Origin of the sequence: Chryseobacterium taichungense, from assembly GCF_900109935.1 — a bacterium.
Classification (GTDB): domain Bacteria; phylum Bacteroidota; class Bacteroidia; order Flavobacteriales; family Weeksellaceae; genus Chryseobacterium; species Chryseobacterium taichungense.
The window spans coordinates 1-230686 of record NZ_FOBV01000007.1; the positions used below are offsets into that span (position 1 = coordinate 1).

At 36.2% G+C, this 230686-nt stretch carries 224 protein-coding genes, 1 tRNA gene and 1 other RNA gene (1 of these 226 cut by a window edge); 127 read left to right on the top strand and 99 right to left on the bottom strand.

Annotation, left to right across the window (positions count from 1 at the left end; all coding sequences use genetic code 11):
* On the top strand, positions 1 to 792 hold a 792-nt coding region (locus tag BMW64_RS20730), incomplete at its 5' end, for a hypothetical protein (RefSeq protein ID WP_228400932.1).
* Between the two features lie 203 nt (positions 793 to 995).
* A complete protein-coding gene (locus BMW64_RS14765) occupies positions 996 to 1730 on the top strand; it encodes a DNA-binding domain-containing protein (protein WP_090000729.1) in 735 nt (244 codons plus the stop codon).
* A 746-nt stretch (positions 1731 to 2476) separates the two neighbouring features.
* On the opposite strand, the gene BMW64_RS14770 is transcribed toward BMW64_RS14765, so the two are convergent.
* The 8 genes from BMW64_RS14770 to BMW64_RS14805 all read right to left on the bottom strand — a co-directional run bounded on the left by BMW64_RS14770 (position 2477) and on the right by BMW64_RS14805 (position 7815).
* Positions 2477 to 2923, bottom strand: coding sequence for a KTSC domain-containing protein (locus BMW64_RS14770; protein WP_090000730.1), 447 nt, complete (start codon positions 2921 to 2923; stop codon positions 2477 to 2479).
* 106 nt (positions 2924 to 3029) lie between these two features.
* Positions 3030 to 4070: a type II toxin-antitoxin system antitoxin DNA ADP-ribosyl glycohydrolase DarG gene (gene darG, locus BMW64_RS14775; RefSeq protein ID WP_090000731.1), complete on the bottom strand. Its 1041-nt coding sequence runs from the start codon at positions 4068 to 4070 to the stop codon at positions 3030 to 3032.
* 2 nt (positions 4071 to 4072) lie between these two features.
* Positions 4073 to 4663, bottom strand: coding sequence for a type II toxin-antitoxin system toxin DNA ADP-ribosyl transferase DarT (gene darT, locus BMW64_RS14780; RefSeq protein WP_177175303.1), 591 nt, complete (start codon positions 4661 to 4663; stop codon positions 4073 to 4075).
* 69 nt (positions 4664 to 4732) lie between these two features.
* Positions 4733 to 5311, bottom strand: a complete 579-nt coding sequence (locus BMW64_RS14785; protein WP_090000733.1) for a hypothetical protein — start codon at positions 5309 to 5311, stop codon at positions 4733 to 4735.
* Between the two features lie 24 nt (positions 5312 to 5335).
* Positions 5336 to 5917 (bottom strand): GDP-mannose pyrophosphatase NudK, encoded by a 582-nt coding sequence (nudK, locus tag BMW64_RS14790; RefSeq protein WP_090000734.1) that lies wholly within the window; start codon positions 5915 to 5917, stop codon positions 5336 to 5338.
* A gap of 20 nt (positions 5918 to 5937) precedes the next feature.
* Complete coding sequence (locus BMW64_RS14795) at positions 5938 to 6843, bottom strand: TIGR01777 family oxidoreductase (protein ID WP_090000735.1); 906 nt, start codon at positions 6841 to 6843, stop codon at positions 5938 to 5940.
* Between the two features lie 20 nt (positions 6844 to 6863).
* On the bottom strand, positions 6864 to 7208 hold the full coding sequence (locus BMW64_RS14800; protein ID WP_090000736.1) for a hypothetical protein: 345 nt from the start codon (positions 7206 to 7208) through the stop codon (positions 6864 to 6866).
* 4 nt (positions 7209 to 7212) lie between these two features.
* Positions 7213 to 7815 (bottom strand): HPP family protein, encoded by a 603-nt coding sequence (locus BMW64_RS14805; RefSeq protein ID WP_090000737.1) that lies wholly within the window; start codon positions 7813 to 7815, stop codon positions 7213 to 7215.
* Positions 7816 to 8016: 201 nt separating this feature from the next.
* On the opposite strand from BMW64_RS14805, the gene BMW64_RS14810 reads away from it, so the two are divergent.
* The 6 genes from BMW64_RS14810 (at position 8017) to BMW64_RS14835 (ending at position 13143) form a co-directional block, all read left to right on the top strand.
* Entirely contained in the window at positions 8017 to 8349 is a 333-nt protein-coding gene (locus BMW64_RS14810) for a single-stranded DNA-binding protein (RefSeq protein ID WP_090000738.1), read from the top strand.
* Positions 8350 to 8360: 11 nt separating this feature from the next.
* Positions 8361 to 8816, top strand: a complete 456-nt coding sequence (locus BMW64_RS14815; protein ID WP_090000739.1) for an HRDC domain-containing protein — start codon at positions 8361 to 8363, stop codon at positions 8814 to 8816.
* A 139-nt stretch (positions 8817 to 8955) separates the two neighbouring features.
* A complete protein-coding gene (gene hisS, locus BMW64_RS14820; RefSeq protein ID WP_090000740.1) occupies positions 8956 to 10308 on the top strand; it encodes a histidine--tRNA ligase in 1353 nt (450 codons plus the stop codon).
* Between the two features lie 26 nt (positions 10309 to 10334).
* Positions 10335 to 11465 (top strand): chromate efflux transporter, encoded by a 1131-nt coding sequence (chrA, locus tag BMW64_RS14825; protein WP_090000741.1) that lies wholly within the window; start codon positions 10335 to 10337, stop codon positions 11463 to 11465.
* Between the two features lie 11 nt (positions 11466 to 11476).
* The gene (locus BMW64_RS14830) at positions 11477 to 12118 is read left to right on the top strand and encodes a GNAT family N-acetyltransferase (protein WP_090000742.1); all 642 of its coding nucleotides are present in this window, start codon (positions 11477 to 11479) and stop codon (positions 12116 to 12118) included.
* A gap of 227 nt (positions 12119 to 12345) precedes the next feature.
* The gene (locus BMW64_RS14835; protein ID WP_090000743.1) at positions 12346 to 13143 is read left to right on the top strand and encodes a class I SAM-dependent methyltransferase; all 798 of its coding nucleotides are present in this window, start codon (positions 12346 to 12348) and stop codon (positions 13141 to 13143) included.
* Positions 13144 to 13193: 50 nt separating this feature from the next.
* Here BMW64_RS14835 and BMW64_RS14840 read toward each other — a convergent pair whose 3' ends face one another.
* The 4 genes from BMW64_RS14840 to BMW64_RS14855 all read right to left on the bottom strand — a co-directional run bounded on the left by BMW64_RS14840 (position 13194) and on the right by BMW64_RS14855 (position 16013).
* Complete coding sequence (locus BMW64_RS14840; RefSeq protein WP_090000744.1) at positions 13194 to 13451, bottom strand: YtxH domain-containing protein; 258 nt, start codon at positions 13449 to 13451, stop codon at positions 13194 to 13196.
* A gap of 98 nt (positions 13452 to 13549) precedes the next feature.
* Complete coding sequence (locus BMW64_RS14845; RefSeq protein WP_090000955.1) at positions 13550 to 14392, bottom strand: isoaspartyl peptidase/L-asparaginase; 843 nt, start codon at positions 14390 to 14392, stop codon at positions 13550 to 13552.
* 1 nt (position 14393) lies between these two features.
* Positions 14394 to 15110 carry a YoaK family protein gene (locus BMW64_RS14850; protein ID WP_090000745.1) on the bottom strand — a complete coding sequence of 239 codons (717 nt, stop codon included), beginning with the start codon at positions 15108 to 15110 and terminating at the stop codon, positions 14394 to 14396.
* A 12-nt stretch (positions 15111 to 15122) separates the two neighbouring features.
* Positions 15123 to 16013, bottom strand: coding sequence for a cyanophycinase (locus BMW64_RS14855; RefSeq protein WP_090000746.1), 891 nt, complete (start codon positions 16011 to 16013; stop codon positions 15123 to 15125).
* 197 nt (positions 16014 to 16210) lie between these two features.
* Here BMW64_RS14855 and cphA point away from each other — a divergent pair, with 197 nt between their 5' ends.
* Complete coding sequence (gene cphA, locus BMW64_RS14860; protein ID WP_090000747.1) at positions 16211 to 18838, top strand: cyanophycin synthetase; 2628 nt, start codon at positions 16211 to 16213, stop codon at positions 18836 to 18838.
* Between the two features lie 71 nt (positions 18839 to 18909).
* On the opposite strand, the gene BMW64_RS14865 is transcribed toward cphA, so the two are convergent.
* The 9 genes from BMW64_RS14865 to BMW64_RS14905 form a co-directional block, all read right to left on the bottom strand.
* On the bottom strand, positions 18910 to 19368 hold the full coding sequence (locus tag BMW64_RS14865; RefSeq protein ID WP_090000748.1) for a hypothetical protein: 459 nt from the start codon (positions 19366 to 19368) through the stop codon (positions 18910 to 18912).
* 19 nt (positions 19369 to 19387) lie between these two features.
* A complete protein-coding gene (locus tag BMW64_RS14870) occupies positions 19388 to 20572 on the bottom strand; it encodes a hypothetical protein (protein ID WP_090000749.1) in 1185 nt (394 codons plus the stop codon).
* Positions 20573 to 20646: 74 nt separating this feature from the next.
* Complete coding sequence (locus BMW64_RS14875) at positions 20647 to 21483, bottom strand: type 1 glutamine amidotransferase (RefSeq protein ID WP_090000750.1); 837 nt, start codon at positions 21481 to 21483, stop codon at positions 20647 to 20649.
* Between the two features lie 26 nt (positions 21484 to 21509).
* On the bottom strand, positions 21510 to 22634 hold the full coding sequence (locus BMW64_RS14880) for a carboxylate-amine ligase (protein ID WP_090000751.1): 1125 nt from the start codon (positions 22632 to 22634) through the stop codon (positions 21510 to 21512).
* Positions 22635 to 22656: 22 nt separating this feature from the next.
* A complete protein-coding gene (locus BMW64_RS14885; protein ID WP_090000752.1) occupies positions 22657 to 23610 on the bottom strand; it encodes an ATP-grasp domain-containing protein in 954 nt (317 codons plus the stop codon).
* Positions 23611 to 23646: 36 nt separating this feature from the next.
* Complete coding sequence (locus tag BMW64_RS14890; RefSeq protein ID WP_090000753.1) at positions 23647 to 24360, bottom strand: alpha/beta hydrolase-fold protein; 714 nt, start codon at positions 24358 to 24360, stop codon at positions 23647 to 23649.
* A 163-nt stretch (positions 24361 to 24523) separates the two neighbouring features.
* Complete coding sequence (locus BMW64_RS14895) at positions 24524 to 25735, bottom strand: ATP-grasp domain-containing protein (RefSeq protein ID WP_090000754.1); 1212 nt, start codon at positions 25733 to 25735, stop codon at positions 24524 to 24526.
* 140 nt (positions 25736 to 25875) lie between these two features.
* Positions 25876 to 27291: a leucyl aminopeptidase family protein gene (locus BMW64_RS14900; protein WP_090000755.1), complete on the bottom strand. Its 1416-nt coding sequence runs from the start codon at positions 27289 to 27291 to the stop codon at positions 25876 to 25878.
* 10 nt (positions 27292 to 27301) lie between these two features.
* Positions 27302 to 28414, bottom strand: coding sequence for an alpha/beta hydrolase (locus BMW64_RS14905; protein ID WP_090000756.1), 1113 nt, complete (start codon positions 28412 to 28414; stop codon positions 27302 to 27304).
* Positions 28415 to 28632: 218 nt separating this feature from the next.
* On the opposite strand from BMW64_RS14905, the gene glgB reads away from it, so the two are divergent.
* The 7 genes from glgB (at position 28633) to apaG (ending at position 39276) form a co-directional block, all read left to right on the top strand.
* A complete protein-coding gene (gene glgB / locus BMW64_RS14910; protein WP_177175304.1) occupies positions 28633 to 30579 on the top strand; it encodes a 1,4-alpha-glucan branching protein GlgB in 1947 nt (648 codons plus the stop codon).
* 7 nt (positions 30580 to 30586) lie between these two features.
* Positions 30587 to 31993 carry a glycogen synthase gene (locus BMW64_RS14915; protein ID WP_090000758.1) on the top strand — a complete coding sequence of 469 codons (1407 nt, stop codon included), beginning with the start codon at positions 30587 to 30589 and terminating at the stop codon, positions 31991 to 31993.
* A 36-nt stretch (positions 31994 to 32029) separates the two neighbouring features.
* On the top strand, positions 32030 to 33298 hold the full coding sequence (locus BMW64_RS14920) for a glucose-1-phosphate adenylyltransferase (protein ID WP_090000759.1): 1269 nt from the start codon (positions 32030 to 32032) through the stop codon (positions 33296 to 33298).
* A 162-nt stretch (positions 33299 to 33460) separates the two neighbouring features.
* A complete protein-coding gene (locus tag BMW64_RS14925) occupies positions 33461 to 34501 on the top strand; it encodes an SRPBCC domain-containing protein (RefSeq protein ID WP_090000760.1) in 1041 nt (346 codons plus the stop codon).
* 123 nt (positions 34502 to 34624) lie between these two features.
* Positions 34625 to 37441 (top strand): 2-oxoglutarate dehydrogenase E1 component, encoded by a 2817-nt coding sequence (locus BMW64_RS14930; RefSeq protein WP_090000761.1) that lies wholly within the window; start codon positions 34625 to 34627, stop codon positions 37439 to 37441.
* A gap of 105 nt (positions 37442 to 37546) precedes the next feature.
* Positions 37547 to 38806, top strand: a complete 1260-nt coding sequence (gene odhB / locus BMW64_RS14935) for a 2-oxoglutarate dehydrogenase complex dihydrolipoyllysine-residue succinyltransferase (RefSeq protein WP_090000762.1) — start codon at positions 37547 to 37549, stop codon at positions 38804 to 38806.
* 80 nt (positions 38807 to 38886) lie between these two features.
* A complete protein-coding gene (gene apaG, locus BMW64_RS14940) occupies positions 38887 to 39276 on the top strand; it encodes a Co2+/Mg2+ efflux protein ApaG (protein ID WP_090000763.1) in 390 nt (129 codons plus the stop codon).
* On the opposite strand, the gene BMW64_RS14945 is transcribed toward apaG, so the two are convergent.
* From BMW64_RS14945 to BMW64_RS14960, 4 genes are read right to left on the bottom strand one after another with little or no spacing between them, the layout of a single operon-like run.
* Positions 39277 to 39831: a 3'-5' exonuclease gene (locus tag BMW64_RS14945; RefSeq protein ID WP_090000764.1), complete on the bottom strand. Its 555-nt coding sequence runs from the start codon at positions 39829 to 39831 to the stop codon at positions 39277 to 39279. It abuts the gene before it with no gap.
* 4 nt (positions 39832 to 39835) lie between these two features.
* A complete protein-coding gene (locus tag BMW64_RS14950; RefSeq protein ID WP_090000765.1) occupies positions 39836 to 40444 on the bottom strand; it encodes a hypothetical protein in 609 nt (202 codons plus the stop codon).
* Positions 40444 to 41412 carry a glycosyltransferase family 2 protein gene (locus BMW64_RS14955; protein WP_090000766.1) on the bottom strand — a complete coding sequence of 323 codons (969 nt, stop codon included), beginning with the start codon at positions 41410 to 41412 and terminating at the stop codon, positions 40444 to 40446. The genes BMW64_RS14950 and BMW64_RS14955 overlap by 1 nt, the downstream gene beginning before the upstream one ends.
* A gap of 3 nt (positions 41413 to 41415) precedes the next feature.
* Complete coding sequence (locus BMW64_RS14960; RefSeq protein ID WP_090000767.1) at positions 41416 to 42303, bottom strand: lysophospholipid acyltransferase family protein; 888 nt, start codon at positions 42301 to 42303, stop codon at positions 41416 to 41418.
* 79 nt (positions 42304 to 42382) lie between these two features.
* On the opposite strand from BMW64_RS14960, the gene BMW64_RS14965 reads away from it, so the two are divergent.
* Positions 42383 to 42952 carry a thioredoxin family protein gene (locus BMW64_RS14965; protein ID WP_090000768.1) on the top strand — a complete coding sequence of 190 codons (570 nt, stop codon included), beginning with the start codon at positions 42383 to 42385 and terminating at the stop codon, positions 42950 to 42952.
* 94 nt (positions 42953 to 43046) lie between these two features.
* Here the strand turns inward: BMW64_RS14965 and rplI are convergent, their stop codons facing one another.
* The 5 genes from rplI to BMW64_RS14990 form a co-directional block, all read right to left on the bottom strand.
* Positions 43047 to 43547, bottom strand: a complete 501-nt coding sequence (rplI, locus tag BMW64_RS14970; RefSeq protein ID WP_090000769.1) for a 50S ribosomal protein L9 — start codon at positions 43545 to 43547, stop codon at positions 43047 to 43049.
* A 157-nt stretch (positions 43548 to 43704) separates the two neighbouring features.
* Positions 43705 to 44007: a 30S ribosomal protein S18 gene (gene rpsR, locus BMW64_RS14975; protein ID WP_002979091.1), complete on the bottom strand. Its 303-nt coding sequence runs from the start codon at positions 44005 to 44007 to the stop codon at positions 43705 to 43707.
* 31 nt (positions 44008 to 44038) lie between these two features.
* Positions 44039 to 44380, bottom strand: a complete 342-nt coding sequence (rpsF, locus tag BMW64_RS14980) for a 30S ribosomal protein S6 (protein WP_090000770.1) — start codon at positions 44378 to 44380, stop codon at positions 44039 to 44041.
* 267 nt (positions 44381 to 44647) lie between these two features.
* Complete coding sequence (locus BMW64_RS14985) at positions 44648 to 45961, bottom strand: dihydrolipoamide acetyltransferase family protein (RefSeq protein ID WP_090000771.1); 1314 nt, start codon at positions 45959 to 45961, stop codon at positions 44648 to 44650.
* A 63-nt stretch (positions 45962 to 46024) separates the two neighbouring features.
* The gene (locus BMW64_RS14990) at positions 46025 to 46852 is read right to left on the bottom strand and encodes an SAM hydrolase/SAM-dependent halogenase family protein (RefSeq protein WP_090000772.1); all 828 of its coding nucleotides are present in this window, start codon (positions 46850 to 46852) and stop codon (positions 46025 to 46027) included.
* A 136-nt stretch (positions 46853 to 46988) separates the two neighbouring features.
* On the opposite strand from BMW64_RS14990, the gene BMW64_RS14995 reads away from it, so the two are divergent.
* From BMW64_RS14995 to BMW64_RS15020, 6 genes are all read left to right on the top strand, one after another.
* Entirely contained in the window at positions 46989 to 47948 is a 960-nt protein-coding gene (locus tag BMW64_RS14995) for a PhoH family protein (RefSeq protein ID WP_090000773.1), read from the top strand.
* 145 nt (positions 47949 to 48093) lie between these two features.
* A complete protein-coding gene (locus tag BMW64_RS15000; RefSeq protein WP_090000774.1) occupies positions 48094 to 48768 on the top strand; it encodes a porin family protein in 675 nt (224 codons plus the stop codon).
* A 120-nt stretch (positions 48769 to 48888) separates the two neighbouring features.
* Entirely contained in the window at positions 48889 to 49410 is a 522-nt protein-coding gene (locus BMW64_RS15005) for a hypothetical protein (RefSeq protein ID WP_090000775.1), read from the top strand.
* Between the two features lie 210 nt (positions 49411 to 49620).
* On the top strand, positions 49621 to 50238 hold the full coding sequence (locus tag BMW64_RS15010) for an outer membrane beta-barrel protein (protein ID WP_090000776.1): 618 nt from the start codon (positions 49621 to 49623) through the stop codon (positions 50236 to 50238).
* Between the two features lie 78 nt (positions 50239 to 50316).
* On the top strand, positions 50317 to 50979 hold the full coding sequence (locus BMW64_RS15015; RefSeq protein WP_090000777.1) for an outer membrane beta-barrel protein: 663 nt from the start codon (positions 50317 to 50319) through the stop codon (positions 50977 to 50979).
* Between the two features lie 30 nt (positions 50980 to 51009).
* Positions 51010 to 51645 (top strand): OmpW family outer membrane protein, encoded by a 636-nt coding sequence (locus BMW64_RS15020; RefSeq protein ID WP_090000778.1) that lies wholly within the window; start codon positions 51010 to 51012, stop codon positions 51643 to 51645.
* Between the two features lie 91 nt (positions 51646 to 51736).
* Here BMW64_RS15020 and BMW64_RS15025 read toward each other — a convergent pair whose 3' ends face one another.
* Both BMW64_RS15025 and ffh read right to left on the bottom strand, forming a co-directional pair.
* On the bottom strand, positions 51737 to 52015 hold the full coding sequence (locus tag BMW64_RS15025) for a TM2 domain-containing protein (RefSeq protein WP_090000779.1): 279 nt from the start codon (positions 52013 to 52015) through the stop codon (positions 51737 to 51739).
* Positions 52016 to 52045: 30 nt separating this feature from the next.
* Positions 52046 to 53407 carry a signal recognition particle protein gene (gene ffh / locus BMW64_RS15030; protein WP_090000780.1) on the bottom strand — a complete coding sequence of 454 codons (1362 nt, stop codon included), beginning with the start codon at positions 53405 to 53407 and terminating at the stop codon, positions 52046 to 52048.
* A 459-nt stretch (positions 53408 to 53866) separates the two neighbouring features.
* On the opposite strand from ffh, the gene atpB reads away from it, so the two are divergent.
* The 31 genes from atpB (at position 53867) to BMW64_RS15195 (ending at position 84138) form a co-directional block, all read left to right on the top strand.
* The gene (gene atpB, locus BMW64_RS15040) at positions 53867 to 54985 is read left to right on the top strand and encodes a F0F1 ATP synthase subunit A (RefSeq protein ID WP_090000782.1); all 1119 of its coding nucleotides are present in this window, start codon (positions 53867 to 53869) and stop codon (positions 54983 to 54985) included.
* 50 nt (positions 54986 to 55035) lie between these two features.
* The gene (locus tag BMW64_RS15045; RefSeq protein WP_007844726.1) at positions 55036 to 55254 is read left to right on the top strand and encodes an ATP synthase F0 subunit C; all 219 of its coding nucleotides are present in this window, start codon (positions 55036 to 55038) and stop codon (positions 55252 to 55254) included.
* 103 nt (positions 55255 to 55357) lie between these two features.
* Entirely contained in the window at positions 55358 to 55852 is a 495-nt protein-coding gene (locus tag BMW64_RS15050; RefSeq protein WP_090000783.1) for a F0F1 ATP synthase subunit B, read from the top strand.
* Between the two features lie 2 nt (positions 55853 to 55854).
* Positions 55855 to 56394 (top strand): ATP synthase F1 subunit delta, encoded by a 540-nt coding sequence (atpH, locus tag BMW64_RS15055; RefSeq protein ID WP_090000784.1) that lies wholly within the window; start codon positions 55855 to 55857, stop codon positions 56392 to 56394.
* Positions 56395 to 56412: 18 nt separating this feature from the next.
* Complete coding sequence (gene atpA, locus BMW64_RS15060) at positions 56413 to 57990, top strand: F0F1 ATP synthase subunit alpha (RefSeq protein ID WP_090000785.1); 1578 nt, start codon at positions 56413 to 56415, stop codon at positions 57988 to 57990.
* A gap of 73 nt (positions 57991 to 58063) precedes the next feature.
* Entirely contained in the window at positions 58064 to 58927 is an 864-nt protein-coding gene (gene atpG / locus BMW64_RS15065; protein WP_090000786.1) for an ATP synthase F1 subunit gamma, read from the top strand.
* 103 nt (positions 58928 to 59030) lie between these two features.
* Entirely contained in the window at positions 59031 to 60389 is a 1359-nt protein-coding gene (locus tag BMW64_RS15070) for a hemolysin family protein (RefSeq protein WP_090000787.1), read from the top strand.
* 22 nt (positions 60390 to 60411) lie between these two features.
* Positions 60412 to 60717, top strand: a complete 306-nt coding sequence (locus BMW64_RS15075) for an ATP-dependent Clp protease adaptor ClpS (RefSeq protein WP_090000788.1) — start codon at positions 60412 to 60414, stop codon at positions 60715 to 60717.
* 130 nt (positions 60718 to 60847) lie between these two features.
* Complete coding sequence (locus BMW64_RS15080) at positions 60848 to 62698, top strand: T9SS type A sorting domain-containing protein (RefSeq protein ID WP_090000789.1); 1851 nt, start codon at positions 60848 to 60850, stop codon at positions 62696 to 62698.
* Positions 62699 to 62817: 119 nt separating this feature from the next.
* Complete coding sequence (gene udk, locus BMW64_RS15085) at positions 62818 to 63432, top strand: uridine kinase (protein WP_090000790.1); 615 nt, start codon at positions 62818 to 62820, stop codon at positions 63430 to 63432.
* Between the two features lie 4 nt (positions 63433 to 63436).
* Positions 63437 to 63793: an FtsB family cell division protein gene (locus tag BMW64_RS15090; RefSeq protein ID WP_090000791.1), complete on the top strand. Its 357-nt coding sequence runs from the start codon at positions 63437 to 63439 to the stop codon at positions 63791 to 63793.
* Between the two features lie 118 nt (positions 63794 to 63911).
* Positions 63912 to 65063 (top strand): methylmalonyl-CoA mutase family protein, encoded by a 1152-nt coding sequence (locus BMW64_RS15095; RefSeq protein WP_090000792.1) that lies wholly within the window; start codon positions 63912 to 63914, stop codon positions 65061 to 65063.
* Complete coding sequence (locus tag BMW64_RS15100) at positions 65063 to 65503, top strand: DinB family protein (protein ID WP_090000793.1); 441 nt, start codon at positions 65063 to 65065, stop codon at positions 65501 to 65503. Before BMW64_RS15095 ends, BMW64_RS15100 begins: the two co-directional genes overlap by 1 nt.
* Positions 65504 to 65549: 46 nt before the next feature.
* On the top strand, positions 65550 to 66695 hold the full coding sequence (locus BMW64_RS15105) for a class I SAM-dependent methyltransferase (RefSeq protein ID WP_090000956.1): 1146 nt from the start codon (positions 65550 to 65552) through the stop codon (positions 66693 to 66695).
* 135 nt (positions 66696 to 66830) lie between these two features.
* Entirely contained in the window at positions 66831 to 67133 is a 303-nt protein-coding gene (locus tag BMW64_RS15110) for a hypothetical protein (RefSeq protein ID WP_090000794.1), read from the top strand.
* 306 nt (positions 67134 to 67439) lie between these two features.
* Positions 67440 to 68819: a dipeptidase gene (locus BMW64_RS15120; protein WP_090000796.1), complete on the top strand. Its 1380-nt coding sequence runs from the start codon at positions 67440 to 67442 to the stop codon at positions 68817 to 68819.
* A gap of 72 nt (positions 68820 to 68891) precedes the next feature.
* On the top strand, positions 68892 to 69842 hold the full coding sequence (locus BMW64_RS15125) for a T9SS type A sorting domain-containing protein (RefSeq protein ID WP_090000797.1): 951 nt from the start codon (positions 68892 to 68894) through the stop codon (positions 69840 to 69842).
* A 175-nt stretch (positions 69843 to 70017) separates the two neighbouring features.
* Positions 70018 to 70725: an SDR family oxidoreductase gene (locus BMW64_RS15130; RefSeq protein WP_090000798.1), complete on the top strand. Its 708-nt coding sequence runs from the start codon at positions 70018 to 70020 to the stop codon at positions 70723 to 70725.
* 116 nt (positions 70726 to 70841) lie between these two features.
* Entirely contained in the window at positions 70842 to 71588 is a 747-nt protein-coding gene (locus BMW64_RS15135; RefSeq protein WP_090000799.1) for an electron transfer flavoprotein subunit beta/FixA family protein, read from the top strand.
* A gap of 83 nt (positions 71589 to 71671) precedes the next feature.
* Positions 71672 to 72619 (top strand): electron transfer flavoprotein subunit alpha/FixB family protein, encoded by a 948-nt coding sequence (locus BMW64_RS15140; protein WP_090000800.1) that lies wholly within the window; start codon positions 71672 to 71674, stop codon positions 72617 to 72619.
* A 186-nt stretch (positions 72620 to 72805) separates the two neighbouring features.
* Positions 72806 to 73405: a bifunctional nuclease family protein gene (locus tag BMW64_RS15145; protein WP_090000801.1), complete on the top strand. Its 600-nt coding sequence runs from the start codon at positions 72806 to 72808 to the stop codon at positions 73403 to 73405.
* A 16-nt stretch (positions 73406 to 73421) separates the two neighbouring features.
* On the top strand, positions 73422 to 74756 hold the full coding sequence (locus BMW64_RS15150) for an MFS transporter (RefSeq protein ID WP_090000802.1): 1335 nt from the start codon (positions 73422 to 73424) through the stop codon (positions 74754 to 74756).
* A 114-nt stretch (positions 74757 to 74870) separates the two neighbouring features.
* Entirely contained in the window at positions 74871 to 75416 is a 546-nt protein-coding gene (locus BMW64_RS15155; protein WP_090000803.1) for an RNA polymerase sigma factor, read from the top strand.
* Complete coding sequence (locus tag BMW64_RS15160) at positions 75394 to 76089, top strand: hypothetical protein (RefSeq protein WP_090000804.1); 696 nt, start codon at positions 75394 to 75396, stop codon at positions 76087 to 76089. Before BMW64_RS15155 ends, BMW64_RS15160 begins: the two co-directional genes overlap by 23 nt.
* Positions 76090 to 76165: 76 nt before the next feature.
* Complete coding sequence (locus BMW64_RS15165) at positions 76166 to 77260, top strand: hypothetical protein (RefSeq protein WP_090000805.1); 1095 nt, start codon at positions 76166 to 76168, stop codon at positions 77258 to 77260.
* A gap of 148 nt (positions 77261 to 77408) precedes the next feature.
* Complete coding sequence (locus BMW64_RS15170; protein ID WP_090000806.1) at positions 77409 to 77792, top strand: hypothetical protein; 384 nt, start codon at positions 77409 to 77411, stop codon at positions 77790 to 77792.
* Positions 77793 to 77891: 99 nt separating this feature from the next.
* A complete protein-coding gene (locus BMW64_RS15175) occupies positions 77892 to 79073 on the top strand; it encodes an acetyl-CoA C-acyltransferase (protein ID WP_090000807.1) in 1182 nt (393 codons plus the stop codon).
* Between the two features lie 170 nt (positions 79074 to 79243).
* Positions 79244 to 80779: an MFS transporter gene (locus BMW64_RS15180; protein WP_090000808.1), complete on the top strand. Its 1536-nt coding sequence runs from the start codon at positions 79244 to 79246 to the stop codon at positions 80777 to 80779.
* A gap of 255 nt (positions 80780 to 81034) precedes the next feature.
* A complete protein-coding gene (locus BMW64_RS15185; RefSeq protein WP_090000809.1) occupies positions 81035 to 81961 on the top strand; it encodes a mevalonate kinase family protein in 927 nt (308 codons plus the stop codon).
* Between the two features lie 10 nt (positions 81962 to 81971).
* On the top strand, positions 81972 to 82901 hold the full coding sequence (locus tag BMW64_RS15190) for a UbiA family prenyltransferase (protein WP_090000810.1): 930 nt from the start codon (positions 81972 to 81974) through the stop codon (positions 82899 to 82901).
* 64 nt (positions 82902 to 82965) lie between these two features.
* Positions 82966 to 84138 (top strand): proline dehydrogenase family protein, encoded by a 1173-nt coding sequence (locus BMW64_RS15195; protein WP_090000811.1) that lies wholly within the window; start codon positions 82966 to 82968, stop codon positions 84136 to 84138.
* Between the two features lie 76 nt (positions 84139 to 84214).
* Here BMW64_RS15195 and BMW64_RS15200 read toward each other — a convergent pair whose 3' ends face one another.
* Positions 84215 to 84763, bottom strand: coding sequence for a helix-turn-helix transcriptional regulator (locus BMW64_RS15200; protein ID WP_143052710.1), 549 nt, complete (start codon positions 84761 to 84763; stop codon positions 84215 to 84217).
* Between the two features lie 829 nt (positions 84764 to 85592).
* On the opposite strand from BMW64_RS15200, the gene BMW64_RS15205 reads away from it, so the two are divergent.
* The gene (locus tag BMW64_RS15205) at positions 85593 to 86702 is read left to right on the top strand and encodes a M14 family zinc carboxypeptidase (RefSeq protein WP_090000812.1); all 1110 of its coding nucleotides are present in this window, start codon (positions 85593 to 85595) and stop codon (positions 86700 to 86702) included.
* An 88-nt stretch (positions 86703 to 86790) separates the two neighbouring features.
* Here the strand turns inward: BMW64_RS15205 and BMW64_RS15210 are convergent, their stop codons facing one another.
* Positions 86791 to 87300, bottom strand: coding sequence for a DUF4920 domain-containing protein (locus tag BMW64_RS15210; RefSeq protein WP_090000813.1), 510 nt, complete (start codon positions 87298 to 87300; stop codon positions 86791 to 86793).
* 1330 nt (positions 87301 to 88630) lie between these two features.
* On the opposite strand from BMW64_RS15210, the gene BMW64_RS15215 reads away from it, so the two are divergent.
* From BMW64_RS15215 to purF, 5 genes are all read left to right on the top strand, one after another.
* On the top strand, positions 88631 to 90043 hold the full coding sequence (locus tag BMW64_RS15215) for an APC family permease (RefSeq protein ID WP_090000814.1): 1413 nt from the start codon (positions 88631 to 88633) through the stop codon (positions 90041 to 90043).
* A gap of 508 nt (positions 90044 to 90551) precedes the next feature.
* Entirely contained in the window at positions 90552 to 91157 is a 606-nt protein-coding gene (locus BMW64_RS15220) for a SatD family protein (RefSeq protein WP_090000815.1), read from the top strand.
* Positions 91158 to 91159: 2 nt separating this feature from the next.
* Positions 91160 to 91855: a DUF3307 domain-containing protein gene (locus BMW64_RS15225; RefSeq protein ID WP_090000816.1), complete on the top strand. Its 696-nt coding sequence runs from the start codon at positions 91160 to 91162 to the stop codon at positions 91853 to 91855.
* Between the two features lie 28 nt (positions 91856 to 91883).
* On the top strand, positions 91884 to 92603 hold the full coding sequence (purC, locus tag BMW64_RS15230) for a phosphoribosylaminoimidazolesuccinocarboxamide synthase (RefSeq protein ID WP_042722941.1): 720 nt from the start codon (positions 91884 to 91886) through the stop codon (positions 92601 to 92603).
* A 119-nt stretch (positions 92604 to 92722) separates the two neighbouring features.
* Positions 92723 to 94222 (top strand): amidophosphoribosyltransferase, encoded by a 1500-nt coding sequence (purF, locus tag BMW64_RS15235; RefSeq protein WP_090000817.1) that lies wholly within the window; start codon positions 92723 to 92725, stop codon positions 94220 to 94222.
* Between the two features lie 85 nt (positions 94223 to 94307).
* Here the strand turns inward: purF and BMW64_RS15240 are convergent, their stop codons facing one another.
* Both BMW64_RS15240 and aroB read right to left on the bottom strand, forming a co-directional pair.
* Positions 94308 to 94952 (bottom strand): porin family protein, encoded by a 645-nt coding sequence (locus BMW64_RS15240; protein ID WP_090000818.1) that lies wholly within the window; start codon positions 94950 to 94952, stop codon positions 94308 to 94310.
* A gap of 271 nt (positions 94953 to 95223) precedes the next feature.
* On the bottom strand, positions 95224 to 96270 hold the full coding sequence (gene aroB, locus BMW64_RS15245; protein ID WP_090000819.1) for a 3-dehydroquinate synthase: 1047 nt from the start codon (positions 96268 to 96270) through the stop codon (positions 95224 to 95226).
* A 102-nt stretch (positions 96271 to 96372) separates the two neighbouring features.
* Here aroB and BMW64_RS15250 point away from each other — a divergent pair, with 102 nt between their 5' ends.
* The 4 genes from BMW64_RS15250 (at position 96373) to BMW64_RS15265 (ending at position 100348) form a co-directional block, all read left to right on the top strand.
* Positions 96373 to 97521 (top strand): pseudouridine synthase, encoded by a 1149-nt coding sequence (locus BMW64_RS15250; protein ID WP_228400933.1) that lies wholly within the window; start codon positions 96373 to 96375, stop codon positions 97519 to 97521.
* 225 nt (positions 97522 to 97746) lie between these two features.
* Positions 97747 to 98583: a 1,4-dihydroxy-2-naphthoyl-CoA synthase gene (locus BMW64_RS15255; RefSeq protein WP_042723259.1), complete on the top strand. Its 837-nt coding sequence runs from the start codon at positions 97747 to 97749 to the stop codon at positions 98581 to 98583.
* Positions 98584 to 98653: 70 nt separating this feature from the next.
* On the top strand, positions 98654 to 99583 hold the full coding sequence (gene menA, locus BMW64_RS15260; RefSeq protein ID WP_090000820.1) for a 1,4-dihydroxy-2-naphthoate octaprenyltransferase: 930 nt from the start codon (positions 98654 to 98656) through the stop codon (positions 99581 to 99583).
* Between the two features lie 78 nt (positions 99584 to 99661).
* A complete protein-coding gene (locus BMW64_RS15265; protein ID WP_090000821.1) occupies positions 99662 to 100348 on the top strand; it encodes a metal-dependent hydrolase in 687 nt (228 codons plus the stop codon).
* 108 nt (positions 100349 to 100456) lie between these two features.
* On the opposite strand, the gene ffs is transcribed toward BMW64_RS15265, so the two are convergent.
* An RNA gene (ffs, locus tag BMW64_RS15270) (signal recognition particle sRNA small type) lies at positions 100457 to 100554 on the bottom strand.
* Positions 100555 to 100685: 131 nt separating this feature from the next.
* Here ffs and BMW64_RS15275 point away from each other — a divergent pair.
* From BMW64_RS15275 to BMW64_RS15320, 10 genes are all read left to right on the top strand, one after another.
* Positions 100686 to 101285 (top strand): DUF4199 domain-containing protein, encoded by a 600-nt coding sequence (locus BMW64_RS15275; protein ID WP_090000822.1) that lies wholly within the window; start codon positions 100686 to 100688, stop codon positions 101283 to 101285.
* Positions 101286 to 101302: 17 nt separating this feature from the next.
* Positions 101303 to 102253 carry a glycosyltransferase family 2 protein gene (locus BMW64_RS15280; protein ID WP_090000823.1) on the top strand — a complete coding sequence of 317 codons (951 nt, stop codon included), beginning with the start codon at positions 101303 to 101305 and terminating at the stop codon, positions 102251 to 102253.
* A gap of 1 nt (position 102254) precedes the next feature.
* Positions 102255 to 102956, top strand: a complete 702-nt coding sequence (locus BMW64_RS15285) for a GIN domain-containing protein (protein WP_090000824.1) — start codon at positions 102255 to 102257, stop codon at positions 102954 to 102956.
* Between the two features lie 87 nt (positions 102957 to 103043).
* Positions 103044 to 103400 carry a four helix bundle protein gene (locus tag BMW64_RS15290; protein WP_090000825.1) on the top strand — a complete coding sequence of 119 codons (357 nt, stop codon included), beginning with the start codon at positions 103044 to 103046 and terminating at the stop codon, positions 103398 to 103400.
* 141 nt (positions 103401 to 103541) lie between these two features.
* On the top strand, positions 103542 to 105257 hold the full coding sequence (locus tag BMW64_RS15295) for a phospho-sugar mutase (protein WP_090000826.1): 1716 nt from the start codon (positions 103542 to 103544) through the stop codon (positions 105255 to 105257).
* A 16-nt stretch (positions 105258 to 105273) separates the two neighbouring features.
* Entirely contained in the window at positions 105274 to 106179 is a 906-nt protein-coding gene (locus tag BMW64_RS15300) for a hypothetical protein (RefSeq protein WP_090000827.1), read from the top strand.
* A 23-nt stretch (positions 106180 to 106202) separates the two neighbouring features.
* Positions 106203 to 107456 carry a pyridoxal phosphate-dependent aminotransferase gene (locus BMW64_RS15305; RefSeq protein WP_090000828.1) on the top strand — a complete coding sequence of 418 codons (1254 nt, stop codon included), beginning with the start codon at positions 106203 to 106205 and terminating at the stop codon, positions 107454 to 107456.
* Positions 107457 to 107534: 78 nt separating this feature from the next.
* Positions 107535 to 108263 carry a 3-deoxy-manno-octulosonate cytidylyltransferase gene (kdsB, locus tag BMW64_RS15310; RefSeq protein ID WP_090000829.1) on the top strand — a complete coding sequence of 243 codons (729 nt, stop codon included), beginning with the start codon at positions 107535 to 107537 and terminating at the stop codon, positions 108261 to 108263.
* 70 nt (positions 108264 to 108333) lie between these two features.
* Entirely contained in the window at positions 108334 to 108999 is a 666-nt protein-coding gene (locus tag BMW64_RS15315) for a histidine kinase (RefSeq protein WP_090000830.1), read from the top strand.
* A 14-nt stretch (positions 109000 to 109013) separates the two neighbouring features.
* Positions 109014 to 109592, top strand: coding sequence for a glutathione peroxidase (locus BMW64_RS15320; RefSeq protein ID WP_090000831.1), 579 nt, complete (start codon positions 109014 to 109016; stop codon positions 109590 to 109592).
* Between the two features lie 92 nt (positions 109593 to 109684).
* Here BMW64_RS15320 and BMW64_RS15325 read toward each other — a convergent pair whose 3' ends face one another.
* Positions 109685 to 110341 (bottom strand): NAD(P)H-binding protein, encoded by a 657-nt coding sequence (locus tag BMW64_RS15325; RefSeq protein ID WP_090000832.1) that lies wholly within the window; start codon positions 110339 to 110341, stop codon positions 109685 to 109687.
* A gap of 157 nt (positions 110342 to 110498) precedes the next feature.
* Here BMW64_RS15325 and BMW64_RS15330 point away from each other — a divergent pair, with 157 nt between their 5' ends.
* Positions 110499 to 110852, top strand: coding sequence for an MmcQ/YjbR family DNA-binding protein (locus BMW64_RS15330; RefSeq protein WP_090000833.1), 354 nt, complete (start codon positions 110499 to 110501; stop codon positions 110850 to 110852).
* Here BMW64_RS15330 and BMW64_RS15335 read toward each other — a convergent pair.
* A complete protein-coding gene (locus BMW64_RS15335; RefSeq protein WP_090000834.1) occupies positions 110849 to 111769 on the bottom strand; it encodes a bifunctional riboflavin kinase/FAD synthetase in 921 nt (306 codons plus the stop codon). The two genes, BMW64_RS15330 and BMW64_RS15335, sit on opposite strands and share 4 nt — an antisense overlap.
* Positions 111770 to 111994: 225 nt before the next feature.
* On the opposite strand from BMW64_RS15335, the gene atpD reads away from it, so the two are divergent.
* From atpD to BMW64_RS15350, 3 genes are all read left to right on the top strand, one after another.
* Complete coding sequence (gene atpD, locus BMW64_RS15340) at positions 111995 to 113503, top strand: F0F1 ATP synthase subunit beta (protein ID WP_090000835.1); 1509 nt, start codon at positions 111995 to 111997, stop codon at positions 113501 to 113503.
* Between the two features lie 79 nt (positions 113504 to 113582).
* Positions 113583 to 113864 carry a FoF1 ATP synthase subunit delta/epsilon gene (locus BMW64_RS15345; protein WP_066436270.1) on the top strand — a complete coding sequence of 94 codons (282 nt, stop codon included), beginning with the start codon at positions 113583 to 113585 and terminating at the stop codon, positions 113862 to 113864.
* An 80-nt stretch (positions 113865 to 113944) separates the two neighbouring features.
* On the top strand, positions 113945 to 114766 hold the full coding sequence (locus BMW64_RS15350) for a hypothetical protein (protein WP_090000836.1): 822 nt from the start codon (positions 113945 to 113947) through the stop codon (positions 114764 to 114766).
* Positions 114767 to 114999: 233 nt separating this feature from the next.
* Here BMW64_RS15350 and BMW64_RS15355 read toward each other — a convergent pair whose 3' ends face one another.
* From BMW64_RS15355 to BMW64_RS15365, 3 genes are all read right to left on the bottom strand, one after another.
* Positions 115000 to 117195 (bottom strand): B12-binding domain-containing radical SAM protein, encoded by a 2196-nt coding sequence (locus tag BMW64_RS15355; protein ID WP_090000837.1) that lies wholly within the window; start codon positions 117193 to 117195, stop codon positions 115000 to 115002.
* 117 nt (positions 117196 to 117312) lie between these two features.
* Entirely contained in the window at positions 117313 to 118584 is a 1272-nt protein-coding gene (locus tag BMW64_RS15360) for an aminotransferase class I/II-fold pyridoxal phosphate-dependent enzyme (protein WP_177175310.1), read from the bottom strand.
* Positions 118585 to 118659: 75 nt separating this feature from the next.
* Complete coding sequence (locus BMW64_RS15365) at positions 118660 to 119697, bottom strand: PLP-dependent cysteine synthase family protein (protein WP_090000838.1); 1038 nt, start codon at positions 119695 to 119697, stop codon at positions 118660 to 118662.
* Positions 119698 to 119920: 223 nt separating this feature from the next.
* Here BMW64_RS15365 and BMW64_RS15370 point away from each other — a divergent pair, with 223 nt between their 5' ends.
* The 4 genes from BMW64_RS15370 to BMW64_RS15385 all read left to right on the top strand — a co-directional run bounded on the left by BMW64_RS15370 (position 119921) and on the right by BMW64_RS15385 (position 126683).
* A complete protein-coding gene (locus tag BMW64_RS15370) occupies positions 119921 to 123406 on the top strand; it encodes a glycosyltransferase family 117 protein (protein ID WP_090000839.1) in 3486 nt (1161 codons plus the stop codon).
* A gap of 88 nt (positions 123407 to 123494) precedes the next feature.
* Entirely contained in the window at positions 123495 to 124982 is a 1488-nt protein-coding gene (locus BMW64_RS15375) for an LTA synthase family protein (protein WP_090000840.1), read from the top strand.
* Positions 124983 to 125057: 75 nt separating this feature from the next.
* On the top strand, positions 125058 to 125591 hold the full coding sequence (locus BMW64_RS15380; protein ID WP_090000841.1) for a DUF1697 domain-containing protein: 534 nt from the start codon (positions 125058 to 125060) through the stop codon (positions 125589 to 125591).
* 750 nt (positions 125592 to 126341) lie between these two features.
* A complete protein-coding gene (locus BMW64_RS15385) occupies positions 126342 to 126683 on the top strand; it encodes a helix-turn-helix transcriptional regulator (protein ID WP_090000842.1) in 342 nt (113 codons plus the stop codon).
* A 15-nt stretch (positions 126684 to 126698) separates the two neighbouring features.
* Here the strand turns inward: BMW64_RS15385 and BMW64_RS15390 are convergent, their stop codons facing one another.
* The gene (locus BMW64_RS15390; RefSeq protein ID WP_090000843.1) at positions 126699 to 127430 is read right to left on the bottom strand and encodes an MBL fold metallo-hydrolase; all 732 of its coding nucleotides are present in this window, start codon (positions 127428 to 127430) and stop codon (positions 126699 to 126701) included.
* Positions 127431 to 127574: 144 nt separating this feature from the next.
* Here BMW64_RS15390 and BMW64_RS15395 point away from each other — a divergent pair, with 144 nt between their 5' ends.
* From BMW64_RS15395 to BMW64_RS15405, 3 genes are read left to right on the top strand one after another with little or no spacing between them, the layout of a single operon-like run.
* Entirely contained in the window at positions 127575 to 128756 is a 1182-nt protein-coding gene (locus BMW64_RS15395) for an MFS transporter (RefSeq protein WP_090000844.1), read from the top strand.
* 23 nt (positions 128757 to 128779) lie between these two features.
* Positions 128780 to 129478, top strand: a complete 699-nt coding sequence (locus BMW64_RS15400) for a DsbA family oxidoreductase (protein WP_090000845.1) — start codon at positions 128780 to 128782, stop codon at positions 129476 to 129478.
* Positions 129479 to 129516: 38 nt separating this feature from the next.
* On the top strand, positions 129517 to 130095 hold the full coding sequence (locus BMW64_RS15405; RefSeq protein ID WP_090000846.1) for a 5'-methylthioadenosine/S-adenosylhomocysteine nucleosidase family protein: 579 nt from the start codon (positions 129517 to 129519) through the stop codon (positions 130093 to 130095).
* 20 nt (positions 130096 to 130115) lie between these two features.
* On the opposite strand, the gene pdeM is transcribed toward BMW64_RS15405, so the two are convergent.
* The 9 genes from pdeM to BMW64_RS15450 all read right to left on the bottom strand — a co-directional run bounded on the left by pdeM (position 130116) and on the right by BMW64_RS15450 (position 139984).
* Positions 130116 to 130760, bottom strand: coding sequence for a ligase-associated DNA damage response endonuclease PdeM (gene pdeM, locus BMW64_RS15410; protein WP_090000847.1), 645 nt, complete (start codon positions 130758 to 130760; stop codon positions 130116 to 130118).
* Between the two features lie 21 nt (positions 130761 to 130781).
* Positions 130782 to 132167 carry an MATE family efflux transporter gene (locus BMW64_RS15415; RefSeq protein WP_090000848.1) on the bottom strand — a complete coding sequence of 462 codons (1386 nt, stop codon included), beginning with the start codon at positions 132165 to 132167 and terminating at the stop codon, positions 130782 to 130784.
* Between the two features lie 75 nt (positions 132168 to 132242).
* Positions 132243 to 133427, bottom strand: a complete 1185-nt coding sequence (locus BMW64_RS15420) for a sigma-54-dependent transcriptional regulator (RefSeq protein ID WP_090000849.1) — start codon at positions 133425 to 133427, stop codon at positions 132243 to 132245.
* Between the two features lie 55 nt (positions 133428 to 133482).
* Positions 133483 to 134142, bottom strand: a complete 660-nt coding sequence (locus BMW64_RS15425) for a YggS family pyridoxal phosphate-dependent enzyme (protein ID WP_090000850.1) — start codon at positions 134140 to 134142, stop codon at positions 133483 to 133485.
* A gap of 113 nt (positions 134143 to 134255) precedes the next feature.
* The gene (locus BMW64_RS15430) at positions 134256 to 135128 is read right to left on the bottom strand and encodes a polysaccharide deacetylase family protein (RefSeq protein WP_090000851.1); all 873 of its coding nucleotides are present in this window, start codon (positions 135126 to 135128) and stop codon (positions 134256 to 134258) included.
* 116 nt (positions 135129 to 135244) lie between these two features.
* Positions 135245 to 135973 carry a DUF72 domain-containing protein gene (locus BMW64_RS15435; protein ID WP_090000852.1) on the bottom strand — a complete coding sequence of 243 codons (729 nt, stop codon included), beginning with the start codon at positions 135971 to 135973 and terminating at the stop codon, positions 135245 to 135247.
* Positions 135974 to 136009: 36 nt separating this feature from the next.
* Positions 136010 to 138841: a heavy metal translocating P-type ATPase gene (locus BMW64_RS15440; RefSeq protein ID WP_090000853.1), complete on the bottom strand. Its 2832-nt coding sequence runs from the start codon at positions 138839 to 138841 to the stop codon at positions 136010 to 136012.
* A gap of 184 nt (positions 138842 to 139025) precedes the next feature.
* Positions 139026 to 139586, bottom strand: a complete 561-nt coding sequence (locus BMW64_RS15445) for a helix-turn-helix domain-containing protein (protein ID WP_090000854.1) — start codon at positions 139584 to 139586, stop codon at positions 139026 to 139028.
* Complete coding sequence (locus tag BMW64_RS15450; RefSeq protein ID WP_090000855.1) at positions 139583 to 139984, bottom strand: acyl-CoA thioesterase; 402 nt, start codon at positions 139982 to 139984, stop codon at positions 139583 to 139585. Before BMW64_RS15450 ends, BMW64_RS15445 begins: the two co-directional genes overlap by 4 nt.
* 399 nt (positions 139985 to 140383) lie before the next feature.
* On the opposite strand from BMW64_RS15450, the gene BMW64_RS15455 reads away from it, so the two are divergent.
* Positions 140384 to 140788, top strand: a complete 405-nt coding sequence (locus tag BMW64_RS15455; RefSeq protein WP_090000856.1) for an RNA recognition motif domain-containing protein — start codon at positions 140384 to 140386, stop codon at positions 140786 to 140788.
* A gap of 162 nt (positions 140789 to 140950) precedes the next feature.
* Complete coding sequence (locus tag BMW64_RS15460; RefSeq protein WP_177175305.1) at positions 140951 to 142504, top strand: T9SS-dependent choice-of-anchor J family protein; 1554 nt, start codon at positions 140951 to 140953, stop codon at positions 142502 to 142504.
* Positions 142505 to 142580: 76 nt separating this feature from the next.
* Here the strand turns inward: BMW64_RS15460 and BMW64_RS15465 are convergent, their stop codons facing one another.
* On the bottom strand, positions 142581 to 143048 hold the full coding sequence (locus BMW64_RS15465; protein ID WP_090000858.1) for a BlaI/MecI/CopY family transcriptional regulator: 468 nt from the start codon (positions 143046 to 143048) through the stop codon (positions 142581 to 142583).
* Between the two features lie 9 nt (positions 143049 to 143057).
* A complete protein-coding gene (locus tag BMW64_RS15470) occupies positions 143058 to 143660 on the bottom strand; it encodes a phosphatase PAP2 family protein (RefSeq protein ID WP_090000859.1) in 603 nt (200 codons plus the stop codon).
* A 124-nt stretch (positions 143661 to 143784) separates the two neighbouring features.
* On the opposite strand from BMW64_RS15470, the gene pdhA reads away from it, so the two are divergent.
* The 10 genes from pdhA to BMW64_RS15520 all read left to right on the top strand — a co-directional run bounded on the left by pdhA (position 143785) and on the right by BMW64_RS15520 (position 155531).
* Complete coding sequence (gene pdhA, locus BMW64_RS15475; RefSeq protein ID WP_090000860.1) at positions 143785 to 144786, top strand: pyruvate dehydrogenase (acetyl-transferring) E1 component subunit alpha; 1002 nt, start codon at positions 143785 to 143787, stop codon at positions 144784 to 144786.
* Positions 144787 to 144879: 93 nt separating this feature from the next.
* Positions 144880 to 146490, top strand: coding sequence for a pyruvate dehydrogenase complex dihydrolipoamide acetyltransferase (locus tag BMW64_RS15480; RefSeq protein WP_090000861.1), 1611 nt, complete (start codon positions 144880 to 144882; stop codon positions 146488 to 146490).
* A 133-nt stretch (positions 146491 to 146623) separates the two neighbouring features.
* A complete protein-coding gene (locus BMW64_RS15485) occupies positions 146624 to 147613 on the top strand; it encodes a bile acid:sodium symporter (RefSeq protein WP_090000862.1) in 990 nt (329 codons plus the stop codon).
* A 66-nt stretch (positions 147614 to 147679) separates the two neighbouring features.
* Complete coding sequence (locus tag BMW64_RS15490; protein ID WP_090000863.1) at positions 147680 to 148348, top strand: ABC transporter ATP-binding protein; 669 nt, start codon at positions 147680 to 147682, stop codon at positions 148346 to 148348.
* A 187-nt stretch (positions 148349 to 148535) separates the two neighbouring features.
* The gene (gene radC, locus BMW64_RS15495; protein WP_090000864.1) at positions 148536 to 149213 is read left to right on the top strand and encodes a RadC family protein; all 678 of its coding nucleotides are present in this window, start codon (positions 148536 to 148538) and stop codon (positions 149211 to 149213) included.
* Positions 149210 to 150103, top strand: a complete 894-nt coding sequence (locus tag BMW64_RS15500) for a hypothetical protein (protein WP_090000865.1) — start codon at positions 149210 to 149212, stop codon at positions 150101 to 150103. Before radC ends, BMW64_RS15500 begins: the two co-directional genes overlap by 4 nt.
* Before the next feature lie 52 nt (positions 150104 to 150155).
* Entirely contained in the window at positions 150156 to 151316 is a 1161-nt protein-coding gene (locus BMW64_RS15505) for a hypothetical protein (RefSeq protein WP_143052711.1), read from the top strand.
* 38 nt (positions 151317 to 151354) lie between these two features.
* Positions 151355 to 151867 (top strand): DUF7935 family protein, encoded by a 513-nt coding sequence (locus tag BMW64_RS15510; RefSeq protein ID WP_090000867.1) that lies wholly within the window; start codon positions 151355 to 151357, stop codon positions 151865 to 151867.
* 23 nt (positions 151868 to 151890) lie between these two features.
* Positions 151891 to 152502, top strand: coding sequence for an inorganic pyrophosphatase (locus tag BMW64_RS15515; protein WP_090000868.1), 612 nt, complete (start codon positions 151891 to 151893; stop codon positions 152500 to 152502).
* 299 nt (positions 152503 to 152801) lie between these two features.
* Positions 152802 to 155531 carry a sodium-translocating pyrophosphatase gene (locus BMW64_RS15520; RefSeq protein WP_090000869.1) on the top strand — a complete coding sequence of 910 codons (2730 nt, stop codon included), beginning with the start codon at positions 152802 to 152804 and terminating at the stop codon, positions 155529 to 155531.
* A gap of 68 nt (positions 155532 to 155599) precedes the next feature.
* Here BMW64_RS15520 and BMW64_RS15525 read toward each other — a convergent pair whose 3' ends face one another.
* The gene (locus BMW64_RS15525) at positions 155600 to 156739 is read right to left on the bottom strand and encodes an aminotransferase class I/II-fold pyridoxal phosphate-dependent enzyme (protein ID WP_090000870.1); all 1140 of its coding nucleotides are present in this window, start codon (positions 156737 to 156739) and stop codon (positions 155600 to 155602) included.
* A gap of 87 nt (positions 156740 to 156826) precedes the next feature.
* Between BMW64_RS15525 and BMW64_RS15530 the strand changes: the two genes are divergently transcribed.
* The 3 genes from BMW64_RS15530 to BMW64_RS15540 all read left to right on the top strand — a co-directional run bounded on the left by BMW64_RS15530 (position 156827) and on the right by BMW64_RS15540 (position 158875).
* The gene (locus BMW64_RS15530) at positions 156827 to 157873 is read left to right on the top strand and encodes a M28 family metallopeptidase (protein WP_090000871.1); all 1047 of its coding nucleotides are present in this window, start codon (positions 156827 to 156829) and stop codon (positions 157871 to 157873) included.
* Between the two features lie 73 nt (positions 157874 to 157946).
* The gene (locus BMW64_RS15535; RefSeq protein ID WP_090000872.1) at positions 157947 to 158315 is read left to right on the top strand and encodes a VOC family protein; all 369 of its coding nucleotides are present in this window, start codon (positions 157947 to 157949) and stop codon (positions 158313 to 158315) included.
* Between the two features lie 44 nt (positions 158316 to 158359).
* Positions 158360 to 158875, top strand: a complete 516-nt coding sequence (locus tag BMW64_RS15540) for an endonuclease V (protein WP_143052712.1) — start codon at positions 158360 to 158362, stop codon at positions 158873 to 158875.
* A gap of 152 nt (positions 158876 to 159027) precedes the next feature.
* On the opposite strand, the gene BMW64_RS15545 is transcribed toward BMW64_RS15540, so the two are convergent.
* Together BMW64_RS15545 and BMW64_RS15550 are read right to left on the bottom strand one after the other, a co-directional pair.
* Positions 159028 to 159099 (bottom strand) — tRNA-Arg (locus BMW64_RS15545).
* Positions 159100 to 159397: 298 nt separating this feature from the next.
* On the bottom strand, positions 159398 to 160054 hold the full coding sequence (locus BMW64_RS15550) for a metal-dependent transcriptional regulator (protein ID WP_090000873.1): 657 nt from the start codon (positions 160052 to 160054) through the stop codon (positions 159398 to 159400).
* An 84-nt stretch (positions 160055 to 160138) separates the two neighbouring features.
* Here BMW64_RS15550 and BMW64_RS15555 point away from each other — a divergent pair, with 84 nt between their 5' ends.
* Positions 160139 to 161170 carry a threonine aldolase family protein gene (locus BMW64_RS15555; RefSeq protein WP_090000874.1) on the top strand — a complete coding sequence of 344 codons (1032 nt, stop codon included), beginning with the start codon at positions 160139 to 160141 and terminating at the stop codon, positions 161168 to 161170.
* 102 nt (positions 161171 to 161272) lie between these two features.
* On the opposite strand, the gene BMW64_RS15560 is transcribed toward BMW64_RS15555, so the two are convergent.
* From BMW64_RS15560 to BMW64_RS15575, 4 genes are all read right to left on the bottom strand, one after another.
* Positions 161273 to 161776 carry a hypothetical protein gene (locus BMW64_RS15560; RefSeq protein WP_090000875.1) on the bottom strand — a complete coding sequence of 168 codons (504 nt, stop codon included), beginning with the start codon at positions 161774 to 161776 and terminating at the stop codon, positions 161273 to 161275.
* Positions 161777 to 161877: 101 nt separating this feature from the next.
* Positions 161878 to 162378, bottom strand: coding sequence for a DUF4256 domain-containing protein (locus BMW64_RS15565; RefSeq protein ID WP_090000876.1), 501 nt, complete (start codon positions 162376 to 162378; stop codon positions 161878 to 161880).
* Positions 162379 to 162532: 154 nt separating this feature from the next.
* Positions 162533 to 162682 (bottom strand): YegP family protein, encoded by a 150-nt coding sequence (locus BMW64_RS15570; protein WP_090000877.1) that lies wholly within the window; start codon positions 162680 to 162682, stop codon positions 162533 to 162535.
* 176 nt (positions 162683 to 162858) lie between these two features.
* Positions 162859 to 164151, bottom strand: a complete 1293-nt coding sequence (locus BMW64_RS15575; protein ID WP_143052713.1) for a phosphatidylserine decarboxylase family protein — start codon at positions 164149 to 164151, stop codon at positions 162859 to 162861.
* A 264-nt stretch (positions 164152 to 164415) separates the two neighbouring features.
* On the opposite strand from BMW64_RS15575, the gene map reads away from it, so the two are divergent.
* Complete coding sequence (gene map, locus BMW64_RS15580) at positions 164416 to 165180, top strand: type I methionyl aminopeptidase (protein WP_090000878.1); 765 nt, start codon at positions 164416 to 164418, stop codon at positions 165178 to 165180.
* Between the two features lie 69 nt (positions 165181 to 165249).
* Here the strand turns inward: map and BMW64_RS15585 are convergent, their stop codons facing one another.
* Positions 165250 to 165702 (bottom strand): PA2169 family four-helix-bundle protein, encoded by a 453-nt coding sequence (locus tag BMW64_RS15585; protein ID WP_090000879.1) that lies wholly within the window; start codon positions 165700 to 165702, stop codon positions 165250 to 165252.
* A gap of 157 nt (positions 165703 to 165859) precedes the next feature.
* Here BMW64_RS15585 and BMW64_RS15590 point away from each other — a divergent pair, with 157 nt between their 5' ends.
* Complete coding sequence (locus BMW64_RS15590) at positions 165860 to 166657, top strand: Cof-type HAD-IIB family hydrolase (RefSeq protein WP_090000880.1); 798 nt, start codon at positions 165860 to 165862, stop codon at positions 166655 to 166657.
* Between the two features lie 126 nt (positions 166658 to 166783).
* Positions 166784 to 166954, top strand: coding sequence for a lmo0937 family membrane protein (locus tag BMW64_RS20495; protein ID WP_143052714.1), 171 nt, complete (start codon positions 166784 to 166786; stop codon positions 166952 to 166954).
* Positions 166955 to 167043: 89 nt separating this feature from the next.
* Here the strand turns inward: BMW64_RS20495 and BMW64_RS15595 are convergent, their stop codons facing one another.
* Both BMW64_RS15595 and BMW64_RS15600 read right to left on the bottom strand, forming a co-directional pair.
* Positions 167044 to 167610: an OmpH/Skp family outer membrane protein gene (locus BMW64_RS15595; protein WP_090000881.1), complete on the bottom strand. Its 567-nt coding sequence runs from the start codon at positions 167608 to 167610 to the stop codon at positions 167044 to 167046.
* A gap of 191 nt (positions 167611 to 167801) precedes the next feature.
* The gene (locus tag BMW64_RS15600; RefSeq protein WP_090000882.1) at positions 167802 to 168791 is read right to left on the bottom strand and encodes an aldo/keto reductase; all 990 of its coding nucleotides are present in this window, start codon (positions 168789 to 168791) and stop codon (positions 167802 to 167804) included.
* A gap of 446 nt (positions 168792 to 169237) precedes the next feature.
* Here BMW64_RS15600 and BMW64_RS15605 point away from each other — a divergent pair, with 446 nt between their 5' ends.
* Both BMW64_RS15605 and BMW64_RS15610 read left to right on the top strand, forming a co-directional pair.
* Complete coding sequence (locus BMW64_RS15605; RefSeq protein ID WP_090000883.1) at positions 169238 to 170509, top strand: NAD(P)/FAD-dependent oxidoreductase; 1272 nt, start codon at positions 169238 to 169240, stop codon at positions 170507 to 170509.
* A gap of 72 nt (positions 170510 to 170581) precedes the next feature.
* Positions 170582 to 172426 (top strand): chloride channel protein, encoded by a 1845-nt coding sequence (locus BMW64_RS15610; protein WP_090000884.1) that lies wholly within the window; start codon positions 170582 to 170584, stop codon positions 172424 to 172426.
* A gap of 57 nt (positions 172427 to 172483) precedes the next feature.
* On the opposite strand, the gene BMW64_RS15615 is transcribed toward BMW64_RS15610, so the two are convergent.
* The 3 genes from BMW64_RS15615 to BMW64_RS15625 form a co-directional block, all read right to left on the bottom strand.
* Entirely contained in the window at positions 172484 to 173428 is a 945-nt protein-coding gene (locus tag BMW64_RS15615; protein ID WP_090000885.1) for an aldo/keto reductase, read from the bottom strand.
* Between the two features lie 151 nt (positions 173429 to 173579).
* Positions 173580 to 174389, bottom strand: coding sequence for an anti-sigma factor (locus BMW64_RS15620; protein WP_090000886.1), 810 nt, complete (start codon positions 174387 to 174389; stop codon positions 173580 to 173582).
* Between the two features lies 1 nt (position 174390).
* Entirely contained in the window at positions 174391 to 174960 is a 570-nt protein-coding gene (locus tag BMW64_RS15625; RefSeq protein ID WP_228400934.1) for an RNA polymerase sigma factor, read from the bottom strand.
* Positions 174961 to 175240: 280 nt separating this feature from the next.
* Between BMW64_RS15625 and BMW64_RS15630 the strand changes: the two genes are divergently transcribed.
* The 4 genes from BMW64_RS15630 to BMW64_RS20735 all read left to right on the top strand — a co-directional run bounded on the left by BMW64_RS15630 (position 175241) and on the right by BMW64_RS20735 (position 177829).
* Positions 175241 to 175810, top strand: a complete 570-nt coding sequence (locus tag BMW64_RS15630; protein WP_090000887.1) for a fasciclin domain-containing protein — start codon at positions 175241 to 175243, stop codon at positions 175808 to 175810.
* An 83-nt stretch (positions 175811 to 175893) separates the two neighbouring features.
* Positions 175894 to 176601, top strand: coding sequence for a ferritin-like domain-containing protein (locus tag BMW64_RS15635; protein WP_090000888.1), 708 nt, complete (start codon positions 175894 to 175896; stop codon positions 176599 to 176601).
* Between the two features lie 25 nt (positions 176602 to 176626).
* Complete coding sequence (locus BMW64_RS15640; RefSeq protein ID WP_090000889.1) at positions 176627 to 177433, top strand: ferritin-like domain-containing protein; 807 nt, start codon at positions 176627 to 176629, stop codon at positions 177431 to 177433.
* Between the two features lie 246 nt (positions 177434 to 177679).
* Entirely contained in the window at positions 177680 to 177829 is a 150-nt protein-coding gene (locus BMW64_RS20735; protein ID WP_177175306.1) for a hypothetical protein, read from the top strand.
* A gap of 141 nt (positions 177830 to 177970) precedes the next feature.
* On the opposite strand, the gene BMW64_RS15645 is transcribed toward BMW64_RS20735, so the two are convergent.
* The 6 genes from BMW64_RS15645 to BMW64_RS15670 form a co-directional block, all read right to left on the bottom strand.
* Positions 177971 to 178678 carry a DUF421 domain-containing protein gene (locus BMW64_RS15645; protein WP_090000890.1) on the bottom strand — a complete coding sequence of 236 codons (708 nt, stop codon included), beginning with the start codon at positions 178676 to 178678 and terminating at the stop codon, positions 177971 to 177973.
* A gap of 75 nt (positions 178679 to 178753) precedes the next feature.
* On the bottom strand, positions 178754 to 180019 hold the full coding sequence (gene bioA / locus BMW64_RS15650; protein ID WP_090000891.1) for an adenosylmethionine--8-amino-7-oxononanoate transaminase: 1266 nt from the start codon (positions 180017 to 180019) through the stop codon (positions 178754 to 178756).
* A gap of 43 nt (positions 180020 to 180062) precedes the next feature.
* Entirely contained in the window at positions 180063 to 181046 is a 984-nt protein-coding gene (gene bioB / locus BMW64_RS15655; RefSeq protein WP_090000892.1) for a biotin synthase BioB, read from the bottom strand.
* Positions 181043 to 181696 (bottom strand): dethiobiotin synthase, encoded by a 654-nt coding sequence (gene bioD / locus BMW64_RS15660; RefSeq protein WP_090000893.1) that lies wholly within the window; start codon positions 181694 to 181696, stop codon positions 181043 to 181045. The genes bioB and bioD overlap by 4 nt, the downstream gene beginning before the upstream one ends.
* A 4-nt stretch (positions 181697 to 181700) precedes the next feature.
* Positions 181701 to 182810 (bottom strand): aminotransferase class I/II-fold pyridoxal phosphate-dependent enzyme, encoded by a 1110-nt coding sequence (locus BMW64_RS15665; protein WP_228400935.1) that lies wholly within the window; start codon positions 182808 to 182810, stop codon positions 181701 to 181703.
* A complete protein-coding gene (locus BMW64_RS15670; RefSeq protein ID WP_090000960.1) occupies positions 182803 to 183420 on the bottom strand; it encodes a hypothetical protein in 618 nt (205 codons plus the stop codon). The genes BMW64_RS15665 and BMW64_RS15670 overlap by 8 nt, the downstream gene beginning before the upstream one ends.
* 70 nt (positions 183421 to 183490) lie before the next feature.
* Between BMW64_RS15670 and BMW64_RS15675 the strand changes: the two genes are divergently transcribed.
* The 3 genes from BMW64_RS15675 to BMW64_RS15685 all read left to right on the top strand — a co-directional run bounded on the left by BMW64_RS15675 (position 183491) and on the right by BMW64_RS15685 (position 187789).
* On the top strand, positions 183491 to 184975 hold the full coding sequence (locus BMW64_RS15675; protein WP_090000895.1) for an aminotransferase-like domain-containing protein: 1485 nt from the start codon (positions 183491 to 183493) through the stop codon (positions 184973 to 184975).
* Positions 184976 to 185040: 65 nt separating this feature from the next.
* Entirely contained in the window at positions 185041 to 186066 is a 1026-nt protein-coding gene (locus tag BMW64_RS15680) for a ligase-associated DNA damage response exonuclease (RefSeq protein WP_090000896.1), read from the top strand.
* Positions 186067 to 186208: 142 nt separating this feature from the next.
* Positions 186209 to 187789, top strand: coding sequence for an ATP-dependent DNA ligase (locus BMW64_RS15685; protein ID WP_090000961.1), 1581 nt, complete (start codon positions 186209 to 186211; stop codon positions 187787 to 187789).
* Positions 187790 to 187798: 9 nt separating this feature from the next.
* Here the strand turns inward: BMW64_RS15685 and BMW64_RS15690 are convergent, their stop codons facing one another.
* Together BMW64_RS15690 and BMW64_RS15695 are read right to left on the bottom strand one after the other, a co-directional pair.
* Complete coding sequence (locus BMW64_RS15690) at positions 187799 to 188098, bottom strand: type II toxin-antitoxin system RelE/ParE family toxin (RefSeq protein ID WP_090000897.1); 300 nt, start codon at positions 188096 to 188098, stop codon at positions 187799 to 187801.
* On the bottom strand, positions 188091 to 188342 hold the full coding sequence (locus tag BMW64_RS15695; protein ID WP_090000898.1) for a type II toxin-antitoxin system ParD family antitoxin: 252 nt from the start codon (positions 188340 to 188342) through the stop codon (positions 188091 to 188093). The genes BMW64_RS15690 and BMW64_RS15695 overlap by 8 nt, the downstream gene beginning before the upstream one ends.
* A gap of 144 nt (positions 188343 to 188486) precedes the next feature.
* On the opposite strand from BMW64_RS15695, the gene BMW64_RS15700 reads away from it, so the two are divergent.
* Positions 188487 to 190934 (top strand): ligase-associated DNA damage response DEXH box helicase, encoded by a 2448-nt coding sequence (locus BMW64_RS15700; RefSeq protein ID WP_090000899.1) that lies wholly within the window; start codon positions 188487 to 188489, stop codon positions 190932 to 190934.
* Here the strand turns inward: BMW64_RS15700 and BMW64_RS15705 are convergent, their stop codons facing one another.
* From BMW64_RS15705 to BMW64_RS15735, 7 genes are all read right to left on the bottom strand, one after another.
* Positions 190935 to 191438, bottom strand: coding sequence for a GNAT family N-acetyltransferase (locus tag BMW64_RS15705; protein ID WP_090000900.1), 504 nt, complete (start codon positions 191436 to 191438; stop codon positions 190935 to 190937).
* Between the two features lie 178 nt (positions 191439 to 191616).
* Entirely contained in the window at positions 191617 to 192048 is a 432-nt protein-coding gene (locus BMW64_RS15710; RefSeq protein WP_090000901.1) for a DoxX family protein, read from the bottom strand.
* 67 nt (positions 192049 to 192115) lie between these two features.
* On the bottom strand, positions 192116 to 192991 hold the full coding sequence (gene era, locus BMW64_RS15715) for a GTPase Era (RefSeq protein WP_090000902.1): 876 nt from the start codon (positions 192989 to 192991) through the stop codon (positions 192116 to 192118).
* 154 nt (positions 192992 to 193145) lie between these two features.
* On the bottom strand, positions 193146 to 195977 hold the full coding sequence (uvrA, locus tag BMW64_RS15720) for an excinuclease ABC subunit UvrA (RefSeq protein ID WP_090000903.1): 2832 nt from the start codon (positions 195975 to 195977) through the stop codon (positions 193146 to 193148).
* 185 nt (positions 195978 to 196162) lie between these two features.
* Entirely contained in the window at positions 196163 to 197089 is a 927-nt protein-coding gene (locus BMW64_RS15725; protein WP_090000904.1) for a DUF3829 domain-containing protein, read from the bottom strand.
* A 109-nt stretch (positions 197090 to 197198) separates the two neighbouring features.
* On the bottom strand, positions 197199 to 199076 hold the full coding sequence (locus BMW64_RS15730; RefSeq protein ID WP_090000905.1) for a type VI secretion system baseplate subunit TssF: 1878 nt from the start codon (positions 199074 to 199076) through the stop codon (positions 197199 to 197201).
* A 25-nt stretch (positions 199077 to 199101) separates the two neighbouring features.
* Positions 199102 to 199542 (bottom strand): GPW/gp25 family protein, encoded by a 441-nt coding sequence (locus BMW64_RS15735; protein ID WP_090000906.1) that lies wholly within the window; start codon positions 199540 to 199542, stop codon positions 199102 to 199104.
* Positions 199543 to 200170: 628 nt separating this feature from the next.
* Here BMW64_RS15735 and BMW64_RS15740 point away from each other — a divergent pair.
* The 7 genes from BMW64_RS15740 (at position 200171) to BMW64_RS15770 (ending at position 207521) form a co-directional block, all read left to right on the top strand.
* Complete coding sequence (locus BMW64_RS15740) at positions 200171 to 200554, top strand: HU family DNA-binding protein (RefSeq protein WP_090000907.1); 384 nt, start codon at positions 200171 to 200173, stop codon at positions 200552 to 200554.
* 619 nt (positions 200555 to 201173) lie between these two features.
* Positions 201174 to 202313 carry an acyl-CoA dehydrogenase family protein gene (locus tag BMW64_RS15745; RefSeq protein ID WP_090000908.1) on the top strand — a complete coding sequence of 380 codons (1140 nt, stop codon included), beginning with the start codon at positions 201174 to 201176 and terminating at the stop codon, positions 202311 to 202313.
* Between the two features lie 212 nt (positions 202314 to 202525).
* Positions 202526 to 205456, top strand: a complete 2931-nt coding sequence (locus tag BMW64_RS15750) for a reprolysin-like metallopeptidase (RefSeq protein WP_090000909.1) — start codon at positions 202526 to 202528, stop codon at positions 205454 to 205456.
* Between the two features lie 220 nt (positions 205457 to 205676).
* Positions 205677 to 206144 (top strand): pyrophosphohydrolase domain-containing protein, encoded by a 468-nt coding sequence (locus BMW64_RS15755; RefSeq protein WP_090000910.1) that lies wholly within the window; start codon positions 205677 to 205679, stop codon positions 206142 to 206144.
* Position 206145: 1 nt separating this feature from the next.
* Positions 206146 to 206712 (top strand): TlpA family protein disulfide reductase, encoded by a 567-nt coding sequence (locus BMW64_RS15760; RefSeq protein WP_090000911.1) that lies wholly within the window; start codon positions 206146 to 206148, stop codon positions 206710 to 206712.
* A 3-nt stretch (positions 206713 to 206715) separates the two neighbouring features.
* Positions 206716 to 207321: a DUF4230 domain-containing protein gene (locus tag BMW64_RS15765; RefSeq protein WP_090000912.1), complete on the top strand. Its 606-nt coding sequence runs from the start codon at positions 206716 to 206718 to the stop codon at positions 207319 to 207321.
* Between the two features lie 11 nt (positions 207322 to 207332).
* A complete protein-coding gene (locus BMW64_RS15770) occupies positions 207333 to 207521 on the top strand; it encodes a hypothetical protein (protein ID WP_090000913.1) in 189 nt (62 codons plus the stop codon).
* A gap of 147 nt (positions 207522 to 207668) precedes the next feature.
* On the opposite strand, the gene leuB is transcribed toward BMW64_RS15770, so the two are convergent.
* The 4 genes from leuB to BMW64_RS15790 all read right to left on the bottom strand — a co-directional run bounded on the left by leuB (position 207669) and on the right by BMW64_RS15790 (position 212242).
* Positions 207669 to 208790, bottom strand: a complete 1122-nt coding sequence (gene leuB, locus BMW64_RS15775) for a 3-isopropylmalate dehydrogenase (protein WP_090000914.1) — start codon at positions 208788 to 208790, stop codon at positions 207669 to 207671.
* Entirely contained in the window at positions 208780 to 209379 is a 600-nt protein-coding gene (leuD, locus tag BMW64_RS15780) for a 3-isopropylmalate dehydratase small subunit (RefSeq protein WP_090000915.1), read from the bottom strand. The genes leuB and leuD overlap by 11 nt, the downstream gene beginning before the upstream one ends.
* 288 nt (positions 209380 to 209667) lie before the next feature.
* On the bottom strand, positions 209668 to 211047 hold the full coding sequence (gene leuC, locus BMW64_RS15785; RefSeq protein WP_090000916.1) for a 3-isopropylmalate dehydratase large subunit: 1380 nt from the start codon (positions 211045 to 211047) through the stop codon (positions 209668 to 209670).
* A gap of 31 nt (positions 211048 to 211078) precedes the next feature.
* Positions 211079 to 212242 (bottom strand): 2-isopropylmalate synthase, encoded by a 1164-nt coding sequence (locus BMW64_RS15790; RefSeq protein ID WP_090000917.1) that lies wholly within the window; start codon positions 212240 to 212242, stop codon positions 211079 to 211081.
* A gap of 148 nt (positions 212243 to 212390) precedes the next feature.
* Between BMW64_RS15790 and BMW64_RS15795 the strand changes: the two genes are divergently transcribed.
* The 6 genes from BMW64_RS15795 (at position 212391) to BMW64_RS15825 (ending at position 218988) form a co-directional block, all read left to right on the top strand.
* Positions 212391 to 213935, top strand: coding sequence for a hypothetical protein (locus BMW64_RS15795; RefSeq protein ID WP_090000918.1), 1545 nt, complete (start codon positions 212391 to 212393; stop codon positions 213933 to 213935).
* A gap of 161 nt (positions 213936 to 214096) precedes the next feature.
* Complete coding sequence (gene thrS, locus BMW64_RS15800) at positions 214097 to 216016, top strand: threonine--tRNA ligase (RefSeq protein ID WP_090000919.1); 1920 nt, start codon at positions 214097 to 214099, stop codon at positions 216014 to 216016.
* Between the two features lie 151 nt (positions 216017 to 216167).
* Positions 216168 to 216668 (top strand): translation initiation factor IF-3, encoded by a 501-nt coding sequence (gene infC / locus BMW64_RS15805; RefSeq protein WP_177175308.1) that lies wholly within the window; start codon positions 216168 to 216170, stop codon positions 216666 to 216668.
* A 377-nt stretch (positions 216669 to 217045) separates the two neighbouring features.
* A complete protein-coding gene (gene rpmI, locus BMW64_RS15815; protein ID WP_090000921.1) occupies positions 217046 to 217243 on the top strand; it encodes a 50S ribosomal protein L35 in 198 nt (65 codons plus the stop codon).
* A 122-nt stretch (positions 217244 to 217365) separates the two neighbouring features.
* Positions 217366 to 217710 carry a 50S ribosomal protein L20 gene (gene rplT, locus BMW64_RS15820; RefSeq protein WP_034694451.1) on the top strand — a complete coding sequence of 115 codons (345 nt, stop codon included), beginning with the start codon at positions 217366 to 217368 and terminating at the stop codon, positions 217708 to 217710.
* Between the two features lie 102 nt (positions 217711 to 217812).
* Entirely contained in the window at positions 217813 to 218988 is a 1176-nt protein-coding gene (locus BMW64_RS15825; protein ID WP_090000922.1) for a M28 family peptidase, read from the top strand.
* A 67-nt stretch (positions 218989 to 219055) separates the two neighbouring features.
* Here BMW64_RS15825 and hisIE read toward each other — a convergent pair whose 3' ends face one another.
* From hisIE to BMW64_RS15890, 13 genes are all read right to left on the bottom strand, one after another.
* Positions 219056 to 219646: a bifunctional phosphoribosyl-AMP cyclohydrolase/phosphoribosyl-ATP diphosphatase HisIE gene (hisIE, locus tag BMW64_RS15830; protein WP_090000923.1), complete on the bottom strand. Its 591-nt coding sequence runs from the start codon at positions 219644 to 219646 to the stop codon at positions 219056 to 219058.
* Positions 219643 to 220395: an imidazole glycerol phosphate synthase subunit HisF gene (gene hisF / locus BMW64_RS15835; RefSeq protein WP_090000924.1), complete on the bottom strand. Its 753-nt coding sequence runs from the start codon at positions 220393 to 220395 to the stop codon at positions 219643 to 219645. Before hisF ends, hisIE begins: the two co-directional genes overlap by 4 nt.
* On the bottom strand, positions 220388 to 221107 hold the full coding sequence (gene hisA, locus BMW64_RS15840; protein ID WP_090000925.1) for a 1-(5-phosphoribosyl)-5-[(5-phosphoribosylamino)methylideneamino]imidazole-4-carboxamide isomerase: 720 nt from the start codon (positions 221105 to 221107) through the stop codon (positions 220388 to 220390). The genes hisF and hisA overlap by 8 nt, the downstream gene beginning before the upstream one ends.
* Before the next feature lie 2 nt (positions 221108 to 221109).
* Positions 221110 to 221688 carry an imidazole glycerol phosphate synthase subunit HisH gene (hisH, locus tag BMW64_RS15845; RefSeq protein ID WP_090000926.1) on the bottom strand — a complete coding sequence of 193 codons (579 nt, stop codon included), beginning with the start codon at positions 221686 to 221688 and terminating at the stop codon, positions 221110 to 221112.
* A 1-nt stretch (position 221689) separates the two neighbouring features.
* Positions 221690 to 222784, bottom strand: coding sequence for a bifunctional histidinol-phosphatase/imidazoleglycerol-phosphate dehydratase HisB (gene hisB, locus BMW64_RS15850; RefSeq protein WP_090000927.1), 1095 nt, complete (start codon positions 222782 to 222784; stop codon positions 221690 to 221692).
* A gap of 4 nt (positions 222785 to 222788) precedes the next feature.
* On the bottom strand, positions 222789 to 223814 hold the full coding sequence (gene hisC, locus BMW64_RS15855; RefSeq protein WP_090000928.1) for a histidinol-phosphate transaminase: 1026 nt from the start codon (positions 223812 to 223814) through the stop codon (positions 222789 to 222791).
* Positions 223801 to 225093: a histidinol dehydrogenase gene (hisD, locus tag BMW64_RS15860; protein WP_090000929.1), complete on the bottom strand. Its 1293-nt coding sequence runs from the start codon at positions 225091 to 225093 to the stop codon at positions 223801 to 223803. The genes hisC and hisD overlap by 14 nt, the downstream gene beginning before the upstream one ends.
* A gap of 1 nt (position 225094) precedes the next feature.
* Complete coding sequence (gene hisG, locus BMW64_RS15865; RefSeq protein WP_090000930.1) at positions 225095 to 225952, bottom strand: ATP phosphoribosyltransferase; 858 nt, start codon at positions 225950 to 225952, stop codon at positions 225095 to 225097.
* A gap of 252 nt (positions 225953 to 226204) precedes the next feature.
* Positions 226205 to 227299 (bottom strand): glycosyltransferase family 4 protein, encoded by a 1095-nt coding sequence (locus BMW64_RS15870; protein WP_090000931.1) that lies wholly within the window; start codon positions 227297 to 227299, stop codon positions 226205 to 226207.
* Positions 227296 to 228072: a polysaccharide deacetylase family protein gene (locus tag BMW64_RS15875; protein WP_090000932.1), complete on the bottom strand. Its 777-nt coding sequence runs from the start codon at positions 228070 to 228072 to the stop codon at positions 227296 to 227298. Before BMW64_RS15875 ends, BMW64_RS15870 begins: the two co-directional genes overlap by 4 nt.
* Position 228073: 1 nt before the next feature.
* A complete protein-coding gene (locus BMW64_RS15880; RefSeq protein ID WP_090000962.1) occupies positions 228074 to 229003 on the bottom strand; it encodes a glycosyltransferase family 2 protein in 930 nt (309 codons plus the stop codon).
* 4 nt (positions 229004 to 229007) lie between these two features.
* Positions 229008 to 230177 (bottom strand): glycosyltransferase family 87 protein, encoded by a 1170-nt coding sequence (locus BMW64_RS15885; protein WP_090000933.1) that lies wholly within the window; start codon positions 230175 to 230177, stop codon positions 229008 to 229010.
* Between the two features lie 28 nt (positions 230178 to 230205).
* On the bottom strand, positions 230206 to 230686 hold the 3' portion of the coding sequence (locus BMW64_RS15890; RefSeq protein WP_090000934.1) for a 2,3,4,5-tetrahydropyridine-2,6-dicarboxylate N-succinyltransferase. 332 nt of this gene lie beyond the right edge of the window; the window shows 481 of its 813 coding nt (coding positions 333-813); its start codon lies beyond the right edge, outside the window — the gene reads right to left on this strand; the stop codon is at positions 230206 to 230208.

Genomic DNA, 230686 nt, shown 5'->3' on the forward strand with positions numbered 1-230686 from the left:
GCAGATGGGACTGTAGCCAACGCAGATTTAGCTTCGGGAGTAGGAGGGATTTACAAAGGAGACGGTTCATTATCCGGGAATACAACTGTGACACAGGGAAACAATACTTTGGCATTCAGTTCTTCGGCTACTAATGGCTTTTCTGTGGCAGGCTCAACGTTATCTGTAGATGGAGTGAATAATAGAGTAGGGATAGGCACAACTAGTCCGTCTGCTAAGTTAGAGGTGAATTCAGGTACAGCAAATACTTCAGGACTTAAATTCACTAATCTTAATTCTTCCACAGCAGTAGGTACAGGTCAAGCACTTGGAGTAGACTCAAGTGGAAACGTAATTACCGTTCCTAATCCTACAGCATCAAGTGTGACAACTTCAGAATCTTTTTTAGGTGGAAGCGGTAACTATGTTAGTCCTTACAATGTTAATGATTCAGGATGGACTCAAATTCCATCAACCGGCCAAACAATTACAATTCCGGCAGGAGGAAAGGGTTTATTTATCAATTTCATGTTAGGAATAGATTACGCGAGCTCTCCAACAGGAGGAGGTCAGGCATATTATACGTCAAGGCTTTTTGTAGATGGAGTAGCAACAAATGTATTTCAAACTACTCAGGAGCCAGGCACAGGAAGTCAAACGCAATATAATTTGAATTCAGTAATATTTTTGACTGCAGGTAGTCATACTGTTGATGTAAGAATGAAGAGAACTTATAATAACGGGACTACTAGTGGACAAAACATGAACTGTGGAGTAATGTCGATGAGCTTTAATGCGAGTTATATCAACTAATTACATTAGTATCTCACGCTGGTGCGAACGTTCCGCTCGTGCCGGTTTTAAAGCAAGAATAGGATAGGGTTTACTTACAAGCAGAACGCTTTAGCCAGACTGCTGATCTTAGTTATAATTTGTAATTAATAATCCTAAACCTTCCGGGTTTCCGAAACCTTGAAGGTTTTAAAATCAACAATCATTTTTAAAATAAATTACTTATGTCAACAATTCTTCATCGCATAAAAGCGTATCTCTACGATAACGTTTTAACCAAAGACAATCCCAATGATTTCATTGCCCGTACGGCAAGCGAGCGCAGCCTTAATGTTCAGCAGATCTGCCACGCAGCTGTATCCCGTGGCGGAGCAGACATCTCCGCCTCTTCCATGGAGCACGCCACCGAGCTCTTCCTGAAAGAAATGGCCTATCAGCTTTGTGATGGCTTTTCTGTAAACACTGGGTACTTCACCGCAAGCACCACCATCCGCGGGGTGTTCGACAGCCCGTCGGAGACGTTTAACAAAGACAAGCACAGCATCATCTTCCAGTTCAATCAGGGAGAAAAGTTACGGGCAGAAATCCCGAATATTGAAGTTAATATTCTGGGGGTGGCAGAATCTTCTGCCGTTATCTTACAGGTAACGGATGTGAAGAGCGGTTCGGTGAATGATCTGCTTACTCCGGGCAGAAACCTGAAGATCGTGGGCAGCAAGATCAAAGTTACCGGTGATGATGCTTCGGTAGGGATCTACTTTGTAGATGTAGCGACTCAAGGAAGAATCAAAGTAGAGCAGAGTGATATTGTCACGAATAATCCTTCGGAGGTTATGGTGGTGATTCCGGCATTGGCGGCAGGGACGTATAATCTGGAAGTGGTAACGCAATACAGCAGCGGGGCTTCATTAAAAGATCCAAGAACGGCTACTCTCGATAAAATACTGACGGTGGCATAAGCTTACAGCACTTGTTTTCGAGAGACGATCATGTCGCCCGATGAGAGATGCTCTCATCGGGCGTGATAAGAGGGTTATCTCGAGCGAGATAAGGTGTTCTCATCGACCGATGAGAACACTTCTCGAAAACCTAAAACCTTTAACAGGGTAATTTTTTTTAGTATAATGGTACTCCGGCTTAGGGAATTTCCCGGCCGGAGTTTTGGCTTCGGCTCCGCTCAGCCAACTTTGAGTGGGAGGGGTTGAGAGTTATAGAATGTAATGGTTTTTATCATTCTAGTTTGTCATCCCGTAGGGATCTAAGCCCGAATCTTTCCATGCTAACTTTAAACGCTATGCCGAGATTCCTACGGAAATCACAGATTCGACGTAGTCAATGACAAAAATGTGTGGTGAGTGTGTGAGGGTTGGAGAGTTTTAGAGTATGAGAGTTCCCTTCGGTTAGGTATATGGACTTCTACGAAGCGACAAAAAATAGTCGAATGGCGGCGCCTGAGCGGAGTCGAAGGCCCGCGTACACTTGAAGGACTGGTGGCTGAGCGGAGCCGAAGCCACCATTGAGGTTGTTGTGTTTGGGAGTGGATTAAGCGTCTTTAGAGATAGCTGTATGGATATTCTTCTGGAACGACGAAAAGTAGTCGGCTGGCGGCGCCTGAGCGGAGTCGAAGGCCGCGTTACAAAAAATAAAAGGTGGCTTCGAGATCTCGAAGCCACCTTATTTTAAATAATCAATATTTTAAAACAGATTAATCCGCCATTACTTCACCTGCCTTTCGGTAAACAAAGCTGCCATAAATATGTCTTCTTGCAAAACGGCTCGGAGAATCGGCATTCACCATTTTGATATAGGTATTTCTCGGAACACCAAGGTATTCATAAATGTTTCCGTTAAGATGTTGAATGGTCAGTATCGATTTTTCAAGATAGAAATCCTGAATATTGGAGGTCGTAACCGTTTCCGTATATTCTTCTTTATATTTTTCCTGCGTTTCAGGGTTGATGCTCACCAGGAAATGATAGGCTTCAATCACCGATTTGCTTTTCTCTTCTGCTTCCACCTTACCGGCTTCATCATTGATAAATTTATCAGGATGCGTGTCTTTCATTACATTTCTGTAAATGGTTTTCAGCTCTTTTAAGGTTACGTTTTTATCTACTTCCAGAAGCTTTCTGTATTCGCCTAATTTTTTCATATGGTTGGATCCTTATTTCGGGATGCAAAATTAGGGTTTTAAATTGATAGTATGGAATGAATCTATTTAATTATTTTGGAATCAAATATATATATATATATATATATTATGTATACAGTGAATTGTTTATGTTATTTAAAGCAATTTCAATGAAATGTGGCTTTTTAGCAAACAAAGTAATTTTTCTATTGTTCCATTGTTCCATTTTATGAATTATAGCTTCTACATTATTTACTTTCTCTTTTTCTTTTATATAATCAACTGTAGATAATAATTCTAATGCAAAATTTGAATAAAAACCAGATAAAAACGATTTGGTTTTGTCAGCAATATCTTTATATGCTAAATTTTCGTCTCTGTTTAAATATTTAATAATATCTTTTTCAGCATCTAATATTAATCCCAATTCTTCAAAAGGCTTTTTATCTTTTGAACTGTAGCCTGTTATATAACTTCCATTGAGGTGATAAAGAACATGTTTGATTTTACCTGAATATGGGCCATAGAAATTTTTTTTATAGTCTAATTTTAAAATATCTCTTGCCCCAAATTTTTGTAGAAAATATGCAACTTTTTCAGCAGAAAATTCTGATAAAAATTCACCATTCTTCACTAGATCAAAAAGTACATACAGTAACATAGCGCGCGCTGGTGTTAGAGAAGTTCTTTCTTTTCTTAGTACTTCTATAATTTTACTATTAGGCTCGTATATTTGAACTTCACAATCAATGTTTTCTAAATATTCTTCTAATATTTTTTTGACTTTATTCCAATCCAAGCCTCCATTTCCTGCTCCTAAAGGAGGAATCGCAATGGATTTTATTTCTTTATCATTAATGATTTTTATCAAATCAATTAAGCCCTTTTCAATATATGAATATTCTGATGGCTTTCTCCAACTTGTTTTTGTGGGAAAATTAATTATGATCTTCTTACCTTTCAAGAGCGTATTTTCTTCAAATACGAATAGCTTGCCTATTCCAATTTCATTATTTTTACATGCTTTTACATATTCTTTATAATTATTTGGAAATTGATTTTTAAATTGTAAAGCAATACCTTTACCCATTACACCATCGGTATTAACGGTATTTACTAATGCTTTAGCATTACTATCTAATAAGTTTCCAATTTTATATTGTATCATAATTAAAAATAGTATTGACGTCTAACAACAATTTTATTTACATCGATCCCATAAGAAATTAACCTGTCTTTGGCTTCTTTATCGTAACAAATATAACCTAAAATATTATTTAAGGGTAAATCTGCCTCTAACAAAAACTCAGCTTCCTTTCTCCTTTTTTTATCCAAATCATTTTCATCTTTCCAATCTTTACAATTTATAGCTTCATGATCCAATATATTTTCAATATTGTAAACTTGACTTTTAGAATATTCCGATGTTAAATTATTATTTGCATGTCCATCAGTAAATATAAAATTTAGATTGGAATCTAAAATTTTCTGAACTGAAGTTACACAATATATTATATTCGTTGGTTTTGTTGATGCTACGCCATTAAATCCTTTTTGTATTACATAAAGCATAGGAGTTCTTATAGCAAAATAGAAAGGTATATAATCTCCTATAGTTTTCCCAGAATTAAGCGGATAATGATTCCTGGTTGATATTATTGAATTATCACCAATTGGAATATAGTTTTTATTACTATATTGTGAATTTCTATGAGTAATTCCATATTGTAAAATATGTGGTATATTCTCAATATGTGTCATTCGAAACAAATATATTTTATTTAAAGCTGTCATCTAAGTTAATGGCAATTTACAATTTAATATTTAATTTTATTCCGTCCTCTGGTAAATATGCGTTACTTTCGAATTTTTGATAAAATCCTCTAATGAGGTACCTTTCACCGCATTTTTATCAGTAAGTTCTACATAATAGATCATCGTATTAGGAAACTTCGGATCCTTACACAAAATTCTGAATCTTTTTACTTTGTCATCAGTACTTAAAAATGCAAGTTCCGAAGCATTGTAAAACCTGATATTGTTTACATCGAAAGCATCTTTCCAGTTTTTCTGCAGTTTGGCAAATCTTTTCTGGGTTCTGTCGCTGTCTTCATTTTCAAACTTATCAATCTGAAAATCGGTTAAAAGTTGTGGATAGATCAATCCTTCCTGAAGAATAGCCTTGGTGATCTTATCAGATTTATCATAAAAAACAACTTTACTGTCAAACAGCACCTGATTGTCTTTTACCACCATATTTCCAGCAAATTTCTTATAGCTTTTCTTTTTGTAGTCGTTTTTAAAATGTTCAATCACAGCTTTGTCTTTCGGACCCGGCTTTTCTGTCTTTTGTGCAAAAACCGGCATGGATAAAACTAATGAAAGGCCGGCAGTGTATAATAATTTCATGATATTTAATTAACTTTTATGAATTTAAAGAATATTTTTAAGTCTTACATATTGGAGCAGCATAATGGTCTTGGCATCTTTAATTTCTCCGGATTCGATCATTGCCAGGGCATCATTAACAGAAAGTTCAAGGACTTCAATATCTTCGCCCTCATCTTCAAGTCCACCACCGTCTGCGATCTTCATTTCTTTTGAATATTCGGCAATGAAGAAATGAAGAATCTCCGTTACGGATCCCGGTGACATATAGGCTTCAAAGATCTTCTCGACATGAGATATCTGGTATCCTGTTTCTTCTTCAGTTTCCCTTTTGATGCACTCTTCGGGATTGTCATTATCCAGCAGTCCTGCACATGCTTCGATCATCATTCCTGAAGGATTTCCGTTGATAAATGTAGGCAAACGGAACTGTCTCGTTAAAATCACTGTACCCGATGTTTTATTATACAACAGAATAACGGCGCCGTTTCCACGGTCGTATGCTTCACGGCTCTGTTGCTCAACGCTGCCGTTTTTTTTCTGAATAGTAAAAGTTACTTTCTTCAAGGTATACCAGTTGTCTGATAATATTTCTGTTTTTTCTATCTGAACGTTTGTATTAGGCATAGATTGTATGATCTTGGTAATTATTTCTTTAATAAATCTTCTAAAGCAGCTTTTAAATCGGGAAACTCAAAGTGAAACCCCGCTTTCTGAATTTTCCCTGCAGAAGCTCTTGAACCTTCCAATAAAGCATCTGCCAGTTCACCAAAGATAAGTTTTAAAAGGAATCCGGGAACATTCGGCATAAAGAGCGGTTTCTTTATAACTTCTGCAATTGTTTTGGTTAAATTTTCATTGGTAGTATGCTGAGGTGACACAGCATTGAAAGCTCCGTCGATCTCTGAATTTTGAATGGCATATTCGTAGATCGCAACAACATCCTCAATATGAATCCATGGCATATATTGTTTTCCGGTTCCCAGAGGAGAACCTATTCCTATTTTGATGGTTGGAAGCATCTTCTTTAAGGCGCCATCCTTTTCTGAAAGAATAACCGCTGTACGGATTTTCGCCACTCTTTCCGCAAGGTTTTGCTTTTTGAACTGGTCGGCGGCTGCTTCCCATAAGACAACGACTTCACTTAGAAAGTCATCTCCCTGACCGTCATTCTCATTAAAAATTTTATCTGTGGTTTTTGTTCCGTAGTAATTGATCCCGGAAGCGGTTATAAAAGATTTTAGTTTAATATTTTGCTCCTGTAGTTTCTTTAAAATTAGTCCGGCAGAATCAATTCTGCTGGAGATCAGCTCTTTTTTTCGTTCATCTGTCCACCGTTTTTCAGAAATGTTGGCACCCGCCAGATGAATGATATGTGAGACTCCTTCAAGTGCATTTTCATCCATAGTCTGCGCTTTGATATTCCATTCAAACTCATTGTCATGCTTTTTATTTCGGGTTAATAAGCGAACGGTATAGTTTTTCTCAAGCCTTTTTGAAAGCTCTTGGGCGATAAGTCCGCTTGCTCCGGTGATCAGTATAATGTCTTTCATTTCATTATTGCGTTTGATATTTACGACTGATTTTTAACGATTAAAACAAAATCATCATCCAAAAGTTTATAGCCGTAGTCATATATAAATTTATACTCAGAACCGTTTTTATAAACCTTTAGATTGGTAAAATAATCAAAATCAAAACCTAAGCCATCGAGTTTCGAGCGGGGGACTTTCGCTTTACCATCTGTATTCACTTCAGAGAGAATCCTGTAATTTTTGCGCAACTTATTATTGACATTACGCATCAGATTATTAGAATCTTTGTTCTGTTTGTTATTGTAAGCATTTCGGCAGGCATCGTTGCAGAACTTTTTGTCTGATCTCCCGATGATCTTTTCGCCGCATTCAAGGCAATCCATAATTTTATTTTTTCAGTTTGTGTGGATGAGCATGTTTTTTCTTTAGCAACCTTATAAATCTGCTGTGAGTAGGATAGCTTCTGTTAGAGGTAATATTATTGAAAAAAAGTGCTACTGTTAAAAGAATAAGACATCCGGAAAGAATCGGCGATAATACATACCAAAATCCCAGCTCCGGAATTTTACCCGTTGAGCTTACTGCAATCAATGCGGTGGCGCCACCCGGAGGATGAAGCGTCTTTGTATACTGCATTATGACAATGGAGAAAGCAACTGCAAGAGGCGCCGAAAGCCAGATAATATCAGGAACGATTTTATATATCGTAACGCCTACCAAGGCTGAGATCACATGCCCGCCAATGAGATTCCGGGGTTGTGCCAGGGGACTTTGTATCGCTCCATAGATTAATACACTGGAGGCTCCGAAAGATCCGATAAGAAAAATATTTTCTGTTGCCGATAAAGAATGCGACTGGATAAAAGCAATGATTCCAATTCCGAAAAACGCTCCCAGAAATGACCAGAAATGTTCTTTGTAGTCTACCAGTGTTTCTTTATAAATTACATATTTTGAGACTCTCAGCGTTCTTTTGATGGTTTTCTTCATATCTACTCAAAGGTACGGAATTATCCGTTTTCAAACGGATAAATTTTCAGATTGTTTGTGATATTCGTTTTCAAACGACTACAAACGAATTTAAATAGTTTCGTACCGGCTTGAATTTCAGTTTTCGGCAATCTTTGCAACAGAGATTTGAGAAACAGGTGAACGTCTCAGATTTAGTATTAATCTTTAAAAAATAGAATTATGTCACTAAGAAACAAAGTAACATTAATCGGTTACACAGGAAAAGAAGTTGAAATGGTAAACTTCGAAAACGGAAGCGTAAAAGCAGTAGTATCTATTGCTACTAGCGATTATTACACCAATGCAAAAGGTGAGAAGGTAGAAGAAACACAATGGCATAATCTGATCGCTTTTGGGAAAACTGCCGAGATCTTTCAGAAATATGTTCCGAAAGGAAAAGAAATTGCGATTGAAGGTAAGCTTACATACAGATCATACGATGATAAAGACGGTGTAAAAAGGTATATTACTGAGATCAGAGTAGATGAAATTCTGCTTTTGGGAGGCAAATAATAAAAACACAAATGATGAAAGTAAAAGTTTTTAAAATCAGACTGCAGCCAGAGTTTTTACATGATGATCAGCATATGCTTGATGATTTTCTCGAATCCCATCAGATTGTAAAAGTTGAAACGGCTTTTGTAAATGACGACAATTACTGGTCGGTGGTATTATATTTTGATGAATTGAAAATAACCGTCAACACAGTAAGAGAATCAAAGCAGACAAAATATACCGCTGAAAATGATGTACTGAGTTCTGATGAAGAGAAAATCCTTTTTGCTCTCAAAGAATGGCGGTCCGAAAAAGCAAGAGCGCAGAACCTTCCGACGTATTTTATAGCAACGAATAAAGAACTGGCGTCCGTGGCAAAATATAAACCTGTACGCAAAGAAGAGCTCTTGGATATCAAAGGATTTGGGAAGCATAAGATAGAAAATTACGGAGAAGAGATTCTTGAAATTTTAGAGAACATCTGATTATTTAATAGAAACACAAGTGATGAATAATCCTGAGCTGGAGAAGATTGTTTCTTCAGCTCTTATTTGTAGGATAAAGTCAGTTCAATTCCTTATTTTTGCAGCACTTATACATTAATCATCATTTATCAATTATAGAATGAAACCAGGTTTAGCAAAAGGGACGAGAGATTTTACAGCATTGGAAGTTGCAAGAAGAAGATTTATTATTACGACTTTACAGAAAAACTTCGAATTATTCGGGTTCCAGCCATTGGAAACACCGAGCTTTGAAAATCTTTCGACATTAACGGGGAAATATGGAGAAGAAGGAGACCGCCTGATTTTTAAGATTTTAAATTCAGGAGATTATACTTCAAAAGTAAATCAGGAAGACTGGGAGAACAAAAATCATCAGAAATTAACTTCGCAGATTTCTGATAAAGCCCTTCGTTACGATCTTACTGTACCTTTTGCAAGATTTGTAGCGATGAACCACAATCAGCTGACTTTTCCTTTTAAAAGGTATCAGATTCAGCCGGTATGGAGGGCAGATCGTCCTCAAAAGGGAAGATTCAGAGAATTCTATCAATGTGATGCGGATGTGGTGGGCAGCGAAAGCCTTTTGCAGGAAGTTGATCTGGTTCAGTTATATTTGAAGTCATTTGCCGAATTGGGTGTTTCTGTAACAATTCATATCAATAACAGAAAAATACTCTCTGGCCTTGCAGACTATGCCGGGATCGCAGATAAGCTTATTGATTTCACGGTAGCGCTGGATAAGCTGGATAAAATAGGAAAAGATGGCGTAGTTAAAGAACTTCTTGAAAGAGGAATTGCTCAGGAATCTATTGATAAACTGGATTTTCTTTTTACCCAATCCGATGATGCATTGGAAAATCTTCTTCAGCTGAAAGAAAAGTTTGCAGGAAACGAAACCGGATTAAAAGGGGTAGAAGAATTGGAATTCGTGATCACGCAATCTTTGAATTTGGGTGTTGATATTCAGAATCTGGTATTTGATATCACGCTTGCAAGAGGATTGGATTATTACACCGGAGCGATCTTCGAAGTGAAAGCTGATGAAGTTCAGATGGGCTCTATCGGTGGCGGTGGAAGATATGATAACCTTACAGAAGTTTTCGGAGTTAAAAATATTCCGGGAATAGGGATCTCGTTTGGTTTAGACAGAATTTACCTGGTTATGGAAGAGTTGGGATTATTTCCTGAAGAAGCCACCTCAAAAGTGGAGTTTCTGTTTGCTAATTTCGGAGGTGATGAAACATTAGAAGCTTTAAAAATCATCAAACAGTTAAGAGAAAAAGAAATTTCTGCCGAACTTTATCCTGAATCTGCAAAGATCGGAAAGCAGTTTATATATGCTGAGAAAAAAGGAATTAAAAATCTTGTTTTCCTTGGCGAGGAAGAAATTAAGAACGGAAATGTAACATATAAGGACCTTGAAGCAGGAGAGCAGAAAACGGTTACTTTAGAAGAGTTTTTAAACAAATAATATCATCCTGAGAATTCTGTAATGCCATGAAAAATACAGAAGACTTAAAAGAAATAGCTAAACTTTTTCTCAAATTGGGAATCATAGGTTTCGGCGGGCCGGCTGCACATATTTCAATGATGCAGGATGAAGTTGTTACCAAAAGAAAATGGCTTACACAACAGCATTTTTTAGATCTGATAGGAGCAACCAATTTAATTCCCGGTCCCAACAGTACAGAAATGGCGATCCATATAGGAAGAGAAAAAGGAGGTTGGAAAGGATTAATTACTGCAGGAGTTTGTTTTATTCTTCCTGCAGTTTTTATTACAGGTATTTTTGCCTGGCTGTATAAAAAATACGGATCATTACCTGAAGTTCAGCCTTTTGTGTATGGTATTAAGCCCGCTATCATCGCGGTTATTTTATCTGCAATTTTTCCGCTGGCAAAAAAATCTTTGAAAACAGGGCTGTTGATTGTTTTAGGATTGCTTGTGTTGACAGGATCATTATTGGGTGTTAATGAAATCCTTCTTCTTTTTGGCGCCGGGATAATTTATGTCTTTTTATATTTTATAAACTCCGGAAAGTCGAAAGATTTAAAAAATCTTATTCCCATTATTTCTTTACATGCGTCGGGAAACGATTTATTATCTCCATTAAATATTAAATTATTTCTTATTTTCCTTAAAGTTGGCGCTATTCTTTACGGAAGCGGTTATGTATTGTTTGCGTTTCTGGATGCTGAGCTTGTCTCTACAGGATTGATGACAAGAAAGCAACTGATAGACGCTATTGCCGTAGGACAATTCACTCCCGGACCGGTTTTTTCTTCGGTGACTTTTATAGGATATCAGATTAACGGATGGACCGGAGCTGCCGTTTCAACTCTCGGGATTTTCTTGCCGTCATTTCTTTTCGTTGCTTTGCTTAATCCTTTAGTAAAGAAAATGAGGAAATCAACAATTTTTTCATTATTTCTGGATGCGGTAAATGTTGCTTCCGTTGCTATTATTGTATCCGTATGCATTAGCATGGGAGTGGATACTGTTACTGACTGGAGGACGATTCTGATTGCTGTTGTCTGTCTTTTTCTAAGCTTTGTATATAGAAAAATCAATAGTGCTCTGATTGTTGTTTTGGGTTCTGTAATGGGATATCTGCTGACTTTTATGTAAATCATTATTTTATGGACGGACAAGTTTCATCAGACCTTATTGAAAAGTGGCTTAAAGCATGGTCATTGTCAAGACAGCTGCCATTGCCCGTGCATTATAAATCAGGATTGATGGTGGATGTAAGAGAAGAAAAGCAAAGCAAGCGTTATGTATTCCCAACATGTAATGATGATTTTTTTGAACTGGCACAAACCATTAATGAACCCTGGATTTTCCTGAAAGTATGTGCATCTTTCGAGGAATTTAAAGACAAAATCCCGGAAAGATGGGTCTTGCAGCCACAAGGATACATGATGTACTGCTCTTCTCCTATGGAATTTGCAGATAAAAACTTACCGGATAAATACAGATTCGAATATAAACAGTATGAATCTACTTTTTTGGTCAATATTATGGAAAATAATGTCGTAGCTTCATCAGGACGCATCGTATTTGTTGATGATCTTGCTGTGTATGACAGAATTTTTACGGAAAAAGATCATCGAAGAAAAGGCTTGGCGAGCTTTTTAATGAAAGAGCTTGAAAAAATAGCACTGTCAAAAGGCTTTTTTAATAATTTTTTGGTTGCCACAGAACAAGGTAAAAAACTATATGAATTATTAGGCTGGAAACTCTACAGTCTTTATACGTCTATTGTCATTGAGAGAGAATAAATGTCAAAATATTACTTCACAACGTAAGAATATCTTTTTACCTCGTGCCAAAGTAAAACCACCACGTAAAAAAGTAACTTTACATCTCAAGAGTGTAACCTTACCTTGTAAAAAAGTAACCTTACATCAAAAGAATAATAAAAAGTCCTTTTTAATCAAATTCCTTTTAAATAGGATTGTAATTGCAGTTACATTTATTTTTATATTTTTAGACCCAAAATATAGTCATGAAAAACTATTTAGAAATCAACAAAAAATCCTGGAATGCCAAAGTTGAGCCTCATTTACAATCGGATTTTTATTTTGTGAATGAATTTTTAGAGGGGAGAACCTCACTGAATTCTATCGAGTTGGAACTTTTAGGTGATATAAAAGATAAAAAAATTCTGCACCTGCAATGCCATTTTGGTCAGGATTCAATTTCTCTTTCCCGGCTTGGCGCTGAAGTTACAGGAATTGATTTGTCGGATAAAGCCATTGATGCAGCAAAAGAGCTGGCCCGAAAAAGTGGTAACAACACACAGTTTATTTGCACAGATTTATACAATCTCCCGAATGTTCTTGATCAGCAGTTTGATATTGTCTTTACTAGCTACGGAACAATTGGCTGGCTGCCGGATCTGGAGCGGTGGGCAAACGTTATTTCACATTTTCTTAAGCCTGATGGAAAATTCATTATGGCAGAATTTCATCCAGTCGTATGGATGTTTGATGATGATTTTGAAGGGGTGAAATACAATTATTTTAATGAAAAACCGATCGTAGAAACTTATGAAGGTACCTATGCAGATCAGTCTGCAGATATTATTCAGGAATATGTGATGTGGAACCATTCTCTGGCAGAGGTTCTTCAAAGTTTGATTAATAATGGAATCGATATTCATCAGTTTAAAGAATACGACTGGTCACCCTATCCTTGTTTCAGGCATGTAGAAGAATTTGAAAAAGGAAAATGGAGAATTCCGCAATTTGGAAATAAGATCCCGCTTGTTTTTGCGATAGAAGCACAAAAAAAGTCATCGTAGTTTCAAATTACGATGACTTTCTGAATATATGAATGTTAAAATAACTAGTCTTATCCTACAGTTTCCTGTGCTTTATTTACAGTATCCTGTGCTTTGTTTTTAAATTCATCTGCTTTGTCCTGAACCTGGGAAGCGACATTATTAGCTTTATCTTTAAGATCATTTCCCCATTTGTTTAGGTTATCCTTTGCATTGTTGATTTTATCTTTTACCATTTGTTTTTGTTCAGGGCTTGAATTTTTATATTTCCAATATGCTAAAGCTCCAAGACCAACTAACGCTAATAAACCTTTTGTCTTATTTCCCATGATTTCTATTTTTTAAATGTTAATACTAAAATTTGTTATTAGTAAACATGTAAAATACGTGCCAAAAAAAATGACAGAAATATAAAATAATGTTAAATTTAATTGAAAGTTTCTAAATTTTCCCCGTCAAAACTTGCAAAAACCATAGTAGGATAGGAGTCTTGATGATAGCTATTTCCATCTTTGTCAATGGCAATAGCTCCTGCGAATCCGTCGATTGTTTTCAGTTCTTCAAACGTTTTCTCAAAAGCATTTTGCAGAGACATTCCGTCAGTAACTCTTGTGACGATCTTTGCTGCTGTTGCATTGCTTACGATATCTTCACCCACTCCTGTACAGCTTACAGCACAGAAAGCATTGGCATAATTTCCGGCCACGGTTGCAGAATCGGAAATCCTTCCCGGAATCTCAAATCCTTTCCCACCTGTAGAGGTGGCAACGGCTAATTTCCCGTTTTTATCAATCACGACGCAGCCGACGGTGCCTTTTCCGCCATTGTTTAATTTTGCCTGATATTCTTCTCTTCTTTTCGGAATTTCCGTTGAAAAGTTTTCAAAGCCGTGCTCTGTGGCATATTTTTTCGCTCCGCTTCCGCCTAAGACCCTGTCGTCTTCTTTCATGAGCGCTTTTGCTACAAAAATTGGATTTTTTACATCCTGAATGTTAATCACGCCGCTCATTTTTTCGGTTTTTCCATCCATAATAGCAGCACTCATCCTGATCACTCCGTCACTCTGGATTTGAGATCCTGTACCTGCATTGTAGAGCTCATCATCTTCAAGCAGGGAAACGGCAAATGCTGCAGTATCAAACGCCGAATGATACTGTAAATATTCAAAGGTTCTTTTTACAATTTCCTTTAAAGATTCCTGCTTCGCCGTTTTTACTTCATGACTCTGATCACTTTCAGAGAAAAATCCACCGTGAATTATTACCTTCATTTTAATGTTGTTTTTTGTAGACAAGATAGCCAATTTTTATAAAATCATATATGATCCCCGACACTAAAATAGCTGCTGCCAGGATAAGTATCTTTAAAGTAATGAAACCGTAAAGCGTTCCTCCGGTAATTCCTCCCAGAAAGAAAAAACCGATGATTGAGATTCTAAGCTTTACAGAAGAAAGAAGCTTTTTTCTCTGCTCTGCTTCTTTGTAGAAAAAAAGCTGTGAAAGTTCAATTCCTAAATCCGTAAATAGCCCTGTAAGGTGTGTGGTTCTAACGGTTGCATTGGAAATGGTCGTCACCAGAGAATTCTGCAAACCCATGGCAAAAAGCAGGATAAAAGAAAGCAGTACCGAATTGTATGCAATGAAATAATTTCCCCATAGGCCTGCGCAGAGTAAAAGTAAGCATTCAATTAGAGTAGGAATGATGTATAAGTATTTACTGTTCCTTCGGGAAGCAATTTCGATCATAAAATTGGAAGCAAATGATCCAAAGAAGAAGAAAAGAATGTACAAGAAGTATACAGTGCCTTTCCAGAACTGTAAATTGAATACCTCATCAATAAAGAATGCAAAATGGCCTGTAACATTCGTTGTAAGGGTCTGAACAGATAAATATCCTGCTACATTTACGATACCGGCGACAAAAGACAGTAAGCAGGCAATACGAAGATTGTGGTAATAAGTTCTTGTCCTGCCTTTATGTCTGAACATGCTTTAAATTTTTTATTTTTCCTGAGAAATCGGATTAAATTGAGAATTCTCGATGGTCAGGGTTTTAGTAGTGAGGTCATAATGATCGTTCATAGACATTACATGCACGGTGAGATTATCAATAGAAATAGGCTCTCCGAGATTGATGTTGGTGAGATTGGTATCTTTAATAAATCTTCCGTCTACAAGAATGACAAGCCCGGAGCCAACAGCAGTCATTACATCATTATGAATAAAAAGTCCCGTATCTTCTCCCAGGCCGATCCCAAGCGTTCTGGGATTGTTCACTACAGCCTGGAAAAGTCTTCCGATTCTTCCCCTCTGCACGAAATGCGTATCGATGATCACATTATCAATAAGTCCTAATCCCTGTGTGGTTTTTATTTCGCCTTTCAGCAAAGCTTCAGAACTGCTCCCCTGATAGATCATATTTTCAGAAGCAGCGGCAGCCCCGGCAGAAGTTCCGGAATAAATAAAATCCTGCTCCTGATATTTCAGCAAAATTGTATCGTGGAATCTTGTCCCTCCAAGAATGGATGTCAGTCTCAGCTGATCTCCTCCTGTAAACATGACAACATCGGCAGCGTTGGCTCTTGCGACGATAGCGTCAGAGTTGGCTTCTTCACGGTTGTGAATATCAAGAATATTTACATTTTTTGCGCCTAGAAACTCAAAAGCTTTTTTATATTCTGCGCCTACGATCTGTGGAATCTGTGAGGCTGTCGTAATAATTTCAATGACAGAATTTTCCTTATTTTTAGATTCGTTGATAATTTTTCTAAGAATTCCTCTCTCAAAAAAGTTCAGGTTTTTTTCGATATTCTGATCAAAATCAGTTTCGGCAAAACTTCCTTTGTTTACAGCACCGCCGATTACAATTAATTTTCCAACAGGTTTCGTCATAGGCTGCAAATTTAAAAAATTATTAACAGCTGAGAAAATTCAGGGTACATAAAATTGATTTTGAGGATTTTAGAATGATAAAAAAATCCAGATTATTTTTAGTAAATATTCAAGCGTGGTATAGTTTTGTTTAGGGTTTTGCATTATCTTTGATTCTAAATGCAGTTATTGTTAACTATTAAAAATGCAAATAGATTATGAAAATTGAAAAAATACAGGCATTGCGCGGCCCGAATATTTGGAGTATCAGGAGGAAGAAGCTGATACAGATGCGGTTGGATCTGGAAGAAATGGAAAATTTTCCCACGAATAAGATCGATGGATTCAGAGAAAGAATAGAAAAATTAATTCCTTCTTTGTTTACTCACAGATGTTCTGAAGGGGTAGAAGGAGGCTTCTTTCACCGTGTAGAAACAGGTACCTGGATGGGGCACGTTATCGAGCATATTGCGTTGGAAATTCAGACCCTTGCTGGTATGGATGTGGGCTTCGGAAGAACACGTGAGACAAAAACACCGGGAGTTTACAATGTTGTATTTAATTATATTGAAGAAAATGCAGGAATTTTTGCAGCAGAAGAATCTGTAAAGATCGCAGAAGCTTTGATTAACGGAGAAGATTATGATATAAACGCATGTATCCATAAGCTTAAAGAAATTCGTGAGAGAGTACGTCTTGGGCCTTCGACCGGAAGTATCGTTGAGGAAGCCGTTTCAAGGAAAATTCCGTGGATACGTTTGGGAACGAATTCGCTGGTGCAGCTTGGATATGGAGTTAATCAGCAGAGATTCCAAGCCACAATTACCGGAAAAACAAGCTCTATTGCGGTAGATATTGCATGTAATAAAGAACTGACCAAAAGAATGCTGCATGATGCGGCTATACCGGTGCCAATAGGAGATCTTATTACCGATGAAGAAGGTTTGGACAGTGTCGTAAGAAAAATAGGATATCCGGTGGTGATTAAGCCTTTGGATGGAAATCATGGGAAAGGTTCCTCGATTAACGTTAACGATTGGGAATCTGCCAAAATAGGATTGGAACACGCCCAGAAATATTCTAAACGTGTCATTGTTGAAAAATATATTACGGGATATGATTTCAGGGTTCTGGTCATCAATAATAAAATGGTTGCGGCAGCCAGAAGAGTTCCGGCTCACGTTGTCGGGGACGGTGAAATGAATCTTCAGCAACTCATTGAAAAAGAAAATAACGATCCGAGAAGAGGGTATGGACATGAAAATGTTTTGACCGAAATTGAGATCGACAAAGACACCACCGAGCTTCTTGAAAAACTGAATTATACACTGGAAACAGTTCCTCAGAAAGGGGAGGTTGTTTACCTGAAGTCAACCGCTAATCTCTCAACGGGTGGTACATCGATCGATGTCACAGACATGATTCATCCAGAAAATATTACAATGGCCGAAAGAATATCAAAAATCATCGGACTTGATGTCTGCGGAATTGATATTATGGCTGAAAATCTTACACAACCGCTAAAGGAAAGTGGTGGAGCAATCATTGAAGTGAATGCTGCACCGGGTTTCAGGATGCACCTTGCTCCAAGTGAGGGGTTACCAAGAAATGTTGCCGCTCCGGTTGTTGACATGCTTTATCCACCGGGAAAACCTTTTACTATTCCGATTATTGCAGTGACCGGAACTAATGGAAAAACCACAACGACCCGATTAATTTCTCATATTGTAAAAAGTAACGGCTACAGGGTTGGTTTTACGACTTCAGACGGAATTTATATTCAGAATACGATGTTGTCTAAAGGTGATACTACAGGGCCTCTTTCAGCGGAGTTTATTTTAAAAGACCCAACGGTGGAATTTGCCGTGCTGGAAACGGCAAGGGGTGGAATTTTACGTTCTGGACTGGGCTTTTCACAGTGTGATATAGGGGTTTTGACCAATATTGAAGAAGATCATCTCGGAATGAATGATATCCACAACCTGAGAGATCTTACCCGTGTAAAAAGAGTCGTTCTTGACAGCGTAAAGAAAGGCGGATGGAGTATTCTGAATGCCGATAATGAGTATTCAATGAAGATCATTAACGATCTTGACAGTCAGGTCGCAATTTTCAGTATGAATGAAAACAATCCGCATATTCAGAAATTTGCGAAGGAGGGAAGAATTACCTGCGTTTATGAAGAAGGTTTTGTTACCATCAAAAAAGGAGACTGGAAGATAAGAATAGGCAAGGCCAAAGATTTCCCAATCACCATGGAGGGTAAGGCAAAGTTTATGATTGAAAATGTTCTGGCAGCGAGTCTCGCCTGTTATCTTTACGGATTTGGCATTGAAGATATTTCTAATTCTTTAAGAACTTTTATACCAAGCGCTCAGCTTACACCGGGTCGATTGAATGTGTTTAAGTTTAAAAACTTTAAAGTTCTGATTGATTTCGCCCATAATCCTTCGGGATATGAAGCTATCGAAGACTATCTTAAAAATGTAGAAGCGACGAAAAAGATCGGTATTATTTCCGGTGTCGGAGATCGTAGAGACAGCGATATCAGGGAATGCGGTAAGATTGCAGGAAGAATGTTCGACCATATCATCATCAGAAATGAAAAACATCTTCGCGGAAGAACGGAAGATGAGATCAACGGTCTTATCATTGAAGGAATGCAGTCTTCAGGAAGAGATGTGAGCTATGAAATCATTCCTAAGGAAATCGAAGCTCTGAAGCATGCAATGGGAATGGCCGAAGAAGGAACATTTATAACGGCTTTAAGTGATGTGATTTCAAATGCTATTGATCTGGTACAGGATTATCAGGCAAGAGAATTGCTCGAAGACGATAAGATTTAATCATTATATTTAAAAGTTTCGGCGGCATCGAAGATGCCGCCGAAACTTTATCTTACTTTTATAAATTAATTTTATAAATTTTCCCACAGTTGCTTGATCTCCCGCATTTTTACCAGATAAAAATATAATGGAATCAACTCTAATCGTAAGGTGAAAAAATTATTATCAGGTAATATAAATGGTATGATCATCATAATAATACAGACTGCAATACCAATAACAGCATCAACAATAGCTGCTTGCGGAGCCCACTTTTGCTCAAACCAAAGTCCATATGCCACAATTCCTTTATAGATGATTAAGCAACTTGTTATTAGCCCGTAAAGGGTATAAACATGTGTTGCCTGAATTCCGTAAATTGACATTTTAAATTCCCTTACAAAAGGTCCGATACCAAGGAACAAAGCTGTGACTGAACCTCCGATTAGAAAGAACCAGACAAAAATTTTGATCCAGACTGGCAGAAGATTTCTTCTTCGGGTAAAATTTGTTTTCTTTTCAAATTCTTCAAAAGCTGAAGTTTCATTCATTGTATATTAGTTTTATAATTTATTCTTGTGCAAAAAAAGCGTTGGAGCTTCCAATCCAGATGGCATCTTTCTTATTGAAATCTACGTTTACCATATCGGCTTTGGTCATTCTTGCAAGATTTTCCAGCAGGATAGGACGTTCATCATTTTCATGCCAAATATACAACAAACGGATTTCTCCTTTTGAAAAATCTCCGTTGATATCTTCAAAAACCGGTTCATAATTAACTTTTCTTTGTAAAATATAGTTTTGCTTATCTTCAATAGCGTCTGTTATCTCCTTTGTCGGGTTTAAATTAACACCACTTCCAGCAAAAGAAAATAAAGGTTTCAAAACAAAATTTTCGAGGTTTTCATTTTCCGGAAATTCATGCAGAAAATAGCTTTTCGGGACAAACTGATGCTCTAAAAGCGGTAACAAAAATTTAGAAATTTTGAAAAACCAGTTCGGATGTGTAATCCATTTTACATCGACATCTTCACGGAAATCAAATTCCGTTTTCAGATCCGGAATACGGTCTAATTCATCAAAAATCACCCGATTATAAATCCTTTTAATCTCAATTAAATTTCCATCGTATTCATAATATAATTTTTTACCGTTCTTTTTGATTTTAGTAAGGCAAACTGTTTTTATTCCCAGCAGTTTTTCAGTAAAAATAAAATCAATTTGTGTTTTTTGTTTTTCAGGGTAAATTTCCAGTAGAATAACATTTTCAGGGTTCTCATCACCGACGATAAGATCGTTAAGATGATTTTTAAAATTTTCTTGAGACATATTATTCCTGATTTCCGAAAGAAATGGATAAATTTCACAGAAAGAATCTTCAAAAATCTTTTGAAAAGCATACAGAGAAGGGAATGCCTGAAGTTCGATGAGCTGTGGCTCAATTTCTCCATTGTTATTTTTACAGATTCCGAAATCTATGGTAAAGAAATGCGGCTTATTGGTATCATTAGGGACTCTGCAGTTGTCCGGAATGGCTTTTTGTAAAAGGTCTGGAGATAAAGTCTTAATCTGGTCAATAATACTTTCGCTCGCACTGATCAGTTTAGCTTCAAAATCTTTTGTTAAGAAAATAGGACTTTCAGAAATTCTGAATCCCGGTTCTAGTCCGCTTTTTTGTTTTAAATATTCTTTTAGAAGGCTGTATTTTTCCTGTGAAAAATCCTGATTAAACTGTTTTCTATATTTTGGAATCATAAATCTTTTTCTTTGTGATTTAAAAAATCGGACATTTTAGCCCGATTGTATATATATTTTTATCGAAGTATTTTCTACATTAAAGCATGAATTCTGCTTAAAATATTCTGTTTTGCAAAGTCTAAAAATCTTGGGAGAATCTGGGACTGTGTAAGAATGATTTTATCTTCATCATCAATTCTGTCAATCGTCTCAAGATATTTTTCCATACCGAAATTTTCGATCATGGCCAATTTGTTTTTTTCATCCTTAAGATTTTCCATCATTCCTTCAGGATTAGCTTCAGGATGAAACTGAGTTCCGAAAATTTCTTCAGAAAAACGGACAGCCATTACCGCTCTTTCAAGATCAATGTGTGGCCGGAATTTCTCAATCGCCATAATTTTCATTCCCAATTCTTCAAAACGCTCATGATCCGGTTCGATAAATTGATAAGCCCGAGAATCAACGGCATAAAAGGGATCTGGAAGATTCTTAAACAAAAATTCTTGCTCACCTTCTTCGGTTTTATGAACCGGCATTACCCCGAAAGAATACGATTTTCTTTTATTGATCGTTCCGAGCTTCCAATGAATACTTGCCAACTGGAATGAATGACAGATCAGGAAAAGATATTTTTTTTCAGGATTGTGTTTATTGTGTTCGAAAATAGCAGTTAAGAATCCGCTAAATTTATCCTCCCATTCCAATCCTTCACGGTGAGGATTTCCGGGACCTCCGGAAGAAATAAATATGTCGAAATCTTCAATCTCCGGAATTTCATTTTTAAACCTTACATCAAACGTCTTGATGATTACGCTTTCTTCCACACAACGTTGCTGAAGAGCTTCAGAAATTTCTTTTATATTTTTAAATCCCTGATTTACCTGATTATTATTCATATCCAGCAATGCAATTCGAATATCCTTCATGCTACTTCATATTTTGTACAAATTTATTAAATATTGTGAAGTGGTTCTCCGTGCGTAATACCATATTCGGTTTCTGAGATCATATAATCAACAACTTTTGTAAGATCGCCGGTTTCATTAAAAATTCTAAGCTGCCGGTCCGCGCCCGTTCCGTTTTCTAAAATTTTCCAGGCATATTCCACTTCATTGCGGCATCCCAAATCATCTACAACATCATCGATGAATTCCAAAAGTTCTTTTAAAAGATCAGGATAAGGCACAGATTCCTCCTTACCAAAATCAATAAGATGAGCTTCAATTCCGCTTTTGGAGGCCCTCCATTTATTTTCATTAAGCAGTAATCTTCTATAGCTTCTGAAGCTTAAATTTTGCTGGTGCAGCTTGTATATTTTAGCAACCAAAGACTGCATAATCGCTGCAAGGCATACCGTTTCATCTATTCTTAAAGGCATATCGCAAATCCTGAATTCTATGGTTGGGTAAAACGGATGCACCCTCAAATCCCACCAGATTTTCTTGGCATTGTCGATCGTACCTGTCTTCACTAAGAGGTCAACATAACTGTCGAATTCCGCGAGAGAATTAAAAAAGCTAGGAATTCCTGTTCTTGGAAACTTCACAAAAATTTCCTGTCTATATGATTTAAAACCGGTATTCCTGCCGATCCAAAACGGTGAATTTGTTGATAATGCATAAACATGCGGAAGAAAGTATCTCATCACATTTTGGATTCTTACTCCTTCTTCACGGTTCGGTATTCCGATGTGCACGTGAAGTCCGAAGATGAGGTTTCCACGCGCAACATCGCCCATGTCGTCTACAATTTTATTGTACCGTTCGCCGTTGGTTATGGTGTTGTGTTCCCAGTTTGAAAATGGGTGTGTTCCACCGCCGGAAACGCGAAGTCCCTGTTCGTGTGCGGTTTTGATAAGATGTCTTCTCAGGTTGGTTAGTTCTGCTTTAGCTTCCTGAATATTCTGGCAGATTCCCGTTTCCATTTCGATCATGGATTCGTGCATTTCGTGCTTTAAATTTTCGCTTAAAACAGCTTTCCCGCCTTCAATAATTTTCGAAACATGAGAGATCAGGTCTCTGCTCTCAACATCAATGATCTGATATTCTTCTTCGATCCCAATAGTAAACTGATGCATTTTTTTCGTGTTTTTATGTTTTTTATTGTAAAGAATCTTTTACGAAATTCCCCCAGGCAATATTAGGTTTCCCCGGAACATATTCTTTGGCTTTTTCTATGGCCAATTTTGCAGAATGTTCCACAATCCAGGCGAAATTTTCTTCTCCTACAGAATTCCTGTCGGCATCCGGCGCAGGATTGCAGAAGTCTATGGCGTAAGGAATTCCGTCCCGAACGGCAAATTCCACCGTATTAAAATCATAGCCCAACGCTTCATTCATTTTAATGGTGTAATCATGAATGGTTTTTAATAATTTTTCCAATTCTTTTCCTTCTGTTTTATGGGTGGTTTCATATCTCAGGTGGGGAGCATTTCTCGGTTCGTAAGGCATAATATGAACATATTTTCGGCCTAAGCAATACACTCTGTAGTAATCATCAAAAATGATTTCTTCCTGTACCATCATCACAAGCTGTTCGGTTTCCGAATGTTTATCCCAGAGGTCTTGAGGATTCTCTACACGGTAAACATTTCTCCAGCCACCGCCGTCATGCGGTTTCATGTAAGCCGGAAATCCCACATAATCAAAAATATAATCCCAGTCGTGAGGGAATTTCAGATTTCTGAAAGACGTTTCTGAAGTATTGGCTGGTCTTTCGTATGAAGGCAGTAAAACTGTTTTCGGAAGAGGAATTCCGAGTTTGGTCATTAAAGCATTGTTGAAAAATTTTTCATCTGCACTCCACCAAAACGGATTATTAATGACGTACGTTCCGTTCAGTGCTGCATTTTTAAGGTAAGCCCTGTAAAAAGGAACATCCTGTGAAATTCTGTCAATAATAACAGCATAGTCATAATCTGCTCCCTGTTCAAGTTTGTCAATACTTACAGGTTCTGCAACAATTTCGCCTTTTCCAAGCTCGTTTACCTTATCGATAAATGCCCAGGGAAACGTATCTTCCATTCCGAATAGTATTCCGACTTTTTTTACCATAGTTGTATTTTTTATGTGTATTAATTTTTATTTAAATTAAGAGAAAAATGCTCCGATAAATGTTGGAAAAACCATTCTCCAAAGCGGCCAGTCATGACTGATCCACTTTCTTTCGTCATACCAGAAATCAATTCCTTTTAAACGTAAAATTTCTGCCATTTCGATATTTTTGTCTTTACAGATGTCCTGATCGGAAGTGCTTAAAACAATATGCATATGCTTGTATTTCCATGCTTCATCATTTCTTACAAATTCCCTTGGGCAATTGAAATAAACGAGATCATCGGAATATCCGTCCATAAAATTCCTGATACTGAAAGCTCCCGAAAGACAAAACAAGTGTGAAACAACATCCGGAAATCGGAAGGCGAAATTGGCAGCGTGATATCCGCCGAAACTTGCTCCTGCTACCGCAACACGGTGTGTCTTATGAATTTTCTGAATGTAGGGCAGAAATTCCTGGATCAAAAACTGTACATATCGTTCATAATTTTTAATTCTTTGCTGAGGAGAGATCCCTTCATCATAGAAGCTCCAACTGTCAATCGTCTGGATATTATAAAGTTTAATTTTTCCCTGTTCAACAAACCAGTTCACACTTTCATTCAGATGAAAATCATGATTTTGGGTATAAAGCCCCTGCGAAGTCGGAAACATTATGACCGGATGACCGTAATGTCCTGTAACTTCCACTTTGATGCTTGTACACAAAATATGTGAATAGTAATCTGTATGTTCTATATGTGGCATTTTTTAATAACTTATGAATAATAATATATTATGAATTATTTTTGCTAATTGCTAATTGCTAATTGCTAATTGCTAATTGCTAATTGCTAATTGCTAATTGCTAATTGCTAATTGCTAATTGCTAATTGCTAATTGCTAATTGCTAATTGCTAATTGCTAATTGCTAACTCGTCGGTTTGCTTTTCGGAGGAAGAATATTTAACATTTCAGCATTAATTTTTTCCGCTGCTTTGTCTAATCTCTCCTCTATAATAAGCGGATCGCTAGATTTATAAACAATACCGACATGATAATCAATAGGTAAGAATTTTACCGTTTCTTCACTTTCGAATTTGCTGTAGTCTGCTTTTTCATCTTTGATCAATGCGATGATCAGACCGGAATAATATCCTGTAGGCTTTGAAATTTGATAATCCTTTCCCCAAAGCAATGCATCTTCTATTTTTGCCCATTCTCTCCAGATATTAATACTGCTTGAAGCTTCCACAAGGTCTGGTATGTGCGCTCCTCCAACTCTTGAAGAAGTTTCCAGAAAGTAATATTTTCCGTTTTCTTTACTTCTTATAAATTCTGTATGAGTGGCTCCGTTTAGCAGGCCGAAACTAGATAAAACTTTAGCGTTGGCAATTTCAAGAGCTTGAAATTCATCGGAATACCGTCCTAATGTTTTCGTCCTGAACACTCCGCCTTCATGAGAAACCTGCATCGGAGGCGCCAGATATTTTGAAGCTGATGTAAAAACAATCTCTTTATTAAAAGTCAGGCTGTCAACATGATACACGTCGCCAGGTTTAAAACTTTCCAGTAAAAATAAATGACGTTCTTCCCCGAGACTATTGAGGGCCTCCCAGAGTTCTTCTTTGGAAGTCAGTTTTCTGATTCCTGATGCAGAAGCTTCTGAACGAGGTTTTAAAACCCATGGCGCAGGAATTTTATCAACAAAAGCATTAACCTCATCATTGTTGAAAACAGCAGTAAATTCAGGAACATTGATTCCGGAATCTTTTGCTTTCTGTCTCATCGCAAGCTTATCCCTGAAATAGCGGTGCGTGGTCTGTCCCATTCCGGGAATACGGAAGGTCTCGCGTATCAGTGCTGCTTTTTCCACATCATAATCGTCGAGCGCGACAACGGCGTCAATTTTCCGGGTCTGCATGAGGTAAGAAAATCCCTGGATAAGATGATCGAGGTTCCAGACTGAGGGTTTCAGTTCGGGCATGTAGAAGACTTCGTCGATAGCATGCCACGGCCAATTTTTCTCTTTCAGATTTTCTGAAGTTACCAAAATCACATTATTACCGAGGCTTTTCATTTCATCCATGAAATCATAGCCTTTGTAATAGCACGAAATGCATACTATTGTTTTCTTCTCCATATAATGTTTTTTAGTTTTTAATGAAATTTCAAAAATAAAAGCAGTTTTTTATTATTTATTTAATATTAAATTAATGAATATAATAAGCTTTTGGAAATTCTATTTCAATTATACAGAGAATTTTTGTAATAAACTAATTTTTAATGATAATTTTCGATTAAATCCGCCAGCAGCTGTACTCCAAAGCCGGTTGCCGCTTTTTCTTTGGCATATCCTACATTTCCAAATGCTACTCCGGCAATATCAAGATGCACCCATTTTGGATGATTTTCTATAAACTGTTCAAGAAATTTTGCTGCAACAATACAATCTCCAATGGGTTTCATTGATATATTTTTTATATCGGCTACATCAGAGCGGATATTTTCTTTCCAGATGTCCCAAAGTGGTAGGTTCCAAAGCTTTTGATTGGTTTTGTCACCGGTTTTAATCATAAGATTTTTAAGCTCTTCATTATTGGAAAATAGTGCTCCGCAGGTATCGCCGAACATTCTCACCGAGCTTCCTGTCAACGTAGCAATATCAATAAGAATATCGGTTTTGTAGTTTTTTGAGAGATAAGAAAGTCCGTCGGCCAAGATCATTCTTCCTTCTGCGTCCGTATTGAGAACCTCTATCGTTTTGCCGTTGTAGGCCGTAATGACATCACTTGGAAGAAAAGCTTTTTCAGAAATGGCATTATCGGTAATCGGTAAAATAGCTATAATATTCACAGGAAGCTGCATTTCCGCGGCATAAATTAAAGTACCCAAAACAGCGGTCGCACCTCCCATATCCGACTTCATATAATGCATATTGTCCGGGTTTTTTAAAGAAATTCCTCCTGTATCAAACAGTACACATTTGCCAACCAAGCCGAAGGTTTTTGCATTTTTAGCAGCAGTTTTATATTCAAGGATTGTGAATGCTGCTTCATAAGCACTTCCCTGGTTTACCGAAAGATATGCTCCAAGGCCAAGTTCTTCACACTTTTTTCTATTAAATGAAGTATATTTCAGATCATATTTTTTAGATAAATTTTTTAAATATGTACTGAAAGTATCTGGCTTCTTTAAATTGGCCGGTTTGTTCAGCCATTCCTGACAGGTGATTTGCCCGTTACTTATTGCCTCTGATTTCCGTCTGATAAAATCAAGCTTTTTCTGGCTTAAATTCTCGAAATGAAGCTCAAACTTTGCATTCCAGAACGGATGTGTCTTTTCGAAAGGATAATTGTAAGTGCCGATTAACAATCCTTTCACAAACTCTTCGAATTGCCTTTCATTAATGAAGTCTCCGACAACTAATGTGGGTAATGGTAATATTTTCTCTTTATAGGTTTGCGAAAACTTTAAAGCAACCTGCTGAACTTCAAACAACGCCAAATCTTCTTTACCCAAACCAATGAAATAAGCAATTCCTTCTTCCTGAGCGTTGATGAAAACTTCGTGTTTTTTACCGGAGAAAAAAGTAGATATATTCTTATTGAAATTTTTAGATGTTTTTATCCATTCCTCTTCGGTGAAAAGGTGAAATATCTGCGTGTAATTTTTGATTTTTTTATTGACTAATTTCATAATTTAATGTTTACTGTTTTTGCTGAGGTTTTACTTCAACCGGATTTTCTGTATTGTTGTAAAAAAGCCATTCGATCGCTCTTGGGAACTCCTGAGACCAGTAGAATTCACTGTGATTGCCTTCAGGATTAATGCTGGTCCGGAATTCAAAGTCAAAAAGATTTTTCTTCTCCCAGCGTTTCAGATACTGCTCAAAAATATGAATTCTTTTTACCATTTTGGATCCTTCGCGTCCTCCGCCATATAAATAAATTTTCATGGTAAAAGGAACTCTGAAATTCATCATCGGAAAATTATTATTGGGTTCAACCCAAAGAGATGGTGAAAAAATCAGCAGCTTGGAGTAGACTTCAGGATAAAGAAAACCACTGTAAATACTGATCAGCGCACCCAGCGAGCTTCCTCCGATTCCGGTATTGTCACGGTCTTTTTTTGTCCGGTAATTCTCATCAACAAAGGGTTTCAGGGTATCTGTTATGAAGCGGATGTATTTCTTTCCTTCAGACCCGTTTGCAACATGGTCATTATCAAAAATATATTCTTTGATCCGGTCTTCACTTCCATGCTCGATCGCAATAATAATGATGTCTCCGCGACCATATTCGGTAAGTACAGAGAGTTTCTTGTCGATCTCCCAATTTCCGTAATCGCTTCCTTCATTGAAAAGATTCTGAGCATCCTGGAGATAAAGAACAGGATACCTTTTATCAGAAATATAATAATCATAGGGAAGAAGTGCCCATACTTTGCGGTGGCGGTCCAGCTGAGGAATATAAAATTCTTCAGAGATCACTTCCACAATCGGGAAAAATTCTTTCTTAAAAGGTCCCCAATTCAGTCTCCATTTTTTTACCAGGTCGGCAATTTTTCCTGTGGACTTGCTGACTTTTCTGTTTGGGGTAATATTTCCGTATATATCCAATTCTACATTTTCCCAGCCGCCTTTCGTAAATTTGTATTCAATATTTTCAGGCAAAAGCTGATTGTCTATTTCGATAAAGTAATTCTGGTTTTCGGATTTAGTGAGTTTATAACGTTCATCTCTAGGATTCCAACTGTTGAAATTTCCTGTGATATAAATATTTCTTTCATCATTTTCTTCAGTAAAGAGTTCAAATCTCATTCGTGCGTTTTTACAATTAAGAATGATAAATTTATAATAAAATCTTTTTGTGACAAATTATTTTTAAAATCACCGGACGCTCCTGAAAAAAGCTCTATATTTGATAGAAACAAGTGATGATATGCAATTAACATAATAATTACTTCAATATTAATTAACAATCCTTTCTGATTTTTTTAGTATTTTCAGAAAAATAATAAAATTTAAATCAAACCGTGATGAATTCGGTTAAAACATACACTCTTTTTACGGATCACGACATTTATCTTTTTAAAGAAGGTAAACATTATAAGCTGTACGACAAATTCGGTGCGCATTCCGTGGAAAAAGATGGAGTGAAGGGTACCTATTTTTCAGTATGGGCACCCAACGCAAAAAAAGTTTCGGTGATCGGAAACTTCAACAGCTGGAATCATAAAGATCATATTTTGTTTCCCAGATGGGACGGATCAGGTATTTGGGAAGGCTTCATTGAAGGTCTTACCTGGGGAACTTTATACAAATACGCGATAGAAACTGCAAGAGGTGAAATTCTCGAAAAGAGTGATCCTTATGCATTGAGTTGGGAGCAGAATATCCAGGCGGCATCACTGGTCTCTACCACATGGTATGAATGGAATGACGAGGAATGGCTGAAAAACCGCTGGAAAAAAAACAGTCTCAAAGCTCCTTTGTCTGTATATGAGCTCCATATCGGCTCCTGGATGAGAAGTGATGAGGACTCTGAAAGATTTCTTAATTACCGTGATATAGCTGCAAGGCTTGTTCCTTACATCAAAGAGATGGAATTCACTCATGTGGAATTCATGCCCGTTATGGAATATCCTTATGATCCCAGTTGGGGTTATCAGATTACCGGTTTTTTTGCGGCAACTTCCCGTTTCGGTTCACCACAGGATCTGATGTTTCTGATTGATGAGCTTCATAAAAATGATATCGGTGTGATTCTGGACTGGGTTCCTTCCCATTTTCCCGGAGATGCCAATGGTTTACACAGATTTGATGGTTCTTATCTTTATGAGCACGAAGATCCCAGAAAAGGCTTTCATCCCGACTGGAAGTCTTATATTTTCAATTACGGACGAAATGAAGTAAAATCTTTTTTAATTTCAAACGCGATGTTCTGGCTGGAAAGGTATCATGCAGACGGACTGCGTGTGGACGCTGTGACATCGATGCTTCATCTTGATTATTCCCGAAATGAAGGAGAATGGGAACCAAATATTTATGGCGAAAACGTCAATCTTGAGGCAAAAACTTTTTTACAGGAATTTAATACTGCTGTTTATAAAGAATTCGGTGATAATATCCTTACAATTGCTGAAGAAAGCTCGGATTTTCCTCTATTGACAAAACCTGTTCACGACGGAGGTGTCGGTTTTGAGATGAAGTGGATGATGGGCTGGATGCATGACACACTGGATTATTTTAAAGTAGATCCTATCAACAGGAAGTTTTTTCATCACAAGCTGACTTTCGCATCGATGTATATGTATAATGAAAATTATATGATGCCTTTATCTCATGATGAAGTGGTGCACGGAAAGGCCAGTCTTATTTATAAGATGTTTGGTGACGAATGGCAGAAATTTGCCAATCTCAGGGCTTTGTATGTATACATGTTTACTCATCCGGGTGCCAAGCTTTTATTTATGGGTGATGAATTCGGACAAACCAGTGAATGGAACTTCAAGAAAAGTCTGGACTGGCATTTGCTTGCATATCCTGTTCATAAAGGTTTACAGCAATTGGTGAAAGAGCTTAATCACTTATACAGATATGAGACTGCTTTTTACGAAAATCAGTTCAATCATTATGGATTTGAATGGGTGCAGGCTGATGATCTCGACAATTCGGTATATATTTATCTGAGAAAAGGAGAAAAAAAGGATGATGTATGCATGGTTATTCTCAATCTCACACCAAGAGTGATCGATTATAAGATCGGTGTAGCTGCGGGAAGCCATTGGGAAGTTATCTTTAACTCCGATGATGAGCAATATGCAGGGAGTGGAGTGAAAGCAGATATTTTCAACGAGGAGTATGAGGATTATATGAATCATCAGAAGTCAATCAGCATCAACTTACCTCCGCTGGCAGGGATTATTTTAAAGAGGAAAGATAAAAAGTATAAACAGAACAGAATTAAACACCATAAAAGATAAGTTAGAAATGATAATTTACCATCTAAGTACGGAATGTTATCCCGTGGCAAAAGTAGGAGGTCTGGCGGATGTAGTAGGCGCTTTGCCGAAGTATCAAAACAAAATTAAAGATATTGATGCGAAGGTTGTTATGCCCTGGTATAATAAATCTTTTGTGTATGATCATGAGTTTGACACAGTTTTTGATGGCTTTATACACCAGGGCGGAAATATGCTTCAGGTACAGGTTTTAAAGGAAAAATCCAATGTTTTAGGATTTGAATTGTACATGGTAAAGATCCCGGGACTTCTGGACAGAGATAATCCTTATGGATATCAGGATGAAAATTTTCAGTTCATTGCTTTTCAGCATGGCGTATTGCACTGGTTGAGCGCTATGGAAATCCGTCCGGACATTTTACACTGTCATGATTATCATACAGGACTGGTTCCTTTCATGATTGAATATTGTCCTGAATTTTCTTTCCTTAAAGGCGTAAAAACCGTAGGCACGATCCATAACGGAGAATACCAGGGAATGATGAGCTGGGAAATGGCCAGATATCTTCCCGCTTTTGATCAGTATAAATGGGGATTGCTGGACTGGAATGGACTGATAAATCCTCTTGCGAGTATGATCAAATGCGCCAGTGCATTTACAACAGTTTCGCAAGGATATCTTGAAGAGCTTTACGTAAGCTTCAGAGGACTTGAAAGTCTTGTAAGAGATGAATTTGGCAAAGCATATGGCATTATCAACGGGATTGATACAGAGGTTTGGAACCCTGAAACCGATCCGATGCTGGATTTTAATTTTAATGTTAAAAATGCCGTTGAACAAAAAAGGAAAAGTAAAGAGAAACTTTGCAAAGAATATGGCTTAAAGCCCGAGCTTCCTTTTTTTGCATTTATAGGAAGATTTGCCACCGAAAAAGGAGCAGATTTACTGCCAGATATTGTATGGAGAAGTATTAAGCAAAGCTACGGAGCTCTTAATATCATGATTTTAGGATCCGGAAATACTTATATTGAAAATAAGCTGAAAGAATATGATTATACCTACACCAATTTTGCTTTGGATTTAGGATATAAAGAACATCTTTCGCATAAAATATACGCTTCGGCGGATTTTTTGCTGATGCCTTCAAGGGTTGAACCTTGCGGACTCAACCAGATGTATTCCATGAGGTACGGAACAGTTCCGATTGTGCGTTATACCGGAGGTCTAAGGGATACTGTTGCTGATATTTCTACAGGTGGAGCAGGAATTAATTTCACATATCCAGGCGTAGATGATGTCATCCATGCAATGAACAGGGCATTAATGTTATATAATCAGAAAGATATGATGGAAAATCTTATCCACGCCAATATGAATTTTGATTTTGCATGGGAAAAGTCTGCAGAAAAATATATAGCTTTATATAAGAATTAACCATTTAATAATAAGCATAAAAACGCAATATAATTTATGAAACGCAATGTAATTTCCATTGTTTTAGGAGGAGGTAGGGGAACGAGGCTGTTCCCGCTCACATACTCAAGATCTAAACCTGCCGTACCCATTGCAGGGAAATACAGATTGGTAGACATTCCTATCTCAAACTGTCTGAATTCAGGATTAAATAAAATTCTTGTCTTAACACAGTTTAATTCAGCTTCTTTAAATTCACACATTAAAAACTCTTATCACTTTGATATTTTCAGCAAAGGATTTGTAGATATTCTGGCTGCAGAACAGAACGTTGAAAATGAAAACTGGTATCAGGGAACGGCTGACGCAGTACGTCAGTCGATGAAGCACCTGGAAAAATATGATTATGATTATATCTTAATTCTTTCGGGAGACCAGCTTTACCAGATGGATTTCAGGGAAATGTTGGATTTCCACATTCAAAAAGGTGGTGATGTTACTATTGCTACAATTCCTGTAAATGCCAAAGATGCAACAGGTTTCGGAATTTTAAGTTCGGATGATGAAGGAAATATTACCTCTTTCGTTGAAAAACCGGGATATGATATGCTGGATGGTTTACAGTCTGAAGTTTCTGAAGAAAATAAGAATGCTGGTAAAGAATATCTTGCTTCAATGGGAATTTATATTTTTACCAAAAGTATTCTGAAAAAAATGTTTGATGAAGGCGCAGGAGATGATTTCGGAAAAGATATTATCCCTAATTCCATCGGAAAATATACAACCCTTAGCTATCAATATGAAGGATACTGGACAGACATTGGTACCATCGAATCTTTTTTTGAAGCAAATATCGATCTTTGTCAGGATTTTCCGCAGTTTAATCTTTTTTCTTCTTCTCCAATTTATACCAGAGCGAGAATGCTGCCACCATCAAAAATCAACGGTTCTTATGTGAGTAAAGCGGTTTTTGGTGACGGATGTATTATTATGGCTGACAAAATTGAAAATTCGGTAATCGGAAATAGAACCAGAATTGATAAGGGAAGTACTATTGTGAATTCTTATGTCATGGGATCAGATTTCTATCAGGATACGGCAGAAATTGTTATGAATGATAAAAAAGGCCAACCTAATATGGGAATCGGAAAATACTGTTACATTGAAAAAACAATTTTAGATAAAAACTGCTACATCGGGGATAATGTACGCATCATCGGAGGAAAACATCTTAGCGACGGTGATTACGGGACTTATTCCGTTCAGGATGGCATTATTGTGGTGAAAAAAGGAGCTGTTCTTGCGCCGGGAACTCATATTGGGTAAGAGCTGAGTGTTAGAGTTGGAAAAAAAGGAATTGATAACATGTAAGATATTCACAAATCATCTTTCTATATCAATTTCTTCATCTTTCATCCGTTAAAAATAAAATCAAAACAGAGTGATCATCATATTGGTCACTTTTGTTATTTTCTATACATTTGTACGATGCGTTTTTTTAAAATTATAGCCGTATTTATCATTTTGCTGATTGGAGCTTATGCAGCTTCTATGTATTATTTTGTGGATGAAAGCAAAGATTTTAAAATAGAAAAGGAAATTAATTATCCTGTGGAAAAAGTTTTCAGTCAATTTAATAACCTGCAGAATTTTACCCGTTGGAATAATTTCTTTACAAGCTCCAAATCTATTGATATTGATTATTATACGCCCTATGAAGGGCAGGGAAGTTCTATCAGTTATACAGATCCTAAAAACGATACGGACGGCGAAATGTTTCTTCGCTATGAAAACCCTAATAAAACGCTCAGATACCAGCTTTTTGAGGATAGAAACGAAAGCCCGACCTTAGTTGATGTTAAATTTAAAGCTGTTGCACCCGAGAAAACAAAAATTACCTGGATTGTACATACCCCAAAATTATCCGTTTTAAGACGTGTTGAAAATTTCTGGACGGAAGACAGATTTGCAGAAAATATCGACAAGAGTATGGGTAATCTCAACAATGTCTTAGGAAATAAAGTGGAGAAAGACAATCAGATGGCTGCGATAAAATACGACAGTTTAATGGTTGAAAATGAAGAAGAAAAACTTTTATTAGGTATCAACGTGAGTACTTCAAACAAGAAGGATGCTCTTTACAAAAATATTGTGATGAATTATAATAAAATTTATAATTATACAACAATGGATTTAGGCAAAAAAGACGATGAATTCGGATTTCCGGTTCTGATCACGGATGCCGACAATTATAAAGATAAAGAAGTGTCTTATTTTCTTGGAATTCCATTATCTAAAAAGTTTGGACTTACCGATAATAATTTCAGTTTCAGGACACAAAGCCCTACACAGAATTACGTCATGTATTACAAAGGAAATTATGCAGGAAGAATAAAAGCAATCCAGCAACTTATTCAGAAAGCTAAAAAGGACGAAATGCGTTTCGGGGATATCAGACAGACCTTTATAGAGCGCCCTACGGAAGATCAGGATGTCAATATGAAACTCTCATTATCAGTATTTAAGTAAATTCAAAATAATTATTTCTTTTATAGTTTTTTTAATAGTTGCGGGCTGTTCCAAGTCGGTTTTTTTTATTAAATTTGGGGTTTAATTCTATAAACAAATTTTAATAACAGATAAACTGTAATAATGGACAGATTTTCATTCCTAAACGCAGCTCATTCTCAATTAATTGAGGATTTATACCAACAGTACTTAAAATTTCCCGACTCTTTAGAACCATCATGGAAGGCCTTTTTTCAAGGTTTTGATTTTGCATTAGAGAATTACGGAGACGATGATAATATTCAATATACCCAGGCTCCGGCAGTTTCAGCTCCTGTAGTACAGCAGGCTGCTCAGGCCGCATCAAACGGAGAGGTTCCTGAACACATAAAGAAAGAATTTAAGGTGGTAAACCTTATCGAAGCGTATAGAACGAGAGGTCATCTGTTTACAAAAACCAATCCTGTAAGAGAAAGAAGACATTATACTCCGACTTTAGATATCGAAAATTTCGGTTTGGATAAATCAGATCTGAACACAAAATTCAACTGTGCGGTTGAAACCGGAATGAAAGGTCCTGCAACATTACAGGAACTGATCACGCATTTGGAAAATATCTACTGTGATTCTATCGGGGTAGAGTATATGCACATCAACAACGTTGAAGAAAAAGACTTTATCAAGCAATGGCTTCAGGTTAATGAAAACCATCCAAGTCTTTCAGCGAACGAAAAAACTGAAATTTTATTAAAATTAAATCAGGCCGTAGCGTTTGAAAATTATCTTCATACAAAATTTGTCGGGCAGAAAAGATTCTCCCTGGAAGGAGGGGAAACCCTTATTCCTGCGTTGGACCAATTGATCACAAGATCTTCCCAATTAGGCGTGGATGAAGTGGTTTTAGGAATGGCCCACAGAGGAAGGCTGAATGTGCTGACCAATATTTTCGGGAAATCATATAAGCAGATCTTCTCGGAATTTGAAGGAAAAGAATTTGAAGAAGACGTATTCTCAGGAGACGTTAAATACCACCTGGGATCATCAAAAAAAATCAAGACGGCTTCCGGTGAGGAAGTTTCGATCAATTTAACACCCAACCCGTCTCACCTTGAAACGGTAGCCGCCCTTGTAGAAGGAATCTGCCGTGCAAAAGTGGATGATAAATACAAAGGAGATTATTCTAAAATTTTGCCGATCGTTATCCACGGTGACGGTGCTATTGCAGGACAGGGTATTGCTTATGAGGTAGCTCAGATGATGACTTTGGAAGGATACAGAACTGGAGGAACAGTTCATATTGTGGTAAATAACCAGGTTTCCTTCACAACGAACTATATGGACGCGAGATCTTCTACCTATTGTACAGACATCGCAAAAGTTACGGAATCTCCTGTAATGCACGTAAATGCTGATGATGCGGAAGCGGTTGTACACGCGATTCATTTCGCAGCTGATTTCAGATCGAAGTTCGGTAAAGACGTATACATCGATTTGTTGGGGTACAGAAAGTACGGTCATAATGAAGGTGATGAGCCAAGATTCACGCAGCCTAACCTTTATAAAATCATCTCAAAACATCCGAATCCAAGAGAAATTTATAAAGATCAGTTGTTAAAAGATAGTGTAACTTCAAACGATGTTATCGCTAAAATGGAAACTGAATTCAAGGCGTTGTTGGATAAAGATTTTGATGCATCCAAAGAAATTGAAAAAAATGTAATGGATGTATTTATGGCAGATGACTGGACCAATTATCCGATTGGTAAAAGAGGTGCTGTTCAGGAACCTGTTGATACAAAATATGATCTGGAAAAGCTGAAGGAGCTGGCGATTAAAATGTCTACTCTTCCTGCTGATAAGAAGTTTTTAAATAAAATCACAAGACTTTTCGAAAACAGAATTAAAGCGATTGAAGGAAACTCATTAGACTGGGCTCTTGGAGAATGGCTCGCTTATGCAACGCTTTTAGTAGAAGGTCATAATGTAAGAATTTCAGGTGAGGACGTAGAAAGAGGGACTTTCTCACACCGACATGCCGTTGTGAAAACTGAAGATACTGAAGAAGAATACATCCCGCTAAGACACGTTTCAGAAAATAGATTTGATGTTTACAATTCTCACCTTTCAGAATATGGTGTTCTTGGATTCGATTATGGATATGCTATGGCTTCTCCTAATACATTGACGATTTGGGAAGCTCAATTCGGAGATTTCGTAAACGGAGCTCAAATTATTGTAGATCAATATCTGGCAGCTGCAGAAGAAAAATGGAAAATTCAGGACGGGCTGGTAATGTTATTACCTCACGGTTCAGAAGGACAAGGGGCAGAGCACTCTTCCGCAAGACTCGAGAGATTCTTAACACTTTGTGCTAATGAAAATATGGTCGTGGCAAACATTACCTCTCCGGCAAACTATTTCCATTTATTAAGAAGACAATTGAAATGGTCATTCAGAAAACCTTTGATTGTTATGAGCCCGAAATCACTATTAAGACATCCAAAAGTGGTTTCTCCTTTGGAAGATTTTGCAACAGGAAGCTTCCAGCCAATCTTAGATGATCCGGCTGCAGATCCTAAGAAAATTGAAAAATTAGTGCTTTGTTCAGGTAAATTGTATTTCGAATTATTGGCTAAAAAAGAAGAATTAAATGCTGAAAACATTGCCTTGGTAAGATTTGAGCAGTTATATCCTCTTCAGACAGATGCGATCGAAGCAATCTTCAGTAAATATGAAAATAAAAAAGAGATCGTTTGGGCTCAGGAAGAACCTGAAAATATGGGTGCATGGTCTTACATCTTAAGAAACTTCAGAGATACAGGAATTCAGGTAATTGCTCCTGTTCCAAGTGGTGCTCCGGCTCCGGGAAGTCACAAAATGTTTGAAAAAAATCAAAATGGAGTAATCAACAGAGTATTCGACAGAGATGATGCTCCGGCAAAAAGACCGGTAACCGCTTAAATTTAAATAGAAGTTAGATATTAGAAGTTAGAAATGATTCTTTATTCTTTTATCCATTTTCTTAAAGTCCAAAAAATTAAAAATTAAAAAAATAAAAAATACGATATGTCAGTTTTAGAAATGAAAGTTCCTTCACCGGGCGAATCAATTACGGAAGTTGAAATTGCAACTTGGCTTGTAAAAGATGGTGATTATGTAGAAAAAGATCAACCAATCGCTGAAGTAGATTCAGATAAAGCGACTCTTGAATTGCCTGCTGAACAAAGTGGTGTTATCACTTTAAAAGCTGAAGAAGGTGATGTAGTACAGGTAGGACAAGTGGTTTGTTTAATCGATATGGATGCTGCAAAACCTTTAGGAAACTCGGCTCCTGCTGCTGAGGCTCCAAAACAGGAAGAAGCTCCGAAAGCGGCTGAACCGACTAAACAAGAGGCTCCAAAACCTGCCGCTCAGCCAGCTGCTGCGACTCAAACGTATGCAACAGGTGCTCCTTCTCCTGCAGCTAAAAAGATCCTTGACGAAAAAGGTATTGATGCCGGACAGGTTTCAGGAAGCGGAAGAGATGGAAGAATCACAAAATCTGACGCAGAATTGGCGGCTGTTCCAGCATTAGGAGGAAACCCGGTTACTGCTACCGGTTCAAGATCTACGACAACAACAAAACTTTCAGTTCTTAGAAGAAAAATCGCACAGAGATTGGTTTCTGTAAAAAATGAAACAGCGATGTTAACGACTTTCAACGAGGTTGACATGTCCGAAATCTTTAGACTGAGAAAACAATATAAAGAAGAATTTGCTCAGAAACACGGTGTAGGGCTTGGTTTCATGTCTTTCTTCACCAAAGCGGTTACCAGAGCATTACAGATGTATCCGGATGTAAATGCATCGATCGACGGTGATTTCAAAGTAAACTATGATTTCTGTGATATTTCAATTGCGGTTTCAGGCCCTAAAGGATTAATGGTTCCTGTGTTGAGAAATGCTGAAAATATGTCTTTTGCAAGCGTTGAAGCAAATATTAAAGATTTAGCTACAAAAGTAAGAGACGGGAAAATTACTGTTGACGAAATGACAGGTGGTACATTTACTATTACAAATGGTGGTACTTTCGGGTCTATGATGTCTACCCCGATCATCAACCCTCCTCAATCTGCGATCTTAGGAATGCACAATATCATCCAGAGACCGGTAGCGGTTGACGGGCAGGTGGTAATTCGTCCGATGATGTATGTAGCAATGTCTTATGACCATAGAATTATCGACGGAAAAGAATCTGTAGGGTTCCTGGTTGCTGTAAAAGAAGCCATCGACAATCCGGTAGGTATTTTAATGAATGGTGACGAAAGAAAAGGCTTAGGCTTATAATCTTAGAAAAGAATTATAGTATAAATTTTAATCTCGCCCCAAAAAGGCGAGATTTTTGTATATTTTTAGAAAATACCAAGATGATGTTTTCAAAAATGACCTCTAATATCAAAGTTTCAGTAATACCTGAATATGATAGCAAAAACAGTTATCCGTCTGAAAACAGGTACGTTTTCAAATACAATATAACGATCGAAAATGACGGAAATTTTCCTATAAAAATCCTTAAACGAAAATGGCTTATTTTTGATGTGGGATTTGGTTACACAGAAATTATCGGAGATGGAGTAATCGGGCTTACTCCTGAAATTTCCATTAATGAAAATTTCGCGTATTTTTCAAATGTGATGTTACGTTCCGGAGTAGGAAATATGAGCGGAAAATACCTCGTGAGAAACATGGAAACTCAGGAAAATTTTGAAATTGATATTCCTAAATTTAATTTATTATCGGAAGTTTTAAGCAACTAATTAAAGCTTTTTGATCTTAGGTTTCATATAGTCTGCAATTTCTTCATTTGTTGTAAGAAACAGTTTTTCAAAAGCTAATAAGGATATTTTAGCGCAAACCTCTGCATCATCGCCTGCTCTGTGATGATTAAAGTTTAACTGATGGTATTCTGCCAAATTTTTTAATCCATATCTCGGTAAATAGTTCCATGATTTTTTTGCCAGTTGAATACTGCACAAATAATTAAGTTTCGGCGTAAACATTCCATAGTGATTAAGGCATCCTCGCAAAACTCCGGCATCAAAACCTGCATTGTGAGCAATCATTAAAGTGCCGTACATCATTTCTTCCACTTCATACCAGATTTCGTCAAATGTTGGAGCATCTTTTACATCGTCAGGCAAAATTCCGTGAACATCTACATTAAAAGGGCTAAAATAAGGAAAACTTGGCGGTTTGATAAGCCACGTCTTTGTTTCTACAATCTTAGAATTCTGTACAATACATACGCCCAACTCACATGCGGAATTTCGCTCGTGAGTAGCCGTTTCAAAATCTATTGCACAAAAATCCATAATGCTACGTTGTTATTTTGAAAAATGTTGTATTTCTGTTGGTCGCCACTTTTGTGATATTGATAATTACATCTTTAAATTTATCTTTTAAAGTATTAACATCAAAATGATCGTTATCAGTAATGGTAATAATGAAACTTTTAATGATATTCTTTCTTTCAGGGGTATCAATTGTTTCTGTAAGGATACTTCCGTGCGTCACTTTTTCGCTGATATATTTACTAATATTTTCAACAGTATTTTTGTCAGCATTTTTATTTATTTCTATACGAAATCTTCCTCCATGAATTCCCTCCTGAAGTCTTACCAGATAAACGGAACCTTTTTTAAAGCTTACTTTTCTTTTACGATCAATCTTTTCAGTAATATCATTTAATGACATAACCTTTTTAGATACAGGCTTTTCTTTTTCCAGGTCAATATTATCCACAAGATCACGGAACGAATAAATTTCAATATTTACGACGTCCGAATCTTTTATATTTTCTGAACCTTTTTCTGTTATTATACGGTAACTGTAGCTTTTATCAATTGCAGACCACGCATTTTTTTGCGAAAATGAATACTGGAAAATGAGCAAAAATAACAGCAGCGATATTGGAGTTGTTTTCATTATAAAAAATGTTTAAAAATCAACCATTTTGATTGATAAAAATTATGTTTTTGGTACTTCTGACGTCTTTTCCATGTCCCCGGAATTTGAGTGTAAAAAGCAAAATGTGCTTTTCCTACAGCCCAGAAATGTGATATTCCATATTTGTAGCCAAAATATACAGCAGCCAATCCGTCAAGAACGAGTCTGGCAAATATAACGGCAATCATATTTGGAAAGGGCATATTTTTTAAGAGCATAGAAAGATTATTCCGCATATTCAGGAAAGTTTTCTTTGCACTTTGTTTATTTAATGTTCCGCCACCCACATGATAAATTGTTGATTTTCCTGTATAAAAAATCTTTTTTCCGGAATTAATTAATCTCCAGCAAAGATCAATCTCTTCCTGATGAGCAAAAAATCTTTCATCAAAGCCTTCTTGCTCCCAGAAATCTTTTGATCTTATAAACAGACAACATCCAGAGGCCCAAAAAATCTCCGTTTCATCATTGTATTGCCCATGATCTTCTTCGATATCATCAAAAATTCTCCCTCTGCAATACGGGTATCCTAAATTATCAATTAAACCACCCGCAGCACCTGCAAACTCAAAATAATTCTTTCTGTCATAAGACAAAATTTTTGGCTGGATTGCTGATATTTCAGGATTTCTTTCAAACAGAGTCAGTACTGGTTCTAGCCAATGTTCGGTGACTTCCACATCAGAATTGAGCAAACAATATATTTCACTTTGAATATGTTTTAATCCTTCATTATAACCACCCGCAAAACCGTAATTTTTATCATTTTTAATAACTTTCACTTCAGGGAAATTATTCTGTAAAAAATCAATGGAATCATCTGTAGAAAGATTATCGATCACATAAATATTAGATTGCTGGGAAAACCTTACTATCCCTGGAAGAAATTTTTCAAGCCAGGATTTTCCGTTCCAGTTTAATATAACGACAGCTAATTTTTTCGGCATTTATTACTCAATTTTTTCAGAATCAAAGTTTTTGATGGAATCCTGATATTTCCACTTTCTGTGCGACCAAAGATAATTATCTGGACGTTTATGAATTGTATTTTCCAACAATTTATGGAATTTTTTTACCACTTCATGCTCTACAAATTTTTCTCCGTCAGGATAGATTCTGTGATAATTAACCTGGTAAAATCCACGCTTTACTTTTTTCATTTCACAATAAATGAATGCAAGATCCATTTTTGTCGCCAATCGGTCGTAGCCGGTAAATACAGGCGTTCTTTGATTCAGGAAATTTAATCCGTATGTGATATGTGCAAAATGTGGCGTCTGGTCGGCAACAAACATGTAGGCGGAACTTCCGTCATTTTTAGATCGTACGATATTTAAAATAACTTCTTTAGCTTCCAGAGCCTCATTCCCGAACTTGTTGCGTACATTTTTCATCTGGTTTTCCCAAAAATCACTGTTTACCTTTCTGTATACAGGATGGCAGTGATCCTGGGGAATTATAGTTGCCAGTGCATTGATCCATTCCCAATTAAAAACATGTCCGGCGAGCAATATAATATTTTTCCCTTCCTCTTTTGCCTCATGAAAAACTTCCTGATTGATGTGCTGCATTCTTACCCTTGACTCGGTTTCTGAGATACTGAAGGATTTGATGGTTTCAACCAGATAATCTGAAAAATTGCGGTAGAACTTCTTTCTTATTTTATCAATTTCCTCATCTGATTTTTCAGGAAATGAATTCTTTAAATTCTTTGTAATAACATTTTTACGATAGCCCACAATATAGCAGTTCAGAAAAAACATTATATCCGAAAAGAGATATAAGATTTTCAGCGGCAGCTTAGAAATTAAGTATAATATTTTGATTAAAAAATTCATAAAACAGGCAAATTTACGGATAATAAAAATATGGTTGTATTTTTGCTTGCAAATAGTATTATTTTTTTAATTTTATATTATGAAAAAGTTATCATTAATAGGTTTTCTGGGATTAAGCGTTTTTGCTTTTTCTCAAAATATAAAGCCGGCCGACGATAAAGTGAATACTGATAAAACATTATTGGTACAAACTGATCATTCAGAATTGGACGCAAAAAAGAAAGCAGCAGAAGAAAAGGCAAAATTACCGAAGCCGTATGATCCGAAAGCTGATGCTGAAAAAGATATTCAGAATCTTATTGTTAAAGCAAAAAAAGAGAAAAAGAATATAATGATCCAGGCTGGTGGAAACTGGTGTATCTGGTGCTTGAGATTCAACCAGTTTGTACAAACGACACCGGAGCTGAAGAAGCTCGTTGATGCAAATTACGAGTATTACCACTTAAATTATTCGCCTGAAAATAAGAATGAAAAGATTTTTGCCAAATATGGTAATCCTGGAGACAAATTCGGGTATCCTGTGTTCATTATTCTAGATAAAAATGGTAAGATGATCCATGTTCAGCAAAGCGACGTATTGGAAGAAGGAAAGGGGTACAGTCTTGAGAAAACAAAAGAGTTTTTTAAGCAATGGGCTCCAAAGTCATAAAAACTTAAATTGGGATTTATTCTCGTTATTTATTGAGTAAAAACAAAAACCACTTCAATTTGAAGTGGTTTGTATTTTGTAAAAGTCTTATAAATTAAGCTTCTTCAGATTTAGCTTCTTCCTTTTTAGCAGGAGCAGCTTCTACCGGAGCATCAGATACAATATCGAATTCGAAATTGTATTCTACATTTCTGTGTAATCTGATGTTAGCAGTTACTTTACCAGTTCTCTTGATTGTATTTCCTGGGATTTTGATGTATTTTTTCTCTACAGAAACACCAGCTTTTTCAAGAGCAGCAGAAAGATCTGCATTGTTGATAGATCCGAATAATTTATCACCAGAACCTACTTTTGCAGGAATAGTGATAGAAGTTTTCTTCAATTGATCAACGACAGCGTTTGCAGCAGCGATTAATTTAGCTTCTTCTTCTTTTCTAGCTTCTAAAGTAGCTTCAAGAGCTGCTTTGTTTTTTGGTGTAGCTAAAAGCGCATATCCCTGAGGGATAAGGAAGTTTCTTGCATAACCAGGCTTTACACTTACTGTGTCGAATTCAAGACCTAAGTTTTCTACGTCTTTTTTTAGGATAATGTCCATTGTTGTTGTCCTTTTTTTAGATGTTAGAAATGAGATATTAGAAATTAGACTTAATGTCTTTTGTCTGAGATCTGAAATCTAAAATCAAGTTAGAATTAATTATTTATTCAGCAACAAAAAGCCAAAAGCTAACGCTAATGGCTAATTGCAATTTTTTTTATTTCAATAAGTCCGCTACGTATGGTAGTAACGCAAGGTGTCTTGCTCTTTTGATAGCAGCAGAAACTTTTCTTTGGTATTTTAAAGAAGTTCCAGTGTATCTTCTTGGTAAGATTTTACCTTGTTCGTTTACGAACTGTAATAAGAAATCAGCATCTTTATAGTCAACGTGCTTAATTCCGTATTTTTTGAATCTACAATATTTCTTTTCAGATTTTGTATTGATGTCAAGCGGAGTAAGGAATTTTACTTCTGATTCTCCTCCAGCTGAGGCTTGTTTAGCCATTTCGTCTATTGCCATGTGTTGTCTTTTTAAAAAATAGGGTTAATAATTAAGCTTTAGCTGCTTTTACTTTTGCTCTTCTTGTTATCGCGTAGTCAACAGCGTGTTTGTCTAGTTTTGTAGTCAGGTAACGGATTACTCTCTCGTCACGCTTGAATGCTAATTCTAAATCAGCAACTACAGAACCTTCACCTTTAAATTCAATTAAAGTGTAGAATCCATTCTTTTTCAATTGGATCGGGTAAGCTAATTTTTTTAATCCCCAGTTTTCTTTAGCAACGATTTCGCAGTTCTTTTCTTTGATAAGATCTACATACTTGTTCACTGCTTCCTCCACCTGTGCATCAGATAGAACGGGAGTTAAAATGAAAACAGTTTCGTAATTGTTCATAATGTAAATAAATTTGTTAATTATTTCGAGGTGCAAAAGTATTTAAATTATTTGTAATATGCAAACGTTTGGGGAAGTTAATGAATATTATTGGTAAATATGTGAAGGATTGTTATAAGAAATTTTATTTAAATCAAAAAAACCTCCGGATTTCCGAAGGCTTTGTATTGATGAGATGTTTCGACAAGCTCAACATGACAATTGCATTATGACTTATCTTTATTATTAACTGGTAGTAATTAATTACTTATTACCAATTCTCATTACTTATATTTCAGTGTTCAGATCCCAGTTTTCAAGGTAGTCGTGAACATGTTTCAGCATCATTCCGCCTAAAGAACCATCAACCACTCTGTGGTCGTACGAATGCGACATGAACATCAGGTTTCTAATCGCAATCACATCTCCGTCAGGTGTTTCCAGAACGGCAGGCTTTTTAACGATGGCTCCAATAGCCAGAATTGCAACCTGAGGCTGAGGAATGATCGGAGTTCCCATAAGGTTTCCGAAACTTCCAACATTAGAGATCGTATATGTGGCGCCCTGCGTATCTTCAGGTCTTAATTTTTTGTTTCTCGCTCTGTAAGCCAGGTCGTTGATCGCTTTCGCCAATCCGGAAAGAGACAGCTGGTCTGCATTTTTAATCACAGGAACGATAAGATTTCCGTCCGGAAGAGCAGTAGCCATACCGATATTGATATTTTTCTTTTTAATGATGTTCTCACCATTTACAGAAACATTGATCATTGGAAAATCCTGAATTGCCTTTACGACAGCTCTTACGAAAATCGGCATGAAAGTAAGCTTTTCACCTTCACGTTTTTCGAAAACAGCTTTGTTCTTGTTTCTCCATTTTACCACGTTGGTGACGTCAGTTTCGATAAAAGAAGTAACGTGAGGAGCAATCTGCTTAGCCTTTACCATGTTTTCAGCGATGATTTTTCTCATTCTGTCCATCGGAATGATCTCGTCGCCTGCAGCAGCCGTAATGGTAGCTGCCGGAGCTGAACTTACAGATGATTGTGGAGCAGAAGGTGCCTGTTGTACAGGAGCGGCCTGTGGAGTTGGCTGGTTTCCTCTGTTTTTAACGTATGCTAAAATATCTTCTTTGGTAATTCTTCCTTCTAAACCATTTCCTTTGATGGATTTCAGTTCGGCTTCAGAAATATTTTCTTGTTGTGCAATTGATTTTACAAGCGGAGAAAGATAAAGGTCTCCCGAAAACTCTGTAGAAGCAGATACTTTTAACGGTTCTTCTATTGTCTGTAAAGTTTCCGCATCCGGAGTAGAAGCGGGAATTTCTGTAGTTGTTTCTTCAGAAGCAGGAGCACTTCCTTCTCCCTCAATTTCTAAAATGGCAATAGCTTCGCCTACTTTTGCAACTTCGTCTTTCTGTTTTAAAATCTTTACGATTTTCCCCGAAACTGGTGTCGGAACGTCTGAATCTACTTTGTCAGTTGCAATCTCCACTACGGAATCATCTTCGTTCACATTATCTCCTTCGTTGAATAACCAGGTGATAATCGTCGCTTCCATAACACCTTCTCCCATGGAAGGAAGCAATAATTTGTACTCTGCCATTTTTATTTTTTAGATTTTGACAAATATATAAAAAAAATCGATTTTTTTATGAAATATTAAATTTTAGAAAAATTCGATGTAAATATTCTCACCAACATTAAGTCCAAACAAAGACTTGGCGCCGTTCTTCTTGCTTCCTTTATAAATCGTTAATTCCAAAAGCTGACTATCATTGAAAATTGCTGCAGATTGGCCGTGGAATTCGGTTTCTCTTTCCCAATCTGAAACGACTTCCGTGTGGCTCAGGAATATGCGTGAAAGGCTCAGATTTCTGAATTTTATAGTAAAATTTTCGTACCCTTTACCGGAACTTTCAAAAAAATCTTTGCTAATATTTGATATTATATTTCCGAAATTATCAATATAGGTTACCTCGCCAATAATCATCTTTTCGGAATCATTAAAAACAGGTTTCGGGAATAAAAGTTGCTTGGCTGTATCAATTTTTCTTCCGATTACCTCGGGAAGTCCACCATTGGCCAAATGTACTGCAGCCGGAACAAAAACATCGGTTGATGTGAAATTAACAATATCATCAAACCTATTATTAAGTGTGATTTCGTAGATGGCTTCGGGTTTTATATCAAAAAATATGAGGCTTAAAAGTCCGTTGTCGGCAGCAATAAAGTAATGTCCATCGGCTTTACAAACGATATTTTTTCTTGATTTGTTGTGAAAACTATCGACAGAAAGTATATGAACAGAGTTTTTAGGGAAATGTTTATAGGCATTTCTGACAATATAAGAGGTCTGTACCAGATTAAAAGCCTGAATATCGTGGGTAATATCAATAATATTAACTTTCTGATTCAGAGAAAGTATACTGCCTTTTACAGCGGCAACCCTGTAATCCAAATTTCCGAAATCTGAAGTAAGTGTAATAATTGACATTGATTTTTTATAAGAATAGTAGAAATGCAAATTTATTTAAAATAAAAAGAATGCCCGAATGATTGTGGAAAAGAATTTGATATAAATTTCCAAAAAAAGCTTTACATTTAAGTTCTAAAATTAATAAAGATACTGCATGTTTGAATTAACATATGATTTGGAGGATATCGATGCGAAAATCTTCTATGGAGTTAATAACCAATATTTCAATTTAATAAAATCTACTTTTCCTACACTTAAAATCACGGGTAGAGATCATTATATATTTGCAATGGGTAATCAGGAAGCGCTTGACATTTTTAAGCAAAAGCTGGATGATATTGTGAAATATATCTCAAAAAATAATTCTATCGATCTTAAAGACGTTGAAAATATCCTGAATATTAAGGATGAAAATGAGAAACAGCTTGTTTTTGATCAGGATATCATCGTAAAAGGGGTAAATGGTAAAATTATTAAAGCTAAAACCACCAACCTAAAAAAATTAGTAAAGGAAACTGAGAAAAAAGACATGGTTTTTGCAATCGGACCTGCGGGAACGGGAAAAACATATACGAGTGTTGCTCTTGCTGCAAAAGCGCTAAGGGATAAAACTGTAAAAAGAATTGTACTCACAAGACCTGCTGTGGAAGCAGGGGAGAGCCTTGGTTTCTTGCCTGGAGATCTTAAAGAAAAGCTGGATCCGTATTTACAGCCTTTATATGATGCACTTCGCGACATGATTCCTCACGAAAAACTGGAAGGATTTATTGAGAAAAAAGTGATTGAAGTCGCACCACTCGCTTTTATGAGAGGAAGAACGCTGGATGATGCGTTTGTGATTCTGGATGAAGCTCAGAACACTACCCATTCACAGATGAAAATGTTTTTAACCAGGATGGGGATGAATGCAAAATTCATCATTACAGGTGATCCCAGCCAGGTCGACCTTCCGCCTAAACAGCAATCAGGTTTGAAAGAAGCCATGAGGATTCTGAAAGGGGTAAAGGAAATTGGTTTTGTACATCTTACGGAAGAAGATGTGGTAAGACATCCGGTGGTTAAAAAGATTATCCTGGCTTATAATGATGAAGAGAAAAGACAGCGGAACGATTAAAAATAATTTATATACTTAAAAGAATATTGTAATACAGGGAGTTATCTTCTTGTATTTTTTTTATTTAAAAATAAAACTCACAAGTGTTTGAATTTTAAAAAAAAAGAGTATTTTTGTCCCGGATTACTTTAAAAAACTATTAACAATGAAGAAATTTCTACTTTTGGCAGCAGTTGCTGTTATGGGAATGAGCGCTAACGCTCAGGAATTCAGATTCGGACCTAAAGCAGGTTACTCATTATCAATGCTAAACGCAAAAGGAGATGGAGAATCTTATAAATTTGATTCAAAATCTACTTTCTACGCGGGGATACTAGCCGAATATAAAATCAGTGATAAATTTGCGGTACAAGGGGAAGTTTTATATTCTCCACTAGGAGGAAAGCAGGAAGAATCCGTAACTTATAACGAAATGGGTGTTACTGTTACAGGTACTGAAAAATCAGATTGGAAATTTGGAACTGTACAGATTCCTGTTAGTGCCAAATATTATGCTACTGAAAATTTAGCTTTCGGTTTAGGGCTTAATGTAGGTATTGTTACTTCAGCGAAAGTAGAAGCCACTGCTACATTATCAGGATCAGCTATGGGACAATCTTTTTCGGAGTCGACAAGTTCTACTGAAGATGTGAAAGATGATGTAAACACGTTAAATTTAGCTCCTTTTATTGGTGCTGAATATACATTGGAGAATGGTTTATTCTTTGATGCGAGATATAATCTTGGTGTTTCTAATCTGATCAAGAATCCGGAAGGAAATGAAACTTTAAAAAATAGCTTCTTCCAAATTGGAGTTGGCTTCAAATTCGGAGGAAATTAAGAATTATTTCACAAAAGAAATCAAAGCGGTACAAAATTTGTACCGCTTTTTTCGTGGTTTTAAAGGTACCACATTTTCTGTTGCAGATAATTCAACAATTAAATATTTAAACTTATTAAAATGAAAAAATTACTATTACTAGGTGCTTTTGCACTTTTGGGTGGTGTTGCGCAGGCGCAGGAGGGTTTCAGACTTGGTGGTCATATTGGTGCTCCGCTTGGTGACGCCGCAGACGCTTCAAGTGTAACAATCGGAATTGATGCTGCTTACATGTGGAATATTATTAGAGGGCTGGATATCGGTGCTACTACGGGATATTCTCATTTTTTCGGAAAAGATAATGTAGATGATTTTGGTTTTGTTCCAATTGCAGTATCAGGAAAATATACTTTTAATAAAGTGCCACTTTTTGTAGGATTGGATCTGGGAGCAGCAATTTCTACAAGAAACTATATTAACAGTGGTCTTTATGTAGCGCCAAGAGTTGGATACCAGATGAAAAATGTAGAATTATATTTAGGATTCCAGAATATCGGTAGTAAATACAAGGATCATGGTCCAGGACCTGACCCACGCTGGCATGGTGACGACCGTTTCAATTTCGGAGCCATTAATTTCGGAGCAAATTTCTTCCTGAAATAAAATTTTTAAAAATCAACCATATTTAACTCCAATTGAAAAGTTGGAGTTTTTTTATTCAAATAATTGTGAAAAACTCAAAACCTATCTATTAATACGGATTATTGTTGTAAAACGCTAATAATAATCAATGATATTAATCACATTAACAAATTTTAATATTCACTGGTACCACTGTAAATTTGCCGCCAGAAAGTATTAAATTTTTAAAAAATGAAAAAAGTATTATTAGCAGGTGCTATCGCACTTTTCGGTTTATCTAATGCTCAGATCGCTAAAGGAACTACATATTTATCAGGGCAGGTAGGCTATTCTTCAACTCAGGATAACAATACTGACGCTAAAGTAGAAGATTTCACAATCGTACCTACTGTTGGATATTTCGTAGGAAATAACGTTGCTGTTGGATTAGGTGTTGGTTATGCAAACAGCTCTACAACTTCAACAAGTGCATTAACAAACGTTGAAACTAAACTTACGACTGACGCTTTCGTAGTGGCTCCTTTCGTAAGAAAATACTGGACTGTAGGAGAGAAGTTCTACATCTTCGGACAATTGGAAGTTCCTATGGCTTTTGGTAAAGATAAAGCTGAATACAGCGGTACTGCTGCTCAGTTCAATACTGAATCTAAATTCACTTCAATCGGGGTAAATGTAAAACCAGGTTTAGATTATTTCTTAAACAAAAACTGGTCTATTGAAGCTACTATCGGAGAATTCGGATACAACAACTTCAAATACAAAGATCTTGATAAAAGCACTGATAACTTCAACTTTGGATTAAACTTATCTTCAGTTACTTTCGGTGTTAAATATGTTTTTGCTAAATAATAAACAAAACATAAACTGTTAAAGTCCTAAGTTTTTGCTTAGGGCTTTTCCACTTTTAAACTATTACAATTAAAAACCATGAAAAAATTATTACTCGCAACTGCTGTTGCATTTTTCGGGCTTTCTAATGCCCAGATTAAAACAGGTACTATTTATCTATCAGGACAGGTAGACTATTCTCAGGAAAAAGATAACAATACAGACAACAAAGATCAGAACTTTAGTGTTGTACCAACTGTTGGTATTTTCATTGCTCCTAATTTGGCTGTTGGTACAGGAATAGGCTATGCCGGAAGCAGAGCGGATCATACGGATATTACTAATTTCGGATCTGGTATTGAAACAGTGCAAACAGTCGTTAAAACAAATGCTTTTACAGCAAAACCATTCATCAGAAAATACTGGACGCTTTCAGATAAATTATATATTTTCGGACAGCTTGAAGTTCCAATTGAAATTGGAAAACGTACAGCAGATCTACAATTAGATTATATTGATATGAACGGATATACATATTTTCAGACTATGAATATCGAACAGAAATATACTTCTTTCGGTGTAAATGTGAAGCCGGGATTAGATTATTTTATCAGTAAAAACTGGACGATTGAAGCAACCATCGGAGAATTTGGCTATAAAAATACAAAAATTAAAGATCTGGATAAAGGAACTGACACATTCAATTTCGGGCTGAATTTATCTTCGGTGATGTTCGGAGTAAAATATGTTTTTGCTAAATAATTAATAATAAACTTTTATAAATAAAAAATCATGAAAAAACTATTACTAGCAGGTGCTGTTGCACTTTTCGGATTATCAAATGCTCAAATGACCAAAGGAGACTGGGTAATCAGCGGAAACACAGGTTTCGGATTTAATAATGTAAATACAACCGTAAAGGTAGGAGGTCAATCTGCTGACGGACCAAAAGTAAGTACATTCTCAGTAACTCCTTCTGTAGGATATTTTGTTATTGATAAATTGGCTGTAGGAATCGATTTGGGACTTACAAGCGCTACAACAAAGTATGAGGGAGCAAAGGCTACTACAACAAGCTTTTCGGTAATGCCTACTGCTACATATTATTTTGCTAATGACAGCAAATTCGTTCCTTTCCTTGGTGCGGGTATCGGGTATGCTTCAGTGAAAAATAAAGGAGAAATAAATGTTATGGGACTTTCTACTTCCGATGACAATACAACGGATGGTCTTGCATGGAAAGTAAAAGGTGGAGTTACTTATATGGCTACTCAGTCTTTAGGGATCAACCTTGGTGTTTCTTACGATCAGTTCTCAAATAAAGAAACGATCATGAATACCGATGTTAAAACAAACGTAAAAACTTTCGGTGTAAACGTTGGTTTCTCTTATTTCATCAAAGCCAAAGCTCAGAAATCTGATAAATAAAAAACTTTGTCAAAGATCTGAAATTTGACAAAGTCTTAAAAAAATCCGGCTCAAATTTATTTGAGCCGGATTTTATATTGTATTTAAAAATTTAAAACCATTCTTTTTGATTCTGAACATACGTTCTGTCAAATTCTTCATCTGATTTTGTCAGATAAATAATTCCTTCAATCAAACCGATAAGACCTCCAATTGTACCACATGTTACAATACTTAGGATCAATTGAATGATTCCCGCTTTAGTATATCCTAAATAAAATTTGTGAATGGCTAATCCACCTAAAAGAATAGCAAGGATACCAGCTGCTACTTTTTTCTCTGATCTATAAGGCTGGTTATAATTACCTTGATTATTTCCGTACACTTCCATAAGAATATTTTTTTGGTCGTTTTGGTGTTTTTATTTTCCGAACATTCCACCCATTCCAGGCATATTCGGCATTTTGCTCATCATCTGCATCATTTGCTTACCTTGAGGTCCTTGCATCATCTTCATCATTTTACCCATTTGGTCGAATTGCTTCATCAGTTGGTTTACATCTTCAATTTTTCTTCCGGCACCTTTGGCAATTCTGTTTTTTCTCTGTGTATTGATAATAGAAGGTTTTCTTCTTTCTTCAGGCGTCATAGAGTAGATGATCGCTTCAATGTGTTTAAAAGCATCATCGCTGATCTCTACATCTTTGATTGCTTTTCCAACACCCGGAATCATCCCCATCAAATCCTTCATATTACCCATCTTTTTGATCTGGTTGATCTGTTTCAGGAAATCATCAAAACCAAACTCGTTCTTAGCGATTTTCTTGTGAAGCTTTTTCGCTTCTTCTTCATCAAACTGTTCCTGAGCTCTTTCTACCAGGGAAACAACGTCTCCCATTCCTAAGATCCTGTCGGCCATCCTTTCCGGGTAGAAAAGGTCTAAAGCTTCCATTTTCTCACCAGTCGAAATAAATTTGATCGGTTTTTCAACCACAGAACGAATCGTTAATGCAGCTCCACCACGGGTATCACCGTCTAATTTTGTTAAAACAACTCCGTCAAAATTCAAGGTATCATTGAATGCTTTTGCTGTATTTACAGCATCCTGACCGGTCATGGAATCTACTACGAAAAGCGTTTCGTTAGGTGTAATAACAGAGTGAACTGTTTTAATTTCCTTCATCATCTGCTCATCAATCGCCAAACGACCTGCTGTATCCACAATCACAACATCATGACCGTTGGATTTAGCAAAATTAATGGCGTTCTGAGAGATGCTTGAAGGATCCATAGAACCTTCTTCCGTAAAAACAGGAACCCCGATCTGTCCACCTAAAACTTTTAGCTGGTCGATCGCAGCAGGACGGTAAACGTCGCATGCTACCAAAAGAGGTTTTTTATTTCTTTTTGTTTTTAAATAATTAGCAAGCTTTCCTGAGAAAGTGGTCTTACCTGAACCCTGAAGTCCGGCAATTAAAATCACAGATGGTTTTCCAGAAAGATTAATTCCCTCCTGAGAGCCTCCCATTAAATCTACAAGTTCATCGTGAACGATCTTCGTCATCAGCTGTCCCGGCGTAAGTGATGTTAGTACATCCTGTCCCAGGGCTTTGTCCTGAACTCTTTTTGTAAGATCCTTTGCAACTTTATAATTAACATCGGCATCCACCAATGCTCTACGAATTTCTTTTACGGTTTCCGCTACATTGATTTCCGTGATTTTTCCACGTCCTGAAATATTGTGCAGCGCCTTGTCTAATTTATCCTGTAAACTATTAAACATATGTATTGTAAATTATAGTGTGCAAAAATAAGGAATTTTTTAGTATATATAATATATAAGGTGCAGAGATTTGTAATGGATCAGAATTATAGTCCTATTTTTGCAAAATGAATTTTATAGACAGTTTAATTATCATCCTGCTAATTTTAATCCTGAATATTACTGTATTTATACTTTTTAAAAAACGTATTTATGGTAAAGCAGATGCTGCCATGAAGTTTTTGTCACTGAATATTTCCAAGGATATTATCTGGCTTGCCCTTTCTTTGATGATCATAGAGAAAACAAGAGAAAATTTTCTATTTATAGTGATATGTTTTATAATCGCGTCACTCCTTATATATATACCTGTAATAAAACTCATTAATAAATCCTGATTTTTTTGATGATAAAAATCAATTTTTAGTATTGGTAAAGTTTAATAAAATCGATATATTTGCACACGATTAAAAAAGAGATATGAATAGAAAGATTTCTTCATTGTTTTTCGCATTTTTATTTGTGTTTGTGAGCAGTTTAGCTATTGCTCAGCATACTTCTGAAGGCGAAGAGCCGGCGGAAAAAATAGAGCAGAAAGAAGACTTTAATGCTACTAAAATGATCATGGAGCATATCGGTGATTCAAATGAATGGCATTTATGGACTACAAAAGATGATAATGGTGAAGAGCATCATGTTTCTGTTCCGCTTCCGATAATTATTAAAGATAATGAAGGGTGGCATACTTTTCTTTCAAGCAGCATTGCTCACGGTCATGAACATGACGGTTATACTTTAGAAGAAGGACAGGTTGTTTCAACTAAAGGTATTGAAAAAGCAACGCTTTTTTCAATAATCAGCGGAAAGCAAAAATCAAACGATGTATTTTTTGATCTTTCAATTACAAAAAATACAGCATCCATGTTTCTTTCAGTAATTTTCATGGCAGTAATTTTCATGGGAATGGCAAGAAACTATAAAAAATCCCAGTTGCCAAAAGGTGCAGGGAAATTATTAGAGCCTGTAATTGTATTTATAAGAGATGAAGTAGCTATTCCGAATATCGGATCAGTTAAATATAAAAGATATATGCCTTATTTATTGACAGCATTTTTCTTTATCTGGTTCAATAACTTATTCGGATTAATTCCTTTCTTTCCTTTTGGGGCAAACCTTACAGGTAATATTGCAATTACAGCTGTTTTAGCAATCATTACTTTATTGATTACATTATTTAGCGCTAATAAAGATTATTGGAAACATATCTTTATGCCGCCTGTGCCGATCTTATTGTATCCTATCATGGTTCCAATTGAGATTATCGGAATCTTTACAAAGCCTTTTGCTTTAATGATGCGACTTTTCGCTAACGTTACAGCAGGACACATTATGATTTTGGCGATTATTTCATTGATCTTCATTTTCAAATCTCCGTTCTTAGGATTTGCATCTGTGCCTTTAGCGTTATTCGTTTCTGTATTGGAATTATTAGTAGCAGCACTACAAGCATATATCTTTACTGTATTATCCGCTTTATTTATCGGTATTGCAGTAGCAGAGCACGAGCATGAGCACGGTCACGAAGAGCACGCTCATTAATTAAAAAGAGAATATTTAAAATAATTTTTAACTAATATAATTTATTTATTATGGATTTATCAACTGGAGCAGGATTAATTTACGTAGGTATCGGTTTAGCAGTACTAGGAGTAGGTCTTGGTATCGGAAAAATCGGAGGTCATGCAATGGACGCTATCGCTAGACAGCCTGAGCAAGCTGGTAAGATTCAAGGAGCAATGCTTATTGCTGCAGGTCTTATCGAAGGTGCTGGTCTTATCGCGATTATCTTTGGTGCTTTCATCAAGTAATCTATCCTCAAGAAAACATTCTTAGCAGTGAAGCGGTTGGCTGCTGCTAAGAGTTTTTTAAAACACAATCCATAAAATAACACGTAAAAAAGAATCTACAGATATGGGAATTATAGAACCTGGAATTGGACTTTTGTTTTGGATGACCCTTACTTTTGTTATCCTATTATTTCTTCTAGCAAAATTCGCTTGGAAACCGATTGTTAATGCTATTAACGACAGAGAAACTTCTATCGTTGATGCTCTTAACCAAGCTACTTTGGCAAGAAAAGAAATGGAAACTTTAAAAGAGGATAACGAGAGAATCATTCGTGAAGCAAAAATCGAAAGAGATGCTATCCTTAAAGAAGCAAGAGAAATTAAAGATAGAATCGTGGGGGAAGCTAAAGATGTTGCTAAAGCTGAAGGAGATAAAATGATCGAAGCTGCTAAACAAACGATCACTTCAGAGAAAAATGCTGCAATGGCAGATATCAAATCTCAGATCGGTACTTTATCAGTAAACATCGCTGAGTCTATCCTTAAGCAAAAGCTTGACAATACTGAGGCTCAAAACGAATTAGTTCAGAATTATTTAAACAAATCAAACCTTAACTAATAATGCTTACATCTAAAGTAGCTAAAAGATACGCACAAGGTTTACTTGATTTTACCAATGAATCAGGTCAGACAGCTACTGTATTTTCTGAAATGAAAGATGTAGTGAAGATCATGACTGAGTCCCAGGATTTAAAGAAGTTCTTCCTTACACCTTACATAGATTCTAAAAAGAAAGTAGAGGTAGCAAGTGAGATTTTTAAGAGTTTATCGGCTTCTTCACAGAATTTGATTACCTTAGTGATCAGACATGGAAGAGAAAATCAGCTTAGAAATATTGCTCAGGAATTCATCAACAAAGTTGAAGACATCAACGGCGTACAGCGAGTAACGCTTACAATAGCAACTCCGCTTTCAAAAGAAAATATCGATCAGATTTTGAAATCTACCAATATGGTAAATGCTGACGCCAAATTCGATTTGGAAGTAAATGTTAAGCCTGAAATTTTAGGAGGTTACATTTTAAGAGTAGGTGATCAGCAGGTAGATGCATCTGTAAAGTCTAAACTTAATAAAGTTAAAAAAGATTTTCAATTAAATTAAAGAAAAAACAACCATACAATGGCAGAAATAAATCCGGCAGAAGTATCTGCGATCTTAAAACAGCAATTGGCCAACTTCGATACTCAATCAAACGTTGAGGAAGTAGGTACAGTTTTAACCATCGGTGATGGTATTGCTCGTGTATACGGGTTAGAAAACGTACAATACGGAGAGTTGGTGAAATTTTCTAGTGATGTAGAAGGTATTGTACTAAACCTTGAAGAAGACAACGTAGGTGTTGCTCTACTTGGTGAAAGTAAATTAGTAAAAGAAGGAGATACCGTAAGAAGAACAAACAGAATCTCTTCTATCAAGGTAGGAGAAGGGATGTTAGGAAGAGTAGTAGATACTCTTGGTAACCCTATCGATGGTAAAGGTCCTATTTCTGGGGAATTATATGAAATGCCATTGGAAAGAAAAGCTCCTGGAGTTATTTACAGACAGCCGGTAACTGAACCTTTACAGTCAGGTATCGTTGCAATCGACTCTATGATCCCTGTAGGAAGAGGACAGAGAGAGCTTATCATCGGTGACAGACAGACAGGTAAAACTACTGTTGCGATCGATACGATCATCAACCAAAAAGAATTTTTTGATGCAGGGAAACCTGTATATTGTATATATGTTGCTATCGGACAAAAAGCGTCTACTGTAGCACAAATCGTTAAAACATTATCAGATAAAGGGGCTTTAGCTTATACAGTAATCGTTGCTGCTAATGCATCTGATCCGGTTCCGATGCAGGTATATTCTGCAATGGCAGGAGCTGCGATTGGTGAGTTCTTCAGAGACACTGGTAGACCAGCTTTGATTGTTTATGATGATTTATCTAAACAAGCGGTTGCTTACCGTGAGCTTTCTCTACTTTTAAGAAGACCACCGGGCCGTGAAGCTTACCCTGGAGACGTTTTCTATCTTCACTCAAGATTATTGGAAAGAGCGGCAAAAGTGATCGCTGATGATCAGATCGCAAGCCAGATGAACGATTTACCTGAGTCTTTAAGACCAATCGTAAAAGGTGGAGGTTCATTAACGGCACTTCCAATCATTGAAACTCAGGCAGGTGATGTTTCTGCGTATATCCCAACCAACGTAATCTCTATTACAGACGGACAGATTTTCCTTGAATCAGATCTATTCAACTCAGGGGTTCGTCCTGCGATCAACGTAGGGATCTCCGTATCAAGGGTAGGAGGTAACGCTCAGATCAAATCAATGAAAAAAGTATCTGGTACATTAAAATTAGACCAGGCACAATATAAAGAATTAGAAGCGTTTGCTAAGTTCGGTTCTGACCTTGATGCTGCTACATTAGCCGTAATCTCTAAAGGGGAAAGAAATGTGGAAATCCTTAAGCAGCCGGTAAACTCTCCTCTTCCTGTAGACAGCCAGGTAGCAATGATCTACGCAGGAACAGAGAATTTATTGAGAAACGTTCCTATCAGAAAAGTAAAAGAATTCCAAATCGAATATATCGAGTTCCTTAGATCTAAGCACCCAGATACAATGGCTGCAATTAAAGCTGGGAAAATCGATGATTCAATCACTGGTGTTCTTAAGCAGGCAGCTAATGATTTAGCTTCCAAGTATAACTAAAAATTCAATGTTTAAGGTTTAGAATGAATGTTTTAGACCTTAAACTTCATACCTTAAACCTTGAACCAAAATAATGGCAAACTTAAAAGAAATACGAGGTAGAATTACGTCAATTTCATCTACGATGCAAATTACACGTGCTATGAAGATGGTTTCGGCAGCGAAACTTAAAAAAGCACAGGATGCTATCGTAATGTTAAGACCTTATTCTGAAAAACTGCAGGAGCTTATCCAGAATGTAAATTCCAGCTCAGATCCTGACCAGATTTCTGTGTATGCTCAGAAAAGAGAAGTAAGAAGAGTGCTTTTTATCGCTGTTACTTCAAACAGAGGTCTTGCGGGGGCTTTCAATTCTTCTATTGTTAAGGAGCTTAATGCACAGTTTCAGCATAATTCTCAGTATGAGATTGAAGTTCTTCCGGTAGGTAAAAAAGCTTTTGATGCTGTAAGAAGAAACCGTACAGTATATTCTAATGCAAGTTCAGTATATGACAATTTAAACTTCGATGCCGTATCTAACGTTGCAGAAGGAGTGATGACCAGCTTTAGAGAAGGCAAATTTGACGAAGTTTATTTAATTTACAATAAATTCATCAATGCTGCTACACAGGAAGTGACAACAGAACAACTTCTTCCGATCTCAATGCCTGAAACTACAGAGCCTCAGGTAGAAACGGATTATATTTTCGAACCGAACAGAACGGAAATTTTAGATAATCTGATTCCTAAATCTATCAAAACTCAGGTTTTCAAAGCAATCCTGGATTCGGTAGCATCTGAACACGGAGCGAGAATGACTGCAATGCATAAAGCAACAGATAACGCTCAGGCTTTGAAGAATGATCTGGTAATCTTCTACAACAAAGCAAGACAGGCTGCTATTACAAACGAAATTTTAGAGATTGTTTCTGGAGCAGAAGCTTTGAAAAACTCTTAAAAAGATATTTCATACAATATTTATTAAAGCATCGTATACCACGATGCTTTTTTTGTTATTTTTATTTTGTATATATTTGTATCAAATTATATACAACTTCTAAATGGACTCGGACATAGTCAGGCTTTTGCTGGCCTTATTACTTGTTTTACTTAATGGCTTCTTTGTAGCCGCAGAATTTTCAATTGTTAAAGTTCGTTATTCACAAATCCAGTTAAAAGCCGCAGAAGGAAATTCTATGGCGAAACAGGCAGAACACATCATCAAGCATCTTGATGAATATCTTTCTGCAACACAGCTGGGCATTACGCTGGCATCCCTTGCCTTAGGTTGGGTGGGAGAAAGTGCCTTGCATCATATTGTTGAAAATATTTTCAGTTCACTCAATATTGACCTTACAGAGACAACAATTACCTCAATTTCCGTCATTACAAGTTTTGTTCTGATCACTATTATGCATATCGTTTTTGGTGAGCTTATCCCAAAATCCATTGCAATCAGGAAATCAGAATCAACTACGATGGCGACTGCTATTCCGTTACGGGTTTTCTATACTGTTTTTAAACCTTTTATATGGTTGATGAATTTAATGTCTAATACATTTTTGAGATTAGTAAAAATCCATCCTGCTTCAGAACATGAAATCCATTCTACGGAAGAGCTTCAGCTTTTGGTAAAGCAAAGTGCGGACAGTGGAGAAATTGAGGAAGAAAACTACGAAATTATCAAAAATGCCTTTGATTTTACGGATCATTCGGCAAAACAGATCATGGTTCCCCGACAGAATATTACTTCTATCGATTTTGAGGAAGATGTCAATGAAATTATCAACAAAATCATGGAAAGCGGATACTCCAGAATTCCGGTTTATGTAGATTCTATTGACAATGTTATTGGTATTCTCTATACAAAAGAAATCATCAGGGAGTTTGTAAAGAGAAAAGGTGAACTCAGCCATGAAGATCTTAAAGACTTAATGCGTGACGCATTTTTTGTGGTAGGAAGTAAAAAGATTTCAGATCTTTTGAAAATTTTCCAGCAGAAAAAGCAGCACCTTGCCATTGTTATAGACGAATTTGGTGGTACGGAGGGAATTATTACCCTTGAAGATATTCTTGAAGAATTGGTAGGTGAGATCCAGGATGAAGAAGACGATGAAGAAAAGATAGTTGATAAAATTGCGGAGAACACATTTTGGGTTCAGGCAACGCAACCTCTTGACGAAATCAATGAATTTCTGCCTAAAAAATTACCGCTTTCAGAAGAAAGTGAATATAACACACTTGCCGGCTTTATCTTGCATGCTTTAGAAGACATTCCGGAAGAAAACCAGGAGTTTGAACTTGAAAATTATCATTTTAAAATTTTAAAAATGAATAATAAAAGTGTCGAATTGGTTGAGCTTTTATATGAAGAACCAAATAATATAAATGATCTGGCTGAAAAAATCGGCGAGGTCTGATTTAATTCTTAAATAACGACGGATGAATTTTTATAACAGCATTAAAGATTATGACGATCCGAAACGTAAGTATGAAGAAGATGTTCTTGTGCTGGAAGATACGGATGAAGTCTATAAACTGGTTTTGCATAATGATGATGTTCACACTTTCGATTATGTAATCGACTGTCTGATAGAAATTTGCAAACATACATTGGAACAGGCAGAACAATGTACAATTTTAGTTCATTTTAAAGGTAAATGTACGGTTAAAACAGGATCAATGGATTTGCTTAAGCCCATGCATGAAAAATTGCTTTCAAGAGAATTGACAAGCGAGATAGTATAATAAAGCTCTAATTAAATGTTAGAGTTTTTTCTTTTTATAATAATTTGATGTATATTAATCAGTATTTTAAATTTAATTTTGAATATTTCATAATATTTTTGATACTTTTATCATCTTAAATAACATTTGTATGAAAATAAAATTAAATTTGCTAATTCTTGGTTGTTTAATGTCTGCTTCAGCATTAATGGGCCAGGAATCATCTTTTGAAGTTCCGGCAAGAAAATGGATAATAGAAAATTCTAGAAACTTAGGGATCCAAAGCTTCAGTCAATTTAAACTAAACTTTGTAAGAAAAGGAGGCACAGGTGAAACCCTACGTTTTCAACACATGATTAAAGATGTACCTGTTTTTCAATCTGAAATTATAGTTCATTTTAATAAGCAGAACAATTTAACCTATACTTCTACAGAAAGTTTTAAAAAGAACGTACAAGAGATCAATACAATTCCTTCATTTTCTCCTACTGAAGCCATAAAAAAAGCATATATTGCATCGCATTCTAAAGGAGAGACTACTTTTGAAGAAAACAAGCTTTTTGTTTATGTTACAGAGCAAGGGCATACCAAACTGGTTTACCGTGTAATAACAAATTCTTATGATAATCCTGGTGATTGGGAGACAATTATTGATGCTCATAATGGTGATGTGATCAGTGTAAAAGATATTTCTTTTTATCATAAAGAAAAATCTGAAAATCCTCCGAAAAAGACAAGTAAACAAAGTATAACGAAAAAAAATACCTTAGTTACAGGTTCAGCTTATATTTTTAATCCAGATCCACTCTCTAAGACTCAGGTAGCTTATGGAGGTCAGTATGTTGATGGCAATGATGCTACAAATGCGAGCCTGGATGCTGCAAGAACTTTAGTTACTATTCCTGAGCTTGAATTGAATGCAGGAATCTATAAGTTAAAAGGAACCTATGTAGAAATTGCAGATTTGGAAGCTCCGACAACAGGCCTCTTTACACAGACCAATAACCAATTTCTTTTTAATAGAAATGAACAGGGATTTGAAGCTGTAAATGCTTATTGGCATCTCGATAATAATTTAAGGTATATTAATTTGACTCTTGGAATTCTTTGTAAACCTACACAGAACGCAGGTGTATTGAAATTTGATCCACATGGATTTAATGGTTCCGATAACTCTCATTATGTGGGATCAACACAGATTTTGACATTTGGAGAAGGTGGTGTGGACGATGCAGAAGATGCAGACGTTATTCTCCATGAGTTAGGACACGGGATTCATGATTGGATTACTAATGGAGGATTATCACAGGTAGATGGTTTGAGCGAAGGTTGTGGTGACTATTGGGCACAATCATACAGTAGAAGCTTAAATCAGTGGCAACCTACGGATGCTGCTTATCACTGGATGTTCAATTGGGATGGGCATAATTCTTTCTGGCCGGGAAGAATAACAAATTATACTGCAGCTTATCCTGGAGGATTGACCGGTTCCATACATACAGACGGACAAATATGGGCTTCTGCATTAATGCGAATTTATAATGCTATAGGAAAAGAAAAAACGGACAGGGCATTTCTTGAAGGGTTAGCAATGACAAGTTCTAGTACAAACCAGGAAAATGCCGCTATTGCCGTAAGACAGGCGGCTATTGATATGTTGGGAACGTTTGGGTTTACCTGCAGTGATATTACACAAATGACGACAGAATTTACGGCAGCAGGATATACTATGCCGGCTTATTCCTGCCAATTGGGCGTAGAGGATGTGTTTAAAAAAGAGATTATTGCAATTTATCCTAATCCGGTTTCGGATGTACTAAATATTTCCATGAAAATAAATAAAGAAGAAAAAGTAGAAATCTTCAACATGGAAGGTAGAAAAGTAATAGAAACAACCATTACAAATGGTAGAAACTCAATAAATGTTTCACAACTGCAGGTAGGAGATTATATTTTAAAGATAAAAGGATTAGAATTGTCAACAAAATTTATTAAAAAATAAAAATAGATCCGGTGTCGTAAAGCATCGGATTTTTTGTTTTAAAGAATTTCAGATAGCATATTTTTATTTGCATTCAACTAAAATAGTATATTTGTAAAACGATAAAGAAATAAAAAAGAATGCTTGTAATAGGAATTGCAGGAGGAACAGGATCCGGCAAAACTACAGTTGTTGACAAAATTATTCAGCAGCTTGATATTGAAGGAATGAACATCCTTTCACAGGATAATTATTATCATGATAATCATAATCTTACATTGGTTGAAAGGGAAGCTTTGAATTATGATCATCCGAAATCCATTGATTTTGATTTATTGATAAAACATGTGAAAGCTTTAAAGAATAATGAGCCTATTGAGCAGCCGATTTACAGCTTTGTAACCCATTCCAGAACCGGAGATCATGTTACCGTAGAGCCTAAAAATGTTTTGGTAGTAGAAGGAATTCTCGTTCTTACCAATAAGGAGCTTTTAAAAGAATTTGATCTTAAAGTCTTTGTACACGCGGATTCCGATGAAAGACTGATCAGAAGAATACGACGTGATACCCAGGAAAGAGGAAGGGATTTAAATGAAGTTTTGCACCGTTATCAGACGACTCTGAAACCTATGCATCAGGAATTTATTGAGCCCTCAAAAAATGAAGCAGATCTTATCATTCCAAACATGAGGCAAAATTCCGTGGCGATTGATTTTTTAACAACTGTGATTAAAAACTCTCTGAGAAAACATTAAATACATGAAAGGGACCAAACTTATCAAAGATATTCAGCCAAAATCTGACACTTTTAAATTTATTCAGAAGTATATTTTTAATAAATATACCATCACAATTTGTCTATTTCTGGTCTGGATGATTTTTTTTGATAAAACTTCATTCCTGGTAATCAATGAACTGAATGGTGAGATTAACAAATATGAAGAACAGCTTCAGTACTATAAAACCGAATATGAAAAAAATGACACGTTTTATAAAAAACTGATGAACAATAAATCTGAAAAGGAAAAATACGCCAGAGAAAATTATTTTATGAAAAAGCCGAATGAAGAAATTTTTATTCTGGTCGTAGACAGCACAAAAGTAGCAAAGAAATAATTAAAAAGTGAATGGTGAATGGTGAATTCGCTGCGCCTGTCAATATCACAAGGTAAAAAATAAGCCTGTTTGGTAAATTCACCGTTCACAATTGACCACCACCTATAATCCATTCGCCATGTCAAATACAGCTTGGGAAAATTTAGTCAGAAAACAACTTAAAACCGAAGATATTTATTCTGTTCTTACTAAAGAAAATTTAGAAGGAATTGTAGTAAAGCCGTTCTATGACGGAATTAATACGCCATTGGTAAATCTTCCGAAAGTAGAAGAAAATACACATCTGGTGGCAAAATATCATGAAAGTCTGGAAGAGGATGTATTTGCATTCCTTTTGGATCACAACGTCGAAAATCTTGCACAGAAAACGATTTTTATCGACGATATCGATCTTGCCGGACATATCAGCCCGAAAGAAGAGGATCAGTATTTTTCATTAATTGATGTTTTTGATGAAAAAGAAGCTGTAATAAATGATCAGTTGGTTAAAGAATTACTGGCAAAGCAATTCAGAAGAAATATTTGTGTTGATATTTCTTTACACCAGAACGCAGGAGCCGCAATGTATCAGCAATTAGGAATTGCATTGGCAAAAACTAAAGAATTGATTGAAGTGTATGGCCCGGAAATTTTAAATAAATTAATTTTCAGAATAGCAATCGGAGGAAATTATTTCTTTGAAATGGCAAAATTAAGGGCTTTTAAACTTGTTTTTAACGAATTATCCAAGGAATACAGTGTAGACGAAATTCCATATATTTTTGCAGAAACATCGCTTAGAAATAAAGCGGTATCGGATAATGAAAATAATCTGATCCGTTCAACCTTAGAGCTCGCTTCCGCAATGATTGGCGGAGCTGATGCTGTTTTCAGCAACAATTATCTTGTGGACAGAACTACGGAAAATTCGGAAGAAATTTCTTTTAAACAACAGATTGTTCTGGCTTATGAAAGCATTATTAATGTTTTTGAAGACGCTTCTAACGGAAGTTATTTTGTAGAAGATATTACCCGGCAGATCGCTGAAAAATCATGGACTTATTTCCTTGAAATTGAAGAAGCAGGAGGTTATCTTGAGCTGTTAAAAAGCGGAACGATTCAAAAGCAGATCTACAACCATGCTTTAGAAGAGCAGAAGTGGGTAGAAAACGGAAAAATAAAGCTTATTGGCGTTAACTTATATCCCAAATTAGAGGCTAAAAAAGCTGCCGAAGATATGTATAATGAAAGTGAAATAAAGCCTGTAAGATGGGCTCAGATGTTTGAATAATGAAAGAAAAACTAATTGATTTATTTGAATATACTTATCATTTTAACACTGAGATGATTAAAGTTATTTCCGAAAATTTGGAAAGAGTTGATGAGAAAACGATTAGCCTTATCAACCATACTTTAAATGCCCAACAGATCTGGAACTCAAGAATTTTGAACGAAAAAACGTTTGAAGTATGGCAGATGAATCCTTTTGAAGCGTTAGGAGAAATTAATCAGCAAAACTTTGAAAAAAGTATTGAAGTCATCAATAATTTTGATCCTGACCAAAAGATCACATACCAAAACTCAAGAGGAGTGGCTTTTGAAAATACTGTTTTTGAAATGCTTTTTCAGGCAATCAACCACTCAACCTATCATAGAGGACAGATCAATTCATTATTGAAGCAAAACGGAATAGAGCCGGTTTTAACGGATTACATTTTTTATAAAAGATAAATTTAATTGATTTTAAGTTCTTTTTGTTAACTTACTTCAACTTGTGATAGATAAATTATTAGATCAACAAATTCAAGAATATATCAGCGCCAATCTGAATACAGATTTGCATGTATTGTTATTAAAAAAATCACCTTTTCCAGAGGTTTCCATGCAGGAAATTGTTCAGCAGATCAGAGGAAAACAAGTTGCGCAGAAAAAGTTTCCGTTTTTACTGAAAGAAGGTATAGTTTTTCCTCCACAACTTAATTTAGAACAGTCTTCTTCCGAAAAGACCGCCCAGTACAAATCACAGTTGTTAAAAGGCAAATCGTTTATCGATCTTACTTGTGGTTTTGGGATTGATGCTTACTATCTGTCACAAAATTTTCAAGATATTACCCTTGTAGAACAAAATAACGAGCTTTTGAATATTGTTCAGCATAATTGGAATATTTTAGAAAAAAAAGCAAAATTTATACACCAGAAACTTGAAGATTTCCTCACTGAAAATAAAGAATTGTTTGATGTAATTTATCTTGATCCAGCACGAAGAGACCATAATAAAAATAAAGTTTTTCTCCTTGAAGATCTGTCGCCGAATATTCTTGAAATTCAGGAAAAACTGGTTTCCATAGGTGATAAGGTAGTAATAAAATTATCGCCCTTAATTGATATAAAATATTTACTTTCTGTATTGAAGGGTGTTTTCAGGATCGAAATTATTGCCGTTAAAAATGATGTTAAAGAAATTGTTGTCTTTTTATCTGGAGAAAATCACCGGGAAATAATCTGCAATTGTACAAATCTTGAAACGGATGATCCACCTTTTGAGTTTATAATCGGCGAGGAAGAAGAGGCTGTTGCAAATTACGGAGAACCGGAAAAATATATATACATCCCTAATAATACTATTCTAAAAGCAGGTATCTTTAATCTTATTTCACAAAAGGCAGGATTGAAAAAACTTCATCCCAATACTCACATCTATACCTCAGATTTAAGAATTGAAAATTTTCCAGGAAGAATATTCGAAATGGAAATCACTGATCCTAAAAAGATTAAAAAGAAAAGCCAGTACAATATCATTTCAAAAAATTATCCTTTAAAACCGGAGGAAATAAAGAAAAAATACAATTTGAAAGATGGAGGCGATCATTATCTTATTTTTACACAGTCCAAAAAAGGTAAAATAATTTTAAAATCAGTATAAAAATGTTGCTGTAAAATGCAAGATTTCTTAATTTTGGACAATTAAAAAAATAAGCCTGAAATCGCTCGATGCTGAAATTATTCAAGCACTCCGATAAAGCGATTCAGATGATACATTAAAAAATAAATTTTCCATATGAAAAAATTAGTTATTTGTTTAGCCCTTGCTACTGTTGCGGTAAGCTGTAAAAAAATCCAGGCTGGCGGAAATAAGGATACTTTAAAACTTGAAGAAGGTGTAGAAAGATATTCTGATGACGAACAGACAAGCGGTGAGCAGGATAATCTTTCTGAATACAGAGGAGACGCTCATGACGGCCATGAAACACCTGTTAAAACAGATACTGCCGGAGCGGTACAGCATAAAGAAGAAAACAATAAGCATTCTGATGCGACTCCAATTCCGGAAGGTTCTCAGACTCCAAAGGCTGAACACTAATTTAGATAAGAAAAATAGACATATCCTGCAGAAATGCGGGATATTTTTTTGGTAGCTTGATCCGGCTCTCCGCTACTACTCCTCGCGCCGACCTTTGCCGATGCGCTCCAACACCAAACCCTCGTACTCTCCAACACTCCATCCCCGCTGTGGGGTAACCGCTAAGATCCGGGCTAGGATTTTCGTCCTTGTATAAATATTTCACATTTTCATCAGTGAAGTATATCGTAAAACCTGAAGAAAATTATATCTTTTTGTTTGTCCCGGCGTGGTAATTTTTTTACTTTTAGCAAAATAAATTTTACGATGCAAGAAACATTAAATTACATCAACGAAAACAAACAGCGTTTCGTGGATGAATTATTTGAGTTACTGAGAATTCCTTCAATTTCTGCGGATCCGGCTTATAAGGAAGACGTCCTGAAATGTGCGGATGTTGTAGCAGCACACCTGAAAAATGCAGGAGCAGATAATGTGGAAGTTTGTCAGACCAAAGGATATCCTATTGTTTTTGGAGAAAAAATTTTAGATAAAAACCTGCCAACCGTTCTGGTATATGGGCATTATGACGTTCAGCCGGCAGATCCGCTTGAGCTTTGGAAAAAGCCGCCATTCGAACCTTATATTGAAAAAACTGAACTGCATCCTGAAGGAGCCATTTTTGCAAGAGGTTCGGCTGATGATAAAGGACAGTTTTTTATGCATCTTAAAGCTTTCGAAGCTATGATGAAAACCAATGCTCTTCCTTGTAATGTTAAATTTATCTTAGAAGGAGAAGAGGAAGTGGGTTCCGTAAGTCTTGGTGATTTTGTAAATGAAAACAAGGAAAAACTTTCATGTGACTGTATTTTAATTTCAGATACTCATATTTACAGCAATGAACAGCCAACGGTTACTACAGGGCTGAGAGGACTAAGCTACGTAGAAGTTGAGGTAGAAGGTCCCAACAGAGATCTTCATTCCGGATTATATGGTGGTGCGGTGCCAAACCCAATTCATGTACTTTCGAGAATGATTGCCAAGCTTATCGACGAAGATGGGCATATCACTATTGACGGTTTCTATGATAATGTAGAAACAGTTTCAGATACTGAAAGAGCGGAGATGAATAAGTTGAAAGACAATCCTGAAGAATTTAAGAAATCCATTGGCTTAAATGGAGTAGAAGGTGAAAAAGGATATACTACTTTGGAAAGAACCTCAATCCGTCCTACATTAGACTGTAATGGAATCTGGGGAGGTTATATAGGTGAAGGGGCAAAAACGGTAATTCCATCTAAAGCTTTTGCCAAAATTTCGATGCGCCTTGTTCCTTACCAGACTCCTGCAGAAATTACAGAAAAATTCACCAGATATTTTGAGAAAATAGCTCCCGAAAATGTAAAAGTAAAAGTTACGCCACATCACGGAGGAATGCCGTATGTTTTACCGACAGATACAAAAGAGTTTTTGGCTGCGAAAAAAGCCATGGAATCTACATTCGGAAAAGAAGTTCTTCCATACAGAGGAGGGGGTAGTATCCCTATTACAGCAATGTTCGAGCAGGTTTTGGGTGCTAAGTCCGTATTAATGGGATTCGGTCTTGACTCAGATGCGATCCATTCTCCTAATGAACATTACGGATTATTTAATTTTTATAAGGGAATTGAAAGTATACCGCTGTTTTTTGAGAATTATGTGAAGTAATTGTTAAATAATATTTACTTTAGGATACTTTTTGAACAATTTTTTTTATATTAGCAAAAAATAAAAATTACTATGAAAAAAGTTCTATTTTCTTTTATGGCTTTTGCTACAGCAGGCCTAATGAATGCACAAGTTATTACACAGAATGCAACGCCTAACACAGTTGCTGCAACAGGTTCAGTAGCTTGTGCAAGTGGTTCTACGAGTACTAACTATTATACAGCTGACAATTCTTACTTGCGATTATTTAAATTATCAGATTATGGAATTAATTATAATTACCGAATTACTAATATTGCTTTTGGTGTGCAATTGGCATCAAGAACAATCGCAGGAAGTTCTACGGATGTAGGAGGGGCTTTTCCTGTTGAAGTTTGGCTTTATACTACATCAGCTACTACGCTAGATCCTCTAGATCTGACTTCGGTTTCTGGAGATACACCACTTACTACAGTAAATGTTTCTTCTGCCAATAATGCAGCAATGGTAAATACGGGTACAAGTGTAAATCAAATTATTCCTGCAGGGTCTAATTTTGTGATTGAAATCTGGCATGACGGTGCAACAGGTCATACTGGTACAAGTAGTAATCCATATGAAAGATTTTATATGGGAACAAATACCAGTGCACAAACAGGTCCTTCCTATCTCGTTTCTGAAACTTGTGGGCTTACTGATCCTATAGCTACTGGTACAGGTGCTTTGGCTGGTTTTGCTTCTGCAAAATGGGTGATGACAATTACGGGCCAGAACTCTACTTTAGGAACTACTGAAGTGATCAATTCTCCAGACCTTCAGATTTATCCTAATCCTGTTAAAGACGTTCTTAAGTTTAAATTATTTAATAACCTGAAATCTGAATCTATTGATATTTATGATCTTAACGGAAGAGTAATTACTTCTATCAGCAACAGCAAAAATGTTAATGAAGTAAATATGTCTTCATATGCAAAAGGAAATTATATTTTAAGAGTGAAGGCTAGTGATGGTAAAGTATACATTCAAAAGATAATTAAAGATTAATCATTTTAATTTTGGGGAAATAATCTCAAACTAAAATATTCTAAAAATATTTATTAAAGCGCTTCATTTAATGAAGCGCTTTTTTCTTGGTATATATTTAAACTGACAAATGTTAGTCCCCAAATAAACTTATTTTAAATCGTTTTTCTTATTTTTAAGAGCTAAATCAAAAAATATGATAAACAATAAAGTAGCTTATATTACAGGTGGAACGAAAGGTATCGGCTTTGGAATTGCTAAAACCCTACTTGAAAACGGAGTTTCAGTTGCATTTTCAGGACGAAAAAGAGATGATGTTGAGAAAGCAGAGAATGAACTAAAAAAATATTCTAAAAATGTGTTGGGAATCGTTTCAGATGTAAGAAATCTAGAAAGTGAAGAAGAGGCAATAAAATATACCATACAGAAATTCGGACAACTGGACTTTGTCATAGCTAATGCCGGACTTGGTGTGTTTAAACCGGTTGATCAGCTTTCTGCTGAAGATTGGAATGATATGATTGAAACAAACCTAACAGGTGTATTTTATACATTAAAAGCCTCTGTGGATGAGCTTAAGAAAACTCAGGGATATTATATCACAATTGCCAGTCTGGCAGGAAGCAATTTTTTCGAAAACGGATCAGGCTACAACGCTTCAAAGTTTGGGGTTGTCGGCTTTACACAAGCTGCCATGATTGATCTGAGAAAATATAATATCAAGTGCACAGTCATTATGCCTGGTTCGGTAGCCACACATTTTAACGGTAATATTCCTTCTGAAAAGGATGCATGGAAGATTCAACCGGAAGATATGGGAAATCTTGTTCTTGATATTTTAAAGATGAATCCTAGGGTTTTACCAAGCAAGATAGAATTTAGGGCAACAAAACCAGCCAATTAAATACATCTAATGCGCTGAATAATAATTTACTAAGTATTATGCATGCATAATATATTTTTTAATTATATTAGCGAATAAAACTTTAAGGCTTTTAAAGCAAAAAATTAAAACAACATATGAAAATATTAGTTTGTATTAGTAGTGTTCCCGATACTACTTCAAAAATTAACTTTACCGCGGATAAATCCGCATTCGACAAAAACGGAATTCAGTGGGTAATCAATCCTTTGGATGAATTTGCCTTAACAAAAGCAATTAAACTGCAAGAATCACAGGGAGCTGCCGTAACGGTAATCAATGTAGGTGATGCAGCTACAGAACCCGTTATAAGAAAAGCATTGGCTATCGGTGCTAATGATGCTGTAAGAGTAAATCTTGATCCTAAAGACAGCTTTTCAACAGCTAAAGAAATCGCTGCTGTAGCACAAAACGGAGGTTATGATCTAATTCTTTGCGGTAAAGAATCCATCGATTACAACGGAGGTTCTGTTCCGGGAATGGTAGCCCAGTTATTGAATCAGCCTTTCGTAAATGCATCTGTAGGGTTAGATGTTAACGGAAGTGAAGCAACTGCCGTAAGAGAAATTGAAGGAGGTAAAGAAACAATTTCTGTAAAATTACCTGCTGTAATCGCCGGCCAGAAAGGATTGGTTGATGAAAAAGATCTGATCATCCCAAATATGAGAGGAATCATGTCTGCAAGAACCAAACCATTGCAGGTAGTAGAGCCGGCTTCTTCTGAAGTGAAAGTTCAGGGCGTTTCTTATGACAGCGTACCTCCAAGAGCTGCCGTAAAAATGGTTTCTCCTGATAATCTGGATGAATTGGTAAGATTACTTCACGAAGAAGCGAAAGTGATCTAATTATTATGGCTAAGGCTGAGTTTGAGGTTTAATTTTATAAATCTTAGCCTAAACCTAAACCTTTAATTTTAAAATTCAAAAAAATGGCAGTATTCGTATACGCAGAAAATATAAACGGAATTTATAAAAAAGCAGCTTTTGAAGCAGTTTCTTATGCTAAAGCTGTAGCAGATCAGGCTGGAGATACCGTAACAGCAATCTCTGTAAACCCAACCGATGCTTCAGATGTATTGTATAAATACGGAGCATCAAATGTAATCAACATCAAAGACGAAGGTCTTAAAAGTTTCTCGGCTAAAGCTTATGCTCAGGCAATCAGTGAAGTGGCAAACGGAAATATCATCATTTTTCCACACACCACAGATGCTTCTTCGATTGCGCCAATGTTGGCAGTGATGAACGGACATTCTTTAATTACCAATGCTCTGGATGCTCCGGAAAGTCTTTCTCCATTCCAGGTGAAAAGAAAAGCTTTCTCAGGAAAAGGTTTCATGCATGCAAAAGCTGAATCGGCAGGAGTGATTATTACCGTTTCACAAAATGCTTTTGGGGTAAAGGAAAATCCTGTTTCAGGGTCAGAAGAAGTGAAAAATCTTTCTGTTGCCAATGAAGATACCAAAGTGATCTCTCACGAGCAAAGCTCAGGAAAACTTGACCTAAAGGAAGCGGAAATCGTAGTTTCTGCAGGAAGAGGTATGAAAGGGCCTGAAAACTGGGGAATGATCGAAGATCTAGCAAATGTATTAGGCGCCGCTACAGCATGTTCTAAACCAGTTTCCGATATCGGATGGAGACCTCATACGGAGCACGTTGGGCAGACTGGTAAAGCGATTTCTCCGAATTTATATATTGCAGTAGGTATTTCAGGAGCCATTCAGCACCTTGCCGGAGTAAACTCTTCAAAAACTATTGTTGTTATCAACAGTGATGCGGAAGCTCCGTTCTTCAAATCAGCCGATTATGGTGTGGTAGGAGATGCTTTCCAGATTATTCCTGCTTTAACAGAGAAAATTAAGGCATTAAAAGGATAAAAAAGTGAATTGGCAATGGTCAATCCGTTTCACTCGTCAATTTTTAAAAGAATATTTTAGAAATTCACTTGCGAAGCAAAATTGACAAGAAGTTATTCACTATTCACTTATAAAAGCCCCTTCCGGGCTTTTATTTTTGTCTAAAAAGTAAAAAAAACTTTCAAAAATTAATCTATATTTGTACTTATGGATTATAAACAGCTAATTATTCGCGGAATATCGTACAGCCAGACACAATCAGGAGCGTACGCATTGTTATTGGAACATGAAGAAACACATATAAAATTACCTGTTGTTATAGGAAATTTCGAGGCACAATCCATTTCTCTTGGTCTGGAGAAAGATATACATCCGCCCCGTCCGCTTACACACGATTTATTTACAAAATTTATAGTTTCTGCCAATTATGAGCTGGTTTCTGTTATCATTTACCAGATCGTAGACGGCGTTTTCTTTTCAAATATTAATTTTAAAAATAAAGCCAACGAAGAAGAACTGATTCTCGATGCAAGAACGTCTGATGCGGTGGCTATGGCCGTAAGGTTTGATGCGCCAATCTTTACCACTCAACAGGTATTAAACGAAGCAGGAATTCTTCTGGAACTGGAAGATGTAGCCAAAGAAGAACAGTCATTCTCAGAAACAGTAAATACTGAAGACAGTCTCAGATCGGTTTCAATGGAAGAACTTCAAAAGTTACTGGATGAAGCCGTCAAAGAAGAGGATTACGATACGGCCCTGGAAATTCAGGAAGAAATCAAAAGGAGGAAAAAGAAAATTGATTAGCGATATAATATAAAAGATGAATTTAAAATTACGATTGATCATCCTCAGCTTTCTGCAGTTTGGAGTTTGGGGTGCCTACCTTACCTCCATGGGTAATTATCTGGGCTCAGTTGGGCTGGGTTCTAAAATAGGACTTTTCTATGCGATGCAGGGGATTGTGTCGATTTTTATGCCCGCTATCATGGGGATCATTGCAGACCGGTGGATTCAGGCTCAGAAACTTCTGGGGATTTCGCATTTTCTGGCTGCTGTCTTTCTAATTTGGGCAGGATATTACGGGATGTCAGCGGGCGAGAATGTAGAATTTTCAAAGCTTTTTATTCTTTACAGTTTAAGTGTGACTTTCTATATGCCGACGATCGCCCTTTCCAATTCTGTGGCGTACACAGTTTTAGTCAATAACAATTTTGATACAATTAAATCGTTTCCGCCAATTCGTACATTGGGAACAGTAGGATTTATTTGTGCCATGTTGTTCGTAAATTTTGCTGGAATTCAGGATGGAAGCCTGAAGTTCAACTTTTCAAACGCTACAGACTTTCCAAGTTTTCAACACAGCTACAGTCAATTTTTCGTTTCCGGTATCTTAGGTATTATTCTATTCTTTTATTCATTCACCTTGCCAAATTGTGAAGTGAATAAAAGCAACGAAAAAAGAACATTATCTGATGCACTTGGCCTCAAAGCTTTTGCTTTATTCAAAGAGAAAAAAATGGCAATTTTCTTTATATTTTCAATGTTTCTCGGTGTTTCATTACAAATCACCAATGGATATGCAAATCCTTTTATAACCAGTTTTAAAGCAATCCCTGAATATGCAGATACTTGGGGATCCAATAATGCTAATGCTCTTATTTCCCTTTCACAGGTCTCTGAAACACTTTGTATATTACTGATTCCATTTTTCTTAAAAAGATATGGGATTAAAAAGGTAATGCTGATGGCAATGTTTGCATGGTTCTTAAGATTCGGATTATTCGGTCTTGGAAATCCTGGCGGAGGTGTCTGGATGTTTATCCTTTCCATGATTGTATATGGTATTGCATTCGACTTCTTCAATGTATCAGGTTCATTATTTGTTGACAAAGAAACTGATAGAAGCATACGTTCAAGTGCACAAGGTGTATTCATGATGATGACCAACGGTTTCGGAGCGACGATCGGAATGTTGGCTGCACAGGAAGTTGTCAACCATTATGTTTTCTCACAGACAGATCCTTCTTTACAGCTTGCAGGATGGCAAACTTCCTGGTATATTTTTGCCGGATACGCATTAATTGTAACTATTGCTTTTGCTATTGTTTTTAAACACAAACACAATCCTGAAGAAATTTCGCAGATAAAACATTAACTTTTATTATTGATAATTAATATATTAGATTGCACTTTCAAAAAAAGTGCAATTTTTTTATTTTTTGAGGCAACTATTTAATCGAAGTTCCGTCTTATAGATAGAAACAGATACATGAAGCATTTAGAAGAGAATTTTAAAAGGGCAAAAAAACAGGATCGAAAAGGGCAGAAAGCACTTTACGAAATGTTTTCAGCGAAAATGCTGGCCATTGCAAACTCTTATGTAAATAATATTCACGATGCCGAAGATATTGTAATGAATTCTTTTTTTATCTGTTTTTCAAAAATTGATGAATGCAGAGAGTGGAAAAGTTTTCCGTTCTGGCTGAGGAAAATTGTTGTTAATAATTCCATAAATCTGATTCGGAAAAGTAAAAATATTCTGTACTCCGATGTAGAAATACAGAACCTGGAATATCCGGAAGATGATTGGAATGAGGATATGGAAACAGTTGATCTCGATGAAATTTTTTCTAAAATGCCAGATGGCTACAAGATTATTTTCAATCTTTATGTTTTTGAGGAAAGAAAACATCATGAAATTGCAGAAATACTGAATATTTCTGAAGGTACAAGCAAAAGCCAGCTAAGCAAATCCAAAAAATGGATTACTGATTTTTTAAAGAAAAAAAAGGATGAAAAACAATACATTAAATAAATTAAAATCAGACTACGAAGAGCTTGAAAAAATGCCTTCTTCTGACCTCTGGAACAGACTGGAAATCAGGTTGACTGAAGAATCCGGAAAAGTAGTGGAAAAGCCTTTTCAGTGGTGGAAATATGCAGCCGTTATATTACTTTTTGTTTCTTTGGGAAGTATTTTTTATTTCAATTCGCGAAAAAAGGAGTTCAATTATAAAAATACCGATTATGCTGTTAAGAAAGTTTTAAACCAAACCATTAATCCGATAAGTCCTGAATTTCAAAACCAAACAGATACATCACAAGCCAATGCTGAGAATTTAAAGATTGCCACTGAAAATCAGAAAAAATCTTCCGATGCGACTCCTGTTTCTAAGGACGAAAATAAAATAACCATTGCTAAACTTTCAGATATTAAGACACAAAAAGTGGAGATAACTACGGATGAAAAGATTACGATAATACCTCCGAAAATTGAAAGTCATGCTCCCGTAATTGCTGAAGTTAAAAAAGTGAAGCCTTCTTATATCAACTCAAATGAGCTCCTTTTAGGAAGAGAATTTGATAAAACGACGGAAAATCCGTATAAAAAAGATATAAAAATTGGAATTTTTAATTTCGATAAACCGCGTCCCAATGTTGAGAATGTAACCGTACTCGGAGTAACCGTCTATGTAGATTCCAAATAAATTACTATTATTTTCTAATTAAAAAGATTGTTCAAAAGATGATCAGTACTAAAATATTGTCTAAAAATTAATATACATGAAAACTAAAATTGCCCTAGTGAGTGCTTTCATGGCCTTTTCATATTCATTTGCACAGGAAACTCCGAATATGAATGCTTCCATGAAGAATTATTCAAAAATGATTGACAGCATCGTAGTTTCTGAAAAGATAAAAATGAATAAGGAGCTCGATGGTGTTGATCACGATTTTAAGCAAAACAAAATTACAAGTGATGAGAAACAAAAGCTCAGAGCAGACATTGCCTCAAAATATGAAGAGACAATCAATGAAAAAATAGATGCTCATAAAACCGAATTTGAGGAATTTACCAGACAGGCTGTGAAAGACGCCGTTTTAAAGCCTCTCGATTCGCTGCATAAAGATAAAAATCAGATCGTTTTCGGGCTGGGTGGTGTATCAATACGCATGGATGAAGATAAAAATAAACCAGCTGACTATCTTCGTACGTGGCAATACGTGGTAGCATTGGTGGGAACCAGCTACACCACTAAAAATGAACCTTTTGCATTTTTAAATAATAATTCGGAATTTAAAAATACAGTATTCAATTCCGCAATGTATATGGTGAGATATGAAGGTCAGCTCGGAAGCTTTACAAGCCCGTTTTTTTACCGGTTAGGACTTGGCTACCGTTGGGATCAGTCGAAGGCTAAATACGGAAAAACGTTTACTCAGGAAAATCTGACGCTGGATACCAAAGAATTCACAAAAGGAAATCTGAAAGATACTCATATTAACAATCATTATCTTTTTATTCCTGTCGATTTTAAATTTGTTCTGAATCCTAAATATATTGAACACAACGGTACAAAATACTTAAACAACAGAGTAAGCCAGTTTTCTATTGTCGCTGGTGTTTACGGCGGTGTAAGAATTGCCAGCAATATTTATAACAGATATTCTAACGATTACAGTAAAAAAATTGTTGAACGAGAATCTATCAATCATGGCGTAAATGACATTATTTTTGGAGGAAAATTAGGAATAGGATATGCAGGATTTAATGTGTATGTACAGAAAGATTTTACGCCAACATTTAACAATAATGCAAACCTCAGAAGCAAATATGGACTTCAGATCGGAATAGAGTTATTAAATGCAAGTTTTTAATTATATAATGATTTTCATTTTATATTACATAATAATTAAATTTTTATTAATTGTTTTATCATTCATGAATGATAGCTGAATAAAATTTACTTTTTAAACACACTGATTATAAGTGTGTTTTTTTTTGTATTTTGGCATTTTAGGAATTATGAAAAATATTCAGTTATTAGGTGTAGTATTGGTTGTTGCAGGAAGTTTTCTGCCATTGGTTCACGTTCCCATAATTGGAAATTGGAACTACTGGAAGCTTGATCATTTTCTTGCCATTGCATGCTGGATTCTTGCCGCCGGATCTGTGTTTGGAATTGTTAATAACAGTATAAAAACGGCAAAGATTTTTGGCGTTTTGCTGGTGATATTATTTGTCTTTACCTTATTTGCAGTAAAGCTTCAGGCTTCTGAATATTTCAGTTTTATGCCTTTTAAATCATGGCAGGATAAGCTTGCAGGCATTGTAAAATTAAGATGGGGCTGGATTGTTGAGTTCCTGGGAGCTTTCATTATTATTCTCGCTCCGATAAGAAAAAAGTAATCGATTCTTGAAATAATAAAGATTAATAGAAACACATAAATATTTTGTGAAATTAATAATCTGAAAGGTATATTTAAATTAAAAATAGAATTATAAAAAATGAAAGAAGTATTCATCGTTTCCGCAGTAAGAACTCCGATGGGAAGTTTTTTAGGAAGTTTAGCAGCTGTACCGGCTACAAAGCTGGGCGCTGTTGCCGTAAAAGGCGCATTAGACAAAATCAGTCTTGATCCGAAGCAGGTTCAGGAAATCTATATGGGAAATGTTCTGCAGGCTGGCGAAGGGCAGGCTCCTGCACGTCAGGTTGCACTGGGAGCAGGACTTTCAAATGAAACACCTTCAACAACCGTGAATAAAGTTTGTGCTTCAGGAATGAAGGCCGTTACGATGGCTGCACAGGCCATAAAAGCAGGCGATGCTGAAGTGATCGTGGCCGGAGGTATGGAAAATATGTCTTTTGTTCCTCACTATTATAATGCCAGAAATGCAACAAAACTTGGCGATGTAAAAATGCAGGACGGAATGGTTTTAGATGGCCTTACAGACGTTTACAACAAAGTACACATGGGTGTTTGCGCTGAAAAATGCGCTTCTGATTACAGTATTTCCAGAGAAGATCAGGACAATTTCGCTATTGAGTCCTATAAAAGAGCTGCCAAGGCATGGAGTGAAGGAAAGTTTGCTGATGAGGTTGTACCGGTAGAAATTCCTCAGAGAAAAGGAGAACCGATTATTTTTGCTGAAGATGAAGAATATAAAGCAGTAAATTTCGACAGAATTCCGACACTTCCTACTGTTTTCAAAAAGGAAGAAGGAACAGTAACCGCAGCAAATGCGTCCACACTTAATGACGGAGCATCTGCATTAATTCTTGTTTCTAAAGAAAAAATGGAAGAATTAGGCCTTAAGCCGCTGGCAAGAATAGTTTCTTATGCTGATGCTGCCCAGGCTCCGGAAGATTTTACCACAGCGCCTTCAAAAGCACTTCCGATTGCTCTTAAAAAAGCAGGCTTGTCACTTACGGATATCGATTTCTTTGAATTTAATGAAGCGTTTTCTGTAGTTGGTTTGGCTAATAATAAGATTTTAGGATTGGATGCTTCTAAAGTGAATTTAAATGGTGGAGCAGTAGCCATTGGACACCCGCTTGGAAGTTCAGGTTCAAGAATTATTGTTACATTGATCAATGTTTTAAAACAAAATAACGGTAAATATGGAGCTGCAGCGATCTGTAACGGTGGCGGCGGTGCTTCGGCAATCGTTATAGAGAATATGCAATAATTTATCATTAAAATATTTTTTAAATCCAGAAGTTATGCTTCTGGATTTTTGTTTAATTGATCAGAACCTCAATTCCAATTTTAACTGAACAATAAAATTTCTCCCAAGCAAAATAAAATCTCTGAATATTCATTCGTTTTCCTATTTTTGTGCTACTAATATTATTTGAAATGTCTGAAATTGAGAATCTGCAAACTCAAAACATAAAAAATAATCCAAAGATCATGAAAGCCTGGGCGGTTTACGACTGGGCCAATTCGGTGTATTCTTTAGTGATTACTTCTACTATTTTCCCAATATACTATTCTATTCTTACCACTGCGTATGAAAAGAAAGAATATGTACAGGAAACAAAATCCTATATTGATGTTCCGGTGAGGCACATGATCACGATTTTCGGAAAAGAATATCAGCCTGATGCTGTCTATGGATATTCACTCACAATCTCTTTCTTTATCGTGGTTTTATTATCACCATTTCTGTCTTCATTAGCAGATACGATCGGGAATAAGAAATCGTTCTTACAGTTTTTCTGTTATTTGGGAGCAACTTCATGTATGGGATTAGCAATGTTTACAGGAATGCACAATGTCTTTCTGGGTTTACTTTTCAGCATTACAGCAAGTGTAGGTTTCTGGGGAAGTCTTGTATTTTATAATTCATTCCTTCCGGATATCGCTACCCGTGATAAGCAGGATGCACTTTCTGCGAAAGGCTATGTTTACGGATATATTGGTTCTGTCGTTTTGGTTATTATTTGCCTGCTGTTAATTCAGGTTGTGGCCAAAGGAAATCCTGAAAAACAGTTATTGTTTACCAGAGTAAGTTTCTTATTAACAGGAGCTTGGTGGTTTGGTTTTTCACAATATACTTTCAAGCATTTACCCCAGTTTGGAGACGTGAAGGAAAAGCTTCCAAAAGATCTGGTATTGTTAAATTATAAAAACATATTTAAAAAACACGAAGAGCAGGGTGGCTTTTTTGAGGTTTTAAAGGACAATCTTTGTTTCTATAAAGATATTGGGAAAGAAAGTTTTAATGAGCTTTTTAAAGTAGGAAAAGAACTTTTTAAACACAGAAATCTGAAGTTTTTCTTGTCAAGTTTTTTCTTTTACAGTGTAGGAATGCAGACGATCTTCCTGATGGCTACTTTATTTGGTAAAAGCGAAATTAACCTTCCTCAGGATAAATTAATCGGAACTTTATTGGTAATTCAGATTGAAGCGATTATCGGGGCGGTAATTTTTTCCAGATTATCAAGAAAAATAGGGAATAAAAATGTGATCTCCATCGCTGTTATATTATGGATTGTTGCATGTATTTGGGCATATTTCCTTAATAAGGAAAATCCTACAGTTGAATATCAGTTTTATGGTGTGGCAGCTGTAGTAGGTTTGGTGATGGGAGGTCTTCAGGCTATGTCGAGATCTACATATTCCAAGCTTTTACCGGAAAACTCTATGGAAAATACTACATTTTTCAGTTTTTATGATGTGCTGGAAAAAATAGCGATTATTGTTGGAACATTTGTTTTTGCATTATTTATCGATAAATATGATTCCTTAAAAGAGATTTTCGCTAAAATAGATATCATACTGCCATCTGCTTCAGGAATGAGGTTTGCAGCATTTTCAATGGCAATTTTCTTCTTCGTAGGTTTAATTCTTATAAGATTTTTAAAGCTTACTCCACCGAAAAATAATTAGACAAAATATTCACGATAATAAGACGCTCATGGAAGCGTCTTTTTTTATGTTGCTTTATAGTTTTTTAATATTTTAGCTATAATTAAATAATGATTATTTCAGGCTTTTTTATTAACTTTAATATAAAATAACAACTTTTTACAATATTTAAAAAAAGACAGTTTGCTTAATGTTAAAATATGTTAGAATTCGGCGCGGGTTTTGCTCATATTCAACAGAATAATTTTACATTTGCAAAAAATTTATTTACATTAAATGACAAACCCACTATTTTACGCGAAAATTCTTTTGTTCGGAGAATATGGAATCATTGAAGATTCCCAAGGTTTGACATTACCTTATAGTTTTTATAAAGGTACCCTCAAGTTTTCATCATTAGATTCCGAATTTGAAAAAAAATCTAATGAACACCTTCAAAATTATGCCGGCTATTTGGAAAATCTGGAGCTTCCGCAAACTTTTGAATTAAATGTTTCAAAGTTTAAAGAAGAGATTTCTTCAGGGCTATTTTTCGACAGCAATATTCCGCAGGGATATGGAGTAGGCAGTTCAGGTGCACTCGTAGCAGCTATTTTTGAACGATATTCTATTTCAAAACATGAGCCGGAAAACATTTCAAAGGACGAATTAAAAAATCTGAGACATGTTTTTGGTTTAATGGAAAGCTATTTCCATGGTAAAAGTTCTGGAATAGACCCATTAATCTGTTATATGAATCTCCCAATTCTTATCGAAAGCAAAGAAAGTGTCGATAAAGTTGCGATTCCTGCAAGTGAAGCTGGGAAAGGTGCTATTTTCCTTATTGATTCCGGCATGACTGGCGAAACAGGGCCAATGGTACAGATTTTCTTCGAAAAAATGAAAACTGAAGGTTTCAGAAAAACGTTGAAAGAAGAATTCATACGCTATAATAATGCTTGTATTGATGCATTTTTGAAAAAAGATATGAATCCTTTCTTCAGAAATCTAAAAAAACTTTCGCACTGGGCATATGAACACTTCCGTCCGATGATTCCGGAAAGTCTTTTTAATGTATGGAAAAAAGGACTGGATTCTAATGCTTATTATTTAAAGCTCTGCGGAAGCGGTGGCGGTGGTTATATTTTAGGTTTTACCAAAGATTACGAGAAAGCAGAAAAAATGCTTGACGGCTTCAATAAAGAAGTGATTTACAGATTCTAAACTGTTGGAAATGAATTCTGAAAAAGAAAATTTCCAGGAGAAAAAATATATCAAAAAATCTTTTATTTACAGATTATCACAATTTGTGGGCTTTCTTTTGGGAGCTCGCTTTTTTGTTGCTGCACTTCTTACTTTTGCACTGTATGTGTCTACTTTTTTCCTTTTTAATCAGGATGAAAGCTTCAGAAAGTTTGTCTTTGATTTTAAGGTTCACGGAATCATTTTCTGTACAGTACTTACGATTTTAGCCGGTGGAATCATCAATCAGTTCTACGATTTTGAAAAGGATCATATTGTAAAGCCCTTCAGAACAAGAATCCAAAGCTTTATCAAGCAAAAATATTTTCTTTATGCTTATCTTGTTTTGAGTGTAATTTCTTTGAGTGTAGCATGGATGATCTCACACAAAGTTTTCGTGTTTTTTATTGTCTACCAATTTTTTATGTGGTTTTACAGTCATAAGCTGAGCCGTATTTTAATTCTCAATAATCTCACTTTTGTAAGCCTTACCTTATACCCTTTCTTCGGAATGATGGTATATTACGAAACATTTTCAAAGAAAGTTCTTTTAATGGCGGTTTTTCTTTTTCTGGTATTGCTATGTATTGATATCGTGAAAGATACTTTAACAAAAAGCGTAGATAAAGCATTTGGTTATACGACTATTCCCAATTATTTTGACAGTAAGACGGTTAACGGAATTATTGTTTCGTTACTTATAACAACGATGATTGTATCAATGAAGCTGATTCTCCGCACAGGAATTTCAGGATTTATGGCTTATTATTTTGCTGTTGGACTTTTTGTCTTTATTCTTTGTATTTATCTCATTATGAACCATTTTAGGAAGAACAAATTCCTCACAATCAACATTCTTAGATTTTGGATTTTTTTGGGAATTATTTCCATGTTATTAAGTGGTCTGGAAGGCAAATTATAGAGAATTTTCTTTAAAAAAACTAAGGTTATTCTTACCTTTGCAGAACCTTAAATTTAAATAAGTAATGCCCATTTTTAACGATACTAAAATCGCATTTGCAGATAAATCTGATGCACAGTTAAGAAAAGCGTATTGGATGTTCAAGATGATTGAGCAGCCTTCACTCACCAAAGTAGGAACTTCTGTTCTTAATTTTTCCGTTCATAATAACTTTCCTTTTGTAACCGGAATTGTAAAAAACACTTTATTTGAGCAGTTTTGCGGCGGTGAAACTCGTGAAGAAAGCATGAAAGTGGTGAAACAGTTATTCAAGAGAGGCGTAGGAAGTATTTTCGATTATTCCATTGAAGGTAAGGAAGATGAGGAAACATTTGATGCTGTCTGTAGAGAGATTAAAGATATCGTAAAATTTTCTGTTGGAAACCCGGCGATTCCTTTTATTGTTTTTAAACCTACCGCTTTCGGAAGAATTGATCTTTATGAAGCTGTTGGCAACAATAGAGAATTGACTTCAAGCCAGAAGGAAGAATGGCAAAGAGTCATTAAAAGATTTGATGAGGTTTGTCAATTATGCCACGAAAATGATAAAAAAGTAATGGTGGATGCTGAAGAAACCTGGATGCAGGATGCCGCAGATCACCTTTGCGAAGAAATGATGGAAAAATACAATCAGGAAAAACCGATCGTTTGGAATACCATCCAAATGTACCGCACCGGAAGATTAGAGTATATGGAAGAACATCTTCAGAGAGCAAGGGAAAAAGGATATTTTATTGGCTATAAAATCGTTCGTGGTGCTTACATGGAAAAGGAAAGAGCGAGAGCTGCAGAAAAAGGCTATCCTGACCCGATACAGCCGAATAAGGAAGCTTCTGATAAAAATTATAATGCAGGAATTGATTTTGTGATGAATCACCTCGATAAAGTTTCAGCATTTTTTGGAACGCATAATGAAATTTCTTCCGAGCTTGTCATGGATAAGATGAAGGATAAAAGCCTTGAAAATGGCAATCTTCATGTCTATTTCGGACAGCTTTACGGGATGAGTGATAATATTACTTTTTACCTTTCAGATAAAGGATATAACGTGGCAAAATACCTTCCGTACGGACCTGTAAAAGATGTTGTTCCGTACCTGACAAGAAGAGCTCAGGAAAATACTTCTGTTGCCGGTCAGACCGGGAGAGAGCTTGGTCTTATTAAAAAAGAACTTGATAGGAGAAAAAATAGCAGATAATTTTCTGTTTTAAAAATATTGATAGAACCTTGCAGATTGCAAGGTTTTTTTATGTGCTATATTTCTGGAACACCTTTTATGGCTCAAAACTTTCGAATTTGCCATTTTCGTAGAAAATTACAATACGTTTTATTGTACTTCCTTGATTTTCAGAAGTTTGTTTTAAATTTGCAGGATTATAATTTTCTAATCGCTGAGAATCGTTTATTTTTTCTTGTCCTTTACTTTGGTGTGATATAAACGATTCTCCGGGAGTTTCTTTTACCGGTATAATTTCATTTTCATCTGCTCCAAAATCATCATCTTCATTCATCATTGTAAAAAGATCGGGAAGAGATGTTGGTTTAGACTTTTCCTCATCTGCCAACTTCGGCGATTTATCTTCTGTTACTTTAATCTCAGGTAAATCAGATTTGAGCATTTGTCCTTCACCTGTCACGAGCCAGTCCCAGAGAATTTCAGGAAAACGTGACTTTATTTTAATGATAAATTCCAGAGATGGTTTATTCCTTCCAGAGGTAACATGAGAAATAGAAGATCGCTGCACATCAATCTCATCAGCAAACTCAGAAGGGGTAAGTCCTGAATAGTCGATAACCTTGGAAATTCTTTCATTTAAACTCATAAACTATGCTTTACAATCACTTTACAAATGTAAAAATAAAATTTACAATTGAAAAATACAAAAGTAAACAATATTAAATTTTATTTGTATACAAATGTTAATTCATAACGCACTTATTTTCAAAATATTATATTAAAAGCAATATGATGCAAGATTTTTTATTTAACAAACTTTCAACATCTCTCAATAAAACTCTTTAAGCTTCAAGTAATACATGAAGTAAACTAATTAATAATTAATTAATCATATTTTACAATTGTTTTACCTATATTCATAGGCAATAGCAGTCTTTAAAAGACAAAATGGGGTAGGGTTGTTGTAAATATCTGATAAACCGATAAATCACTTTTAAATGGTCTTATTTTAAAAATTGAAATATGTGTAGAGTGCTATTAACAGGGGATCTTAGCAATACTATTTAATATTAAATCAACACAGGGATTTCATTTATTAAATAGAAGTTAGATTTCTAATAATGGGTAAAATATTATTCAAAAAACGAATTTAAACTTCTAAATTATCAACAATTTACATTTGTATATTGCATTGTATTTCAAATTTTCCACAGCTAAACTTGTTTAACAGAATTACGAGCAAATGTCAAAAACTATTGTTTTATGGTATTAAAGTAATATTCAAATTAGTATTTAGATAAAACATATAAATAGTTCACTTTTAAATATATAGATATTTAATATTAAATTATTATTAATCCACAATTTTATCCACAGACATTTTGACAGTTTACAATGTTTAACATAATTACAAATGTTAATTTTATTATTTGTTGAAAAATTGATTAAATTTGACTCTTGTAAATTATTACACAATGAATTTTGAACAGATTTATCAGTCGAATCCTAATTTCCCATATCGTTATATTTCCCCGGAAAAATTATTTTCTTACTTACAGACGAATTACAGCGATTATATTCAAGAGATTGGAACATCATATTTGGAAAAGCCTCTTTATCAATTCTCAATAGGAAATGGGAATATTAATGTACTTGCCTGGTCGCAGATGCACGGAAATGAATCAAATGCTACCCATGCAATGCTTGATCTGTTATTTACATTGGATAAAGCTTCTGTACTAAAAGCCGAACTGTTTGATAAAATAAAGCTCGATTTTATTTTCATGCTAAACCCTGACGGGTCTGAAAAATGGACAAGATTAAACGCTTCTGAGATCGATCTCAACAGAGACTTTCACAATGAAGCGAGTAAGGAGATCATTATTTTAAAAGAAACTGTTTTAAAGAAAAAATATGACTATGCTCTGAATCTTCACGAGCAGAGAACGATTTTTACAACAGATGGAATTCATCCTGCTACATTATCATTTTTGGCACCTTCAGAAAACGTTGAACGTACCGTTACTGAAAACAGAAAGAAATGTATGGCTGTAATTGCTGATATTTATAACCATTTGAAAGAAATAATCCCGAACCAGATCGGGAGATATTCTGACGAATTTTACCCTACATCTACGGGTGATAATTTCATCAAGGCCGGAATGCCAACGATTCTTTTCGAAGGCGGACATTTTGTTGATGATTACACCAGAAAAGGAACACGGAAGTATTACACCATTGCTTTATATTATGCATTGAAAGCGATTGGCGAACTTAATTCCAGTACAGAGAACTGGGAAACATATCTGGAAATTCCTGAGAATAAAGAGACCCATTATGATATTATTTACCGAAATGTAAAGCTAAATACCGATCATGAATGTGTATTGGATATTGCGGTACAGTATGCTGAAATAAAAGAAGAAGAAAAAGACGATATCTCGTTTATCCCTTTTGTTAAGGAAGTGGGAGATGTTAAGAAACGAAAAGGATGGCAGGAAATAGACTGCACGGGCAAAAGATTTGTTTCTCCTACCAAATATCCAAAGCTTGATACAGAAGTAAATTTTACAATAGAAGATTAAAAAAGCGGAACATCGGTTCCGCTTTAGTTTTATGCTGATAGCTCTTAATTTTTAAATTAAAAGCTATAAGTGTTTTAAATAACAGTTTTTAGTTAACCACCTTAATTCCGTTGGCTACAAATCTGATCTCTTCTTTTGGAGTGGTAATAGCATCAATTTCAGACTGAGGTTTTTTGGCATCTTCCGCATAATGCTTTTGTTCATCTACAGAAGTTACTTTTCTTTCTGCACTACCTTCTAATACTACATTTTTACCTTTCAAAGCAGTTGGAACGAAGAAAGCGTAATCTTTCATTTTAACAAAGAACTGAGAATTGTCTTCCGTCTGAATTGTCAGCCAGCATCCTTTTTTATCACAAACATCTGTTACCGTCCCTTTTACGGCAACATTTTCGACTTTCTTATTGTCTTTTTTTAGTTTCTTGCTTAGTTTATCAACGGATATTGCCTTCGATTCCGCATTGGATGCAACACCTCCGCCATAAGTATCACCTACAACAGCATTTCCTGCCGGTGGACCGAATTTTTTTGATTCCTGTGCAAAAGCTAAAGTGGAAACACTTACTGTAACTGCCAATAATAATGATTTGAATTTCATTTTTTAATATTTTTTCCAAAAATACTAATAAAATCTGAATGATAAATCACTGAAAACTTGATAAAAAGCAGGCCATCTTTCGGACGTAGATTTCTGATTTTTAACGCAACGTGCGCAAGGAAATAGGCAATCATCATTCATAGTTCGTTCGCAAGGGTGTTGCACTCAGCAAATGATAACAATGTATTATCCTAAGCATTTGCTGAATAGAACGCCTTCGCACCGAAAAATATGCTCGCTGTTATTCAATAAAAACCCTTGCGCTACTTGTGTTAAAAATCCGCGCGCCCCAATTTTTAGCGCAAGGTTCGCAAAGAAATGGGTAATCATCCTGCATAATTCGTTCGCAAGGGCGTTGCACTCAGCAAATGATAGCAATGTATTATACCTAAGCCTTTGCTGAATAGAATGCCTTAGCACTCAAAATATGCTCACTCGTTATTCAAAAAAAACTTGCGAACTCAGCGGAAAAAATACTCATAATGCATAATTTTAACGCAACGTCCACAAAGAACATTAATCAATGATCCCGCAGAAACCCGTTCTCAAAGGCGTTGCACTCAGCAAAAACGTTACGCATACTACACTGCTATCATTAGCTGAACGAAGTGCCGTTGCGCTCAAAAAATAGCCACAAAATTATTCAACAAATCCCAGCGTCCTTCGCGTAAAAAATACTCATGAGGCATAATTTTTAACGCAACATGCGCAAAGAAATGGGTAATCATCCTGCATAATTCGTTCGCAAGGGCGTTGCACTCAGCAAATGATAGCAACGTATTATACCTAAGCATTTGTTGAGTAGAATGCCTTAGTACTCAAAAATATGCTCCCTCGTTATTCAAATAAATTTGCGAACTCAGTGTAAAAAATACTCATGAAGCATAATTTTAACGTAACGTCCACAAAGAAAATTAATCATGATCCCGCAGAAATCCGTTCACAAAAGCGTTCTACTCAGCAAAAATGTTACGCATACTACACTGCTATCATTAGCTGAACAGAGTGCCTTCGCGCTCAAAAAATATCCTGATTGTTATTCAATAACCCTTGCGAACTCAGCGTTAAAATTACTCATAATGCATAATTTTAACGCAACGTCCACAAAGAAAATTAATCAATGATCCCGCAAAACCCCGTTCACAAAGGCGTTACGCATAATAAACTGTTATTATTGGCTGAACGAAGTGCCGTTGCGCTCAAAAAATATGCTCCCTTTTATTCAATAAACCTTTGCGGCCGTTGCGTTAAAAACAATTAAGACAACTCCATCATAATTTTAAAACAAACTAATCCTATAATTATTTATATTTGAAGCCTATACTTCACTATGCAGAAAAAACTAAAACTTTGGGACGCCATTATGCTGGTAATGGGTTCAATGATCGGCAGCGGAATATTCATTGTAAGCGCTGATATGATGCGTAACCTCGGATCGGGCTTCTGGCTGATTGTAGTCTGGGTCATCACAGGAATCATGACAGTTGCTGCAGCGATAAGCTACGGTGAGCTCTCAGCTTTATTTCCTAAAGCAGGCGGACAATACACTTATCTCAAAGAAATCTTCGGCAGAAAGATGGGATTTTTGTACGGATGGGGACTTTTTACAGTAATCCAGACCGGAACGATTGCTGCAGTAGCTATGGCTTTCGGTAAATTTACCGCCTATCTGGTTCCGTCATTAAATGATGCAGCTCCTATTTTTCAAAGTGGTGAATTTAAAATCACATGGATCCAGATACTGGCCATCGCGATCATCCTCTTGCTTACTTACATTAACACAAGAGGAGTGGAAAGTGGTAAATTGCTTCAGAACATTTTTACGGGATCAAAGATCATTGCGTTGTTGGGACTTATTGCGGCAGGATTTATTCTGGTAGACATTTCTCATCTTGCTGAAAATTTCAGCTTCGGATACGAATCTTTCAATAATCTTAAAAAAGATATTTTTGGTAATTTCCTGAAAGAAGGCTGGGAACCTATTGGTGGAATGACCCTTTTAGGTGGAATTGCCGCAGCGATGGTAGGCTCGGTATTCAGTTCCGTAGCATGGGAAAGCGTAACCTTTGTATCGGGAGAAATCGAAAATCCGAAAAAGAATGTGGTGAAATCAATGATCTACGGAACAACAGCCGTGATGATTCTTTATATTGCCGTTAATTATGTATATCTGAATGCGCTCGACAGAGACTCCATTGCCTTCGCAGAAAATGACAGGGTAGCCGTTGCCGCTTCACATTTCATTTTTGGAAGCGCCGGAACCGTTATCATTGCTATTCTTGTGATGGTTTCCACGTTTGGATGTAACAACGGACTGATCCTGGCCGGAGCAAGAGTTTTCCAGACCATGGCGAAAGACGGGATGTTCTTCAGACAGGCCGAAAAGAACAATAAAAATGATGTTCCTGAAAATGCGCTTTGGATGCAGGGAATCTGGGCTTCGCTGTTATGTCTTAGCGGGCAGTACGGAAACCTTCTCGATATGATTTCCTTTGTCATTGTTTTATTCTATATGATTACCGTTTTCGGGGTTATTTATTTAAGGTTTAAAAAGCCTGATCTGGAAAGGCCTTACAAAACATGGCTGTATCCTGTTACGCCTGTTATCTATTTATTAATAGGAACGGTCTTCTGTATTTTACTGCTGATCTACAAACAACAGTACACATGGCCGGGCTTTGTGTTGGTGTTGCTCGGACTTCCGGTGTACTATTTTATCAACAGGAAAAATCCGCAGCCGTAATCCCGTTATGATTCCCAATATGGAGTAAATCATCCTTTATTTAACCCATCGTTTTCGGAGGTAATAGGTAAAGTTTAAATCCAAAAACAACATCTTACTTGCAAGTCTTTCAACTCCTGCGCAAGAGTTGACAAAAACCTAAGCAAGAGTTGCTCAACTCCTAAGCAAGAGTTGGTGAACTCCTGCGCAGGAGTTTGACGGATCATAAGCAGGCATTAAAAAAGAAAGAGTACGGCCTGGGATTTCTGCCGTGAAGGATTTATTTTTTCAGGAGCTTAATCTTGCTTTCCGCTGTATCTTTTGGGTTGCAGCCTCTGCTTCGCTCCGGCCGCAACCCAAAAGGATGCCGCTGCAATCAAGGCTAGGGTATTGGTGGGTACTATTAATAGAAGACATAAATTATTGATAGCAAATAAAATTGATATAAGCAGATTTACCAATACTTATTATCTATAAGTCCATCGCCTTATATTTTTTGTATATAAGTAATTATGCTTATATTTGCAGAATGATAGCGGTCATTACCGGAGACATTATAAATTCACAACAAGCAGATACGGAAGTTTGGATCACCAAACTTAAAAATCTTCTCGAAAACTGGGGAAGCGCTCCCCATACATGGGAAATCTACAGAGGAGATGAGTTTCAGTTTAAATGCAATATCGACGAAGTATTCTGGCGTTTCTTAGCCATAAAATCATTAATCAAAAGCCAGGAAAATCTGGATGTAAGAATGGGCATCGGTATCGGTGAAGAAAATTTCTCTTCCGATAAGATCACGGAATCCAACGGAACGGCGTATGTTCATTCCGGAAGACTTCTCAACGATCTTAAAAATGACGGCCACACGGTATCTGTAAAAACCTCAAATGATTCTGTAGACCGGGATCTTAACATTTTACTGAAATGGTCATCTAAAGATTTTGACAACTGGACGATGGCGACGGCAGAGATCATTCACGAAATGATTATGAATAAGGAAATCACGCAGGAAGACCTTGCGAAAAAGTTTGCGATCTCACAGTCCTCGGTAAGCCAGAGACTGAAGCGTGCCAACTACGAATTAATAGTGGAAACCAATCAGTACTTCAAAAAGAAAATTTCAGAACTCTAAGCATGATTTTTATTAAACTCATATTGGCACATTTACTTGGAGATTTTATTCTTCAGCCAGATTCATGGGTTGCAGACAAAGAAAGCAAAAAACTGAAAAGCGTGTATCTGTACATTCACGTACTGATCCATACCGTTCTAAGTCTGATCTTTCTTTGGGATATTCAACTTTGGTGGGTAGCCGTTTTAGTAGGCGTTTCCCATTTTATTATTGATGCCGCAAAATTGAGCTTTCAAACCATTCAGAATAAGAAAAGCTGGTTTTTTGTTGATCAGGTTTTGCATGTATTGGTTATTGCAGGAATCTCTTTTTATTATAATGAGTTCAACTTTAATTTTCTGAAAGATATTAATATATTAAAAATAGTAGGAGCAGCTTTGTTTTTGACGACGCCTGCATCCGTAATCATCAGGATATTGCTGTCATCCTGGACACCCGCTCCGGAAACAGCCGGTAATATCCAGACCGAATCACTATCAGATGCAGGTAAATATATAGGAATTCTGGAACGTCTTCTTGTGTTTACTTTCATAATGGTAGGACATTGGGAAGGAGTAGGTTTTATGGTTGCTGCAAAATCGGTTTTCAGATTCAGCGATCTTGCACAGGCCAAGCAAAGAAAGCTCACGGAATATGTACTCATCGGTACGCTCCTCAGCTTCGGAATGGCAGTTTTAACGGGAATAGTAATCAAATAAATATAAATCTAATAAAGACAATTTAGAAATGGAAAAGAAAGAAATGTTGTACGAAGGTAAGGCAAAACAAGTATTTGCAACCGACAATCCTGATCAGGTAATCGTACGTTTCAAAGACGATGCTACTGCATTTAATGCTCAGAAAAGAGGATCTGTAGATCTTAAAGGAGAAATGAACAATGCGATCACGACTCTTATTTTTGAATATTTAAATGAAAAAGGGATCAAAACTCATTTCATTAAACAATTGAACGAAAGAGAGCAGCTGGTAAGAAAAGTATCAATCATTCCTTTGGAAATGGTGGTAAGAAACTATTCTGCCGGAAGTATGGCTCAAAGATTAGGAGTAGAAGAAGGAATCAAATCTCCGGTTACCATCTTCGATATCTGCTATAAGAAAGATGAGTTGGGAGATCCGCTTATCAACGATCACCATGCAGTTTTCTTAGGTGCAGCTACATATGAAGAACTTGATGAAATGTATGAACTGACTTCAGACATCAACGAAATCCTGATTGATCTTTTCGACAAAATGAATATCATCTTGGTTGATTTTAAAATAGAATTAGGAAAAACTTCAGACGGCGAAATTATCTTAGCAGATGAGATCTCTCCAGACACTTGCAGACTTTGGGACAAAGATACGATGAAGAAGCTGGACAAAGACAGATTCAGAAGAGATCTTGGCGAAGTTACTGAAGCGTATGTGGAGATCTACAACAGATTGAAACAAGCTTTAGGTAAATAATTATAGGCTAGAAGCCAGAAGTTCGATGCTGGAAGTTTATCGGCAAAAAAAGGAGTTTAGTTGTAAACTTCAGACTTCAAGCTCCCAGCTTCCATCATCAAAATTTAGAAAAAATAGAAATGAAAAGTTTAGACATTCATAAAAGTGAATATTTAAAACAATTTGAAACACAAACCTACGGAAGAAATCTTTTCAGAACGCAGGAAGAAGAAAGACTGGACGCCCCGAATGAGGAGTGCGGTATCTTCGGAATGTATTCTGATAACGATCTTGATACGTTTTCACTTTCACAGTTCGGGCTTTTTGCATTACAGCACAGAGGCCAGGAAGCATGTGGTATTTCTGTTTTGAAAAACGGAAAAATTACCAATATGAAAGATGAGGGTCTCGTTTTGGATGTTTATAAAGAGATCCCGGATCCTGAAACTTTTATGGGAAATTCTGCCATCGGGCATACCCGCTATACGACAGCAGGAGATAAGAAGAAATATAACTTCCAGCCTTTCTTTGCGAAGAATGAATATGATCAGATTATTCTTTCGATAGCACACAACGGTAATCTTACCAATGCAAAAGAGCTGAAGGCAGAACTGGAAGCGGAAGGAGTGGTTTTCAGGGCAACATCCGATTCTGAGGTGATCTTAAGACTCATCCAGAAAAATCTTGATTTGGGTCTTCGTGGCGCTATCAAGATGACCATGGAGAAGATCAAGGGAGCGTATTCGGTTGTAGGAATGACGAGAAATAAATTCTTTGCTTTCAGAGATTTCAACGGAATCAGACCTCTTGTGTTGGGAGCAATAGATGAAAAATCTTATGTTGTTGCATCAGAGTCTGTAGCATTGGACGCAGTAGGCGCCCAGTACGTTCGTGATATTTTGCCGGGGGAAATCGTTTATACCAACGAAAATGAGCCGGGAAAACTTCATTCATACATGGCTGATGAAGAAAAAGGAAAACAAAGAATCTGTTCATTCGAATACATTTACTTTGCAAGACCGGATTCTTCGCTTGAAAATATCAATGTCTACGAAATCAGAGAAAAATCAGGAGAAAAAATCTGGCATCAGGCTCCGGTAGAAGCAGATGTGGTTATTGGAGTTCCTGACTCGGGAGTTCCTGCTGCAATTGGTTTTGCCAAAGCTTCGGGAATACCTTTCCGTCCTGTTTTAATCAAGAACAGATATATCGGAAGAAGCTTTATTGTTCCTACTCAGGAAATGAGAGAAAGAGTAGTAAATCTTAAGCTGAATCCTATTATTTCAGAGATTAAGGACAAAAGAGTTGTTATCATTGATGATTCTATCGTTCGTGGTACTACTTCCAAGAGACTGGTTAAGATTTTAAAGGATGCCGGTGTTAAAGAAATACATTTCAGAAGTGTTTCTCCACCGATCATTGCGCCTTGTTATCTTGGAATTGATACGCCTTCCAAAGACGATCTTATTTCTGCCAATATGACGACAGCAGAACTCAGAGATTATTTGGGTGTCGATTCATTAGAGTTTTTAAGTGTTGAAAACTTAAAAGAGATTTTAGGCTCTGCCAATCACTGTTTCGGATGTTTCACAGAACAATATCCTGTAGGAAAAGGCGAAGAGATTGAGTTATTCAATTAAAATAATAACTTTTAAATAAGTCAAAAGGTCAGGTTTCATTATAAAACCTGACCTTTTTCGTATTGAAATCAAAATTGTTTAATTCCTAGAATTTAAATGCTAAACCAACTTGGAAAAGGTTGTTTCTGATAGCATCAGAGTTACTTGGTCTGTCTTTAGCGATATCAGTAAGACCTGCTACGTATCTTGCTGTGATACCAATATTATCTGTAAAGTAATATCCTGCACCAAGACCGATACCGAAGTTAAATTTGTTTAAGCTGTCTTTGTAGTCTCCAGATTCATTAATTGTATTGTTATCTGTTTCATTCTTTAATTTATTCTTTGCATTAACCATGAAACCAAATTCAGGACCTGCCTCTACATAAAGATTTGGAATGATGTTATATTGTAACATTACCGGAACAGTAATGTAATCTAAATGTCTTGCACTAGAATAACGTGTTCCTGCGATAGTTTGGTCATATTTATCTCCATATTGAGAGTATAAAACCTCCGGCTGAACACTGAAAGAAGTAGCTACCGGAATGTTTGCAAATACACCTGCATTAAAACCAATTTTAGATCCCTGATCATCTAATCCGCTTTCATTTGTTAGGGAAGATACGTTCATACCTGCTTTAATACCAAATGCTACAGGGGAAGCAGATGAGGTAGAAGTGGTTGTTGTAGTCTGAGCAAATGCTAATGAACCAGCTGTAAGAGCGATTCCTAAGATTAACTTTTTCATAACTTTAATTTTAATAATTTACTTTTTCTAATTTTAAATTTTACTACTGTCAAACTCATTTGACGGGGAGTATCTTTCAAATTGCTTGCCAAAAAAATAAAGCATGATAAAAGTCAGTATAAAAAGCCCTACTTTATAGAATACTGAATTTTTTATTTGTTTGATAATTAAATATTTATATAATTATTTGAACAAGCGTTTAGAAATAATCTAAATTGACAATTTTGTCAAAAAAGTGAATTTTAAAGTAAATTTTTAATTAAAATTACAGTTAAGCATCATTTAATTTTCTATAATATTCTATCGATAAAGTGATTTTTTTTCTGCTGCATTGATAATCATATGTACATGAACCAATTCCTGAAATCAATGAAAAATTGATCTTACTGTCTGTATTCTTTTTATCATTGATGAGCAGCTCGAAAATATCTTCATCTTTAAAATCACTAATATCCAGATAAGGATAATATTTCTGAATGTTTTCAATAATAATGTTGCAGGTTTCTTCCGAAATAAGGCCTTCTGAATAAGAAAGATAGGTTTCCGTAATCATTCCCATAGCAACGGCTTCCCCGTGAAGAATTGCATTTCCCTGATGCAGGCACAAACTTTCGATCGCATGCCCGATCGTATGTCCGAAATTTAAAGTTTTGCGGATGTTTTTCTCCTGAAAATCCTGCTGAACAATTTCCTGTTTGATCTCCATTGATGTAGAAATATGAGGAATGACCGCCTCAAAATCCAGTTTAGAAATATGAATAAGGTTTTCCCAGTGTTTTTCATCTGCAATTAACCCGTGCTTCAGCATTTCAGCAAAACCGCTTCTCAGTTCTTTATAAGGAAGTGTCTCCAGGAATTTTGGATAGACAAAGATCTGTTCCGGGAAAGTAAATGTTCCTACCATATTTTTATAATGCATCAGATCAATTCCGGTTTTGCCGCCGATAGAAGCATCACACATCGATAAAAGAGTAGTAGGGATATTGATAAACTGTACCCCTCTTTTATAGGTAGAAGCCACAAAACCTCCCATATCGGTAATCACACCACCTCCAAGATTGATTACTAACGCTTTACGGTCTGCCTGCATTTCTGTAAGAATTTCCCAAAGCTGGTTGGCCGTCTGAATATTTTTCATTTCTTCGCCCGGTTCAATCTCAAGAATTTCAAATGCGAGATCCGTTTCAAGGTTTCCCAGAAGTATCGGAAGACAGTATTCATGGGTATTTTCATCAACCAGAATAAAGATCTTGCTGAAGGATTTGGTATGTAAGAAATCGTTTAGCTGCGAAAAATTGTCGTTTAATATTGTTATCATTTTCAGATTTTCTGTTGTGTTAATCGTAAGACGATATGCAAAGTTATGATTCTTAATTTTTAACTCGTTATTAAATATACTATCTTTGCAGAAATTTTTAGAATGAGCAGAGATAATAATAATTCAGAACGACCAAAGAGACCAAGAATTTCAACCAAGAAAAATTCTGATAATTCTCGTGCTTCCAGATCTGGAAATTCTTCAGAATCAAAACCTTTTAAAAAATCATTTCCAAAAGCAGGAGAGAGAAATTCGGAATCGAGAAGAAGCGGTGACACCAGTTACCAGGCTCGAATGGATAAGAAATATGGTAAAACCGAACAGGAACCTTTTATAACCAGTTCAGGAGAAGGGAAAAAACCTTTCGGAAAATCTGCACCGAAAAGAGGAGGAAGCAGACCCAATAATTTCGATACCAGAGATAAATACGAAAGAGGCAGTCTGAAATACGGAAAAAGACCGGGAACAGAAAACCGGGAAGATAAAAATAAATCGTTTGTACAGAAAAGAAGACTGAACAAAATTGAAAAAGATGTACACAAAGACACCATCCGTCTGAATAAATACATCGCTAATTCCGGAATCTGCAGCCGAAGAGAGGCAGATGACCTTATCATACAAGGACTTGTTGAGGTAAATGGGAAAGTTGTAACCGAAATGGGATATCAGGTTCAAAAAACGGACAAAGTTGTTTTTGACGGACAGAGTATTACTCCTGAAAAACCGGTTTACGTTCTTCTTAATAAACCGAAAGGATATATTTCTACCACCAAAGACGATAAAGCAAGAAAAACAGTAATGGATCTTGTCGCAAATGCTTCACCTTACCGTTTATTTCCGGTAGGAAGACTAGATCGTTCTACTACAGGAGTTATCCTTTTAACGAACGACGGTCATATGACGAAGAAGCTTACCCATCCGTCTTTTGATGCAAAGAAAATTTATCACGTGACTTTAGATAAAAAACTGACACACGAAGATATGAAGCTTATTGCTGAAGGAATTCGTCTGGATGAAGGCGTAGCTGTTGTAGATCAGATTTCTTTTATCGAAGGAAAACCTAAAAATGAAGTTGGAATAGAAATCCATATCGGGTGGAATCGCGTTATAAGAAGAATTTTCCAGAGGTTGGGATATGAAGTGGAAGCGCTTGATAGGGTGATGTTTGCAGGACTTACGAAGAAAAATATCAAAAGAGGACATTGGAGGATTCTTACAGAACAGGAAGTCAATAATCTTAAAATGCTTTAATGATAAGCATTTACAAATAATCAAGGCGCTGAAAACGGCGTCTTTTTTTTATGGATTAAGATCAAGTTTTGAATTACTTTGTTTTACTCTAATTTAATCTTTGATCATAAAATTGAATTTGCTTAATTTTTTATTATTAAAACTTAATTTTTCCCGTCATTATCATTAGAAATCAATGTTAAAATTCTGTGCAATTCCTTATCTTTGGGAAAAATTTTTACAACAATGATTGAGTGGAAAACCGCCAAAGAATACGAAGATATTACCTATAAAAAATGTAATGGTGTCGCGAGAATCGCTTTCAACAGACCGGAAGTTCGTAACGCTTTCAGACCCAAAACTACTTCAGAATTGTATGATGCTTTTTATGATGCCTACGAAGATCCTTCGATAGGTGTTGTACTTCTTTCGGGAGAAGGACCAAGTCCGAAAGATGGTGGCTGGGCTTTCTGCAGTGGAGGTGATCAAAAAGCAAGAGGACATCAGGGATATGTGGGTGAAGATGGGCGACACCGATTGAATATTCTGGAAGTTCAGCGACTGATCCGTTTTATGCCGAAAGTTGTGATTGCGGTGGTTCCGGGATGGGCTGTTGGCGGAGGACACTCTCTTCATGTAGTTTGTGATTTAACATTAGCGAGCGAAGAACATGCTATTTTCAAACAAACTGATGCTGACGTAACGAGTTTCGATGGCGGTTACGGTTCTGCCTATTTAGCAAAAATGGTAGGACAAAAAAAAGCCCGTGAAATTTTCTTTTTAGGTAGAAATTATTCCGCTCAGGAAGCTTTCGAAATGGGAATGGTAAATAAAGTTGTTCCTCACGCTGAGCTGGAAGATACTGCTTATGAATGGGCACAGGAGATTTTAGCGAAATCACCGACATCAATCAGAATGCTGAAATTCGCAATGAATCTTACCGACGACGGAATGGTTGGGCAGCAGGTTTTCGCAGGGGAAGCAACACGCCTTGCTTACATGACGGAAGAAGCTCAGGAAGGAAGAAATGCATTTCTCGAAAAAAGAAAACCGGACTTCGGAGAAAATCAATGGATATCGTAAAAATATAAATGATAATTGATAGATGATGGTTGATTATCATTTATCAGTTATCGCTTATCACTTATAAATTATGACTGATTGGATAAAAGCTGCAAGGCTTAGAACATTACCGCTTTCTTTAAGTGGAATTATCATGGGTGCTTTCATTGCCAAATGGAGATTATATGGCGAAGGCGGAACATGGGACTGGAGAATTTTTGCATTGGCGCTTTTAGTGACTTTGTTGTATCAGATCTTATCGAATTATGCAAATGATTATGGAGACGGAGTAAAAGGGACTGATGCCAAAAGAGCAACGGAAGCAGAATCCAGAGCGGTCGCTTCAGGAAGAATTACGGCTAAACAAATGAAAAATGCGGTAATTATTTTTTCAATATTATCTTTTGTAGCTACCGTTGCGCTTTTATACGTAGCTTTTATCCCGGACTATATGAATGAATTTTACATTTTCATAGGTCTTGGCGTTGCAAGTATTTTAGCAGCCATCGGATATACGGTTGGTAAAAAACCGTACGGATATATGGGACTGGGAGATGTTTTTGTATTCATCTTTTTCGGATTGGTTTCTGTATGCGGAAGTTATTTCTTATTTACGAAATCTTTCAGCTGGGATATTTTATTGCCGGGGACAGCGATCGGAATGATGAGCATGGCGGTTTTAAACCTGAACAATATGCGAGATATCGAAAGCGATAAATTATCCGGAAAGAATAGCTTTGCCTTAAGAATCGGATTTAAAAATGCGATGATTTATGAAATGATTCTGTTACAACTTCCATTAATTTTGATACTGATGTTTTTAGCGGTAAACGGCTTTTTCCAGACTCAGAATTATTATGTGTTTATCGTTATGATTTTGATGCTTCCTTTGATGAAGATCAGAAGAAAAATAATGACCGTGAAAAATCCCAGAGAACTTGATCCATTCTTAAAACAAGTGGGAATCATGACTTTTATGATGGCGGTTCTTACTGCTTTAGGACTTAACTTTTTTCATTAAGATAAAGTTAGCAAGTATTGGTGTCATGCTGAGCTTGTCGAAGTATCTCAATTAAAATAATATTCAAAATAAATTAAAATGAAAATAAAATTTTTAGGACAAAACTGTTTTTTGTTCACTTATAAAGACAAAACGATTTTATCAGATCCTTTTTATAATTACAAAAAAGCAGAATCAGGATTTGATATTTCTGCTCAGAAAATAGATTATATTTTACTGACTCACGCGCATGGAGATCATATTGCAGACGTTGAAGAAGTTTTGCAGCATCATCCTGATGCAACGATTATTGCAGTGCCTGAAATCTGTGGATATTTTAAAAGCGCTAAAAATACAGACGATGTGAACTTAGGAGGATCGGCTAAAATTGATGATCTTAAAATTTCAATGGTTCCTGCGCATCATACAAGTTCATTTCCGGACGGAAGTTATGGAGGTGTTCCTGTAGGATATATTTTCAGACTTCCTGAGGGTAAAAACCTTTACTTAGCAGGGGATACAGGAGTAATGGCTGATATGGATTTATTTCCAAGATTGTACGGAAATTTAGACCTTTCTATTCTTCCGATCGGTAGCCACTACACAATGTGTCCAAGAAAAGCGGCTTTTGCAGCGGCAGAATTATTGAAAACACCAAAAGTAATCGGATGCCATTTTGATACATTCCCTGCAATTAAAATTAACCACGAAAGTGCATTAAAGCATTTTGCGGATAAAAATGTTGAACTTGTTTTACCAAAACTGGGAGAGGAGTTCGAATTTTAAATAAATGTTGAAAGGTAATTTGAAAATCAGAATGGAAAAAGTGCTGAATGCTTTAAAAACAAAAAAAGATAATTTTCAAATTACCTCTCTTCAATTTAAGCCAATAAAAAATGGCAAGCTACCTAAATCACACCGCTACGACCGATTACCTTTGCTGCGTTCCCACCCTGGAGGATTCTCAGGAGCTGGTTGTTTAGGACTTGCCGTTGCAAAGATAGGAATATTTTATAAAATTAAAAGTGTTATTAAAGAAAATTAATCGAAAAAAGCCTTTAACGATGCTAAATTGCTGAGATTAAGAGCAATAATTTTTCAGAAATTTTCTAAAAATTTAAATATGACAAAAAGCCCTTCCACATTAGGAATTTTATTGTTTGGAGCTACGATGATCGTCTTCTTCGTAGTTTATTACTTCTTTTCAGGAGTTGAATATTTTGATATTTCTCTGAAAGCCAATGCCTTTATATTACCGATCATTTATGCCGGAGCAGCTTTCTGGTCTGTTAAAACATACTGGAGCAGCCATAAAGTGGTAAGCTTTAAAGATGCGTTTAAGAGAGCTTTCGTTCCGATGTTTATCGGTGGAATTTTATCGATTTTAAGTATTTATGTGTTCCTGAATTTTGTGGATACCGACGCAAAAAAACTGCTCAATTATCAATATGTAACAAGACAAAAATCGGAGCTGGATAAAGAATATACTTCTGCCAGAAAGATTTTAAAGCATCAGAAAGATATCGATGAGCTTGATCAGAAGTACAAGGAAAGAATACAAAGTTTTACACCAGAAGCGGTTAAAGGAAAAGATATGCTTACAGCAAGTCATTTTTCAGGATATTTTGCGGCAATACTTATATTTTACGTAGTTTTGTCGTTGTTTTTCGGAGCGTTTTTCAGAACAAAAACAATCTACCAGGAAACAGAAATTAAAGAATAATTTTTTATCAGAATTAAATGAATTTATCTATAGTTATTCCGTTATTAAACGAAGAAGCTTCTTTGGAAGAGCTTTTTTCACGAATTGATAATGTTTGCAGATCCAACAGTTTATCCTATGAGATCTGGTTTGTAGATGACGGAAGTACAGACTTGTCATGGAGTATTATTGAAAATCTTAAAGTTCAGAATCCACAGATCCATGCCATTAAATTTTCTAAAAATTACGGAAAATCTCAGGCTCTTCATGCTGCTTTTGAAAGAACAAACGGTGATGTTATTATTACTATGGATGCTGATCTCCAGGACTTTCCGGAAGAAATACCGGAATTATATTCAATGGTTGTAAATGAAAATTACGATATCGTTTCGGGTTGGAAAAAGAAGCGTTTTGATAATGTAATGACGAAAAATGTACCATCAAAATTATTCAATGCAGCAGCCAGAAAAGTTTCAGGAGTTTATCTTCACGATTTCAACTGTGGATTAAAAGCATATAAAAAGCAGGTGGTAAAAACCATCGACGTGTATGGAGATATGCACCGTTATATTCCGGTATTGGCTGCTAATGCAGGTTTCAGGAGAATTACGGAAAAAGAGGTTCAGCATCAGGCAAGGCCTTACGGAGTTTCAAAATTCGGAACCGAAAGATTTATCAGAGGTTTTCTGGATTTGGTAACTCTTTGGTTTGTAAGCCGTTTTGGCGGAAGGCCGATGCATTTCTTCGGAGCTGTAGGAACATTGATGTTTATTGTAGGTTTTCTTTCAGCGCTTTGGCTGGGAATTTCAAAACTAATTGATGTTGCCAGAGGAATCTATGGGCACTTAATCACGGATAATCCATGGTTTTATATTGCTTTAACGATGATGATCATGGGGAGTTTACTTTTCGTAGCCGGATTTTTAGGAGAAATGATCATCAGAACAAACCGCGAGCATAAGAATTATAATATTGACGAAGTGATTTAGCATGAAAAATATTTTTTACGCCATTGCAGTTTTTGCTTTATTTTCCTGTGGAAAAGTTTCTCCTAAAGGAAACATTGAGCGGAAAGATGTAGATGTTTCGGAATTCGTCAATCTTGATCTTGAGGGTAAATTCCGTGTATTTTATGCAAGAGGAACAAAAAATTTTGTAGAGATTGAAACGTACCCGAATGTGACTGATAATCTTGATGTTGATGTGAAAGATAAGACATTGTCGATTAAAGAAAAGCGAGGAACCAAGGGCGTAGATTTTTATAATATCACAATTTATTCAAAATATAATCTTGAAAAAGTTTCTATTTCGGATTCTGTAGAAATGAATATTTCAAGTGAAATTAAGACTGACAATTTTAGGCTTAATTTAAAAAATTATGCTACATTTATGGGTTCTGTAAACACAAGAAGGGCAGAAATTGAAATGCTGAACAGAAGCAGGGCTAACTTTCTGGGACAGACTAAAGATGCAGTAATAAAGATCTCTGATACAGCAAGTTTGATCGCACCTTATTGGAAAATTGAAAATTTGAATATTGACTCCAAAAACGGAAATTATGCAGAAGTGAATGTGGAAGATTCGTTAAAAGGACATATTCAGAATACTGCAAAATTTATCTATTATAATGACCCGATCAGAGCATTTAAAATTGATACAGATACAAGAGTAGAGAATAAAAAACTGGATTAAATGTAGGGTGGTGGATGTGGGAAGCTGGAAGTTTATCAGCATTTCGCCTTTACTTTAAACACAAATATATTGGAAAAAAATTAGCTTATGAGTTTTAAGTTTGAGAAACTGATTATATGGCAGAAATCTATGGAATTTGGAGAGAAAATTTTTAAGTCTTCTCAGGATTTCCCCAAAGATGAACTGTTTAATTTAGTTTCACAGATAAGAAGAGCTTCCGATTCGATTGCCCTGAATATTTCTGAAGGAAGTATTTTGCAGTCGAAGCCGGAATTCAAAAAATTTCTGGGATATTCGATCCGTTCCTTAGCTGAAGTGGTAACGTGTTTATACAAAGCAAAGAATAGAAAATACATCACAGAAGAAGATTTTAAAGAAATATATAATGAAAGTTATTTTCTTATGAATCAGATTATAGCATTTAGAAATCAGATAAAAGAATAATAATAAACTGGAAGCTGGGAGTTTGAAGCTGGGAGAATTCCAACATCTTCTTTCTCAAGGCATTTCGTCAAACAGAATGAAGATAGACATCCATCATCCGGCCCCCGTCATCCAGCAAATAAACATACACGAAATACAAATATGACAACACTAGAAAAAGCAAAACTTTGGTTACACGAATCATTTGATGAAGAAACAAGAAATGCTGTACAATTATTAATTGATGGCAACTCGCCTGACCTTGAAGATTCTTTTTACAGAGAACTGGAATTCGGTACAGGAGGAATGAGAGGAATTATGGGCGTTGGAACCAATCGTTTAAATAAATACACGTTAGGTCAAGCAACACAAGGACTTGCAAATTATATGTTAAAGCAATTTCCTGACGAAGAAATCAAAGTGGCAATTGCTTATGATGTAAGAAATAATTCAAAAGAGTTCGGAAAACTGGTCGCTGATGTACTGACAGCAAATGGAATTAAAGTGCTGCTTTTCAAAGATCACAGACCCACTCCGGAATTGTCTTTTACCGTTAGAAACAGAAAATGCCACGGAGGAATTGTATTGACAGCTTCTCACAATCCACCAGAATACAACGGTTATAAAGTATATTGGAATGACGGGGCACAAATAGTTCCGCCACATGATGAAGCGATTATTAACGAGGTGTATTCCGTAAAATTTGAAGAAATTAAATTTAATGGAAATGATGATCTGATCGAATGGATCGGGGAAGAGCAGGACGAAGTATACATTGATGCTTGTATCGAAAATTCTACCTATCAAAATGTTGGGAAAGAAAATTTAAATATCGTTTTTACTTCGATTCACGGGACAACGTATACTACAGTTCCTAAAGCTCTGGAAAAAGCAGGTTTTAAGAAGATAGACCTGGTGAAGGAACAAATGATTCCGAGCGGAAATTTCCCGACTGTTGATTCTCCAAATCCTGAAGAACCAGCTGCATTGGAAATGGCAATGGATTTAGCAAAAATTACCAATGCTGATATCGTAATCGGGACAGATCCTGATGGAGACCGTCTTGGAATTGCCGTAAGAAATCTTGATGGAGAAATCGAATTATTAAATGGAAATCAGACCAATACGATTCTGACTTATTATATTTTAAATGAATGGAGAAAGCAGGACAGAATTACCGGAAAAGAATTTATTGGTTCTACCATCGTAACTTCTGATATTTTCTTTGATATTGCTCAAAAATTCGGAGTTCAGTGTAAGGTTGGATTAACCGGTTTCAAATGGATCGGAAAAATGATTCGCGATGTAGAAGGAAAAGAAAAGTTCATTTGCGGTGGTGAAGAAAGCTTCGGATTCATGACAGGAGATTTTGTGCGTGATAAAGATTCTTGCGGAAGTATAGTTTTAGCTTGTGAAATCGCAGCATGGTGCAAAGCGAACGGAAGAACAATGTATCAATATCTTATTGAAATTTACCAGGAAATTGGGATGTATTATGAAGGTTTGGTGAATCTGGTAAGAAAAGGAAGAGACGGAGCGGAAGAAATTCAGAATATGATGAAAAATTTCCGTGTAAATCCGCCTAAAGCATTGTCAGGTTCTCCGGTAGAAGAAGTGAAAGACTTTAAGGAGCAAACGAATTTCATCGTTTCAAAAAATGAAAAGCAGGTGATGAATGACATTCCAAAATCGAATGTACTCATTTATTATACCCAGGACGGTACAAAAGTTTGTGTAAGACCTTCGGGGACAGAACCAAAAATTAAATTTTATATCTCTGTAAAAGATTCAATTACCTCTGAAGCAGATTTCAGAGAAAAATTAAAATCTTTAGAAGAAAAAATTCAGGAAGTAAGGAAAGATTTGAAGTTAGATTAATTTTAGAATTATCTTCATGATACAAAAAAGTTTAGCAGCTTTTATTCTTTTGGTTTCTATTTTTTCTTGTAAAAAAGAGGCTTTAAAAACTTCTATACAGAAAGTAGAAAAAAATACAGCCTTAAAAGTAGAAACTAATGAAGATGTATTTAAACCTGTTGATACTGTATGTTTTTCTTCAAATACAACAGAAGATTACATTAAAGCTGTTGAATGGTATAAAAATAAAACAGCAAAGGAAGTTGCTGATAATTCACCCGAAGAAAATAACAAATTATACGAAGATTATCTTAAGATTCGTAATAAATACACATTGTGTTTGAGTGAAAACTTATCAAAAGTTCTGATAGATTATGCTAATTATTATGATTCGGAAACAAACAGTTATAAATTTCCGGAAAATGTAAAAAAATTAAGTGCCGAACTAAAAAAAGGAGATCTTGAATTCAGGGAAGTAGGAGAAGGTTATACGGAAATATGGTCTGTGCCCGGACATTATTTTTCAATATTTAAGAATAAGGTTACGCCGGATTATAATAGTTATATAGCACAGTTAGCGAAAGAAAATGAAGGTCTTTACGCTGCAGATGCAGGAATAATGATTTCCTGGAAAGAACTTGGAGACAGGGCGGTTTTCTGGGAAAATTTTATAAAAAAATATCCTCAAAGTCCATTACTTCCAAGAGCAAAGGAGATATATGATAATTATATAACAGATTATTTGTTCGGTATGGATAATACGCCTACTTATGAACATTCAGATGGCAAATTGTATGATGAAAACAGGGATGAATTCAATAGGATGATCAGAAAATATCCGAATTCTTATGTTGCTGAAAAAACGAAAGCATTAATGAATATGCTCGACGCAAAAGTTCCTGATGAAGAGATTCGTAAAAGAATAAATATTAAAAGAAAATAGAAATAAATTTAAATAAAAATAAAGTGAAAGTTTCAAAATTAGCGGCGAACCTGATCGGTTCTGAAATTGTAAAAATTGGTAATGAAGTAAACGATTTAAAGGCAAAAGGAGCGGAGATTGCCAACCTTACGATTGGTGATCTTAATTCTAATATTTATCCGATTCCTGCAAAACTGAAGGAGGAAATTCAGAAAGCTTATCAGAATAATCTGACAAATTATCCGCCTGCTAATGGACTTTTATCTTTAAGAAAAGAAGTTTCCAAAGACCTCAAAACAAGATGGAACCTGGATTATTCTGCAAATGATATTTTGATCACAGCTGGTTCAAGACCATTAATATATGCGGTTTATAAAACGATCGTTGACGAAGGAGATAAAGTAGTTTATCCAATTCCTTCATGGAATAATAATCACTATGCATATCTTACTTCAGCAGACGCTGTAGAAGTAAAAACAACTCCTGAAAACAATTTCCTTCCTACTGCAGACGATTTAAGACCACAGCTTGAAGGTGCTGTTTTATTGGCACTTTGTTCGCCATTAAACCCAACGGGAACGATGTTCACTAAAGAACAGCTTTCAGAAATCTGCGAATTGGTTTTAGCTGAAAATAAAAAAAGAGGCGAAAATGAAAAGCCGCTTTACCTAATGTATGATCAGATTTACTCTAATCTTACTTTTGGTGCTGAGCACGTAGATCCTGTTTCCCTTTTCCCTGAAATGAGAGAATATACGGTATATATTGACGGTATTTCTAAATGTCTTGCTGCTACAGGAGTTCGCGTAGGCTGGGGATTTGGTCCGGCTCATATTATGGATAAAATGAAGGCCCTTTTAACACACGTTGGAGCATGGGCACCAAAACCGGAACAGGAAGCCACTGCAAAATATTACGAAAACACTGAAGAAGTAAACGCTTTCGTCGAAGACTTCAAAGGAAAATTGGAAGAAAGCTTAAAAATCCTTCATGCCGGAATCCAGGATCTGAAAGGAAAAGGCCTTGCAGTTGATAGCATCAAACCAATGGGAGCGCTTTATCTTACCATTAAATTAGATTATATAGGGAAAACAAAACCTGACGGAACAGTGATTGGAAATTCATCAGATTTGGTATTTTACTTAATCAATGAAGCGGGAGTTGCCTTGGTTCCTTTCTCTGCTTTTGGAGAAGATAAGTCTGAGCCATGGTTCAGGGCTTCTGTAGGAGGTTTGGCCATCGAAGAAATTTCTACGATGATGCCAAAATTAGAGAATGCTTTGAACAATCTTAAATAAATTTATCAATGTAGCAGTTTAACAATGTACAATTAGTTATTGTTAGACTGTTACATTATTACATTGATACACTTTGTTATGAAAATCATCGCAGTCATACCCGCCCGTTATGAAGCCAGCCGCTTTCCTGCTAAGCTGATGCAAATGCTAGGAGAGAAGACTGTTATCACTACAACGTATCAGAATGTTGTGGAAACAGGATTATTTGATGAAGTTTTTGTGGCTACCGATTCGGAAATTATCTTTAATGAAATTACAAAAAACGGCGGAAAAGCAGTCATGACCGGTCAGCACGAAACGGGAAGTGACCGTATTGCAGAAGCTGTTCAAAATATTGACTGTGATATTGTGATTAACGTTCAGGGAGATGAGCCATTTCTGAAATTGGAGCCTTTACAACAATTAATTGAAGTTTTTCATCATGATGAAAACCAGGAAATTTCTTTAGCTTCTTTAAAAATAAAACTTCATGAAAAGGAAGAATTTGAAAATCCGAATAATGTAAAAGTTATTACGGATAATAATGGTTTCGCTCTGTACTTCAGCCGTTCTGTAATTCCGTTTCACCGTGAAATCTCCTACAATGTTGAGTATTTTAAACATATCGGTGTTTATGCTTTCAGAAAGCATGCATTGATACAGTTCTCAAAACTGGAAATGAAACCTCTGGAGATTGCTGAGAAAATCGAATGTATCCGCTATCTTGAGTATGGTATGAAAATCAAGATGATAGAAACCAATTTCATAGGAGTAGGAATCGATACGCCGGAAGATCTGGAGAAAGCAAGGAATTTATTATCGAATTAATTGGTAAATTATTAAACTGATACACGGGTAAATTAATAAAACCTTATATTTGAATTTATAAATAAAATTAATGAAGAAGTTACTTTTAGTTTTCATTCTGGTATTTTCACAATCATTTTTTGCGCAGACGGCAAAGGAAATTATTGATAAAAACATCGAATTGTCCGGAGGATTAACCAATTGGAAACTTTTAAATTCTGTATTGCTTCAGGGAAAAGTAATTCTGGGAATTAAAGATGAATATCCCATAAAGATTTATCAGCAACGCCCGAACCTTACAAAGACAGTGATCACTATCGGAGGGAAAGACACTGCCATTGAAGGATATGACGGAACTAAAGGGTATGCCATGAATTATGCTGCCAATAAAGTTCAGGAATATCCCGATTATGTTCCGGAAAGTTTTGATAATGATTTTATCGACTGGGAAAGCAAAGGTTTTGAAGCCAAATATCTCGGAAAAGAAAAAATAGGAAATGTTTACTGTCATAAAGTAGAATTAACGAAAAACGTCAATAAGAACATCTATTATTTCGATACAAAAGACTATATGCTTTTAAAAGAAATTAAAAAAGATGAAACTTTATTGTATTCTGATTATAAAAAGGTAGGAAATTTATTTATGCCTTTCAGAATTGAATCATCAAGCGCCAAAAAAGACGGAGATTACGTAATGCTTATCAATAGGGTTGATATCAATAAAGTTTTTCCGGCTAACACATTCAAGTTTAAATAAAATAAAATTTAGTTATGAAAAAAATATTTTTATTGCTCCTTTCTTTTGTAGCATTCTTCAACAGTTGTGCTCAGAAAAAAAGCGATGTATCAAAAGCCAAAACCAAAGAACTTATGGGAAAATCAATCTATGATTTTAAAGTTGATGCCCTGGAAGAAGGGAAGCAGATCAACTTTGCCGATTTCAAAGGAAAAAAAATACTGATTGTCAATACGGCTTCGGAATGCGGATTTACTCCTCAATATGCTGATCTTGAAAAAGTGTCAGAAGAATATAAAGACAAGCTGGTTGTAGTAGGATTTCCTGCCAATAATTTCGGAGGACAGGAACCCGGAACCAATAAAGAAATCGGTGCTTTTTGCCAGAAAAATTATGGAGTAACTTTCCCTATGGCCGCTAAAGTTTCTGTAAAAGGAGATGATACTGCTCCGATCTTTAAATATTTAACTGAAAAAGATTTAAACGGAGTAAAAAATACAACCATTCTTTGGAACTTCACTAAGTTCTTAATCGATGAAAACGGAAAGCTGATCGATTCTTTTGTAAGTACTACAAAACCTACTGACGAGGCAATTACAAAATATCTGAAATAACTGTAATTATTAATCTAACAATATAACAGTGTAACAATTTACCAATTTGGAATTATTAAATTGTTACACTGTTACATTTTTACGTTGTTCCATTATTGAGTTATTTTTTCTGCAAAACAAAAAATATTTCCCAGTTTTATACTGGAATACCCATTACTTTTGATTTTAGATGAATTAATCATAGCCTTCGCTAAAATATCTGTTGGTAATGGTTTCTGACTTTCCAAAAGTCCCAGTTTATTGGCAAATTTTATAATCCGGCTTCCCAGAACTTCACCTGTTCTGTCAGAATCTTTTCTTTCCAGCATACCCGGTTTGAAAATAGTTATTTTCTCAAAATGAAGTTTTTTGACAGCTTCTTCAAGTTCGCCCTTCATTTTAGAATAGAAAATTTTGGATTTCGGATTAGCTCCATAAGCTGAAACAAGAATATAATCGGTAACGTTGTTTTCTTTAGCTGCTTTAGCAAATTCATATTGATAATCAAAATCAACCTTTTTCTGAGCTTCTTTGCTTCCTGCTGCCTTTAACGTAGTTCCCAGGCATGAAAAAGCTACATCACCTTGTACTTTGCTTTTCCATTCTTCAGGATTTTCAAAGTTTACGACATGTACTTTCAGCTTTTCGTTGTGAATATCAACAGGTTTCCTTACAAAAATACTAACCTCTTCAAAGTCTTTATCCTGTAGCAGCTGGTTGACCAAGTCCTTTCCTGTAGCGCCCGTAGCACCTATGACTAAAGCTTTCATAATAATCTGGTTTGCGAAGTTGTTGTTTGCTTCTTAAATTTACTAAATTTGGAGCAATAAAAGATAAAAGATAACTTTTAAATAAGTTCATTTATCAATCATCATTAATCGTTAATAAAAAAATTACTCATTACCAATTACTTATTGCTCATAAACCATGGATGCCAACGAAATTTTAGATTATTGTCTTGCTAAGAAAGGAGTAACGGAAAGTTTTCCTTTTGATAATGAAACCCTTGTCCTGAAAGTAGGAACCAAAATGTTTTTACTAATGGCATTGGAAAAGCAACCATTAGGAATCAACGTAAAAACAGATCCGGAATGGAGTGCTGAACTTCGTGAGCAATATCCGCAGATTACGGGTGCCTACCATATGAACAAAACACATTGGAATTCTGTTTTGGTTGATGGTTTAAAGCGGGAACTCGTTTTAAAGATGATCGATCAGTCTTATGATTTGGTATTCAGTTCTTTGACAAAAAAGGGAAAAGAAGAGATTCTTAATTCTTAAAATTTAAACTCCTCCGTCAGCCTTTTGTCTTCGTCTAATTTTTCAATCAGTTTTTCCAGTCCTTCGAATTTAATTTCATCGTGTAAAAAATCCCTAAATTTTACAGTAACTTGTTCACCATAAATATCTCCTTCAAAATCAAGAATATAGACTTCAACAGTTAGCTTTTCTCCATTTACGGTAGGGTTGGTCCCGATGCTCAACATTCCTTTGTACTGCTGATTTTTAACAAAAACTTCAACAATATAGGCTCCTTTTTTAGGCAAAAGTTTTATAGAATCGGTCTTAATGTTCGCGGTAGGATATCCTATTGTTCTTCCGATCTTTTTTCCATGTACCACAGTTCCGGAGACAGAATAGGCGTAGCCCAGCATTTCATTGGCTTGTTTAATATTTCCTTCTAAAAGAGCATTTCGGACTTTGGTAGAACTGATGTTATTTTCATGAATATTAATGGCCTCCATTTGTTCTACCTCAAAATCAAGTTCTTTTGAAAGTCTTTGAAGCAACTCGAAGTTTCCGCTCTTATTTTTGCCGAAAGAATGGTCGTAACCAATGATGAGATATTTAATATTAAGTTTGTCAATCAGAATCTTTCTTACGAATTCTTCGCCGGTAAGATTTCTGAACTCTTCATCAAATTCTTTTAAAAATAAAGTATCAATACTATATTTTTCCATTAAGAATTTTTTTTCTTCTAAAGTATTGAGAAGCTTCAAGTCTTCGTTGGGATTGAAAACAAATCTCGGATGCGGCCAGAAAGTAAGAACGGCGGTCTCAAGATGGTTTTCAGTACCTACTTTTAGCAATTCATCAATAATACTTTTATGCCCGAGATGAACACCGTCAAACATGCCCAAAGATAATGCTAAAGGCTTTTGAGAAGTATAATCATTAAAATTCTTGAAAACTTTCAAACTGGAAAAATTTTGACTGCAAATATAAGCAAACTAATGTAACAATATAATAATGTATTAATTTAACAATATATAGATGCTGCTCTTTCTATCACCAGTGATTTAATTGGTAAACTGTTAAATTGTTATATTGCTACATTGAATAAAAGTATGATAAAAATCTGTTTTTTACCAATTGCGGGTTAAGCAAGAATCATTATATTTGCACCAAGAAAAAATTTAGCAATGGCAAACCAAATTAAAGGTAAAATTTCTCAAATTATTGGTCCGGTAATCGACGTTGTCTTTACTGATGTGGAAGCAGTTCCAAGCATTTATGACGCGTTAGAAATTACAAAAGATAACGGTGAAAAAGTAGTTTTAGAGGTAGAACAACATATTGGAGAAGATACAGTAAGATGTATCGCAATGGACGCTACTGATGGTCTTAAAAGAGGACAGGATGTAATCGGATACGGAAATCCTATTACAATGCCTATCGGAGAGGCTGTAAACGGAAGACTTTTTAATGTTGTTGGTGATGCTATCGACGGGCTTCAGAATATTTCTAAGGAGGGAGGTCTTCCTATCCACAGAGAAGCTCCAAAATTTGATCAACTTTCAACTTCTGCTGAAGTTTTATTTACAGGTATCAAAGTAATCGACCTTATCGAGCCTTATGCAAAAGGGGGTAAAATTGGTTTGTTCGGTGGTGCCGGTGTAGGTAAAACCGTATTGATTCAGGAGTTGATTAACAATATTGCAAAAGGACACGGAGGTCTTTCAGTTTTCGCCGGAGTAGGTGAAAGAACGAGAGAAGGAAATGACCTTTTAAGAGAGATGTTGGAATCAGGAATCATCAAGTATGGTGAAGATTTTATGCACTCTATGGAAAACGGAGGTTGGGATCTTTCTAAAGTAGATTTAGAAGCAATGAAAGATTCTAAAGCGGCATTCGTTTTCGGACAGATGAATGAGCCACCTGGTGCAAGAGCGAGAGTAGCACTTTCTGGTCTTACATTAGCTGAATATTATAGAGATGGTGGTGAAAGCGGACAAGGTAGGGACGTACTTTTCTTCGTAGACAACATCTTCAGATTTACACAGGCGGGTTCTGAGGTATCTGCACTTCTTGGACGTATGCCATCTGCGGTAGGTTACCAACCGACCCTAGCTTCTGAAATGGGTGCGATGCAGGAAAGAATTACTTCTACTAAAAACGGTTCAATTACTTCAGTACAGGCGGTTTACGTACCTGCGGATGACTTAACTGACCCGGCTCCGGCAACAACATTTGCCCACTTGGATGCAACAACGGTACTTGACAGAAAAATTGCTTCTTTAGGTATTTATCCTGCGGTAGATCCGTTGGCTTCTACTTCAAGAATCCTTGCTCCTGAAGTAATTGGTGAAGAACATTACAACTGTGCTCAGAGAGTAAAAGAAATTCTTCAGAGATATAAAGCTCTTCAGGATATCATCGCCATTCTTGGTATGGAAGAACTTTCTGAAGAAGATAAATCAGTTGTTTACCGTGCAAGAAAAGTTCAGAGATTCTTATCTCAGCCTTTCCACGTAGCAGAACAGTTTACAGGGATTCCAGGATCTTTAGTTGATATCAAAGATACAATCAAAGGTTTCAACATGATCATCGATGGTGAATTGGATCATTTACCGGAAGCTGCTTTCAACCTGAAAGGAACTATCGAAGAAGCTATCGAAGCCGGACAAAAAATGTTAGCTGATAACGCATAAATAATTAACAATTTGAGATCTGAAATTTGAGATTCTATGTGATTTCAAATTTCAAACATCAAATTTCAAATTTGTTTCTATGAATATAAAAATTTTAACACCAGAATACGTAGTTTTTGAAGGGGAAGTAGACTCAGTATTATTGCCTGGAAAGAATGGTGAATTTCACATCATGAAAAACCACGCAGGAATTGTTTCTTCTTTGATCGGTGGTAAAGTAAAATTGTACACAAAGTCTGTTGATGAAGCGTATAATAAATATTTTACCAAAGAAAATGAGAAAGATTCTGTTTTTTCTTATCCTATCAAAAGCGGTGTTGTAGAATTTAATCATAATAAAGGAATCATCCTTTGTGAATAATTAAATGAAAAGCTAAATATATTTTCAAGAAAGTGTAACTTTGGTTACACTTTTTTTATGTTATGTAAAAGTCTGGTTTTATGAGGAAGAGTTTAGTTATTGTATTTGCAATTCTGGGATTTTTGTTTCATGCTCAAACAGTCAAAATTAAAAGAGGAATTGTAACTCTTGAAGGCATACACGTTGCAAAAATTTCAAACAAATCCAATGTATATACTTTCATGGATCTTAAAGAGACTCCGATATATACTGTAGAATTTGTAGATAAAAGTGTAGTCGATTCTGTAAGAGATAGTTATATAAAATTAAACAGGATTTATAATAAAGATAAAACACTTGAGTTGGATTATATTTCACCATCAGCATTTTCTGGTGAAGAAAAGTCTGCAGCTTACACTTGCGTAAAAAGTCTGAAGATTATTGATGAAAGAGGAATTAATATAAAAAATTTAGATGAGCTTTTTAAAAATTCTCCTAAAAGAAAACTTGATACCAAAACAAAAGATGCTTACACAATTAGAAGTAAAATAGACCGATTAAATATCACGGTGAATACTGTAGGCGAAATTCTAAGTAATGGAAAACCAGTAGGTTATTTTACAAATTTACCCGTAAGCTTCGGATCTGAAGATACTATTACCGACAAAACCTTTGTGGATATTGAAATTTATGATGCCAACAGTAAATATATTGGTAAATACATAACAACTACGAAACAGATTAAAACGGCGGGCGGAAAAACTTTCACTTTATATAGGGAAATGTCTGGCCGGGCGTCAATTCTGAAGTTTCCGACTTACAAAGCTATTGCAGAAAGAATGGCAATTCTGGATCCTAACTTTATAAAATTTCAGGAAAAGGTAATTGTAGGTGAAGTGATAAAAGACGGAGTTCAAAAATAAATTATTAATAGAACGGGCTTTAGCCCGTTTTAATTTTGTAAAATATTCAGTTGGCTTTAGCCAAAAAACATAAAATCTTCCGAGAATTTATTTCAGGAGATTTTTACATTATTTAAATTTAATTTAACCAAGATTTTATTTCTGAGAAATCTCGATATCATTTTTACTATAATTGGTATCTAAATTCTTGTAGAATGAGAAATTCGATAAATATGAATTTTTGAAAACAAGATCTATAAACTCAAAATCACACCATTTTCTTTCAATTGCTGTACCGGCTTTGAAAACCAGAACAATTCAAAATCATCAAAATTTTCTTCAAATTGAGCCTTAAGTTGTTGAAGGGTAGGCTTTTTCGGATTGTGAACAGGGTATTCATTAAACATTGACATTAGCCATTCTGCATGTGAGGAATCAAGATCAATGCTGATAACATTGGTTTTTAAGTGAACTGTAATTCTTGTATACGAGTATTGGTATTTCTTTTTTGTTTTTATGCGATTCTCAGCGATTACGTTTTTAGCCAAAAACACAATTTTTGAATTTCCTTTGAAAGTAAAAGTATCATTTTCAAGCAAAGCATCATGAATGTAGTCAGGGTGAATTGTCGTTCTTGGAATCTTAAAATCAAACCACTCTTGGAGAGGAAGTTCAAAATTGATTCCGTGCATATAATTGAACAATGATTTTTTCAAACCAAAGCTAAATTTCCCATGATCGATTCCCGTCTTGTCTGTAAAATCAACATCGTTGTTTGCAAAAAGAATTTCCTGTTTAATCGGAGTAACTCCAAATTCTTCAGGATTTAATCCGACAGGAGAATGAGCGGTCATTGCAAACTGATGCCAAAATCCACTTTGCAAAATTCCCATTTCAAATAATTGGCGAACCATTTCCAGAGAGTCAATAGTTTCCTGAACCGTTTGTGTCGGATAACCGTACATTAGATAAGCATGAATCATAATACCGGCTTCAGTAAAATTCCGGGTTACCTTTGCAACCTGCTCAACGGAAATTCCTTTGTCAATCAATTTCAGCAAACGGTCACTCGCCACTTCAAGTCCGCCCGAAACGGCAACACACCCTGAAAGTTTTAACAAAAAACACAAATCACGTGTGAAACTTTTCTCAAAACGGATATTGGTCCACCAGGTTACCACCAGGTTTCTCCGCAAAATCTCTAAAGCAACTTCTCTCATTAAGGCTGGTGGTGCAGCTTCATCGACAAAATGAAATCCTGTCTCTCCGGTAGTCCGGATCAATTCTTCCATCCGGTCAACTAAAATTTTTGCCGAGATCGGTTCATAAATTTTTATATAATCTAAAGAAATATCGCAGAACGTACATTTTCCCCAGTAGCATCCATGGGCCATGGTCAGCTTGTTCCATCTTCCATCACTCCATAAGCTATGCATCGGATTGGCAATCTCAATAACCGAAATATATTTATCTAATTGTAAATCAGAATAATCGGGAGTTCCGATTTCTGCCTGCTTATAATCGTTTCTTGCAGAATTATTTTTATAAGTAACGGTGCTGTTCTCAATCAAAAACGTTCTTTTATATTGAATTTCTTCGACTTGTTCAGAATGACAAATGTTTTTATAAACTAATTCTAATGGAAGTTCTCCATCATCTAAAGTAATGAAATCAAAAAACTCAAAAACTCTTTTATCTTTTACTTCCCGCAATTCTGTATTTGGAAAACCGCCGCCCATTGCCGTTTTGATATGAGGAAAATTTTCTTTAATAAACTTTGCACAGCGAAAAGCAGAATATAAATTTCCAGGAAAAGGAACCGAAAAACAGACCAGTTGTGGTTGTATCAATTCTATTTTTTTTTGAAGAATTTTTAAAGTAAAATAATCAATAAAAGTTTGATTTCCAGATAATTTTGAGTATAATTCATCAAATGAATTAGCACTTTTGCCTAATCGTTCAGCATATCTGCTGAAACCAAAATCAGAGTCAATATTTTCTATGATATAATCTGATAAATCTTCTAAATACAAAGTCGCCAAATGTTTAGCCTTATCTTGTAAGCCCATATTCCCAAAGGCAAATTCCATATCATCAAGCTGATTGAATCTTGAGGCTTCCGGAAGAAAATTCATAGAACAAATCTGCCTGGCCAATGTAGGCGTTTTACCCTGCAGAAAAGAAATAACCTGATCAATCGTCTTTATATATTCATCCCTTAATGTATAAATCCGTTGTGAATTTTCCGAAACATGTTGAATATCAATTTCTTTGTAAAAAATTTTCTGAATTCCAGCTTTGGAAAATAATTCTAAAATCACTTCAATACCCAAATCCACCTGATAACTTGAAATATTTTTTGTATTCAAAAAACCTTTAATATAAGCCGTTGCAGGATAAGGGGTATTAAGTTGCGTAAATGGCGGAGTGATAAGAAGCAGATCTTTCAACAATTAAATTTTTAACAAAGTTAGGTAAACTTCATGACTTTAAAACTCACAAACATTTCATGAGTATAATTATTAGAAAAAACCACTGATATGTTTTCAGTGGTTTATATTTTTGATTTAAATTTCTTTAAAACTTAGACCTTGCTCAGCCAGCAATTTTTGCTCCTGATCTTTATAATGTCCACTGACAAGTTTATCATGAATTGCTTCAAAAGCTGCGAGGGTCTCATTGATTTCAGAGTCTGTATGAGATGCCGTTGGGATAAGTCTTAGTAAAATCATTCCTTTAGGTATTACAGGATAAACTACTACAGATGTGAAGATTCCGTAGTTTTCTCTCAAGTCTTTCACTAAGAGTGTTGCCTCTACCGGAGTTCCCTGCATCATTACCGGAGTTACACAAGTATTGGTATCACCGATATTAAATCCTCTTTCTTTCAAACCGTTCTGTAGCTTATATGTATTTTCCCACAACTTGGCTTTGATTTCAGGTCTGGTTCTTAAAAGCTCCAATCTTTTCAAGCCTCCGATCACCATTGGCATAGTCAGAGATTTTGCAAAAATCTGAGATCTTAAATTAAATTTCAGATATCTGATGATTTCTTTATCACCTGCGATAAAAGCTCCGAATCCCGCCATTGACTTCGCGAAAGTAGAGAAGTATACATCTATCTGATCCTGGCAGCCTTGCTCTTCGCCGGCTCCAGCTCCGGTTGCTCCAAGAGTTCCAAACCCGTGTGCATCATCTACCAGAAGTCTGAATTTATATTTTGATTTTAATTCACAGATTTCTTTCAGCTTACCTTGTTGTCCTCTCATCCCAAATACACCTTCCGTAATAACAAGGATACCACCACCGGTTTCTTCGGCTACCTTAGTTGCTCTTTCAAGATTTTTTTCAAGACTTGCAATATCATTATGTCTGTAAGTAAATCTTTTTCCTGCGTGAAGTCTTACACCGTCAACGATACAAGCATGAGAATCAACATCATAAACAATCACATCATTTCTTCCAACCAGTGCATCAATGGTAGAAACCATTCCCTGGTATCCGAAGTTTAATAAATATGCAGATTCTTTTTGTACAAAATCAGCCAGTTCTCTTTCCAATTGCAGGTGCTGCTCGGTTTCTCCGGACATTGCTCTGGCTCCCATAGGATAAAACATTCCGAATTCAGCGGCAGCTTTCGCGTCAGCTTCCAAAACTTCCGGGTGATTACACATTCCCAAATAATCATTAGCACTCCAGAAAATAACTTCTCTTCCCTGAAATCTCATTCTTGGTCCGATAGGTCCTTCTAATCTCGGGAAAATAAAATACCCTTCACCATAATCTGCAAATTGTCCAAGAGGTCCTGGATTTTCTTTTATTCTGTCAAAAATATCCAACATTTTATTAATATTTTTAAGTAAAAAAGCCTTTTCTGATTCCAAAAGGCTTGATTTGTATAAATTGTTTATTTATTATTTTATGAATTCTGTTTTGAAAACTTCATCATAATTATGAACACAATTGTTGATGAATCCTTGTTCTTCCATCCATTTATCACTGTATACTTTTGTTATATATCTTGAGCCGTGATCAGGATAAATAAGAACAACTACATCATTTTCTGAAAATTCATGAGATTGAGCGTACTGAATTAAAGCCTGAGTAACTGCTCCTGTTGTATATCCTCCCATGATGGCTTCTTTTAAAGCGATTTCACGGGTTCTGTAAGCAGACATTTCATCATTCACTCTTACAAATTCATCCACTTTATCAAAAAGAAGGGCAGAAGGGATTAGATTTTTACCCATTCCTTCAATCTGGTAAGGGTGAACATCTTCTTTATGGATTTCTCCTGTTTCATGGTAACTTTTAAGAATAGATCCATCAGCATCTACTCCTATAATTTTAATATCAGGATTTTTTTCTTTTAAGAATTTTGCGGAACCGGATAATGTTCCACCAGTTCCTGTGCATGCAAAAAGATGAGTAATTTTCCCTTGGGTCTGTTCCCAGATCTCAGGACCGGTGGTCTGATAATGCGCATCAACATTTAATTCATTAAAATACTGATTGATGTAGATCGAGTTAGGCGTTTCAAGGGCAATTCTTTTAGCCACTTCATAATATGATCTCGGATCATTCGCGGGCACATTCGCAGGGCAAATATAAACGGTTGCGCCAAGGGCTTTCAGATAGGCAATTTTCTCAGGCTTTGTTTTGTCACTTACGGCAAGAATACATTTATATCCTTTAATAATACAAACCATTGCGATTGAAAATCCTGTGTTTCCCGAAGTAGTTTCTACAACTACCGAATCTTCTCTTAATAAACCTTTTTTCTCAGCGTTTTCTATAATATGAAGTGCGATTCTGTCTTTAGTGGAATGTCCAGGATTATATGATTCTAACTTGGCATAAACGGTTGCAGGAATATCTTTCGTCACAGTGTTAAGCTTCACCATAGGAGTATTTCCTATTAGGCCAAGTATATTATCGTAAACATTACTCATTATTTGTTATTTTTCAATAAAAATCTGTCGGCAAAAATACAAAAAAATAAATTTATTTCTAAACTTTTGTTTGGATTTCTAACCTCTAAAATAGATAAAAATTATTTTTCTATCACTATCCAAAGAGGAAAGTTTTCAAAAAGTGAGCCAAAACCTTTAAATTTTGTTAAAAACCCTCTAAAATCATATAAAAGCCTTATTTTCGCGTAATTGATTTAATACTATGAAAAATTGGACTTTCAGGCAATGGAACACCGTTCTCGGATGGGTGATTTTCGCCATTGCATTTATTACATACTTGTCCACCATAGAACCGAATTTCAGTTTTTGGGATTGTGGCGAGTATATTTCCTCGGCGGTAAAACTTGAAGTAACGCACGCTCCGGGAGCGGCTTTATTCCAGATTGTGGGTGCTGTGGCAGCCATTTTTGCTTTAGGGAAAGGCGAAAATTATTCTATCGTGATCAACGCGATGTCCGCATTGTTCAGTGCGTTTACGATTTTGTTTTTGTTTTGGACAATTACCCATTTCGTAAGAAGACTTTTAAACAAAGATTTTGATGAAATCACAAAACATCAGGAAATTTCTATTCTTTTTGCAGGAATTGTAGGCGCTTTATGCTTTACATTCTCAGATACATTCTGGTTTTCTGCGGTAGAAGGAGAGGTATATTCCATGGCGTCTATGTTTATTGCACTTTTAGTCTGGTTAATTACCAAATGGGAAAATGAATATCTGGCGGCAGACAATGAAAGATGGATTATATTGATTTTCTTTATTCTGGGACTTTCTGTAGGTGTTCACATGATGTGTATGCTCGCAATTCCGGCGGTTTGCCTTGTATATTATGCAAGAAAATATAAATTTACCTGGAAAAATTTTATCTGGGCAAATGTTATTACATTAGTTATTCTGGCTATTGTTTTTAAAGGAATCTTCCCGTTGATCATGACCATGTTCGGAAAGCTTGAGATTTTCTTTGTTAATGGATTAGGTCTTCCTTTCCATTCAGGGACGATTGCAGCGTTTATCCTGATGATTGCGATCTGCTACTTCCTGATCTCTTACACCAGAAAAATGAAGAGAAATGTTTATCAGACGATTGCATTATCTGTCGTTTTCATGATGATTGGTTTCTCCTGCTGGATGGTAATTCCTATCAGAGCCAATGCCAATCCTCCGATGAACCTTAATGATCCGGACAACGCGATTGGAATGCTTGATTATTATAACAGGGAGCAATATGGTGACTGGCCAACAATCTATGGTCAGAATTATACAGCTTATCTTGATGCCAACGGAATCGAGAAAAATGAAGACGGAAGTTTTAAAACTCAAAAAACCGGCGAGATTTACGAAAAAGACGAAAAAACCGGAACATACAGAAAGACCGGCGACAGATTCAATTACGTCTTTAATAAAGCGCATGTAGGCTTCATGCCGAGAATGTTTAACGAAGATAAGGATGTAATGTCCAACTATATTTCGATGTATGGCGCACCTGATTTCAGCTTTAATTATTCAAACGAAGATGTTGCAGACAGCCCTGAAGCCAAGCAGATTTTTGATGAGCTGAGAAAGAAATATGAGGATGGAACCATTACCGCTTCAGATTATTTAAAGGTAAGACCTTATAATCTTCTGAATGTTCAGAGACCTTCTTTGGGACAGAATTTAGATTATTTCATCACGTTCCAGAACGGATATTATTTTGTGAGATATTTAATGTGGAACTTTGTAGGACGCCAGAATGACCTTGAAGGAAATATGGAAATCACGAGAGGAAACTGGATCTCAGGAATTCCTTTCATCGATAATGCACTTTGGGGAAATCAGGATAAGATGCCAGCCAAGTTTAAAAATGAAAGTACAGTAAAATTCTTCTTTTTACCGTTGATTTTAGGGCTTATCGGATTCTTTTTCCAGTTAAACAGAGACTTCGGAAGATTCTACGCTATGCTTTCCATTTTTGTATTGATGAGTGTCGGAATTATTTTCTATACGGGAGTAAAACCTTTTGAGCCAAGAGAAAGAGACTATGCAATGGTAGGTTCGTTCTACGTTTTTGCCATATGGATAGGCCTTGGTGCGGGCGCTATTCTCTGGTTCCTTCAGTCTAAAATAAAATCAAATGCTGCGAACATTGTTGCGGGAGTTGTTTTATTGGGAGTACCTTTCATGATGGGATTCCAGAATTACAATGTACACAACAGACACGACCGATATACTTCTTATGATTATGGATATTCTATTTTAAAATCATTGCCTAAAAACGATATTTTATTTGTTTACGGGGATAATGATACATATCCGGTTTGGGCAATCCAGGAGACAGAACAGTTCAGGGATGATGTAAAAGTAGTGAACTTTACACTGGCATCAACTCCATGGAATATTGATCAGATTAAAAGAAGAACATATAATGCAGCACCAGTGCCGGGCGTATTAACCCACGATGACTACAGAGATGGTGTAAACGACCAGATCTACCTGATGAAAAAATCAGACTGGGAAGGACTTTTCTCTATGTTGAAAGAGCAAGGGGCACCTGAAACAGAGTTTGCAGAATTCAGAAAGTATCTTACACAGGATTCAATGACGATGAAACAGGCGATAAGCTTCCTTAAATATTCATCTCCTGCTAAGAATGAACTTCTTAAAATGTATTTCGGAGAAGAAAAATTTGAAAAATATAATATTCTTCCTGTTAATAAATTCATTCTTCCTGTAAACAAAGAAAATGCGGTAAAAGCAGGAATCATCAATGCTGCGGATCTTCCGAATACAGTAAACCAGATCATGATTACTTACAAAGCGAATACTTTGTATAAAAATAATCTGATCATGCTTGATATCCTTGCGAATTTTGACTGGAAAAAGCCAATCAGTTTCTCTTCCGGAGGAATCTATGACAGCGAAAATATTTTTTATCTTGATGAATATCTTCAGTTTGACGGATTCAGTTACCGACTGATCCCGATCCATACGCCTCAGACGCCGGACGGAGAGATGGGTAGAGTAGACCCTAATTCATTATATAACGTTGTCAAAAATTTCAGATGGGGTAATTTTAAAAATCTGAATACTCATTTTGACGAAACAGCGACTTCCAACATTATGAGCTACAGAGCTTCAGCAAGCAGAGCAGCGGCAGCTTTAGCAACCTTGGGACAAAAAGGAAAAGCTTTGGAATTACTGGATCTTGCATCGAAAGAAATTCCTGCAGAAAAATATAATGATCCGCGTTCATTAAGTTCAATGGTGTATGGATACATTGTTTCAGGACAGGAAGCCAAAGGATTGAAGCTGGCAGAAGTTTTGAAAAAAGGCATTTTTGAAGAATATGATTATTGCATGAGTCTGAGCAAAGCCGATCAAAATTATTTGAGAAGACAGATCAGAACAAAACCGATGGAATATTCTCTAGTCGTTTCAGCAGTTACAGATGGCTACACAACCATCGGAAAGAAAGATAAAGCGTATGATTACCTTGTTAAATCTATTGAACCGATCGATAAGAAATTCAATACATTCGTTGAAAATCTGAAAGAAATGGGCAAAGAAAAAGCAATGAATGAATCTGAAGGAGTACAGAAGATCACGCCATTCTACCAATATCTGTTTGATGTGATGGAGCCTTTTGATTCCACCTATTCGAAAGAAAAGGAAACCCAGATTACCAACGCCATTATTAAGGCAACACAATAAAAAAAATTAAAACGGAACTTCGGTTCCGTTTTTTTATGTTGGGATTCAAAAGTTTAAAAGATTATATTTGCGGGATCAAAGAAGCACAATGTCAGAAACAAAAAATCTTAAGATCCCGATATATGCCGTATTGTTTACGGTTATTTTCAAACTGCTGTTTTTATTTACGCATTATATTCAGGAAGATGCATTTATTAGCTGGAGAGTGGCTCAGAACCTTCTCGATTATGGAGTGATCGGATTCAATGGCAATACAAAAATCTCTGCTTCCACAACACATCTTTACGTTTTCGTTTCATACATTTTTAATCTGATTTTCGGAAAAGAAAATTTTATTGAGCCACTTTTAATTTTTAATTCCATACTCTTCACTATAGGAAGTTTTTTCCTTTCACATGTATTATTAAAAAGCAACTGGCAAAAAGCAATATTTATATTTTTGATCGGGATTTTACCGCCGTCCATAAAAATTTCCATCCTGGGAATGGAGTACGGAATCCTTTTCTTTCTGGAAATGGCGCTGTTGTATTACGGCTTTCATAAAGGTAAAAAATGGGTACAGATCATTTTACCGGTTTTCATTTTATTCACAAGAATTGATACGGTAATTTTTCTAGGAACCGTTTTTTTAATTGATCTTTTCTGGAATAAAAAAATCAACTGGCCTTATATTTTGGGGGGAATTTTAGGAATTGCTGCAGTGCTGGGATTCAACTGGATATATTTCGGAGAAGTCATTAATAATACCATTGTTGCTAAAAAAATTGCCTACGATAATCATTTTACATTAGTCCAGAATATAGAATATTTCACCCAAAATTTTGCAAATTTCTGGGGTATGCTGAAACTTCCGGGAGATTTTAATCCGGTCACGATTATCATCCTTACTTTTGAGTTATTATGTTTTGTTTATTTGATCAGACAAAAAAATAAAAGAAATTATTTTCTTTGGATAATTTTTATTTTCGGATGGATCAAACAGGTGATCTTCATTTCTCAGAAAAGCCTTTTCGACTGGTATTATTGGGTTCCTCAGATTTTACTTTTTGTTCCTGTTTTGATTTTTATTTTAGAACAGAAAGCAAAGAAAAAGCTTTGGCTTTCTTTATTAATTATTTTCTATATTTTTCCGATGTTTATTTTTCAGACAGTACATGCTATAGCAACAGGTAATGGGGAATGGAATTACAGAAGACATATAGGCCTATTTTTGAATACTTATGAAAAGGATAAAAATCAGTGGATCTTTCTGGAACCTGCCGGTTATATTCCATATTTTTCGGGTTTGAAAACCATTGATGAAGTGGGCTTGGTAGACAAAGAAGTTCAGCGGGAAATTCAAAAAGACAAGGCAAATTTCTGGATGAATACTGTAAAAAAGCGAAAACCAAAGTATCTGCTTTCTTACGAAGATCTATATCAAAGAAAAGATGCTGAATATTTCAGACTGCATTACAGGCTCGTTAAAGAATTCAGAATCAAAGATCATCTGAAAAGCGATTATAAGTTAATTGAAAAGATATATATTCTGAAGCCTTCCGGGTCAGATTATAATTTATATGAAAGAATTGATTAATTTTGATCGGATGAAAGTGGTTAAATTTAGATCTCTACAATACACATTTCCTCATACTTTAATATACTCTAAAAAATGAAATACTGTGCATTCCTCCGTGGCGTCAATGTAAAAGGGACCAATATGAAAATGGCTGATGTTTGTCAGGTTTTTAAAAATGCAGGAATGAATGATGTTTCTTCAGTTCTAGCCTCGGGAAATATACTTTTTTCATCTGAAAAAAAGGAAGAAGAATTGAAACAAATTCTTGAAAAAGCGATGTCTGATCATTTCTCATATGAAGCTTTTTTATTCATAAGATCGGACAAAGAAGTGGAAGAATATTTATCAGGAAATCCGTTTGAAAAGAAGGATCATTTGCACTGCTATGCTTTTGTAGGAAATTTCGGGATTGAAAATATTTTAATGGAAGAATTCCAAAAAGCTTCAAAGGCAGAACTCGAAAATGCTCAAATTGTGAAGAATAACTTCTACTGGCAGGTTCCAAAAGGCAATACGCTTGATTCTATATTCGGGAAAATTTTAGGTAAAAAAAATCTGAAAGATCAGTTTACAAGCAGAAATGTTAATACTTTTGAGAAGATTGTAAAAGTATTCAATAAGAAATAATTCTCTAATCTTACTTATTTTATCATATATCTTATCATTAAATTGTCATTACCAAAAAATGAAAATTGTGAGTGATTTTGCATTTAATTCAAATTTTAAAAATTTTTATTTCAACAAAAATAATCTATTATTTTAGAAGAAACTATACAGAGTTGTGTACATCCTATTTCTTAGGATATGATTATAAAATGGCTGTATATCCCCATAATACGTCTAAATTTTTAGTAAAATATATTAAAAAGCCCAATACCATAGCCGTACCATAACAGATTAGCTTACATTCTGTTATTGAATGCTTTATGTATTTCATAATAAATATAACTCATATTTTTTGTTCTGATTGATTACAATCATAAAAAACAAATTCAGAAAACTATAGTTTTGTTCTCAGATTATTGAAATATTATGTAAACAACCTGATGTAAAGGATTAACGGCAGCATTAAAAAAAATTGGCGTGGTATGTATGTGGTATTTTAATTCAGGAAAATTTTAATCATTTTTTCTTTCTTTGTCTTTACCTAAAATTATAATCGCAGTTTCTGTGAGAATATTTTAATAATAAATACAATAAGCAAGAAAAACGTAATTACTACTAAAAGCAGGCCAATTTTCAAAATGATAAAATATCAAGCATAAAAATAAAAACTTCAAAAAAACAGAGATTGAGCTCTTATTGAAGTTAAATGCGAAGAGTGTTAGTGCTGAAGCTTAAACAAGCAGCAGGAATTAGTAGAGATGAGAAAATATTATGAGAAACGAAAAGACTGAATTCAATTTAGAAGAATTAAACCAAAAGATTTTTGTGCAGGATGAGATTTTGGCATTAGCGAAAGAAAATTCTCCCCGTCTGTTGAGCAAATTCAGATTAGTGGATCCGGACTTTTTTAAAAAATTGTCTGACATTCAGCCGAATTTAAAAAATTCTGAACTGATTTTTTGTATTTATCTGAAGCTCAATTTAACAACAAAGGAAATTGCAACGTATACATTCGTTACTCCTAAAGCGATTCAAAACAGAAAAAACAGGTTGAGAAAAAAGCTGAATATAGCATCAACAGTTGATATTTATAAATGGTTTAATGAATTTTAAACCATTTTTTACGTTCTATAGCTGAAGAATAGATGTATCAAGATCATGATACAATAAAATTTTCCAATGATTTTCAACGGCTTCTTTCTGCCATTTCAGTCTCAATTCCATCGCTTTCCTTCCATCAAAATCACTTTTATAAGCCAGGTGATATTTTAAATAGGATTTCTGTGGAAGATCATCAGCACCGTAAAATGCAATTTCGTTATCTTCTTTTATCCAGAAAACCTGCATATAAGGGGTGTGGCCACCAGCTACCTCAAAATAAATCTCGTCAGTAATGTAACCGCTGTCTTCCTCCATCCAGACAATATTATCAAGTTTGATAAGCTTTTCCAGCGTGTCAAAATCAAAAGAATAATTACCGCTGTTATTCATAGCAAAATCAAGTTCGCGCTTTTGAATATAAATTTCAGCATTGGCAAACGTTGCTTCAAATCCGTTTTCTGTACGGGTTATAGCCGTTTCAGTATGATCTTTATGAAGATGGGAAAGTAGTATTTTGGTGACCTGTTCCGGCTTAATGTTTTCTTTTTTCATAAGTTCTGAAATTACCGTTTTTCCGGTTTCAGTTTTCCAGCCTATTCCCGCATCAAGGAGAATGATATCATTTCCTGTAGTGATTATAAAAGGGGTTACAGACATTTTTATTCCTCCCAATACTGCTGAATTTTCTTCCGTTAAAAGGGTAAAATCTTTAGTTTTATTTGTAGAAAAATTTCCTTCTTTTAGTGGTATGATTTTCATGCTACAAATTTCCTGATAAATTCTGATTCGTGAACGTGTTTTTTGTCAATTTAAAATATCGTTAAAACCGATGGAATCATCATTTTCTTTATTTCAAAATAAGTATTTTTGTATTGCAAATTCGCAAATTCTTAAACAAAATCTATGCAATTGAATTCTCCGGGCAGTATTTCACGCACAGTGATATGGCTGATGACTGTCATTTCAGGACTTGTCGTGGCAAATATTTATTATAATCAGCCCTTACTGTCGCTTATTTCTGAAGATCTGAAAGTTACCGAAGCTGCAGCTAGTAAAATTTCAGTCCTTACACAGCTTGGATATGCCGCAGGACTTTTGTTGGTTGTGCCTTTGGGAGATAAATTTTTCCGGAAAAAATTAATTCTTATCGATCTTTTTCTGGTATTTGCTGCTTTACTTTGGATGACATTTGCCAGAGAGCTTTGGATGCTTTATATCGCCAGCTTGCTTATTGGTGCCACTTCGGTAATTCCACAGCTGTTTGTTCCGATGGCTGCAGAGCTTTCTTCGGACCAAGAAAAGTCATCAAATATTGGGCTGGTGATGTCTGGTTTGCTTCTCGGAATACTATTGTCCCGTTTTATCGGTGGTATCGTTGGTGAAATGTTGGGCTGGAGAGCAATGTTCGGAATAGCTTCCGGGATGATGATCCTGGTCTGGCTGGTAGTATATTTTAAGCTTCCTGAGCTTCATCCAAACTTCCGAGGAACCTATTCTGAGCTGATGAAATCGGTGTTTCACCTTGCGAGAACTCAACCTGTTTTGCGATTAGCCTCATTTCGCGGAGCCATGGCTTTCGGGTCACTGTGTGCCTTATTTACGACACTTGTTTTTCACATGGAAAAGCCACCTTTCAATGCCGGTTCGTCTGTAGTAGGAAGTTTTGGTTTGGCCGGTGCTGTAGGCGCTCTGGCGGCTGCAAAAGTAGGAAAGCTTCAAAAAGTTATGGATCTCAACAGAATCATTTTTTATGCACTGATCATAGTTCTTATAAGCTGGGCTTTTACTTATTTTGCTGGTGAAACATATTGGGGGCTCATTGTGGGCGTAATCTTAATAGATCTGGGCGTACAGTCGAGTCATATTATGAACCAGACCAATTATTTTCTCATCCGGTCAAATGCTGTGAACAGGCTCAATACCGTATATATGGTATCTTATTTTATTGGCGGATCTTTGGGAACATGGCTGGCTTCAATTGCCTGGCAGTATGCTCAGTGGGGTGGTGTTTGCCTTGTAGGTGTGTCTATGGGAATTTTGGCTTTGACGGCTCACCTAATCTTTAACAGAAAGCTAAATAATTAAAAATCAATTGAAAAAATAATAATATGAAGATAGAAATATGGTCGGATGTGATGTGTCCGTTTTGCTATATCGGGAAAAATAATTTTGAAAAAGCACTTGAAAAGCTACCTTTTAAAGATGAAGTGGAAGTAGAGTGGAAAAGTTTTCAGCTTGATCCGACTTTACATCCTGATGAAACAAAAACTACTTTTGAATATTTTAAAGAGAAGAAGGGAGTTCCGGAAACACAGGCCAGGCAAATGATCGGCCAGGTATCGCAGATGGGGAAAAACTCCGGAATTGAGTTCAACTTTGAAAATGCTATAATAACCAATACGTTCTCTGCCCACAAATTATTGCATTTAGCCAAGAAATATAATATAGCCGATAAAATGGAAGAAGCACTTTTCATCGCTCATTTCATCGACGGAAAGAATGTTGGGAATATTGATACGCTTATTGCTCTTGCCGAATCTTTGGGAATTGATAAGAATGGAGCTCAGCAGGCTTTAACATCAGAAGAATTTAATGATGATGTACAAAAAGATTTTTCGGAAGCAAAGAATCATGGAATTTCCGGAGTGCCTTTCTTTATTTTAAACGGAAAGTACTCTGTTTCCGGGGCGCAGCCTGTTGAGTTTTTCACAGGTGCTCTTCAACAGACCTACGATGAAACGGTATCTCCTCTGAAAAGCCTTTCAGGTAATGAAAATTCATGTGATGCGGATGGCTGTAGCATTTAAATGATAATCTGCTTCTGTTAATTTAAAATTTATTTTCTATGATTAAAGTAAACGATGATCACCAATTTCCTTTAGATGAAACCCTTTTTGTTTTTGCATTGGATTCCGAAGCGGGAAAAGTTTTTAACGATAAAAATAAACTCATCACAGGCATCGGAAAAGTAAATGCCGCTATGGAGCTCACCAAAGAAATTCATCGCAATAGACCAAAATTGATCATCAATCTCGGATCTGCCGGCAGCAAAAGTTTTCATAAAGGTGAGGTGGTTTGCTGCACAAAATTTATTCAGCGGGATATGGATGTTAGAGGCCTTGGGTTTAGCTTGTATGAAACTCCGTTATCAGGTATTCCGCCGTTGCTAGAGTATGGACTTAAAAAAGATGATCTTCCTGAAGGAGTTTGCGGTAGCGGCGATAGTTTTGAAATGAATCATTCTGAAAAAGATTACAATATCGTTGATATGGAAGCCTATCCTCTTGCGCTGATCGCTATGAAAGAAAATATCCCTTTCCTTTGTCTGAAATACATCTCGGATGATGCAGGAAGTGAGGCCGCCGATGACTGGACAGTGCAGGTTCATATGGCTTCCGAGGCTTTTAATAGGATTTTGTTTTGAAGAAACTCTTAAAATAAAAGTTAAATCTCATAAATTTCCGCATCAGTAAATACATAGAATCTTCCCTTTTTGGGAAGATTTTTCGTATCCAGGCCGGTAAACTCACTGAAAGCCGGCAAGAGAATCTGATTTTCTGTTACGACAAAACAAGGCAGCTTTATTTTTCTTACCGATGAATTGATCACAAATCCTGGATGAATATGGCCAGTAATCTGAAATTTCGGGTGTTTTTTTTCAAAATCGTGGATGAGCATAAAATCATCAATTTCAAGCAATTCGGATTTAAAATTCAAACATAATTTAGATTCCAGCTTTTTTGAAATTCTATCATGATTTCCTTCGATGAGATGAAACTGCAGATCGTTATATTGATTTCTCCAGGTACAGAACTCGTCTACATCCGAATTGTCTCCCGCGTGGAGAAGATCACCGACAACAATAAATTTTTCAGGGTTGAAAAATTCTATAAGGATAGAAAGCCTTTCAAGATCATTTTTCATAATCTGATTGGCCAAAGCAATCCCGTTCTTCCGGAAATGTGCCGTTTTTCCGATGTGTAAATCTGAAAGAATCAGGGCTTTCTGTTCTTCCCAGAATAATGCCCTTTGATTGGTGAGGGTAAAATGTTGCTGTCGGACTTCTATATTTTTTGTCTGTACATTCATTTTTTCGCTGAAATATTGATTTTAAATAGTGCTTTTCAAATCGGTCTCTATACTTTTTCTAATTCTTTTCTCCGATAAATTAAAAAACCTTTTAACAAGAAACAGGGCAGAAATGGTCAGCCCAAGTCCAAGTGCAATCCACATTCCGAAGGCGCCCATTTTTAAGATCACACAAAGAAAATATCCCAGAGGAATTGTAATAATCCAGTAAGCGATAAATGTATAAATTGAAGGGATTTTTACATCCTGCATGCCTCTCAGTGTACCCAAAGCCGTTACCTGAATCCCATCCGAAAGCTGAAAAAGAGCGGCAATAATCATTAATTTTGCAGCAAGTGCAATTACTTCAACTTCTTCCTTTTTGGTGAAAAATGTTGGTAAGATATTTCTTCCTAAAACAAACATTACTCCACAAATTGCCATAAAGATAAAAGCAATCTTTAAATTGTTTATTCCTACTTTTCTTAGTTCCGTAAAGTTTTGTTCGCCTAGTTTTCTGCCGATCATTACTGTAGAGGCTACACTAAAACCGATGCATAAATTAAAGGTGAATGAAGCCATACTCAAAGCAATCTGGTGAGAAGCAATATCATGAGCAGAGATTAGTCCGCAGATAAAAGCTGCAGCGGCAAAAGCGGTGACTTCAAAAAACATCTGTAGTGCTGTAGGTAAGCCCAGGCGTACCATTTTATCAAACATTTTTTTTGAAAAAACTTCAAGCTTTAAAGAAAAATCTTTAATGTAATGTCTGGTCTTATTTTGTTTTAAAAGCACAAAATATAGAAAAACAACCATAAAAATTCTGGCGATAAGACTAGCCAGGGCTGAACCTTTTACCCCCATCGGCGGAATTCCGAAAAGACCTTTAATAAAGACATAGTTTAGAACTATATTGATTACATTGGCAATAATTGTTGCTTTTGTGACACCAATCGTGTACGACAAGCCTTCAGAAACTTCCCTTAGTGTTTGAAATGCCATGAAGGGAATAATGCTGATCGCCATAATCGTTAGAAAATCAACCGTATCAGGGATTATTTTATCAGGCTGTCCGGAATGATAGAGTAGTGGCATTCCTAAAAGTAAGACTGCCATTAAAACAATTCCGACGGTTATATTGATCACAAATCCATGACTGAAAACTGAATTAATCGTCTTATGATCCTGCTGTGAATGCGCTTCAGAAACAAGCGGCGGAATCGCAAAAGAAAATCCCAGGGCCAGCACAAACATTGAGAAGAATACGGCATTTCCCAATGAAACGGAAGCAAGCGCATCTGCTCCTAATAATTGTCCCACGATAATATTGTCAAAAAGATTTACCGAAACCTGACCCACCTGCGTAAGCATGACAGGAAGTGCCAGCGTAAGGCATTCTTTAGTATAATTTTTATCTAAAAATTTCATAATAGTTTTATTCAAAAAAAATTGCAGTAACCTGAGATACTGCAATTTTCATAATTTATTGAAAGTAATATTTACTTATTTCCTTACAAAACTTGCAACGTCATCAGCAGAAACGGTGTTTCCTCCTAAAATGATCAGCCTTTCTACTACGTTTCTCAGCTCTCGGATATTTCCTGTCCAGGAAAGTGATTTTAAAGCTTCGATAGCTTTATCGTCAAATTTTTTCGGAGCTGTACCGTGCTCATCGGAGATGATTCCTGCGAAGTGTTCTACCAATAATTTGATATCTTCTTTTCTTTCATCCAAAGGTGGTACATAGATTTCAATCACAGAAAGTCTGTGGTAAAGATCCTCTCTGAATCTTCCTGCTTCAATTTCCTTCTGCATATTTTTGTTGGTAGCTGCAAGAACTCTTACATCTACCTTTATTTCCTTGTCACTTCCTACAGGAGATACTTTACTTTCCTGTAATGCTCTTAGAACTTTTGCCTGTGCAATAAGGCTCATATCACCGATCTCATCAAGGAAAATAGTTCCGCCGTTGGCCTGTTCAAATTTACCTTGTTTATCTTTGATAGCTCCTGTAAAAGAACCCTTTACGTGACCAAATAATTCAGATTCAATCAATTCAGAAGGAATCGCGGCACAGTTTACTTCTACCATTGGTCCTCTCGCACGTTCGCTCTGATTGTGTATAGCGTGGGCTACAAGTTCTTTTCCGGCTCCGTTCGGTCCTGTGATCAATACCCTAGCATCAGATGCGGCCACTTTCTCGATCATATCCTGAATTTTTTTCAAACCTGCTGATTCACCGATCATCTGATATTTCTTGCTTACCTTTTTCTTTAACGTTTTATTTTCGGTCTGAAGATTTTTATTCTCTTTCTTCAGGCTTTCTTTAGCTAAAGCATTTTTTACGCTGGTAATCAATCTGTTGATATCGATAGGCTTGGAAATGAAATCGTACGCACCATCTTTAAGACAGGAAACAGCAGAGTCGATATCTGCATGTCCTGAGATCATAATGAAAGTGGATTCCGGCTTTAGGGATAAACTCTGTTTCAAAAGTTCTGTTCCTGAAAGTTTAGGCATTTTAATATCGGAAATCACAAGTGCGAAATCTTCTTTTTCTACCTGTTTATAACCTTCAAGGCCATCTTCGGCGATTACAAATTCATAGTCAGTAAGTTCATCGGAAAGAATACTTTGGAGTACTCCTGAGATTGCTTTTTCGTCTTCTACAATAAGGATTTTTTGCATAGTTGCAAATTTAGATTTTTTGATTGAATTATTAGCAAAAACTATACCTAATCATCTATTTTGAGTAATCTCTTCTGCCAAAAATAGCCGATCCTACGCGCACTGAGGTAGCTCCGCATTCAATGGCAGTCGGAAAGTCATCACTCATTCCCATTGATAAAGTTTCTAAAGGCTGAAGCTGATTTAATTCATCAAAAAGTCCTTTAAGATTTAAAAATTCTTTCTTTATCTGATTTTTATCTTCGGTAAATGTTGCCATACCCATCAAGCCTGTGACGAAGATGTTTGGAAATTCACCGTTGAGGTATTTCTGATATAAACTTTTCGCTTCTTCGGCCTCCAGTCCGAATTTGGATTCTTCTTCCGCTATTTTCACCTGAAGCAGAACTTTGATTTTGCGTTGATGTTTCCCTGCTTCTTTATTGATTTCCCTGAGCAGCTTTTCTGAATCAACACTTTGAATGGTATCAATAAATTCAGCAATATATTTTACTTTATTCGTTTGCAAATGGCCGATCAGGTGCCACTGTATGTCTTTTGGCAAAAGCGGGTATTTTTCCGTAAGCTCCTGTACTTTATTTTCTCCGAAGACCCTTTGGCCAAGATCATAGACTTCCTGAATAGCAGAAACCGGGTGTGTTTTTGAAACTGCTACCAATTCTACATGTTGAGGAAGTTGGCTTTTTATAGCGTTGTAATTTTCCTGAATACTCATAAATGCAAATTTCTGAATTTTAAATTAAAATGTAATCAGATCTCGACAATTTAAATTTAACTGCAAAAAGTAGTGTGGTAAGTAAAAAATCAAATAAAGTTTAAAGAAATATCTCAGTTCAGAATTTCATTAATTCCCGGATATTCCGAAATTTTTCTAAAAACAAACCGATTGCTTTTTTGGAGCTTCTCAATAAAAAGATCCAGTTCATTAACGGAATCTGCATCTGTTAAATATTGATCATGCGTAAGAAATACGAGATGTCTGGAAGTCTTTTCAAGGTCATTAAAGAAAATACTGTCCACTTTTTTCAGCATAGCTTCATGATCTCCTTTTAAAGCCATTTTGTTGGTTGGTTTCCATTCCAGATCCCAGCCGATTACTTTATAGCCCGCTTTCTTCAGACTGTTTGCAGCTTCCGTAGAACTTTTCAGGTCGGTAATGGTAATGTTGTTCAGTCTCCAGATATTTCTTCCTGGCGTTCTGGCAATTTTGTCATAAAGTTTCAAGCTGTCTTTAGCGGTATCAAAATCATGGATTACCGCTATCGGATCTTTATAAAAATCGGTGTATTTGTTGTGAGCATGTGTAAAACTGTGATTAGCGAGCTCTACCAATTTATCATTTCTGAGAAGCTGAAGATCTTCCTGCTGTTTTTTACTTCCGTAGGCGTGTTTTCCGACAAGGAAAGCCGTTGCGCAGACATTTCTTTTATGTAATATTTTAAGGAGATTTTCAGTTCCATGGTTGGGGCCATCGTCAAAAGTTAAATATATAACTCTCTTATCTGGATCTAAAATATTTTCATCATCATCAATTTTGGGGACAATTTTTGCGACGGGATGGTCTTTCCGAATCATTTTTTCTGATTCTTTCTTATCATTTTTCTGATTACAGCTGTTACATAAAATCGAAGTTGCACTCATCAATGCAACCATCCCTAGAAAAGACTTTTTTACAGACTTTTCCGCAAAGTTTTTTGTCATAAAATTAAATGGAGTTTACTTGTTAAAAAATGTTAAAAATTCCAAATAATTCTTAACAAAAATTATGCCTGATTATGTGAAAATTTAAGTTTTAATTTTATTTTAATAAGTACGCATTATTTGAGAATATCTTTAAGAAAAAGTGAGTTTTTTATGGCTGAAGTTCCCCATGTATTATTAAAAAATATAAAAGTCTTATGTTGCGCTTTTTTAATTTTTTGAGCTAAATCTTTCAGGAAATCTTCGCTGTATTCAGATTTATATAAAACCGGTTTGCCATGAAGTCTGTAGTACAAAATATCAGGGTGGTTTGTTACAACATCTTCCGGCAGATTTCCCGGAAAGCTGACCCCAGAAAAGACCATGTTTTTTTCTTTAAGAATATTAAAAATTTCTTCATTCCACCAGGATTCATGACGGAATTCAATGACATTTAAAAATCTTGAATCGATATTGTTTAGTATTATATTTAAATTTTCAGGCGTATTTTTAAATGATGGGGGAAACTGATAGAGAAATCCTGAAAGTTTGTTTTGCAAATGAGAATAAATATGGTCGCAGAAAAGCGTAATTTCCTCTTTGCAGTCTTTCATTCTTTTTTCATGCGAAATGACTTTTGGAATTTTAATAACAAATCTGAAATCCTCAGGAGTTTCTTCTGTCCATTTTATTAGAGTCTTTGCAGTCGGCTTTCTGTAAAACGTTGAATTGATCTCTACACAATTGAATTCCTGAGAATATAGGGCAAGAAAATCTTTACTTTTGGCATCTTCCGGATACAGTGATCCTTTCCAGTCGTTATTGTAAAAACCTGAACATCCAATGTATAGCTTTTCTTTTTTCATATTCTTGGTTTAAAGTTTCTCTATAGATTAGAAAAATTATTTACTATTTAAATCAACCGAATTTAATCGCAATGAATTTAAAATCACAGATAATGAACTTACGCTCATTGCCGCTGCTGCAATCATCGGTGACAGTAATATTCCAAAGAACGGATACAATAATCCTGCCGCAACAGGAACTCCCAAGACATTATAAATAAAGGCAAAGAATAGATTTTCTTTGATGTTTTTAAGTAGTTTTTCACTGAGCAGCCTTGATTTTGCCACTCCTGAGATATCACCCTTCAGCAAGGTAATTTCAGCACTTTCAATGGCTACATCGGTTCCTGTACCCATCGCGATCCCGATATTGGCCTGTGCCAGGGCAGGAGAGTCATTAATTCCGTCACCCGTCATAGCTACTATTTTTCCCTCTTGCTGTAGCTTTTTGACTTCATTTAATTTATCTTCGGGCTGACAATTAGCTATAAAATGTTTTATTCCAAGTTCTTCTGCAACGGCTTTTGCGGTATGTTCATTATCTCCTGTCATCATCATTACATCAATACCTTCGCTTATTAACTGCTGGATCGATTTTTTAGCATTTTCTTTAATTTTATCTGTAAAACTTATGAAGCCCAATACCTTTTCATTTTCTGCAACATACGATACCGTATGAGCTTTCGACTGCATCTCTGCGGCTTTTTGCTTAAGATTCTGAGGAACTGAAATTTGATATGTATTTAAAAGGCTTTCATTTCCTACATAGATCATTTTTCCATTGATGTTTCCTTTCACCCCTTTACCTGAGATATTTTCAAAATTTTCTGCTTTTTCAGGTTTAATATTTTCTGCTTTTGCTTTTTTAATAACCGCATTAGACAACGGATGCTCAGAATTCTGATTTAAAGAATAAGCTAATTTTAAAATTAAGTTTCTGTCACCGCTATCTACTTCAATATGTTCGGCGGATGGCTTTCCTTCGGTTAAAGTTCCTGTTTTGTCGGTAATTAAAACATTTACTTTATTCATCTGTTCAAGCGCTTCAGCATTTTTGATTAAAATCCCGTTTTTTGCACCTTTACCGATTCCTACCATTAAAGACATCGGGGTGGCAAGACCTAAAGCGCACGGACACGCAACGATTAATACCGCTACTGCATTAACAAATGCAAAAAGACTTTTCTGTCCTTCCGGGCCGAAAAATTGCCACAGTATAAAGGTAAGGACAGCTACCAGAATAACGGCAGGGACAAATATTTTCGAAACTTTATCCGTTAATTTCTGGATTGGGGCTTTGCTTCTGCTGGCTTCATTTACCATTCTTATTATTTGTGATAAAAGCGTTTCGTCGCCTACTTTTTCAGCTTTCATGATGAAAACCTGATTTCCGTTAATAGTACCTGCAGATACTTTGTCATTCACATTTTTTTCTACAGCAACAGGCTCACCTGTAATCATACTTTCGTCTATGTAAGAACTTCCATCAGTGATTTTTCCATCAACGGGTATTTTTTCTCCGGGCTTTACTTTTAAAAGATCACCAATCTTTACCTGCGAAAGAAGTACTTTTTTCTCTTCTCCATTTACAAGAAGATTGGCTTCATCTGCAGAAAGATTCATGAGTTCTCGGATGGCATTTCCTGTTTTTTTATGTGCTGCAGCTTCCATCAGCTGGCCTAAAATAACTAGCGTTAAAATGACACAGACTGCTTCAAAATATAATGGAATTTCATGATTGTGGCCGCGGATTTCATGAGGAATAATATCAGGGAAAACCAATGCCACAATGCTGAAAATAAAAGCAGCGGCAACGCCAAGGGCGATGAGACTGAACATATTGAGATTCCATGTTTTAAATGAAACCCAGCCTCTTTTCATTAAAAACCATCCTGAATAAAACAGTATAGGAAGCGTTAGTATCAATTCAATAATTCCCTGGATCTGATGTGAAAACGGAAAATCGATCAACATCCCGCCCATGGAAAGAATAAAAACCGGAACCGTGAAAACCAGAGAAATAATGAATTTTCTTTTGAGAATGTTATACGTTTCGTCTTCTTCCTGATCATCTTTTTGCGGGACTTTAACAAGGTCCATCCCGCAGATCGGACAGGCTCCCGGCTCGTCCCGTACGATTTCAGGATGCATCGGACAAGTATATTTTGCTGTCTTTTTTTCAGGGTATTTTACGAGATCCATTCCGCAGACCGGACATCCTACATTGGAATCATACACTTTATCTCCCTCACAAAACATCGGACAGTAATATTTTCCTGCCATTTCATCGGTCGCTTTCGGGGCTTCATGTTGATGATTATGATGATGTGAATGACCTTCCGCGTTTTTTACAAGATCTTCTGTAATCTCTTCTAAATGCATATTGCAAACCGGACAGTCGCCTTTGTCAGGATAAATTTTGTCTCCTTCACAGAACATTGGACAATAATATTTCCCAATATTATCCTTAAAATTTTCAGGAAGGTTGGTAGAAGAGTACGCTGGTTTATAATTAGGATCTTTTGCTTGTTTTTCTTCAATGGGGACGAGGTACATATTACATACCGGACATCTTTTTCCCTGTTGAAAGTATACTTTTTCGCCTTCGCATTCCATCGGACAATAGTATACGGAAGATGGAGAAACCCGGTCTTGTGGCTTAATGAATGTTTTATCAGGACTTGCCGGATCTTCCAGTTTGTAGTTTCCTATTTCTTCAAGTGCTTTATTTAAAATAGGTATATCAACTTCTTTATCGGAAATGATAGTAGCAGAGCTTTCCTCAAGATTAATGTCCGCTTTAATGCCTTCCAGGCTATTAAGTTTTTCGACAATTTTTTTCTGACATCCAGAGCATGTCATTCCGAGAATTTTATATTGATATTCCATGATCCTTTATTTATGATACAAATTTCCAAAATGTAATTGGAAGGTTGTTATAAATTTAAGGATAATGTTTATAGAATTTGGTTAGAAGATTAGAAAGTGTTAGGGTTTTAGTGTTATCGAATTTAATTAACATCAGATCAACGTTGCCATTACCAAATACGCTCAAACTTTCAAACACTCAAACTCAAATCTGATCCAGTGGTTTTCTGTTGTGAACTTTAAGTTTTTTAAAATTAGTAGGCGTAAAGCCTGTACTGTTTCTAAACTGTGATGATAAATGCTGAACGCTTTTATAACCTAATTTTCCGGCAATTTCCGTTAAAGTAAATTCATTATAAAGTAACAGCTCTTTTACCTTTTCAATTTTTTGAAGGATAAAAAACTGTTCGAGCGTAAGATTTTCATTTTGAGAAAAAGTTTTGGAAAGTGTACTGTAATCTTTGTGAAGCTCATTGCTTAAAAATTCCGACAGAAGAAAATTTTCATCAATATCCAGTTCGCTGATCTTTGATATGATGAGGTTTTTAATTTTTTCAATAAGTTGACGTGAAGAGTCTTTAATTCTTTCAAAACCTGTTTGTTCCAGAAGTTTTTCCAGAACCTGAATTTTTTCATCTGAAACTTCGGATGCTGTTTCTACTTCGCCAAGACTGATATTCTTTACTTTAATATCGGTCTTGTCAAAAATATGGGAAACTGCAGTGATGCATCTTCCGCACACCATATTTTTTATGAAAATTTTCATTGCTGATTCTGTCTGTTCAGCCGGTCTTTTACAAACTCAACTTTCGTTTTTCCGTGCGGTGCAGGATTTCCCTGCTCATCGAGATTTACCATTACAATTTTGTCAACAGTAATGATCGTCTGGTGAGTCATTTTATTTCTTACATCACATCTTAAAGTCAGAGAAGTGGATCCGAATGAGGAAACTTCAATACCTATTTCAATGATATCTCCCTGTTTGGCTGAACTTACAAAGTTAATTTCGGAGATAAATTTTGTAACTACTTTTTTATTTTCAAGCTGAATAACGGCGTATAGAGCGGCCTCCTCATCAATCCACTGCAGCAATCTTCCTCCAAATAATGATTGGTTGGGATTGAGGTCTTCGGGTTTTACCCATTTTCTTGTATGATAGTTCATAATGATATATTTCCGCTGCAAATTTAGTGTTTATAAGCTTTACGATCAACCGATTTATATTTGATATCTGAAACAGTATTATTTATTTTCTCAATAAAATTTCTGTAAGAGATAGAAAAGTAGAATTATATCAATAATTTTAGTTAATATCAACAACTTTAATGATATTTCTTCTTTTAATAAATATTCATAAATATTTCATGATGAATTAATACTTTTTAACGAACTTATATTTTGATTGAAAATTTTATTAAATTTTTTTTGAAAAACGTTTTGATATGAAATTATTAATCGTATCTTGCACCTGTCTTATATCTGGAATCAATATTTGTTCATTCTTTATGTTGTTTTTCTTTTATAAACCAAATCATTTTTAACATTTTTAATTTTTTTACTCAGATGAACATTTTTGTTTCAAACATCAATTACGCAACTAAAGACTATGAGTTGCAAGATCTATTTTCAGAATTTGGAGAAGTTTCTTCAGTAAAAATCATTACAGACAAAGAAACTGGCCGTTCAAGAGGTTTCGGTTTCATCGAAATGGAAGACGCTGAAGGTCAGCAGGCTGTTGAGGCTCTTAATCAGAAAGAATTCAACGGAAAAACACTTAATGTTTCAGAGGCTAAACCAAGAGAGGAAAAGCCAAGAAGAACTTTCGGTAACAACGCAGGCGGAAACAGAGGCGGCGGTGGTTACGGAGGTAGCAACAGAAGCGGTGGAGGTTACGGAGGTAACAACAGAAGCGGCGGCGGTTACGGCGGTGGAGATCGTGGCGGTAACGGTGGCGGAAAACGTTGGTAAAAAATACGAGCGGCTCTGAAAAGAGCCGCTTTTCTTTTGTAATTATCATAGTGTAATTATATTTTTAAAATGTAAGGATAATGTGTTTTTTTTCAAATTTTTATGATTTTATTTGGTTAACTGACAGAATATTTGTAAGTTAACCTAACTAAATTAATGATTATGAGAAAAAAATTACTTTTGGCATTATTCGCAATGCCATTTATCGCCAATGCGCAATTCACCCAGAATTTTGATGCTGGAACAACAATTCCGGCGGGTTGGACAGTTTTAAACGGCGGAGATACCAATACCTGGTCTATTGTAGATTATACCGGAGGAAACATTACCGCTTACAGTGGTTCAAATACGGCCTCAATAGGTTATGGCTCTTCAGCTCACGATGATTATCTGGTAACTCCTGCTATTACGGTTACTGCCGGCGTAAGCGACTTTCTTTCCTTTTATGCCAGAAGCCGTGATCCTCAATATCCGGAAACCATCAGTGTGAAGATTTCTACCACGACTCCTACAGCTGCGGCTTTTACAACTACTTTGGCTGCTTCGGTAGCACCTGCGAGCGGAGCCAATTTTTACAGGTATACTTATAATCTTACTTCATATGTAGGACAAACGATTTATATTGGTTTTTACTCTTCCACTACAGATATGTTCTATTTTGATTTAGATGATATTTCGGTAGGTGCTATTCCGGCATGTGATGCTCCTTCAGGAGTTACGGTAAATTCAGTATTGTCAAATTCTGCAAATGTAAGCTGGACTGCTTCTCCTACTGCAGGAGCAACTTATCAGATCGAATATGGTCCTACAGGATTTACTCAGGGAACCGGTACTGTTATTACTTCATCAACTACGTCTGCTACTATTCCTAATCTTACAGCTGCTACAGAATATCAGTTTTATGTGCGGTCCAATTGCGGAACCAATGGTTTCAGTTCGTGGACTGCTGTAAAATCTTTTACAACAACCTGTACTCCGGTTTCATCATTCCCTTATACTCAAAATTTTGATACAGCAACAATTCCTTCATGCTGGTCCAATGAAGCTGTTACGGGAGGCGGTACTTCTACCTGGGCCTATGTTACCGCAAATGGAAACAGCTCCATAACGCCTAAGTCAGCTCCGAGAATGGCAGAATTTAGAACGACAACCGCGGGAAATAAAGCGAAGTTATTAATGCCTGTTTTAAATATTTCCGCACTTGCCACGCCTCAATTAAGATTCAGTCTTGCGAATGTAAACTGGTTTGGCGATGTAGATGAACTGAGAATTTACTATAAAGCAAATCCTTCCGATGCCTGGACGCAAATAGGAAGTTCATATACAACTGAAAATGCAGCGTGGCTTGATGTAAGTATACCGCTTCCGAACAAGTCTGCAAATTATACCATTGCTTTTGAGGGAACTTCAAACTGGGCAAGAGGTATCGATGTAGATAATGTTTCTGTTGTAGATGCATCTTCTCTGGCGGTAAATGATGTAACCAGAAATAATGCAGATGTAAAAGTATATCCAAATCCTGTAAAAGATGTTCTGAACATCAATTCTGAGAAGAAACTTAACAGCATTGAAATTTTCTCACTGACAGGACAACTTATCAAAACAATTGACAAAGATGCCAGACAGGTAAATGTCTCTGATCTTAGCAAAGGAGTGTATCTGTTGAGAGTAAAATCTGAAGGTAAAGATCAGTCATTTAAAATCGTTAAAGACTAATTATTTGATTCAGATCAAATTATAAGGCTGCTTCACATCGAGGCAGCCTTTTGTATATTTATATTGAAAGGTTTTTTTATTCCTTTTCTTTCTTTTTCTTCTTTTTCTTATCCTTGCTTTTCTTTTTGTCCTTTTTAGGATTAAGAATTTCATTTGCATATTTAAAATCCGGCTCTTTCTTTTGTATAGGAGTTATTTCAATATTGAAATCTTTCAGGTCTTCAGCAGAAACCAGATTTTCATGAATCATAAAATTTAAAATTTCTTTGCCTGAACCATTAAAAAAATGATCACAAAGTTCGGACAATAAAAATTTTCTGTATTCTTCAAAAGGAACAACCGTATGATACCGGAATATTCTTCCTTCCTTTTCTGTGGATAAATATCCCTTTTCAACCAATATTTTCAGATAAGTGGAAACTGTATTTTGGTGAGGCTTAGGATCCGGATGCTGTTCCATTATGTCTTTCAGGTAAAAAGATCCGAGTTTCCATAATAACCTCATTAAGTTTTCTTCCGCAGATGTAAGATGATTTATTTTCATTTGAACTTCTTAATGTTGAAACTGAATATTGCAATAAAGATAGAGAAAAGATACCACAAAAGCAATCCCGGCTCCCATCAGGACTTCCTTCGGGGTATGTCTTTTTAAAATAATCCTTGTAATACCTACAAGAATTGCAATTCCCAACCATAAAAGACCCATGCCTGTATCCATGGCAAAAAATAATGCCGCAACAAATATATTAAATGCTGTATGCATGGAACTTTTAATAAAATAATTACTGATCTGCATGGCAAAAAGTAAAATCAGGATGAAAAGCATAACAAAATCAATGTAGCCGTTCTCAAAATAATTGAAAAGAAGATAGGAGATTACACATGCGGCAATAAAAAAATACAAGCTCTTTCTTTGTCTACGGTTGGAAACATCCATATTAGTATATCTGCCGGTCTTTACTTTCCATGCAATCCAGATAATAATGGGCAAAATGATCATTAACAATATAGGAACAAAGTACAGTAGGGAATTATGAAGCGAGTAATTTTTTATACTCATATAAATAAAAAAGATCACTAAAGAAATCAAAGGATTGAAAAAATCAGATATAATTCTTGAAATTTTATGAATAAATGAAGGCTGTTTTTCTTCCATAACTAAATTTGACCATGTAAATATAATTATAACCAAAAAAACAATGGCCAGGTATACAATAAAAACAAAGTTTTTTTATAATTTTGCTCAACTATTTCATAATAAATAAGCAAGAGCTCAACACATGAAAGAATTTTCTAAAGAGGTATACCTGAAGTGGTATGAAGATATGACAATGTGGAGAAGGTTTGAAGACAAATGCCGTTCTCTTTATCTAAAGCAAAAAATCAGAGGGTTTTTACATTTGTATAACGGTCAGGAAGCTATTCCTGCAGGATTTACACATGCAATGGATTTAACCAAAGACAGTATGATCACTGCTTACAGATGCCACATCCATCCGATGGCGATGGGGGTAGATCCTAAAAGAATTATGGCAGAACTTTGTGGTAAGGCTACAGGTACGTCAGGAGGTATGGGTGGATCTATGCACATTTTCAGCAAAGAACACAGATTTTACGGAGGACATGGTATCGTAGGGGGACAAATTCCTTTGGGTGCCGGAATTGCTTTTGCAGACAAATATTTTGACAGAAAAGCAGTAAATATCTGTTTCTTCGGAGATGGTGCTGCCAGACAAGGTTCACTACATGAAACGTTTAACATGGCGATGAACTGGAAACTTCCGGTAGTTTTCGTTGTGGAAAACAACCAGTATGCAATGGGAACTTCTGTAAAAAGAACTGCTAACCACGAAGATATTTACAAGTTAGGATTAGGATATGAAATGCCTTGTCTTGCCGTAGATGCAATGGATCCTGAAAAAGTAGCTGAGGCTGCTTATGAAGCAATTGAAAGAGCAAGAAGAGGAGACGGACCGACTTTCATTGAAGCAAGAACCTACCGTTACAGAGGTCACTCAATGTCTGATGCTGAACCTTACAGATCTAAAGAAGAAGTTGCTGTGCACAAAAATGATGATCCGATCGAATTAATTAAACAAAGAATTCTGGCTAACAATTGGGCTACTGAAGAAGAATTGGAAGCTACGGATAACAAATCAAGAGATTTCGTTGAAGAATGTATAGACTTCATGGAAAACTCACCGTATCCGGATGCTGAAAAAATCTACGAGTATGTGTATGCTCAGGAAGATTATCCATTCTTAGACAAATTAGAAAACTAAAAAAATATCATTATTTGAAATTTGAAATTTGAAATTTGAAGTTCAGCGACTCTCAAATCTCGAATCTCAGATTTCGAATCAAATAAATAAATTATGGCAGAAGTAATTACAATGCCACGTCTTTCCGATACAATGACGGAAGGTAAGGTGGCTAAATGGCATAAAAAAGTAGGAGATAAAGTAAAAGAAGGAGATATATTAGCTGAAATTGAAACCGACAAGGCTGTTCAGGATTTTGAATCTGAAGTAGAAGGAACCCTTTTATACGTTGGTGTGGAAGAAGGTGGTGCAGCAGCTGTAGATTCTGTTTTGGCCATTATCGGTAATGAAGGTGAAGATATTTCCGGATTAACCGGTGGCGAAGCTCCGAAATCTAATGAATCTGAAGAAAAGAAATCTGAGGAAGACCATAAAACAGAAAATAATGCAACCAGTATAGAACAAACTGATGCTGAAGTTACTGCAGGGGTAGAAGTGATTACAATGCCGAGACTTTCCGATACAATGACGGAAGGGAAAGTGGCTAAATGGCACAAGAATGTGGGTGATACTGTAAAAGAAGGAGACCTTCTTGCAGAAATCGAAACCGATAAGGCAGTTCAGGATTTCGAATCCGAATTCAACGGAGTATTGTTAAAGCAAGGTGTTGAAGAAGGTGGCACTGCTCCTGTTGATTCAGTTTTAGCGATCATCGGACCTGAAGGAACAGATGTTTCAGGAGTTGGTGCTCCGAAAGCTGCTGCTTCGTCAGAGAAGCCGGCTGAACAAAAAGCTGAAGCAAAATCAGAAGAAAAAGCTGCTCCGGCTGCAAGTTCTGCATCTACAGACAGAGTTGCCATTTCACCGTTAGCTAAGAAAATGGCTCAGGATAAAGGTGTCGATATTAACAGCATTCAGGGTTCAGGAGAAAACGGAAGAATTGTTAAAAAGGATATTGAAAATTATCAGCCTTCTGCTGCTAAATCAGCTGCTTCAGCTCCGGCTGCAAGTCCTGCTGCTCAAGTAGCATTAAATTTCGTACAAGGAGAAGATACGGAAACTCCAAATTCTCAGGTAAGAAATGTTATTGCAAAACGTCTTTCTGAAAGTAAATTCTCAGCGCCTCATTATTATCTGATGGTAGAAATCAATATGGATAAGGCGATCGAGGCGAGAAAAGAGATCAACTCTTTACCGGATACAAAAATTTCTTTCAACGATATGATCATCAAAGCAACAGCCGTTGCTTTAAGAAAACATCCTCAGGTTAATTCAAGCTGGGCAGGTGATAAGATCATTCACAGAGGAAATATCAATATCGGTGTAGCGGTGGCGATCCCTGACGGATTGGTAGTTCCGGTTCTGAAAAATACAGACCAGATGAACTACACCCAAATTTCTGCTGGGGTAAAAGATATGGCTGCAAGAGCGAAAAACAAAGGTCTTAAGGCAAATGAAATGGAAGGTTCCACTTTCTCCATTTCAAACTTAGGAATGTTCGGAATCGAAACATTTACAAGTATTATCAACCAGCCAAACTCTGCAATCCTTTCGGTAGGAGCAATTATCGAAAAACCTGTTGTTAAAAACGGTCAGATTGTAGTTGGAAATATTATGAAGCTTTCATTAGCTTGTGACCACAGAGTGGTAGACGGTGCTACAGGAGCTCAGTTCTTACAGACTTTAAAAACTTATCTTGAAAATCCTTTAACTTTGTTACTGTAATTTTTACGTAAGTTTAATCATATAAAAAAGTTTATCGGATTCCCGGTAAACTTTTTTGTTTTTAAAATGAGAATTTAAGCTAATCTTAATCATGATTTTCGGTTTTTAGAATGATGATTGCTATATTTAGCAAATGAAGTTGAAAGCCATAAAATTAGATAAGCAAAATATTTTTCTTTTATTACTGATATTAATGGTCGTTGCAGGAAAGATAATTCCTTTCAGAGATGATTATAATCGGTATTTTAATTTGTCAGGTTTTATCGATTGGGGAATTGCCGCTATTTTTTTACTGTACGGATTAAAGCTGAATATCAAAGAAATCATAAAAGATATATCCAATTGGAAACTTCATCTGTTGGTACAATCCGGAACATTCATACTTTTCCCAATGTTGGTTTTTCTTTTTTACGGATTTGTAAAAGATACTTCCTATTACGTTACCTGGCTCTCCATATTTTTTCTGGCGTGCCTTCCTTCTACGGTTTCATCCTCCGTTGTGATGGTTTCTATTGCGAAAGGAAATGTAACTTCCGCTATTTTCAATGCGTCTATTTCAGGAATTATCGGAATTGTAATGACGCCTTTATTAATGAGCTTCTTTGTAAATCCGGATCAGGGAAATATTAATAATTCAGAGATTGTTTTACAATTATTATTGAAAGTTTTGCTTCCGATTATTTTAGGCCTTCTTTTAAATCCTATCTTAAAAAATTTAGTTACAAAATACAGCAAAATCATTGCGGAGTTCGACAAAATGATTATTCTTCTTATCGTTTATGAAAGTTTTTCAGAAGCTTTCAGCCAGCATGTTTTTGCGTCGGTTTCGCCGGTCGTTTTTATCATTATTGCATTGAGTATTATAGTACTTTTTTTCTCAGTATACGAAATTTTAAAGTTTATTTCTAAAAAATTACATTTTAAAAGGGAAGATGTGATTACTGCGACATTCTGCGGGTCAAAAAAATCACTTGTTCACGGAAGTCTTTTTGTTATGGTTCTTGGCATCGCTGAAGATCAGAAAGTCCTGTTTCTGTTGCCTGTTATGATGTATCACAGCTTCCAGTTGTTTTATGTGAGCTGGCTGGCTAACAGAATTGAGAAAAAGTCTCAGTTAGCTTAAATAAACATAATAAAATTCTCTGTCTATTGCTTTTCAGATTTAAAATCAAATCACTATTTTTGAATTATGATTAAAGCAAGAAATATCCATAAATCTTATGGGAATTTAGAAGTATTGAAAGGTGTTGATATTCATATCAAAGTCGGAGAGGTGGTCTCTATTGTGGGAGAATCCGGAGCAGGAAAATCGACACTTTTACAGATTCTGGGAACATTGGATCAGCCTACAGCGTCATCAAAATTTGATACAGAAATCACTATTGCAGGAGAATCTTTCATCAATATGAATGACAAGCAGCTTTCTAAATTCAGAAATCAGAATATTGGTTTCGTATTTCAGTTTCACCAATTACTTCCGGAATTTACCGCCTTGGAAAACGTTTTATTGCCAACAAAAATTGCTGGAGCTAACGAAAAGGAAGCGATTGAAAAGGCATATGCTTTATTTGAAGATTTAAAAATTGAGCAGAGACTTCATCACAAACCGAATCAGCTTTCCGGTGGTGAAGCACAGAGGGTGGCCGTTGCAAGAGCTTTAATCAACTCACCGAAAATTATTTTTGCAGACGAGCCTACAGGAAACCTGGATTCTAAAAATGCTGACGATCTTCACAGATTATTTTTTGATCTGAGAGATAAATACAACCAGACATTTGTAATCGTCACCCACAATCCGAATCTTGCAGAAATTACGGACCGTAAGCTCGTGATGAAAGATGGAATGATCATCGAATAAAGCTCCGCAAATGATGAAACACTTTATTTTTTTATTCCTTTTATATTTTAAGTCTGAATCTCGGATTCATACTTATTCTGCTATACTGCAACCGTTCAAAGCATCGCGTAATGGTACTCCATTCTTATCTATGATCTTATAAGTATTTTACTGAAACCAATTCATAACTTTTAACCTACACTCTTAAATGTCTATTAAATTTTTAGCTGAAGATGACCGACCAAGGGAAAAATTCCTGCTCAAGGGCAGAAGTTCGCTTTCTGATTCCGAGCTTTTGGCCATCATTATGGGGAGTGGTAGCAGAGATGAAACAGCGGTTGAGCTGGCGAGAAAAATTTTGGCTTCGGTGGGTAACAACTGGCATCAGCTAAGCTTGCTTTCAATTAAAGATTTAGTGAAATTTAAAGGAGTGGGAGAGGTAAAGGCAATTTCAATTGCAACAGCCCTGGAAATAGGACGGCGAAGAGCCAGCCAGGAAGTTCCTGAAAAACCGGTCGTTTCCAGCAGTAATGAAGCATATCAGATTTTTAGAAATCATTTGTCTGATTTAAGAACGGAAGAATTTTGGGCTCTGTTTCTGAATCAGAGTAATAAAGTGATCCATAAGGCTCAGCTTACACAAGGCGGTATCAGTCAGTCTATTGTAGATATAAGAATTTTATTTAAAACAGCTTTCGATCACTTTGCAACGGGAATTATTGTTGCGCACAATCATCCTTCTGGAAATCCAAAACCGAGTAGAGAAGATATAGATATTACACAGAAAATAAAAGAAGCAGGGAAGATATTGGGTGTTCAACTGCTGGATCACCTTATTATTACGCAGAATTCCTATTTTAGTTTCTCAGACGACGGATTATTATGATTAAAAGACTGAAATATCACGAAATCGATTTCGAAAAATATACAAAATGCCTGGAAAATTCTGAGCAGCGAAAATATTCTGCATCCAAACTTTTTCTTGATATTACTTCGAAAAGAAAATGGGAAATTTTAGTTTTCAAAGATTACGAAGCGGTAATGCCTGTGCCTTTCATAAAAAAATTCGGAATAAAAATAGTTATTAATCCAAAACTTTGCCAGCAATTGGGCGTTTTTTCTGAAAAGGATGATATTGAGCTAAATGAACTTTTTCTGAATTATTTTAAAAAGAATTACAATATCTGGTATTATGCTTTCAATGATAAAAATACATTTAACTCTTCATTAAAGAAAAGAAAAAATTTTCTGATTTTCCCTGAAGCATATGAAACGGTACGAAAAAGATATTCACCGAAAAGAAAAAGAAAACTGAGGCTGGATGAGGAAATATTGGCAGTTTCTGAAATCAGGGAAATAAAAATGGATGAAGCTTATGCTTTCATTTCGAAAAATATGATCGGGGCTAAAAATAAAAATGACAAACAGGAATTTCTGAAAATTTTTCAGGATTTTGATGATTCCGGATCTCTCAGCATTTCCGTTTTCTTATACAAGAATAGAATAATCAATGCAATTGCTGTATTTCATGACGAAAAGACCTCTGTTTTACTCGGAACATTTAATGAAAAAGAATTTGTGAAACTTGCAGGATCTTCTGTACTTATCGATTCGGTGATTAAAAAAAATATAGCGAATAAATTTTTTGATTTTGAAGGAAGCGAAGTTCCTGCAATTGAAGAATTTTTCAGAGGTTTTCGCCCGGAACTAAAGCCTTATTGTGTTATTGAAAATTCTAAGAAAGAAATTGTAAAGAATTTTTTCAATTTAGCATAATAATTAAATTCTGATTTTATAAAAGGATTAGAAATAATTAAAAATCAACCAGATGTCAAAAACAGGTAATCGTATTGTCGTTATTATTTTATCAGCTTATTTATGCCTGATGTCATATTATCTGTTTACCCACAAATATTACAATGCAGACATCGAGGCCTATATGGGACTTGTTTACAAAGCCAATTTCCCAGATATGAAAATTGAGGAAATTCATAAAAAGGTATATGATGAATTAAAATTAAAAAATCCTGAGACTGGGAAGAGCGATCTTAGTCACAAAGAAGAAGCGCTCGGAGAAAATACCTATTACGAGAAACTATCTCAGAATCCCAAGGCATACGAAGAAGAACTTTATCTTTTTACAGTAAAGCCCTTATACAATTGTGTTAATTCTCTTTTCTTTAAACTAGGATTTGATGCATCAACCTCTACTTTTCTGATCACTCTCATTTCCTATGTATTAATTATAGTGCTTGTTTTTATTTTTCTCACCGGAATTCTTAAAAATTATTATCTGGCATTGATTTTAACCATTTTAATTTCTTTATTTAAACCTTTACTTGATACTTCCCGCCATTCAACTCCTGATGGGTTTTCTACTTTGTTATTATTGCTCAGCTTTTATTTTGCGGTGGTGAAAAGAAATCTTTGGACAGCTACAGTTTTTGGAATTTTATGTATCCTTACCAGACCGGAATATTTTATTTTTTACACGTTTCTACTAGCATTAGTATATATTTTTAAAGAAGATTTTTCTTTTAAAGCAAAGAATATAGCGTTGACATTCATTCTTTTTGCATTGACCTTCGGGATTATACAATATTTTAATAAAATTCCATGGTCGGTACTGTTTATGAATCAGTTTACTAAAGTCCAGCTGTATCCGATATCACATCCCGATGCTTTTAATTTCAGTGAATATTTTGCTTATATAAAAAGCAAAGTCCTAATTGAATTCAATACATCCTATTTTCCTTTGCTTCTGATTTTCATTGTCATTATTCTGGATTATAAAATGCTGATGAAAAAAGACCGGAAAACCCTAATATATCTGGGCCTTTACTTAGCAGTATATATTACTGTATTTCTCAGGTTTTTTATGTTTCCGACACTGGTAAACAGAATGATGGTCGGTTTTTATCTGATTATTATTCTGTCGCTGATTGCCCGTCAGAATTCCAAACATCAAATAATGGAAAAGACTGCCTGATTATTATAAAATTATCATTAATTTTGCTACCTCAAATTATGGCTAGTTTTTCAGGATATTTACCGTATGCTTTTGCATTGATCATTGCAATACCTTTTCTGGTCTTGCTCAGGCAATTTGTATTCACTTATATCAAACTTAAAGAGCAGGAAATAAAGCTGCTTACCGTAAAATCAAATACAGGAAACAAAGCCCAGTCCTACGAAAGGATGACCCTTTTTATGGAAAGAATAAAACCTTCTCATCTTATTCAGCGTTTTGATAAAGATCTTGCCGTTCACGAATTCATATTTCTCACGGAAAAAGCCATTAATGAAGAGTTTGATTATAATTCTTCCCAACAGCTTTATATCACGAAAAATTCCTGGAAAAACATCGTAGACTCTAAGAACGCTGTGATTGAACTGCTTCACAAAACCTATCGTGAAATCAGCAGAGAAGCAACGCTTGATGAGTTTAAAACAATTTTCATCATGAATTTTATTAATGGTGAAGATTATATCTCCGCTACAATAGAAGACCTGAGAAGAGAAATTTTAATAATAGCTTAACTAAAAATAAATTAATTTAAATAATGATTCCAAATTTTAAAGCACATCCATGGCACGGAATTTCTGCAGGAGAAGATGCGCCAAATGTTGTAAATGTTTTCGTGGAGATCGTTCCTTCAGATACCATTAAATACGAAGTAGATAAAGAAACCGGATTTTTAAAGGTAGACAGGCCCCAAAAATTTTCAAACATCATTCCGGCACTGTATGGTTTCGTTCCGAGAACATATTGTGATACAGGAGTAATGAATTTAGCGATCGAAAGAGGAGCAACTGATGTTACCATGGGAGATCATGATCCGCTTGATATCTGTGTTTTAAGCTCGCACAATATCCACGCAGGAGGTTTGTTGATGGAAGCTATTCCAATCGGTGGTTTCAAAATGATTGACGGAGGAGAAGCTGACGATAAAATCGTTGCTGTAATGATCGGTGACCATGCTTTCGGACATTTCAGAGATATTTCAGAATTGCCTGAAGCTGAAGTGAAACGATTAATGCACTACTTCCTAACGTATAAAAACTTACCGGACGAACCTGCAAAATGCAGAATTCAGGAAGTATACGGTGCTGAACATGCTAAAAAGGTAATCAAAGCCTCTCAGGAAGATTACGCAAACAAATACGGAGGATAATTTTTCTTCTGATCACTATAAAAAGGATAAATGAATTTTCGTTTATCCTTTTTTATTTCCCGGATATTTATTTAGGAGCTTTTTCCGGCTTTCGCTACTCGCTTTTCAATTTTTCGGCGGGCTTTGCCCGCCGAAAAATTGAAAGAGCTCAGACATGCCGCTCAATCCGGGCTAAATTGCAAACTTATATTGCTTAACCGTTTAACTTTTTGATTTTTAAATAAGTATGATATTTTTCAGTAAATAGATCAGAATTATTCATTATATTTATTACTCTATTACCAAAAAAATATTAAACTATGGATCTATTTGTGTTAGTACCCATTTTTGGTGTTATTGCCCTATTGTATACTTTTTTTCAGAGTAATTGGGTAAGTAAACAAAACGCCGGAAGTGAAAAAATGAAAATAATCAGCGGACACATCGCTGACGGTGCCATGGCTTTTCTCAAGGCTGAGTACAAGATTTTAACCTACTTTGTAGTTATTGTAGCTATCCTATTAGCTGTAATGGGTTCCACTAATGCCAACTCCCACTGGAGCATTGGGCTTGCATTTGTTGTAGGTGCCGTATTTTCAGCACTTGCCGGTTTCATTGGGATGAAGATTGCTACAAAAGCCAATGTAAGAACGGCAGAAGCTGCAAAAACGTCACTTTCAAAAGCATTAAAAGTTTCTTTCACCGGAGGTTCGGTCATGGGAATGGGGGTTGCAGGTTTGGCTGTATTGGGTTTAGGAGCTTTGTTCTTAATTATTAAACAGATTTTTGCTCCGGACGCACATGTTGATTCCGAGGAAATGGAAAGAACAATTGAAATTCTCACCGGCTTTTCACTCGGTGCGGAATCTATTGCGCTCTTTGCAAGAGTAGGTGGTGGTATTTACACAAAAGCTGCAGATGTCGGCGCTGACCTTGTAGGAAAGGTAGAAGCAGGCATCCCGGAAGATGATCCCCGAAACCCGGCAACCATTGCAGATAATGTTGGTGATAATGTCGGTGATGTTGCGGGAATGGGAGCTGACCTGTTCGGTTCTTATGTGGCTACCGTATTGGCGACGATGGTTTTGGGTAGAGAAACCGTTTCAGAAGATTCATTTGGAGGTTTTGCCCCGATTCTTCTACCGATGCTTATTGCCGGAACAGGAATCATTTTTTCAATAATAGGAACTTTATTTGTAAGGATAAATGATAATGAAGATTCATCCACATCAAATGTTCAGAATGCATTAAATCTCGGAAACTGGGGCAGTATTATTATTACTGCTATATCTTCTTATTTCCTGGTGAATTATATCTTACCTGAAGAAATGGTTCTGAGAGGTCACGAATTCACAAAAATGGGAGTTTTTGGGGCTATCATGGTAGGATTAGTAGTAGGAACATTAATGAGTATTATCACAGAATATTATACTGCAATGGGGAAAAGACCTGTTTCCAGTATCGTGAGACAGTCTTCTACAGGTCATGCCACCAATATCATCGGCGGGCTTTCAGTCGGAATGGAATCGACTTTACTTCCGATCATTGTCTTAGCAGGAGGAATTTATGGTTCCTATCTGTGTGCAGGATTATACGGGGTTGCTATTGCGGCTGCCGGAATGATGGCCACAACAGCCATGCAGTTGGCTATTGATGCTTTCGGTCCCATTGCGGATAATGCAGGAGGAATTGCTGAGATGAGCGAATTGCCAAAAGAAGTTCGCGAAAAGACAGATATTCTGGATGCGGTAGGAAATACAACAGCAGCTACCGGAAAAGGGTTTGCCATTGCCTCGGCGGCGTTAACGGCCCTTGCTCTCTTCGCAGCTTTTGTTGGAATCGCAGGCATTGACGGAATTGATATTTACAGAGCCGATGTTTTAGCCGGACTGTTTGTCGGCGGAATGATCCCTTTTATATTCTCTTCTCTCGCAATCACAGCGGTCGGACAGGCTGCCATGGCAATGGTGGAAGAAGTAAGAAGACAGTTCCGTGAAATCCCCGGAATTCTTGAAGGCAAAGCACAACCGGAATATGAAAAATGCGTCGCCATTTCTACCGATGCTTCCATCAGAAAAATGATGCTTCCCGGTGCGATTGCTATTGTTTCGCCTTTATTGATTGGCTTTATTTTCGGACCTGAAGTATTGGGAGGATTTCTTGCCGGAGCAACAGTAAGCGGTGTTTTAATGGGGATGTTCCAGAATAATGCAGGAGGGGCGTGGGATAATGCCAAAAAGTCTTTTGAAAAGGGAGTTAATATCAATGGACAGACTTATTATAAAGGTTCAGAGCCGCATAAAGCATCCGTGACAGGAGACACGGTAGGAGATCCTTTTAAAGATACTTCCGGACCTTCTATGAATATTTTGATTAAACTGATGTCAATCGTTTCTTTAGTGATCGCTCCCACCTTGGCCGTTTTGCATAAAGATAAAATTGAAGCCAACCGAAAAGCTAAAATCGAAAGTTTAACAGGAATTAAAAATACCAGTGATACCGTTTCGGAAAATCCTTCAGTGATGGTTGTTCCCACTGATGTAAAAGGATATTTGAATGAAAACGGAGACTTTGTATATGACACAGGAGCTTTAAAAGAAGTTCAGCTGAAAGGCGGAAAGAAAATTTCCATTGGTGAAAACAGTCAGTTGTACAATATGTATAATATGGTTAAAAACAAAGATCAGGCAGTGCTGGATCCGAACAGATGGTTTACCATTGAAAATCTTTATTTTGAAACAGGATCAAGTGAATTAAGGACCGGAGCTGAAGCACAGCTTTTAAATCTGGTAGAAATTCTGAACGCATATCCGACCATGAGAATAAAATTAGGTGGTTACACTGACAATACAGGAAATGAGGAAAGTAATCAAAAGCTTTCTAATTTGAGAGCACAAACCGCAAAATTGAAATTATTAGAATTGGGAATTGCCGGAGACAGGGTAGAAGCGGAAGGTTATGGTTCCCAGCATCCGGTTTGTATAGCCAATGACACTGATGAATGTAAAGCCAAAAACAGAAGAATTGATGTAAGGGTTTTAAGTTTTTAATTAAAAAATTAAATTTCTAAAAAATAAGCACTGCTATTGCGGTGCTTTTTTAGTTGATATATCAATGATTAAAGATTTTTTCTCAAATGTTCCAAAGCGTTAATAATCAGATCATCATTTTTAGCAAAGCTGAAACGTACATAATCCGAATTCTGTTTTGAATTATAAAATGCAGATAGCGGAAGACATGCTACTTTTTTTTCTACGGTGAGCCATTTTGAAAATTCAATGTCTGTCATAGTTTGGGAAATATTCCTGAAATTGGCAACCTGAAAAACTGCACCTTTGGCTTTTTGCTCTACCATAAAAGGTGTTTCTTTAATAAGATCATTGAAAATATCACGCTTTTTCTGCATGAGTTGCTGATTTTTATAAGGATCAAATATATCCAGATATTTGGCGATGGCATACTGGCATGGAGCATTGGCACTATACGATATATATTGCTGGTGACACCTGAATCTCGCCGTAAGATCTTCGGACGCTAAAAGATAACTCACTTTCCAGCCGGTAGAATGAAACATTTTACCAAAAGAGAAAATGCAGAAAGTTCGTTCTTTAAGTCCCTGATGCAGAAAAGCACTGTAATGTTCAATTCCATCATAACAATATATGTCATAGATCTCCTCTGAAATAAGATAAATCTCTCTATCCTTTATAAGTTCATACAATTGATTCCATTCATTTTGGGACCAGACTTTTCCGGTAGGATTCTGTGGGGAATTAATAATTATTGCTTTTGTTTTATCGGAAATACAATCTTTCAGTTTTTCCCAGTTTATCGTAAAATCGTTATCTAGATCATAATAAACCGGAGTCGCATGATTTAATACAATTGAAGGACCGTATGTATAATAAGAAGGTTGAATAACAATTACTTCATCTCCGTGATTAACAATGCATTTAAGGGCAGTATATAATGTGAAGGTTGCACACGGGGTGATTGTGACCTGTTTGTCATTCAGTAAGATATTATTAATTCTTCTTGAATTATAACGGATGATACTTTCGATCAGCAAAGGACTTCCCGCCAGGGGTTCGTAATGATTTGTGGAGAAATCAGCAGCCTCTTTCAGAAACTCTTTCAGGCTGGGATCAATATCAAAGTCTGCAAGCCCCAATGATAGATCAAAGCTGTTGTTTTTCAAAGCCAGCTCAGACATTTCAGAAAAAAAGGTGTAATGGGTAAATCCGTAAACTTTTTCCATATATTTTGCATATATATCAAATATAAGAAATTTACACATGCACGGGAATTTAAATAAATTTTGTTATTTTTAAAAAAATAAATTGTAATGAAAAAACTGTTCATCCCTATATTTTCCATTGCTGTCCTGATAAGTTGCGGTACGGCAAAAACCTCTACAGATGCCTCTTATTCCCAAAATTCATCACAAGTAAAAGGTGATAAAGCTTTTCTTTCTGCCTATAAGCAAATTAAAGCAGCTGATTTAAAGAAAAACTTATACGTCATTGCTTCTGATGAAATGGAAGGAAGAGATACCGGAAGTCCCGGACAGAAAAGAGCAGGAGAATATATGGTTAATTACTATAAAAATCTTGGGATTTCATATCCTAAAGCACTCGGTTCTTATTACCAGAAAGTCCCTTCAGATTTTATGAAAAAAAGAGGAGGTGCTAATCTTCCTGACTCTGAAAATATTCTGGCATTTATAGAAGGATCTGAAAAACCTGAGGAAATTATTGTAGTTTCAGGGCACTATGATCATGTGGGTACAAAAAATGGTGTGGTGTATAACGGAGCCGATGATGACGGAAGCGGAACTGTTGCGGTTATGGAAATTGCAAAAGCATTTCAGGCTGAAAAAAAAGCAGGAAAAGGACCGAAAAGATCTATCTTATTTCTTCACGTTACAGGAGAGGAGCATGGCTTGTTCGGATCTGAATATTATACCAACAATCCTGTATTTCCACTTGCCAATACAGTTGTTGACCTCAATATTGATATGATTGGCCGCGATGATCCTGAAAACAGGGGCAAGCAATATGTTTATGTCATCGGATCTGAAATGTTGAGCTCTCAACTGAAAGTTATCAATGAGGAGGCTAATAAAAGAACGAATAATCTTGAGCTTAATTACAAATATGATGATCCAAATGATCCGCAAAAACTTTATTATCGTTCCGATCATTATAATTTCGCCAAGAATAATATTCCTGTCGCTTTCTTCTTCGACGGTATTCATGAAGATTATCATCAGCCTACCGATGACGTTGAAAAAATCGATTATGAATTATTGGCAAAAAGAACACAATTGGTTTTTACGACAGCCTGGGAACTGGCGAACAGACCTGAGAGAATTGTAGTTGATAGAAAATAATACTAGTAAAAAATCAAAAAAGCGGGCAAATTGTTTAAAAAGCAGTTTGCCATTTTCATTTAAATAAATCATTATGAACCAAAATTTAAAATCGATACGCCCTTTTGTTGGCTCTCAAAATTTTGAAGTAAGCAGAAATTTTTACAGAGATCTTGGTTTCGAAGAAATTATCATCGAGCCTAGGCTTTCACTATTCCGATGGAAGGAAATTTCATTTTATCTTCAGGATGCGTATGTTAAAGACTGGATAGACAATACGATGCTTTTCATTGAAGTAGATGACACCGATGAATTCTGGAATTATCTTAAAGATCTTCAGCTTACTGATAAGTATCCTACAGCAAAGTTGACACCTGTAAAAACAATGCCTTGGGGCAAAGAGTGCTTCGTATATGATCCATGTGGTATTCTCTGGCATTTTGGGGAATTCTTTAATAATTAATCATATAAAAAAGCAAATTCATTCCGCTTTAATGACTTTTTGAAATGATTTACGCATTTGATACCTATTATTTTGATAATTATGCTAATACAGTCTGTATCGCCTTTGAAGACTGGGTTTCTGATAAAGAAACTGGAATTTATACTGCTAAAACAGAAATTATATCCGACTATGAGAGTGGTGCTTTTTATAAAAGAGAACTGCCATGCATTATCAATCTGCTGAAAAAGATTGAATTAAAAGAAGATGATCTAATCATTATTGATGGATATGTAACGTTGGATAATGATGGTAAAATTGGTCTGGGTGGACATCTTTTCGATGTACTGGATCATAAATTTCCTGTGATAGGCATTGCAAAAAACGGATTCAATTCGCTGGATAACATGAGAAGAGAGGTCTACAGAGGAGACAGCAGGACACCTTTATTCCTGACGGCAAGAGGAGCTGATGTAGATGAAATTAAAACGAAAGTAGAGGAGATGCACGGAAATTTCAGGATACCTTCTGTTAAAGAAATTAGATCAGCTTTCAAGAAAGCCATAAACAGATATATTTAAAAATATGATAAATATCACTGTAATATTATTTAGATTAATTCTAAATAGATGTAAATTTGTTTCAGTTAAAAAATCAAAACACATATCTTAATCATATCCATATCAATTTTTGTTTTTAACCGGCAGATAATTTTGTCGGTTTTTTAATAATGTGGTCTCACCAAGAATCGAACTTGGATCTAAAGTTTAGGAAACTTCTATTCTATCCGTTGAACTATGAGACCCGTATTCAAATGTATTAAAAAAAATTAAAAATAAAAATAAAAGAATCCGTTCTTTAGGAACGGATTCAGTAGATAAAAACATCTCATTTTTTTAATTAGACAACAATAAAAAAGCACAGCCGACGATGCTGTGCTTAAATTTTTATAAATTTAATTGCGATTTCAAAGGTGAAAAAAGCAAAATATGTATCCACTTCAGTTGTATTTCATAGTAAATGTAGAAATAAAAATTTAGAAAAACAATAAACTAAATGTTAAAATTCACACGTTATCCACATTTTTTTGTGGATAAGTCTGATCATTTATGTTTAACCAACATTTTATCTGTTGCCTTTCTGCTCAGGATTTCCTGTTTTCCGTCAACTTCTATTGTGATTGATTTATCAAAACTTTCAATTTTTACGATTCTGATTTTCTTATTTAGAAGTAAATTTCTTTCGGTAAGATAGTTGAGAAAAGCATCATCCGAAAGAGTAACAGACGTGAAAGTTACCGTGTCACCGATATTGCATGAACTTAGCTTTTGCAAATCCTGCGCAATAATATTTCCGTCTTTATCAGGAATAGGCTCACCATGAGGGTCAAATTTCGGATGATCCAGAATTTCATCCATTTTGTCAAAAAATATCGTGGAATGCACGTGCTCAAGCTGTTCGGCAATTTCGTGAACATTTTCCCAGCCGAAGTTCATTTTTTTTACGAGAAACATTTCCGTAAGTCTGTGTTTTCTTACGACCAGAGCAGCTTCTCGTCTTCCTTTTTCTGTAACGATGAGCGGCTTATAGGTTTCATAGATGACCCAGTTTTTGTCAGCAAACTTTTTCATCATGTTGTTTACACTTGGCATTTTTACCGATAAAAACTTGCTGAGTTCATTAATCGTCACTTTATTTTCACTGTCAACTAAGTGAAATAAAGCTTTGAGGTAATTTTCTTCCGTGAGTGTTGTTTTCAAATGTTAGAGGCTTTATAATACAAATCTAACAAATTATTGTTAATAATGTACGCTTGTTGTTCTTAGTTTTTTTAATTTTGGCTTATGAAATTTTCATTTAAAAACGACTATTCAGAAGGTTGTCATCCTCATATTTTACAGGCTTTAATGTCATCTAATCTTGATCAGCAGGCAGGCTACGGAGAAGATCAATATTCTTTGGAAGCTAAAGAACTTATCAAACAAAAAATTAAAAAATCCGACTCAGAAATTTATTTTGTATCCGGAGGAACGCAGGCGAACCTAATTGTTATTTCTTCGATCTTAAGGCCTTACCAATGCGCTGTTTCTGCAGGTACAGGTCATATTCTAAATAATGAAACGGGTGCAATAGAAGCGACTGGTCATAAAGTTTTAAGCATTAACAAAGAAGACGGAAAATTAGCTCCTGACGATATTATTCCTGTTTTGGAGAGCCATAGCAATATTCCGCATCAGGTAATGCCAAAGCTGGTTTATATTTCAAATTCTACAGAATTGGGAACGATCTATACGCTTAAAGAACTTGAAGATCTGTCAAAATTTTGTAAAGAATATGATCTTTATCTTTTTATGGACGGTGCTAGATTGGGACACGGACTGACAGCAGAAACCAGCGACCTCACACTGGAAAAAGTTGCAGAGCTGACTGATATTTTTTATCTGGGCGGAACTAAAAACGGAGCGTTGATAGGAGAGGCCATTATAATCAACAATAAAGAACTTCAGCAGGATTTTGCTTTTAACATTAAACAAAAAGGCGCTTTGTTGGCAAAAGGCAGGCTGCTCGGCATTCAGTTTCTGGAACTGATGAAAAATGACTTGTATTTTGAGTTGGCCAGACATGCCAATCAGCAGGCCATGAAAATGAAAAAAGCAATGCAGGAAAGGGGAGTAGCATTTCTTTCAGATACTTATACCAATCAGATTTTTCCTATTTTAAATAATCATCTTATTGAAAAATTATTCGATAAATTTGAATTTTATGTCTGGAAAAAAATTGATGAAGATTTTTCTGCTATTCGCCTGATCACTTCATGGAATACAGGGGATAAGCCCATCAATGAATTTATTGAAATTATAAACAATGAATTATAAAAAAAACAGCCTCGTTTAAGGCTGTTTTTTTATGTTTCTCTCAATAGGATTTCATCCTATTCTGATTTAGATCGTCCTTTCAGGACTCTCTTACGAATATTTTTATTGTAAAGATTTTGTAACAATATTGCAATCGGCAGGTTTAAGCATTCTGCCTCCGGCATATTTGATTTTGCTTTCATTAGCATATTTTGTCCCGGTTTCAGGATCTCTTTCGCCAATACCTTCGCTCAGGCCATCTTTAGTTTGCAGAAAATAGATATCATTTTTATTTCCTGATTTGCCTTCAGATTCAAAATTATAAGTTAGCTTTAGCGTGTCTCCTGATTTAAACCCAGATAATTCACCTTTATTGCTGTCTTTTTCACTGTTTTTTGTAGCCATTTTGCCGGTTATGGTCCCCAAATTGTCATCAATGCTTACAAAAACAGTGTCTTTTCCGGTCACTCCCATATAACAGAAAGATTTGGCGGTGAGTGTATCCACTGATTTTTCCGTTGCGACAGCAGTATCAGGTTGCAATGTTCCAGCAACAGGAGCTTCCGGCTTTTTGTTGCAGTTCAGTAAAAAAACTGATAATGAACTTAATAAGATTAATTTTTTCATATCCCTTTTTATTTTGTTAAATCGATTTCATTTGACTAAATAATAACATTATTATTTAAAATTAATTGGAGTAAACCCATCAATTTGCGGTCCAAAAATTATTAAACTTTAAGGCAGCCTCTGAAGCCTCTCGCTGCATAATACGATTCTGCGCCATTATGGTACATAAAAACGGTGTCGTATCTTCTGTCGCAAAAAACTGCACCGCCCATTTCTCTGATTTTCTCAGGAGTTTTTATCCAGCTTGAGGTTTTGAGATCAAACTTTCCTAACTCCTGGAGTTTTCGGTATTGTTCTTCGGATAATATTTCGATACCCATTTCAGCAGCTCTATCAACGGCATTTCCCTCTGGCTTGTTGGCTTTTCTTGAGTTCCATGCGGGATAATCATAGCATAGACTTCTTCGTTTCGGGCTTTCAGGCGAACAGTCGAAAAACAGATATTCTCCGGTGGCTTTATCGAAATCTACAACATCAGGCTCGCCATCAGTGATTTCCATTTCATGCAGTGACCAGAGTTTTTCGGGATGATCTTCAAGCTTTTGCTGAATTTCTTTCCACTCAATATTTTGATGCCTATGGCTGTTGTTTTCAAATCTAATTAACCAATTACAAAAGTCCTATAATTTATATTATGTTAAATAGAATATATTTTTGATTTTGATAAATACTATTTAGTGCTGGTTTTCCTGTGTCTATAGAGTTTTTTTATTAAAAAAAGACAGCCATGATTAAGCTGTCTTACGATGTTATGATTTATGACAAATCTTCAATGATAGCATCTGGTGCATAACGTTTGACACTTTCTATCCCGGAATCCCTGGCATAAGCTGACGAATACATTTCGCTGGTTCCCAACACTTGATTATTGTTGGCATTTTGAGTAAAATAAGGTTCATTTCGTATTGATAAAAATTCCTAAAATTAGAATTACTTACACATATTTTGCTGCTTTTGATAGCATCAATACAATTTTGTTTTGTGGTGTGCCTTTCGCTGGTTAATAATTATTGTTATCCGTATCAAAAATAAATTAAAGGATTCTGATGCCATTACGGCTTTCCATAAATAGGAAATAATACTTATTGTACCACACCAATTCTTGCTTTCACCGGAATATTTGAGGTATTTAGGCTCGGAGTCTGACCATGAAAGTCAAAATTAATATTAACTCCCGGACGAAAAATAAGACAATGCGTTGAGCCTCCAAAATGGAATGTACCAATCGGGTCTCCTTTTTTCACATGATCGCCCTCGCGAACAGTGATTTCACAGCTGGAAACTTCTGCCATTCCGATAGCAACGAAGCATATAAGTCCGATTTTATCGTTATCTGATTCTATAAAGATCAACGCTCGTGCTGCCAATTCTGCGATATATCCTTGGGAATCATTAGGTCCAGCCGGATCGTATCCTTCAGCCGGGGCTTCTGAGTAATAAGTTCCCGGAACATTTTTTATGGCAACCACTCTCCCATCTACCGGACTATTCCACCGATGGTATGTTTTAGCGCATAAAAATGCCTGATAAACAGTGCTGTTGTCTCCAAATTCTCCGGCCAGATCATGATTATCCATGATATCAAGAAGTGAATAGGGCTGTCCTTTCATCCAGAATTTATCTTTCATCATCGCATTGGTCACGCAATTGTAAGGTGCCGATTCACATGCGTTAACAATCACGGATGGATCCCAATCTTCTTTACTCACTTCCCGTACTCCGGGATTGAATTCACGGGTAAAAAAATCATCCCAGCTTTTATATCCGAAATGAGGCTTATCTGGCTGACATTGATAATTATAAATGAAATTTTGTAATGCGTCATAGGGATCATTACCCTGACCTCTTAAAGGATCCATACTCGCAATGGCTTCCAGGGCTACAGGGGAAAACCATCCAACAGGATTGGTATAATCAGGTTGTGGCTGGTTTATAGGGCCGTGTACCAGTACATATGTTGAATCCGGAGATTCCAGAAAATTTTTCCATACACTTAGAATATTATAAAGTTTTTCGTTCACCAGCGAATTGGTAAATGCAAGGTAGCCTCCTTCTGTTCCCATAGCCCAATCCAGAATAGCGTTGATAGGAAACCCCACCAATCCTATTTTATCTTCAATCTGGCTATAGCATGGACCTTCACGAAGAATCTGATTCATAATCTGAAGCATGGTTTCAAAGTTTTTTACCTGGTCATTATACCCTTGAGGAACCTGATCATACATGCTGGTAAAAGCCATGTAGAGTACTGCATCATTGTAAATAGCATTTCTAAGATCTTCAATGGCTGGATGTAACGGAAGTGGATTTGATTTTGCCTGGGCGACTTTCTTTTCAATCCATCGGTTCAGGAAATTCTGTCGGAGGGAAGCCATTTTCCCACTCTGTACTTTACGTGATTCATAATTAAGGTGTTTTTTCCTTACTCATATGGCTTTTCAGGATACGCCCCGTTTGAAATGGTTTCTGGTCTCCATGGTTATTAGTTAATTGTAAATTTACAACGGAAACAGAGAGATGCCAAGAGTAATTTTACTCAAAAACGGATCTCAGTATTAATACGGAATTTATAATCCTTAGAAATTGATGGTTAGAAATATTTTATTAATAAGTCATTATCTTTGCTTCAAATACTAAATATGTCTATTACCAATGAATCTGAATTTATCGGAATGCAAAAAGTAAGTGAAGCAGTTGCTTATACTTTAAAAGAAATGACAAATTATGCCCAACCGGGTATGACGACTAAAGAAATAGATGAATTCGGAGCTGCAATTCTTAAGAGATTTGGCGCCAGATCTGCTCCCGCTCTTACCTACGGATTTCCAGGTTGTACCTGTATAAGTATTGATGACGAATTTTGCCATGGTATTCCTACAGATCAGCGCGTATTGAAAGAAGGTGACCTGATCAACATAGACGTTTCTGCTGAGCTCAATGGCTTTTGGGCTGATAATGGAAACTCATTTGTCATCGGAAAAGATATCAATAACCACAATAAGCTGGTGAATGCTTCTAAGGAAATTTTGCAAAAAGCAATAAATAATATTAAAGGAGGAGTTAAAATTGCTGATATTGGTTTTCTTATGGAAACAGAAGCAAAAAGACGAGGATTTAAAGTAATTAAAAATCTGGGAGGACACGGAGTTGGAAGAAGTCTCCATGAAGCACCGGATGAGCTGATGAATTATAAAAACCGTTTCGATAACAGAAGATTCAGGAAAAATTCTGTGGTGGCTATTGAAACTTTTATTTCTACCGATTCACATATTGCTGTTGAACTGAATGATGGCTGGACGATGGTCGGCAATAAAGGGGGCTACATGGCACAACATGAGCATACCATAATGATTACGGACGGAAAACCTGTTATTCTCACTCAGATGAATGAAATATTTAATTAAACAAATCGGGGCTGTTTCAAAGAAACAGCCCCGATTTATAGCAAGGTTTATATTGTAATGTCACATTTATTATTTATATCTGCTCATGTTTTCAAACTGATGGTAAGAATCTTTAATGTTCTTTAAATGTTCAGAAACGATATCCAGACTTTCCTGGCTTAGCTTTCCGCTGTCAATGGCATTTTGATAGGCATCAATAGCTGCTTTTTCACCGAAGATCACATTTTCAATCGTTGATTCTTCTTTATTTCCTAAGGTAAAAGAATTTTTAATGTCGATCCATGTTCTGTGAAGGGCACCTGCTACAGATGGTGAATCTTCCGGGGTTTCCCCGTCATCCTGAATCAGGTTGATCAGTTCATTTTTCATTACTCTTGAAAGCGAGTTTAAACGGGCATACTCTGATTTTACATCGGGATAGTTTTCCCATACTTTTCCTTCTACTTTCGCAAAACCTTCAATTCTGTCATTAGTAATATGCAGCAGATCATTAAGCACTGATGCTTCTTCTTTATTTTTCATAATAGTATAGTTTGGTGTTTTAAAAGATGTACAAGAATTATACCTAGTAAATAAATGGTAACATATCTTTTTAATAAATGGCCATGAATTAACAATATTGAAATTAAAAACAATTTTTTTGTACGTATTTTTGTGAATAATCTTTCACAATTTAAATATGAACTCATTAGAAAAACCTACTATAAAAGCCGTATTTCTTGATATCGACGGAACCCTGATCAGCTTTAAAACCAATAAAATTCCTGAATCTACCCAAAAGGCCATAACAAGCCTGCGTGAAAAAGGAATTAAGGTAATTGTTGCGACAGGACGCTCCATAAATTCTTTAGATCATATTAAGCATATTACTTTTGACGGCTTTATTACCTTTAATGGCAGTTATTGTATAACGACTGAAGGAAAAGTAATGTACAAAACATATATTAATGCTGCCGATATAAAAAATCTTGTCAGCTATGCGCAGAATTTTCCGTTAAGCTATTCGTTAATGTACGAAGATAAAGTGGAAATTAATGATGCAACACCAGAAGTTGTAGGTATGTATGGCCATGTTAATTTACCCGTCCCGCCAATTCATGATAAAGAAAATATTGATACAGATCATGTGCTTCAGGCAAATATTTTTATGGGGCCGGAAGATGAAAAAAAATTTATGCAAAGCATTATGCCCAATTCTTCAGCTTCAAGATGGACTCCCCTGTTTGCAGATGTTAATCATGGAGGAATAAGTAAAAGTACAGGAATTAAGCAATTTTGCGATTATTTCGGAATTGATATTTCACAGACTATGGCTTTCGGAGATGGAGGAAATGATATCGAAATGTTGAAATTTACACGAATCGGCGTTGCTATGGGAAATGCCAATGCCAATGTAAAGGAAATAGCAGATTACATAACGGATGACGTTGACAATCATGGAATTGAATCTGCCCTCCTTCACTTTGGAGTTCTGTAATATAAACTCTGTTTTGTTACTGAAATTACATATTTATATGTTCTGTGGTATCTGTTTTTAACAGATTAATGGTAAAAAGGCACAATATGTGTATATAACTAATCGAATCACTTAAAATATTTAGTTATGAGAAGTATATTATGGTTAGTCGCAGTCATTTGTATTGTGGTATGGCTTTTAGGAATGTTGGGTATCGTACCGGGAATGGATACAGGGTATTTAGTTCACATATTGCTGGTAATTGCAATTATTGTTATACTTTATAATCTGATATCAGGAAGGAGACCCCTCGATTAAGATCTAAGTAAGAAACTGAAGATAGAAAGCTGGAAATTAAGACTTTATTGTCTATTTCCAGCTTTTTTATTGTTGTAAAATTATTGAAATTATTTAGAAGCTTTCGCAGCACCTGTTGCGCCCAGCTTAGATTTTACAGATGGAGTAATATCTTCTCCACCATCCATATAAGCGATATTGCTGTTACCCTGAGAAGTTGCAACGTCAAATACATAAGCCAGTCCTTTTTCTTTTGCTACAGTAGAGATCATGTTGCTTACCTTTTGCTGGATAGGCGTGAATAATTCAGTCTGCTTCTTTGAAATATCCTGAGCTGCTTTCGTTCTTGCTTCTTCAATACCTTTTCCTAAAGTCTGAAGTTCTGTCTGTGCCGCAGTAAGTTCTTTGATGACAGTTTCCTTATTCGCTTCACTGATTGTTTTCTCTTTATCCTGAGCCGCTTTCAGCTTAGTCTGATAAGTAGTGATCATCTTTTCAATTTCACCTTGCTTGGTTTTTGTGAAAGTGTCAAGAGAAGCTTCTGCCGTTTTTGCTTCAGGAAGGTTGGCAAAAATATCATCAGAATTTACATGACCGATTTTTTGCTGTGCATTTACGAAATTTGTTGTCAGGAAAAGCCCTGCTGCTATCGAAAATGTTGTAATTAACTTTTTCATCTTGAATATATATTTAAATTTTATCCTTAATAAAGTCAGCAAATATAATAAATATAACTACATCCCTAGTGATATTCGTAAAAAAGAAGTCCGGAAACTATTCCGGATTTAATTTTTAGATTGTAATTTCTAATCATGTCATAAAAAAAAGTCTCCTTATGGGAGACTTTATTATAGCTGTATCAGATTAATTAGCCGGGAACCTGTGCTTTTTCATAAATTAATCCTTCCGATTTTAATTCTTTCCAGAAATCTGTCGGAATATTTTTTTTAAGAGCATCTAAGTTGTCTTCTACCTGTTCTGGCTTGCTCGCCCCGGGAATAATGGAAACGAACTCGTCGGCCGCAAGTACAAAATGCAGGGCAGCATCTACGATATCAATATCATATCTTTTAGCGATCTCTGTGATTTTATCGCGCTTTTCGGTCATTCCTTTCGGGATAACATCTTTATAATTATATCTTGGCCTTCCGGTGATAAATCCTGAATTATATCCCGCTCCGGAAACCAGCTTCACGCTTGCTTTCTTCACGGCTGGAAGTAATCTGTCGACCGCATCTTCATGCTCCAGGATAGAATATTGTGTTGCAGAAAGGCAGATATCCGGATCTGCAGAATCAATACAGTCTAGGATAGGCTCTATTTTATTGACTCCCATTCCCCAGGCTTTGATTATTCCCTGATCTCTCAGTTCAGATAAAACTTTGAAGGCTCCTTCCCTTGCCTGCTTCAGGAAATACGGATAGCGGTCTCCCACCTGATCCTCCGAAAGATCGTGAACGTAGACAATATCAATACGATCAAGTCTTGTTCGCTCCAGGCTTTCCTCAATTGATCTTTTAATGGCATCTGCCGTATAATTATGCTCAAAATCAAAATTAAGCGGATCCTGCCACATCGTAGGAGGCACTTCATTTTCAGGAACTTCTACGAACAAACGTCCGACTTTCGTGGAAAGGATAAATTCATCGCGATTCATCCCATGCAAGAAATTTCCGAATCTTCTTTCACTTTTGGTAAGTCCGTACCATGGCGATGTATCATAATACCGGATTCCAAGATCCCATGCTTTTTGCAGCACTTCGTAAGATTGTCCGTCTGTGAGTGGTTCAAAAGCTGTTCCTATTGCTACACCGCCTACTCCTAGTCTGTGTTTTTCCGTTAAAATGTCTGATTTCATATGATAATATTTAATGATTGGTTAATAATTAAATACAAACATTGTGCACTTACTTCCTTTAATCCCGATTTTAAATTAATTGATGTCAATTCTAACTAAACATGAGAGAAAAATGAACATGATTTTATTAAAATTTAAAAGAACAATAACCCACCTGGTAAAACGTCGAATGGTTTTGTCTAAAACGTCGAAAGGTTTTACTCGAAACGTCGAAAGGTTTTGGAGAAAACGTCGAGACGTTTTTACTGCACGATTAAAACTGGAAATAATATCTGTTTTAATCTTGTATCACTCAGTGTTTTAAATATGTTTTAAAACAAATAAAGAATTTTTACAAAAAGTGTCAGCAAGCTCCTACATGAATGTTCCATGAATTGATACCATAAACTGGCCTTTTGGCTTTATTATTGAACTGATTCAGGCACCACCATTTCAATTTAATTATTATGAAAAAGCATATCGTTATTGTCGGCGGAGGTTTCGCAGGGATCAACCTGATCAAATCTCTGGTGAATGACAACCGTTTCAGAATTACACTTGTTGATAAAAATAATTATCATTTCTTTCCACCCCTTATTTATCAGGTGGCGACTTCATTTATTGAGGCATCCAACATCAGTTACCCTTTCCGGAAATTAATTTCAAATTATAAAAATGTCAATTTCCACATGGGTAGCCTGGTAAATGTAGATCATGAACATAATAGCATAGAAACGGACAGTGGTATTTTAAAATATGATTATCTCGTGCTGGCGCTGGGAACCGAAACCAATTTCTTTGGGATGGAAAACGTAAAGAAATGCGCTTTGCCCATGAAAACCATTGATGAAGCACTTTATCTAAGAAACTATATGCTGCTGACACTGGAGGAAGCGGCAAGAAATAAAAGTGTAAAGGAAGCCCAGAAACTACAGAACATTGTAATCGCCGGCGGAGGGCCGACCGGTGTGGAACTCGCCGGAATGATTGCGGAAATGGGAACATATATTGCTGAAAAAGAATATCCCGAAATAAAACTGGGACTGTCTAATATCTATCTGATTGATGCTTTGCCAACCCTACTTTCGCCTATGAGCAAAATGGCTCAGCAAGCGGCTTATGAAAGACTTAAAAAGCTGGGTGTAAAGATCATCCTTAATACGGCAGTGAAAGATTATACCGACTGCAAAGTCATTCTTGCAGACGGACAGGTCATCGAAACAGAAACCCTGATCTGGACCTCAGGGGTAATCGGACGGGAAGTTCCGGGAATTCCGGAGGATAGCATTGGCAAAGGAAGAAGGCTGCTGGTAGATGCCTATAATAAAGTAAACGGAACGACAAATATTTATGCATTGGGAGATATTGCCCTTCAGCTTACCGAAAAAAAATATCCGAAAGGACATCCACAATTGGCTCAGGTGGCTATTCAGCATGCCAAGAATTTAGGTAAAAACTTTAAAAGAATTGAAGACGAAAAAGTTCTCATTCCTTTTGAATACAACGATAAAGGAAGTATGGCCATTATTTCAAAATTTAATGCGGTGGTCGATTTGCCGAAGTTTTCATTTAAAGGGTTTCTTGCCTGGCTGACCTGGCTTTTTATCCATATTATTCCGTTGGTAAGCTTCAGCAGTAAAGTGCGTCTGGCGTTTAACTGGCTGCGTCTTTTCATTACCAACAATCCATCGATCCGGCTAATATTAAGGCCAAAAAGAGATACGACTGATAATTCCTGATTTTAATATTCATGATATATTTCATAAATTTACGGGGCTGTAAATACTCTGTTACGGTATAAAATCTCAAAAGTGAATATTCATCATAAGAAAAAGTTTCTAAGCTTTCTTAAGTTTAAAAGAGACTTTCAAAAGTACGGACTTGAAAAAGCGCGCAGCTACGAACTGATTCTCCATTGGCTTAACAACAGATTAAGCAGGAATCAGTTTTTGGTGCTGTCGGGAATTCTTGTGGGCTGTACTGCCGGCCTGGCCGGTGTTTTACTGAAATCGCTTGTTCATGCGATTCATCATTTTATTACCACAAAGGTTCACTTCGAATATCAGATTCTGTTTTATATCATTTTTCCTTTTCTGGGAATTGTATTAACGACGAGTATTGTTTTGACCATATTTAAAGGACAGGACAGAAAAGGGATTGGCGCTATTCTTTATGAGATTGCGCAAAACTCAAGTATTGTTTCTTCTGTTAAAATGTATTCCCAAATTGTGCAGAGTGCTGTAACGGTTGGCTTAGGAGGTTCTGCGGGACTCGAAAGCCCGATTGCCGTGACAGGTGCTGCGATCGGATCTAACTTTGCGCAGACCTACCGTTTGAGCTATAAGGAACGTACGTTATTGCTGGCTGCAGGAGCCACTGCCGGTATTGCTTCAGCTTTTAATGCGCCGATTGCGGGAATTATGTTTGCTTTTGAAATTCTGCTTACAGGAGTGGTTTTTACCGATTTTATTCCTCTAGTAGTAGCAGCTGTCTGTGGAAGTTTGCTTTCGCGAATCCTGCTTCAGGAAGATGTACTTTTCAGGTTTTATACCAGAGAAGCTTTTAATTATAAGAATGTTCCCTATTATCTTATCTTAGGAATTGTAACTGGTCTGTATGCAAGATATTTCGTTATTATCTCCAAGAAAGTTGAGCATTTTATTAAGAAATTAAATATGTCGAGACTTCGTAAAGCGATGTTTGGCGGCGCTGTGCTCTCTTTATTGTGTGTGCTTTTTCCGCCTCTATTCGGTGAAGGATACGAAACAGTGAAGGCTTTTACCAATGGCGATGTGCACAGAATTATAGAAAACAGTCTTTTCAGATATTTCGAGATCGGAAACTTTACCATTATCATTTTTCTGATTCTTGTATTGTTGTTAAAGGCATTTGCGACCTCATTTACCATCTTTAGTGGTGGGAACGGCGGTAACTTTGCTCCTTCTCTTTTTGCAGGCGGAACGGTGGGTTATCTCTTTGCCATTATTTGTCAGCAGATCGGATTTTCTGAAGTTCCGGTAACAAATCTTGTACTGGTAGGAATGGCCGGTGCAATGAGTGGTGTGATGTATGCTCCGCTGACCGCTATTTTCCTTATTGCCGAATCCAGCTTTGGGTATGATCTTTTTATTCCGTTGATGATTGCTTCCATTATGTCTTATCTGATTGCAAAATGGTTCTCTCCTATCTCGCCGGAATTAAAATCGCTGGCTGATCAGGGTAAAATATTTACCAATAAACATGATAAAAACATTTTATTTTCTTTAAAAACAGAAGATTTTATCGACCGCTATTCGCAAGTCATTAACGAAAATGCTCCGGTTAAAGAACTATTTGAATTGGTAAAAAACGGGAATAAGAATATTTTTGCCGTCGTTAATGATGAAAAAACACTTCGCGGAATTCTTACACTTGATGATATCCGTCCTTATCTTTTTACAAATGATGAGGTTTCTGCATCGGTAAGCCAGATCATGAAGGCGCCACCGGCTATTATTCATCCTGAAAATCAGCCATTGCAGATTCTTCAGGCGTTTGATGATACCGGCGTCTGGAACCTCCCTGTTGTTGATGCCCAGAATAAATTTATCGGATTCATTTCGAAATCGACCATATTGATGAGTTACAGACAGTTATTGAAGGAATATTCTGAATAATACTAGTTTAAACAACATAAAAACCCGTTCAGATGTACATCTGAACGGGTTTTTTATTTATTCACTGGCTTTGTTGAGCCGATCAATATCAGTGCTGTCTAATTGCAGTTTGGGTGCAGAAAATAAGGTTTCTAACTGTGATTCACTGGTCGCACTTACGATGGGTGCTGTAATCAGAGGGTTGGAAAGAAGCCAGGCTAAGGCTACTGTAGCGGGTTTTGTCTGGTGTTTTGAACTGATTTCGTCCAGTGCTTTCAACACTTCCATTCCTTTTGGGTTGAGGTATTTTCTTACTCCCTCACCTCTCTGGCTTTTCGATAAATCATCTTCGCTACGGTATTTTCCCGTTAAAAATCCTGCAGCCAACGACCAATAAGGAAATGCGCTCAAACCAAATTCTTCGACTAGAGGCGCATAGTTTTTCTCAAAACCTTCTCTTTCCATTAAATTGTAATGCGGCTGTAAGGCAACATATTTTGGCAGATTATTCTTTTCTGCAACTTCAAATGATTCTCTGAGTCTTTCTGGGGAAACATTGGAAGCAGCAATGTAACGGACTTTTCCGGCTTTAATAATCTCATCATAGGCCTGCAGTGTTTCTTCCACCGGCGTTATTTTATCATCAAAATGGGTATAGTATAAGTCGATATGATCGGTCTGCAGTCTTTGCAGGGATTCATCAACAGATTTTAGAATATGTTTTCTGCTGATATCAAAACTGTGTTCCTTAGTTTCGGAGCCGACTTTTGTGGCAATAACCAGATCATTTCTTTTTCCGCGACTCTTCATCCATTTACCGATAATTTCTTCGGACTGTCCACCTTTCCCGTTTACCCACCAGGAGTAGGTGTCGGCTGTATCTATAAAGTTGAAACCTTCACCGGTAAACCTGTCCAGAATATCAAAAGATTCTTTTTCATTTAACGTCCATCCAAAAACATTTCCTCCAAAATTAATGGGTGCTACAGCTAAATCTGTATTCTTAATTGTTCGCTTATTCATAATGCTATTTTAAAATCTGTGATTCATAGATAAAGGTAGGGAAATTTCATTCTTTGAACGAGTAATTTCTCTATAGTGCATATACTTTTCATCAATCAAAAAAGACCAGCAAAATGCTGATCCTTTATTATTTTATTACATTAAAAGTTGTCTAAATTTCTCCCATCACATACATATTCTGCATGGTAGGTACGGGACTTCCTCCTTGTTTTTCCAGTGTTATGGCAAACGCCTGAGCTTTTGGAATATTGGCAAGAGCAATTTTGCTGTCTTTCTCTTCAGTATACATTCCTGCGCTCACTGGTTTTCCGTCGGCAATCGCCCAAAGCTGATACTGCATTCCTTCGGGAGCTTTTGGAAGTTTGTCTGCATTCAGGTAAACTTCTTTTGTTTTGGTATCCCAGAAAACCATGGCTTTGGAATCTGTATGTTTTTCCACCCCTTTCAGCATAACCATTTTCATATCAGGATTTGAAACCATTTCCATTTTCTGATTCATCTTCTGCATGGCAAGATCCTGATTTTTCTTTTCAGTGTTCATCCTGGCAATTTCCTGTTGTGTTTTTGCCTGATCATTCATCCAGAAAATATTTCCTGCAACACTGATAAGGAACAGTATAGAGGCAGCCACAGCATATGCTTTCCAATTGCTGTTGCCCTGAATTCTTATTTCTTCTTGAGGTTTTGCAGCAGGAATATCTGCAGGAATTACAGGAGTCGTCTGTTTAGCAGTCTGTTCGTGCTGAATTTTATTCCAGATTTTTGTTTTCAGGTCATCTGGAGGTGTTACAGCCTGTGCTGTAGCAAGGTCTTCCAATGTTTTTTGTGCTTCCTCGAAAGCGGCTCTTACTTCAGCATTATTCTTCATCACACACTCCAAAATACCTGCTTCGTCGGGCGAAGCAAGACCTAGAATATAAGATTCTATAATTCCGGATGATATGTATTCTTTAGTGTTCAATTTATTGATAATCTTTTAACAAATCCTTTAATTTCATAAGGGCATTCCGCATTTTGGTTTTTACCGTTCCCAGGGGGATCTTCAGCTTTTCGGATATTTCATTCTGAGTATATCCCTGGTAATATGCCAGATCGATAAGTTCTTTCTTATCGGTGTCCAGACTTTCCAGCACATTATTGAATCCGATAAAATCAGATGAATTATTTGTGGTAGAAAGTTCTGCAGAGTTATATACGAAATCGGGTAGCGATTGGTTTTTGAGTTCGTTCTGAAAGCCTTTTGATTTTAGATAATCGATTGCTGTATTTCTGGCAATATTGATCATCCATGTATAAAATCTTCCTTTGGATGCATCATACTGGTGGATGGAATTCCAGATTTTGACAAAGACATCCTGAATGATTTCTTCTGTATAATCTTTTGACTGAACAATTCGGAGGATGACTCCATAGAGTGCACCGGAGTAATGGTCATACAAATAATGAAAACCATTTTCGTTTTTCTGTTTTAGTAAAACGATCAGCTGCTCTTCCGAATACTGTGTTTTAATAGCAAATATTTTTCTTTTCAAATGTAATAAAATAAAACAAATAACAAGCAATACTCACACCATCTTTTAAAATCTTAATAAAATTAATCAACTGTTTAATAATTTTTAATTCTAATGCTGAATAATTTAAAATTTAATAATAGTATTAAAATATTTTTAAGTTTTATGTAAAAATAATTAGCTGATTGATAGTTAGTTATAATTTATTTTAAAAAATTTAAAACTAAAATAAAACCGCCCTCGTAAATGGATTTAAAGACGATTTACATTCAAATACATAATTAAATTAAAAATCAAAAAAATGAACACAAGATCAAAAATCGCAGTTTTTAGTATGGTGGCTTTATCATTTGCTTTCAGTGGTAAGATGTCTGCCCAGATGATGAAAGAGAAAACAGTAATGGTAGGCGGAGCTCCTATGTATCCTTCAAAGAATATCATTGAGAATGCCGTGAATTCCAAAGATCATAAAACATTGGTTGCAGCAGTAAAAGCTGCTGGTTTGGTGGAAACACTTCAGGGGGCAGGCCCATTTACAGTACTGGCTCCTACCGATGCTGCCTTCGCTAAACTTCCGAAAGGTACAGTGGAAAATCTCGTTAAGCCGGAAAACAAGGCAATGCTTACAAAAATTCTCACCTATCATGTTTTACCAGAGAAATACAGCGCAAAACAAATCTGGGCAGCTGTGAAAGCAGGAAACGGCAAAAGCATGATGAAAACGGTAGAAGGTGAAGAGCTTACTTTCTGGACAAAAGGCAAAGATCTTTATGTAAGAGATTCTAAAGGTAATGATGCAAAAGTGACAATAGCTGATGTTAATCAGTCGAATGGAGTGATTCATGTTATAGATACGGTTTTGATGCCGTAGTATGTTTAGTGGTAAAACAGCATAAATATTATGCTGTTTTTTTCTATTCTGTTACAAAAAATAACACTTAAACAAATAATATTATGAAAAAAACTATCAGTGTCTCTAATCAGGGAGCCACGCTGGATACCAGCAGAAGAAACTTTTTAAAGCTTAGTGGTGTTGGTCTTGCCATGGCAGGACTTACATTGATCGGCTGTGACGACAATGAATTCGATTTCATGGAAACGAATGTTTTTGACCTTGGAAAAGGCGATGTAGGGGTATTAAATTATGCTTATGCTCTTGAACAGCTGGAAGCAGATTTCTATACCAAAGTTGTTAATAATTTCTACTCCGGGATCTCAACTGCAGAAAAAGAAATTTTTACGGATCTCTATCATCATGAGGTAATCCACCGAGATTTCTTTAAAGCAGCTATTAGCGGTGCAACTTCTAATGTGCTGCCAAAGCTTGAATTTCAGTATCCCAATGTAAATTTTAATGACAGAAATTCTGTTCTGGCAACGGCAAAAGCGCTTGAAGATACGGGAGTTGCTGCATATAACGGCGCAGGAAAATACATTACCAATGCAGATTATCTGGTAATTGCAGGAAAGATTGTTTCTGTGGAGGCGAGACATGCTTCGGCGATCAGAAACCTTATCAATCCCGGAACGGCAGCGTTTTCAGGTGATGATGTCATCGACAGTAACGGATTGGATCTTGCGAAAGACCCTAAAGATATTGTCATGGCAGCAGGAGGATTTATAAAAACCCCTTTCACATGGAAAGAACAAGGAATCGGATAATTTACTCACTTCAAAAATTTACATTATGAACATTCTTAAATTACTGGATAAGCTTTCTGACGACAAATTTTTCACCTCAGAAGCTTCAAGATTAGATACTCTTACTCATATTTCCTCTTTTGGAAAAAAAGCGGCTGTTGCTTCTATCCCACTTGGATTGGGCGCTCTGATGAGTACTCCTGCAAAAGCAGCTCCTTTAAATGAAAGCAATACTTTTAAAAATGCTTTAACGGATGCACTCCAACTAGCCTTGGTTCTTGAATATCTTGAAAACGAATATTATGCAATCGGGCTTTCTACAGCAGGGTTGATTCCCAATGCGGACAAAACGGTTTTCATGCAAATCTCAAAACATGAGTCAGCGCATGTTACATTTCTGAAAAATACTTTAACTTCACTGGGTGTTACTCCGGGAGCGAAACCTACTTTTGATTTTACGGCCGGAGGAAATTTTACGCCTTTTACCGATTACAATCAGTTTCTGGTTATTGCTCAGGCATTTGAAGACACCGGAGTTCGCGCGTACAAAGGCCAGGCAGGCAATGTAATGTCTAATAAAACGGTTTTACAAGCGGCATTGCAGATCCATTCTGTGGAAGCGAGACATGCATCACAGGTGAGAAGAATGAGAGCGAACAAAGGCTGGATAGAACTTTCAGACGGAGGGAATATGCCTTCTGCGACTGATCCTGTGTATGCAGGAGAAGGAAATACCAATCAGGCAGGATTTAATACGGCGACTGCTTTTGGGGCAGCGGCAGGTTCAGCAGCTTATGACGAAATATTAACGGGAAGTGAAGCGCAGACAATTGCATCTTTGTTTATTGTTTAAGCAGATTTCTTAATGTTAGGTGTGGTCCCTTTCCGTGTTGGAAGGGGATTTTTCATTATTAATCATAAAAAAACTCCTCTTTGAACGAGGAGTTTGCCTTTAAAACTTGAAAATTTGGAGTGTCGTGTTACCAAAGCTAATAAGTTTTGCATAGCTTTTTTATGACTATACTCATAAACTGTTTCTTATGTGAAATATTGAATTATAATACATAATCGTTTATTATTTAATTCGTACCTTTATTGTATGAAAACAATAGATTATCCTCAGGTTATTAAAGAAAAATTACCATGCCGAGAAGGAATAAAAAAAACAGTAAAAGTGTTTACTGTAAGTGTTTTAGCATTGCTTGCACTTGGTTTTTGTACCACATCACAGAGATTAAATGCGGGATAGATTGTAGATATTATAATTTTATAAATAAGTTTGAATTTCAGTTTTGACATATATAATTTTTTATTATATTTGTGAATCGAAATAATTTTTTTTCATCATTTGTGTTTTTTTAGGCTCCATTAGGGGCCTTTTTCGTTTATTTTAGGTGATGCGCTTTTTATTACTTGCAGGAACCCATTCATCTTTTTTGCATTTTTGACAATTTCCGGCATCTCCAGTGTGCTTTTCTTCTGTATGTCCGCAAAATGTACACGAATAATATCCTTGTTCCTTAATAGATTTTAGTGGATTAGATAATGAATCGGGCATAATGGGAAGTCCATATTTTATTTTTTCATCTTCAAAATAAAAAACACTTATTTCACCTGAAATTTCTTCAATGGCCTGTTCAATCTGACCAAGCTGAGAAATACCCTTGAGTCTTAATTCCGCAAAAAATTCATCGCTTCCCAGGTTTTCTTTTTTAAAATTTTCGATTGAAAATTCGCCATTTTCAATCAGGCATATTGATCTTCCTTCGACCAAGGTTTCAAATTTCTTGCTTTTTCCGATAAAATAGGTGATGATGGAATACATTAAAATAATCAGAACAAATACAAGAATGGATGAAACAATTCCGACTTCCTTATAAAACATTGGATCTCCCGCTGCAGAACCAAGGCCGATGATCACAACGAGTTCAAAAAGAGAAAGCTGCTTAACTCCCCTTTTTCCTAAAAGTCTAAGGCCAATAATGATGGTGACAAACATAATGATGGTACGAAGCGCAATCTCCAGGAGAAAAGACCATTCTTCCTGTCCCAGCAAAAGTTCTTTCCAGTCAAATTTTAAAAGAAATATGGATAGCATATTGTTGTTATTTTGCTTGAAAATTCAAATAACAAGCCAAGAGTAATTTAGTTTTTTTTGATATTTAATTATTGTTTAAAAATGATCTAAAACTTCTATGATCTGATGATAGATATAATCCAGCTGTTCTGCAGTAATGCAGTAAGGAGGAACCAGATACATTGTATTTCCCAGCGGGCGCAGGATAATTCCTCTTTTTAAAAATTCTTTGTATAATTTTTTTCCGGTTGTGTTAAAATAAGATGTTTGGTAATTGTTTATCACTTCCCACGCTATGATTGTTCCTGTTTGCCGCACATGATCAACTTTTGAATGCTGCCGCAGAACTTCTGAAAATGCTGTATGTTTTTTAACAATGAGATCAATATTACGAAGTGTTTCAGCCTGTAGCAAAAGTTCCATACTTGCAAGTGCTGCTGTACATGCCAATGGATTAGCCGTAAAAGAATGCCCGTGAAATAGCGTTTTATGTTGATCATCGGATAAAAAAGCTTCAAAAATTTCCTGAGAACAACTGGTGATGCCCATTGGCATTGTTCCGCCTGTTAGTCCTTTAGAAAAACACATAATATCAGGTTGTTCCGAAAGGTGATCAGCGGCAAAAAGTTTTCCCGTTCTTCCAAAACCAGTAAAAACTTCATCCTGAATCATCAGAATTTTTTGCTCTCTGCAGAATTTCATTAATTCCGACAGATCTTCTGCTTTATGCATCAGCATTCCTGCAGCTCCCTGGATAAGGGGTTCGTAAATAAAACATGCAATCTCATCTGAAATACTTTTGATGAAAGTCTTAAGATCGTCCAGATTTTCTACGGTCGGAACATCAATAAAGATAACTTCAAAAAGCATTTCCCCGAAAGGATTTGTCCATGCACTTCTCCCGCTTACCGACATCGCCCCGAAAGTGTCGCCGTGATATGCATTTTTAAAAGCAAGAATTTTTGTTTTTTTATTATCGTGATTATAAGCATATTGAATACATATTTTTAAAGCAACTTCTATCGCGGTGGAACCATTATCAGAATAAAAAATTTTCTTCTGATTTTCGGGTAGGATTTTTAAGAGATTTTCGGAAAGCTGTATTGCCGGCTCATGGGTAAATCCTGCAAAAATAACCTGTTCCAAAGTATGCAGCTGTTCGGAGACTCTTTTTGCAATATAAGGATGTGCATGGCCATGAAGAGTAACCCACCATGAAGAAACCGCATCTATATATTGTTTCCCCTCGTCATCAAAAAGATAAATACCCTCTCCCCTTATTATCGGAATAATTTCATCAGCTGTTTTCATTTGGGTGTAAGGATGCCAGTTTACAGCTCTGTCACGTTCAGATAAATTCATAAATAATTTTGAAAATTAATAATTGACTATTTACTATTCACTTTTAGCATATCGTTTTTTCTTTCACCATTGGTTTAAGGCCCAGTGTTTTCAGCATTTGTAAATCTTCTGAAACTCCCGGATTTGGGGTAACAAGTAAAGTTTCTCTTTCTCCTGTAAAAATGGAATTCGCTCCAGCCATAAAACACCAGCCCTGCTCAAATTCTGTCATTTCGATCCTCCCTGCGCTTAGACGAATCATTGATGAAGGCATGATAATCCTTGCTGTGGCGATCATTCTTACCATTTCCCAGGTATCTGTTTTCTCATTGTTTTCTAGCGGTGTGCCTTTTACCCTCGCTAAGGCGTTAATTGGAACCGACTCCGGGTGCTTTGGTATTGTTGCCAGCGTTAAAAGCATCGAAATCCTGTCGCCATGCGTTTCCCCCAACCCGATAATTCCTCCGGAGCAAACGGTAATACCCGCTTTTCTTACATTGTTGATGGTATTGATTCTATGATCAAAAGTTCTTGTAGAAATAATTTCGTCATAATATTGCTCAGAAGTATCCAGATTGTGATTATAGGCATATAATCCGGCTTTCTGAAGGCGAATAGCCTGTTCTTCTGTAAGCATTCCCAAGGTACAGCAAACTTCCATTCCCAGATCATTGACGCCTTTTACCATGTCAATTACGCGGTCGAAATCCCGATTGTTACGAACTTCCCTCCATGCTGCAGCCATACAGAAACGGGATGAACCTCCTTCTTTTGCTTTTCTGGCGTGTTCGATAACCGTTTCCGTCGGTAGCAATGCCTGAACTTTGATGTTGGTGTGATATCTCGCTGCCTGTCCGCAATATGAGCAGTCCTCGGGACATCCGCCAGTCTTTATTGACAATAAAGTAGACATCTGTACTTCTTCCGGATTATGCCACTCACGGTGTACGGTTGCTGCCTTGTATATAAGTTCTAACAACGGAAGATGATAAATTTGTTCAATTTCTTCTTTTGTCCAGTCGTTTCTTAGTGTTGATGTATCTTTCATAATTTTTCTAATTGTTTAACAGTTGTTTCCATCTGTTCTTTTGTTATTTCGTCTAAATAAGGAACTTTCATAATTTTTGTTTTTTGATGAATATTTTTAACAATAATCTTTTCCGTGTCGGCAGGAAAATTTCCATTAAGAATTAAATACTTTAGTTTAATTTTTCTTTGATGTAAAGCCATGATGGACAATAAAGTATGATTAATACAGCCTAAATAATTCTTCACGACAAGCACAGCCGGTATATTAAGCTTTTCAATCAGATCAATAATAAAATCACTATCATTCAGCGGAACCATAAGACCTCCTGCCCCTTCGATAATCAGGTTATTTTGGGTTTCTGGGATTTTAAATTGATTTAAATTAATTTCAATTCCTTCTTCCTTTGCCGATTGATGAGGTGACGCGGCTAATTGGAATCTATACGTTTCAGGATGGCAGATTATATCTTCGCCGGTCCAGTTTTTTATTTTCATACTGTCGGAAAAATCCAGATCACCTGATTGTACAGGTTTCCAGTAATCTGCGTTGAAATATTTTGTCAGTATGGCAGAACAGACGGTTTTTCCTACTTCAGTGCCAATGCCGGTCACGAAAAGCAATTGTTGTCCGGAGTTTTGTATTTCTGATTTTTTTTCTTGTAAAATCATGTTCTTAAGTAAAATCTTTAATTATCCTGGTCAAACCAATTATTTCTTCCTTTTTGTTAAAGCTATGAAGACAAATTCTGAGTCTTTCCGTGCCTTCTTTTACTGTTGGACTGAAAATCGTATAGGCTAAAAATCCATTTTCAGACAAAGTATTTTTTAATGTGCTTAATTGTTCATTATCAGGAATGATTATCGCTTGTATCGGACTTTTTTCATTAGACGGAGTTTTTATATTCTGATTGTGGAAAATTTTAATGTTTTCAAAAAGTTGAATTGATAATTTTCTATTTTCATTAAAAAAATAATAACCTTTAAAAATGCTCATCCACAAAAAATCATGAGATGAGGTTGTGTAAATAAAAGGTGAAGCAAAATTGATAAGGTAAGATTTTATCAAAGAATTGGTCAGGATAACAGCTCCGCCTGTTCCGAAGGCCTTTCCATAGGTGATAACGGTTGCAAGAACTGTTTTCTGAAGCTGAAACTGATCGATAAGACCATATCCGAAAACCCCGAAAGAATGGGCTTCATCCACAATCAATTCTGCATTGTATTTCTCTGCGAGCTTAGCAATTTCAGGTAACGGTGCAATATCCCCATCCATTGAATACAGGCTCTCAACGACAATATAGACCTGACCTTCTTGTCTTTTTAGAATATCTTCCAGATGATCACAGTCATTATGTTTGAATTTTAACTTTTTGCAGTTAGACATTCTACACGCATCATGCACCGATCTATGGATTTTTTCGTCAATAATGATCGTATCATGCCGCCCCGGAAGTGCAGATAATAAAGCAAGATTGGCGCTGTACCCCGAAGGAAAAAGAAGAGCAGATTCATATTGATGTTCCTTTGCAATAAAATCTTCTGTCTCTGTGACAATTATTGAATTTCCGCTGATCAGCCGCGATCCGGTACTGCCCATGATTAATTCAGGATTTTCCTGAACTGTTTTCAGTAATAAACCCTGAAAGTCATTGTTTCGTGCAAATCCCAGGTAATCATTGGAATAAAAATCAAGTCCATCTCTCCTGACATGTAAAGTTCTTAAAATGCCGTTTTGCTTCCTCTTTTCTAAGGCTTTCTCAAATTGTAGGAAATCTTTAAGCATAATTTTCCTGAAAAACTTCTTGTGAGATAGAATTAATCCATTGTTCATGCAGATCTTTCTCTATTTTTAAAATTTGTTCTGCGTGAATTTTCCAATCAGGTGAGAATTTGTCTAACTGAGCAATCATTTCTTCCAGATGGCCTTCTTCCTCCAGGATAATTGATTTCACCATGACTTTTGAAGAATATTTTGTAAGAATCTGCTGATAGATGGGATATAATTCATCTGCACGAACCTCAATCGCATAGGTTACAAAAAGATAAGCAGCGTATTTTAATTCTTCTTTATTTAAACTGAAATTTTGCTGTAAATATTTACAAGTTTTAATATCAAGATGGTGAAGATATCTTTTGGTAGAAGTAGATCCAAGCAATTCGCTATTATTGTAATTTTCACAAATTGATGAAGTAATCTTAAGAATTTGCTTTTTAAGGTAGTACGCATGTCTGTGCTCTTCCGCGGCATGTTTTAGCTGAATAATATTTACTTCTGATGGATGCTCACAGGCCGAAATTTTCCTTGCTCCGGCATTTTCCATATATGATAATGTATTCAGCCATTTTGCGTGAGTAACATTATGCTGAACAATTCTTTCTAAAAGATAATCAATTGTCATTTTATTTTGTTTTGCTCAAAAGTAGTATATTGCCGGATGGTTATATGGTACCAGTTTTAAGATAATGAATAGTCCGGCTGAAATTCCCTATCAAAGTTTTATAACAATAGATAGATCTTCTGAAGTTTCTGTGTATATGCAGATTTCAAATCAGTTGATCAATGCCATCCAGCGCGGATTTCTTCCCTTCGGAACAAAACTTCCGGGAACAAGAACATTAAGTATGATTCTGGCAGTTCATCGCAATACAATTGTCGCTGTTTATGATGAATTATTGGCTCAGGGATGGATTGAAAGCTTTCCTAACAAAGGAACATTCATAATCGGAAAGGATCAGAATAAGGATGTAGCAGTTAAAAGTTTCAAGAAAAATCATCTCGAAAATTATCCCAAAACAACCGGATTTTCCTTTAAAACTTCGAATATTTTGGACAATCCTTTCGAATATTCTGAATGCGAATATATTTTTAATGATGGAATTCCTGATGTCCGGCTGACACAGGTAGATCAATATTCACGGAATTACAGTTCTATTTTAAAGCGAAAAGCCTATAAAATCGGTCAGTATAATCAGGATGGAAGTGAATTTTTTAAACAAAATCTATCTCAATACTTAAATTTATCAAGAGGATTGCCGATTTCAAAAAATAATCTTCTCATTACAAGAAGCACGGAGATGAGCATGTACATTGTTTCAGAAATTCTTTTATCTGCAGGTGATACTGTACTCGTTGGCGAATTAAGTTATTTTTCTGTCAATATGATTTTTCAGCGGACCGGCGTGAAGATTTCTTCTGTATCAATTGATGAAGACGGAATCAATGTTGAAGAAGTTCGCAGGATTTGTGAAAAACAGAAAATCAGGATGTTATATCTCACGCCACATCACCACTATCCTACTACGGTTACGCTAAGTGCTGCCAGAAGGCTTGAACTTTTAAATCTTGCACATGAATATGGTTTTATCATTTTGGAAGACGATTACGATTATGATTTCCATTATGATAAAAGCCCGATTCTTCCTCTGGCAAGTGCAGATACAGAAGGAATGGTAATTTATATCGGGTCGTTTGGAAAATCACTAGCACCCGGTTTTCGCACAGGCTTTATCGTAGCGCCGGAAAATATAATGGCCGAAATGAGAAAATACCTTGGAATCATTGACAGGCAGGGCGATATTTTAATGGAACATGTTCTTGGCGAAATGATTGCTGAAGGGGAAATCAACCGTTATCTGAAAAAGTCTCTTAAAATTTATAAGGAACGCCGAGATTATTTCACTTTTTTATTGAAAGAATATTTTGGTGAATCTATTGATTTTAAGGTTCCTTCCGGTGGATTAGCAGTCTGGACAGAATGGAAAGTTCCTGTGAATCTCATGAAACTTTCAAAACAGTGTGTGAAAGACAATCTTTTCATCCCGAAAACCTTACTCTATCAAAACCGTAATCTTACTGCGATGCGGTTAGGATTTGGAAATTTTAATGATCATGAAATGAAAACAGCGGTTGAAATTCTTTCACATAATATTAAAACCATATCGGAATGAGATAAAAACCAGCATACTTTATTTTGGTTGGATTTTTGAATATAAAATTTCAAATCTCTACACCATTGAAATTAATCACATTCACAAATAAAGGTATTTATTGCCCGCAGGGAAAATTTTATATTGATCCCTGGCGACCTGTAGATCTTGCGGTTATCACCCATGGACATGCCGATCATGCCCGATGGGGAATGAAAAAATACCTTTGTCATCATTTTACAAAGCCAATCTTATACAAAAGGATCAGTGAAGACATCGAATGTCAGAGTGTTGGATATGGTGAAGTCATTAATATCAATGGAGTGAAAGTATCACTTCATCCTGCTGGTCATATTATCGGCTCGGCGCAAATTCGACTTGAATACAAAGGTTATGTAAGCGTTGTTTCCGGTGACTATAAAGTTCAGGACGATGGACTGAGTACTCCTTTTGAATTGGTTAGATGTAATGAATTTGTCACGGAAAGCACTTTTGGACTTCCTATCTATAATTGGCTGGAAGTGGAGGATCTCAATAAAAAACTTCAAAGCTGGGTACTACGGAATAAGGAAAATCAGAAAACATCGGTGTTTATCGGATATTCGCTGGGAAAGGCGCAGCGGATCATGAAAGCAGTTGAAGGATTGGGAAAAATTTATGTTCACTACTCTATTGGTAAGTTGAATGAAGCTTTTGAAACCGTTGGAATTGATCTTCCGGATTATGAAATTCCTGATTTCAGGGAAAGTGTAAAGCATGTTCAGGATGAAATCGTAATTGTACCTCCAGCCCTTCTGGACAGTAATGTCATTAAGAAAATCCCGAATGCGGCAACGGCTATCTGTTCGGGCTGGATGCAGGTGCGCGGCGCAAGAAGATGGAGAAGTGCTGATGCGGGATTTGCCATGAGTGATCACGCCGACTGGAAAGGTCTGTTGCAGGCCATAAAAGCTACCGAAGCTGAACTGGTGCATGTAACCCACGGACAAACTGAAGTTTTTTCTAAATATTTAAATGAACTTGGAATACAATCTGATGTTGTAGAAACACTTTACGGAGATGATGATGAAGAGGAAACAGAAAAAGAAATTATAAAAGACGAAAATCAGTAGTAACAACTTTATTTTAATACAAGCCCCTTGCAGCCCGGCTTGAACGGAGCTCTCCCGAAATGCAATGCCAAAGCCTGGCTCGGGAAGCGGGAGTGGAAGACGGAAAAAGCTGCCCACGAAAAAATATAGACGCAGAAAATTTATGAAACATTTTGCTGAACTTATCAATGCTCTGGAAAGCACCAATAAAACCAATGCTAAAATCGATGCAATCATCGATTATCTTGAACGTGCGCCTGATGAAGATAAAGTCTGGTTCATTGCCCTTTTTACGGGAAAAAGACCAAAGCGGAATGTCAATACCAATTACATGAAAGAATGGGCGCTTGAAATTACAAAGCTTCCTTTCTGGCTGTTTCAGGAGAGCTATTCTTCGGTAGGAGATCTTGGAGAAACAATTTCATTAATTCTTCCGCCGCCCACAGAAAAAATAGAACGCTCATTATCTGAATGGATGAACGAAATTATCGCACTGAAAAACAAAACAGATGTCGAAAAAAAGGAATTCGTACTCCGTTCATGGAATGGGCTGGATTACACGGAAAGATTGATTTTCAATAAATTACTGGGCGGAAGTTTCAGGATTGGAGTATCTGATAAGACGTTGATTAATGCGCTGACTAAATTTACCGAACAGGAATCGAGTACATTAATGCACAGCCTGATGGGAAAATGGCAGCCTGAAGAAGCTTCCTTTCACGAGCTGATTTCCGCTGAAAACATTAATCCGGACAACTCAAAACCTTATCCTTTTTGTCTTGCCTATCCTCTTGAAAAAGATCTTGATGAGCTGGGTAAACCTGATGAATGGCTTATTGAATATAAATGGGATGGAATCCGTGGACAGATCATCCGTAGGAATGATGAAGTCTTTATTTGGTCAAGAGGTGAAGAGCTTGTGACCGAACAGTTTCCTGAGATCAAAGAAGTCGTTCAGAATATGAAAGGTGATTTTGTTATCGATGGAGAAATACTTGCGGTAAAGGATGGTAAGGTTTTAAACTTTAACGAATTACAGAAAAGACTGAATAGGAAAACTTTAACGAAAAAAATGCTTTCTGAAATTCCGATTCAGGTCTTTGCTTACGATTTGCTGGAGCTTGAAAACAATGATCTTCGAGAAAAACCGATTGCTTCACGAAGAGCAATGCTTGAAGAATTATTGTTAAATGAAAATCCTGAAAATATAAAAATCTCTCAAGTCATTGCGTTTGATCATTGGAATGAATTAGACCAAATCAGGGAAAATTCAAGAGACATCAATAGTGAAGGTCTAATGCTGAAACAGAAAAATTCACTCTACCATTCCGGGAGAAAAAAAGGTGATTGGTGGAAGTGGAAAATTAACCCACTGACGATTGATGCAGTCCTGATCTATGCACAAAAAGGTAGTGGCCGACGTAGTGCCTATTATACCGATTATACGTTTGCAGTAAAAAACGAAGACAAACTGGTAACGATTGCCAAGGCTTATTCGGGGTTAACTGATAAGGAAATTATGGAGGTCAGTAAATTCGTAAATAAAAATGCGATTGAAAAATTTGGTCCGGTTCGTACCGTGAAAGCTGAACTCGTTTTCGAAATTGCCTTTGAGGGAATAGGATTCAGTAACCGGCATAAAAGTGGCGTAGCACTTCGTTTCCCGAGAATTTTAAGATGGCGGAAAGATAAAACCGTTGATGAGATTGATGATCTTGAGGAGATTAAGAAATTGATACAGTAAAATTTAAAGCTAATCTTTTACTCTGTTTTTTAAATCCATTTCAGCACCAAGAATCCTTTCGATTTCAATTTCTGTAGTATTTAATATTCTATAAAAAATAATATGCTTGTTAGCTGGAAATCCATAAATATCGACACTAATTTCTGTATAATTTTTACCGATATATGGATTTTCAGAAAGTAATTGAAAGAAATTAATTAATTCTTCATAATATTTATCCGCTTGATTTTCAGACCAGAATTCATAAGTGTATTTATATATTTTTGAAATATCTTCAACGGCTTTGTTGGTTAAAAAATATTTAGCCATTCTTTTTCAAATTGGACTTTAATAATTCCAAATGTTTCTTCGGATCGAAATCATGTGCAGTTCCGCTATTAATACCCTCTTGAATTGCATTTTTAACGAGTTGAATCTTATTTTCTTCCTCTTCCAAAAGTCTTAAACCAGCTCTTATGACTTCACTTGCATTTTTGAATCTTCCTTCAGAAACTTTAGAATCAACAAAATCCTCAAAATAATCTCCGAGAGATACTGATGTATTTCTACCCATATTATATTGTTTATGTTTAATATAAAATTACCAAAATTTGGTAATTTGCGCAAACTTTTGTTTGAAATATTTTTTGGTTAAAAAATTGATAATATTATAACTGAAGTAAAATCTTTAGCATTTTCCATAAAACTCAAAATTAATTTGACAACATTTGAAAATACCGACGGCTACCAAATCATTCAAAACTGGATGATAGATAAAGGTATTTCCCCTTTTAAATTTCAGGTAGAGACATGGCGTAAATTCGGTAATGGTTATAGTGGAATGGTTGTAGCGCCAACAGGCTTTGGTAAGACCTATTCTGTTTTTTTAGCCCTAATTTCAGATTTTCTGAATCGACCTGAAAAATATAAAAAAGGACTGAAAATGATCTGGATTACCCCACTCCGTTCACTTTCAAAAGATATTGCCAAAGCGATGCAGGAAGCGATTGATGAAATCGGACTGGACTGGGCGGTTGGAGTACGGAACGGGGATACGGATCCGAAAGTTCGGCAACAACAGGTTAAAAATATGCCTGAAATTCTGGTTGCGACTCCTGAAAGTCTTCATCTGCTTATCGGACAGAAAAATCATCAGCGTTTTTTTCAGAATCTTCAGACGATTGTTATTGATGAATGGCACGAATTACTAGGGTCAAAACGTGGCGTAATGGTTGAGCTTGGTATCTGTCGGCTCAGAAATTATGTGCCTAAGATGAAAATCTGGGGAATCACTGCAACGATTGGTAATTTGGATGAAGCCATGGAGGTTCTCATTCCCTATGATATTAAAAAAACAAAAATTATCGCTAAAGAAAAGAAGAAGATCGATATTTTATCTGTCTTTCCGGATGAAGTTGAAATTTTACCTTGGGCCGGACATCTGGGACATAAACTGGCAGATAAGGTGGTTCCTATTATTCTTAATTCCAAGTCTACGATTGTTTTTACTAATACCAGAAGCCAAAGCGAAATGTGGTACCAGCTTTTATTGGATGCTTATCCTGATTTTGCGGGGCAGATTGCGATTCATCATAGTTCGATAGATGCCCATTTGAGGATCTGGATTGAAGAAAATCTCAGCAATGGAAAATTGAAAGCGGTAGTATCTACCTCATCTTTAGATTTAGGAATCGATTTTAAACCTGTTGATACCGTAATTCAGATTGGTTCTGCAAAAGGGGTTGCACGATTTCTACAGAGAGCCGGGCGTAGTGGCCACTCTCCTTTTGAAACTTCTAAAATTTATTGTGTTCCCACGCATTCATTGGAACTGATTGAAGTTTCTGCATTAAAGGAAGCCGTTAAGAATAACGTTATTGAGCCCCGTGATCCACAGGTATTGTGCTTTGATGTTCTTGTGCAGTTTCTCATGACTTTAGCCATTGGAGACGGATTTTATCCGGACGAGATCTATCCGAGAATTAAGGAAACATTTGCTTTTCAGGAAATGACCGAAGAAGAATGGAAAAACATTCTCGATTTCTTAACGATCGGTGGAAAAGCATTAAAAAGTTATGAAGAATTTCATAAAATTGTCATTGACGAGACTGGTTTGTATAAAGTAACATCCCGCAGAATTTCCATGCTGCACCGGATGAATATGGGGGTGATCGTAAGTGATGCCATGCTGAAAGTAAAATTTATTTCTGGCGGATATATCGGAATGGTGGAAGAATATTTTATTTCAAGGCTAAAAAAAGAAGATAAATTTATCCTCGCGGGACGTGTTCTGGAAGTCGTCATGATTAAGGATATGACGGTTTTCGTTAGAGCCTCAAAAGGAAAAGCTTTTGCTCCAAGTTATCTGGGGGGAAGATTGCCACTGAGTTCCAATCTCGGACAGTTTTTAAGAGAGAAATTATCAGGAGCACTCAATCCCAAATCGTCTGAAAAAGAGCTGAAATTTCTTCATCCACTATTGGCCAATCAGGAAGAGCGATCTCATATTCCGGAAGAAAATGAATTTTTGGTGGAATTAATTAAAAACCGTGAAGGTTATCATCTTTTTATGTATCCTTTTGAAGGGCGACTGGTACATGAAGTCATGGCTGCCCTGATTGCTTACAGGATTTCTAAGCTGGCTCCAATCTCCTTTTCAATGGCGATGAATGATTATGGTTTTGAACTCTTCAGCGATAAAGAAATTCCGTTACATGAGGATAATTTAGAGCAAATTTTAACCCGCGAAAACCTGATGACGGATGTTATTTCAAGTATTAACGCGGCAGAAATGGCCAGACGTAAGTTTCGTGATATTGCCGTAATCTCAGGAATGGTGATTCAGAATTTCCCAGGTCAGCAGCGTTCCAATAAATCTTTACAGAGTTCCGCAGGGTTGATTTTTAAAGTCTTGGAAGATTATGATCCCGAACATTTCCTTGTAAGACAGGCTTATACGGAAGTTTTCAATATGCAGCTGCAGGAGCAGAGGCTCGTAGAAGCATTTAAAAGGATTGAAAAATCTAAAATAATCCTGAAGTTTGCTAATTCATTTACACCGATTAGTTTCCCTATCAAAGTCGACAGTCTCCGGCAGACACTTTCCAGTGAAGATCTGGATTCCCGAATCAAACGTTTGGTGGAACAGGCTAAAAAGGCAAGATAATCAGCCGATTCTTTTACCCAGAATTATTAATGTTCTTTCTACTCCGTCTAAAACAGCGACATTAGGCAAAGTTCCCCAATCTTCAAATCCAAAATGTCTGAAAAGCTTTAGACTTGGTTCATTGTGCAGGAAAATAAATCCTAATAATGTTTTTATGCCAAAATTCTTTGCCTGATCAATACAGTATTGCAGAACCTTTTTTCCCAAGCCTTTTCCACGGCAGCTTTCATCCATATAAATGCTTACTTCCACTGTACCATTATAAGCCGGACGGCCGTAAAATGAAGAAAAACTGACCCATCCCATAACATTTCTCTCCTGATCTTCAATCATCCATAGTGGCCGGCTTTCCGGATTATGTTCATAGAACCACTGAATCCTGCTTTCTACGGAAACATTTTCAGTATCGGCAGTTACCATTCGTGAAGGAACGGTAGAATTATAAATGGCAACAATTTTAGGCAAATCTTCAAGAATAGCATTTCTGAACGTCAGTTCTTCCATAAAGTGACAGCATTTTTTTGCAAATATACAGGAAGATTTTTCTTTACCTCAATAAAACTATTTACCGGAACTGTTTTATGAAAGCTTGAACATACCTGTTACTATGTTAGACCGCATTAACAATCTAAATTTTAAACATAAAAAAAAGCAGCAAGAATTGCTGCCTGTATTTTATTTATTACCAGTCACTGGCTCTTTTTCTTTTTTCTATCATGTAATCGACAGAAATTTTTCCGGGACCAAAAGCCATGAGAAGCAGATATACTGAAAGATAAATCAGACTCATCTCCCGTTTCTCAAAAGGATCAGCTCCGTGAACAAAAAATCCTGCGATGATCATTGTAAAAATTAAGAAACCCAATGCAACTCTGGTGAAAAGTCCTAAAATGAGAAGAATTGAACATACAAATTCTGCAAAAACAGTTAGTATCAGAGATATTTTTGGCCCTATTCCTAAAAAATCATAGAATTCGATATTGCCCCCATCCAAAAGCATCTGAAGTTTCGGAAATCCATGCGACAGCATCGCAAAGCCAATAAATACTCTTACTATTAATAAAATAATATCTTTAAAAACTGAATTAGAATTTGTACGGTTCAAATAGTTCATTAAGTTAAAATTTAAATTAAATATAATGAAAATCTTTTAATACAACGGCTTTTCAGCGGTTTTTAGTCTATCGGTATCCGAAATTCTTCAGGTCTCTGTCGTTTTTTCTCCAGTCTTTTTTCACCTTTACAAAAAGATTCAGGTGAATTTTCTTATTGAAAAACTTCTCTAGATCCAGCCTTGATTCAGTTCCTACTTTTTTGATTGCCTCTCCTTTATGTCCTATCAGAATGCCTTTCTGCGTATCTCTTTCAACATAGATAATAGAGTCAATAAAAATAATTCCTTCTTTTTCCTTAAACTGCTCTGTTACCACTTCTACAGAATACGGAATTTCCTTATCATAATTCAATAAGATTTTCTCACGGATCGCTTCATTCACAAAAAATCTTTCCGGTTTATCGGTATATTGATCTTTGTCGTAGTAAGGAGGGTTTTCAGGAAGCAATGATTTTATTTTAGGCAAAATAATATCCGTATTGAAAGCATTTAATGCAGAAATGGGAAGGATTTCCGCTTTCGGAATTCTCTCATGCCAGGTCTCCACCAGTTTTTCAAGACCTTCCTGATTGGTCTGGTCTACTTTATTCAACAATAATAAAACCGGTACAGGAATTTTATTCAGTTTATCAATTAAAAATTCTGAAGGTTCAGCCTTGTCGGTTACATCTACAATAAAAAGAAAAACGTCGGCATCCTGAAGAGAATCTTTTACAAAATCCATCATTTTTTCCTGTAGGCCGTACTTAGGATCCAAAACTCCCGGCGTATCTGAAAATACGATCTGCAAATCTTCTTCATTATAAATTCCAAAAATCCGGTGGCGTGTGGTCTGTGCTTTCTGGGTAACAATGGCCAGCTTCTCTCCCATCAACTGATTGAGTAAGGTTGATTTTCCGGCATTCGGTTTCCCGACGATATTTACAAATCCTGCTTTGTGCATAAAAATTATATTGAGCTGCAAAGTTAATAAAACAAATCTGGTCTTTCGGTCTATTGTTGAGATTTAAATGAAAAGCCTATGTAAAAACTGCGTATTATCAGTAAGTAAAATAAAAAAACAGTAACTTCTGCTACTGTTTATTATTTAAATATAATTACTCCAATTCCCTCTTCAAAAACTTCCCTGTCAAGCTTTTCTTCGAATTCACTATTTCTTCAGGTGTCCCCTGTGCAACGATCCGTCCGCCATGTTTTCCACCTTCCGGACCAACGTCGATAATATGGTCAGCCATTTTGATAACATCCATATTATGTTCAATAATGATGAAAGAATTTCCTAATTCCACCAATTTATTAATGGCATCCATGAGAATTTTAACGTCTTCAAAATGAAGTCCGGTTGTCGGTTCGTCAAGAATATACAGTGTATTTCCGGTTTGTCTTTTGGCAAGTTCGGTAGCCAGCTTGATACGCTGAGCTTCCCCTCCTGAAAGTGTAGTTGACTGCTGCCCCATAGTGATATATCCCAAACCAACATCCTGTAGCGTTTTCACTCTTGAATAAATCTTCGGAATCGGTTGGAAAAATTCTACAGCCTCATCAATCGTCATATCCAGAACATCGGAAATCGATTTTCCTTTGTAGCGGACTTCCAGCGTTTCTCTGTTGAAACGTTTCCCGTTGCAGGTCTCACAGTGAACATAAACATCAGGCAGGAAATTCATTTCAATTACCTTCAAACCGCCTCCCTGACAGGTTTCACATCTTCCTCCTTTTACGTTGAACGAAAATCTTCCCGGTTTGTACCCACGGATTTTACTTTCCGGCAATTCTGCGAATAGATTTCGAATATCCGTAAACATTCCGGTGTACGTTGCAGGATTGGATCTTGGTGTCCTACCGATCGGAGTCTGGTCTACATCGACAATTTTATCGATATTTTCAAGGCCTTCGATCTTTTTGTAAGGTAAAGGTTCCTGAACAGCTCTGTAAAAATGTTTATTAAGAATCGGATACAATGTTCCGTTGATTAGAGAAGATTTTCCGCTTCCTGAAATTCCTGTAACCACTACCAGCTTACCCAAAGGAACATTAAGCGTTACATTTTTAAGGTTGTTTCCGGTAGCACCTTTCAGAATAATATGTTTTCCGTTCCCTTCCCGTCTCTCGGCAGGAATTTCAATCTTTCTTTTCCCATTGATGTATTGAGCGGTAATGGTATCTGCTTTTAAAAGATCTTTAGGTTTTCCCTGCCAAAGGATTTCTCCCCCGAATTTTCCTGCTCTCGGACCGATATCCAAAACCTCATCGGCTTCAAGGATCATGTCTTTATCATGCTCTACCACCAAAACAGAATTTCCGATATCACGAAGATTTTTCAGGGAATTGATAAGTCTTTCATTGTCTCTCTGGTGCAGTCCGATACTTGGTTCATCAAGGATATAGAGTACATTTACCAGCTGAGAACCGATCTGTGTAGCCAGACGAATCCTTTGAGATTCACCTCCTGAAAGCGTTTTTGAGCTTCGGCTCAGGCTTAAATAATCCAACCCGACATCCAGCAAAAACTGTAGTCTTGTTTCAATTTCTTTTAAAATTTCGTGAGCAATGATTGCCTTTTTTTCTGAAAATTTATCTTTAACATCGGCAAGCCAGTCTTTTAAATCAACCAAGCTTAATGCATTAACTTCGGCAATATTTTTACCATCAATTTCAAAGCTTAAACTTGAAGGCTGCAGACGGGTTCCTTTGCATAGCGGACAGATCTCTTCTGTAGTGAAGTGTCTTTCCAGCATGATGGCTTCATAAGATTCCCGTTCATTTATGATTTCGTTCATCAGGGGAACCATACCGTCGAAACTGATCTTAACTTTCTTGCTGATTCCTGCATACTTAAGATCTTTATTAAATTCTCTGTGACATCCTTCATAGATATATTCCAATGCTTCTTCAGGGATATCTTTTATAGGCGTAGCCAATCCCAATCCGAATATTTCAAGAATGTTTTTGATTTGAGACAACATCCACTTGTTGGATTTAATATCTTCCAGCGGTAGCAAACCTCCCTGATTGATCGAAAGTTTTGGGTTTTCAACAAAGTAATCAGTATTGATCTTGTTAATGGTTCCTAATCCTTTACAGTTCGGGCAGCTTCCTTTCGGAGAATTAAATGAGAATGTATTCGGTTCAGGTAAGGCCAGTGAATGACCCGTTTCGGCATCCATCAGGTTTTTGGAAAAATATTCAATATCGGTACTTCCCAGCTTTTGAATTCCGATCAGTCCTTCTCCCATTTCCATCGCGGTACGGAGTGATTTTTCCATTCTGGTCTCAGAAGCACTTTCGCCGATGATCCACCGGTCGATAACAATATCGATATCGTGAGTTTTATAACGATCAAGTTTTAGGTCATACTCAATATCCTGAAGTTCGCCGTCGATTCTTGCCTGTCCGTATCCTTTTTTGGCCATCTGAACAAAAAGTTCATGATAATGACCTTTCCTGGATCGTACGACGGGTGCCATCAGCATGATCTTTTCGCCTTTGTAATTCTCTTTAATGGTTTCAAGAATCTGTTCTTCGGTATAGCTTACCAGCTTTTTCCCGGAGACTTGTGAATAGGCATCTGATACTCTTGCAAACAAAAGTCGAAGGAAATCGTACAGTTCAGTAACCGTTCCTACGGTTGATCGGGGATTTTTATTGGTCGTTTTCTGTTCAATGGCAATTACGGGAGACAATCCTTCGATCTTATCTACATCAGGACGTTCCAGGCCGCCTAAAAACTGTCTGGCATACGCCGAAAATGTTTCGATATAGCGTCGCTGGCCCTCTGCAAAAATAGTATCAAAAGCCAGTGATGATTTACCGCTTCCCGAAAGGCCCGTAATTACGACCAATTCATTGCGCGGAATTTTAACAGTGATGTTTTTCAGGTTGTGTTCACGTGCGCCGTAAACTTCTATATATTCTGTTGATTTACTCATAATTTGGTATGATTTTACATGAAAATCACGATGTGCAAAATTACGGAATTTTTATGAAATTTTCGGTGTTAAAAAATGTTAGATTATTTACGATATATACAACTGCTTTAAGACTTAAATGGTTTATAGTAAATAAAATACCGGTGAAAGTTTCACCGGTACTTATCTTTTTGAGATGATCTGATCTACTGTACAAAAGAATTATAAGAATTCAGTACAGAGTCGTAAGCTGAACTGATTTCCTGGATATTGCCGTCCGGAATCTTGTTGGAGGTTTTTGAGTCCCGTATCAGCTTTCTGTATTTGTCAAGAAATTCTGTAGCCCTTTTGTTGAAGTTTTCAAACAGCGTTTTCTTATAAGCATATTGCTTTCCTTGGACGTCGAATTCTTTTTTAGCGTTTACATCAACTGCTTTTTCCAGTTCGTTGTATTTTTTCTGTGCTTCTGCTTCATTGAAACCTTGGGTATATTGTTTGTCGAGAATATCCATTACAGCATCAAGGTCATTCATCACTGATTTGGATGAAATGATATAATCTCTCATCGGATGATCTTTTAGAATCACTTCTTCAGCGGCTTCGGTAGCAGGTTTTATTTTTGTCACAATATTTTCGCCTGCCGTAAAAAATGCCTTTGCTTCCGCGTCGATATCTTTCTGTAAAGCCAGTGCTTTTGCTCCCTGGTCATCTTTGTAATCTTCGGAAGTGATGTAAGATTTCAGTTCCTCATATTTTTTTTCGATGCTTTCCCGCCTTCTCTTATAGGTTACGAGTTCTGTTTCAATAATTTTTTGTTCGCTGTCAAAACCGGATGGAACGCCTTTAATTTTACTTAAAGAATAATCCATTGAATTAATAACCATAGGCATACTGTAGACCGTTTCGCCTTTTGACTTTTTTACCGCCGCCTCAGCGTACTGAATGATATTCTCAACATGTCGCGAAGAGCTTTTGTAAGATTCCAGGAAGTTGTTATTAAAATCAATTATAGCCTGAGACTGATCTTCCCCAGCCTGTGCCACTGCATTTTCAATTTTGTCAAGACCTTTTTTGCAGCTTACTACCGTTACACTTACCGATAAAGCAAGTGCAATCATCATCATTTTTTTCATATTATATTAAGTTGATATTTATGTATTTTTAAATTTAACCGCAAAGAGACAAAAGACTATTTAAAGTTAAATCTTCACACCTTTTGTTAAATAAAAAGATTATTGCTTTTCAGGAAAAATCGGTGTCTTCATTTGTTACTTTTACCAGATATTCGATGCCGTCGATGGCTTTTAAAATAATCTGATTCCGTAAAATATTTGCCATATTCTCCCAATAGAGCCTTCCGTAGAATGAATAATTATTAGGAACAATTTCGACCTCAACTGTTCTGATAAAGCCTTCTTTCGGTTTATTACTGATCATGGTTCCGCGCTTTACCCGGACTTCCTTCAGTTCATCCTTCAACACCATTCTGCAATAATTTTTAACATCTTCCAGAGAGATAATTTTATCTCTCGTTGTTAAAGCATATTTATAAGCCTGAATGCTGTCGGTTCCTTTCTGCTCTTCTGCTCCGCCGATGGTTTCAGAAAGAAGCACCAGGACCTGTGATTTTAATTGATTGGATAGTTCTGTTCCGGGGCGCATATGGTTGGCCAGTGTGCAGTGGGTCACCCAGAAAGAGGCATAGGTATGATCTGTCTTTTCAACAGGTTCCATGATAACATAATTAAGTTCCTGTTTGATGGTTCTCCTTGCATTATTTACTTTTTGAACCATCGATTTCATTTTGTCGGCCATCTCGCTCAGCAGTCCTTTTACATTGTCTCTGTTAAGAAGTGAGAAAGCAGCAATTTCATCCCGTGTAAGCTCAAGTACATTGGCGATCATGTCTACAGCGTTTCTGTTCGTGAAGCGTTCCATACCCCCTTTTCTGACGGTATATAATCCTTTTTTAAGATCGTCATTCGGAGTAAACGGGATCTCTGTATATTTTCTTCCGTCACCGTCCTGAACTTCATCCACATACAAAAAATGTTCACCTTCATCCGTAACAAGCGGAATATTATTGCCCATGATATCGAGGCTGTATTCTGTTTTCTTCCAGCCGCGGTTGTAGATAGGAAAAGCATTTAAAACAAAAGAGAAATTATCCAGTATTTCAGCAGAAAACTGCGGAGGAAATTCAAAAGTGAGCCACAGATAGCGTTTGCCGTCTATGTGTTTCGTGATCTCTTCTTTATAATCTACAAAGCTCAGGTTTTCCGGCAGTACACCCGGCTCTGAGAATAAAGAACTTGAAATTCCGCTTACTTCAATGAATTTGTGACTGTAAATACTTTTTACATCCTCAATGATTTTATTCTGAATAGACTGCTCATAAAATATCTGCTCGTATCCTTCTGCTTCCGTATTCTTGTAATAAGTTAATCCTTCCTTTATAAACAGAGGATTTCCATTGCTGGTCACGGTGATGTAAGGTAATAATTTATAGGTAAAATCTAAATGCTCAAACGCGGGATTTGAACAGTAAATGCTTAAATATTTAGGAAAATTTTCCTGTGAATATTTGCTGACATCAATACCGATCGTTACTTTCCGGTAATCTTCCGGTCTTCCCTGAAATCTTGCGACGGGAATTTTATTCAGCCGTTCGTCAATGCTGTAGCAGGTATTCCCGACAAACATGACAGACGTCTGCACTTTATTGATTCTCACATTTCCAACCGGCGTAAAAGGAATATTGATCTGCTTATCCGATTCGGATTTTATGGTAGAAGTCATGTGCTTTCTGAAGAAAAACTCAGTATGCTCCAGAAGAATTTCCGAAGATTCATAAGGTTGCGTGAAAGCAATGGCATGTGCCGGCACCGGATGGGTATAAATGGAAGGCGTTAACAGTTTCGCAAGCTTTTCCAGGATTCTGGCGTTTACGGTCTGTATTTCGTTATTGGCTTTAAAAACTTCCGTACTGAAAGCATCAATCAGCAGTTTCACGAACGGATCCAGTGACTGTGGACTTTTCAGTCCCCATACTTTGGTGGCATTCTGAAGCATCCTTGCTTTTACGGATTCTTTAGAGTAAATATTTTGGTCTAAATTCATAGATTGTGGTTATAGTATAAGGAAATTAATCAATCGACATCGGGCTCAGAAACAACTCTGTGGAAAAGCTGAAACGTTCTCCCGTAGCTTCCATTTTAGCATTGATGGCGATCTTTACTTTCTTTTTAATTTCGGTATGTTCTTTTGTATCATAAGTATGCTCCACAATCTGAATATGGGCATCGATCTGAGGATTGATAATCCGTGGTTCGTACTCCTGGATCTGTCTTTTGAGGCTTTTAATGAATACCGTTTCCCAGACAGCGCTGGTTACGCCATTATCGAATTCAAGATTCCATACATCGTTTCCGTAATTTTCGTCATATCTGTTTTCTCCTTTTTTGGTGGTGATCAGCAGCATGATGTTATGGGCAATACTTTCTCCCATATCGCATGTGTCGATACTTCCTCCCTCCGTCATCAGTGCCGACGGAATAAAAGGCATTCTGTAATTTGGTGTGTCCATAATTCTGCTTCTTTTATTACTTCATAATAGTCAATTGCTAGAACAGAATACCAAATTAATGATTTTTCACGAAATATGGTACGGTCATATTGTAAAGTTGGTGAATATTTTTAAGAATTTTATCTGCCTGTGAATAAATCCTCACTGTGTTGTTTTTGGAAGGTGTTTAATTTTTTCAGAAAAGATTAGCATCTCATTTTCACTCTCTCGCAAATATGGTAAATGTATTATTTCCGAAAAACGGAGCTTCATTTTTCATAATTTTTTTGAAGACATGAATTATTTTACACGACTCTTACTTTATGTATCCTGGTATTCAGGAGAAAATCTTTGTCTGGGCCTGTTTCAGGGCATTTTAAGAGATTGATCTGAAATTTTTTTTGGTGTTTTTAAGAAGCCTTGCAGAATTTATCAGGATAAATCAGAAAAATCATCAGGATAAAATGACAAAATCATCCTGATAATTTTCCAAAATGATGCGGATGAATTTTCCGCCTTATGCAGATGAATGTTTTTACCTGGAAATAAAAAAGGACTATTTTTTATTTATTCATCATTTTGTGGTATCTGTTTTTTTTATACATTCGTACTCAAAATACAAATTGTTTAACTTTTAAAATGAAAAAAAATGCCTATTACATTTAATGTTATTTCGAGAAAAAATCCTCTTGCTCCAAATGAACCTCCAAAATTTTACGCTGATATTGTAGGGAACGGTCAGACAACTTTTGAAGATCTTGCCAAATACGCATCTACCGTTTCAACAGTTTCCAAGGCCGATATTCTTGCCGTGCTGGAAAGTACATTCTCTAAAATTGCTGATGATGTGGCCGATGGTAAGATTGTATATGTCGGGGATTACTTTACCCTCCAGGCCGGCGGTTCCAGCGAAGGAAAAGAAACTGCAGAAGAAGTAAATGCTTCCTGTATTACTTCTCTGAAAACTATTTTTCGCCCGGGTAAGCTGATTAAGCAAGCTATGAAGCTCGCTGAAGTCAGGAAAAAAGACTAACCAAAGAGGCTGTCCTAGTTTGGGCAGCCTCTTTTTTTATGTCTGAAAATTGAACAAGTAATTTTTATGCTCCGGAGGAGTAATATCTGTGCAGAAGAAAAAACAATGAAATATCGCAAGCACGCGTAGGTGTGCTATGATAAGATAGAACCCCTACGGAGTTCCGGTACAAGATGCTAATATTAATCCTACAAAGATATTGTTCCAAGGAGCAAATCCTAAACTGTGCTATAAAATCATTATTTAAATCAGATGAATTCGTGGCGATTACAAAAAAGGACTATTCAGACTTTTAGGACAGCTTCTTTTATTTTTAAATAAATCTTTTGATTACAAAATCTGTTCAGATGAGTCCGGGATTCTGTTGGAACATCCTTCCGGTGCCTGCGATGTAAAATAGAAAGGGATAATCGTTGTGGGCTCCGGAAGTTTTCTAACGAGGTTAAAAATCGGATGGCCAATCATCAATTGATACGCCTTGTTTTGATTAATTCATTTTTGATTTTAAGAATCTAAAAAACTGAAAACTAAAAATTTGCGGATAACTTACCATGCCTGAAATAATTTTTTTGGACCTTCCGTCAATTTGGTTATCTTTGGGAACTAACTATATATCTATATGAATACAGAGACTATTGACAACATTAAAATGATAGCGGAAACGGCAAGAGAATTTGCTGAAAAAAATATTAGACCTAATATTATGGAGTGGGATGAAAGTCAGACTTTCCCTAAAGATTTGTTTCATGAGTTAGGAGAAATGGGGTTTATGGGAATTGTTATTCCTGAGCAATATGGAGGCTCTGGTCTTGGATATCACGAATACGTTACCATTCTGGATGAGATCTCCCAGGTTGACCCTTCTATCGGACTTTCTGTAGCGGCGCACAATTCACTTTGTACCAATCATATTTACGAATTCGGAAATGAAGAACAGCGAAATAAATGGCTTCCTCAGCTGGCATCAGGAAAGGTAATCGGTGCATGGGGATTAACAGAGCATAATACAGGTTCTGATTCCGGAGGAATGTCTACAACCGCTGTAAAAGATGGTGATGAATGGATCATCAGTGGAGCTAAAAACTTTATTACCCACGCTATTTCAGGTGATATTGCCGTGGTGATGACGAGAACCGGTGAAAAGGGAGCTAAAAATAATTCTACTGCTTTTGTATTAGAGAAAGGAATGCCGGGCTTTTCTTCCGGTAAAAAAGAAAATAAGTTGGGAATGAGAGCTTCCGAAACCGCAGAATTGATTTTCGACAATGTTCGTGTTCCCGATTCTCACCGGTTAGGAGAAGTGGGTGAAGGATTTAAACAGGCTATGAAGATCCTTGACGGAGGAAGAATATCTATTGCCGCATTAAGTTTAGGAACGGCAAGAGGAGCTTATAAAGCTGCATTGAAATATGCGAAAGAAAGACAGCAGTTTGGTAAGTCTATTTCAGAATTCCAAGCCATCAACTTTATGCTGGCTGATATGGCTACGGAGATTGATGCTGCAGAATTGCTGATCCAGAGAGCTGCTACTTTGAAAAACGCCAAGCAGAAAATGACTAAAGAAGGCGCAATGGCCAAACTTTATGCTTCTGAAGCTTGTGTAAGAATTGCTAACAATGCTGTTCAGATCTTCGGAGGTTATGGATATACTAAAGATTTCCCTGCTGAAAAATACTACAGAGATTCAAAACTTTGTACAATCGGCGAAGGAACTTCTGAAATTCAGCGATTGGTAATCGGCAGAGATATTACAAAATAAGGTGATATAAAAGAGAATTATATCTTCAAAAAGTGAATAGTACTCGCATGTTGCGGGTACTATTTTTATTTAAATACCAGTATATTTGTGTGTATTATTTAATGTAATACATAATTATTTATAGTAAATATCTAAAAATTTCTTAAAAAATTTTGTTTTTCGTAATTGAATTTTTATTAAATTTGGTATTCCACAATCAAAAATAATTTTATATGAAAAAACAATTAACGTTGTTGGGAATGCTTTTTCTTTCAGGCATTTCTTTCGCGCAGACCGATCGTCTCTGGTCGCCGGGATCAGGAAAAGGAACTTCCGGGATCTTTGAAAACAAAAGCAATATTCTTAATCCTAAAATTTACAGCCTTGACATTAACGGATTAAAGAATGTTTTAGCCCGGGCGCCAAAAAGATTGGCTGCAGGAGAAAAATCAGAAATTATTATCTCCTTTCCAAATGCTGACGGAAAAATGGAAAACTTCAAGATCAGGGAAAATTCCAATTTCGATCCGCAGCTCGCCGCAAAATATCCTGATATTAAATCTTACGTAGGAGAAAGCCTGGAAAATCCGGATTCTACTGTATACTTCAGCATTTCACCATTAGGACTGTCGTCAATGGAAATCTACGGTAATAAGTCGGCAGTTTTTATTGAACCATATACTAAAGATCTTTCTACGTATATCGTTTATAAAAAATCGGATAAAAAAGATGATCTTAATAAATTTGAATGTACTGTGCTTGATGTTGCGCAAAAAGGTGCTACAACTGCAAGTGACATCACTGCACGGCCTAATGCTGATGATGCGAAACTAAGAACTTTCAGACTTGCCCTGTCCTGTACAGGAGAATATACCGCGTACTTCGGTGGCACGAAAGCCAATGCATTAGCTGCCATGAATAACACGATGACACGCGTCAACGGTGTTTTTGAGAAAGACTTCTCTGCAAGAATGGTCTTGATTTCCAATAATGATGCGGTGATTTATACAAGTGCTTCATCTGATCCCTACTCTTCGGCTTCCCAGATGAATAACTGGAATTCTCAATTACAGTCTACTTTGACTTCGGTTATTGGTGAAGCCAATTATGACATAGGACATCTTTTCGGAGCTTCGGGAGGCGGAGGAAATGCAGGTTGTATCGGATGTGTATGTACAAATGGTTCTAAAGGAAGCGGCTACACCTCTCCGGCAGACGGAATTCCTTCAGGTGATAATTTTGATATCGACTATGTTGCCCACGAAATGGGACATCAGTTTGGAGGAAACCATACGTTTTCAATGAGCAACGAAGGAACCGGAGCAAATATGGAGCCGGGATCAGGATCAACAATCATGGGATATGCAGGCATTACAAGTCAGGATATCCAGCCGCATTCTGATGCTTTCTTCCATGCGATCAGTATCCAGCAGATTACGAATAATATTAAAGCAAAAACTTGTCCCGTAAGCACAAATACGGGAAATTCAATCCCTACAGCCAATGCAGGATCAGATTATACCATACCGAAAGGAACACCGTTTATGCTAACCGGAACAGGAACGGATGCAAACGGAGATTCTTTAACTTATATCTGGGAGCAAATGGATAATGCTTCTTCTTCCCAGACAGGGGCCAGTTCTGCAGCCAGTGCTACCAAATCTTCAGGACCAACTTTCAGATCATGGACGCCAACTGCTTCACCGGTAAGATATTTCCCAAGAATGGCTTCCGTGCTAGCCGGAGCAACAACAACTGCTGGTTCAGAGATTACTGTGGAAGCCTTATCTAATGTAGCCAGAACTTATAACTTTAGATTTACGGTTCGCGACAACAGATCCGGAGGTTCAGGAAATAATTCAGATGATGCTGTAATCACTGTGAACGGAACGGCAGGTCCTTTCAGTGTAAGTTCACAGAATTCAGCAACAACCTACACGGGAGGAACCTCTCAAACCGTTACCTGGAACGTTGCAGGAACAACAGCAAATGGTGTAAATGCAGCGAATGTTGATATTCTTTGGTCTACAGATTCCGGGAATACCTGGACTACTCTACTTGCCGGAACACCAAATGACGGCTCCCAGGCAGTAACGATTCCAAATTCATCGACTTCAACGGGAAGGATTATGGTAAAAGGATCAAATCATATTTTCTTTGATGTGAATAATGCCAATATCACCGTAAATGCAGGCTCCGGAACGGTAGACACCACAGCACCAACGGCTCCATCATTAGCCGCTTCAGGCACCACTTCTACAAGTACTAATCTTTCATGGTCTGGTGCAACGGATAATGTAGCGGTAACTGGCTACGATGTTTATCAGGGATCTTCACTGATCGGTTCCACGGCATCAACATCTTACACCGTAACAAGCCTTACTCCTTCTACCACATACAGTTTCTCTGTAAGAGCGAAGGACGCAGCAGGAAATGTTTCTTCATCCAGCAATACCGTTAGTGTAACCACGCTTGCCGGAAGCACAGTTTCTTACTGCTCAGCTTCTGCCAATAATACGGCTGATGAAAGAATCGGAAATGTGAAATTCGGCTCTATTAACAATACTTCGACAGGAACTTCAGGTTATGAAAACTTTACGTCCGTTTCTACCAATGTGACTAGAGGAACAGCTTATACAATTTCCATAACTCCGGTGTGGACATCGACGGTTTACAGTGAAGCTTATGCTGTCTATATTGATTATAACAGCGACGGAGATTTTACAGACAGCGGCGAACTGGCATGGTCAAAATCAGGTTCAACAACAAGTCCTGTAACAGGTTCAATTACGATACCTTCTACAGCAACGTTGGGAAGCACAAGAATGAGGGTAATGATGCAGTATAGCTCTGTTCCTTCGTCATCATGTGGCACTTACACCTACGGACAGGTAGAAGATTATACTTTAAATATCGTATCATCCGGAAGGAATGAAATGGGTACAAAAGATCTTCTGACAGATATTAAGCTGTATCCTAATCCTGTAAAAGACATTTTATATATCTCAAATACGACGGCAGAAGATTACAAAATCTTCGATATGGGTGGAAAACTAATTAATTCAGGAAAACTTGAAAGAGGCTCTGTGAATGTAAGCAGTCTTATCAAAGGTGCTTATTTGATTCAGATCGGAGAAACTTCCAAGAGATTCATTAAAAACTAATAGCTGATTCAATTAAACCGAAAGGCTGTCCGGAAACGTGCAGTCTTTTTTTTACGGGCAATAGTGATAAATAATAAATGATATTTCTTTAATGATTAAAAAATAAAAATTCACGATTGACAATTGACAACGAATCATTTTCATTAAATCGTAAAAACCTAAGTCATGAATCCATATTTCTGAAACCTTATTTTTATATTTGCGTAAATAAAAAATATTCATGGATAAAATTGACAGTCTGAACCAGGTAGCAGAATTCCACACCACTTTTAAAGCCCCAATTTTGGAAACTCCGCAGATTCCTTCACCGGAAAGATGCAATCTTCGTGTCGAGCTTTTACAAGAGGAACTTAATGAGCTTAAACAGGCCATTGCCGATAATAATATCGTGGAAATTGCCGATGCATTGTGTGATCTGCAGTATGTTTTAAGTGGCGCCGTTCTGGAATTCGGACTTGGCAATAAATTTGTAGAACTGTTCGATGAGGTTCAGCGTTCAAACATGTCAAAGGCATGTGACAATGAAGAGCAGGCGCAGGAAACCGTTGAATTTTACAAAGCAAAAGATGTAGAATCATTTTATGAAAAATCAGGTGAAAAATATAATGTTTACAGAAAAGCAGATCATAAAGTTCTGAAAAACAAATATTATTCTCCTGCCGATTTGAAGACAATTATTGAAAAATAGCATGAAAAAAATTATTAAGAGCATTCTCACTATCTCCGTTCTATTTTTTACAGCTCAGCAGCTTAGTGCACAAAAAGTTGTAGTAGGACGTGAAGTGGAAACAACCGATGACGGTAAAATGCTTCTGGGAAATCAGTTAAAAGCAAAATTCCTCGAAGCTCCCTATTCTGACTGGTATGTTAAAGAACATGATGAATATGCACTGGATCAGAAAGCAATCAGTGAACTTAAAAAAGATAAAATAAATTCTTACAGCATAACTGTTTTTATGGGAACGTGGTGCGAAGACAGCCACAGGGATTTTCCAAGACTGATGAAAATCCTGGAGGAAGTAAAATATCCTGAAAGCAAGCTGACGATCATTGCTGTAAACCGCAAAAAGGAATCACCTACGGGTGATGAGGTTCGTTACAACATTCAGAAAGTCCCGACAATTATTCTGGAAAGATATGGTAAAGAAGTCGGAAGAATCATAGAAATGCCGACCACGGGCTATATTGAAAGAGATTTGGTTGAAATATTGAAAAAAGACGACCAATCCGTAATCAAAGAAATTTTTAATAAATAAGTATTGAGGAACTTAAAAATAATACTACCCTTTCTTGCAGGAGTCGTTTTGATGATTATCCTGTTTTTCAGTTTCAGATCCTGTTTTAATCCTGCCGAGAAAACTGAAAAATCAGATTATTATATCCTGACCAATCAGATTTCAAAGATGAATAAAATGGTTGTTCTTGAGCAGAACACTTCATCAATGCAAAAGACAAAAATGGGATATGAATTTTTCGGAAAAGAAGTTTCCAGCAACAGTATCATTACGTATACCAAAACCAATGCGCAGGTTTCTTATGATCTTAATAAGATGAAAATGGAAGTGGATTCTGTTAACAAAAAACTGATTATTACAGAATTACCCGAAGCAGAAATAAGAATCACCCCAAGCGTTGAAATTCAGTCTCTTGATGATTCCTTTTTTAACAGGATCTCTGAAAAGGATATTAAAAATGTAACGCAGAAAGCTAAAATTACAGCAACCAATTCCATCGACCAGAACCGACTGAGAAATGAAGGTCGCCAGCAATTAATGGAAAATCTCAATTCAATATTCGTTTTGGCAAAGGCTTTGAATTACAAGATAGAAGACCAGACAGGAAAGCTGGGTATTTTAAAATTGTAAATTTAAAGGCTATGGATCCGCAAGAAAAAAACAAAAAAGAAGAGCCGGCAAATGCTGCCGAAATAAAAAAACAAAATCAGGATTTTCCGAATATTCCTGCATCATCAAAAAAGACAAATCCGTCTGATGTAGATAAGGAAGACGTTCAGAAATCTTCACAAAATAATAAATCCGGAAAAACTGATAATACGGAAGAATAATAAAAAGGTTCTGCTTCATTGAAGCGGAACCTTTTTCAGAAAAAAAATATACAAATAAAAATCAAACCGTAAGAAATTCGCTCCGCTATATGAATTTTATGGACTCTTTACTACTTATCTAATTGCAGCGAAGCGAAATTTATGATGTCAAACAATGGTAGATTTTCCGAGCTTTACATTTTCAAAATTGTAATAAGATTTCTCGGAATAAGTAATAAAATCTGCAATAAAACTTCCCACTTCACCAGTCGAATAAGGTTGTTCTGCATTCAGATCTACCGTTACATATTTATTTTCAATAGCATGTTCTACAGACTGTCTTAATTTTTCCGCAGCCTGGTCGAGTTTCAAATAATCAAGCATCATTGCTGTACTCAAAATAGAAGCAATCGGGTTGGCAATTCCTTTGCCTTTTGCCTGGGGATAAGAACCGTGAATAGGCTCAAATAAAGCATTACCATTCCCTATCGAAGCGGAAGGCAACAAACCGATAGACCCACCAATCACACTCGCTTCGTCCGATATAATATCACCAAACATGTTTTCTGTTACGATTACATCAAACTGTTTTGGATTTAAAATCAATTGCATGGCGGCATTATCAACAAACATAAAATCCAGTTCCACTTCAGGGTATTCTGTAGCGATTTCTTTACAGACTTTTCTCCACAGCCTTGAAGTATCTAAAACATTGGCTTTATCAATTAATGTCAACTTTTTTCTGCGCTTTTGTGCTTCCTGAAAAGCCATGTGAACAATCGGGGAAATTTCATCACGGTTGTACTTACAAATGTCGTAAGCGTAACCGGCTTCGTCATCGGTAAATTTTTCACCAAAATAAATTCCACTCACCAGTTCCCTGAAAATCTGAATATCAGTTCCTTCAATAATCTCTTTTTTTAAAGGACTCTTCTCAATCAGAGAGCTGTATGTTTTCAGAGGTCTTATATTTGCAAAAAGTCCAAGCTCTTTACGAAGTTTCAGCAAACCTTGTTCAGGGCGAACTTTTGCGTCAGGATTATTATCAAAAGACGGATCTCCGATAGCTCCGAAAAGAACTGCATCGGATTCTTTGCAGATTTGCAGTGTTTCATCCGGCAAAGGATTTCCTGTTTTATAAATCGCTTCAGCACCCATTAATCCGTATTTAAACTCGAATTTATAATGAAAGGCTTCAGCTATTGCTTCCAAGATTTTAATACTCTCTCCTACGACTTCCGGCCCGATTCCGTCTCCCGGAAGAACTGCTATTTTAAAGTTAGTTTTCATATACTTTTTGTGTTTTTAATTCAAATTCCTGAATTGCCTGCTTTCTACTGATCAAAAAATCAATATCATCATAGCCATTCATCAGGCATATTTTTTTATAAGAATCAATTTCAAAACTTTCTGTTTTGTCATTAAAAGTAATTGTTTGTTTTTCAACGTCCACCAGAATTTCTTTTTCAGGATTTTCCGTGATTCCGCTTAGAATTTCTTTTAAAAAATCTTCAGAAACTTTTACAGGTAACAAGCCATTATTCAATGCATTACCTTTGAAAATATCAGCAAAGAAGCTGGAAACGACTACTTTAAATCCATAATCTGTTAAAGACCACGCTGCATGCTCCCGACTGCTTCCGCAACCGAAATTGTTTCCTGCAATGAGAATTTCACCGCTGTATTTAGGATTGTTCAGCACAAAATCAGGATTGGGCTCGTTTGTATGAACATTGTATCTCCAGTCTCTGAAAAGATTATTTCCAAAGCCTTTTTTATCAATACTTTTTAAAAACCTGGCCGGAATGATCTGATCCGTATCTATGTTTTCTACCGGCAAAGGAATCGCCGTGGATTTTATTGTGATTAATTTTTGCATTTTTTTAGCTAAATAGTTTTAATTATTCTTTATTTTTCAGGAGCTTTGTCCCGCTATCCACTCATACTCCTCGCTCCATAGCTTTTGTCTTCACTTGCTGCGGGGTAACCGTTTCTATCGGGGCTAGAAAAGTGAACGGTTTTCACTTTGTGAGTCAATAGTAAATTGTTTAAAACATTAAAATAAACATTTGACTATTCACCGTTGACTATTGACTTATGTAATAAAATTCACCATTGATAATTCACCATTGATAATTCACTTACGAAGTAAAATTCACTCGTACCATCAGTTTTCAAAGACCGAAATTTTCCCTTCGATAGCAACTTTTGCGGCAGTTAAAGGACTTGCTAATATTGTTCTTGCTCCCTGTCCTTGTCTTCCTTCAAAATTTCTGTTAGAAGTCGAAACACAATATTCACCTTCCGGAATTTTATCATCATTCATTGCTAAACATGCGGAGCATCCCGGCTGTCTTATTTGGAAACCTGCCTCGTTAAAAATTTTATCCAGGCCTTCTTCAAAAATCTGTTTTACAACCTGTTGTGACCCCGGAACAATTAAAGCCTGTACATGTTCTGATTTATGCTTACCTTTAATATAATGTGCCGCCGAACGGAAATCTTCGATTCTTGCATTGGTGCAGCTTCCGATAAAAACATAATTCACTTTGATATCAGAAAGCGCCTGGCCTGCTTTTAAACCCATGTATTTCAGTGCCTTTTCCTCAGAATCATTCTGTGGAACAGGAATATTCTGACTGATCGAAATTCCCATTCCCGGATTTGTTCCGTATGTCACCATCGGATAAATTTCAGAAGCGTCAAATGTAAACTCTGTATCGAAAATCGCTCCGTCATCTGTTTTCAGCGTTTTCCAGTACTCCAATTTTTCCTGCCATTCTTCGCCTTCCGGTGCAAATGTTCTTCCTTTGACATAACTGAAAGTGGTTTCATCCGGTGCGATCATTCCGCCGCGGGCTCCCATTTCAATGCTCATATTGCAGACGGTCATCCTTCCTTCCATCGACATTTCTTCAAAAACATTTCCGGCATATTCGCAGAAATATCCCGTTCCGCCATCGGTTCCGACTTTAGAAATGATATAGAGAATTACATCTTTTGGCTGAACGTTTTTATTTAATTTCCCATTTACGGTAATTCTCATAGATTTTGGTTTATTCAGCAGTAAACACTGGCTTGCAAAAACCTGTGCTACCTGGCTTGTACCAATTCCGAAGGCAATAGACCCAAAAGCTCCGTGTGTTGAAGTATGGCTGTCTCCGCAGACAATACTCATTCCCGGCTGTGTAATTCCCAGTTCCGGGGCAATGATGTGAACGATCCCCTGATAAGGATGACCCAAACCATACAGTTCAATATTGTTTTTTTTGCAATTTTCTGTAAGCTGTTGAACCTGGTTTCTGGAAGACTCGTCGCGTATTGGCTTATCCTGATCCCATGTGGGAACATTATGGTCAGCTGTAGCAACAATCTGTTGTGGCCTGAAAACTTCCAGGTTTCGTGATTCCAGTTCTGCAAAAGCCTGTGGGCTTGTTACTTCATGGATCAGATGTTTGTCAATATATATAATTTGAGGTCCGTCGGGCACAGTTTCCACAACATGAGCGTCCCAGACTTTATCAAAAAGTGTTTTATTATTATTCATTTTATTTTATATCTAAAAGAAAATCAATCCTCTACCCTATCTTTTTTGTTACTTTATCAATAATTAAACTTAAATCATCATTATTGACTTCCTTTTTATGGTCAGCTATCTTAAGAAATTCCTGATATAAAAAATCAAGCTCATTTTTAGTAACATCAAAACCGATATTTTTGAATCGGTACGCGAGTGCTGAACGTCCGCTTCTTGCTGTAAGAATAATCGATGAAGCATTTACGCCCACCTCCGAAGGATCGATAATCTCGTAAGTTTCCCTGTTTTTGATAACACCATCCTGGTGAATTCCCGAACTGTGAGCGAAAGCATTGGCTCCCACGATAGCTTTATTCGGCTGCACGGGCATTCCCATAAGATCAGACACCAAAACACTCATAGCGTTGAGCATTTTGGAGTTGACCTCTGTGTATAATTTTAAATTTTTATGTTGTTTAAGAATCATGACAACTTCTTCCAGAGCGGTATTTCCTGCTCTTTCTCCAAGTCCGTTGATGGTGCACTCTATCTGTCTTGCCCCATTAATTACCCCCGAAATTGAATTGGCTGTGGCCAGTCCAAGATCATTATGACAGTGGCAGGATAAAACCGCCTTTTCAATTCCTTTTACGTTTTCTTTTAAATATTTTATTTTTTCTCCGTATTCTTCAGGAAGACAATACCCTGTTGTATCAGGAATATTAAGAACTGTTGCTCCGGCTTTGATGGCTTCTTCGCAAACTTTCGCAAGATAATCATTGTCGGTTCTTCCGGCGTCTTCGGCATAAAATTCCACATCTTCCACGAAAGTTTTGGCATATTTTACAGCCTGAACGGCTCTTTCGATAATATCTTCTCTGTTGGAGTTGAATTTGTATTTGATATGAGAATCTGAAGTTCCGATTCCTGTATGGATTCTTGGTCTTTTGGCGTATTTCAGTGCTTCGGCAGCAGCCTCGATATCTTTTTGGTTAGCTCTTGTCAGCCCGCATACTTTTGCATTTTTTACTAATTTTGAAATTTCTGAAACGGAATGAAAATCTCCCGGACTGGAAATAGGAAATCCCGCTTCAATGATGTCTACACCAAGCTCATCGAGTTTTTCCGCAATCGCTAATTTCTGTTCCGTATTGAGTTTGCAACCCGGAACCTGCTCTCCGTCCCGTAGTGTGGTATCAAAAATTTCAACTTTTTCGGAATTCATAATGAAGTTTTTTACTTAATTTTGAATCAAAACTAGAAAGATGAAACGTTTAGTCTTTATTGTTTTTAATAAAAATTACAATACTCAAAATATTGAAATTTGAATTTAATTATTTGTTTATCAGTATTTTAATTTATAAAAATTTACAATGGCAGAATTGCAGAAAGATTTTTTATTTGTCCTTATTAAGTCATTGACGACTTCGGAAAAAAGGCAATTCAAGCTGTATGTAAACCGTCTTGGAATTAATGTTGATGCAAAATTTCTTCTTCTTTTTTCGGCAATCGATAAGATGAAAGAATATGATGAAAATACAATCATCAGCAAAAAAATTTCCACAAAACAACAGCTGTCAAATTTAAAAGCGCACCTTTATAAGCAAATTTTAGTGAGCTTACGTATGAATCCGAGTCACCAGAATTACCGGATCCAATTGCGTGAACAGCTTGACTTTGCAAATATTCTGTATCAGAAAGGTCTTTATAAGCAGGCTTTGAAAATTTTAGACAAAACGAAACAGTCGGCATTGGAACTTGATGAGAAAACAATTGCTTCGGAAGTGATTGATTTGGAGAAAGTAATTGAGTCACAGTTTATTACAAGAAGTATTGAAGGGCGGGCAGATGAACTCATCAGGCAGTCAACTGAAATCAGCAAGCAGAATCACTATGCCACAGAATTATCCAATCTTTCGCTGAAACTCTACAGTGAAATGCTGACACACGGCTATGTAAAAACTGATGAAGAGCGTGCTGAAGTCATGGAAATCTTTACTTCACAAATTCAAAAAATAACTTTTGAAAAACTGAATTTTACAGAGAAACTGTGGTATTTTAAAGCACATGTCTGGAAAAACCAATTGCTCCAGGAATATAAATATACATTGAAATATGCCTTTCAGTGGGTAGATTTATTTCACAAAAATCCCGAGATGATCATGAGTCATCCTGTTTGGTATATAAAAGGAAATACGTACCTCCTGAAAATCCTTTTTCTTTATGGGAATATTGATATTTTAGAAAATAGTTTTAACACATTTAATAAGGTCGTACATTCTTCAAGTTTTACTCAAAATGAAAACTTACAATCTCTTATTTTTCTGACACATTATAATACGTTGATGAATATTCACTTTGTTAAAGGTGAATTCTTTTCAGGCTCAAAACTGATTCCGGAAATTGAATTGAAAATGGAAAGGCTTCGCGACAAAATCGATGAGCATCATTTTATGATTTTGTATCTTAAAATGGCAGCTATGTTTTTCGGAAGTAAGAAATTTAAAGAATCAATAAAATATGCTTTAAAAATAACGGAATCTAAAGGAAATGTTCAGGAAGATCTGCTGTTTCATACACGGATTTTGATTTTAATGGCTAAGTATGAGTCAGGAAATGATGAAGATTATGATGAGTTTATCAAAGCAACTCTTAAATTCGCGAGAAAAATGAAAAAGCCGGATGAATTTCATTTTGAAAGCGTGAATTTTTTTAAAAATCTGAATAATTTAACGCCTCACAATCAGTTGGAATCTTTTAAAGAATTTGATAAAAAGCTGGATGTTTTTGAAGGAAATGAATATTACAGAAGGTCTTTATTATACATCGATATTCATGGCTGGGTAAAATCTAAAGTAAGAAATGTTGACGTTATCGAAATTATTAAAGAGAAAGTGAGATATAAAAGAGATCATTAAAATAATTCTAACATATTCATAATTAAAAGGTTGATATTATTTCAATCTTTAAAAACGGTTTTATTTGCTTTTTAGTATTAAATCTTCCGCCAAATAGATACATCTGTAGCATTTTAAATAAAAATTCCGTATTTTTGCATCTTAAAATTTCTTAGTAAACAATGATAAAAATTACACTTCCAGACAATAGTGTCAAAGAATTCGAGGCGGGAGTTACTCCGCTAGATGTGGCAAAATCTATAAGCGAGGGATTGGCTAGAAACACCATTTCCGCAATTGTTAATGACAAACAAGTAGAAACAACCACACCTATTACCACGGATTCTACGGTACAACTATTGACATGGAATGATGATCTTGGAAAGAAAGCATTTTGGCATTCTTCTGCCCACCTTCTGGCGCAGGCAATCCTTGAATTTTATCCTAATGCTAAGTTAACGATCGGTCCTGCTATCGAAAGCGGTTTCTATTATGATGTAGATTTCGGTGACGAAAGTTTATCTGAAAAAGACTTCGAGAAAATTGAAAAGAAAGTATTGGAAAATGCTAAAAAAGGTTCAACTTTTTCATTGTACCCTGTTTCTAAAGAAGAAGCATTAAAAGTCTACGCAGATAATCCTTATAAAGTAGAACTGATCTCTAATCTGAATGATGGGGAAATCACTTTTGTAACCCACGATGATTTTACAGATCTTTGTCGTGGAGGACATATTCCGAATACAAGTATTGTAAAAGCTGTTAAGATTTTAAATGCAGCCGGAGCTTACTGGAGAGGAAATGAAAAAAATCCTCAGCTGACAAGAGTATATGGTATTTCTTTTCCTAAACAGAAAGAATTAACAGAATATCTTGAAAGGCTTGAAGAAGCCAAAAGAAGAGATCACAGAAAATTAGGTAAAGAATTAGGAATCTTTGCTTTTTCTGAAAAAGTAGGTGCCGGGTTGCCGCTTTGGTTGCCAAAAGGAACTGCCTTAAGAAGAAAACTGGAGAATTTCCTTTCTGCCGCTCAGAAAAAGGGAGGTTATGAATTCGTAATGTCGCCACATATCGGGGCAAAAGAATTGTATGTAACTTCCGGTCACTGGGATAAATATGGAGCAGACAGCTTCCAGCCGATCAAAACTCCGAATGAAGGAGAAGAATTCATGCTGAAGCCGATGAACTGTCCTCACCACTGTGAAATTTATAAAACTTCGCAATGGAGCTACAGAGACTTACCGAAAAGATACGCAGAATTCGGAACAGTTTACCGATATGAGCAATCAGGAGAGCTTCACGGTTTGACAAGAGTTCGTGGATTTACTCAGGATGATGCACACTTATTCTGTACTCCGGATCAGCTTTTGGGTGAGTTTGAAAAAGTTATTGATCTTGTACTTTATGTTTTCAGATCATTAGGTTTTGAAGATTTTGTGACTCAGGTTTCATTAAGAGATCCTGAAAACAGAGAAAAATATATAGGCTCCGACGAAAACTGGGAAAAAGCCGAAAATGCAATCATCACAGCGGCGAAAAACAAAGGTTTGAAAACGGTTGTTGAATACGGTGAAGCAGCATTCTACGGTCCTAAGCTTGATTTCATGGTAAAGGATGCTTTAGGCAGAAAATGGCAGCTTGGAACGATCCAGGTTGATTATAACTTGCCGGAAAGATTTGATCTTCACTATATCGGAAATGATAATGAGAAGCACAGACCGGTAATGATTCACAGAGCGCCGTTTGGCTCTATGGAGCGCTTTATTGCGATCCTTCTGGAGAATACTGCCGGAGACTTCCCGTTGTGGCTAAGCCCGGATCAGTTTATTATCCTGCCCATCAGTGAAAAATATGCAGATTATGCTAAAAAAGTTTCAGAATTTTTAGAAAATCACGATATTAGCGGTCAGATTGATAACAGAAACGAAAAGACGGGTAAAAAGATCCGTGATGCAGAATTAAACAAAATTCCATTCATGCTGGTTGTAGGTGAAAATGAAGAGAAGGATGGCACAATTTCTGTACGTAGACGGGGTGAAGGCGATTTAGGAGCTATGAATCTTGAGGATTTCGTTTCTTATTTCAAAAAAGAATCTGCGATATAAAAATCAACGATTCAAAATTCAGTATTGAAATAGTATATAAATTAATACTGGATATAATTAAATTAGAGTTAACCAATAAAATTATAATACAATAGCACAAAGATTTAACAACAGGGGCCCACAGAGACGTCCGGTACAGGAGGACGCTCACTTGATCAACGATAAAATTCGTGTGAGAGAGCTTCGTTTAGTGGGCGATAACGTAGAGCCGGGAGTATATCCTACAGAAAAAGCAAGACAGATTGCTCAGGAGCAGGAGCTTGATCTGGTAGTAATTTCCGATAAGGCTGAACCGTTTATTGCTAGAGTTTTGGACTATAAAAAGTTCTTATACGAGCAAAAGAAAAAACAGAAGGAACTTAAAGCCAAGCAGGTAAAAGTGGTCGTAAAAGAAATCCGTTTCGGACCTCAGACCGACGAACACGATTACGAATTTAAGAAGAAGCATGCTGAAAAATTCCTTGAGGAAGGTTCAAAATTAAAGACCTACGTATTTTTTAAAGGACGTTCGATTATCTTTAAGGACCAGGGAGAAATCCTTCTTTTAAAACTTGCCCAGGAGCTGGAGCATGTTGGAAAAGTAGATCAGCTTCCCAAACTTGAAGGAAAGAGAATGATTATGATGATGAGTCCTAAAAAACCGGCTAAATAATCTATAATGTATGATCATCGGTTTTAAAGCTTTAGGCTTACTGATGATTTAAGATAACAAAAGGAGATTTTCTATGAAAGTCTCTTTTTGTATTATTATTTTTAGTAATTTTGCAGACGCGATTATTTGCGTGAGGGATAGTAATGAAAAGCCCACAGCAAGCGAAGGAAATAGCGCTGAGCGAGGACTTGTAATGAATAGCCCGACCCGAGTGAGTGAGTGGGGCGAAGCGGAACGAACGAGCGAGGGACACGCCCAGAGTAATGTAACAATTTCAAAAGTATAACAGTGTAACAACTATTTGTCATTGCTATATGGTGAACGAATACATTACTTATTGAAAAAGAATTGATAACAAAACAATAAAAAGCAAAACAATGCCAAAATTAAAAACGAAATCAGGTGCTAAGAAACGTTTTGCTCTTACCGGTTCTGGTAAGATCAAAAGAAAAAATGCTTTCAAAAGCCACATCTTAACAAAGAAAGAAACTAAGCAGAAGAGAAATCTTACGCAAACTTCTTACGTTGCTTCTGTGGACGAGAAAAGTGTTAAACGTCAATTAGCAATTAAGTAGTTTTTATAAATCTATATTTCGGTTTATAAGAATTCAAAACAAATTCAACATTTTAACCCTGAAATGGAGCAACTAAGAGTAATGAAATATTTACCGCACATTTCAAAAAAACAATTTAAATTATGCCAAGATCAGTAAATGCCGTAGCTTCAAGAGCTCGCAGAAAGAAAATTTTTAAGCAAGCTAAAGGTTTTTTCGGTAGAAGAAAGAACGTTTGGACGGTAGCTAAAAACGCGGTAGAAAAAGCAATGCAATATGCTTACCGTGGTAGAAAAGAGAAGAAAAGAAACTTCAGAGCACTTTGGATCACTCGTATCAATGCGGGAACCAGAGAGCACGGAATGTCTTACTCTCAATTTATGGGAGCTCTTAAAAAGAACAACATTGAGCTTAACAGAAAAGTTTTAGCAGATTTAGCAATGAATCACCCTGAAGCTTTCAAAGCAGTTGTAGATCAAGTAAAATAATGTAAAATTTTTGTTATCAATATAAATCCCGGGTTTTTTGCCTGGGATTTTTTTATTATATACATTTGCTAATTATTAAATACGTAAAAATTTTATTTAAAAGTGAAAAAACTAAGTACTCTTCTGCTTATTTCTTTAGCATCCTATGGCTTGCAGGCTCAAAGTTTTATTCAGGCTTATAAAAACCGGGCCGATCAGGTTTCCCAAACCAATATTACCACCCTTCTCCAGGAATTTGAAAATCTCGGCGTGAAAACCACCGGATCAGCGGCCAATACAAATGCCTTGAACTGGCTGAAAGCTAAATATCAGTCTTATGGGTATTCTGCTAATCAGATTACGGAAGATGCTTTTACATTTGGAGGAAATGTAAATTCAAAAAATTTAATTATAACGAAGACAGGAACGCTTTATCCTAATATTTATGTTATTATATGCGGTCATTACGATACGATTACAGGTCCCGGTGTGAGTGACAATGGCAGTGGAACTTCAATCATTCTCGAAGCAGCAAGAATTCTGAAAGATATTCCAACTGAGTATTCAATCAAATTTATTCATTTTTCCGGTGAAGAGCAGGGATTGCAAGGTAGTGGCCATTACGCCGACAATGTAGTTTTCCAAAATGGCGTGCGACAACTTAATGTTCGGTTAGTCTTTAATATCGACCAGGTAGGTGGACAACTTGGTAATATTAATGACGCTATAAAATGCGAGAGTGATCAATCCGGACAAACGGGCAATAATGCACAGTCGCTTGCTTTCACTCAACAATTGGCTAACTGTACGGAATTATATTCTCCGTTGCAAACTGTCATGTCTAATGCATATTCTTCTGATTATATGCCTTTTGAAGCAAATGGTGATATCATTACAGGATTTTATGAAAATGAAAGAAGTTACAATGAACATACCATAAATGATACTTTTGCCAATGTAGATCCAGTATATGTATTTAACGTAGGAAAGGCTGCTGTTGGAGCATTGCAACATTTTGCCACGGCAACGACTGCTCAGCTTGGTACTAAAGATGTAAGTTTAAATTCTTTAGAATCAGTCAAAATCTATCCTAATCCTTCCCGGGATTTTATCAATATTGAAGTGCCGAAAGATATTAAAGATTTTCATGTAGAAATCACAGATATGAACGGCCGTTTAATTAGCAATACGCAAAATGAGACAAAGATCAACGTTGCAGCACTGGCTAACGGTGCTTATTTGTGTAATATAAAAACAAATAATCAAACTGCGGTAAGAAAAATTGTTATTGGAAAATAATTAGTTTTCGTAGATATGGGGTTTCGGCGGGCAAAGCCCGCCGAAACCTTTTTAAGCCATTATCATTTTATTTGCTACGTTCAATAAGAATTTGTTCGATATCACGTAAGCTCAAATTTTTATATTTTAGCAAAATCAAAAAGTGATATAGAAGATCGGCTGCTTCATTTTTGAAAAGATTATCATCGTTATCTTTGGCTTCAATAACCAGCTCTACAGCTTCCTCTCCTACTTTTTGGGCGATTTTATTTATTCCTTTCCGGAACAGTGAATAAGTATATGAATTTTCTGCTTTTTCATTAATTCGCCGGTTGATATTGTCTTCCAGTTCAAATATAAATCCTTTGGAATCTTTATCACCAAAACAACTGAAACTTCCTGTATGACAAACGGTGTTTTTAGGCAAAGCTTTAATTAATATCGTGTCCTGATCGCAATCTGTAGTTATACTTTCTACGGTAAGGAAATTTCCCGACTCCTCACCTTTTGTCCATAACCTGTTTTTTGAACGGCTGAAAAATGTGACTATTCCTTCTTTTTCGGTTTTTTCAAGAGCTTCTTCATTCATGTAACCTAACATTAAAACCTGCAATGTCCTGCTATCCTGTATAATGACAGGGACTAAACCGTTTTCATTTTTATTAAAATTAATTTTCATCGTATGGTTAAATTTTTAGATTTTAATTCACTTTTCAAATCCTGAATTTTTATTTCATTGAAATGGAAAACGGTTGCTGCCAGAGCCCCGGTAGCTTTGGTTTGTTTAAAAACCATTTCAAAATCTGCAATTTTTCCAGCTCCTCCGGAAGCGATTACAGGAATATTTACATTTTCTGAAATCAACTTCGTCATTCTAAGATCGAAACTGCTTTTAGTTCCGTCACCGTCCATTGAAGTCAGTAAAATTTCTCCTGCGCCTAAATCTTCAGCTATCTTTGCCCATTCTAAAGTTTTTATCCCGGTATTTTCTCTCCCTCCTTTAATATGAACAAAGTCACCCGTGTCTGCAAATTTTGTGTCAATAGCCACTACAACACACTGACTTCCAAATTCTTTAGAAAGATCATCAATAAGCTGTGGACTTTTAACTGCCGAAGAATTTATACTTATTTTATCGGCTCCGGCTTCGAGTAATATTCTCACATCTTCAATGCTTGCAATTCCACCGCCGACAGTAAAAGGAACGCTGAGTTCTGTGGCAATATTCTTTACAAGTTCAACGAATGTCTTGCGTTTTTCCAACGTTGCCGTAATATCAAGAAATACCAGTTCATCGGCACCTTCCTGTTCGTATTTTTTTGCAAGTTCAACAGGATTGCCTGCATTTATGAGTCCTTTAAAATTAATTCCTTTTACGGTCGTCCCATCTTTGATATCCAAACAGGGAATTATTCTTTTTTTAAGCATTTTGAATAAAATTTTGTAGTTGATTTAAACTGATTCTGCCTTCATAAATTGCCTTTCCGATAATGGTTCCGGAACATCCTATTTCTTTCATTTTATAAACATCTTCCAGACAAGATATGCCTCCGCTTGCGGTAAGCTGTACAGCAGTTTGATTTAAAATATCCTGATAAAGTTCTGTGGAAGGCCCTTCCAGCATTCCGTCTTTTGAAATATCAGTACAGATCACATTTTTTATTCCTTTTTTCTGATATTCAAGAATAAATTCTATAATATTAAGTTCACTTTCTTCGAGCCAGCCTGAAGTTTTTATTTTCCGCTGAAAACAGTCAGCACCAAGAATAATTTTTTCTCCGTATCGATCAATCAAGCTGGAACAAAATTCAGGATCCTGAACCGAAATGCTTCCAATGGTAATTTGTTTCGCTCCCGAATTAAATGCAATTTCAATATCTTCTAAAGTTTTTAAACCACCACCGAAATCTATTTCCAAAGATGTCTCTTTCGCTATGGTTTCTAAAACTTTTTGGTTGACAATATGTTTTGATTTTGCACCGTCAAGATCTACTAAGTGAAGATATTTTATCCCAAAGTTTTCAAATTCTTTGGCAATTTCAAGAGGATTTTCATTATATATCTTTTTTGTCCCGTAGTCGCCTTTCGACAGTCGGACACATTTTCCGTCGATAATATCAATGGCGGGAATGATTTTCATAATTAGAGGTTTAAGAAGTTTTTAAGTAGAATATTTCCTGTTTTTCCTGATTTTTCAGGGTGAAACTGTGTGGCAAAGAAGTTATTCTTTTGTAAAGTTGCACTAAAAGGTAAAATGTAATTGCAGACAGAAGTTGTATTCTGTGATAGCCCGCAATAAAAACTATGAACAAAATAAAAATCGTCTTCCGCCTTAATTCCTGAGAAAATATCTGACGTAAGATCGGAAAGCGTATTCCAGCCCATATGCGGAACAATATTTTCCGTAGGGAATTTTTTAACGCTTACATCAAAAATGCCCATTCCTTTTGTGTTTCCTTCTTGATTGTTTCTACACATCAGCTGCATTCCGAGGCAGATACCTAAAACTGGTTGCGTTAAAGTGGGAATTAACTGATCTAACCCTTTCTCTTTTAGTATTTTCATTGTTGAAGAGGCTTCACCGACACCGGGAAAAATGACTTTGTCTGCTTGCTTTATGATTTCAGTATCATCGGTAATAATAGATTCCGCATTTAATCTTGATAGTGCATTCTGTACAGAATTTACATTTCCGCCGTTATATTTTATTATGGCTATCATTTTATAAAGTTCCTTTGGTTGATGGGATATTAAAATTTTGATCCGTTTGGTTTACTGCCATTTTTATGGCTTTTGCAAATGCTTTAAAAATAGATTCAATCTTATGATGTTCATTTTTACCTTCAGCTTTGATGTTGATATTACACTGAGCTGAATCGGTAAAAGATTTAAAGAAGTGAAAAAACATTTCCGTAGGGACATCCCCTATTTTTTCTCTTTTAAAATTGACGTCCCACACCAGCCAGGAACGCCCACCAAAATCAATGGCCACCTGTGCCAGACAGTCGTCCATCGGAAGAAGAAAACCATATCTTTCAATACCTTTTTTCCTGCCTAATGCTTTTGCAAAAGCTTCTCCTAAAACAATTCCTGTATCTTCAATCGTATGGTGTTCATCAAGATGTAAATCTCCTTTTGCATTAATTTTTAAGTCGATATTGCCATGTCTTGAAATCTGCTCAAGCATGTGATTGAAGAATTGAAGCCCGGTTTCGATGTTGGCCTGGCCGTTTCCGTCCAGATTGATTTCAATTTCGATCGCTGTTTCATTGGTTTTTCTTGCTACTGTTGCCTTTCTGGGAGTTTTTTTAAGATACAGGTAAATTTCACTCCAACTTTCTGTTGTCAGTTCGGCATCTACATTTTGAGTTTTATTGATATAAATAGCTTTTGAGCCCAAATTCTTTGCTAACTGAATATCCGTTATTCTGTCACCGATCACAAATGAATTTTTAAGATCATAGTTTCCGTAGATGTATTTTCCCAATAATCCAGTTCTGGGTTTTCTAGTTGGAAGATTTTCATGTTCAAAGCTCCTGTCAATGAGAATATCGTTAAAAATAATCCCTTCGTTTTCAAATGACTTCAACATTTTTTCGTGAGGGTTAATAAAGCTTTCATAAGGAAAACTTGTTGTTCCTAATCCGTCCTGATTGGTAGTCATGACCAATTCATAATCAAACTCTTTAACGATTTTTGCGAGATTCTGAAAAACTCCCGGATAAAATTCTAATTTATCAAGAGAATCAACCTGGAAATCTGTTGGCGGTTCAATGATTAATGTTCCGTCGCGGTCTATAAATAGTACTTTTTTCATTTAATTAAATTCCTTTTAAAACATTAATTAACTTATTATTCTCTTCTTTTTTTCCAACATTTATTCTGATGCATTCCGGAATCTGAGGACTTCTTTTGCTGGTAAGGATTTCATTTTTCAGTAATTCCTGATATACTTTTTCTGCATTATAAAATTCAATTAAAAAGAAATTAGCATCTGTCGGAAATACTTTTTTAACACATTCTACATTAAGTAATTCATTTTTTATTCTTGAAATTTCATTTAAAGTACTTTTTATATTTTTATCTATAATATTTTTATAACTAATTAATTGCATAATTTTATTTAAACTTAATGAGTTGACGTTATAAGGTGCTTTTACAGTATTAATCAGCTTTATAATTTCATCTGATGAATAAGCGGTGCCTACCCTTGCGCCAGCCATTCCCCACGCTTTTGAAAATGTCTGAAGTACAATAAGATTTGAGTATTTCTCTAAAAGCCTAATGTTCGATTCCTTCTCTGAAAATTCAATATATGCTTCATCAACAACGACAATTCCGTTAAAATTTTTGATGTAGAACTCAATATCTTCTATTGCATTTCCTGTTGGATTATTTGGTGTACAGAGAAAAAAAACTTTAAGATTATTATCTTTAGATATCTTTAAAAATTCTTCTTTATCAATTTCAAAATTTTCATCTAAATCTAGCTGTATCACATTATTTTCATTAATATTAGCATAAAAACCATACATTGTAAATGAAGGATTCATCACTAAAATCGAATCTTTTTTAGGCTCACAAAAGACTTTAAGAATAAGATCAATCAATTCATCACTGCCATTCCCTATTGCAATTTGGTCGACTGAAATATTTTTTATTTCAGCTAGTTTTTGCTTTAGTTCTTTCTGCGTGGAGTCAGGATAACGATTCAGTTCTCCGAACGGACTTTCATTGGCGTCAAGCAGAACAGGTGAAATAAATTCATTTTGATCTCTGAAACTCACATACGGCTTAAGTTCTAATATGTTTTTTCTGACTAAATTATATACATTAAAATTTTTCATTTTCTATTTTTAATCTTATGCTAACGGCATTTCTGTGGGCGAATAATCCTTCTGCTTCTGCCATAGTTTCTATAGTTTTTCCTAAATTTCTCAATCCTTCTTCTGACAGATTCTGAAAAGTAATTTTCTTCACAAAACTGTCAAGTGAAACTCCGCTGTAATTCTTTGCAAATCCATTGGTGGGAAGTGTATGATTTGTGCCGCTTGCATAATCTCCCGCACTTTCGCAGGAAAAGTTTCCCAAAAAGACAGAACCCGCATTTTGAATTTTAGCAATAAAATTTTCAGAATCCTTTATTGCCAGAATTAAATGTTCAGGTGCATACAAATTGCTGAATGCCAATGTATCATCAATCGTGTTGAGTAAAATGAAATGGCTGTTTTTTAAGGCTTCTTTTGCCAATTCATTTCTTGGAAGTGCTGCAAGTTGATTTTCCGTTTCTCTGATGGTTTCGTTAAAAATTTTTTCATCAGTTGAAAGAAAAACTACCTGACTGTCACTTCCATGTTCGGCCTGTGACAGTAAATCGGCTGCACAGAACTCAGGAATTGCCTGTTCGTCGGCGATGACAAGAACTTCACTTGGTCCCGCAGGCATATCGATGGCGACATTATAATTTTGAGCGAATTCTTTTGCGGCGACAACATATTGATTTCCCGGCCCGAAAATTTTGTAAACATTTGGAATACTTTCCGTTCCTAAAGCCATTGCAGCAACGGCCTGGGCCCCACCTACTTTAAAAATTTCAGTTACTCCGCAAAGTTTTGCCGTAAATAAAATGGCAGGATGTATATTTCCTTGAGTATCAGGTGGAGTACATAAAATAATTTCCTTACAGCCGGCTAATTGCGCCGGAATGGCAAGCATCAGAACCGTAGAAAACAGCGGTGCCGTACCGCCAGGAATGTAAATTCCGACTTTATCGATAGGCCTGTTTTCCCGCCAGCAAAATACGCCTTCAGTCGTTTCAATCTTTTCAACTCCAGGGATTTGAGAAGCGTGAAATTTGGTAATGTTTTCCTTTGCTTCCTGAATTGCCGATTTTAAGTCATTCCTGATTTGTTCCTCCGCGTAAGTTATTTCTTCTTCTGAAACTTTGATGTTCTTAGTTTCTGCTCCATCGAATTTTTTATTGAAATTAATCAAAGCCTGATCTCCATTTTTTTCTACCTGTGAAAAAATACCGGCAATTATTTCTGTAAGTTTTTCTTTTTTTATAGCCGGCCTCTTAATGAATTTCGACCATTCATTTTTTTGTGGATATTGTATAACGTTCATTTTAAATCACCATTTTATCAATTGGAATAATAAGAATATCCTGTGCTCCTTTCTCTTTTAGTTCATCAATGACCTCCCAGAAACGGTCTTCATCAATTACAGAGTGGATGCTGCTCCAGCCCTTTTGGGCCAGCGGAATAACGGTTGGACTTTTAAGAACGGGAAGCGTTTTTGAGATGATCTCTATTTTTTCATTCGGGACATTCATCAGGATATATTTGGAATTTTTTGCTTTTAAAACAGCTTTAATCCTGAATAAAAATTTTTCAAGAATAGCAGTTTTTTCTGTGCTGAGTTCTGATGTTTTGGCAAGAACCGCTTCTGAAGTAATAAGGGTCACTGTTTCTCTCAGTCCATTTTTAAACAAAGTACTTCCTGAACTTACGATATCACAGATTCCGTCGGCAAGTCCGATATTGGGCGCAATTTCTACCGAACCTGAAATCACGTGGATATCTGCCGAGATATTATGTTCATCAAGAAAATTTTTAAGTGTATTGGGATAAGAGGTGGCAATTTTTTTACCCTGAAAATAGCTGATATCATCAGTTTCAATTTCCTTAGGGATGGCTAATGATACACGACATTTTGAAAAACCCAGATTTTGAATTATTTGAATGTTTTTTTGTTTTTCAACGATAAGATTTTCTCCGATGATCGCAACATCAACGATTCCGTCTTCAAGGTATTGTGGAATATCAGAGTTCCGTAAATACATGATTTCCATTGGGAAATTATCTACGGAAACTTTTAACTGATCTTTACCGTTGTTGACTAAAATACCGCAATCTTTGAGCAGCTGCAATGATTCGTCGTAAAGTCTGCCGCTTTTTTGTATAGCAATTTTTAATATACTCATTTCACTTTTGTTGTGTCTGAGTAAACAAAATGCTTTAATGGATATAAATTGCCCGGGAAGAATTTAGAAACAAAAAACCGCCTGTTTACTCAGACGGTTTTTAATTATTTTGATTCTTAACGCATTCACATATCAATCAATTCCGTCTTAGCAGAGATGATGATGATAATGATGAACTGTTAAAAAAATCTGTTTCATTTGTTTGAATTGTATGGTGCAAATTTAAAGTAATAAATTTTAAACATGCAAATTTTATCGTAAAATATTTTTATAAAGATTCATTAATTCGGTTGCAATGGGCTCGTCATTAAACTTCTGAACATACTCGAAACCCTTTTCAGCACGTCGTTTTCTTTCCGATTCATTTTGCCATAAAAATTTAATTTTTGCCTGGATGTCAAGATGATTTTTTGGATCAATATAGACAGAATCCGGGCCGCCGGCTTCAGGGAGACAGCTTGTATTGCTCGTGATCACCGCCGTTTTTGAGAATAATGCTTCAATGACAGGAATTCCAAAACCTTCAAAAAAACTTGGATAAATGAATATATCTGCAAGTTTATAGATCACGGCCAATTCATCCATGGAAACGCCTTCAAGGAAATGAACCTTCATTTTATTTTCACGAATAAAACCTTCGACTTTTTTGAAATATTTTGTTTTTTTGCCGACAACGACTAATGGAATATTAGTGTCTTTTAATGCCTTAACAATGTTCAGGAGATTTTTACGCTCCTCAATTGTACCGACGTTTAAAACAAAACGTTCAGGAAGGTTAAATTTTTCTTTTGTCTGTTGAGCAAAATCCTCCGATTGCTGTTCTTTAAATGCTTTGTGACAACCTTGATAAATCACTTGAATTTTAGATTCCGGAACTTTTAGGAACGTAATAATATCCTGTTTTGTCTGTTCAGATATGGCTATGATTTTATCTGCGGAATCTGCTGCTTTTTTAAATTTCCAGAAGTGAATTTTACGGTCAAAAAATGAATAATATCGCGGATACCGAATAAAAATAAGATCATGAATTGTTACGATTTTCTTAATAGGTTTACTGCCCCATTTTAAGGGAAGTTCGCCCGATAAGCCATGAAAAATATCTGCATTCTGATGCTGGGCATCTTTACCCATTTTCAATTGGCGCGAAAAATTTCCTTTTGATGTTTCTACAAAACGAACATTCTGCAAATCAAGAATATTTTTTGCTCTTTCGGATTTATTTTTGTTTAATAAAATATATTCGTTTTCAGGAAAATAGGTTGCTAAAATTCTCACAAGATCCCGCGAATAGTTCCCTAATCCTGAAGTATTGTGAAAAAAACGTTTTGCATCAAAAGCTATTTTCATGAGCCGATCTGTTTTTGAAATTCCTGAAATGTCCCGAATGAATGATTTTTACTTTTTAGCCATAGTAAAAAGTCATCAAAACGTTTTATCATGTCTTCTCCTGAATTTTTTACAGTAAAGCCCGGTAATTTAAATTCATCATCTTTAATTGCTGCAAATTCCCAAGGATGAAAGTAAATATTAAGGTATTTATCTTTTTTTAATGTATCTGAAGCCAGCTTTTTGTAAAAAGACAGCGGAAAATTATGAAAGCTTAGCCAGAATAAAGGAATTCTGAAATTCGGAGAAACCGAAGCCGGAATCTGTGTCACATTTCCTTCTTTAAAATAGGTTCGGGAAACTTTGAGATTATTGTATCTTCCGGGAAGAAATGTGGGGTTAATCGACGAATTATACTGATATCCTGCATTTTCCACTGCATTTTTGCTTACTGGCATCATTCTCGGCATTCTCAAGCCAATAACTTTCGTGTCGAATAATTCTTCCAGCCTTTCTTTTGACTGTTTCAAATGTTCTTCCTTAAAATCAGAATGGTACCAGGTGTGTGAGGCCAGTTCATGGCCTTCATTGATTAATCTTTCGATTAAATGTTTACTGTTTTCCGCAAAAACAACAGTAGAAAAGAATGTCGCTTTTGCATGATGTTTTTTGAGGATATCCAGAATTCTTTCCAAACCCTGCTGGGAAATGGAAATCTGCTTCTGAAAAGAAATTTCACCTTTGTATTCCAATGGCATATCAAATTCCTCAATGTCAAAACTTAATAAAACCATGTTAAAAATTTTTATTTTTGATGATGTAATTTGGTCTGTCTTTTACCTGTTTGAAGATTTTACCTAAATAGATTCCTATGATTCCCAGGATAATCAACTGTAAACCTCCGAAAAAAACAATTGTCATAATGAGCGATGCCCATCCTGAAATCTCCGTTTTGGCGATGAATGAATAGATCACATAGATCGCATATCCTATCACCGAAATAGCAGAAAATAAAAAGCCAAGATAAGCGGCAATGTAAAGTGGTTTAACGCTGAATGCCGTAATTCCCGTAAAAGCAAACGTAATCATTTTTTTAAGATTATAGCTGCTTTTTCCGGAAAGCCTTTCATTGGCAGTAAAGTTTATTCCGGTCTGTTTAAAGCCCATCCAGCTGGTAAGGCCTCTCAAAAAAAGATCATCTTCATGGAAATTGCGCATGACTTCTACTGCTCCGGCATCCATGAGTCTGAAGTCTGATCCACCGCCTTTCGTTAAATCAACATCCGATAAGCCTGAAAGAATTTTATAGAAAAAGTCTGAAGTTTTCCTTTTAAATAAAGAAATTTCCTTAGGATATTTTCTTACGGTAAACACAATATCAAAACCTTCTTCCCATTTTTGAATCAACTCCGGAATAAGTTCCGGAGGATGCTGAAGATCGCCGTCCATTGAGATCACTGCATTTCCGTAAGCATTGTCCATGCCTGCCTTTACCGCGGGCTGATGGCCGAAATTCCTTGAAAACTCAATAAATTTTATCTCTTCATACTGTATTGAAAGTTCTTCTAGTTGTTGTTGGGTTTTGTCCCTGCTACCGTCATTTACGAATATGATTTCAAAACTGTAATGCTCCAGTGTATCGAAAACCTCTTTAATTTTTTGATAAACCAAAGCTACATTTCCTTCTTCGTTATGGGCAGGAATGACTATTGAAATTTTCTTCATATCATTATTCAAGGCTGTAATTTTTCTCAAAATCTTTGGTAAGAAGCTCGTAAATTACCCTTAGCCAGATTACAATGCAAGGTACGGCTTTTAAAGAATATTTAATGATATAATTCTCTTTTACGAATTTCGGGAAAAGATCGGAGGTAGAAAAACACGTAAAGATGATTACGAATACCAATAATCCGATAATAAAAGGACTTCTTTCTTTTTGGAGGAAAAACCAGATCAACACACCAACAACAGCGATGATATAAGTAGGTGACTCCGAACTTGAACTAAATAGCACCAAAAATAACAATGTGGAAGCTAAAATCATCAGCTGGAAAGCATAATGCTTGTATTGTCTTATCCTGAAATAGGGTGCGGCAAAAAGTGGTAATCCGAATGCAAGAAATACTAGATTTGAAATCGATGCGTCACCAAGAATCCGTCTGAAAAATCCCATCAGCGAAATATCCTGCATATTTCCCAAAACCTGATTTTCATTATTCTTTTCTACAATTGACTGAAACCAGTCTGAATAACATTGAATAACAAATCCCGGACTGGAATAAACCATAGGCAATACAAAAAAGAGTACAGCTATGATTATGCCTGAAAGAATAAATTTCACTTTATTTTTAATGAAGAAAAATTGTGATAGCCCTACAATTCCATAGATTTTTACAAACACTCCGATTAAAATTGCCGTTACCGATTTTACCTCCTTTTTTTCATAAATATAAACCGCTGATAACAATAAAAGCCCTGTAAGCGCTACATTAAACTGCAGGCTTAATGCTGCTGTAATATATTCCTGCAAAGCTAACAACCCGAAAAGTGCCTTTTTGAAATCTGAAAACGGTAATTTATAAATACCATAAATAAAAATGAATGTATTGGCAGCATTCCATAAAGATATTCCCAGCCAGTCGGGCATCATGGCAAAAGGTGCAATAAGCGCACTGAAAAAAACACCGTAATGATTTAAATCAAAATAAAGATCGGGATAATGGACAAACAGGTTTTTCTGATGGATCGTATTAAAAAATACATTTTTAAAAATCAGATAATTGTTGATCGCGTAATCTCCCCGTAAATATTTGGAAATCGCAGTGACTATGGATATAATAAGATAAACCCCAAATATATATTTAGGGTTTAGGATTATTTTAAGAAATTTTTCTTTCAAAATATTCGTATTAGTTTAAAATTTACTCTTAAACAGCAACATTATTCTCTCTCAACGCATCATTTAAAGACGTTTTTTTGTCTGTGGATTCCTTCCTCTGGCCGATGATCAAAGCGCACGGAACCTGGTATTCTCCCGCCGGATATTGTTTTGTATAGCTTCCAGGGATCACAACAGAACGAGCAGGAACTCTTCCTTTAATCTCAATTGGTTCAGGACCTGTAACATCGATGATTTTTGTAGATGCCGTAAGAACCACATTCGCTCCCAAAACAGCCTCTTTTTCTACATGTACACCTTCTACCACGATACATCTTGAACCAATAAAGCAGTCGTCTTCAATGATTACCGGAGCAGCCTGAAGCGGTTCCAGAACGCCACCGATTCCTACACCGCCACTAAGGTGAACATTCTTACCGATTTGCGCACAGCTTCCAACGGTTGCCCAGGTATCGACCATCGTTCCTGAATCTACATAAGCACCGATATTCACATAAGATGGCATCATA

Bases quoted from the DNA above. Each gene is read 5' to 3' on its own strand.
- hisC (WP_090000928.1), bottom strand. From the start codon at position 223,814: ATGAAAAATTTTAATGTATATAATTTAGTCAGAAAAAACATATTAGAA.
- BMW64_RS15430 (WP_090000851.1), bottom strand. From the start codon at position 135,128: ATGACAAAAAACTTTGCGGAAAAGTCTGTAAAAAAGTCTTTTCTAGGG.
- BMW64_RS14810 (WP_090000738.1), top strand. From the start codon at position 8,017: ATGTCACTAAGAAACAAAGTAACATTAATCGGTTACACAGGAAAAGAA.
- BMW64_RS15585 (WP_090000879.1), bottom strand. From the start codon at position 165,702: ATGAAAAATAAAGAAGAAGCATCAGTGCTTAATGATCTGCTGCATATT.
- BMW64_RS14865 (WP_090000748.1), bottom strand. From the start codon at position 19,368: ATGAATGAAACTTCAGCTTTTGAAGAATTTGAAAAGAAAACAAATTTT.
- BMW64_RS15745 (WP_090000908.1), top strand. From the start codon at position 201,174: ATGAATACAGAGACTATTGACAACATTAAAATGATAGCGGAAACGGCA.
- glgB (WP_177175304.1), top strand. From the start codon at position 28,633: ATGAATTCGGTTAAAACATACACTCTTTTTACGGATCACGACATTTAT.
- BMW64_RS15575 (WP_143052713.1), bottom strand. From the start codon at position 164,151: ATGGCTTCCCTCCGACAGAATTTCCTGAACCGATGGATTGAAAAGAAA.
- BMW64_RS14900 (WP_090000755.1), bottom strand. From the start codon at position 27,291: ATGAAATTAGTCAATAAAAAAATCAAAAATTACACGCAGATATTTCAC.
- BMW64_RS15535 (WP_090000872.1), top strand. From the start codon at position 157,947: ATGAACCAAAATTTAAAATCGATACGCCCTTTTGTTGGCTCTCAAAAT.
- BMW64_RS15385 (WP_090000842.1), top strand. From the start codon at position 126,342: ATGAGAAACGAAAAGACTGAATTCAATTTAGAAGAATTAAACCAAAAG.
- darT (WP_177175303.1), bottom strand. From the start codon at position 4,663: ATGACACATATTGAGAATATACCACATATTTTACAATATGGAATTACT.
- BMW64_RS15005 (WP_090000775.1), top strand. From the start codon at position 48,889: ATGAAAAAATTACTATTACTAGGTGCTTTTGCACTTTTGGGTGGTGTT.
- rpmI (WP_090000921.1), top strand. From the start codon at position 217,046: ATGCCAAAATTAAAAACGAAATCAGGTGCTAAGAAACGTTTTGCTCTT.
- radC (WP_090000864.1), top strand. From the start codon at position 148,536: ATGTCTATTAAATTTTTAGCTGAAGATGACCGACCAAGGGAAAAATTC.
- BMW64_RS15070 (WP_090000787.1), top strand. From the start codon at position 59,031: ATGGACTCGGACATAGTCAGGCTTTTGCTGGCCTTATTACTTGTTTTA.
- BMW64_RS14995 (WP_090000773.1), top strand. From the start codon at position 46,989: ATGTTTGAATTAACATATGATTTGGAGGATATCGATGCGAAAATCTTC.
- chrA (WP_090000741.1), top strand. From the start codon at position 10,335: ATGAAAAATACAGAAGACTTAAAAGAAATAGCTAAACTTTTTCTCAAA.
- BMW64_RS15450 (WP_090000855.1), bottom strand. From the start codon at position 139,984: ATGAACTATCATACAAGAAAATGGGTAAAACCCGAAGACCTCAATCCC.
- ffh (WP_090000780.1), bottom strand. From the start codon at position 53,407: ATGTTTAATAGTTTACAGGATAAATTAGACAAGGCGCTGCACAATATT.
- menA (WP_090000820.1), top strand. From the start codon at position 98,654: ATGACTGATTGGATAAAAGCTGCAAGGCTTAGAACATTACCGCTTTCT.
- BMW64_RS14885 (WP_090000752.1), bottom strand. From the start codon at position 23,610: ATGGTAAAAAAAGTCGGAATACTATTCGGAATGGAAGATACGTTTCCC.
- atpA (WP_090000785.1), top strand. From the start codon at position 56,413: ATGGCAGAAATAAATCCGGCAGAAGTATCTGCGATCTTAAAACAGCAA.
- BMW64_RS15685 (WP_090000961.1), top strand. From the start codon at position 186,209: ATGAAACATTTTGCTGAACTTATCAATGCTCTGGAAAGCACCAATAAA.
- BMW64_RS15275 (WP_090000822.1), top strand. From the start codon at position 100,686: ATGACAAAAAGCCCTTCCACATTAGGAATTTTATTGTTTGGAGCTACG.
- BMW64_RS15350 (WP_090000836.1), top strand. From the start codon at position 113,945: ATGAGGAAGAGTTTAGTTATTGTATTTGCAATTCTGGGATTTTTGTTT.
- BMW64_RS14925 (WP_090000760.1), top strand. From the start codon at position 33,461: ATGCGTTTTTTTAAAATTATAGCCGTATTTATCATTTTGCTGATTGGA.
- BMW64_RS15515 (WP_090000868.1), top strand. From the start codon at position 151,891: ATGATTCCAAATTTTAAAGCACATCCATGGCACGGAATTTCTGCAGGA.
- BMW64_RS15285 (WP_090000824.1), top strand. From the start codon at position 102,255: ATGAAAAATATTTTTTACGCCATTGCAGTTTTTGCTTTATTTTCCTGT.
- BMW64_RS15630 (WP_090000887.1), top strand. From the start codon at position 175,241: ATGAACACAAGATCAAAAATCGCAGTTTTTAGTATGGTGGCTTTATCA.
- BMW64_RS15160 (WP_090000804.1), top strand. From the start codon at position 75,394: ATGAAAAACAATACATTAAATAAATTAAAATCAGACTACGAAGAGCTT.
- BMW64_RS15635 (WP_090000888.1), top strand. From the start codon at position 175,894: ATGAAAAAAACTATCAGTGTCTCTAATCAGGGAGCCACGCTGGATACC.
- BMW64_RS15405 (WP_090000846.1), top strand. From the start codon at position 129,517: ATGATTAAAGTAAACGATGATCACCAATTTCCTTTAGATGAAACCCTT.
- aroB (WP_090000819.1), bottom strand. From the start codon at position 96,270: ATGATAACAATATTAAACGACAATTTTTCGCAGCTAAACGATTTCTTA.
- BMW64_RS15750 (WP_090000909.1), top strand. From the start codon at position 202,526: ATGAAAAAACAATTAACGTTGTTGGGAATGCTTTTTCTTTCAGGCATT.
- BMW64_RS15415 (WP_090000848.1), bottom strand. From the start codon at position 132,167: ATGAAATTTTTAGATAAAAATTATACTAAAGAATGCCTTACGCTGGCA.
- BMW64_RS15000 (WP_090000774.1), top strand. From the start codon at position 48,094: ATGAAGAAATTTCTACTTTTGGCAGCAGTTGCTGTTATGGGAATGAGC.
- BMW64_RS15540 (WP_143052712.1), top strand. From the start codon at position 158,360: ATGATTTACGCATTTGATACCTATTATTTTGATAATTATGCTAATACA.
- apaG (WP_090000763.1), top strand. From the start codon at position 38,887: ATGATGTTTTCAAAAATGACCTCTAATATCAAAGTTTCAGTAATACCT.
- BMW64_RS15240 (WP_090000818.1), bottom strand. From the start codon at position 94,952: ATGAAAAAGTTAATCTTAGGAATCGCTCTTACAGCTGGTTCATTAGCA.
- BMW64_RS20735 (WP_177175306.1), top strand. From the start codon at position 177,680: ATGAAAACAATAGATTATCCTCAGGTTATTAAAGAAAAATTACCATGC.
- BMW64_RS14990 (WP_090000772.1), bottom strand. From the start codon at position 46,852: ATGTCAATTATTACACTTACTTCAGATTTCGGAAATTTGGATTACAGG.
- BMW64_RS15590 (WP_090000880.1), top strand. From the start codon at position 165,860: ATGAACTCATTAGAAAAACCTACTATAAAAGCCGTATTTCTTGATATC.
- rpsF (WP_090000770.1), bottom strand. From the start codon at position 44,380: ATGAACAATTACGAAACTGTTTTCATTTTAACTCCCGTTCTATCTGAT.
- hisS (WP_090000740.1), top strand. From the start codon at position 8,956: ATGAAACCAGGTTTAGCAAAAGGGACGAGAGATTTTACAGCATTGGAA.
- hisD (WP_090000929.1), bottom strand. From the start codon at position 225,093: ATGAACGTTATACAATATCCACAAAAAAATGAATGGTCGAAATTCATT.
- BMW64_RS15640 (WP_090000889.1), top strand. From the start codon at position 176,627: ATGAACATTCTTAAATTACTGGATAAGCTTTCTGACGACAAATTTTTC.
- BMW64_RS14800 (WP_090000736.1), bottom strand. From the start codon at position 7,208: ATGGATTGCCTTGAATGCGGCGAAAAGATCATCGGGAGATCAGACAAA.
- hisIE (WP_090000923.1), bottom strand. From the start codon at position 219,646: ATGAAAATTAATTTTAATAAAAATGAAAACGGTTTAGTCCCTGTCATT.
- hisF (WP_090000924.1), bottom strand. From the start codon at position 220,395: ATGCTTAAAAAAAGAATAATTCCCTGTTTGGATATCAAAGATGGGACG.
- BMW64_RS15315 (WP_090000830.1), top strand. From the start codon at position 108,334: ATGAAGAAGTTACTTTTAGTTTTCATTCTGGTATTTTCACAATCATTT.
- leuC (WP_090000916.1), bottom strand. From the start codon at position 211,047: ATGAATAATAATAAAACACTTTTTGATAAAGTCTGGGACGCTCATGTT.
- BMW64_RS15445 (WP_090000854.1), bottom strand. From the start codon at position 139,586: ATGAAAATTTTCATAAAAAATATGGTGTGCGGAAGATGCATCACTGCA.
- BMW64_RS15320 (WP_090000831.1), top strand. From the start codon at position 109,014: ATGAAAAAAATATTTTTATTGCTCCTTTCTTTTGTAGCATTCTTCAAC.
- BMW64_RS15155 (WP_090000803.1), top strand. From the start codon at position 74,871: ATGAAGCATTTAGAAGAGAATTTTAAAAGGGCAAAAAAACAGGATCGA.
- BMW64_RS15300 (WP_090000827.1), top strand. From the start codon at position 105,274: ATGATACAAAAAAGTTTAGCAGCTTTTATTCTTTTGGTTTCTATTTTT.
- BMW64_RS14845 (WP_090000955.1), bottom strand. From the start codon at position 14,392: ATGAAGGTAATAATTCACGGTGGATTTTTCTCTGAAAGTGATCAGAGT.
- bioB (WP_090000892.1), bottom strand. From the start codon at position 181,046: ATGAAAGATACATCAACACTAAGAAACGACTGGACAAAAGAAGAAATT.
- BMW64_RS15210 (WP_090000813.1), bottom strand. From the start codon at position 87,300: ATGAAATTCAAATCATTATTATTGGCAGTTACAGTAAGTGTTTCCACT.
- BMW64_RS15010 (WP_090000776.1), top strand. From the start codon at position 49,621: ATGAAAAAAGTATTATTAGCAGGTGCTATCGCACTTTTCGGTTTATCT.
- BMW64_RS15120 (WP_090000796.1), top strand. From the start codon at position 67,440: ATGCAAGAAACATTAAATTACATCAACGAAAACAAACAGCGTTTCGTG.
- BMW64_RS14840 (WP_090000744.1), bottom strand. From the start codon at position 13,451: ATGGGAAATAAGACAAAAGGTTTATTAGCGTTAGTTGGTCTTGGAGCT.
- BMW64_RS15145 (WP_090000801.1), top strand. From the start codon at position 72,806: ATGGATTATAAACAGCTAATTATTCGCGGAATATCGTACAGCCAGACA.
- BMW64_RS15465 (WP_090000858.1), bottom strand. From the start codon at position 143,048: ATGAAAATAAATCATCTTACATCTGCGGAAGAAAACTTAATGAGGTTA.
- udk (WP_090000790.1), top strand. From the start codon at position 62,818: ATGCTTGTAATAGGAATTGCAGGAGGAACAGGATCCGGCAAAACTACA.
- BMW64_RS15560 (WP_090000875.1), bottom strand. From the start codon at position 161,776: ATGAAAAAATTAATCTTATTAAGTTCATTATCAGTTTTTTTACTGAAC.
- hisG (WP_090000930.1), bottom strand. From the start codon at position 225,952: ATGAGTATATTAAAAATTGCTATACAAAAAAGCGGCAGACTTTACGAC.
- rplI (WP_090000769.1), bottom strand. From the start codon at position 43,547: ATGGACATTATCCTAAAAAAAGACGTAGAAAACTTAGGTCTTGAATTC.
- BMW64_RS15730 (WP_090000905.1), bottom strand. From the start codon at position 199,076: ATGAATTTAGACCAAAATATTTACTCTAAAGAATCCGTAAAAGCAAGG.
- BMW64_RS14985 (WP_090000771.1), bottom strand. From the start codon at position 45,961: ATGGCAGAGTACAAATTATTGCTTCCTTCCATGGGAGAAGGTGTTATG.
- BMW64_RS15595 (WP_090000881.1), bottom strand. From the start codon at position 167,610: ATGAAAAAGTTAATTACAACATTTTCGATAGCAGCAGGGCTTTTCCTG.
- BMW64_RS15045 (WP_007844726.1), top strand. From the start codon at position 55,036: ATGGATTTATCAACTGGAGCAGGATTAATTTACGTAGGTATCGGTTTA.
- hisH (WP_090000926.1), bottom strand. From the start codon at position 221,688: ATGATAGCCATAATAAAATATAACGGCGGAAATGTAAATTCTGTACAG.
- BMW64_RS15870 (WP_090000931.1), bottom strand. From the start codon at position 227,299: ATGAAAATAGCTTTTGATGCAAAACGTTTTTTTCACAATACTTCAGGA.
- leuB (WP_090000914.1), bottom strand. From the start codon at position 208,790: ATGAAAACTAACTTTAAAATAGCAGTTCTTCCGGGAGACGGAATCGGG.
- BMW64_RS15225 (WP_090000816.1), top strand. From the start codon at position 91,160: ATGATTTTTATTAAACTCATATTGGCACATTTACTTGGAGATTTTATT.
- BMW64_RS15295 (WP_090000826.1), top strand. From the start codon at position 103,542: ATGACAACACTAGAAAAAGCAAAACTTTGGTTACACGAATCATTTGAT.
- BMW64_RS14835 (WP_090000743.1), top strand. From the start codon at position 12,346: ATGAAAAACTATTTAGAAATCAACAAAAAATCCTGGAATGCCAAAGTT.
- pdhA (WP_090000860.1), top strand. From the start codon at position 143,785: ATGAAAGAATTTTCTAAAGAGGTATACCTGAAGTGGTATGAAGATATG.
- BMW64_RS15125 (WP_090000797.1), top strand. From the start codon at position 68,892: ATGAAAAAAGTTCTATTTTCTTTTATGGCTTTTGCTACAGCAGGCCTA.
- rplT (WP_034694451.1), top strand. From the start codon at position 217,366: ATGCCAAGATCAGTAAATGCCGTAGCTTCAAGAGCTCGCAGAAAGAAA.
- BMW64_RS14805 (WP_090000737.1), bottom strand. From the start codon at position 7,815: ATGAAGAAAACCATCAAAAGAACGCTGAGAGTCTCAAAATATGTAATT.
- BMW64_RS15180 (WP_090000808.1), top strand. From the start codon at position 79,244: ATGTCTGAAATTGAGAATCTGCAAACTCAAAACATAAAAAATAATCCA.
- darG (WP_090000731.1), bottom strand. From the start codon at position 4,070: ATGATACAATATAAAATTGGAAACTTATTAGATAGTAATGCTAAAGCA.
- atpD (WP_090000835.1), top strand. From the start codon at position 111,995: ATGGCAAACCAAATTAAAGGTAAAATTTCTCAAATTATTGGTCCGGTA.
- BMW64_RS15790 (WP_090000917.1), bottom strand. From the start codon at position 212,242: ATGAATTCCGAAAAAGTTGAAATTTTTGATACCACACTACGGGACGGA.
- BMW64_RS15500 (WP_090000865.1), top strand. From the start codon at position 149,210: ATGATTAAAAGACTGAAATATCACGAAATCGATTTCGAAAAATATACA.
- kdsB (WP_090000829.1), top strand. From the start codon at position 107,535: ATGAAAATCATCGCAGTCATACCCGCCCGTTATGAAGCCAGCCGCTTT.
- BMW64_RS14905 (WP_090000756.1), bottom strand. From the start codon at position 28,414: ATGAGATTTGAACTCTTTACTGAAGAAAATGATGAAAGAAATATTTAT.
- BMW64_RS14965 (WP_090000768.1), top strand. From the start codon at position 42,383: ATGAAAAAGTTATCATTAATAGGTTTTCTGGGATTAAGCGTTTTTGCT.
- BMW64_RS15325 (WP_090000832.1), bottom strand. From the start codon at position 110,341: ATGAAAGCTTTAGTCATAGGTGCTACGGGCGCTACAGGAAAGGACTTG.
- BMW64_RS15755 (WP_090000910.1), top strand. From the start codon at position 205,677: ATGGATAAAATTGACAGTCTGAACCAGGTAGCAGAATTCCACACCACT.
- BMW64_RS14815 (WP_090000739.1), top strand. From the start codon at position 8,361: ATGATGAAAGTAAAAGTTTTTAAAATCAGACTGCAGCCAGAGTTTTTA.
- BMW64_RS15665 (WP_228400935.1), bottom strand. From the start codon at position 182,810: ATGCTTAAAGATTTCCTACAATTTGAGAAAGCCTTAGAAAAGAGGAAG.
- BMW64_RS15025 (WP_090000779.1), bottom strand. From the start codon at position 52,015: ATGGAAGTGTACGGAAATAATCAAGGTAATTATAACCAGCCTTATAGA.
- BMW64_RS15705 (WP_090000900.1), bottom strand. From the start codon at position 191,438: ATGGAAGAACTGACGTTCAGAAATGCTATTCTTGAAGATTTGCCTAAA.
- atpH (WP_090000784.1), top strand. From the start codon at position 55,855: ATGCTTACATCTAAAGTAGCTAAAAGATACGCACAAGGTTTACTTGAT.
- hisA (WP_090000925.1), bottom strand. From the start codon at position 221,107: ATGAAAATCATTCCCGCCATTGATATTATCGACGGAAAATGTGTCCGA.
- BMW64_RS15875 (WP_090000932.1), bottom strand. From the start codon at position 228,072: ATGGTTTTATTAAGTTTTGACATTGAGGAATTTGATATGCCATTGGAA.
- BMW64_RS15400 (WP_090000845.1), top strand. From the start codon at position 128,780: ATGAAGATAGAAATATGGTCGGATGTGATGTGTCCGTTTTGCTATATC.
- BMW64_RS15615 (WP_090000885.1), bottom strand. From the start codon at position 173,428: ATGAATAAGCGAACAATTAAGAATACAGATTTAGCTGTAGCACCCATT.
- BMW64_RS14765 (WP_090000729.1), top strand. From the start codon at position 996: ATGTCAACAATTCTTCATCGCATAAAAGCGTATCTCTACGATAACGTT.
- hisB (WP_090000927.1), bottom strand. From the start codon at position 222,784: ATGAAAAAAGTACTATTTATAGACCGCGACGGAACATTAATCATTGAA.
- BMW64_RS15280 (WP_090000823.1), top strand. From the start codon at position 101,303: ATGAATTTATCTATAGTTATTCCGTTATTAAACGAAGAAGCTTCTTTG.
- BMW64_RS14880 (WP_090000751.1), bottom strand. From the start codon at position 22,634: ATGCATCAGTTTACTATTGGGATCGAAGAAGAATATCAGATCATTGAT.
- BMW64_RS15365 (WP_090000838.1), bottom strand. From the start codon at position 119,697: ATGAGTAATGTTTACGATAATATACTTGGCCTAATAGGAAATACTCCT.
- BMW64_RS14955 (WP_090000766.1), bottom strand. From the start codon at position 41,412: ATGCCGAAAAAATTAGCTGTCGTTATATTAAACTGGAACGGAAAATCC.
- BMW64_RS15725 (WP_090000904.1), bottom strand. From the start codon at position 197,089: ATGAAAAAAATGATGATGATTGCACTTGCTTTATCGGTAAGTGTAACG.
- era (WP_090000902.1), bottom strand. From the start codon at position 192,991: ATGCACAAAGCAGGATTTGTAAATATCGTCGGGAAACCGAATGCCGGA.
- BMW64_RS15200 (WP_143052710.1), bottom strand. From the start codon at position 84,763: ATGAGTTTAAATGAAAGAATTTCCAAGGTTATCGACTATTCAGGACTT.
- BMW64_RS14930 (WP_090000761.1), top strand. From the start codon at position 34,625: ATGGACAGATTTTCATTCCTAAACGCAGCTCATTCTCAATTAATTGAG.
- BMW64_RS15375 (WP_090000840.1), top strand. From the start codon at position 123,495: ATGTCAGAAACAAAAAATCTTAAGATCCCGATATATGCCGTATTGTTT.
- BMW64_RS14795 (WP_090000735.1), bottom strand. From the start codon at position 6,843: ATGAAAGACATTATACTGATCACCGGAGCAAGCGGACTTATCGCCCAA.
- BMW64_RS14920 (WP_090000759.1), top strand. From the start codon at position 32,030: ATGAAACGCAATGTAATTTCCATTGTTTTAGGAGGAGGTAGGGGAACG.
- BMW64_RS14855 (WP_090000746.1), bottom strand. From the start codon at position 16,013: ATGACGAAACCTGTTGGAAAATTAATTGTAATCGGCGGTGCTGTAAAC.
- purF (WP_090000817.1), top strand. From the start codon at position 92,723: ATGAAAAGTTTAGACATTCATAAAAGTGAATATTTAAAACAATTTGAA.
- pdeM (WP_090000847.1), bottom strand. From the start codon at position 130,760: ATGAATGTACAGACAAAAAATATAGAAGTCCGACAGCAACATTTTACC.
- BMW64_RS15165 (WP_090000805.1), top strand. From the start codon at position 76,166: ATGAAAACTAAAATTGCCCTAGTGAGTGCTTTCATGGCCTTTTCATAT.
- atpB (WP_090000782.1), top strand. From the start codon at position 53,867: ATGAATAGAAAGATTTCTTCATTGTTTTTCGCATTTTTATTTGTGTTT.
- BMW64_RS15425 (WP_090000850.1), bottom strand. From the start codon at position 134,142: ATGAGTATTCAGGAAAATTACAACGCTATAAAAAGCCAACTTCCTCAA.
- BMW64_RS15760 (WP_090000911.1), top strand. From the start codon at position 206,146: ATGAAAAAAATTATTAAGAGCATTCTCACTATCTCCGTTCTATTTTTT.
- BMW64_RS15110 (WP_090000794.1), top strand. From the start codon at position 66,831: ATGAAAAAATTAGTTATTTGTTTAGCCCTTGCTACTGTTGCGGTAAGC.
- bioD (WP_090000893.1), bottom strand. From the start codon at position 181,696: ATGATTTTACAAGAAAAAAAATCAGAAATACAAAACTCCGGACAACAA.
- bioA (WP_090000891.1), bottom strand. From the start codon at position 180,019: ATGAATTTATCTGAACGTGACAGAGCTGTAAACTGGCATCCTTACACC.
- leuD (WP_090000915.1), bottom strand. From the start codon at position 209,379: ATGCAAAAATTAATCACAATAAAATCCACGGCGATTCCTTTGCCGGTA.
- BMW64_RS14915 (WP_090000758.1), top strand. From the start codon at position 30,587: ATGATAATTTACCATCTAAGTACGGAATGTTATCCCGTGGCAAAAGTA.
- BMW64_RS15100 (WP_090000793.1), top strand. From the start codon at position 65,063: ATGAAAGAAAAACTAATTGATTTATTTGAATATACTTATCATTTTAAC.
- BMW64_RS15135 (WP_090000799.1), top strand. From the start codon at position 70,842: ATGAAAATATTAGTTTGTATTAGTAGTGTTCCCGATACTACTTCAAAA.
- BMW64_RS14785 (WP_090000733.1), bottom strand. From the start codon at position 5,311: ATGAAATTATTATACACTGCCGGCCTTTCATTAGTTTTATCCATGCCG.
- BMW64_RS14830 (WP_090000742.1), top strand. From the start codon at position 11,477: ATGGACGGACAAGTTTCATCAGACCTTATTGAAAAGTGGCTTAAAGCA.
- BMW64_RS14770 (WP_090000730.1), bottom strand. From the start codon at position 2,923: ATGAAAAAATTAGGCGAATACAGAAAGCTTCTGGAAGTAGATAAAAAC.
- BMW64_RS15485 (WP_090000862.1), top strand. From the start codon at position 146,624: ATGAAGTTGAAAGCCATAAAATTAGATAAGCAAAATATTTTTCTTTTA.
- BMW64_RS15215 (WP_090000814.1), top strand. From the start codon at position 88,631: ATGCAGAAAAAACTAAAACTTTGGGACGCCATTATGCTGGTAATGGGT.
- BMW64_RS15600 (WP_090000882.1), bottom strand. From the start codon at position 168,791: ATGAAATCAGACATTTTAACGGAAAAACACAGACTAGGAGTAGGCGGT.
- BMW64_RS15265 (WP_090000821.1), top strand. From the start codon at position 99,662: ATGAAAATAAAATTTTTAGGACAAAACTGTTTTTTGTTCACTTATAAA.
- BMW64_RS15675 (WP_090000895.1), top strand. From the start codon at position 183,491: ATGAATAGTCCGGCTGAAATTCCCTATCAAAGTTTTATAACAATAGAT.
- BMW64_RS15420 (WP_090000849.1), bottom strand. From the start codon at position 133,427: ATGCAAAAAATCCTTATTGTAGAAGACGAAAAAGCAATCTCAGGAGTA.
- odhB (WP_090000762.1), top strand. From the start codon at position 37,547: ATGTCAGTTTTAGAAATGAAAGTTCCTTCACCGGGCGAATCAATTACG.
- BMW64_RS15095 (WP_090000792.1), top strand. From the start codon at position 63,912: ATGTCAAATACAGCTTGGGAAAATTTAGTCAGAAAACAACTTAAAACC.
- BMW64_RS14960 (WP_090000767.1), bottom strand. From the start codon at position 42,303: ATGAATTTTTTAATCAAAATATTATACTTAATTTCTAAGCTGCCGCTG.
- BMW64_RS15205 (WP_090000812.1), top strand. From the start codon at position 85,593: ATGAATTTTGAACAGATTTATCAGTCGAATCCTAATTTCCCATATCGT.
- BMW64_RS15140 (WP_090000800.1), top strand. From the start codon at position 71,672: ATGGCAGTATTCGTATACGCAGAAAATATAAACGGAATTTATAAAAAA.
- BMW64_RS15440 (WP_090000853.1), bottom strand. From the start codon at position 138,841: ATGGAATATCAATATAAAATTCTCGGAATGACATGCTCTGGATGTCAG.
- BMW64_RS15770 (WP_090000913.1), top strand. From the start codon at position 207,333: ATGGATCCGCAAGAAAAAAACAAAAAAGAAGAGCCGGCAAATGCTGCC.
- BMW64_RS15345 (WP_066436270.1), top strand. From the start codon at position 113,583: ATGAATATAAAAATTTTAACACCAGAATACGTAGTTTTTGAAGGGGAA.
- BMW64_RS15015 (WP_090000777.1), top strand. From the start codon at position 50,317: ATGAAAAAATTATTACTCGCAACTGCTGTTGCATTTTTCGGGCTTTCT.
- BMW64_RS14895 (WP_090000754.1), bottom strand. From the start codon at position 25,735: ATGGAGAAGAAAACAATAGTATGCATTTCGTGCTATTACAAAGGCTAT.
- BMW64_RS15455 (WP_090000856.1), top strand. From the start codon at position 140,384: ATGAACATTTTTGTTTCAAACATCAATTACGCAACTAAAGACTATGAG.
- BMW64_RS15530 (WP_090000871.1), top strand. From the start codon at position 156,827: ATGAAAAAACTGTTCATCCCTATATTTTCCATTGCTGTCCTGATAAGT.
- BMW64_RS15220 (WP_090000815.1), top strand. From the start codon at position 90,552: ATGATAGCGGTCATTACCGGAGACATTATAAATTCACAACAAGCAGAT.
- cphA (WP_090000747.1), top strand. From the start codon at position 16,211: ATGAAAATTGAAAAAATACAGGCATTGCGCGGCCCGAATATTTGGAGT.
- BMW64_RS15490 (WP_090000863.1), top strand. From the start codon at position 147,680: ATGATTAAAGCAAGAAATATCCATAAATCTTATGGGAATTTAGAAGTA.
- BMW64_RS15080 (WP_090000789.1), top strand. From the start codon at position 60,848: ATGAAAATAAAATTAAATTTGCTAATTCTTGGTTGTTTAATGTCTGCT.
- BMW64_RS15645 (WP_090000890.1), bottom strand. From the start codon at position 178,678: ATGCTATCCATATTTCTTTTAAAATTTGACTGGAAAGAACTTTTGCTG.
- BMW64_RS15150 (WP_090000802.1), top strand. From the start codon at position 73,422: ATGAATTTAAAATTACGATTGATCATCCTCAGCTTTCTGCAGTTTGGA.
- BMW64_RS15395 (WP_090000844.1), top strand. From the start codon at position 127,575: ATGCAATTGAATTCTCCGGGCAGTATTTCACGCACAGTGATATGGCTG.
- BMW64_RS15605 (WP_090000883.1), top strand. From the start codon at position 169,238: ATGAAAAAGCATATCGTTATTGTCGGCGGAGGTTTCGCAGGGATCAAC.
- BMW64_RS15185 (WP_090000809.1), top strand. From the start codon at position 81,035: ATGACAAACCCACTATTTTACGCGAAAATTCTTTTGTTCGGAGAATAT.
- thrS (WP_090000919.1), top strand. From the start codon at position 214,097: ATGATAAAAATTACACTTCCAGACAATAGTGTCAAAGAATTCGAGGCG.
- rpsR (WP_002979091.1), bottom strand. From the start codon at position 44,007: ATGGCAATAGACGAAATGGCTAAACAAGCCTCAGCTGGAGGAGAATCA.
- BMW64_RS15190 (WP_090000810.1), top strand. From the start codon at position 81,972: ATGAATTCTGAAAAAGAAAATTTCCAGGAGAAAAAATATATCAAAAAA.
- BMW64_RS15470 (WP_090000859.1), bottom strand. From the start codon at position 143,660: ATGGAAGAAAAACAGCCTTCATTTATTCATAAAATTTCAAGAATTATA.
- BMW64_RS14875 (WP_090000750.1), bottom strand. From the start codon at position 21,483: ATGAAGGATATTCGAATTGCATTGCTGGATATGAATAATAATCAGGTA.
- BMW64_RS15250 (WP_228400933.1), top strand. From the start codon at position 96,373: ATGAGCAGAGATAATAATAATTCAGAACGACCAAAGAGACCAAGAATT.
- BMW64_RS15255 (WP_042723259.1), top strand. From the start codon at position 97,747: ATGATTGAGTGGAAAACCGCCAAAGAATACGAAGATATTACCTATAAA.
- BMW64_RS15690 (WP_090000897.1), bottom strand. From the start codon at position 188,098: ATGGCTAAATATTTTTTAACCAACAAAGCCGTTGAAGATATTTCAAAA.
- BMW64_RS15020 (WP_090000778.1), top strand. From the start codon at position 51,010: ATGAAAAAACTATTACTAGCAGGTGCTGTTGCACTTTTCGGATTATCA.
- purC (WP_042722941.1), top strand. From the start codon at position 91,884: ATGGAAAAGAAAGAAATGTTGTACGAAGGTAAGGCAAAACAAGTATTT.
- nudK (WP_090000734.1), bottom strand. From the start codon at position 5,917: ATGCCTAATACAAACGTTCAGATAGAAAAAACAGAAATATTATCAGAC.
- BMW64_RS15170 (WP_090000806.1), top strand. From the start codon at position 77,409: ATGAAAAATATTCAGTTATTAGGTGTAGTATTGGTTGTTGCAGGAAGT.
- BMW64_RS14870 (WP_090000749.1), bottom strand. From the start codon at position 20,572: ATGATTCCAAAATATAGAAAACAGTTTAATCAGGATTTTTCACAGGAA.
- BMW64_RS15090 (WP_090000791.1), top strand. From the start codon at position 63,437: ATGAAAGGGACCAAACTTATCAAAGATATTCAGCCAAAATCTGACACT.
- BMW64_RS15460 (WP_177175305.1), top strand. From the start codon at position 140,951: ATGAGAAAAAAATTACTTTTGGCATTATTCGCAATGCCATTTATCGCC.
- BMW64_RS15075 (WP_090000788.1), top strand. From the start codon at position 60,412: ATGAATTTTTATAACAGCATTAAAGATTATGACGATCCGAAACGTAAG.
- BMW64_RS15520 (WP_090000869.1), top strand. From the start codon at position 152,802: ATGGATCTATTTGTGTTAGTACCCATTTTTGGTGTTATTGCCCTATTG.
- BMW64_RS15130 (WP_090000798.1), top strand. From the start codon at position 70,018: ATGATAAACAATAAAGTAGCTTATATTACAGGTGGAACGAAAGGTATC.
- BMW64_RS15370 (WP_090000839.1), top strand. From the start codon at position 119,921: ATGAAAAATTGGACTTTCAGGCAATGGAACACCGTTCTCGGATGGGTG.
- BMW64_RS14890 (WP_090000753.1), bottom strand. From the start codon at position 24,360: ATGCCACATATAGAACATACAGATTACTATTCACATATTTTGTGTACA.
- BMW64_RS20495 (WP_143052714.1), top strand. From the start codon at position 166,784: ATGAGAAGTATATTATGGTTAGTCGCAGTCATTTGTATTGTGGTATGG.
- uvrA (WP_090000903.1), bottom strand. From the start codon at position 195,977: ATGAGTAAATCAACAGAATATATAGAAGTTTACGGCGCACGTGAACAC.
- BMW64_RS15380 (WP_090000841.1), top strand. From the start codon at position 125,058: ATGAAATACTGTGCATTCCTCCGTGGCGTCAATGTAAAAGGGACCAAT.
- BMW64_RS15555 (WP_090000874.1), top strand. From the start codon at position 160,139: ATGAAATTTTCATTTAAAAACGACTATTCAGAAGGTTGTCATCCTCAT.
- map (WP_090000878.1), top strand. From the start codon at position 164,416: ATGTCTATTACCAATGAATCTGAATTTATCGGAATGCAAAAAGTAAGT.
- BMW64_RS15740 (WP_090000907.1), top strand. From the start codon at position 200,171: ATGCCTATTACATTTAATGTTATTTCGAGAAAAAATCCTCTTGCTCCA.
- BMW64_RS14850 (WP_090000745.1), bottom strand. From the start codon at position 15,110: ATGTTCAGACATAAAGGCAGGACAAGAACTTATTACCACAATCTTCGT.
- BMW64_RS15525 (WP_090000870.1), bottom strand. From the start codon at position 156,739: ATGGAAAAAGTTTACGGATTTACCCATTACACCTTTTTTTCTGAAATG.
- BMW64_RS15695 (WP_090000898.1), bottom strand. From the start codon at position 188,342: ATGGGTAGAAATACATCAGTATCTCTCGGAGATTATTTTGAGGATTTT.
- BMW64_RS15710 (WP_090000901.1), bottom strand. From the start codon at position 192,048: ATGAACTATTTGAACCGTACAAATTCTAATTCAGTTTTTAAAGATATT.
- BMW64_RS15330 (WP_090000833.1), top strand. From the start codon at position 110,499: ATGGATGCCAACGAAATTTTAGATTATTGTCTTGCTAAGAAAGGAGTA.
- BMW64_RS15195 (WP_090000811.1), top strand. From the start codon at position 82,966: ATGCCCATTTTTAACGATACTAAAATCGCATTTGCAGATAAATCTGAT.
- BMW64_RS15510 (WP_090000867.1), top strand. From the start codon at position 151,355: ATGGCTAGTTTTTCAGGATATTTACCGTATGCTTTTGCATTGATCATT.
- BMW64_RS15390 (WP_090000843.1), bottom strand. From the start codon at position 127,430: ATGAAAATCATACCACTAAAAGAAGGAAATTTTTCTACAAATAAAACT.
- BMW64_RS15880 (WP_090000962.1), bottom strand. From the start codon at position 229,003: ATGAAGAAAATTTCAATAGTCATTCCTGCCCATAACGAAGAAGGAAAT.
- BMW64_RS15795 (WP_090000918.1), top strand. From the start codon at position 212,391: ATGGCAGAATTGCAGAAAGATTTTTTATTTGTCCTTATTAAGTCATTG.
- BMW64_RS15175 (WP_090000807.1), top strand. From the start codon at position 77,892: ATGAAAGAAGTATTCATCGTTTCCGCAGTAAGAACTCCGATGGGAAGT.
- BMW64_RS15050 (WP_090000783.1), top strand. From the start codon at position 55,358: ATGGGAATTATAGAACCTGGAATTGGACTTTTGTTTTGGATGACCCTT.
- BMW64_RS15480 (WP_090000861.1), top strand. From the start codon at position 144,880: ATGGCAGAAGTAATTACAATGCCACGTCTTTCCGATACAATGACGGAA.
- BMW64_RS14950 (WP_090000765.1), bottom strand. From the start codon at position 40,444: ATGAAAACAACTCCAATATCGCTGCTGTTATTTTTGCTCATTTTCCAG.
- atpG (WP_090000786.1), top strand. From the start codon at position 58,064: ATGGCAAACTTAAAAGAAATACGAGGTAGAATTACGTCAATTTCATCT.
- BMW64_RS15505 (WP_143052711.1), top strand. From the start codon at position 150,156: ATGTCAAAAACAGGTAATCGTATTGTCGTTATTATTTTATCAGCTTAT.
- BMW64_RS14945 (WP_090000764.1), bottom strand. From the start codon at position 39,831: ATGGATTTTTGTGCAATAGATTTTGAAACGGCTACTCACGAGCGAAAT.
- BMW64_RS15735 (WP_090000906.1), bottom strand. From the start codon at position 199,542: ATGGACACACCAAATTACAGAATGCCTTTTATTCCGTCGGCACTGATG.
- BMW64_RS15290 (WP_090000825.1), top strand. From the start codon at position 103,044: ATGAGTTTTAAGTTTGAGAAACTGATTATATGGCAGAAATCTATGGAA.
- BMW64_RS15435 (WP_090000852.1), bottom strand. From the start codon at position 135,973: ATGAAAAAAGAAAAGCTATACATTGGATGTTCAGGTTTTTACAATAAC.